At 61.2% G+C, this 183,328-nt stretch carries 180 protein-coding genes, 3 tRNA genes, 5 pseudogenes and 1 riboswitch (1 of these 189 running past the window's edge); of the genes and pseudogenes, 98 read left to right on the top strand and 90 right to left on the bottom strand.

The genetic code is table 11. From position 1 onward, the window contains the following. Positions 1 to 449: 449 nt before the first annotated feature. Together K6N12_RS20710 and K6N12_RS20705 are read right to left on the bottom strand one after the other, a co-directional pair. Positions 450 to 740, bottom strand: a pseudogene (locus tag K6N12_RS20710) (transposase); the annotation flags it as partial. Next, the gene (locus tag K6N12_RS20705) at positions 664 to 891 is read right to left on the bottom strand and encodes a hypothetical protein (protein WP_222148964.1); all 228 of its coding nucleotides are present in this window, start codon (positions 889 to 891) and stop codon (positions 664 to 666) included. The gene K6N12_RS20705 and the pseudogene K6N12_RS20710, both read right to left, overlap by 77 nt. 348 nt (positions 892 to 1,239) lie before the next feature. Here K6N12_RS20705 and K6N12_RS20700 point away from each other — a divergent pair, with 348 nt between their 5' ends. The 6 genes from K6N12_RS20700 to K6N12_RS20675 all read left to right on the top strand — a co-directional run bounded on the left by K6N12_RS20700 (position 1,240) and on the right by K6N12_RS20675 (position 7,493). Next, the gene (locus K6N12_RS20700) at positions 1,240 to 2,166 is read left to right on the top strand and encodes a hypothetical protein (protein WP_222148963.1); all 927 of its coding nucleotides are present in this window, start codon (positions 1,240 to 1,242) and stop codon (positions 2,164 to 2,166) included. Positions 2,167 to 2,906: 740 nt separating this feature from the next. Next, positions 2,907 to 3,089: a hypothetical protein gene (locus tag K6N12_RS20695; protein ID WP_222148962.1), complete on the top strand. Its 183-nt coding sequence runs from the start codon at positions 2,907 to 2,909 to the stop codon at positions 3,087 to 3,089. A 50-nt stretch (positions 3,090 to 3,139) separates the two neighbouring features. After that, a complete protein-coding gene (locus K6N12_RS20690) occupies positions 3,140 to 4,483 on the top strand; it encodes a radical SAM/SPASM domain-containing protein (protein ID WP_222148961.1) in 1,344 nt (447 codons plus the stop codon). Positions 4,484 to 4,494: 11 nt separating this feature from the next. Beyond that, positions 4,495 to 5,751 carry a S8 family peptidase gene (locus K6N12_RS20685; protein ID WP_222148960.1) on the top strand — a complete coding sequence of 419 codons (1,257 nt, stop codon included), beginning with the start codon at positions 4,495 to 4,497 and terminating at the stop codon, positions 5,749 to 5,751. 162 nt (positions 5,752 to 5,913) lie between these two features. Then, the gene (locus tag K6N12_RS20680; protein ID WP_222148959.1) at positions 5,914 to 6,153 is read left to right on the top strand and encodes a hypothetical protein; all 240 of its coding nucleotides are present in this window, start codon (positions 5,914 to 5,916) and stop codon (positions 6,151 to 6,153) included. Further along, entirely contained in the window at positions 6,153 to 7,493 is a 1,341-nt protein-coding gene (locus K6N12_RS20675; RefSeq protein WP_222148958.1) for a hypothetical protein, read from the top strand. The genes K6N12_RS20680 and K6N12_RS20675 overlap by 1 nt, the downstream gene beginning before the upstream one ends. A gap of 291 nt (positions 7,494 to 7,784) precedes the next feature. Here the strand turns inward: K6N12_RS20675 and K6N12_RS20670 are convergent, their stop codons facing one another. The 3 genes from K6N12_RS20670 to K6N12_RS20660 form a co-directional block, all read right to left on the bottom strand. Further along, positions 7,785 to 9,605, bottom strand: a complete 1,821-nt coding sequence (locus K6N12_RS20670; protein WP_222148957.1) for a DUF262 domain-containing protein — start codon at positions 9,603 to 9,605, stop codon at positions 7,785 to 7,787. 129 nt (positions 9,606 to 9,734) lie between these two features. Continuing rightward, entirely contained in the window at positions 9,735 to 10,403 is a 669-nt protein-coding gene (locus K6N12_RS20665) for a hypothetical protein (RefSeq protein WP_222148956.1), read from the bottom strand. A 110-nt stretch (positions 10,404 to 10,513) separates the two neighbouring features. Continuing rightward, positions 10,514 to 11,065, bottom strand: coding sequence for a recombinase family protein (locus K6N12_RS20660; protein ID WP_222148955.1), 552 nt, complete (start codon positions 11,063 to 11,065; stop codon positions 10,514 to 10,516). 231 nt (positions 11,066 to 11,296) lie between these two features. On the opposite strand from K6N12_RS20660, the gene K6N12_RS20655 reads away from it, so the two are divergent. After that, positions 11,297 to 12,532 carry a ComEC/Rec2 family competence protein gene (locus tag K6N12_RS20655; protein ID WP_222148954.1) on the top strand — a complete coding sequence of 412 codons (1,236 nt, stop codon included), beginning with the start codon at positions 11,297 to 11,299 and terminating at the stop codon, positions 12,530 to 12,532. 23 nt (positions 12,533 to 12,555) lie between these two features. Here K6N12_RS20655 and K6N12_RS34165 read toward each other — a convergent pair whose 3' ends face one another. Together K6N12_RS34165 and K6N12_RS20645 are read right to left on the bottom strand one after the other, a co-directional pair. Further along, the gene (locus K6N12_RS34165) at positions 12,556 to 13,050 is read right to left on the bottom strand and encodes a hypothetical protein (protein ID WP_246645575.1); all 495 of its coding nucleotides are present in this window, start codon (positions 13,048 to 13,050) and stop codon (positions 12,556 to 12,558) included. A gap of 33 nt (positions 13,051 to 13,083) precedes the next feature. After that, positions 13,084 to 14,598 (bottom strand): hypothetical protein, encoded by a 1,515-nt coding sequence (locus K6N12_RS20645; RefSeq protein ID WP_222148953.1) that lies wholly within the window; start codon positions 14,596 to 14,598, stop codon positions 13,084 to 13,086. Between the two features lie 65 nt (positions 14,599 to 14,663). Here K6N12_RS20645 and K6N12_RS20640 point away from each other — a divergent pair, with 65 nt between their 5' ends. Further along, entirely contained in the window at positions 14,664 to 15,053 is a 390-nt protein-coding gene (locus tag K6N12_RS20640) for an N-6 DNA methylase (RefSeq protein WP_222148965.1), read from the top strand. A 44-nt stretch (positions 15,054 to 15,097) separates the two neighbouring features. On the opposite strand, the gene K6N12_RS20635 is transcribed toward K6N12_RS20640, so the two are convergent. The 5 genes from K6N12_RS20635 to K6N12_RS20615 form a co-directional block, all read right to left on the bottom strand. Beyond that, a complete protein-coding gene (locus K6N12_RS20635; RefSeq protein WP_222148952.1) occupies positions 15,098 to 15,565 on the bottom strand; it encodes a hypothetical protein in 468 nt (155 codons plus the stop codon). Between the two features lie 879 nt (positions 15,566 to 16,444). Next, entirely contained in the window at positions 16,445 to 17,350 is a 906-nt protein-coding gene (locus K6N12_RS20630; RefSeq protein ID WP_222148951.1) for a DUF5677 domain-containing protein, read from the bottom strand. A 141-nt stretch (positions 17,351 to 17,491) separates the two neighbouring features. After that, a complete protein-coding gene (locus tag K6N12_RS20625) occupies positions 17,492 to 18,712 on the bottom strand; it encodes a tyrosine-type recombinase/integrase (RefSeq protein ID WP_222148950.1) in 1,221 nt (406 codons plus the stop codon). Between the two features lie 187 nt (positions 18,713 to 18,899). Beyond that, a tRNA-Gly gene (locus tag K6N12_RS20620) sits at positions 18,900 to 18,973 on the bottom strand. A gap of 58 nt (positions 18,974 to 19,031) precedes the next feature. Beyond that, on the bottom strand, positions 19,032 to 20,126 hold the full coding sequence (locus K6N12_RS20615) for a 2'-deoxycytidine 5'-triphosphate deaminase (protein ID WP_165503939.1): 1,095 nt from the start codon (positions 20,124 to 20,126) through the stop codon (positions 19,032 to 19,034). 73 nt (positions 20,127 to 20,199) lie between these two features. Next, positions 20,200 to 20,278, top strand: a riboswitch (SAM riboswitch). Between the two features lie 42 nt (positions 20,279 to 20,320). Between K6N12_RS20615 and K6N12_RS20610 the strand changes: the two genes are divergently transcribed. Further along, a complete protein-coding gene (locus tag K6N12_RS20610) occupies positions 20,321 to 21,505 on the top strand; it encodes an O-succinylhomoserine sulfhydrylase (protein WP_097624775.1) in 1,185 nt (394 codons plus the stop codon). Positions 21,506 to 21,757: 252 nt separating this feature from the next. Further along, positions 21,758 to 22,150, top strand: coding sequence for a Co2+/Mg2+ efflux protein ApaG (gene apaG, locus K6N12_RS20605; RefSeq protein WP_003588769.1), 393 nt, complete (start codon positions 21,758 to 21,760; stop codon positions 22,148 to 22,150). Positions 22,151 to 22,333: 183 nt separating this feature from the next. Here apaG and K6N12_RS20600 read toward each other — a convergent pair whose 3' ends face one another. From K6N12_RS20600 to K6N12_RS20585, 4 genes are all read right to left on the bottom strand, one after another. Continuing rightward, positions 22,334 to 22,921, bottom strand: coding sequence for a hypothetical protein (locus tag K6N12_RS20600; RefSeq protein WP_165503938.1), 588 nt, complete (start codon positions 22,919 to 22,921; stop codon positions 22,334 to 22,336). A gap of 117 nt (positions 22,922 to 23,038) precedes the next feature. Further along, positions 23,039 to 24,031: an Hsp33 family molecular chaperone gene (locus K6N12_RS20595; protein WP_097624774.1), complete on the bottom strand. Its 993-nt coding sequence runs from the start codon at positions 24,029 to 24,031 to the stop codon at positions 23,039 to 23,041. 87 nt (positions 24,032 to 24,118) lie between these two features. Continuing rightward, positions 24,119 to 25,033, bottom strand: a complete 915-nt coding sequence (gene argF / locus K6N12_RS20590) for an ornithine carbamoyltransferase (protein ID WP_003588772.1) — start codon at positions 25,031 to 25,033, stop codon at positions 24,119 to 24,121. A gap of 36 nt (positions 25,034 to 25,069) precedes the next feature. Then, positions 25,070 to 26,269 (bottom strand): aspartate aminotransferase family protein, encoded by a 1,200-nt coding sequence (locus K6N12_RS20585; protein ID WP_097624773.1) that lies wholly within the window; start codon positions 26,267 to 26,269, stop codon positions 25,070 to 25,072. Positions 26,270 to 26,694: 425 nt separating this feature from the next. Here K6N12_RS20585 and K6N12_RS20580 point away from each other — a divergent pair, with 425 nt between their 5' ends. Next, complete coding sequence (locus K6N12_RS20580; RefSeq protein ID WP_097624772.1) at positions 26,695 to 27,228, top strand: GcrA family cell cycle regulator; 534 nt, start codon at positions 26,695 to 26,697, stop codon at positions 27,226 to 27,228. A gap of 277 nt (positions 27,229 to 27,505) precedes the next feature. Here K6N12_RS20580 and phoB read toward each other — a convergent pair whose 3' ends face one another. The 7 genes from phoB to phoR form a co-directional block, all read right to left on the bottom strand. Then, complete coding sequence (phoB, locus tag K6N12_RS20575; RefSeq protein ID WP_003570612.1) at positions 27,506 to 28,189, bottom strand: phosphate regulon transcriptional regulator PhoB; 684 nt, start codon at positions 28,187 to 28,189, stop codon at positions 27,506 to 27,508. Between the two features lie 137 nt (positions 28,190 to 28,326). Further along, positions 28,327 to 29,040: a phosphate signaling complex protein PhoU gene (gene phoU / locus K6N12_RS20570; protein ID WP_025415264.1), complete on the bottom strand. Its 714-nt coding sequence runs from the start codon at positions 29,038 to 29,040 to the stop codon at positions 28,327 to 28,329. Positions 29,041 to 29,084: 44 nt separating this feature from the next. Continuing rightward, the gene (gene pstB, locus K6N12_RS20565; RefSeq protein ID WP_049732262.1) at positions 29,085 to 29,900 is read right to left on the bottom strand and encodes a phosphate ABC transporter ATP-binding protein PstB; all 816 of its coding nucleotides are present in this window, start codon (positions 29,898 to 29,900) and stop codon (positions 29,085 to 29,087) included. A gap of 15 nt (positions 29,901 to 29,915) precedes the next feature. Then, positions 29,916 to 31,238 (bottom strand): phosphate ABC transporter permease PstA, encoded by a 1,323-nt coding sequence (gene pstA, locus K6N12_RS20560; RefSeq protein ID WP_097624771.1) that lies wholly within the window; start codon positions 31,236 to 31,238, stop codon positions 29,916 to 29,918. Then, the gene (gene pstC, locus K6N12_RS20555) at positions 31,235 to 32,716 is read right to left on the bottom strand and encodes a phosphate ABC transporter permease subunit PstC (RefSeq protein ID WP_097624770.1); all 1,482 of its coding nucleotides are present in this window, start codon (positions 32,714 to 32,716) and stop codon (positions 31,235 to 31,237) included. The genes pstA and pstC overlap by 4 nt, the downstream gene beginning before the upstream one ends. A 168-nt stretch (positions 32,717 to 32,884) precedes the next feature. After that, positions 32,885 to 33,919 (bottom strand): substrate-binding domain-containing protein, encoded by a 1,035-nt coding sequence (locus K6N12_RS20550; protein WP_097624769.1) that lies wholly within the window; start codon positions 33,917 to 33,919, stop codon positions 32,885 to 32,887. 295 nt (positions 33,920 to 34,214) lie between these two features. Beyond that, on the bottom strand, positions 34,215 to 35,438 hold the full coding sequence (gene phoR, locus K6N12_RS20545) for a phosphate regulon sensor histidine kinase PhoR (protein ID WP_097624768.1): 1,224 nt from the start codon (positions 35,436 to 35,438) through the stop codon (positions 34,215 to 34,217). Between the two features lie 241 nt (positions 35,439 to 35,679). Between phoR and ppk2 the strand changes: the two genes are divergently transcribed. Beyond that, a complete protein-coding gene (gene ppk2 / locus K6N12_RS20540; RefSeq protein WP_097624767.1) occupies positions 35,680 to 36,561 on the top strand; it encodes a polyphosphate kinase 2 in 882 nt (293 codons plus the stop codon). Between the two features lie 62 nt (positions 36,562 to 36,623). On the opposite strand, the gene K6N12_RS20535 is transcribed toward ppk2, so the two are convergent. Continuing rightward, positions 36,624 to 37,823: a regulator gene (locus K6N12_RS20535; RefSeq protein ID WP_097624766.1), complete on the bottom strand. Its 1,200-nt coding sequence runs from the start codon at positions 37,821 to 37,823 to the stop codon at positions 36,624 to 36,626. A 286-nt stretch (positions 37,824 to 38,109) separates the two neighbouring features. Here K6N12_RS20535 and K6N12_RS20530 point away from each other — a divergent pair, with 286 nt between their 5' ends. The 5 genes from K6N12_RS20530 to K6N12_RS20510 all read left to right on the top strand — a co-directional run bounded on the left by K6N12_RS20530 (position 38,110) and on the right by K6N12_RS20510 (position 42,266). After that, positions 38,110 to 39,069, top strand: coding sequence for an NAD(P)H-dependent flavin oxidoreductase (locus tag K6N12_RS20530; protein WP_097624765.1), 960 nt, complete (start codon positions 38,110 to 38,112; stop codon positions 39,067 to 39,069). Between the two features lie 121 nt (positions 39,070 to 39,190). Beyond that, positions 39,191 to 39,266: transfer RNA gene (locus tag K6N12_RS20525), tRNA-Thr, on the top strand. A gap of 204 nt (positions 39,267 to 39,470) precedes the next feature. Continuing rightward, on the top strand, positions 39,471 to 39,944 hold the full coding sequence (locus K6N12_RS20520; protein WP_097624764.1) for a hypothetical protein: 474 nt from the start codon (positions 39,471 to 39,473) through the stop codon (positions 39,942 to 39,944). A gap of 235 nt (positions 39,945 to 40,179) precedes the next feature. Then, on the top strand, positions 40,180 to 40,557 hold the full coding sequence (locus tag K6N12_RS20515; protein ID WP_097624763.1) for a hypothetical protein: 378 nt from the start codon (positions 40,180 to 40,182) through the stop codon (positions 40,555 to 40,557). Positions 40,558 to 40,775: 218 nt separating this feature from the next. Continuing rightward, complete coding sequence (locus K6N12_RS20510; protein ID WP_097624762.1) at positions 40,776 to 42,266, top strand: MDR family MFS transporter; 1,491 nt, start codon at positions 40,776 to 40,778, stop codon at positions 42,264 to 42,266. 19 nt (positions 42,267 to 42,285) lie between these two features. Here the strand turns inward: K6N12_RS20510 and K6N12_RS20505 are convergent, their stop codons facing one another. Beyond that, positions 42,286 to 42,675: a nuclear transport factor 2 family protein gene (locus tag K6N12_RS20505; protein ID WP_097624761.1), complete on the bottom strand. Its 390-nt coding sequence runs from the start codon at positions 42,673 to 42,675 to the stop codon at positions 42,286 to 42,288. A 120-nt stretch (positions 42,676 to 42,795) separates the two neighbouring features. On the opposite strand from K6N12_RS20505, the gene K6N12_RS20500 reads away from it, so the two are divergent. Further along, positions 42,796 to 43,257: a MarR family winged helix-turn-helix transcriptional regulator gene (locus tag K6N12_RS20500; protein ID WP_097624760.1), complete on the top strand. Its 462-nt coding sequence runs from the start codon at positions 42,796 to 42,798 to the stop codon at positions 43,255 to 43,257. A 57-nt stretch (positions 43,258 to 43,314) separates the two neighbouring features. Further along, complete coding sequence (locus tag K6N12_RS20495; RefSeq protein WP_097624759.1) at positions 43,315 to 43,695, top strand: GFA family protein; 381 nt, start codon at positions 43,315 to 43,317, stop codon at positions 43,693 to 43,695. A 49-nt stretch (positions 43,696 to 43,744) separates the two neighbouring features. Here K6N12_RS20495 and K6N12_RS20490 read toward each other — a convergent pair whose 3' ends face one another. Next, a complete protein-coding gene (locus K6N12_RS20490; RefSeq protein ID WP_097624758.1) occupies positions 43,745 to 45,754 on the bottom strand; it encodes an ABC transporter ATP-binding protein/permease in 2,010 nt (669 codons plus the stop codon). A 287-nt stretch (positions 45,755 to 46,041) separates the two neighbouring features. Next, positions 46,042 to 46,941, bottom strand: coding sequence for a GntR family transcriptional regulator (locus K6N12_RS20485; RefSeq protein WP_097624757.1), 900 nt, complete (start codon positions 46,939 to 46,941; stop codon positions 46,042 to 46,044). Positions 46,942 to 47,229: 288 nt separating this feature from the next. Between K6N12_RS20485 and K6N12_RS20480 the strand changes: the two genes are divergently transcribed. The 7 genes from K6N12_RS20480 to K6N12_RS20450 all read left to right on the top strand — a co-directional run bounded on the left by K6N12_RS20480 (position 47,230) and on the right by K6N12_RS20450 (position 55,333). Beyond that, positions 47,230 to 48,732: a UxaA family hydrolase gene (locus K6N12_RS20480; protein WP_097624756.1), complete on the top strand. Its 1,503-nt coding sequence runs from the start codon at positions 47,230 to 47,232 to the stop codon at positions 48,730 to 48,732. Positions 48,733 to 48,819: 87 nt separating this feature from the next. Next, positions 48,820 to 49,839, top strand: coding sequence for an aldo/keto reductase (locus tag K6N12_RS20475; protein ID WP_097624755.1), 1,020 nt, complete (start codon positions 48,820 to 48,822; stop codon positions 49,837 to 49,839). Between the two features lie 9 nt (positions 49,840 to 49,848). Beyond that, positions 49,849 to 50,295 (top strand): RbsD/FucU family protein, encoded by a 447-nt coding sequence (locus K6N12_RS20470; RefSeq protein WP_097624754.1) that lies wholly within the window; start codon positions 49,849 to 49,851, stop codon positions 50,293 to 50,295. A gap of 208 nt (positions 50,296 to 50,503) precedes the next feature. Next, positions 50,504 to 51,493: an ABC transporter substrate-binding protein gene (locus K6N12_RS20465; protein WP_097624753.1), complete on the top strand. Its 990-nt coding sequence runs from the start codon at positions 50,504 to 50,506 to the stop codon at positions 51,491 to 51,493. A 108-nt stretch (positions 51,494 to 51,601) separates the two neighbouring features. Then, positions 51,602 to 53,155 (top strand): sugar ABC transporter ATP-binding protein, encoded by a 1,554-nt coding sequence (locus tag K6N12_RS20460; RefSeq protein WP_097624752.1) that lies wholly within the window; start codon positions 51,602 to 51,604, stop codon positions 53,153 to 53,155. A 120-nt stretch (positions 53,156 to 53,275) separates the two neighbouring features. Continuing rightward, positions 53,276 to 54,250, top strand: a complete 975-nt coding sequence (locus tag K6N12_RS20455; protein ID WP_097624751.1) for an ABC transporter permease — start codon at positions 53,276 to 53,278, stop codon at positions 54,248 to 54,250. 63 nt (positions 54,251 to 54,313) lie between these two features. Beyond that, complete coding sequence (locus K6N12_RS20450; RefSeq protein WP_097624750.1) at positions 54,314 to 55,333, top strand: zinc-binding alcohol dehydrogenase family protein; 1,020 nt, start codon at positions 54,314 to 54,316, stop codon at positions 55,331 to 55,333. A 329-nt stretch (positions 55,334 to 55,662) separates the two neighbouring features. Here the strand turns inward: K6N12_RS20450 and K6N12_RS20445 are convergent, their stop codons facing one another. Next, the gene (locus K6N12_RS20445; protein ID WP_097624749.1) at positions 55,663 to 56,391 is read right to left on the bottom strand and encodes a copper homeostasis protein CutC; all 729 of its coding nucleotides are present in this window, start codon (positions 56,389 to 56,391) and stop codon (positions 55,663 to 55,665) included. Next, entirely contained in the window at positions 56,388 to 57,620 is a 1,233-nt protein-coding gene (locus K6N12_RS20440) for a LysR family transcriptional regulator (protein WP_097624748.1), read from the bottom strand. Before K6N12_RS20440 ends, K6N12_RS20445 begins: the two co-directional genes overlap by 4 nt. Here K6N12_RS20440 and K6N12_RS20435 point away from each other — a divergent pair. The 7 genes from K6N12_RS20435 to K6N12_RS20405 all read left to right on the top strand — a co-directional run bounded on the left by K6N12_RS20435 (position 57,588) and on the right by K6N12_RS20405 (position 64,894). Further along, positions 57,588 to 57,857 carry a hypothetical protein gene (locus K6N12_RS20435; protein WP_179867086.1) on the top strand — a complete coding sequence of 90 codons (270 nt, stop codon included), beginning with the start codon at positions 57,588 to 57,590 and terminating at the stop codon, positions 57,855 to 57,857. The genes K6N12_RS20440 and K6N12_RS20435 overlap by 33 nt on opposite strands. A 207-nt stretch (positions 57,858 to 58,064) precedes the next feature. Continuing rightward, positions 58,065 to 58,973: a glycine betaine ABC transporter substrate-binding protein OsmF gene (gene osmF, locus K6N12_RS20430; RefSeq protein ID WP_097624747.1), complete on the top strand. Its 909-nt coding sequence runs from the start codon at positions 58,065 to 58,067 to the stop codon at positions 58,971 to 58,973. Positions 58,974 to 59,059: 86 nt separating this feature from the next. Further along, complete coding sequence (locus K6N12_RS20425; protein WP_097624746.1) at positions 59,060 to 60,226, top strand: ABC transporter permease; 1,167 nt, start codon at positions 59,060 to 59,062, stop codon at positions 60,224 to 60,226. Then, positions 60,223 to 61,167: an ABC transporter ATP-binding protein gene (locus K6N12_RS20420; protein WP_097624745.1), complete on the top strand. Its 945-nt coding sequence runs from the start codon at positions 60,223 to 60,225 to the stop codon at positions 61,165 to 61,167. The genes K6N12_RS20425 and K6N12_RS20420 overlap by 4 nt, the downstream gene beginning before the upstream one ends. After that, entirely contained in the window at positions 61,164 to 61,913 is a 750-nt protein-coding gene (locus tag K6N12_RS20415; RefSeq protein WP_097624744.1) for an ABC transporter permease, read from the top strand. The genes K6N12_RS20420 and K6N12_RS20415 overlap by 4 nt, the downstream gene beginning before the upstream one ends. Positions 61,914 to 61,960: 47 nt before the next feature. Then, positions 61,961 to 62,356 (top strand): VOC family protein, encoded by a 396-nt coding sequence (locus tag K6N12_RS20410; protein WP_097624743.1) that lies wholly within the window; start codon positions 61,961 to 61,963, stop codon positions 62,354 to 62,356. Between the two features lie 84 nt (positions 62,357 to 62,440). After that, complete coding sequence (locus K6N12_RS20405; RefSeq protein WP_097624742.1) at positions 62,441 to 64,894, top strand: glycoside hydrolase family 2 protein; 2,454 nt, start codon at positions 62,441 to 62,443, stop codon at positions 64,892 to 64,894. Positions 64,895 to 65,243: 349 nt separating this feature from the next. Here K6N12_RS20405 and K6N12_RS20400 read toward each other — a convergent pair whose 3' ends face one another. Beyond that, positions 65,244 to 65,636 carry a PRC-barrel domain-containing protein gene (locus K6N12_RS20400; protein ID WP_003588818.1) on the bottom strand — a complete coding sequence of 131 codons (393 nt, stop codon included), beginning with the start codon at positions 65,634 to 65,636 and terminating at the stop codon, positions 65,244 to 65,246. Positions 65,637 to 65,883: 247 nt separating this feature from the next. Here K6N12_RS20400 and K6N12_RS20395 point away from each other — a divergent pair, with 247 nt between their 5' ends. The 3 genes from K6N12_RS20395 to otsA all read left to right on the top strand — a co-directional run bounded on the left by K6N12_RS20395 (position 65,884) and on the right by otsA (position 71,549). Continuing rightward, complete coding sequence (locus K6N12_RS20395) at positions 65,884 to 67,584, top strand: long-chain fatty acid--CoA ligase (RefSeq protein ID WP_097624741.1); 1,701 nt, start codon at positions 65,884 to 65,886, stop codon at positions 67,582 to 67,584. Between the two features lie 491 nt (positions 67,585 to 68,075). Then, on the top strand, positions 68,076 to 69,701 hold the full coding sequence (pgi, locus tag K6N12_RS20390; protein ID WP_097624740.1) for a glucose-6-phosphate isomerase: 1,626 nt from the start codon (positions 68,076 to 68,078) through the stop codon (positions 69,699 to 69,701). A gap of 438 nt (positions 69,702 to 70,139) precedes the next feature. After that, positions 70,140 to 71,549, top strand: coding sequence for an alpha,alpha-trehalose-phosphate synthase (UDP-forming) (otsA, locus tag K6N12_RS20385; protein WP_097624739.1), 1,410 nt, complete (start codon positions 70,140 to 70,142; stop codon positions 71,547 to 71,549). Positions 71,550 to 71,848: 299 nt separating this feature from the next. Here otsA and K6N12_RS20380 read toward each other — a convergent pair whose 3' ends face one another. The 3 genes from K6N12_RS20380 to K6N12_RS20370 all read right to left on the bottom strand — a co-directional run bounded on the left by K6N12_RS20380 (position 71,849) and on the right by K6N12_RS20370 (position 74,255). Further along, on the bottom strand, positions 71,849 to 72,775 hold the full coding sequence (locus K6N12_RS20380; RefSeq protein WP_097624738.1) for a carbohydrate kinase family protein: 927 nt from the start codon (positions 72,773 to 72,775) through the stop codon (positions 71,849 to 71,851). Between the two features lie 62 nt (positions 72,776 to 72,837). After that, positions 72,838 to 73,527 (bottom strand): orotate phosphoribosyltransferase, encoded by a 690-nt coding sequence (locus K6N12_RS20375; RefSeq protein WP_097624737.1) that lies wholly within the window; start codon positions 73,525 to 73,527, stop codon positions 72,838 to 72,840. Between the two features lie 71 nt (positions 73,528 to 73,598). Next, a complete protein-coding gene (locus tag K6N12_RS20370) occupies positions 73,599 to 74,255 on the bottom strand; it encodes a TetR/AcrR family transcriptional regulator (protein WP_097624736.1) in 657 nt (218 codons plus the stop codon). 100 nt (positions 74,256 to 74,355) lie between these two features. On the opposite strand from K6N12_RS20370, the gene K6N12_RS20365 reads away from it, so the two are divergent. Next, positions 74,356 to 74,838, top strand: coding sequence for an anthrone oxygenase family protein (locus K6N12_RS20365; RefSeq protein ID WP_097624735.1), 483 nt, complete (start codon positions 74,356 to 74,358; stop codon positions 74,836 to 74,838). Between the two features lie 234 nt (positions 74,839 to 75,072). Here K6N12_RS20365 and K6N12_RS20360 read toward each other — a convergent pair whose 3' ends face one another. The 7 genes from K6N12_RS20360 to K6N12_RS20330 all read right to left on the bottom strand — a co-directional run bounded on the left by K6N12_RS20360 (position 75,073) and on the right by K6N12_RS20330 (position 81,938). After that, positions 75,073 to 75,609 (bottom strand): glyoxalase superfamily protein, encoded by a 537-nt coding sequence (locus tag K6N12_RS20360; protein ID WP_097624734.1) that lies wholly within the window; start codon positions 75,607 to 75,609, stop codon positions 75,073 to 75,075. Positions 75,610 to 75,810: 201 nt separating this feature from the next. Then, positions 75,811 to 76,989, bottom strand: a complete 1,179-nt coding sequence (locus K6N12_RS20355) for a GGDEF domain-containing protein (RefSeq protein WP_097624733.1) — start codon at positions 76,987 to 76,989, stop codon at positions 75,811 to 75,813. 180 nt (positions 76,990 to 77,169) lie between these two features. Next, on the bottom strand, positions 77,170 to 78,210 hold the full coding sequence (gene pyrC, locus K6N12_RS20350; protein WP_097624732.1) for a dihydroorotase: 1,041 nt from the start codon (positions 78,208 to 78,210) through the stop codon (positions 77,170 to 77,172). Positions 78,211 to 78,283: 73 nt separating this feature from the next. Then, positions 78,284 to 78,916 (bottom strand): nucleoside triphosphate hydrolase, encoded by a 633-nt coding sequence (locus tag K6N12_RS20345; RefSeq protein ID WP_097624731.1) that lies wholly within the window; start codon positions 78,914 to 78,916, stop codon positions 78,284 to 78,286. After that, positions 78,913 to 79,695, bottom strand: coding sequence for an ATP-binding cassette domain-containing protein (locus K6N12_RS20340; RefSeq protein ID WP_097624730.1), 783 nt, complete (start codon positions 79,693 to 79,695; stop codon positions 78,913 to 78,915). Before K6N12_RS20340 ends, K6N12_RS20345 begins: the two co-directional genes overlap by 4 nt. Before the next feature lie 2 nt (positions 79,696 to 79,697). Next, the gene (locus K6N12_RS20335; protein WP_064836250.1) at positions 79,698 to 80,762 is read right to left on the bottom strand and encodes an ABC transporter permease; all 1,065 of its coding nucleotides are present in this window, start codon (positions 80,760 to 80,762) and stop codon (positions 79,698 to 79,700) included. Between the two features lie 156 nt (positions 80,763 to 80,918). Beyond that, positions 80,919 to 81,938, bottom strand: coding sequence for a sugar ABC transporter substrate-binding protein (locus K6N12_RS20330; RefSeq protein WP_097624729.1), 1,020 nt, complete (start codon positions 81,936 to 81,938; stop codon positions 80,919 to 80,921). 225 nt (positions 81,939 to 82,163) lie between these two features. Here K6N12_RS20330 and K6N12_RS20325 point away from each other — a divergent pair, with 225 nt between their 5' ends. Together K6N12_RS20325 and K6N12_RS20320 are read left to right on the top strand one after the other, a co-directional pair. After that, positions 82,164 to 83,411 (top strand): ROK family transcriptional regulator, encoded by a 1,248-nt coding sequence (locus K6N12_RS20325; RefSeq protein ID WP_097624728.1) that lies wholly within the window; start codon positions 82,164 to 82,166, stop codon positions 83,409 to 83,411. Next, positions 83,395 to 83,871 carry an RbsD/FucU family protein gene (locus tag K6N12_RS20320; protein ID WP_097624727.1) on the top strand — a complete coding sequence of 159 codons (477 nt, stop codon included), beginning with the start codon at positions 83,395 to 83,397 and terminating at the stop codon, positions 83,869 to 83,871. The genes K6N12_RS20325 and K6N12_RS20320 overlap by 17 nt, the downstream gene beginning before the upstream one ends. A gap of 14 nt (positions 83,872 to 83,885) precedes the next feature. On the opposite strand, the gene K6N12_RS20315 is transcribed toward K6N12_RS20320, so the two are convergent. The 6 genes from K6N12_RS20315 to K6N12_RS20290 all read right to left on the bottom strand — a co-directional run bounded on the left by K6N12_RS20315 (position 83,886) and on the right by K6N12_RS20290 (position 89,384). Further along, entirely contained in the window at positions 83,886 to 85,109 is a 1,224-nt protein-coding gene (locus K6N12_RS20315; protein WP_097624726.1) for an FAD-dependent oxidoreductase, read from the bottom strand. Between the two features lies 1 nt (position 85,110). Beyond that, positions 85,111 to 86,334, bottom strand: coding sequence for an Atu1372/SO_1960 family protein (locus K6N12_RS20310; RefSeq protein ID WP_097624725.1), 1,224 nt, complete (start codon positions 86,332 to 86,334; stop codon positions 85,111 to 85,113). Positions 86,335 to 86,351: 17 nt separating this feature from the next. Then, positions 86,352 to 87,011, bottom strand: coding sequence for an amino acid ABC transporter permease (locus K6N12_RS20305; protein ID WP_097624724.1), 660 nt, complete (start codon positions 87,009 to 87,011; stop codon positions 86,352 to 86,354). Continuing rightward, positions 87,008 to 87,667, bottom strand: a complete 660-nt coding sequence (locus K6N12_RS20300) for an amino acid ABC transporter permease (protein WP_097624723.1) — start codon at positions 87,665 to 87,667, stop codon at positions 87,008 to 87,010. The genes K6N12_RS20305 and K6N12_RS20300 overlap by 4 nt, the downstream gene beginning before the upstream one ends. Positions 87,668 to 87,672: 5 nt before the next feature. Further along, a complete protein-coding gene (locus tag K6N12_RS20295) occupies positions 87,673 to 88,425 on the bottom strand; it encodes an amino acid ABC transporter ATP-binding protein (RefSeq protein WP_097624722.1) in 753 nt (250 codons plus the stop codon). An 80-nt stretch (positions 88,426 to 88,505) separates the two neighbouring features. Continuing rightward, complete coding sequence (locus K6N12_RS20290) at positions 88,506 to 89,384, bottom strand: ABC transporter substrate-binding protein (RefSeq protein WP_097624721.1); 879 nt, start codon at positions 89,382 to 89,384, stop codon at positions 88,506 to 88,508. Positions 89,385 to 89,546: 162 nt separating this feature from the next. On the opposite strand from K6N12_RS20290, the gene K6N12_RS20285 reads away from it, so the two are divergent. The 4 genes from K6N12_RS20285 to K6N12_RS20270 all read left to right on the top strand — a co-directional run bounded on the left by K6N12_RS20285 (position 89,547) and on the right by K6N12_RS20270 (position 92,087). Then, complete coding sequence (locus K6N12_RS20285) at positions 89,547 to 90,602, top strand: GlxA family transcriptional regulator (RefSeq protein WP_097624720.1); 1,056 nt, start codon at positions 89,547 to 89,549, stop codon at positions 90,600 to 90,602. A 171-nt stretch (positions 90,603 to 90,773) separates the two neighbouring features. Next, positions 90,774 to 91,355, top strand: a complete 582-nt coding sequence (locus K6N12_RS20280; RefSeq protein WP_097624719.1) for a TetR/AcrR family transcriptional regulator — start codon at positions 90,774 to 90,776, stop codon at positions 91,353 to 91,355. Next, positions 91,352 to 91,714, top strand: coding sequence for a nuclear transport factor 2 family protein (locus tag K6N12_RS20275; protein WP_097624718.1), 363 nt, complete (start codon positions 91,352 to 91,354; stop codon positions 91,712 to 91,714). Before K6N12_RS20280 ends, K6N12_RS20275 begins: the two co-directional genes overlap by 4 nt. After that, on the top strand, positions 91,707 to 92,087 hold the full coding sequence (locus K6N12_RS20270) for a TfoX/Sxy family protein (protein WP_097624717.1): 381 nt from the start codon (positions 91,707 to 91,709) through the stop codon (positions 92,085 to 92,087). Before K6N12_RS20275 ends, K6N12_RS20270 begins: the two co-directional genes overlap by 8 nt. A 38-nt stretch (positions 92,088 to 92,125) precedes the next feature. Here the strand turns inward: K6N12_RS20270 and K6N12_RS20265 are convergent, their stop codons facing one another. The 9 genes from K6N12_RS20265 to K6N12_RS20225 all read right to left on the bottom strand — a co-directional run bounded on the left by K6N12_RS20265 (position 92,126) and on the right by K6N12_RS20225 (position 100,471). Next, a complete protein-coding gene (locus K6N12_RS20265) occupies positions 92,126 to 93,163 on the bottom strand; it encodes a 4-hydroxyproline epimerase (RefSeq protein ID WP_097624716.1) in 1,038 nt (345 codons plus the stop codon). A 53-nt stretch (positions 93,164 to 93,216) separates the two neighbouring features. Further along, positions 93,217 to 94,467 carry an NAD(P)/FAD-dependent oxidoreductase gene (locus K6N12_RS20260; RefSeq protein WP_097624715.1) on the bottom strand — a complete coding sequence of 417 codons (1,251 nt, stop codon included), beginning with the start codon at positions 94,465 to 94,467 and terminating at the stop codon, positions 93,217 to 93,219. 82 nt (positions 94,468 to 94,549) lie between these two features. Next, positions 94,550 to 95,827 carry an alpha/beta hydrolase gene (locus tag K6N12_RS20255; protein WP_222148949.1) on the bottom strand — a complete coding sequence of 426 codons (1,278 nt, stop codon included), beginning with the start codon at positions 95,825 to 95,827 and terminating at the stop codon, positions 94,550 to 94,552. Between the two features lie 593 nt (positions 95,828 to 96,420). Continuing rightward, positions 96,421 to 97,302 (bottom strand): aldo/keto reductase, encoded by an 882-nt coding sequence (locus K6N12_RS20250; protein WP_097624713.1) that lies wholly within the window; start codon positions 97,300 to 97,302, stop codon positions 96,421 to 96,423. 215 nt (positions 97,303 to 97,517) lie between these two features. Then, on the bottom strand, positions 97,518 to 98,153 hold the full coding sequence (locus K6N12_RS20245) for a TetR family transcriptional regulator (RefSeq protein WP_097624712.1): 636 nt from the start codon (positions 98,151 to 98,153) through the stop codon (positions 97,518 to 97,520). Between the two features lie 19 nt (positions 98,154 to 98,172). Further along, the gene (locus tag K6N12_RS20240) at positions 98,173 to 98,844 is read right to left on the bottom strand and encodes a class I SAM-dependent methyltransferase (protein ID WP_097624711.1); all 672 of its coding nucleotides are present in this window, start codon (positions 98,842 to 98,844) and stop codon (positions 98,173 to 98,175) included. A gap of 283 nt (positions 98,845 to 99,127) precedes the next feature. Beyond that, on the bottom strand, positions 99,128 to 99,424 hold the full coding sequence (locus K6N12_RS20235) for a hypothetical protein (protein WP_097624710.1): 297 nt from the start codon (positions 99,422 to 99,424) through the stop codon (positions 99,128 to 99,130). Between the two features lie 154 nt (positions 99,425 to 99,578). After that, a complete protein-coding gene (locus K6N12_RS20230) occupies positions 99,579 to 99,959 on the bottom strand; it encodes a cell surface protein (RefSeq protein ID WP_097624709.1) in 381 nt (126 codons plus the stop codon). A 191-nt stretch (positions 99,960 to 100,150) separates the two neighbouring features. After that, on the bottom strand, positions 100,151 to 100,471 hold the full coding sequence (locus K6N12_RS20225) for a hypothetical protein (RefSeq protein WP_097624708.1): 321 nt from the start codon (positions 100,469 to 100,471) through the stop codon (positions 100,151 to 100,153). 270 nt (positions 100,472 to 100,741) lie between these two features. On the opposite strand from K6N12_RS20225, the gene K6N12_RS20220 reads away from it, so the two are divergent. Continuing rightward, positions 100,742 to 101,491 (top strand): class I SAM-dependent methyltransferase, encoded by a 750-nt coding sequence (locus K6N12_RS20220; RefSeq protein WP_222148948.1) that lies wholly within the window; start codon positions 100,742 to 100,744, stop codon positions 101,489 to 101,491. Between the two features lie 30 nt (positions 101,492 to 101,521). Here the strand turns inward: K6N12_RS20220 and K6N12_RS20215 are convergent. Continuing rightward, a pseudogene (locus K6N12_RS20215) lies at positions 101,522 to 102,108 on the bottom strand (hypothetical protein). Between the two features lie 269 nt (positions 102,109 to 102,377). On the opposite strand from K6N12_RS20215, the gene K6N12_RS20210 reads away from it, so the two are divergent. Continuing rightward, entirely contained in the window at positions 102,378 to 103,847 is a 1,470-nt protein-coding gene (locus K6N12_RS20210) for a hypothetical protein (RefSeq protein ID WP_097624705.1), read from the top strand. A 33-nt stretch (positions 103,848 to 103,880) separates the two neighbouring features. On the opposite strand, the gene K6N12_RS20205 is transcribed toward K6N12_RS20210, so the two are convergent. Both K6N12_RS20205 and K6N12_RS20200 read right to left on the bottom strand, forming a co-directional pair. Beyond that, a complete protein-coding gene (locus tag K6N12_RS20205; protein ID WP_097624704.1) occupies positions 103,881 to 104,489 on the bottom strand; it encodes a pyridoxamine 5'-phosphate oxidase family protein in 609 nt (202 codons plus the stop codon). An 8-nt stretch (positions 104,490 to 104,497) separates the two neighbouring features. Next, the gene (locus tag K6N12_RS20200; RefSeq protein WP_097624703.1) at positions 104,498 to 105,202 is read right to left on the bottom strand and encodes an SDR family oxidoreductase; all 705 of its coding nucleotides are present in this window, start codon (positions 105,200 to 105,202) and stop codon (positions 104,498 to 104,500) included. A 116-nt stretch (positions 105,203 to 105,318) separates the two neighbouring features. Between K6N12_RS20200 and K6N12_RS20195 the strand changes: the two genes are divergently transcribed. Beyond that, the gene (locus K6N12_RS20195; protein WP_097624702.1) at positions 105,319 to 106,194 is read left to right on the top strand and encodes a LysR substrate-binding domain-containing protein; all 876 of its coding nucleotides are present in this window, start codon (positions 105,319 to 105,321) and stop codon (positions 106,192 to 106,194) included. A 27-nt stretch (positions 106,195 to 106,221) separates the two neighbouring features. Here K6N12_RS20195 and K6N12_RS20190 read toward each other — a convergent pair. Continuing rightward, positions 106,222 to 106,517 (bottom strand): annotated as a pseudogene (locus tag K6N12_RS20190) (hypothetical protein). Between the two features lie 15 nt (positions 106,518 to 106,532). After that, a complete protein-coding gene (locus K6N12_RS20185) occupies positions 106,533 to 106,712 on the bottom strand; it encodes a hypothetical protein (RefSeq protein ID WP_097624700.1) in 180 nt (59 codons plus the stop codon). Between the two features lie 212 nt (positions 106,713 to 106,924). On the opposite strand from K6N12_RS20185, the gene K6N12_RS20180 reads away from it, so the two are divergent. The 3 genes from K6N12_RS20180 (at position 106,925) to K6N12_RS20170 (ending at position 108,613) form a co-directional block, all read left to right on the top strand. Continuing rightward, the gene (locus K6N12_RS20180; RefSeq protein ID WP_097624699.1) at positions 106,925 to 107,446 is read left to right on the top strand and encodes a hypothetical protein; all 522 of its coding nucleotides are present in this window, start codon (positions 106,925 to 106,927) and stop codon (positions 107,444 to 107,446) included. A gap of 129 nt (positions 107,447 to 107,575) precedes the next feature. After that, positions 107,576 to 107,821 carry a DUF982 domain-containing protein gene (locus K6N12_RS20175; protein ID WP_025415228.1) on the top strand — a complete coding sequence of 82 codons (246 nt, stop codon included), beginning with the start codon at positions 107,576 to 107,578 and terminating at the stop codon, positions 107,819 to 107,821. A 366-nt stretch (positions 107,822 to 108,187) separates the two neighbouring features. Continuing rightward, on the top strand, positions 108,188 to 108,613 hold the full coding sequence (locus K6N12_RS20170) for a hypothetical protein (protein ID WP_097624698.1): 426 nt from the start codon (positions 108,188 to 108,190) through the stop codon (positions 108,611 to 108,613). A 55-nt stretch (positions 108,614 to 108,668) separates the two neighbouring features. On the opposite strand, the gene K6N12_RS20165 is transcribed toward K6N12_RS20170, so the two are convergent. The 4 genes from K6N12_RS20165 to K6N12_RS20150 form a co-directional block, all read right to left on the bottom strand. After that, the gene (locus K6N12_RS20165) at positions 108,669 to 109,325 is read right to left on the bottom strand and encodes a DNA methyltransferase (RefSeq protein WP_097624697.1); all 657 of its coding nucleotides are present in this window, start codon (positions 109,323 to 109,325) and stop codon (positions 108,669 to 108,671) included. 155 nt (positions 109,326 to 109,480) lie between these two features. Beyond that, positions 109,481 to 109,557 (bottom strand) — tRNA-Arg (locus tag K6N12_RS20160). Between the two features lie 122 nt (positions 109,558 to 109,679). After that, positions 109,680 to 111,200, bottom strand: coding sequence for an ATP-binding protein (locus tag K6N12_RS20155; protein WP_097624696.1), 1,521 nt, complete (start codon positions 111,198 to 111,200; stop codon positions 109,680 to 109,682). A 159-nt stretch (positions 111,201 to 111,359) separates the two neighbouring features. Next, complete coding sequence (locus K6N12_RS20150) at positions 111,360 to 113,357, bottom strand: methyl-accepting chemotaxis protein (protein ID WP_097624695.1); 1,998 nt, start codon at positions 113,355 to 113,357, stop codon at positions 111,360 to 111,362. 414 nt (positions 113,358 to 113,771) lie between these two features. Between K6N12_RS20150 and rpmH the strand changes: the two genes are divergently transcribed. Genes rpmH through yidC form a run of 3 tightly spaced genes read left to right on the top strand, consistent with a single transcriptional unit; the run spans position 113,772 to position 116,122 of the window. Then, the gene (gene rpmH, locus K6N12_RS20145) at positions 113,772 to 113,906 is read left to right on the top strand and encodes a 50S ribosomal protein L34 (protein ID WP_003570740.1); all 135 of its coding nucleotides are present in this window, start codon (positions 113,772 to 113,774) and stop codon (positions 113,904 to 113,906) included. A 21-nt stretch (positions 113,907 to 113,927) separates the two neighbouring features. Continuing rightward, entirely contained in the window at positions 113,928 to 114,329 is a 402-nt protein-coding gene (gene rnpA, locus K6N12_RS20140; protein ID WP_003588909.1) for a ribonuclease P protein component, read from the top strand. Beyond that, positions 114,329 to 116,122, top strand: a complete 1,794-nt coding sequence (gene yidC / locus K6N12_RS20135) for a membrane protein insertase YidC (protein ID WP_097624694.1) — start codon at positions 114,329 to 114,331, stop codon at positions 116,120 to 116,122. Before rnpA ends, yidC begins: the two co-directional genes overlap by 1 nt. A 103-nt stretch (positions 116,123 to 116,225) precedes the next feature. Here the strand turns inward: yidC and K6N12_RS20130 are convergent, their stop codons facing one another. Continuing rightward, the gene (locus tag K6N12_RS20130) at positions 116,226 to 116,882 is read right to left on the bottom strand and encodes an O-methyltransferase (protein ID WP_097624693.1); all 657 of its coding nucleotides are present in this window, start codon (positions 116,880 to 116,882) and stop codon (positions 116,226 to 116,228) included. A gap of 89 nt (positions 116,883 to 116,971) precedes the next feature. Between K6N12_RS20130 and K6N12_RS20125 the strand changes: the two genes are divergently transcribed. The 6 genes from K6N12_RS20125 (at position 116,972) to K6N12_RS20100 (ending at position 120,861) form a co-directional block, all read left to right on the top strand. Next, positions 116,972 to 117,604, top strand: a complete 633-nt coding sequence (locus tag K6N12_RS20125; RefSeq protein WP_097624692.1) for a TetR/AcrR family transcriptional regulator — start codon at positions 116,972 to 116,974, stop codon at positions 117,602 to 117,604. 120 nt (positions 117,605 to 117,724) lie between these two features. Next, positions 117,725 to 118,378: a ribosome biogenesis GTP-binding protein YihA/YsxC gene (yihA, locus tag K6N12_RS20120; RefSeq protein WP_003588913.1), complete on the top strand. Its 654-nt coding sequence runs from the start codon at positions 117,725 to 117,727 to the stop codon at positions 118,376 to 118,378. Between the two features lie 360 nt (positions 118,379 to 118,738). Next, on the top strand, positions 118,739 to 118,948 hold the full coding sequence (locus K6N12_RS20115) for a cold-shock protein (protein ID WP_003588915.1): 210 nt from the start codon (positions 118,739 to 118,741) through the stop codon (positions 118,946 to 118,948). A 131-nt stretch (positions 118,949 to 119,079) separates the two neighbouring features. Next, complete coding sequence (locus K6N12_RS20110; RefSeq protein ID WP_097624853.1) at positions 119,080 to 119,304, top strand: hypothetical protein; 225 nt, start codon at positions 119,080 to 119,082, stop codon at positions 119,302 to 119,304. Positions 119,305 to 119,348: 44 nt separating this feature from the next. Continuing rightward, a complete protein-coding gene (locus tag K6N12_RS20105) occupies positions 119,349 to 119,624 on the top strand; it encodes a hypothetical protein (RefSeq protein ID WP_097624691.1) in 276 nt (91 codons plus the stop codon). 160 nt (positions 119,625 to 119,784) lie between these two features. After that, positions 119,785 to 120,861, top strand: coding sequence for a sensor histidine kinase (locus tag K6N12_RS20100; protein ID WP_097624690.1), 1,077 nt, complete (start codon positions 119,785 to 119,787; stop codon positions 120,859 to 120,861). Positions 120,862 to 120,963: 102 nt separating this feature from the next. On the opposite strand, the gene K6N12_RS20095 is transcribed toward K6N12_RS20100, so the two are convergent. From K6N12_RS20095 to K6N12_RS20085, 3 genes are all read right to left on the bottom strand, one after another. Next, positions 120,964 to 121,518: a fasciclin domain-containing protein gene (locus K6N12_RS20095; protein ID WP_097624689.1), complete on the bottom strand. Its 555-nt coding sequence runs from the start codon at positions 121,516 to 121,518 to the stop codon at positions 120,964 to 120,966. Positions 121,519 to 121,660: 142 nt separating this feature from the next. After that, the gene (locus K6N12_RS20090; RefSeq protein WP_097624688.1) at positions 121,661 to 122,380 is read right to left on the bottom strand and encodes an anti-sigma factor; all 720 of its coding nucleotides are present in this window, start codon (positions 122,378 to 122,380) and stop codon (positions 121,661 to 121,663) included. Then, the gene (locus tag K6N12_RS20085; RefSeq protein ID WP_097624687.1) at positions 122,377 to 122,916 is read right to left on the bottom strand and encodes a sigma-70 family RNA polymerase sigma factor; all 540 of its coding nucleotides are present in this window, start codon (positions 122,914 to 122,916) and stop codon (positions 122,377 to 122,379) included. Before K6N12_RS20085 ends, K6N12_RS20090 begins: the two co-directional genes overlap by 4 nt. Before the next feature lie 143 nt (positions 122,917 to 123,059). On the opposite strand from K6N12_RS20085, the gene argB reads away from it, so the two are divergent. Next, positions 123,060 to 123,947, top strand: a complete 888-nt coding sequence (gene argB / locus K6N12_RS20080) for an acetylglutamate kinase (protein ID WP_003570750.1) — start codon at positions 123,060 to 123,062, stop codon at positions 123,945 to 123,947. A 176-nt stretch (positions 123,948 to 124,123) separates the two neighbouring features. On the opposite strand, the pseudogene K6N12_RS20075 reads toward argB, so the two are convergent. Then, a pseudogene (locus tag K6N12_RS20075) lies at positions 124,124 to 124,385 on the bottom strand (metalloregulator ArsR/SmtB family transcription factor). Here K6N12_RS20075 and K6N12_RS20070 point away from each other — a divergent pair. Then, positions 124,381 to 124,755 (top strand): annotated as a pseudogene (locus K6N12_RS20070) (acyl-CoA desaturase); the annotation flags it as partial. The pseudogenes K6N12_RS20075 and K6N12_RS20070 overlap by 5 nt on opposite strands. Positions 124,756 to 124,861: 106 nt before the next feature. Then, positions 124,862 to 126,010 (top strand): alpha-hydroxy acid oxidase, encoded by a 1,149-nt coding sequence (locus K6N12_RS20065; RefSeq protein WP_222148946.1) that lies wholly within the window; start codon positions 124,862 to 124,864, stop codon positions 126,008 to 126,010. A gap of 69 nt (positions 126,011 to 126,079) precedes the next feature. Here K6N12_RS20065 and K6N12_RS20060 read toward each other — a convergent pair whose 3' ends face one another. Then, entirely contained in the window at positions 126,080 to 126,850 is a 771-nt protein-coding gene (locus tag K6N12_RS20060; protein ID WP_097624685.1) for an isocitrate lyase/PEP mutase family protein, read from the bottom strand. Next, positions 126,847 to 127,920, bottom strand: a complete 1,074-nt coding sequence (locus tag K6N12_RS20055) for a bifunctional transcriptional activator/DNA repair enzyme AdaA (protein ID WP_097624684.1) — start codon at positions 127,918 to 127,920, stop codon at positions 126,847 to 126,849. The genes K6N12_RS20060 and K6N12_RS20055 overlap by 4 nt, the downstream gene beginning before the upstream one ends. Before the next feature lie 103 nt (positions 127,921 to 128,023). On the opposite strand from K6N12_RS20055, the gene K6N12_RS20050 reads away from it, so the two are divergent. After that, positions 128,024 to 128,737: a pyrimidine 5'-nucleotidase gene (locus tag K6N12_RS20050; protein WP_097624683.1), complete on the top strand. Its 714-nt coding sequence runs from the start codon at positions 128,024 to 128,026 to the stop codon at positions 128,735 to 128,737. Positions 128,738 to 128,868: 131 nt separating this feature from the next. Further along, positions 128,869 to 129,504 (top strand): EF-hand domain-containing protein, encoded by a 636-nt coding sequence (locus K6N12_RS20045; protein ID WP_097624682.1) that lies wholly within the window; start codon positions 128,869 to 128,871, stop codon positions 129,502 to 129,504. Between the two features lie 92 nt (positions 129,505 to 129,596). On the opposite strand, the gene K6N12_RS20040 is transcribed toward K6N12_RS20045, so the two are convergent. Continuing rightward, the gene (locus tag K6N12_RS20040) at positions 129,597 to 130,463 is read right to left on the bottom strand and encodes an LOG family protein (RefSeq protein WP_097624852.1); all 867 of its coding nucleotides are present in this window, start codon (positions 130,461 to 130,463) and stop codon (positions 129,597 to 129,599) included. Between the two features lie 193 nt (positions 130,464 to 130,656). Here K6N12_RS20040 and dapD point away from each other — a divergent pair, with 193 nt between their 5' ends. The 3 genes from dapD to K6N12_RS20025 all read left to right on the top strand — a co-directional run bounded on the left by dapD (position 130,657) and on the right by K6N12_RS20025 (position 133,391). Further along, entirely contained in the window at positions 130,657 to 131,517 is an 861-nt protein-coding gene (gene dapD / locus K6N12_RS20035; RefSeq protein ID WP_097624681.1) for a 2,3,4,5-tetrahydropyridine-2,6-dicarboxylate N-succinyltransferase, read from the top strand. 97 nt (positions 131,518 to 131,614) lie between these two features. Beyond that, positions 131,615 to 132,808, top strand: coding sequence for a succinyl-diaminopimelate desuccinylase (dapE, locus tag K6N12_RS20030; RefSeq protein WP_222148945.1), 1,194 nt, complete (start codon positions 131,615 to 131,617; stop codon positions 132,806 to 132,808). Then, a complete protein-coding gene (locus tag K6N12_RS20025) occupies positions 132,795 to 133,391 on the top strand; it encodes a hypothetical protein (RefSeq protein WP_003588938.1) in 597 nt (198 codons plus the stop codon). The genes dapE and K6N12_RS20025 overlap by 14 nt, the downstream gene beginning before the upstream one ends. A gap of 6 nt (positions 133,392 to 133,397) precedes the next feature. Here the strand turns inward: K6N12_RS20025 and truA are convergent, their stop codons facing one another. The 5 genes from truA to def all read right to left on the bottom strand — a co-directional run bounded on the left by truA (position 133,398) and on the right by def (position 136,410). Next, positions 133,398 to 134,198: a tRNA pseudouridine(38-40) synthase TruA gene (gene truA / locus K6N12_RS20020; RefSeq protein ID WP_097624679.1), complete on the bottom strand. Its 801-nt coding sequence runs from the start codon at positions 134,196 to 134,198 to the stop codon at positions 133,398 to 133,400. Then, positions 134,198 to 135,133 (bottom strand): methionyl-tRNA formyltransferase, encoded by a 936-nt coding sequence (gene fmt / locus K6N12_RS20015; protein ID WP_097624678.1) that lies wholly within the window; start codon positions 135,131 to 135,133, stop codon positions 134,198 to 134,200. Before fmt ends, truA begins: the two co-directional genes overlap by 1 nt. A gap of 20 nt (positions 135,134 to 135,153) precedes the next feature. Further along, positions 135,154 to 135,573: a type II toxin-antitoxin system VapC family toxin gene (locus K6N12_RS20010; protein WP_097624677.1), complete on the bottom strand. Its 420-nt coding sequence runs from the start codon at positions 135,571 to 135,573 to the stop codon at positions 135,154 to 135,156. Then, positions 135,570 to 135,830, bottom strand: a complete 261-nt coding sequence (locus K6N12_RS20005; protein WP_097624676.1) for a FitA-like ribbon-helix-helix domain-containing protein — start codon at positions 135,828 to 135,830, stop codon at positions 135,570 to 135,572. Before K6N12_RS20005 ends, K6N12_RS20010 begins: the two co-directional genes overlap by 4 nt. A gap of 64 nt (positions 135,831 to 135,894) precedes the next feature. Beyond that, entirely contained in the window at positions 135,895 to 136,410 is a 516-nt protein-coding gene (gene def, locus K6N12_RS20000; RefSeq protein WP_097624851.1) for a peptide deformylase, read from the bottom strand. Positions 136,411 to 136,643: 233 nt separating this feature from the next. On the opposite strand from def, the gene K6N12_RS19995 reads away from it, so the two are divergent. The 3 genes from K6N12_RS19995 to K6N12_RS19985 all read left to right on the top strand — a co-directional run bounded on the left by K6N12_RS19995 (position 136,644) and on the right by K6N12_RS19985 (position 141,458). After that, complete coding sequence (locus tag K6N12_RS19995; protein WP_097624675.1) at positions 136,644 to 137,867, top strand: DNA recombination protein RmuC; 1,224 nt, start codon at positions 136,644 to 136,646, stop codon at positions 137,865 to 137,867. Positions 137,868 to 137,918: 51 nt separating this feature from the next. Next, a complete protein-coding gene (locus tag K6N12_RS19990) occupies positions 137,919 to 138,818 on the top strand; it encodes a ribokinase (RefSeq protein WP_097624674.1) in 900 nt (299 codons plus the stop codon). A gap of 303 nt (positions 138,819 to 139,121) precedes the next feature. After that, positions 139,122 to 141,458, top strand: coding sequence for a methyl-accepting chemotaxis protein (locus K6N12_RS19985; protein ID WP_097624673.1), 2,337 nt, complete (start codon positions 139,122 to 139,124; stop codon positions 141,456 to 141,458). A 176-nt stretch (positions 141,459 to 141,634) separates the two neighbouring features. On the opposite strand, the gene ptsN is transcribed toward K6N12_RS19985, so the two are convergent. From ptsN to lptC, 7 genes are all read right to left on the bottom strand, one after another. Further along, positions 141,635 to 142,099 carry a PTS IIA-like nitrogen regulatory protein PtsN gene (gene ptsN, locus K6N12_RS19980; protein ID WP_003570770.1) on the bottom strand — a complete coding sequence of 155 codons (465 nt, stop codon included), beginning with the start codon at positions 142,097 to 142,099 and terminating at the stop codon, positions 141,635 to 141,637. Positions 142,100 to 142,168: 69 nt separating this feature from the next. After that, the gene (hpf, locus tag K6N12_RS19975) at positions 142,169 to 142,744 is read right to left on the bottom strand and encodes a ribosome hibernation-promoting factor, HPF/YfiA family (protein WP_003588952.1); all 576 of its coding nucleotides are present in this window, start codon (positions 142,742 to 142,744) and stop codon (positions 142,169 to 142,171) included. 293 nt (positions 142,745 to 143,037) lie between these two features. Beyond that, positions 143,038 to 143,952, bottom strand: coding sequence for a DMT family transporter (locus K6N12_RS19970; RefSeq protein ID WP_097624672.1), 915 nt, complete (start codon positions 143,950 to 143,952; stop codon positions 143,038 to 143,040). Positions 143,953 to 144,040: 88 nt separating this feature from the next. After that, on the bottom strand, positions 144,041 to 145,603 hold the full coding sequence (gene rpoN, locus K6N12_RS19965; protein WP_097624671.1) for an RNA polymerase factor sigma-54: 1,563 nt from the start codon (positions 145,601 to 145,603) through the stop codon (positions 144,041 to 144,043). Positions 145,604 to 145,823: 220 nt separating this feature from the next. After that, positions 145,824 to 146,600 (bottom strand): LPS export ABC transporter ATP-binding protein, encoded by a 777-nt coding sequence (lptB, locus tag K6N12_RS19960; RefSeq protein ID WP_003583867.1) that lies wholly within the window; start codon positions 146,598 to 146,600, stop codon positions 145,824 to 145,826. Positions 146,601 to 146,640: 40 nt separating this feature from the next. Beyond that, complete coding sequence (locus K6N12_RS19955) at positions 146,641 to 147,276, bottom strand: LptA/OstA family protein (protein ID WP_097624670.1); 636 nt, start codon at positions 147,274 to 147,276, stop codon at positions 146,641 to 146,643. A gap of 15 nt (positions 147,277 to 147,291) precedes the next feature. Then, positions 147,292 to 147,957, bottom strand: a complete 666-nt coding sequence (gene lptC, locus K6N12_RS19950) for an LPS export ABC transporter periplasmic protein LptC (protein WP_097624669.1) — start codon at positions 147,955 to 147,957, stop codon at positions 147,292 to 147,294. A gap of 224 nt (positions 147,958 to 148,181) precedes the next feature. Here lptC and sppA point away from each other — a divergent pair, with 224 nt between their 5' ends. The 3 genes from sppA to K6N12_RS19935 all read left to right on the top strand — a co-directional run bounded on the left by sppA (position 148,182) and on the right by K6N12_RS19935 (position 149,958). After that, positions 148,182 to 149,132: a signal peptide peptidase SppA gene (gene sppA / locus K6N12_RS19945; RefSeq protein WP_097624850.1), complete on the top strand. Its 951-nt coding sequence runs from the start codon at positions 148,182 to 148,184 to the stop codon at positions 149,130 to 149,132. 29 nt (positions 149,133 to 149,161) lie between these two features. After that, entirely contained in the window at positions 149,162 to 149,461 is a 300-nt protein-coding gene (locus K6N12_RS19940) for an integration host factor subunit beta (protein WP_003544934.1), read from the top strand. Positions 149,462 to 149,625: 164 nt separating this feature from the next. After that, the gene (locus tag K6N12_RS19935) at positions 149,626 to 149,958 is read left to right on the top strand and encodes a LapA family protein (protein ID WP_097624668.1); all 333 of its coding nucleotides are present in this window, start codon (positions 149,626 to 149,628) and stop codon (positions 149,956 to 149,958) included. A gap of 33 nt (positions 149,959 to 149,991) precedes the next feature. Here K6N12_RS19935 and K6N12_RS19930 read toward each other — a convergent pair whose 3' ends face one another. Together K6N12_RS19930 and K6N12_RS19925 are read right to left on the bottom strand one after the other, a co-directional pair. Beyond that, the gene (locus K6N12_RS19930) at positions 149,992 to 150,426 is read right to left on the bottom strand and encodes a GNAT family N-acetyltransferase (protein ID WP_097624849.1); all 435 of its coding nucleotides are present in this window, start codon (positions 150,424 to 150,426) and stop codon (positions 149,992 to 149,994) included. A 63-nt stretch (positions 150,427 to 150,489) separates the two neighbouring features. Continuing rightward, complete coding sequence (locus tag K6N12_RS19925; protein ID WP_097624667.1) at positions 150,490 to 150,945, bottom strand: SRPBCC family protein; 456 nt, start codon at positions 150,943 to 150,945, stop codon at positions 150,490 to 150,492. 103 nt (positions 150,946 to 151,048) lie between these two features. On the opposite strand from K6N12_RS19925, the gene K6N12_RS19920 reads away from it, so the two are divergent. From K6N12_RS19920 to olsB, 6 genes are all read left to right on the top strand, one after another. Continuing rightward, positions 151,049 to 151,633: an NUDIX hydrolase gene (locus K6N12_RS19920; RefSeq protein WP_097624848.1), complete on the top strand. Its 585-nt coding sequence runs from the start codon at positions 151,049 to 151,051 to the stop codon at positions 151,631 to 151,633. Between the two features lie 124 nt (positions 151,634 to 151,757). After that, positions 151,758 to 152,855, top strand: a complete 1,098-nt coding sequence (locus K6N12_RS19915; RefSeq protein WP_097624666.1) for a class I SAM-dependent methyltransferase — start codon at positions 151,758 to 151,760, stop codon at positions 152,853 to 152,855. Further along, positions 152,852 to 153,712 carry a TrmH family RNA methyltransferase gene (locus tag K6N12_RS19910; RefSeq protein WP_097624665.1) on the top strand — a complete coding sequence of 287 codons (861 nt, stop codon included), beginning with the start codon at positions 152,852 to 152,854 and terminating at the stop codon, positions 153,710 to 153,712. Before K6N12_RS19915 ends, K6N12_RS19910 begins: the two co-directional genes overlap by 4 nt. Continuing rightward, a complete protein-coding gene (lspA, locus tag K6N12_RS19905; RefSeq protein ID WP_097624664.1) occupies positions 153,709 to 154,212 on the top strand; it encodes a signal peptidase II in 504 nt (167 codons plus the stop codon). Before K6N12_RS19910 ends, lspA begins: the two co-directional genes overlap by 4 nt. Positions 154,213 to 154,267: 55 nt before the next feature. After that, on the top strand, positions 154,268 to 156,547 hold the full coding sequence (locus tag K6N12_RS19900; RefSeq protein WP_097624663.1) for a PAS domain-containing hybrid sensor histidine kinase/response regulator: 2,280 nt from the start codon (positions 154,268 to 154,270) through the stop codon (positions 156,545 to 156,547). Between the two features lie 108 nt (positions 156,548 to 156,655). Beyond that, positions 156,656 to 157,531 (top strand): l-ornithine N(alpha)-acyltransferase, encoded by an 876-nt coding sequence (olsB, locus tag K6N12_RS19895; RefSeq protein ID WP_097624662.1) that lies wholly within the window; start codon positions 156,656 to 156,658, stop codon positions 157,529 to 157,531. A gap of 33 nt (positions 157,532 to 157,564) precedes the next feature. Here olsB and K6N12_RS19890 read toward each other — a convergent pair whose 3' ends face one another. Both K6N12_RS19890 and K6N12_RS19885 read right to left on the bottom strand, forming a co-directional pair. Next, positions 157,565 to 158,104 carry a L,D-transpeptidase family protein gene (locus K6N12_RS19890; RefSeq protein WP_097624847.1) on the bottom strand — a complete coding sequence of 180 codons (540 nt, stop codon included), beginning with the start codon at positions 158,102 to 158,104 and terminating at the stop codon, positions 157,565 to 157,567. A 173-nt stretch (positions 158,105 to 158,277) separates the two neighbouring features. Next, positions 158,278 to 160,563, bottom strand: coding sequence for an NADP-dependent malic enzyme (locus K6N12_RS19885; protein ID WP_097624661.1), 2,286 nt, complete (start codon positions 160,561 to 160,563; stop codon positions 158,278 to 158,280). Between the two features lie 113 nt (positions 160,564 to 160,676). On the opposite strand from K6N12_RS19885, the gene mutS reads away from it, so the two are divergent. The 4 genes from mutS to murJ all read left to right on the top strand — a co-directional run bounded on the left by mutS (position 160,677) and on the right by murJ (position 168,298). Then, entirely contained in the window at positions 160,677 to 163,403 is a 2,727-nt protein-coding gene (gene mutS / locus K6N12_RS19880; RefSeq protein WP_097624660.1) for a DNA mismatch repair protein MutS, read from the top strand. A 14-nt stretch (positions 163,404 to 163,417) separates the two neighbouring features. Beyond that, positions 163,418 to 163,693 (top strand): hypothetical protein, encoded by a 276-nt coding sequence (locus K6N12_RS19875; protein WP_012556384.1) that lies wholly within the window; start codon positions 163,418 to 163,420, stop codon positions 163,691 to 163,693. 107 nt (positions 163,694 to 163,800) lie between these two features. Continuing rightward, positions 163,801 to 166,707 carry a [protein-PII] uridylyltransferase gene (locus K6N12_RS19870; protein ID WP_097624659.1) on the top strand — a complete coding sequence of 969 codons (2,907 nt, stop codon included), beginning with the start codon at positions 163,801 to 163,803 and terminating at the stop codon, positions 166,705 to 166,707. 10 nt (positions 166,708 to 166,717) lie between these two features. Further along, the gene (gene murJ, locus K6N12_RS19865; RefSeq protein WP_097624658.1) at positions 166,718 to 168,298 is read left to right on the top strand and encodes a murein biosynthesis integral membrane protein MurJ; all 1,581 of its coding nucleotides are present in this window, start codon (positions 166,718 to 166,720) and stop codon (positions 168,296 to 168,298) included. Between the two features lie 12 nt (positions 168,299 to 168,310). Here murJ and K6N12_RS19860 read toward each other — a convergent pair whose 3' ends face one another. Then, a complete protein-coding gene (locus K6N12_RS19860) occupies positions 168,311 to 168,739 on the bottom strand; it encodes a YcbK family protein (protein ID WP_097624657.1) in 429 nt (142 codons plus the stop codon). 187 nt (positions 168,740 to 168,926) lie between these two features. Between K6N12_RS19860 and K6N12_RS19855 the strand changes: the two genes are divergently transcribed. The 16 genes from K6N12_RS19855 (at position 168,927) to trmB (ending at position 182,927) form a co-directional block, all read left to right on the top strand. Then, positions 168,927 to 169,325: a VOC family protein gene (locus K6N12_RS19855; RefSeq protein ID WP_097624656.1), complete on the top strand. Its 399-nt coding sequence runs from the start codon at positions 168,927 to 168,929 to the stop codon at positions 169,323 to 169,325. 96 nt (positions 169,326 to 169,421) lie between these two features. Next, a complete protein-coding gene (gene trpS / locus K6N12_RS19850) occupies positions 169,422 to 170,486 on the top strand; it encodes a tryptophan--tRNA ligase (RefSeq protein ID WP_097624655.1) in 1,065 nt (354 codons plus the stop codon). Between the two features lie 87 nt (positions 170,487 to 170,573). Continuing rightward, positions 170,574 to 171,065 (top strand): universal stress protein, encoded by a 492-nt coding sequence (locus K6N12_RS19845; RefSeq protein WP_003583845.1) that lies wholly within the window; start codon positions 170,574 to 170,576, stop codon positions 171,063 to 171,065. 105 nt (positions 171,066 to 171,170) lie between these two features. Next, a complete protein-coding gene (locus K6N12_RS19840) occupies positions 171,171 to 171,737 on the top strand; it encodes a NifU family protein (protein ID WP_097624846.1) in 567 nt (188 codons plus the stop codon). A gap of 89 nt (positions 171,738 to 171,826) precedes the next feature. Then, positions 171,827 to 172,489 (top strand): tRNA (adenosine(37)-N6)-threonylcarbamoyltransferase complex dimerization subunit type 1 TsaB, encoded by a 663-nt coding sequence (tsaB, locus tag K6N12_RS19835; protein ID WP_097624654.1) that lies wholly within the window; start codon positions 171,827 to 171,829, stop codon positions 172,487 to 172,489. Continuing rightward, positions 172,486 to 172,986 carry a GNAT family N-acetyltransferase gene (locus K6N12_RS19830; protein ID WP_003570810.1) on the top strand — a complete coding sequence of 167 codons (501 nt, stop codon included), beginning with the start codon at positions 172,486 to 172,488 and terminating at the stop codon, positions 172,984 to 172,986. The genes tsaB and K6N12_RS19830 overlap by 4 nt, the downstream gene beginning before the upstream one ends. An 83-nt stretch (positions 172,987 to 173,069) precedes the next feature. Beyond that, complete coding sequence (locus tag K6N12_RS19825) at positions 173,070 to 173,498, top strand: Fur family transcriptional regulator (protein ID WP_012556376.1); 429 nt, start codon at positions 173,070 to 173,072, stop codon at positions 173,496 to 173,498. Between the two features lie 27 nt (positions 173,499 to 173,525). Continuing rightward, positions 173,526 to 174,323, top strand: coding sequence for a lyso-ornithine lipid O-acyltransferase (olsA, locus tag K6N12_RS19820; RefSeq protein ID WP_097624653.1), 798 nt, complete (start codon positions 173,526 to 173,528; stop codon positions 174,321 to 174,323). A gap of 49 nt (positions 174,324 to 174,372) precedes the next feature. After that, a complete protein-coding gene (gene miaB, locus K6N12_RS19815; protein WP_097624652.1) occupies positions 174,373 to 175,782 on the top strand; it encodes a tRNA (N6-isopentenyl adenosine(37)-C2)-methylthiotransferase MiaB in 1,410 nt (469 codons plus the stop codon). 18 nt (positions 175,783 to 175,800) lie between these two features. Beyond that, the gene (locus K6N12_RS19810; protein ID WP_088940002.1) at positions 175,801 to 176,850 is read left to right on the top strand and encodes a PhoH family protein; all 1,050 of its coding nucleotides are present in this window, start codon (positions 175,801 to 175,803) and stop codon (positions 176,848 to 176,850) included. Further along, complete coding sequence (ybeY, locus tag K6N12_RS19805) at positions 176,850 to 177,365, top strand: rRNA maturation RNase YbeY (protein WP_097624651.1); 516 nt, start codon at positions 176,850 to 176,852, stop codon at positions 177,363 to 177,365. The genes K6N12_RS19810 and ybeY overlap by 1 nt, the downstream gene beginning before the upstream one ends. Beyond that, positions 177,362 to 178,516 carry a hemolysin family protein gene (locus tag K6N12_RS19800; RefSeq protein ID WP_097624650.1) on the top strand — a complete coding sequence of 385 codons (1,155 nt, stop codon included), beginning with the start codon at positions 177,362 to 177,364 and terminating at the stop codon, positions 178,514 to 178,516. The genes ybeY and K6N12_RS19800 overlap by 4 nt, the downstream gene beginning before the upstream one ends. A 111-nt stretch (positions 178,517 to 178,627) precedes the next feature. After that, on the top strand, positions 178,628 to 180,232 hold the full coding sequence (gene lnt / locus K6N12_RS19795; protein ID WP_097624845.1) for an apolipoprotein N-acyltransferase: 1,605 nt from the start codon (positions 178,628 to 178,630) through the stop codon (positions 180,230 to 180,232). Between the two features lie 148 nt (positions 180,233 to 180,380). Continuing rightward, a complete protein-coding gene (locus K6N12_RS19790) occupies positions 180,381 to 180,800 on the top strand; it encodes a helix-turn-helix domain-containing protein (protein WP_003589003.1) in 420 nt (139 codons plus the stop codon). A gap of 178 nt (positions 180,801 to 180,978) precedes the next feature. Continuing rightward, complete coding sequence (metK, locus tag K6N12_RS19785; protein WP_097624649.1) at positions 180,979 to 182,217, top strand: methionine adenosyltransferase; 1,239 nt, start codon at positions 180,979 to 180,981, stop codon at positions 182,215 to 182,217. 8 nt (positions 182,218 to 182,225) lie between these two features. Next, positions 182,226 to 182,927: a tRNA (guanine(46)-N(7))-methyltransferase TrmB gene (gene trmB, locus K6N12_RS19780; protein ID WP_097624648.1), complete on the top strand. Its 702-nt coding sequence runs from the start codon at positions 182,226 to 182,228 to the stop codon at positions 182,925 to 182,927. A gap of 147 nt (positions 182,928 to 183,074) precedes the next feature. Here the strand turns inward: trmB and K6N12_RS19775 are convergent, their stop codons facing one another. Further along, positions 183,075 to 183,328, bottom strand: partial view of a BQ00720 family protein gene (locus K6N12_RS19775; protein WP_003570822.1) — the 3' portion only. Its footprint extends 4 nt past the window's final position; 254 of the gene's 258 nt are visible here — the last part of the coding sequence; its start codon lies beyond the right edge, outside the window — the gene reads right to left on this strand; it ends in the stop codon at positions 183,075 to 183,077.

The following is a 183,328-nucleotide window of genomic DNA, read 5'->3' as shown; positions in this document are numbered from 1 at the left end:
AACCCGCGCCCGCAGGCCCCTGCGCTAAATGAAAAGCTCCGGGCCTACGCGCGCTGACCCTATGCAACCAGAGGCAGGGGTCACTTTTGGGAGCCGATAAGGGGTCCCGTTACCAAGCCGATTGACATCCAAATTGAAGGCATGTTTAAAAAAGTAAGGGGCAGCCTCCGCTGGTTGACTGATTGAGTTGCCTATGATCGCGAGATAATGCCGGCGTCAGCGCCGCCCTTCGACGAGCGAAGGGATTAGGAGCGAGACGGCTTTTGTGCGTCCCCCGCGTGCGGAACATTCACTTTCCCTCCGGTTTCGAGGAATTGCTTTCAAGAGGCGTTCCAGGCGTCGGCGCGCGTAAAAGCCTAAGCGGGAGCGGGCCGCTCAGCGTAACTGAACGACCCGCGGCGCAGGAATTGTATCGAGCGGCCAATCGCTATGACCCAACATCCCCTTGGCTAACTGTACTTCCCCACGAGTTCCGGTGCGCGGTAGCTTTCCCCCTTGGTAAGCAACGCCCATACTACTCTCGCAGTTTTATTGGCGAGCGCGATTGCGACCACTTTGAGTGGGCGCCTGTCCATAAGCCTCCGCAGCCATCCAGAGCGTGTGCCGAACCGGCGAGCCGCGCTAAGCACACTCATAGCGCCAATATAAAGAAGGGAGCGCAGCTCACCGTTTCCCATCCTCGAGATTTTTCCCAATCGCAGCTTTTCGCCGCTCGAATTCTGCTTTGGCGTCAGGCCGAGCCACGATACAAGGGGAAAGTTTCTCGAAGAAGGGGCGAACCTCGCTCCGTCGTAATTTCCGATTGAATAACGTAGCGGCCTGCGCGTCCGTGCCGTGGACCTGAAATACCTGCTTGGCTATGTCCAACCCGATTGTCGCAATCTTATCCATGCTCCGATCCTCTTGTTGAAGTTGCGGGAGCAATCTTTTGCTTGGAGCTGGATGACCGGAGTTAGGTGTATGTCACGAGAATTTCGTCTTCTGCCGCTTCGCTCACGTATGGCGCGTTCGCGCGCTTCTCAAAGATTTGAAAGCCAACATCGTTGCAATATTCCGTTTAAAAGCGACGATTATCAAGGGCGGGCCGCGCTTGCGTCCCCGTTCCCTGAGTAGGAACGGCTCGATTACAAGCCGCGCTTCAGTCGATTTTGGAATCGACTTTGTCAACAGTGCCTATTTCAGCTTGCATTTTCGATTATTTGTTTCTATCCATAAGACTTTACTATAGGGGAAAAATCTATGCCCCATATTACTTTTGTCCATGGGATCGGAAACCAGCCAGAGCAATCTTTTCTACTCTCGGCTTGGAACGCCGCGCTTTTCAATGGGGCTGCCGGGAAGACGTCGAAATGGCACGGCACCACCTCTTCGATGTTCTATTGGGCAGACATCCTCTATTCTTCCCCCGCTCCAAACGTAGCAGATTTCGAGACTAGTCAGTTCAATCTAACTAGTGGTGAACCCATACAAACCTTGAGATCAGGCAACGAAATCGAGTTCATAAGTGGCTTAGCGTTGAAGATCGGAGGAACCCTGGCAGCCGCTGAATTAGTCAGCCAAATTCCGCCGAACAGAGCTAAGGCTGGATTATCAGTCGAGCGTGTGCCTCTTCCACTATGGGGAAAAAAATACTTCCTCAATGTGTTTCTGCGGGACGTACATCATTACTTGTTCAACGAACGTTTTTCGCCCCGGCCAGGTGAAAACTATGCGGTCCGCGATGAAATTAGAAAAAGATTTCGAGCTTCAGTCCAGGGCGTAAGCGACCCCCAGCACATAGTTATTGGCCATAGCCTTGGCTCAGTTATCGCCTACGATTGCCTAAAGTGCCTGCCCGATATGCCAACAATCTCCAATCTAGTGACGATAGGGAGCCCACTAGGGCTCGACGAGATACAGGATGAGCTTCGTCCCTCCTGGAGCCGAGAAGATGGTTATCCCTCAAAAACAGTCCTGAATTCTTGGATTAATGTCTTTGATCGCCTCGATCCCGTGGATGGGTTCGACCCATTTATCTCTGACGATTTTATGCTGGCGGGAAAGCCTGCTGTAAAAGACATAGAGGTCATCAATGAGGGAGCATGGAGGCATTCAATCCTTCGGTACCTCGGCAAAGACGCAGTGCGGAATGCGCTCGTGGGCATGCTCTCGGTAGGAAAAGCTTGAATTAAGCGCCCATAATTCGATCCGTGTGAGTGAAAGCTAAATGTGAACACGGGCAGATCACTGACGACTATTACCGTCAAGGCGCCGAAACGTTCGAACAAGCATCAGCCGTTCCGCAGGTTTTGAGTAAGCGCCCGGTGAGGGCCGTCTTGCGAGGTTGAGACGAACATCGGAAGTCCATTCTGTAATGAGCCTTTGTTCGTCAATCCCTTTCTCTTCGAAAATCTCGCCGCCCGGGTAGCTTCTGTTCGTGGTCCGCATTGTTAGCCGCCACATCCTGCCATCAGATTAAGAACCGGTAGGTCAATCTAGTACGCGTGATTTGCCGAGACATCACAGGACTTCCACGACCTTACGAAGCTCTCGTCCCGGCGACCGAAACCTTGAAGTGGTGAGGATGATGAGGCCTCTCGCTATCTCGATTATGCCGGCGCGGCCGTCTTGCCCCACTGGAATTTCGTGCCGTCTATCCACATTCTGCGCAGGATAATCGCAAGTTTTCGAGCGAGCGCCACCCGACACGCCAACCAGTACGCTGGAGCAATTGCTTCCGTGGAATTGGCAGCCACACGGACTGAACGCTCAAGCAGCCTAACCTGCGGCATTCACCGGATGCTTTTTGAACCCTCTTCCGAAATTTCCAAGGCATACGTGTTTTAGCTCAACCGAAAATAAATGGTTTGACAAAATGCAACACATATATCACTAATTGTAGTTGTTCTGTTGAGGAGGAACATAAAATGGCCAATCAAAAACCGAATGTTGGTGATGCCAAGATAGTAAAGCTTGGAAAAGACACTGTGTTGGTGATTGAAGTGAAGAATGGTGAACAGGTTGCCGAAGGGGCATATACCATTAAAGCTATAAACGTAGCATCTTCTGGGGTCGGTGGCGCAGGGGATTGCGTAGTTCAGTTCAACTAATCTAGGCGCCCTGCAAATTTGCAGGGCGTATCTAGGAGAGGCGGGGGCATATGGCACAATATACTCTGTCAAACTACAATTTTTTCACGCACAGAAGCAACGCATGCGTCGTATACAATGCGCGCACAGGCTCTTTCGTTTCAATAACTAACCAGCTCGCGGCAGCACTTCAACGCGGTGACGATATTGACGACGCTGAACTCCCCCCACTGTATGATGCTGGCGTCTTGACTCGTGGCGATGAATTACAAGAGATCACCGCTCGCTATGTCGGCAACAGGGCGGACAATCGAGTACTGCACGTCACATTGGTTCCAACACTCGGATGCAACCGTGCCTGTAGTTATTGTTATCAGGACGAGTATCGCGTGGACGGCGGGATGTCGGCTGATGTCCAATCGGCTACCGTTGATTTTATAGCCGCTCAGCTTGATCGCGGAAAATTCACGGAGCTGAGTTGCACATGGTATGGCGGCGAGCCACTCCGATGCAAGGAGGCCGTTATCTACCTCGGCGAGCGGCTCAATAGATTGGCTCTAGATAGGGCCATTCACTTGAAGCCCATGCGCATTGTTACCAACGGAGCACTTCTGTCGGAAAACACTGCTAGAAAATTGAGCGAAATCGGCTTCAATCTAGCTCAGATCTCATTCGATGCCTTAATTGATGACGGCTGGTCTAAACGAGGCGTCCTCAAGCCGGATCGAACACCCTCACTTATTCTGAGAAATGTCATAGCAGCCCGAAATTGGTTGGACATTCAAATCCGGATTAATTTAACCAAGGAAAACAAAGGTGATTCCTCCGAAATTCTGGAATGTCTTAAGACTTATGGCCTAGCCGAAATCTCGCATTTTGCTCGCGTTAGCGACTATGAAGGCGAAGCTAAGGTAAAGGTTGATAATCACGGTCATCGCTTTAAGCCCGACGACGGCGGCGTCGTGACCGAAAGCCACAACGTGGTCAGCCGGAAGGATTTTGCGGAGTTCGAATTAAAACACCTACTGCAGGAGCCGGTCGATCTGCGCAAGATCAGCCAACGGCTAACTCCCAAGACACAATTTTGCAGTGCAACAAGCGGCAATATGTATGTAGTTGATCCGGAAGGGTTTGTCAGCAGGTGCTGGCTGAGCGCGGGAGCGAAGTCAGAGGCGCTTGGGAACGTGCTCGAGTGGGTTGAGAGCCGCCTTACTGAAAATAATAGCACTGTCTGGACCAATTTCGCCCCGTTCACCTATAAATCTTGTTCTTCCTGTAAAGTTCTTCCGCTCTGCATGGGAGGCTGTTCTCATCCTCGTATTAACATGAATGCGACGAAGCCGCCTTGCGAGGCCATTAAATTCCAAATTGAATCTTACGTCGAGTACATCGGTCAACGACTTTCTTTTGACTAGGGGGCTAAAGAATGAGTGACACACCGGCGGGCGCTACAGAAAGTGACCACTTCTTAGTCAGGCTTCAGAAAAAAATAATCCCACCACTTGATGGTGGCAGATTAATTGGCCCTGGAACGCTCGTCGTATCCCAGAAATTTGTGATGGACTATATCGACACCGCCGAGGCGGTATTCAACAACAGAACTATAGCCTTCAATTTACGGCGTCCCGGCGGCGCCGGAGGTGATATCGTTTCAAACACCGACAACTGGGGAATTACTAAAACAGCCTTCGACGTTAACAGATTTTGGGATGCTGGCGTCAAAGGCGCAGGAGTGCGTATCGGTGTTGCTGACTCGGGAATGGACGCCTCACTAAAGACATTTCAGAAGCTGGTTCTTGAGGGGCGGCTTAAGTCCTTTGCGTCTTTCAACGCAAACGGATCCAAAGAAATACAGCGTGATGCTTCCGGAGTTTTGATCAGCGATGAGAAAGCAAAACCCACCTTCTCTCATTACCACGGCACTTTTTGCACCAGCATTATCGCAGGTGAAAATGACGGAAAGTTGCGAGGGGTGGCTCCGGGAGTGGATTTGCATATCGCTAGAGTGCTCCAGACGGGTAACGTGGGGACCGTGGCAAGCATCGACGCGGGTCTTAGATGGCTCTGTGACCAGAAGGTGGATTTTGTGAATCTGTCCTTGGGCTGGCCGGGACTTCATGAAGAATGGGCGGAATCGGTCGATGCTCTTTTATCAACCGGTGCGGTGGTAGTTGCTGCTATAGGAAACGAATGGGGCGTGCCAGGCGAGTATCCGTCTCGCTCCCCCGGTAACTATCCGCCTGTTTCGAGCGACCCACGGTTAATCCGCGTGGGAGCCTTTGATAGAAACGGCAACATTTGGGATTATAGCGGCGGTGGCACCGTAGATTGGTCTAACGTCACTATTCCGTCGTTGAAGGGCGCCGAGCAGCCGTCTCGTTTCGCCCAAACTTCCCCCTTTGCAGTGCCAGATTTGATTGCCCCGGGTGCCGAGATAGTTCAACCAATCCCCGGTGGAGACTACCTATCGGACTCTGGGACATCCATGGCGGCTCCCCATATTACCGGCCTGTTAGCCCTAATACTCTCTGCTTTGCGGCGGAAAGACCCGGCGGCCCGGCCTTTAAAGGCGGCTGAAATCCTCTTAAATTGCTTGGCAGTGAATCCAACGCTACCTCTGGACCGTGCAGGCAAAGGTAAACCTGATATCGCGAGGTTGATCACAGCGCTGAATTTAGACTAGTGCGATTTCGCCGCAGGCCAACAATGACCGTTATATCCATAGTTGGTCTTCTAAAACGCCACCCGTTGGCACGGGAAGGCATTGAGATGAGTACCTCCGGCGGAGCGTCCATGGTCCATTGAAAACCACCTCCTACAACACACAAAAGTTAGAGGACGGCATATGGAACTGAGGATCAAGGCATCAGATCAAACCAGCCAGGAACTTGAGCAGCTTTTGGAATCTCAAGGCATTCCCTTTCAACGTATGGAGCACGAGGGGGTAGACGCCGTCCAAGTTATCGAGTTCATCATCAATTGGGCGCCACCAGTCCTTACGCTGGTCGGTGCAATCGTGGACCTCCTGAAGAAGCTCGGAAAGGATAAGCAGGCAATAGTCACAGTAGATCTCGCAGACAAATAATGCCCGACCTCGACGATCTAGATAGCTTGAGAAAGCGGTACATCGGTGCGGAACCGCTTTCAGGAGCAGCAGCCGGGCGATGGAAAAGTCGTTTTGCTGGTCTACATCTTTATGACGCCACGGGTGAGGTATTGTTGCGGGATGCTCTGCCGACTGCCACTTGGACCGAGATAGGCGTCCCTTGGATCGACCGCGCCATCCTTGGGAGCAGCAAGTTTGAGGGCGCTAAGATCTACACTTGGTTCCAATTCACCCGGGAACTCGGGGGCTTTGCTCCCGAGATCGATTTTTTTCTTCGAAGCAGGGACTTAGCGAGCAGGGGCGGGTGGCAGATCATCCTGTTGCGTTCAGGCGCTCTTAAGGCAGTCTGCACAAAATATACCACTACAGAGGAGCTTCTATCCGGTTCGCCCGAGTGGCGGAAATTTGAGGCCTGGATAATCTGTCTAGATCACGATTTCCTATATGACAGCCTCGCACTTTTTGCAGCTTTTCCACTGGGGTTGAGCGACAGACTTGAGGCGGCTCTGGGCCACTTGTTGCGATTAATGGTATATTGGCCCAAAGGCAAATATCCAGAAGTTTCCCTGCATGATGAAGATGTTCCGGGTTACTTGCGCAACTGCCTCGCCAGCAAATCGGAAATTGCGGCATCTCTAGTTGACACCTTTGTAACCTGTACCGATTCCGAGCGCTCTTGCCTCGAAACGTTGCTTAAAATTAGATCGACGAAAGAGTTTCTTGATCTCTACGGCTCGGTTGGCGGAACTGGGCCTGAGTTTGAAAAACGACGCTCCTATCTGCTCCAGGCGAGCAAGTCTATGATGTTTCATTTTCTTGCAGGCCACGAACTCGGGCATTATCTGACCGACAACAGAAAGGAGATCACTAACGCTGCAGCAATGTATAAGTGGGTCGACACCGATGTGTTGAAAGGCAAGGCGCGACCGAGGCGGACCGTTGACGAATGCTGCAGTGATATCTACGGCGTTTTAAATTGTACAACGCAAGCGGCGCGCTTCGAGCTGCCCGTCACGCTGGCGGTGTCTGCTGTTGACTGGATTTGGCTGTTCGCGGCAACGCGTGCTGAGGTGAATACGGATGAAGAAGAAGCGTATTGGCAGATGCTCAAGAACCGCAGATTAAGCGTGTATCGCCAATGGCGAAATTGGGCCAGCGACAGTGAGAATTGCGCAGCGACCAGATCAGAAGATATTTTCCATCTTTTTTATCCGGCGCTTCCGCATATTCGCGCAAAGCTCGATACCATTTATAAGATTAACGCGTCTGTCACAGGTGGCGATGACCCACCACGACGGTTGCTCAGCTGGATTTACTAGGGCGAATCGACATTCATCGAAGCCAGATTATTTGTTCCCCGAATAGGCGGATGGTCATTCCAGCATAGCTGCCCTGGGCAGGGTAAAAAGTGGGTATAGGCTGGTGCGCCGTCACTTCATATCGTTCAAACGGTAACTTTGAGGCGGCAAGCTGCCAGATGTGACGCCGTGGCTAAAAGCTTAAACTTTGCCGTGACACGACCGCTACCAAGCTGGAAACAGACCGACTGGTCCTTGGTCGTGTCACGTAGTCCGCGCACATTCCCGCCGTGGAGGCGCTGGTGCTCCTTGTCAGTTGCTCGATGCTAAAGGCATTGGGATGTCCCATACGACATCCGCCAGGTTACTCAGAAACTCCTGACGCTCCGTGACAGCTATTGCATTCCAACGTTGCCAGCTTTCGAGCTGGCGCACGGTTGCCGTAATCTTGTCGTCTTTGCCCACTTCGTGCGAGGCAGCATCCGCCTGACACTTCGTTAGCAGGAATTTCGACTGCTCATACGCCACGATTTTTCCGGAATACCGGCCGTTCTGGAGCGCCCTGTTGATCGCTTTTTCGATGAGTAACAGGTTGCCGAGACACTGGCGAATATGGATATCGGCGGCACCCTCGCCGAACTCTTCCGCGGCCTCGGCAGAAGCATTCGATGCCAAGATGTGCTCGATGTCGTTTCCGCCGGCCGTGTAGTCGGACAGGCGGTCGCGGGATGCACTCGGGCCGTATGCCTGCAGGTCGATATACTGCGTGAGCTTTGCCAGGAGATAGCGAAGACGGAAGCCGCGGAGCTGCCAGGTCTTCAGACCAAGCAATGTCCTCCGGAATTCTACGGCCAGCGTTTGACGCTCGGCACGCAAGGTTTTCTCCAAAAACAGTTCGAGCTGCGCATCAGCGATTTTGTTGAGCTGATGCGCAGCTTCGATAATACGTCTCTCATACTCTTTACCTGACGTGCCGGTCAGTAGCCAAACGAACATGGTTTTCTCCAGTTCGTCGGCAAGTTTGGTGAAATTCGCAGGGGATAGGGAGCGGCCAGCAAGCAGGAGAATAAAGTGCTGTTTTATGGACTTTCCGCCGAGGAGACGGGTGTTGATGATCCCCGCCTCTTCTTCCCCAGCGACGTTCCGGCCCTTCGCGAAGTGAGCATACGCCTTGGCAGCGTCAAGCAGCTTTCCGGCAAAAATGAGCGGTTTCTTTTCATGATTGGTTTGCTCCGCGTTCTTCCGAAACCAATCGTAGATCGCGTCTTCACGAAGCCTTCCGTCGACATCATGAGCCGCAAGCAGATAGTACCTCAGGAACCGGAGCGGCTTTTCGTTGGCCAGATAGATAGCATCGGTGAGCTGTTTCCACACAGTTTTCAGCTTGCTAAACTCCTCGCCCTTCGCGTTCATGAATAGAAGGTTTTTGAGCAAGTCCATGGCGTCGAGGCCGACGCCGCGATCATTGATCGTTTCGAATATTTTCAACGCCACGGCTACGGTTGGAGTTTCGATCCGGATAATCTTCACCTTGTTGGTGAAGTAGCCGTAGAAGCGGCGCACTTCCGTTGGATCGTTCTTAAGCGTGGTCTCAATGAATTCCTTGATTGTGAGATAGGCGTTGTAGAGATTTCGGATCGACCTCGTCCCATCGCTGGGGGCGTCGGTGCCTGCACCTTCCGCATACCTTCTGAGGACGTCGCCGGCATCTTCGTATTGAAGGTCAAGCCTTAGGCTTTGCGTTGTCTCGCCCTGCCAGTTGGTGGAGCTATAGATTATCTGCCCGGGAAGCTCTTCTGGAACTTCTGCATTCAAAGTGACCAGCATATCGCGGAGCGCGCATAATGTAAGATAGGCGGTTGTGGTTCGCTGCTGACCGTCGATGAGATCGAAAACGTCGCTGTCCTCGCGGCAAACGACGACGGTCCCGATGAAATACTCAGGCGCGTCGTTCTTACTAGCATTCTGGTACTCGCTGTAGATGTCGCTCAAAAATTGCTCGACCTCTTCGCCACCTTCGCCGCGGGGATCCGTCTCTCCCCAAACGTACTCCCGCTGATAATCGGGCACACGATAGAAGTCCTGGAAAAGAGATTTAATGTTCCGGTCCTGCGGATCGATCTGTTTATTCATGAATAAAGCCCCGTGTGAATGATCTGCTTGTCCGCTTTTTGGGACTAGATAAGTCAACTTCCCGAGGAAGTAGTTGAGCTTTTGCCGCAATGTCGAACCTACTTATTGAATGTCCGAGACCGCCTTGCACTACGGGCCACAACCTGAGGCAAGCGCGGTCCGCAACGCGGTGACACCAGGGCTTTGGAGCAAAAACCAAGCAGTCCCGAGAGTTTCCATGAACACCACAGACATACCATCGCCGCGAACCCGCAGTCCGTGCCCAATATCGGTTAGCCTATTGTCGATCGTGTCGAACTTGGTGCGAGAACTATGGTGGTGGGCCCCGCCGCACTTGTTGGCGACATAGCGGATGAGGGTCGCGCGATCGACAATCTCACCGGCAAACCCTAGGCAAGGCGTAGCCAGGAACTTGGTGTACTTAAGCGTTTTCACGGATGGACTTCGGGGCGACGTCTTCAGGTTTTCTTCAAACTGCCGGCGGTGAGGACTCTGGGGCCCGGACGCGCGATAAGCATAATAGGCCTCGGTGACATGATCACCATAAGGATAACCGCCTGCAGCAAACACAATCGCCTGAGTTAGCGGAGTTCCTGTGAAGTCGGGGACATCGATTTCAATGACAATTCCGAACTCATTAGCAACAGCGCCCAGCGCGTTATCGTCCATCAGAAAGCGCAACGCGATGCTGGCATAGATTGCCTCGCCTTCCCGTGGCGCACTGGGTGCGATGGATCGTTCAAGTTGATCGAGATGTATCCGCACAACCTGACGCCTTTCGATCAGAACGTCTTGCAAAAAGAACTCCATAGCAGGGCGAGATTAGCGGACTGCGAATGTCACTAACAGATTCTGCTGTTGGAGTGTAGCGTCGTGAAGAACTCTGGCTGGTTTAACGCGCAAAGTGGTCACGCGCTGGCCGCGCCCAGGACTCGGTAGACCTGCATTCGCGAGCATCCAATCTCTTTTGCAATTGCCGTTGCGCCGACGCCAGCTGCCGCCAACTGTAGAATCTTCTGATAGTCAATTCGAACCTTGCCTCCTTTGTACCGCCCGGCTGATTTGGCCCGCTCTATACCTTCTCGCTGGCGCTCCTTTATGAAGCGCCGCTCCATTTGAGCAACCATGCCCAGAACCGTTAAAATGACAGGCCCCATCTCACCGTGCGTCGAGACATGTGGATCAAGTATCGTTACGAAAGCTCCGCGCTGCTCGCATTCATGGACGATGTTCAGCACATCGCGGGTGTCACGGCCGAGGCGATCAAGCCGAGTCACCATCAACTCATCACCTTCACGGAGGAATTCGATGATGGTTGCCAGTTCAGTTCGGCCATCGCGGCTCGCGCCAGAGACCTTTTCTGCCCGCACGATCACACAGCCTTCGGCTCTCAGGCGTTGTTGCTGAATTTCAAAATCCTGGTCGATCGTACTGACGCGGGCGTACCCTATTTTTGTCATGTGTCACCTCAAGCTTTAGGCTCAAGGCTACCCTGTCACAAATGGTCGACGTCAAGACAAATGTGACGGCCAATGGGGTAACGTCGACCGTGTCACATACAGCTATACCCCAATGATACACGCGATATCGCTTTTCAATTTGACCTCGCGCTAATCGAGGATGAGGTAAAATTGTTAGCACGTTGAAAAGGAGGGTGCCTGAGGCACCCCGGTTTAAGAAGTTTTAGGCGTATGATCAAGAGAAGGAAGTTCGAGTCCAAGCCCAAGCCGCAACGATATTATGCGCTGTTGGAAGATATGGTTGGGTCGATCGAAGGGAACAACTATAGCAGGTCGCACGTGCTGTTGGATGGGGTGGACGCTGCTCGGTTTGATGAAAACCCTTTATCGTTGAATGATCCTTCGGCATTAAGCCTGATTCGAGCTATCTCGACAGAGAGGGTGTGGCGCAATCGGCACGACCTTGGTGAGGTTGCGAAGGGCGATTGGGTAGAGATAAGTCTCCATGATGAAGGGCAAGCGCCGATGGCCTGGGAGATGCGGCCCGACAACGACTACAGACGAGATTCGAAGCGTTCGGTTGAAAAAATTCGGCGTATAGGTCGCATCTTGCCCGCCGGTGGCGCGACTGGTGACAACCCGGAACTTGTGATGAAACTGCAAGCTGGAAGTAACGCGGCCCGCGGTGATCACCAAACCATCGCCTTCCAAAACCTTGCTAGCCGTGTGTTGCCCGCGTCACCGCCGCCAGTAAGCAATCATGATGACAAGCTGGAAATCATCGTCCTCGACGTGGGCCAAGCCAGCGCCGTGCTTATGCGTCGTAATGGGACGGCTATCGGACTTTTTGATGCAGGCCATCCGTTATGGTTCAACAAGAAATCGCTACCTCGGCATTTCGTTGCACCAGATCTAGGAAACGGCTTTATATTTCTGTCCCACTGGGATTTCGATCATTTTGAAATGGGGCGCCTCCAAGTCGCCTGGCATCAGAACGATTGGTTCGCACCAGATCAATTGGTCGGCCCAAATACGGCGCTGTTCCAACGGTTGCTCGGCGCGCGGTTGACGTTCGTGGACGGGCCTCTGATCATTGGCGGTTTGCATTTCGAACGCGGCACATGCCTCGACCCGGTGGATCGTAATAATACCGGATATCAAATGAGATATGAGCGCGATGGGAAGGCAGTTTTGCTGACGGGCGATGCTGACTACGAACACATCGCACCGCACATGAAAGCGGACTTGACCCACTTGTGCATTCCGCATCATGGTGGTCGAGGCACTGCTCCCCCAGGGCCAAACGGCACATCAGGGCGCGCTGTGGTTTCATATGGCTTGCCTAATGGATATCGCCATCCGTACGGGCCTCAGATTCATGCCCATCGAGGTCTGGGGTGGACTGTCGCGCCGACAGCCGACGATCACGCTCCGCGCGGCGATCGTCTCCTCTTTTCTGCTCCTTAGGCTCCAAGCACACCGGATCCATCTCACGGAATACGCAGCGAGGCTTCCCATGCCTCGCGATAAGGCTCAAGCTGCGACTGCCGCATGTCACCTCGGGTGCGGACGATGATGACCAGTCTGGCGCGTATGCGGACTGGGGGCTCCTGGCCGATAAGAGTTACCCTGCGGTCAAGCCCATAACGCATCAGGGAACTGTCCAAGCTGCGGAAGCTCGATCGGCTGTGCGGCGGCGAATACAGCATCGGCCATCCCAAGAGCGGCAAACGTTCCCTCGATCTCCATCCTGCCCAGGCTTCGAGGACGAGGCGGCGCGTGCGATATTCGCCGTACTGGCGGATTTCCTTTTCCTTCAAAACGCGGAAGGCTTCCGAGGGGTAGTCGGGGCCTTTCAAGTCTGCGGGGTCAAGGATGTAGCCCAGCTCGTCGTGCGTCAGGCCATAGGCCCGGGCTGTAGGCGTCGAGCTCGGCGCGGAGGAGCGCGCGGCGATCTTCGTCCCAGGCGAAGGGCGGACCGTCATGGCCCAGATCGCGGGCAAATGAAATGGGTCGGACTAATCCAACGGGTCGAGTTCTGCCGGATGATCATCCCGCCTGTAGAACCGGCCGATTGCTCGGTCCATTGCACGAAGCACGTATGCAGACCCGGAATCTACATCATTGATGTCGAATTTCCTGCCGGCCGCTTCCGCGACGGCGTGTGCCTGCTTGACGAGATAGTCACGGAAGACCTCGACGACCTGCACCTTGGCACGTGCCGTAAGATCGCCAAGCCTGAGTTCGCGCTGCGTCGCTTCGGCAATAATCGCGAGGACCCGGTCATCGGCCACACGCGTTGTTGCGAGTATTCCGTAGAGATATTCAATCCTCTCAACCAAAGTGCGGAGATGAATGTAACCCGAGGCGCTGATTTTGACGCTGTCGGACATCTTGGCGAAAATGTTGCCCATATGATCGGCATCAATCAGATATCTAGTGAGGATCAGATTGACAGCCGCCGCGGTGTCCTCCGGGTCATATCCCAGCTTTTGCATAAGCTCGCATATGTGTTGGACCGTGAAATACCCTTCTATGCCGATCTGACCGGCGCGCTTTCGAGAAGCGGCGAGGAAGAACAATATCTCGATGACAAGAAAGTTGGACGGCCGGTTCCATTCGTTTTCGAAGTTGAAGATGTTTGAAATGAATCCGCTACGATCGCTAAAAAGCCGGTAGTCCGTCCGCATCAGGATTTTCAGGAGATTGTGCTCCGTGATTCTGATCTCTCCCCCACCCCGCACTTGCGAAGTAATCTGATCCTCGCCCAAATGCCCCGAGGTGATGATGCTGACGAACATATCGAGTGCGCGGCGGACATCCTTACCGGCGAGGCTTTCCATTATTCGCGCAATGTTTCGGCGGCGCTCGAAAAGCTCGACGTATAGCTCTTGCAGGAACCGCCCCAGCTCGGTCGTAGGCACCGTGATGCGGAAGCCTGACGGAAGAACGTAGCTCTGGGTATTTTCAGAGCGTTCCGCTAGATACTCCAAACTGAGGTCAAGGCGTTTGCGCACCACATCAATGAATCGGGGCGGCGAAATATGAAAGGCTATGCCTGCCCGAAAGGTATCAAGCGGGGGCCTAGTCTTGAACCGCTCATACGTTTCATCACGCATCTGGAGAATAGTGAAGGCTTTAGTTTGCCCCATAAACCAGAGAGAAAGCTGAAAAATATCGAGTTGCGACCTGAGATCGAGCCGATCGACGTTGTCCATCACCACAAGGAGCAGTTCTTTACGCTGTCCGAGGATGTGGTTTGCCAAACCGATTGCATACTCGATCGGGTCATCCTGCCACTTCTGAAGGTCCTCGTTCCTAAGAATTGCAGCCTTCGTTTGGTCCCACACGGCAACGTCGTCATAGATCGGCTTCCGACGCTGGATTTGCTTAGAAAAAATGCCCCATAATACCTCACGCTTAGTCAAGTCGAGTTCTGGGTTTTCGGCCTGAAAGCTCTCAATAAATTCCCTCGCAAGCCATTCCTGGGCATTCGAAAGATCGAAACTTCCCGAACCAAAATCTATCCACACCCAGCGGCAACGGGATTGCAGCGTCTCGGATTGCAGGACCTCTTTGTAGCGTCTGATGAACAGGGATTTCTCTCATCCCCGTCTGCATCCTCATACTGAAGAAGTGCAAGAAACCGGACGACGTGCTGTTCATAAATGCCGCCGCGCACTTCGTGAAAGTCAAACGTCAGAACCAACTCACAGAGAAACACATTGAAAAAATCATTAACACCTACCAATTCCGCACGGAGGAGGATCGCTACTCCAAACGTATCAGCATGGAGCGAATTGCCGCTGAAGACTACAACCTCAATATCTCCCGGTATATCAGCACAGCCGAACAGGAGATCGCGATCGATCTGAAGGCTACGCACGATGAGTTGATCGAAATTGAGAAGCAGGTTCGCGAGTCGACAGCTAAGCACAACACGTTTCTGAAAGAACTTGGGCTATCCCTTTTGCCGACAGCCGATTAGCGACCCGCCGTCCTTTTCTCCCGAAATAGCTCGCGAAGCTGCTTTCAATCCTGCTTTTCAGCGTCAATAATTTTGTAAGTCGTTTCCCTGACGTGCTCGTGTGAGCTCTTCGTCAGTTCGTCGTACAAAACCTTCAAAAACATGGAGCCTCCGCCGAAAACCGCCCAAAGTGGCACGCCGACAGCACCACCGAGTGCCGCTATGCCTGCGTTCGCTCCAGGAAACAGCGCAAAAGCTCCCGCCGCAGCTGCTATGCCGAAGCGCTGGGTTGATGTTCGGTTGTCCCAACCATGTTTCTTTGCCTGAGCGCTGATGATCTTCATTGCAGGCAGTATGACCCTGCTCGAGGCCGTCAGCGAAATCGCTTTCCGTGCCTTCGCCGTGGCCGACATTTTCTCTTCTTTTAGTTCGATCAGCAGTCGCGCCCAATCGCGGAGGGCGTCAGCTTCGGTTCGAGTAACGGATCCGGCAATTGAAATCGCGAGCTGTTTCTGACTGTCATTGTCGTCCATGATTACCTTACCGATTAAACGATGCGCCGAGGTGCATTCACTCCTATCGATACGTGAAAGTGACCGTTGTCAACGTCGCCCGCCGCCAGAGATTGCTAGAGCAAACCGCCATCCTTAGATTAGCTTGGCCCGCCCGCTTCCATTGTCCCTCGTCCGCTTCTGGCCCAGCATGTCAGCCCACGATTGTATCATCCCCTAGAAGCCACTTCTGATCTAAAGCACTCGTCAGTAGTTTTGGGACGGCATTGGTTGGCGAGGAGTTAATCCATGACAGAGCGCCGGCACCTCTGAAATGTTTGCACCACCTTCGTCAAACAAAGCGAAGCGGCAGAGGCTAGCTAGAACGCCATGGGAGCCCGCGATTCCTTTCGCAAGACAGGCAATCAATAGGCGAATTGAAACTCCCGCGCTAACGGCTTAGAAACGGCTACGGTCGTTGTGCAACAGGGGGTGATTCTATGCTGCCTTTGGGCTTATCCAAGCTACCATATGGTATAAATTTGCTTGAAGACTTCTCTGTAGTAACACAAGACGGTGAGTACTTGGGAACGTGGGAGCTTGATGCCGAGGATCATCCGAGTTTTACGCCGGATGGCCAGTCTGAGGCGCTACTTTGGTCCCCTTGGTTGGGCTTGCTCTGCGAGAAAATTGGGGAGTGGTATCAGAGCAAGCAAGCGAGTTAGCGGTCGGTTCGTCTCGACGAGTAATTTCAGTGCATAATTTTATTCATCGAGGTGATGGACGCGCCCAATGAAATTTGGGTCACGCATTTGAGAGGCGACCTACGTGGCAGTGACCGCGCGGTCTCCCCCAGTGGGGTGGGGTGGCATGGGGCACGTTTCGAAGGCAACGAGACACCTCCAAGCAGCGCTGAAGTGGCTAGATGTTTGGCCAAGATTTGCCCGCCAGATATGCCTCGTGAGCGGCACTCACAGATGCAAAACGGTCAAGTAAATTTTGCAGAGGTTCGGCGAACATATACATATCGTGCGCTAAATCATCGGCGATGAATTCGAAATACATAAAAACAGTTTCGGCTATCACCGGGCATAGAGCTAAAAGCAATTGGGGACGCGGCATGCTCCACTCTATGTTGGGCGTGAAGCGAGACCCGTCCCAGTGCAGGTGATTTCCGTAAATATCCTCCCAAGCACCGTGTATGCCATGAGATGTCCCTCCAAACGCGGACAGATAGAGCGCGTCGAGGCCTACTGCCTGAGCCTTCTCGAAGAGGTTCCGGTTGCCCCACGGCGACTTCCTCTTTGATTCTATCGCCTCGATTGACAAACCAGCGGCAGCAAATGCTCGTTCTATAGACTTCTGCATGCGCTCCTCAATGGGAAGCAGTATGCCGTGCCGCGCCACGATATTTTTGGCGACGTCGTCCCAAAGTTTCTTTTCATGGCGCAGAGAATACTCGACGTAGGAGTCGATGAGCTCGGACGAAAAGTTTGCAATAAGGTATTGCACGTTAACAATAGTTTCAAAAACTAACCGAGCGAGCATAAAGCTCGTTTCTCCGCGCAGCTTACAATGCTGGTCGAGCATTGCGTCAATGAGCTTGTAAATCCTCACCATATTTCCGCCAATCGCGGCTTGGTCCCTGCTCCATGAGTGTTCTTTTCCCGTTGTACAAGCGGCCACACAAACGTATTGACCAGTTTCAATGGCTAGATCGACGGCTAGACTCATGAAATCTTGTTCGCTCGTGAATTCGGCCATCACCGCAGGGTCAACGGCAACCTTCGAAATCTCCGGCATGGTTTCGTTATTGAGCGGCAGCATTGTGTTTCCGGTCGGTTCACTCTGACCCCGGAAGCCTAATGGAGATATCATTGCCCGGATAGCTGCCATGCAAACAGTCCCCAGTCTCAATGGACCAAGCCCTTCTGAGTCTGGATTCGAGCGATTAATCCGTCGCGGCAATTAGGACATCTGGACTGTCTGTGCATTGCTCAGAGGGCTTGTGCGTTCTTCATCGAGCATGTCAGCCCACCATTGCATCATCTGAACACGCTCATTCCAGTATGTCGCACGGTTATAAATTCGCCGCACTTCCCGTGTGTCCAAGTGAGCGAGCTGAGCCTCGATTGCGTCAGGACTAAACTTTCCGGACTCATTTAGAATGCTGCTGGCCGATGAACGAAAGCCATGCGCGGTGTGCTCGCCACCCCCCACTCCCATGCGGCGTAGAGCTGAGTTCATCGAGTTTTCTGAAAGTAGCGTCTTCCCAGACATCATCGATGGAAAAACCTTTGGCTTGTCTCCGAACAGGTCCTTCATATGTTTGATGACCTCGATGGCTTGACGAGAGAGGGGAACATGATGCTCACGCCGCATCTTTGTCTTTGCGGCGGGGATGGTCCAAATGGCGTTTACAAGGTCAAGCTCCGACCATTCCATTGATCTGGTTTCACCCGGCCGAGCGAAGCAGAGAGCCTGAATTTTCAACGCTGCGACAAGCGAAGGCCAGCCATCATAACCGTAGATTGCCCTCATTAAGCCGCCAAGCTCCTCACGAGTTGTGAGCGCTGGGTGGCTCACCGGCACATGCCGCTGAAGAGCGCCCCGCAATGCTGAGGTAGGGTCGTTTTCCGCTCTTGCTGTAGCAATAGCGAACCGGAAGACACGGCCAATTGCTGAACGCGTGGCGAGCGCACTCTCTATGCGCCCACTTCTTTCGATCACGCTGAGGACGTCCAAGACGTCCTTCGCCGAAATCTGGGTTATGGGATAAGGTGAAAGCTTCTTCGCGAGCACCTTTAACATCCACGTGTTCTTTTCGATGGTCGGTTCGGCTCGTTTGTCGCGACGCAGCTTGGCGATGAACTCATCGGCGATCAGTCCGAACGTGTTTCCGGCCGCCGCTTTGGCAGCCAGTTGTTCGCGCTTTTTTACCAGCGACGGATCGAAGCCCTCTGATAGCTTTTTCTTGACTTCATCTCGCCGGGTGCGGGCGTCGGCAAGTCCGAGGGCGGGATAAACGCCTAGCGTCAGCGTCTTCCGCTTACCGAAATAGGCGTAGTCGACCCTCCATGACTTACCACCGGCCGTCGAAACATAAAGATAGAGGCCTTTTCCATCTGGCAGTTTGTAAGGCTTTTCAGATTTTTTGGCATTTCTAATTTGAACATCGGTCAGCGCCATTTACGGTATTGGCCTCTAAGCTAGCAGCCTTGTACCGCTGTTTTGTACCGAAAAAATTGCTGGCTGTCACTGCACCTCGTTGCACTTCGCTACGCGCGCGCGAGGCAAGGAGACTGTTTATGCCAATGATTTACATGGATTTATTGGACGTCTGCGGACGCTGCTAAACAACTGGCCTGAGAGTGAATGGAGCGGGTGAAGGGAATCGAACCCTCGTATTCAGCTTGGGAAGCTGCTGCTCTACCATTGAGCTACACCCGCGATCCGCTGAGATTTCCAACAGATGGGGGCCGCTGTCAAGCCGCGCGGGACCGATCTCTCAGATGCGGAAGTGTTTCGAGAGTTTGAGGCCCTGGGCCTGGTAGTTGGAGCCGAGTCCGGAGCCGTAGAGGCTGGTCGGTTTTTCCTGCATGTGCTCGTAGACCAGGCGGCCGACGATCTGGCCGTCTTCGAGGATGAAGGGCACTTCGTGGCTGCGCACTTCGAGCACGGCGCGGCTGCCGCGACCGCCGGCCGGTGCGTGGCCGAAGCCCGGATCGAAGAAGCCGGCGTAATGGACGCGGAATTCGCCGACCAGCGGATCGAAGGGGGTCATTTCGGCGGCATAATCCGGCGGCACGTGCACGGCCTCCCGCGAGACGAGGATATAGAACTCGTCGGGATCGAGGATCAGTTCGTTGCGGCCGCGGCTATAGAGCGGCTCCCAGAAATCGAAGATGTCGTGCTGATCTTTCTTGTCGACGTCGACAACGGCGGTGTGGTGCTTGCCGCGATAGCCGATCAGGCCGTCTTCATCTCCGGCAAGGTCGATTGACAGCGCGATGCCGCCGCCGGAGACGTTCGGCTGTTTGCTGGCGACCAGCGTTTCGCTTTCATGCAGCTTCAACAGTTCCGGCTCGCCGAGCAGGGCCTGGCCGACGCGGAAGCGGATCTGCGACAAGCGCGAGCCGCGGCGCACGACGATCGGGAAGGTGCGTGGGCTGATTTCGAGATAGAGCGGGCCGGCATAGCCGGATGGGATCTTGTCGAATTCCTGGGCGTAATCGGTGATGACGCGGGTGAAGATATCGAGCCTGCCGGTCGAGCTCTTCGGATTGGCCGAGGCCGACATGTCGGCCGGCAGCGCCAAGCTCTCCATCAGCGGCACGATATAGACGCAGCCGGTTTCGAGCACCGCACCTTCGGAAAGGTCGATGACATGCAGGCTAAGGCGGTCGAGCTTGTCCGAGACCAGGTGCGAGGGGCCGGGCATGAAGCTGGCGCGCACGCGAAAAGCCTTGGCGCCCAAGCGCAGGTCGAGGCTTGCCGGCTGGATCTGGTCACGGTCCAGCTCCCGTTCGGAGATCAGACGCCCCGTTTCGAACAGCGCCGAGATCGCGCGGTCCGCCAGAATTCCCGTTTCACGAGCCATCATGCCTCATCCATCATTTGCCGCCGACAAAACCAAATACGGGGAATTGACGCAAGCAGCTAACAGCAGTATTGCAGAATTATCCCGTGGTGATTTGGCCGGTCGGCTTGCAGCCACGTTAAACAAGTGGCTAAAAAGACCGGGTTGAAACCGGTCTGCTTTTGCGGCCGGTTTTTTTGTTATGTGAAGGTGATGGCATGAGCAAGACCTGGCGCCCGGCAACCCAACTCGTCCACGGCGGAACCTTGCGTTCGCAATATGGCGAAACATCCGAGGCAATCTATCTCACGCAGGGCTTCGTCTATGAGACGTCGGAGGCGGCCGAAGCCCGCTTCAAGGGCGAGACGGACGGCTACATCTACGCCCGCTACGGCAGCCCGACCAACGACATGTTCGAAAAGCGCATGTGCATGCTCGAAGGCGCCGAAGACGCCCGCGCCACCGCTTCCGGCATGGCGGCCGTCAGCGCGGCGATCCTCTGCCAGCTGAAATCAGGCGATCATATCGTCGCTGCGCGTGCCCTGTTCGGCTCCTGCCGCTGGGTCGTCGAGACGCTGGCGCCGAAATACGGCATCGACTGCACGCTGATCGACGGCCGGGATCTGGCGAACTGGGAAAAGGCGATCACGCCGAAGACCAAAGTGTTCTTCCTGGAAAGCCCGACCAACCCGACGCTCGAAGTGATCGATATCGCAGGCGTCGCCAAGCTCGCCAACCAGATCGGCGCCAAGGTCGTTGTCGACAACGTCTTTGCGACACCGCTCTTCCAGAAGCCCCTGGAGCTTGGCGCCCATATCGTCGTTTATTCCGCCACCAAGCATATTGACGGCCAGGGCCGCTGCCTCGGCGGCGTCGTGCTTTCCGACAAGGAATGGATCGACGAGAACCTGCACGACTATTTCCGCCATACCGGCCCGGCCATGTCGCCGTTCAATGCCTGGACGCTGTTGAAGGGCATCGAAACGCTGCCGCTGCGCGTGCGTCAGCAGACCGAGAATGCGGCGAAGATCGCCGATTTCCTGGCCGAGCAAGGCAAGGTCGCTAAGGTGATCTATCCCGGCCGCAAGGACCATCCGCAGGCCGACATCATCGCCAAGCAGATGACCGGCGGCTCGACCCTCGTCGCCTTCGAGTTGAAGGGTGGCAAGGAGGCGGCCTTCGCGCTGCAGAACGCGCTCGAGATCATCAAGATTTCCAACAATCTCGGCGACAGCAAGAGCCTGATCACCCATCCAGCGACGACGACGCACAAGAACCTCACGGAGGAGGCGCGCGCCGAACTCGGCATTTCCCCGGGCACGGTCCGCCTTTCGGCCGGCATCGAGGATACCGACGATCTGATCGAGGATTTCGCCAAGGCGCTTGCCAAGGTCTCGGCCTGATCCCACCCATGGCGGCCGGACCCCTCGGGGGTTCGGCACGCCACGATGTGATAGGCCGGACCTCACTGCGGTCCGGCCGGGGAACAAGTTCGGCGGTGCCGGCGTTCGGAAGTGAAATTAACACTGTCAATTAGGCTTAACAATCGAAACAGCTTGGATCAGGACCGTTTTAGTCACGATCAACGTTCCGTTTCTTGACGGACAGCGCCTCTTATAAGATACGGGTAACATATCTTGACTAAGGTGCAAGGCATGTATCGCGCCCTCACAAAAGATATCGAAGTCGTCGTCGAGCCATTCTATCTGGAGGAGCAATCCGATCCGGAAGACGATCGCTATGTCTGGGGTTACCGGATTGTCATCAGCAACAATTCCGCCATCGCGGTTCGCCTGGTCAACCGCTACTGGAATATCACCGACCAGAACGGACAGGTGGACGAGGTGACCGGCCCCGGCGTCGTCGGCGAACAGCCGCGGCTCAGCCCTGGAGATACCTACGAATATTCCTCCGGCTGCCCGCTCGACACGCCCTCCGGGCTGATGTTCGGCCATTACCAGATGGAAACGGATGAAGGCGAGATGTTCGATGTCGACATCCCCGCTTTCTCGCTGGATTCACCGGGGCTGTTGCGCGTGCTCAACTGACGGGTTGCTTGTCAGTTCGAACGCGAACGCCGTGCTTGCCGCATGGGTCCTCGGGCTTGACCCGAGGACCCATGCGGCAATCACTGCGCTCGGACGCGGCCGGCTGCAGCCTTCCAGTCAGTACCAACATGGGCGCCGTACCCCCCCGCCGTGGATCCTCGGGCTTGCCCAGTCAGCAATCAACTAAAGGTCAAAAAGATCCGAGGCTTGGGTGCCTGGCTTTGCTTCGAACGGATCTTTTGATTGTGGCGGCCCCGGCTGTTTCATGACCGCATCGTTTACCGCCTTTTGGCAGGCGAGCAACTCATCCGCTGCCCTCTCGGAATCTTTCAAACCGAGGGCAACAATCTCTTTTCCGTTAAAGCGGGCGCGGAAACTCAGTTTACCAGCGAACTCCTCAATCAAGTCGGTATCGTCGGTATCGATCCACAATGATTTGAGGCCATCGAGATCAAGACCTCTCGCATCAGCCGTCCATCGAGACTGGTCTAACGAGAGTTCGATGGGATAATGCTTACCTTTCTCCAAGGATTTCCAGTTCGGATTTCCAAGCAGAATGTACAGAGGTTTGTCCTTTTTTCGGAAATTGAAGCCAAGACGAAAAATGGTGTCATCATCAAAGGAAGTCAGAACAAAACAGCCATTGTCTAAAGTCGGGTCGACAGCCACGGTCCAGCCCCCGACCTCTTTCCATTGGATTGCCTTATCATCAGCCAAGCCAATTCGTGGCATCGCAGCCATGAGTGCGACTACGACATAAAAAATACGCATGAAGTCCCCATCCCCGAACCAATTGGGTAATTGGTGCACAGTGACTACCGAAAGTCGAGTCACCGTGCTGCATCATCGCTAATCTTTCGTATTCGTTCTGTGCGTGCTCAACCGAGCCTATTCGGCCGGCTGAAGTTCGGCCGGCTCGAAGCGGTAGGTGGTCGAGCAGAATTCACAGGTGACTGCGATTTCTCCGTCTTCCTGGCTGGCCTCGATCTCCTCGGCGGTAAAGCCTTTCAGCACGCCCTTGATCTTGTCGCGCGAACAGCTGCAGCGGTCGAAGACCGCCCGCGGTTCGTAGACGCGGACGCCGCGTTCGTGGAACAGGCGAAACAGCAGCCGCTCGGTGCCAACCAGCGGGTCGGTCAATTCATCGGCGTCGATGGTCTCGACCAACGATCGGGCTTCGGTCCAGGCGTCGTCCTCACCATGCGGGCGGCCGCCGGTGTCGCCGTCGCCGCCGTGGAGATCCGGCTGGCGCATGCGCTCCGGCGCCTCAGGCAGGAACTGGGCGACAAGGCCGCCTGCCCGCCAGCGATGGCGTGGTTTGCCGGCATCGTCGCGGTCGAAGAGCTCGGCCGCGGCCAGGCGTACGCGCGTCGGGATCTGCTCCGACTGGCGGAAATAGACGCCGGCGATGTCCTCGAGCGAGGTGCCGTCGAGTTCGACGATGCCCTGGTAGGGCTGGCCGAACTTGCCCTGATCGATGGTGAAGGCGAGCACGCCCCGGCCGAGCAGCTGCTCCGGCTCGGTTTCCCCAGCTTCAATGGCCTTGTTGAGCAACGCCTGATCGAAACGGGCATAGGCGCGGACATTTTCCGGCGTCGAGAAATCGGCGACGAGAAGATCGACCGGGCCATCGCCCTTGGTCTGCACGGTGAACTTGCCGTCGAACTTCAGCGAGGTGCCGAGCAGCACCGTCAGCACCACGACTTCGGCAAGCAACCGGGCGACGGGTGCGGGATAATGATGGCGCTCGAGGATCGCGTCGAGCATCGGGCCGAGCTGGACGGCGCGGCCGCGCACATCCAGACCCTCCACCTGGAAGGGGACGACATGGTCATCGCCGGCGAAATCGAACTGGCCGAGGGCGGTTGCAGCTTCTGCCATGGATTCACTCCTAGTTTTCAAGCGAAAGGACAGGGTGCCCTTCGCTCGCGCGGCCGCGCGTTTTCACACGCGGCGTCCGATTGTGGTTCAGATCGCGCCCAGGCACCAAGCAAGAATCGACTTCTGCGCATGAAGACGGTTTTCCGCCTCATCGAAGACCACGGATTGCGGGCCGTCGATCACCTCGTCCGTCACTTCCTCGCCGCGATGCGCGGGCAGGCAATGCATGAACAATGCATCGCTGCCGGCCTTGGCCATCAAGGCCGCGTTGACCTGATAAGGCTGGAAGACGTTGTGACCCCGGGCCCGATGTTCCTGATTCATGGAGACCCAGGTATCGGTCACCACGCAATCGACGCCGTCGACCGCACGGTCGGCATCATGGCAGAGCATGATTTCGGCGCCCTCATTGCGGGCCCAGTTCAGATAGTGATCCTTGGGCTCCGAACCAAGGGGCACGGCCATGTTCATGCGGTAGCCGAAACGCGCCGCCCCTTCGACCAGCGAATGCAGCACATTGTTGCCGTCGCCGGTCCAGGCGATGGTCTTGCCCTTGATCGGGCCGCGGTGCTCTTCGAACGTCATGATATCGGCCATGATCTGGCAGGGATGGGTGTCATCCGTCAGCGCATTGATCACCGGCACGGTCGCATGCTCGGCAAGCTCCTTCAGCCTGGAATGTTCGGTGGTGCGGATCATGATCGCATCGACATAACGCGACAGCACCTTGGCGGTGTCGCCGATCGTCTCGGCGCGGCCGAGCTGCATCTCGGTGCCTGATAGAAACAGCGTTTCACCGCCGAGCTGGCGCATGCCGACATCGAAGGAGACGCGGGTGCGGGTCGACGGCTTTTCGAAAATCATCGCCAGCATCTTGCCGGCGAGCGGCTTGTCGCCCTTGCCGGCCTTGAAGGCCTGCTTGCGGGCGAGCGCATCGTTCATGATGGTTCTGAGGTCGGCTGAGGTGACCGCCGAAAGGTCGAGGAAATGTTTAGGAGCCATGTTCTTACCTGTCGTGCGCCCGCAGGCGCAATCCTTTCAAGCCGTCTTCTTGACCTTGGAGGCGCGGATGCTCTCGGCGGCGCGCTCGATGCGGGCAAGGCCCTCGCGGGCTTCCTCGGCGGTGACGACGAGGGGCGGAAGAAGGCGGATGACGTTGTCGCCGGCGGGCACGCCGAGCAGATGCGCGGCGCGGATCGCCTGCAGCAGTTCGGCTGAAGGAACCGCCGCCTTGACGCCGAGCAGCAGCCCCTCGCCTCTGATATCCTCGATCACATCGGGATAGCGGTCCTTCAGCGAGGCCAGTCCCTGACGGAAGACGAGTGCTACGTCGCGCACCTGCTGGAGGAAGCCATCGGCGAGGATGATGTCGAGCACGGCACCGCCGACGGCCATTGCGAGCGGATTGCCGCCATAGGTCGAGCCGTGCGTGCCGGCCTTCATCCCGGAGGCGGCCTCAGCGGTCGCAAGGCAGGCCCCGAGCGGGAAACCGCCGCCAATGCCCTTGGCGACCGCCATGATATCGGGCGTGATGCCCGACCATTCATGAGCAAAGAGCTTGCCGGTGCGGCCGACGCCGGTCTGGACCTCGTCGAGGATCAGCAGCAGGCCGTTTTCGTCGCAGAGCTGGCGAAGCGCCTTCATGAACTCAGGCGTGGCCGGGCGGACGCCGCCTTCGCCCTGCACGGGCTCGATGAGAATTCCAGCCGTCGCATCGGTGATGGCGGCGCGGACGGCTTCGATGTCGCCGAAGGCCACCTGATCGAAGCCCGGCGCCTTGGGGCCGAAGCCTTCGAGGTATTTCTCCTGGCCGCCGGCAGCGATGGTCGCGAGCGTGCGCCCATGGAAAGCGCCTTCGAAGGTGATGATATGGAAGCGCTCGGGATGGCCCTTGGAAAACTGGTAGCGGCGCGCCGTCTTGATCGCGCATTCCAGCGCCTCGGCGCCTGAATTGGTGAAGAACACCTTGTCGGCGAAGGTGGCGTCCGTCAGCCGCTTCGCGAGGCGCTCCTGGCCGGGGATCTCATAGATGTTGGAGAGGTGCCAGACCTTGTCGGCCTGTTCCTTCAGCGCCCCAACCACATGCGGGTTGCTATGGCCGACCGAGGTGACGGCGACGCCGGCGCCGAAATCGAGATAACGCTCGCCGCCTTCGGTGATCAGCCATACGCCCTCGCCTCGCTCGAACCGCAGTGGGGCACGAGAATAGGTGTCATAAAGCGGCGCGGCTTCAGCCATGGCGCGGGTCTCCCGATCAGCGTTGTCAAACATGGGACTCCGGCTAAGAAAACCAGGCCCGAAAAATCAAAAATGCCGCCTTGCGGCGGCCAGCGGTACTATTTCCTTTTCGCGCTGCAATGTCAACAAAACTGCGCCCTTAGCGCATGCAGCAAGCTTGTACAGCGGTGTTTTCGGCCTTCAACAGGCAATATTGCAGAAATGCCACGCAGCGGAAGCAAGTTGGGGAAAACTCCGAATTCGATTCATCCGGATTCATGCGACTCTTGTCACGGAGTCAGGCTCACACTAGGTTAAAGTTCAATTACTAGACTGCATGCGGCGGAACTAGTCACCAAAATTGATCAAGCGTTTCTTGTTTCGGAGGCTTCCGGGACAACGGTGAGGGATTCTGCCATCACCAACGCAAAAGGTGGAGACAGGGCATGAACTGGACAGACGAGCGGGTCGAGAAACTCAAGAAGCTCTGGGCCGAAGGACTGAGCGCCAGCCAGATCGCGGCGCAACTTGGCGGTGTCAGCAGAAACGCTGTGATCGGCAAGGTTCACCGGCTGAGCCTTCCCGGCCGCGCCAAGGCCGGCGGCACGGCCGCCGCGGCGCGCACGCCGAAACGCAATACATCGGCACCGCGCGCACCGAACTACGCCTCGCGGATCGCTACCCGCACCGTTACCCGCCAGCAGGGCGCGACGATGCTGAAGGAAGAGATCGAGATCGAAACGGTCGAGGAAATGGAATACGTGCCGAAGGGCAACGTGGTCGTGCCGATCTCGCGCCGCCTCGGCCTGACGGAACTGACCGAACGCACCTGCAAATGGCCGGTCGGCGATCCGCTGAAGGACGACTTCCACTTCTGCGGCTGCGAATCCCCCGACAACTCGCCCTATTGCAGCTATCACCAGAAGCTAGCCTACCAGCCGGTGAACGAACGCCGCCGCGCGGCCGCGCGGGCGAGCTGAGCGGGCGACATTGCAGAGAATTCGAAAACGGGCCGAGTGGCCCGTTTTTTTATGCGAGTGGGCTGGGTGTGGCTGCCCCTCATCCGCCTGCCGGCACCTTCTCCCCGCTTGCGCGGCGAAGGGGATATGCCGCGACCTCTCGGTCCCTCTCCAACGTCACGTAGGACACGTCTCCTCGCCCCGTTTAAGGGGGTCCGAAGGACGGGTCGAGACGAGTGGCTCGACCCCGGTCGGGTTAGAGTGAGGGGCCGACACCGGCACAAAAGATGGAAACCCCTCAGGCTTCCATCGAATAGCCGGCGCCGCGGACGGTGCGGATGACGTCTTGCATGTTGGAGAAGTTCAACGCCTTGCGCAGGCGGCCGACATGGACGTCGACGGTGCGTTCGTCGACATAGATGTCGTGGCCCCAGACGCCGTCGAGGAGCTGCGAGCGGGAGAAGACCCGGCCGGGCGACGACATCAGGAATTCCAAGAGGCGGAATTCGGTGGGGCCGAGGCGGACTTCGCGGCTCTTGCGGTGGACGCGGTGGGTTTCGCGGTCGAGTTCGATATCGCCGCATTTCAGCACGGTCGACAACACCTCGGGGCGGGCGCGGCGCAGCATCGCCTTGACGCGGGCGACGAGTTCCGGGGTCGAGAAAGGCTTGACGACATAATCGTCGGCGCCCGTCGACAATCCGCGGACGCGCTCGCTCTCCTCACCGCGCGCCGTCAGCATGATGATCGGCAGGCGCTCGGTTTCCGGTCGCATGCGCAGTCGCCGGCAAAGTTCGATGCCGGAGACGCCGGGCAGCATCCAGTCGAGGATAAGAAGGTCGGGCGTGCGCTCCTGAAGCCTGATTTCGGCCTCGTCGCCACGAAGGATGGTATCGACCTCGAAGCCCTCAGCTTCGAGATTGTAGCGAAGAAGCACGCTCAGGGCTTCCTCGTCTTCAACAACTGCAACTCTCGGGATCATGCGTGTCGGTCTCCTCGCGCATGATCCTTAAACCGGGGGTGATTTAAGCAATGCATCCTGCGCAAATTCATAAAAATTGGCTGCGACCTTTTCGCGCGCCCCACATGGGCGCGCGCGCAATCGTCTGGTTTAGGCGGTTATTCCGTGACCGCGCCGACGGTGTTGGCGCTGTCGTCCTTCGGACGGTCGCCTTCCGGCTGTGCTCCGGTCGCCATGTAATAAATGGTCTCGGCGATGTTGGTGGCGTGATCGCCGATGCGCTCGATGTTCTTGGCGCAGAAGAGAAGATGCGTGCAGCTGGTGATGTTGCGCGGATCTTCCATCATGTAGGTCAACAGCTCGCGGAACAGCGAGGTGTACATCGCGTCGATCTCGTTGTCGCGCTCGCGGATCGCACTCGCCTTGTCGGCGGCGCGTGTCGTGTAGACGTCGAGCACTTCCTTGAGCTGGACGAGCGCCAGCTCGGACAGATGCTCGAGACCGCGGGCGAGCTTGCGCGGGACGCCGGTACTCTGCACGGCGATGACGCGCTTGGCGGTGTTCTTGCCGAGGTCGCCGACGCGTTCGAGATCGGCGGCGATGCGGATCGAACCCATGATTTCGCGCAGGTCCGAAGCCATCGGCTGACGGCGGGCGATGGTGACGATCGCCTTGTCGCCGATTTCGCGCTCGGCGTGATCGAGGATCACGTCGTCGGAAATCACCTTCTGGGCCAGCGCGGTATCGCCGTTGACCAGCGCCCGGACGGATTCGGCGACCATCTGCTCGGCCAGGCCGCCCATTTCGGAAATCCGCCTGGACAGGAACTTCAGATCATCATCATAGGCAGAATAAATATGTGTCGATGCCATGGGGCTTTATCCTCGAATAACGGGAAGGCTTGGTGACGCCAAAATCAGCCGAAGCGACCCATGATGTAGTCCTGGGTGCGCGGATCGTCGGGATTGGTGAACATCTTGTCGGTGTCGTTCTCCTCGACCAGATTGCCGAGGTGGAACATGGCGGTGCGCTGCGAGACGCGCGCGGCCTGCTGCATGGAGTGGGTGACGATGACGATCGTATAATTCTCACGCAGTTCGTGGATCAGCTCCTCTACCTTGGCGGTGGCAATCGGGTCGAGCGCCGAGCAGGGCTCGTCCATCAGGATGACTTCAGGGCTGACGGCGACGGCACGCGCAATGCAGAGACGCTGCTGTTGGCCGCCGGAGAGGCCGGTGCCGGATTCATGCACCCGGTCCTTGACCTCGTTCCAGAGGCCGGCTCGCTGCAGGCTGGTCTCGACAATCTGGTCGAGATCGGCCTTCGACTTGGCCAGGCCATGGATGCGCGGGCCGTAGGAGACGTTTTCGTAAATCGTTTTCGGGAACGGGTTCGGCTTCTGGAAAACCATGCCGACGCGGGCGCGAAGTTCGACGACGTCGATATCGGGATCATAGATATCGTCGCCGTCCAGGGTGATCTTGCCGGCGACGCGGCAGCCGTCAATCGTGTCGTTCATGCGGTTGAGGCTCCGCAGAAAGGTCGACTTGCCGCAGCCGGACGGGCCGATCAGCGCGGTTACGGTGTTTTCGCGGATGTTCAGGTTCACATCGAAAAGCGCGCGCTTCTCGCCGTAGTAAACCGAGACATCCTGACCGATCATCTTATACGGGACGTTGCTCATCTTCTGATCCAGCGCCTTTTCAACTGCAGCTTCCGTCAACATATTCATGATGTTTAACTCCGTTTACCAGCGGCGCTCGAAGCGACGACGCAAGAGGATGGCGCCCATGTTCATGACGATCAGGAACAGGAGCAGGACGATGATGGCACCCGAAGTACGCTCGACGAAGGCACGTTCGGCCTCGTTCGCCCACATATAGACCTGCACCGGCAGAGCCGTCGAGGGATCGAGCGGTGTCGTCGGCGCGTTGGCGACGAAGGCGACCATGCCGATCAAGAGCAGCGGCGCGGTTTCGCCGAGCGCATGCGCCAGGCCGATGATCGTGCCGGTGAGGATGCCGGGCATGGCGAGCGGCAGAACATGGTGGAATACCATCTGCATCTTCGAGGCCCCGAGGCCAAGCGCTGCGGCGCGGATCGACGGCGGCACGGCGCGCAGCGCGGCGCGCGTCGCGATGATGATCGTCGGCAGGGTCATCAGCGTCAGCACCAGGCCGCCGACCAGCGAGGCCGAACGCGGCAGGCCGACGAAGTTGATGAAGACGGAAAGGCCGAGCAGACCATAGACGATCGAAGGGACGGCGGCGAGGTTGTTGATGTTGACCTCGATCAGATCCGTCAGTCGGTTCTTCGGCGCAAACTCCTCGAGATAGATCGAGGCGGCAACGCCGATCGGCAGCGCCAGCACCAGCACGATCAGCATCAGGTAGAGCGAGCCGATGAGGGCGACGCCAAGACCCGCGGCCTCCGGACGGCTGGAATTGCCGTTGACGAAGAGGCCGGTGTTGAACTGCTTGTGCAGAGCGCCGCTCGCCTTCAGCTCGTTCATCCAGCCAACCTGCTTGTCGTTGACCTTGCGGTTCTTTTCATCGACCGAGAGGTCGATCTGGCCCTTGTTGGCGCTGTCGACATTGGCGTCGGCGAGCACGGTGACATTGACGCTCTTGCCGATGATCGACGGGTCGGCGACGACCATGTCGCGCAGCTGGATCGGCGCACTCTTGGAAAGCATGGCGGATGCATCGCGCACGTCAGGCTTGCTCGAGGCGTTGATGTTCAGTTGCTTGACGATCGCATCGCGCAGCAGAACCGGATAATTGGCGGCAACCAGCACCGAAGGGTCGGTCGCACGCTTGTTGCTCGGGTCGATCATCTTCTCGGAGAATTCGATCGGCAGGGTGATCGCCGTCTGCTGGAAGGCGGTGTAGCCTTTGCCGATCACCGTCCACAGGAGGATGAACAGGAAGACGAGACCGAAGCTGATGGCGGCGATGCCATAGGCCTGGAACCGGCGCTCGGCGGCGTAGCGGCGCTTGATGCCGATATCGCGGCGCGCCGGCGCCTTGGAGATGGTGACGCCTGTTGTGGGAGAAACAATATCCGTCATTCGTATTGCTCCCGGTATTTGCGCACGATGTAGAGCGCATAGATGTTGAGGCAAAGTGTGATGCAGAACAGGGTGATGCCGAGGGCAAAGGCAACCAGCGTCTGCGGCGAGGTGAACTCAAGGTCACCCGTCAGCTGGTTGACGATCTTGACGGTCACCGTCGTCATCGGCTCGAAGGGGTTGATCTGGATGCGGGCGGCGACACCGGCGGCCAGCACGACGATCATGGTTTCGCCGATGGCGCGCGAGGCCGTCATCAGCAATGCGCCGACGATGCCTGGCAGAGCGGCCGGCAAGACCACTTTCTTGATGGTTTCGGAGCGTGTGGCGCCGAGACCGAGCGAACCGTCACGCAGCGCCCGCGGCACGGCGGTGATGATGTCGTCCGACAGCGAGGAGACATAGGGGATCAGCATGATGCCCATGACGATGCCGGCGGTCAGGACGCTCTGCGCCTGGATGAAGTTGGTGTAGCTGCCGGAGAGCAGGCCGCTGATCTGAGCGGAGAAATCGCGCAGGAACGGGCCGACGGTGACAAGGGCGAAGAAGCCGTAGACGATCGTCGGAATGCCGGCGAGCACTTCGAGCAGCGGCTTTGCGACCCCGCGCAGCTTCGGCGAGGCGTATTCGGCCATGTAGATGGCGGCGAAGAGGCCAACGGGAACGGCGACCAGCATGGCGACCAGGCCGATATAAAGCGTGCCGAGCAGCAGCGGGATGAGGCCGAACTGGCCGAAGGACGAGCTGCCGGCACCGGCAAAACGCGGATCCCAGACGGTGCCGAAGAAGAAGTCGGCGGCAGGAACGACGGCAAAGAAGCGTGCTGCTTCCGACAGCATGGAAAGCACGATGCCGATCGTCGTCAGGATGGCGATCGAAGAGGCGAGCAGCAGGCCCCAGAGCATGACGCGCTCGACCCGGTTGCGGGCGCGGAAGCGGGGCGCAATCGCGCGCAGCGCATAGAAGGCGCCGGCAACAGCGAGAACAAAGACCACCGCCGTCATGGCGAGGCGGCTCGTCATGCTCATGGTGTTGAGCTTTTTGGCGGCGTCGAGCATGTAAGGCTGCGGCTGGCCGGCAAGCGGCACGCCCTTCTCGCTGAGCTTGGCCTGCAGGGCGGCCGGATCGCCGGCGACCGTTGCGGTTTCATCCGCGCTCAGCATCGTCAGGCCGCGGGCAACGGTTGCCACCATCGAATAGCCGAGATCCTGCTCGACGGCGGCTTGCGCCTTGACGTCGGCAGGGAAGCCACTGCGAACCGAGGTCTGGATGATGCCGGGGCTGACAGAAAGCCAGACGCAAAGCACGATGAGGGCGGGAAGAACCGCCCAGATCGCCGCATAGGCGCCGTAATAGGCCGGCCGTGAATGCAATGCGGAGGATCTGCCTCCGGCAAGTGCTGAGGCCCGGCTGCGCGCGACCAGATAGGCGGCGGCGCCGATCACCACAAGGCACAAAAGTATGATGGATGTGCTCATTCGTTACGTCCCCAGGCCCGTAGCCCCCAAAGCCCGGCAGCCTCATCAGCCTGCCTTCAGCTTCCAATCATGCGGAATGAATTCAACCCTGCAGCACCGGAAACGCCGGCGCGCAAAGGGAAAAGGCAATGCCGGCGCGGGCTTTGCAGCGCCGCGCCGGCAAAGTCATCACATAGATTTGCCGGCTTCGACGTCCTTGCGGATCGCGTCACGCTCGGCATCCGGAGCGGCAACCAGGCCGTATTCGACGAGCGGGCTGTCGGGGCCGATCATCTGGTCGGATACGAAGAAGTTGACGTATTCCTTCAGGCCCGGAACGGCGCCGAGATGTGCCTTCTTGACGTAGAAGAACAGCGGGCGGGAAACCGGGTAGGTGCCGTTGGCGATCGTTTCCGTGGAGGGAACGATACCGCTCATGCTGGCAACCTTGAGCTTGTCAGCATTGTTTTCATAGAAGGAAAGGCCGAATACGCCGACGCCGGTCTTGTTGGCGGCGATGCGGGCGAGCGTTTCCGGATAGTCGCCGTCAATGTCGACAGCAGCGCCGTCCTTGCGGACTGCGACGCAGGCCTTCGTCTGAGCGGCCTTGTCGGCGATTTCCTTGGCGATCACGTCGAGTGCGCCAGAGGCCTTGCAGCCGGCAGCGAGGACGTTCTGTTCGAAGACTTCGCGGGTGCCGTGCTTTTCACCCGGGATATAGGCAGCGATATCAACAGCCGGAAGCTTCGGGTTGACGTCCGACCACTTCTTGTAGGGGTTGGCGACGAGCTTGCCGTCGACGACGACCTGGGCTGCGAGGGCCTTGTAGATGTCTGCGGGAACGTAGGCGACATCCGGGTTGGACGAGTCGGTTGCGAAGACGATGCCGTCATAACCGATCTTGACTTCCTGAATGTCCGTCACGCCGGCAGCCTTGCAGGCTTCGGCTTCGTTCTTGTTGATCGGACGCGAAGCGTTTGCAATGTCGATGGTGTCTTCGCCAACGCCCTTGCAGAATTCCTTCAAACCAGCGCCCGTGCCGCCGGATTCAACGACCGGCGTCTTGAAGTTGGTGAAGGTTTCGCCGAAGGACTCGGCAACGATCTTTGCGTAAGGCAGGACGGTGGACGAACCAGCAACCTGAATCTGGTCGCGGGCGACGGCAGCGCCAGCGAAAGCGGCGGTTGCAGCGAGCGCGGCAACGGTGAGCTTGAAGGTGTTCATTAGAAATCTCCCGGCATTGGGCTTGTGTGAGTGCGGCCTTCAGAGAGGCCCTCGCAGTGCCTTTTTTCATCGGCGAGACTCTCTTAGCGCTGTAAGCACCGTCCTTTTATGTCAAAGGCGTGAAACATTTGTGACAGGTTAAGTATTTGATATAAAATATAAATTTTAAAATGGTCCGAACACATGCGTCAACAACGCCATGAACTTTGAGCGCCACTCCACTTTGTGTTGCAAAATCTACCTCAACATCATTATGGCGAGCCGGGTAGAAGGCACCGCGGACAGGCAATGCGCATTAAAAGCGGACCGTAAAATCGGTGCCCTTGCCGACCTCGGACTTGACGATCAGCCGCGCCCTGTGGCGGGTGAGGATGTGCTTGACGATGGCAAGGCCGAGGCCGGTGCCTTTTTTCGATCGGCTGTCCTCGATGCTGACGCGATAGAAGCGCTCGGTCAGGCGCGGCACATGCTCGGCCGGGATGCCCGGGCCCTGGTCGACGATGCTGACCTCGACCGGCTGGCCGGCGCCGTTCTTCAGCCAGACATCGACGGTCTTGCCCTCCTGGCCGTATTTGCAGGCATTTTCCATCAGGTTCTCGAAGACCTGGACGAGCTCGTCGCGGTCTCCCAGCACCTCGACCTTGCCGTCGGGCAGATGCAGGTTGATGTCGACGCCGACATCGCTTGCCAGCGGCACCAGCGCATCTCTGACATGGCCGAGCAGCGGCACCAGGTCGATCTTTTCATCCGGCGCGATATGCGATTTCAGCTCGAGGCGCGACAGCGACAGCAGGTCGTCGACCAGCCTGCTCATGCGCGTCGTCTGATCGAACATGATGGCGAGAAAACGCGCCTGCGCCTTCAGATCGTTCTTCGCCGGCCCCTGGATGGTCTCGATGAAGCCGCGCAGCGAAGCAAGCGGCGTGCGCAGCTCATGGCTGGCATTGGCGACGAAATCTGACCGCATGCGGTCAATGCGGCGGACCTCCGAAATATCGCGGAAGGAAAGGATGAAATACCGCTCATGCGGCCCGCCGTCGGCCGCGAATTCGACGGGGGCGCTGCGCACGATATAGACTCGCTCGGAGGGCAGCCGCTCGGCATGCTCGATCTGGTTCGGCGCGTTGGTGGCGATGGTTTCGCGCACCATGTCGAGCACGCCGGGCGAACGCATGCGGCCCGATATATGGGCGCCGAGCGCCACCTCGCCGAAGGCCTTTTCGGCAGCGCGATTCTGGAAGAGCACCGAGGCGTCGTCCGACAGCACCATGACCGGGATATCGAGGCCGGAGAGCGTGGCGGAAACCTCAGGCAGGCGGCTCGGCGGCACCTCCGGCTTGATTTCAATGGGCTCGGCGGGTTCGTCCTTGATGACGGGCGCCTCATTGAAAAGCGCGGTGACGATCATGACAAGCAGGAGGCCAAGCACAACCCACTTGTTCATGCCGGCGGCAAGCGCGGCGAGCGCGCTGAGGATCGCCGCCAGCAGCACCGGCCGCTCGCGCCGGATGCGCGCCAACAGGCTCTTTCTCCACGGAGTTTCGTCTTCCAAGTGCCCTCGCGGCGTCGATTCGTTTTTCTTAGTATTGAACTCTGCCTGATAGCGGCAATTCATGACAGAAGTTTTCGGCTGCTGCGTCTCAAGCGAAAGGCCGCAGTCGAAACCCGCGAAAAATTATCGGCCGAATGCGAAAGATTTGATTTCCAACGGTAAATATGTTCGCCTGAGAGAAAGAACCGATCGGGCTTAGGAGGAGCATATGGCCGAGACCGTCGAAAGCAGGGCCGTGGAGCTGGAGATCCGCGGAAAGAAACGCACCTTCGATGTCGACGATCCCGTCCTGCCGGACTGGGTGGATGAACACGCACTAGAATCCGGCGACTTTCCCCACAAGAAGAAGCTGAAGGAAGAGGACTATGTCGAGCAGCTGGAAAAGCTGCAGGTGGAACTCGTCAAGGTACAGTTCTGGTTGCAGGCATCAGGTAAGCGGGTGATGGCGCTGTTCGAGGGGCGGGATGCGGCCGGCAAAGGCGGCGCGATCTCGGCCTCCTCGGAGAATATGAACCCCCGCCTTGCCCGCGTCGTGGCGCTGACCAAGCCGACCGAGCGCGAACAGGGGCAATGGTATTTCCAGCGTTATGTCGCGCAGTTCCCGACCGCAGGCGAATTCGTGCTATTCGACCGCTCCTGGTACAACCGCGCCGGCGTCGAGCCGGTCATGGGCTTCTGCACGCCGCAGCAATACGAGGATTTTCTCAAGCAGGCACCACAGCTCGAAAAGATTATCGCCCATGAGGGCATCTTCTTCTTCAAATTCTATCTCGATATAGGCCGCGAAATGCAGCTGAAGCGCTTCCACGACCGCAGGCACGATCCGCTGAAAGTCTGGAAACTGTCGTCGATGGATATCGCCGCACTGACGAAATGGGACGACTACAGCGAAAAGCGCGACCGGATGCTGAAGGAAACCCATACGGATTTCGCGCCTTGGACTGTGATCCGCGCCAACGACAAGCGGCGGACGCGCCTCGAACTCATCCGCCACATGCTGAACAGAATGGATTATGACGGCAAGGACAGACAGGCGCTCGGCACGGTCGACGAGCAGATCATCGGCTCAGGGCCTGGTTTCCTGAAGTAGGCGACGAGCCGGAGCCACCGGCTTTGCCGGGGCTGGGGCCATCGGCTTTGCCGAGGCTGGGATCATTGCCCCGGCAGGATGCGGATGGCGAAGAGGTTGATGCCGCGCGCCTTGCCGTCGAGATCGCTGTTGATCGTCAGCGTGCCCGGCGCATTCGGCGCCAGCGAACGGTCGAACTTCACCTGCAGCAGCGCATCCGACTTTTCGCGGGTGACGTTGAAGCGATGGCGGGCGCAATTGCCGAGCGACTGGAAATTGCATTCGACGGTGACCTGCGTCGGCTCGTCGGTTGTGGATTGCAGCGTCAGCGCGATGGTCGAGGATTTGCCGGCAAGCTGCTGCAGCACCGAGGCGGGAACGCTGATCGAGATATTACCGTCGGCCGCACCACTTTCTGAAATCAGGCGGACGGCGGGGCCGTCATTCTCGGCGATCTTTTCGGTGCGCGCCCGCGGGCCGCTCTGGACCTTGTCGGCGTCATCGGGCTTGAAGACGGGGATCCAATCGGCCGAAAAGCTGTTCTGCGGATCGATGGTCACCGGCTCGTCGGTATGAGGGGCCGCATTGCCGGCGCTGTCGTCATTGCCGGTGAAATCCTCCGGCTGGGTGCTCGCCGGCGGATTGGCGACGCTGGTGTCGCGCTCGGCGGCCGTCAAAAGCAGGCCCGACGTATGCGCCCACCAGGCGCCAATGCCGATGAAGGCGAGCAGGACGCACCAGACGAGAAGCCTGGAAAAGAACTTGCGCGGCTTGCGGCGGCCTGCCGCCCGCTCCGGGCGGAAATCCATGTCGGTGGCGCGCTGGCCGCGGGCAAGCCGCTCCTCGCCGACGGGAGCGGCGGCGAGATGATCGGCACTGCCGGCACGCACGTTGTCGAGGCTGAAATCGTCGCTGCGGCTGTGGGCCACCTCGGGAGCACGAGTCTCGCCGGTGGCCACGGGGCTGTCGATATGGTTGTCGATATCACCCGCATCAGCTTGATGGACCGGCGGCGCCGGCATTTCGACGACGGGCGGCACCGGCACCTCAGGCGGCCTCTGGCGCGGGTGAAGGCGGTCGCGCTCTTCGCTTTCGATGGCGTGGATGGTGCTTTCCAGGCGATGGCGATGATGGGCGACCACCTCGGTATCGGTAATATCCTGCTTGCGCAGGCCGGCTTCAAGCGCCTGGCGGGCCGACTGATAGATCCTCGCTCGAACCTCCGGATTGTCGCGATCGGAATTATCGAGCGCTGTTCTGATGGCCGTTTCTAATCCGCTCACGTCAAGTCCTTCACCTTGAACCCGGCATCGGACTGCAATCCCCGCCGTTCTCCATCAAAATTCGGTAGCGGCAAGCGCGTCAAACCGCAAGCCTTGCAGGCCCGGCTGCAGCGGATCGGCGGGGATAATCGCGAGGTTTCACCGCTTGCGGACCTTATTCTAATGGCTCTGTCGGCTGCATATATTCCGGCAGAAATCGACGAAGGCGTGGCAGCCGCTCTTTTATCGCCTTTTCTTCTCTGTTAAGAGATTGACGTTTTCGTAAACGTCAATGGATGCATGAACCATGGCCCTGCCCCCGATCCTGAGGGATAAATTGAGACTGCCGGTCATCGGCTCGCCGCTGTTCATCATCTCGCATCCCAAGCTGACGCTGGCGCAATGCAAGGCGGGTGTCATCGGCGCGTTTCCGGCGCTGAACGCCCGGCCGGAGAGCCAGCTCGACGAATGGCTGGCCGAGATCACCGAAGAGCTCGCCCGCCACGACGCCGCCCATCCCGACAGGCCGGCCGCCCCCTTTGCCGTCAATCAGATCGTCCATATGTCGAACAAGCGGCTGGAGCACGATCTGTCGCTCTGCGTCAAATACAAGGTACCAATCGTCATCTCCTCGCTCGGCGCCGTGCCCGAGGTCAACGCCGCCGTGCATTCCTATGGCGGCATCGTGCTGCACGACATTATCAACAACCGCCACGCCCATTCGGCAATCCGCAAGGGCGCCGACGGGCTGATTGCGGTGGCGGCCGGCGCCGGCGGCCATGCCGGCACATTGTCGCCCTTTGCGCTGATCCAGGAAATCCGCGAATGGTTCGACGGGCCGCTGCTGCTTGCCGGCGCGATTTCCACCGGCGGCGCCATCCTCGCCGCAGAGGCGATGGGCGCCGACATGGCCTATATCGGCTCGCCCTTCATCGCCACTGAAGAGGCGCGCGCCACCGAGGCCTACAAGCAGGCGATCGTCGAAGGCGCTGCCGGCGATATCGTCTATTCCAACTATTTCACCGGCGTGCACGGCAACTATCTGAAACCCTCGATCGTGGCTGCCGGCATGGACCCGGACAACCTGCCCGCCGCCGATGTCTCGAAGATGGATTTCGAGCAGGCGGTCGGCGGCGCCAAGGCCTGGAAGGACATCTGGGGCAGCGGCCAGGGCATCAGCGCTGTCAAAGCCGTCGAACCGGTTGCCAAACTCGTCGACCGGCTGGAGGCCGAATATAAGGCCGCCCGCGCCCGGCTGGCACTCTGAGGGCAGTCTTCCACACCCTGCCCTCTTTTTTGCCAAAGCCATGACAGAGCGCTTGAAATCTTCGGACAATGGCTGTATCAGCGCCATGCAAATCGCGGGCCGCATGCTTCGGCCGTGAAATGCCGCTTTAGCTCAGGTGGTAGAGCACATCATTCGTAATGATGGGGTCGCAGGTTCGAGTCCTGCAAGCGGCACCATTTTTTCCTCAATCGCGTGCTAACAACCTCCATTATAAGCCCCTTTTAATATCCTGCGTCCACCTTTAGCTACGTTTGGGCGCTCGGCAGGCAAGCTTCGACAGGTGGTGGGCATCTTCTCTCAACGCGGTCGGGCTGCCCTTCAGTTCGCATGAGCGGCTGGATGTCGATCGAGCGCGTGCAGGCCAGCAATTAGGAGGATTTATGCGGATATCGCTTTTGAGTATGGTAGTTTTCACCTTTGCTATGTCCTCGGCACAGGCCGCGGATTTCCCTCTTGCCTCATGTGCTGGGTGGGACGGAACGCTGGTCAGCAGGACCGGCACCGATTCACGCGCTGCGGTTATGGAAGGGAACGTCAATCAGGCCAACTTTCAGGAATATTGCGAGCGAGATCCGGGATACGAGACGGTCGCACATGGCGGGAAACTGACTGTTGAGCAGTGCGTGGCGATGTATCTGAAGGAAAATGGCAAAGACACTTACCGTTCCACCGCCGATTGCCGCAAGGGCACCCTGTCCTTCGTTCCTCCTGGCGGAGAACCGCTGCGGGCCACTTTCCCATTACCGGAGGATGCAGATGTGTCGTGCTCCTCAGGCATGCCGCCGCTGATCAAGCAGTTCACGATGCTTTGCCCTAAGGCGGCGCGAAAGTTTAAAATGCTGCAGGGCGAATGACTGTCCTGCGTAGGCTATAGATTCATTGAGCTGCCGGGTAGGCATAGACGGTCGGGATGGTCACGATCAGCGCCCCTAGCCGGCGCCTCGGATTGCTGAGGGCGGCATCGTTGATCAACCAGGGATGACGGGCTGCATGATGAGCAGGTGAAGCGGCCGCGCGACCAATTCCGCTCGGAACAATGCCGCCGCCGAGCCGGTTCTCCCCTTGAGACAAACGAGCATGGAGAACATCATGTCCTGCAAACTCATCGCAATATCCCTCCTTTCCATCAGCCTTGCCGGCTCGACCATGGCGCAGACGGCTGGTGGTGCAAATTCCAGCGGGCGGCTTTCGGTGGCGCCTGTTATCGGCGGCTCGGGAAGTTCCGGCTCAGGCTCGGCGGGCACCGGATCCGGCGGCACTGGTTCGGCGGGCAGCGGTTCCGTCGGCACCGATACCGGCACCACCGGCAGCACGAGCGGCAATGCCACGGGCACTGGCGGCGTCGAACTCAACATCGACCGCAGCACGATCAATCCCGGCGGGGTCAATCCTGATCTCAAGCCGACGCCGGGTTGCACCGCCGGCTCCGGGGATACCGGCTCGGGCGGCGAGGCCTGCCCGCAGTGAGGATAGGGCGGATGTCCGCCTGATTGGATAAGGGCCTGGGGCTGGGCGCCGGGCCTTCGTTTCGCTGCCGTCAAACCGCATAAGACAACGGTTGCCGTGAGAACTGCTTTACCGGCCGGTTTCCAGGACGTAATAGTACCACATCCCTCCGCAAGCGGCGATCGCCCTGCCCAGCCTGCCGTTTTCCGGCATCTGCGGAGCACCCGAAGAGGATCGTCATGTCGAATGCAGCGCATCGCTCGAACCGCGTGCTTGTCGTCGCCACCATCATGCTCGCCACTTTCATGGTGGCGATCGAGGCGACGATCGTGGCGACCGCGATGCCGCGCATCGTCGGGGAGCTCGGCGGCTTTTCCTATTACAGCTGGGTGTTTTCAGCCTTCCTGCTGGCACAGTCGACGACGACGGTTATCTACGGCAAGCTTTCCGACATCTTTGGGCGCAAGCCGGTGCTGATCGGCGGCATACTGATCTTCCTGGTCGGCTCTTTGCTCTGCGGGCTTGCCTGGTCGATGATGTCGCTGGTGCTGTTCCGGCTGCTGCAGGGGCTGGGCGCCGGGGCCATCCAGCCGGTGACGACGACGATCATCGGCGATCTCTTCAAGCTCGAGGAGCGCGGCCGCGTCCAGGGCTTCATGGCGACCGTCTGGGCGACCTCGGCTGTCGTCGGGCCGCTGGCCGGCGGCATCATCGTCGACAATATCTCCTGGGCCTGGATCTTCTGGATCAACCTGCCGATCGGCGTCATCTCAATCATCGCCTTCATGCTCTTCCTGAAGGAGGACGTGGCGCACAAGCAGGCAAAGATCGATTACCTCGGCTCGGTGCTGTTTTCGATCTCGATCGTGGCACTTCTCGTCATGCTGACGGAAACCGATGCCAGCGCCTGGATCCTGCTGTCGCTTTTCGCCGTCTTCGTGGTCTCGGGCATCCTTTTCCTGGCCCAGGAGAGGCGGGCGCCGGAGCCGATCATCTCGATCCCGCTGTGGAGCCGAAGGCTGATCGCGACCAGCAATGCGGCGACGCTGCTGGCCGGCATGGCGCTGATCGGGCTTTCGACAATCCTGCCGCTCTATGTGCAAGGCGTGCTCGGCCGCTCGCCTCTTGTCGCCGGCTTCACGCTCACCATGCTCGTCGTCGGCTGGCCTTTGGCGGTGATGCTCTCCGGCCGTTTCTACAGGGCCTTCGGCATCCAGCGCACCTTGCGCGTCGGCAGCCTGATGTTTCCCTTCGGCGCCTGTTTCCTGTTGTTCCTGACCCCCGACAGTTCGCCGATCGTTGCCGGCGCCGGCTCCTTCTTCATGGGCTTCGGCATGGGTCTCATCAGCCTCACCAGCATCGTGCTGGTGCAGGACAGCGTCGAATGGTCGATGCGCGGCAGCGCCACTTCGTCGATCATCTTTTCCCGCAGCCTCGGCAATACGCTCGGCGCCACCGTGCTGGGCGCCATCCTCAATGCCGGCATCAATCATTATGCGGGCGGCGAGGCGGCGGCCGGCCTGCATGCCGCGCTGAACCAGCCGACCGGGCTGTCGGCGCTCGCCGCCGACCCGGCGATCCGCGCCGTCTTCAATGCGGCGCTGCATTGGAGCTTCTGGGGCGTTGTGGTCGTCGCGGTGCTGACCTTCGTCACCACCTGGCTGATCCCGGTCGCGCATGGCCGGAAAAGCGGGGGCGCGGCTGTCGCAAGCGAGGCGACCTCGCATTAAACGATTCGGCTCTCGACGCTCAAGCCGGGCCTGACACGCCATCCCGGATATCGAAGCGAATAATCTTATCTGCTTCGATGCGGAAGACATGCGTGACGATCTTGTCCCGCAGGCCGTGGGTTTGCCCCTGCAGCGGCCGGCTGTCCAAGTCGAAGACCGACTGGATCACCTCGACGGCAAGGGCGCCGTCTTCGGTTTTTTCGAATGCGACCGGCTCGACATGCGGACTGATGACAGCCCACTGACGAGTCCAATAATCGCGCACGGCCTCACGGCCATGGATATGGCCGCCCTCCATGCCGTTGGCCCAGGTGACATCATCAGAAAGGACGGCAAGGACCGCGTCGATGTCTCTCGCATTGAAGCTGGCATAGATGCGCTTGATCATTTCGATGTCATTCTGCGGCATATCGCTTCCCCGATGGTGATTGAAACATTCGGTGTCGAAACGGCATTGTCGAAGACCGCTCATGGAGATATATACGTACATATATATCTTGTGGTCAAGCGCATGAGAACGGGGAAGCAGATGGGCGAAGACGTGCTGTCAACACCGGGGCATCTCATCAGTCTTGCGGCGCGGGGCTTTGCTCGGCTGAGCGAGATGCGCCTCAAACCGCTCGGCTTCGGTGTCGGCCAGTTGCCGGTGCTAGTGGCGCTTGGAGATGGCACGGCAAGCACGCAGCGAGACCTCGCCCGCTTTGCCAGGGTCGAGCAACCGCCGATGGCACAAATGCTCGCCCGCATGGAGCGGGACGGCTTGATCGAACGGACGCGCGACCCGGCTGACGGGCGCAGCAGCCACATCGTGCTGACGAAGGCGGCGCGGGAAGGCATGCCGGAAGCTGTTGCGGCCTTGTTCCAGGGAAACAGCGAGGCATTGGCAGGGTTTACGGAGGCGGAAGCGGCACAGCTCGTCGATCTGCTCAAGCGGCTGATCGACAATCTGGATCGGATTGCCGGCGCGGAGGCTTCGGCGGGCGAGCGGTAACCGCCATATCCTGGGCACAGAATTATAGGCAATATGGGACTTATGAGAGGAACGCTTATGCACAAAGGATCCTGTTTGTGTGGCGCCGTAACTTTTGAGATCGAGGGCGGTTTGCAAGCGCCAGACGCCTGCCACTGCTCCAAATGCCGAAAACAATCCGGGCACTTTTTCGCTTCAACCGACGTACCTCGACGTCAGATCACGATCCAAGGAGACAAACATATCACCTGGTATCAATCCTCGGAAAAGGTGAGGCGTGGATTTTGCACGATATGCGGATCATCTTTGTTTTGGGATCCACCGCATCGAGACTGGATTGCTGTCGCGATGGGTGCATTTGATAGCCCGACCGAAACCAAACTAAAAATGCATATCTTTGTCGCTGATAAGGGCGACTACTACGATATCACCGACAACCTCCCCCAGAATGAGCAATAGAAAACGAAGGCCCACCGGGCACCGCGACCAAGCGAAAGCCAGGTTCTCTTCAGGGGCTGCGCCTCTTGTTCGAGGCCGTGCCGGCCTTTCGCGGGGAGCGACGGTTCTCCAGAACGCGTGACAGCAAGTTCCGTTTTCTCTTGCGCTTGATGAGGTCGATATCGCTGACGAGCTTTGCGCCGCCCTCGCGCCGTTCCAGGGTGATCTTGCGGCTATGGAAGACTTCGAGCTCGGCGCGATGCGCGACGCTGATGATGGTCACCTCCGGCAATTCATGGATCACCATCTGCATCATCTTATCCTGGCTCTTTTCGTCGAGTGCCGAGGTCGCTTCATCGAGCACGATGATATCGGGCGTATGCAGCAGCAGGCGCGCAAAGGCGAGCCGCTGCTTTTCGCCGCCCGACAGGGTCTGGTCCCATGGCGCGTCTTCCTCGATCTTGTCGTTCAGGTAAGCCAGTCCCACCTTGTCGAGGGCCGCCTTGATCTCATCGGACGTCCAGCTATCGGCAGCGCCGGGATAGGCGACTGCGCGGCGCAGCGTCCCGGAAGGAATGTAGGGTCGTTGCGGCAGCATGAACAAGCGGCGGTCGGCGTGGAAATTGACGCTGCCGTCACCCCAGGGCCAAAGACCGGCGATGGCCCGCACCAGTGTGCTCTTGCCAGAACCGGATTCTCCGGAGACGAGCACCCGCTCGCCGGGTTCGATCGCCACCCGGGTTTCCGTGACCACGGCGGTGCCGTCGTCGAGCGAGACGGAGAGATCGTTCAGGCTGAGCATCGCCTCGCCTTCCGTTTCGCCGCGCTTGATGCGGCCGAGCGCGTCGCTCTGTTCGGCCCGCTCCAGCCCGTCGAGCGACATCATCAGCGACGCGATGCGGCGGGCGCAGGCGTTCCAATCGGCAAGGCGGGGATAGTTGTCGACCAGCCATCCGAACGCGCCCTGGACGATGGCGAAGGCTGAGGCTGCCTGCATGACCTGTCCGAGCGTCATGCTGCCTTCGAGAAATTTTGGAGCGCACAGCAACACCGGCACGACCGGGGCAATCAGCATGGATCCATGCGACACCAGCGTCGTGCGCATGTGCTGGCGGGCAAGCAGCGCCCATTGCCCGAGCACATTGGCGAAGGTCTTGTGGAGGTCGTTGCGCTCCTCCTCTTCGCCGCCGAGCAAGGCTATGCTCTCGCCGTTTTCGCGCACATGCGTCAGCGTATATCGAAATTCGGCTTCGGTTTGATTTTTGGCCTCGGAGACCTGGACGAAACGGCGGCCGATGAATGCCATCGAACTGGAGGTGATTGCGGCATAGAGGACTGCGGTGACGACGAGAAAGCCGGGAATGGTGACGGTGAAGCCTGCGATCGGCAGCGTCAACGCCCCGCCGATCGTCCAAAGCACGACAATGAAGGTGGAGGCCGCCAGGAATGCGGAAATGACCCCGGCGATGAAATCGACAGGGGCTTCGGTGGCAATCCGCAAATCCTCCGAAATACGCGCTTCGGGGTTCTTGTGGTCGCCGCCGATCAGGTTCAGCTGATAATAGCGGCCGTTTGCCAGCCAGCGTCCGATGACGGCGGTCGTCAGCCAGGACCGCCAGCGGCGCTGGATCATCATGCGAAGCGCGACCTGGGTGGTGACGACCGCGACGGTGCCGAGCACCAGCGGCACGAAGACGGCGCTCAGAAAATAGACGGTGCCGGCATCATGTCGCTCGATGGCATCGAAAATCCCCCGATTCCACAGATTGATTCCATATTGGAAGCCGACATTGATGCCGATCAGCGCCAGCAGCCCGAGTGTGCACGGCCAGGCGAACTTGTCGCCGCCGCGGCCCCAGTAATGGCGCGCGCTGATCCAGAAACGCTTGAGCAGATACTTCTTGCGCGCCTGCTCCGCCTCCTCGGGCGTGAGTTCCGGACCGGGTTCGACGACATCTGGAGGTGGAAGATCTGGCGGCGGCACGGCCTCGGCAGTCGATGGCTTATCCTCGGCCGTCGTCTCGGAACCCTGCGGTTCGGTGTCGTCGACCGATTTCGGTTTAAGTTTTGCGCCGCTCATAAGCACGATAACGGCTTATGGATCAGAAGGTTTCATCGTGCCGAAGTTTGGCGTTGTGCCGTATGGCCCCTCATCCGCCCCTGCGGGCCACCTTCTCCCCGTTGGGGAGAAGAGGGAGCAAGATGCGCCGACACTGCCCAAACGAACGCGCCTGTCCAAAGACACCCCATTCAATGGAATCGTTGGCGAAGCGGCATTCTCCCCTCTTCTCCCCAGCGGGGAGAAGGTGACCCGAGGGTCGGATGAGGGGGCTGCACGGCACGCCCTTTGTCGATTTTCGCTTACGCTCAGCCACTGTCGGTCGCCATCTGCGGCAGGGATTGCAACAGGGTCTGGCGGGCGGAGCGCAGGTGGATGCGGCAGGCTTTCTCGATTGCGGCCTGGTCGCCGGATTCGAGCGCTGCGATGTAATCCAGATGTTCGTGGATGGCGCGCTCGTTGCGTTCGCGGGCGGCGGTCTTGTTCCACTGGTAGTGATAGTGGAAGACAATGGCGATGGCGTCGTAGAAATCGGCGATGAAGCGGTTCTTCGAGGCGCGGTGGATCAGCAGGTGGAAGCGTTCGTCGAGGACGGAGAAATCCTTGAAGCGCTGGTTGATGTCGGCAAGCATGGCGTGATGTTCGTCACGGATGGCGGCGAGATCGGTCCAGGCCTGGCTGTCCCTGGCAAGCCGGCCGAATTCGGCAGCGGAATGCAGCTCGAACATCTCGCGCACATCGGCCAATTCGAGGGCGAATTCGCGGGTGAAGCCTTTCAGCGTCCAGTGGCTGTTCGGCCGTTTCTCGATGAGGCCGAAGCGGGAAAAGCGGATCAGGAACTCGCGCACGCTTGTCGTGCCGGTGCCGATCTCGCGGGCAAGTTCCAGCTCGTTGATCTGCATGCCGGGGGCGGCATCATCGGCAAGGATGCGCTGCATGAAGCTGCGCTCGATGATGTCATGCAGGGAGTCGGTTTCTTCGGAGGGAAAGAGGTCGCGGTCTGTGGGCTGGCGCAGTACGATCTTCTGGCGCTTGTTCCAGCGGATGATGCCTTCCTCGCTGAGGCGGGTCAGGATGGCGCGCGCGGTGGAGCGGCTGACGCCGAGCTGGGCGGCGATCTCCGGCTCAGAGGGCAGTGCGGTATCCGTGCGCAGAGCCACGGCATACCTGTTGTAGGCTTCCTTGAAGACCGTATTCTGCCTTGCCACCAGACCCCCGCTTTCCGCCCTCGTGCGCAATCGCCTCTGCATAGCAGGGCAAACAGACCGGGGCTTGTTCAAACGACCTTTAGCTTATTTCCAGTCGCCTGCGGCTCATTGCCTCCCTCGTCCACAGGATCAATATTCCCGTTGACTTGAAAATGTTTATTGTAGATAAAAAACAAAATCAATGCGCATTCGCCGGTGCAGCGAGTGTTTCCTGAATTCAAGAGTTGGAGCATGATGTCGTCCGAAACCGCTTAGATTTTTCGGTGTCATGCTCTGGGGAGAAGAGACTTGGACAAACTGCCTTGGATCATCCTGTCGGCCGGTGACAATGTCGCGGTCGCAACGGCGGCCATCGCGCCGGGTTCGACGGTTGCCGGCATTGAAACCCGTGAAAAAATCGACCCCGGCCACAAGGTGGCGATCGCCGATATTCCGCTCGGCACCGCCGTGGTGAAATACGGACAGGCGATCGGCCGCACGACGGCGGAGGTCAAGGCCGGCGACCATGTGCACAGCCACAATCTGCATTTCGAAAACGACCGGCTGGCTGCGACCGCCAATTCGGCGCCGGAGACAGCGTCGAGCGAAGACAAGGCGCGCACCTTCATGGGCTATCGCCGCGCCGACGGGCGGGCTGCAACGCGCAACTATATCGGCATCATCGCCAGCGTGAACTGTTCCACCACGGTCTGCCGGGCGATCGCCGACGAGGCGAACCGGACAATCCTGCCGCATTATGACGGCATCGACGGCTTCGTGCCGATCGTGCATGACCAGGGCTGCGGCATGAGCTCGACCGGCGACGGCATGAACGTGCTGCACCGGACGCTGGCCGGCTATACAAGACATGTGAATTTCGGCGGCGTGCTGATGATCGGCCTCGGTTGCGAGGTCAACCAGTTGACGCTATACGGCCAGAGCGGTGCGGGTGCCTCCAAGCGGCATTTCAACATTCAGGATGCCGGCGGATCGCGCCGCGCGGTCGAGCGGGCCATGGGCATGCTGCGCGAAATTGCGGCCGATGTCGGCAGGGAAAAGCGTGTGCCGATGTCGGTCAGCGAGATCATCATCGGCTTGCAATGCGGCGGCTCGGACGGCTTTTCCGGCATCACCGCCAATCCGGCGCTGGGTGTCGCGGCCGATCTGCTGGCAGCCACCGGCGGCACGGCAATCCTGTCGGAAACCTCGGAAATCTATGGCGCCGAACATCTGCTGCGCAGCCGCGCCGTCAGCGACGAGGTGGCCAAGAAACTCGACGAGAAAATCGCCTGGTGGGAGGATTATGTCGCCCTGCACGGCGCCTCGCTGGACAACAACCCCTCACCCGGCAACAAACGCGGCGGCCTCACCACCATTCTGGAAAAGTCGCTCGGCGCCGTCGCCAAGGGCGGCCGCTCGCCGCTGACGGCGGTCTATGGTTATGCCGAGCGGGTCACCGCCCCCGGCCTCGTCTTCATGGACACTCCAGGCTACGACCCGGTCTCGGCAACCGGCCAGGTGGCCGGCGGGGCGAACATGATCGCCTTTACCACAGGCCGCGGCAGCTGCTTCGGCTGCCGGCCGGCGCCGTCGCTGAAGCTTTCCAGCAATTCGGCCCTCTATGCCTCGATGGAAGAGGATATGGACATCGATTGCGGCACGATCGCCACCGGTGACGCGACGATCAGCGGCAAGGGCCGCGAGATCTTCGAGCTGATCGTCGACACGGCCTCCGGCAAGAAGACCAAGAGCGAACTCTTCGGCTATGGCGACAATGAATTCGTGCCCTGGCATCTGGGGGCTACGCTCTAGTCCTTTGTTTTACGCAATTCCCGGAAAGCCCGCTTCGCGGTTTCCGGGAATGGCCAGAGAATTTCACGTTCTTCGCCAGGAGGCATGATGAAAACGAGACGGATCGGCAAGACCAAGCTTGAGGTGACCGAAATCAGCTTCGGCGCCGCAGCGCTCGGCGGCCTCTACCGCGCCTGCCCGCGCCAGCAGGCGATGGACACGCTGCAGGCGGCCTGGGACAGCGGCATCCGCTATTTCGACGTGGCGCCCTGGTACGGGCTCGGCCTGGCCGAACGCCGCGTCGGCGATTTCCTGCGCGACCAGCCTGATGGCTCATACGTGCTGTCGACCAAGGTCGGCCGGCTGCTCAGGCCGGTGCCGACCGGAACCGTGCCCGATTACAGCTATGTCGATCCGCTGTCCTTCGATGCCGATTACGACTATTCCTATGACGGCATCATGCGCTCGGTCGAGTTCAGCTATGCACGCCTCGGCCTCAACCGCATCGACATTCTCTACGTCCACGATATCGGCGTCTATACGCATGGCGCGGCGAAGAATGCCGTCTACCAGAAGCAGCTGCTCGATTCCGGCATCAAGGCGCTGGAAGAACTGAAATCCTCGGGCGCGATCTCCGCCTTCGGCCTCGGCGTCAACGAAGTGCCCGTCTGCCTCGACGTCATGCGCAACGCCGATCTCGACTGCATTCTGATGGCCGGCCGCTACACCCTGCTCGACCGCTCGGCGGTCGCCGAACTTTTGCCGCTCTGCCGGCAGAAGGGCACGTCGCTGGTCGTCGGCGGCGTCTTCAACTCAGGCATTCTCGCCACCGGCCCGGTGCCCGGTTCACATTTCGACTATATGCCGGCCGATGACGAGGTGCTTGCCAAGGTCGGCGCCATGGAGGCGATCGCCAAGCGCCACGGCGTGCCGCTGGCAGCACCCGCCCTGCAGTTTCCGCTGCTCGAACCGATCGTCGCATCGGTGCTGATCGGCACGGCCAAACCGTCGAGCCTGACGCGCAACATGGAAATCGTCGAACCACGGCTTGCCGACGAGATCTATGCCGAATTCGAACCCTATACGCTGGTCGCGCCGCCGCTCGGCGCCGAAGCGGTCCGAGTCTGAGGAGACATTATGCTGAAGGGTATTCATCCGCTGCTCGGCCCCGACCTGCTCCATGCGCTGAAGACGATGGGGCATGGCGACGATATCGTCATTTCGGACGCTAATTTTCCCTCAGGCTCGATGGGCCCGCCGGTCATCCGCGCCGACGGCGTCAGCGCCACCGCGATGGCTGAAGCGATCCTCGCCCATATGCCGCTCGACACTTTCGTGCCGGAAGCGGCCTGGCGGATGGAGGTGGTCGGCGACCCGCACGCCATGCCGGAGGTGTGCGCCGAGTTCCAACAGATCGTTGCCAGGCGCGCCGGCGATTTTGCGATCGTGCCGGTCGAACGCTTCGCCTTTTACGCGATGGCCCGCAAGGCTGCCTATATCGTCGCGACGACGGAATTCCGGCTCTACGGCAACCTGATTTTGAAAAAGGGCGTCGTGCATCCGCATGAGGTCGATCTCGGCTGATACCTACTTTAGGTTATCGTTGTATTGAAATGAAATCAGTTGCTTGGCAGGAGTTTACCAAAGCAAAAAAGCCGGATCGGCGCTCTTGCAATTTGATTGCGCCTCAGCTAGCTTCTGCCTGCAAATGTTTTTTATCGATAAAAATCGCCCGCCTGCGTTCAGCGGCCGATTTATTCGGAGGAGAACGCATCTTGAGAGGAGAACCCTTATGACCATCATGAAATCCCTTCTGTCGCGCCGCGCCTTTACCGCGCTTGCCGGCGCTGCCGTTATCGCCACGGCGATGCCGGTCACGTCCTTTGCCGCCGATGTGACGATCCCGATCATCGTCAAGGACACGACGTCCTTCTACTGGCAGATCGTTCTGGCCGGCGCCCGCAAGGCCGGCAAGGATCTCGGCGTCAACGTGCCGGAGCTCGGCGCCCAGGCCGAATCCGACATCAACGGCCAGATCAGCATTCTGGAGAACGCCGTTGCCGGCAAGCCGGCCGCCATCGTCATCTCGCCGACCGAATTCAAGGCGCTCGGCAAGCCGATCGATGAAGCCGCCAAGTCGGTACCGATCATCGGCATCGACTCAGGTGCCGATTCCAAGGCATTCAAGTCGTTCCTGACGACGGACAACGTCCAGGGCGGCCGCATCGCAGCCGACGGTCTTGCCGCCGCGATCAAGGAGATGACGGGCAAGGAAGAAGGCGAAATCGTCATCCTCACCAATCTTCCCGGCGTCGGCTCGCTGGAACAGCGCCGCGAAGGCTTCCTGGATCAGATCAAGACCAAGCATCCCGGTCTCAAGGTCATCGCCGACAAATACGGTGACGGCCAGGCAACCACCGGCCTCAACATGATGACCGACCTGATCACGGCCAATCCGAAGCTCGTCGGCGTCTTCGCCTCGAACCTCATACTGGCACAGGGCGTTGGCCAGGCGATCGCCGAAAACAAGCTCGGCGACAAGATCAAGGTCATCGGCTTCGACAGCGACGACAAGACGGTTGGCTTCCTCAAGGACGGCGCCATTGCCGGCCTCGTCGTCCAGGACCCCTATCGCATGGGCTATGACGGCGTGAAGACCGCGCTTGCCGTCTCCAAGGGCGAAAAGGTTCCGGAAAATGTCGATACCGGCGCCAACCTCGTCACCAAGGCGAACATGGCCGATCCGAAGATCGACGCGCTCCTGAACCCGAAGATCAAGTAATCCGACAAGAACGGGCCGCGCCGGCTTTCTAAAAACCGGCGCGGCCTTTTCCATCCATGCTATGGTTTGCCAGGGTGGAAATGAGACGACCAAGAAGAGGAGAGGTCCATGATCGGACTGGAAGAGGTCAGTCATCGCCATGATGACAGCGCCACGCTGAAAGAAGCCAATCGCATCCCGACCGGATCGCCTATCCTCGAACTTAAGGGCCTGCAAAAGAATTACGGTCATGTCCAGGCGCTGAAGCCGGCGACGCTGACCTTTCTGGCCGGAGAGATCCACGCCATCGTCGGCGAAAACGGCGCCGGCAAATCCACCCTGATCAAATTGCTCACCGGCGTCATTACCCGCACGGCCGGCGAGGTCCTGTGGTGCGGCCATCCGGTAGGACTGTCGACCCCGAACGAGGCGATCGCCCGCGGCATCAACGCCGTCCACCAGGAAGTCGTGCTCTGCCGGCACCTGACGGTCGCCGCCAACCTCTTCCTCGGCGACGAGGTCAACCGCTACGGCCTGATGCGCAAGAAGCAGATGGTGAAAATGGCGCAGGCCGTGCTCGACGATCTCGGCTTCGGCCTGCCGGCGGCCGCGCTTCTGAGCTCACTGACCATCGGCCAGCAGCAGTTGGTGGCAACCGCGCGGGCGGCGATGCGCGGCACCCAGTTCCTGATCTTCGACGAACCGACAGCCTATCTGACGCGCCAGGAATCCGCACAGCTGTTCAAGCTGATCCGCCGGCTGCAAGGCGAAGGCGTCACCATCGTCTATATCAGCCACCGCATGGAGGAAGTCTTCGAACTGGCCGACCGTGTCTCGGTGCTGCGCGACGGCACGCATGTCGGCACACGGCTGATCGGCGAGACCAACGATGCTGAGCTGATCGCTTTGATGATCAACCGCTCGATCGAGCAGATCTACCACAAGGAAGAGATTGCGATCGGCGGGACGATCGTCGAGGTCAAGGGGCTTTCGGGTCCGGGCTTCGAGGACGTGTCGCTCAGCGTCAAAGCCGGGCAGATTGTCGGGCTCTACGGGCTGATCGGCGCCGGACGCAGCGAATTCGCGCTCGGCCTCTACGGACGCCAGCCGATCAGCGCCGGTGACATCGAATGGATGGGCAAGCGCGTCGATATCCGAAACGAACGCACGGCGATGGAACTCGGCATTGCGCTGGCGCCGGAAAGCCGGCGCGACCAGGGGCTTTGCCTCAACCTGCCGATCGGCCTCAACATCAACCTGCCGGTCTTCGGGCGCCTTAGCCAAGGACCAGTGATCAGTCATACGCGCGAAGCGGCCAATGCCGACAAGCAGATCCGCGATCTCAGCATCAAGACGCCGAGCCGGCGCGTGCCGGCCTCCAGCATGTCGGGCGGCAACCAGCAGAAGATCGTCATCGGCAAGTGGCTGAGCCACGGCGCAAGACTGTTCATCTTCGACGAGCCGACCGTCGGCGTCGACGTCGGCACCAAGGCGGAAATCTACAGGCTGTTCGCCAAGCTTCTGAAGGAGGGGGCGGGCATCATCCTGATTTCCTCCTACCTGCCTGAAGTCTACGAACTGGCCGACCGGCTGCACGTCTTCCGCGGCGGCAAGCTCGTCGCCAGCCATGATTTCCACGCGGCGACGCATGAACAAGTGCTCAGCGAAGCGATCGGCGTCTGAGCACAAGCAATTCCAGCAAAAGTGCGCTGCGGTTTTGCGTTCGGAAATTGCGTGAGAACAAAGAGATAGAGAATTTCCGTCATTCGGAAAAACGAAAATTCTCTAAGAGGGAGAAAATTCATGACTGCCACCCCCACCGAAATCGTCGCGCCGCCGCCGCGCCGGAAGATGAACATCCTGTTCGGCCTGACCCTGATCGGGTTGCTGATCTTCCTCTGGATCGTACTCGGCTTCGTCACCGCTAGCTTCTGGACGCCGCTCAACATTTCCAACCTGCTGCGCCAAGGCGCGATGACGGCAATCCTCGCACTCGGCCAGACCTTCGTCATCATCACCGCCGGCATTGATCTGTCGGTCGGCGCGATCGTCGGCTTTTGCACCGTCATCATCGCCTGGCTGTTGCAGGCGGGGGTGCCGCTCTGGGGAGCGATCGTGCTGACGCTCGCCATCGGTGTGGCGATCGGCGCCTTCCACGGTTTCGGCATTGTCCATATGGGCCTGCCGCCCTTCATCATCACGCTGGCAACGCTGACATCGCTGCGCGGCATTGGCCTGCTGATCACCAACGGTTCGACGATCAGCATCACCGATGAGGGTTTCAGCAATTTCGCCCGCGCCGATTTCCTCGGCATTCCGAGCCTGTTCTGGATGGTCATCCTGGTGGCGGTGCCATCCTTCGTGTTCCTGCATCTCAGCCGCTGGGGCCGTTATCTCTTCGCCGTCGGTTCGAATGCGGAAGCTGCCCGCCTTTCCGGCGTCAACGTCAAGGGCATGATCTACCTCGCCTATATCCTGTCGGCCGGCTTTGCCGCCTTCGTCGGCGTGCTGCTCGCCTCGCGCATCGCCATCGGCAATGCGACGCAGGCCGACGGCTGGGAATTGCAGGCGATCGCCTCCTCTGTCATCGGCGGCACCAGCCTGTTCGGCGCGGTCGGCTCGGTGCACGGGCCGCTGATCGGCGCCTTCATCCTCGCCACCATCAACAACGGCGCCAACCTTCTGAACGTCAACTCCTTCTGGCAGCGCATCATCACCGGTCTCTTGATCATCGTGATCGTCTTCTTCGACCAGCTGCGCCGCCGCAAGAGCAATTGAGAAACTCAGAGAAGCCGGTCGCACAGGCCGGCTTCTTCAATTTCCAGGAATGCGAGACCTGTCATGAAAGCAGTTGTTTGCCGCGAACCCGGCGTGCTCGAGATCGTCGAGCGGCCATCTCCCGCCGCACCGGCGCCCGGCTGGGTGCGCCTGGCGGTCAGCCATGTCGGCATCTGCGGCACGGATTATCATATCTTCGAGGGCAAACACCCTTTCCTCGAATATCCCCGGGTGATGGGGCACGAGATCTCGGCGACGGTCATCGCAGCCGGCGACGGCGTAACGCTTGCGGCCGGCACACCTGTTATCGTCAACCCCTATCTCTCCTGCGGCCAATGTGTCGCCTGCCGCCAGGGCAAGCCGAATTGCTGCACCAACATCAAGGTGCTCGGCGTCCATACCGACGGTGCCTTCTGCGAGGAGATTTCTGTTCCGGCAGGCAATCTCTATCCCGCCAAGGGCCTCAGCCTGGAGGCGGCGGCGACAACGGAATTTTTGGCGATCGGCGCCCACGCGGTGCGCCGCTCGCTGGCCGGCGCCGGCGCGCGCGCCCTCGTCATCGGCGCCGGCCCGATCGGCCTCGGCGCGGCGATCTTCTCGCGCATCGCCGGTCACGAGGTGACGCTGCTCGATACCAGTGCCGAACGACTGCAGATGGCATCGGAGCGCTTCGGCTTTACCTCCGGCATCGTCGCCGGTGAGAAAACCTTAGAGGCTGTGCGGGAAAAAACCGATGGCGACGGTTTCGACGTCGTCTTCGACGCCACCGGTTACGGCCCGTCGATGGAAAAAGCCTTCTCCTTCGTCGCCCATGGCGGCGCATTGGTGCTGGTCAGCGTCGTCAAGGACGATATCCGCTTCTCCGACCCGGAATTCCACAAACGCGAGATGATGGTCATCGGCAGCCGCAACGCCACCCGCGTCGATTTCGAGCATGTGGTCGATTCGATCGCCAAGGGGCTGGTGCCGGTGGATAAACTGATTACCCACCGGACGGCGCTGGCCGATACGCCGCAAGATCTGGCGCGCTGGGCGCATGAGAAGAGCGGGTTGATCAAGGCGGTGATCAGGGTTGGAGATTAGGGTAAGACGGTAGCATGCACGTGGAGTGCGTCGTGGATACTCGGGTCAAGCCCGAGTATGACGGAGGGTGGGGAAACCACGCGGCAAGGGCCGGGACGCTTGGAGCAATTCCATCAAAGGTGGGCGCCCGTTTTATGTCCGGGATCGCGTAAAAATAGGGAAAACCCGCGGTCCCAATTTGCTTGTCGTTTGGTGTCTACGGCACCTACTTGCCGCAGCGCCCACACCACACTCCGTCGTCCTCGGGCTTGACCCGAGGACCCATGCCGCAAGCACTGCATTCGCGTTTCAAAATCGCAAAACGCTTTCCGTCCGGAATTGCGAGACCGCTAACGCTCCATTGACGCAATCGCCCTGCACATCTCCCTGACCACCGCACTATCCGTCCGGTTCGCGCTTTTCGCCTCGAAACCAAAGGCGACCGCGCAGGGGTCGGCGCTTTCCACAGGTGAGCTGCAGGATCCATGGACCTCGCGGGCGCCGGTTGCCTGCAAGATGGCGGTGACATTGGCGGGGCGGATGCCGCTGCCGGGCATGATGGATATGCGGCCGGCGGCCCTTGCCGAGAGGCGTTTCAGGGTTTCGGTTCCGTCGGCCGCCTTCGGCGCGCAGCCGGATGTCAGGATGCGCTCAACGCCGAGTTCGACCGCCTGTTCCAGCGCCTGATCGGCATCCGGCACCAGATCGAACGCCCGATGCAGCGTCGAGCCGAGGCCTGTCGCATGCGCCTTCAGGCGGTGGATCAGCGGCATGTCGAGCGTACCATCAGGCCGGTTGGCGCCGATGACGACCCCGGCCAGGCCTGCGGCGCGCACGGCGTCGATATCGAGCATCATCGCTTCCTCGTCCGCCCTGTCGAAGATGAAGGGACCGGCATGCGGGCGGATCATTGCGTAGACGCGAATACGCGCCCTGGCGGCGATCCGCATCAAGCTCGGCAGCGGCGTCAGACCGCCGAGCTCCAGCGCCGAACAAAGCTCGATGCGGTCGGCGCCGCCCTCGATGGCGGCGGCGAGGCCATTGGCGCTATCCACGCACACTTCCAGCAGGATCGTCATGCCGCGCTCTCCCTAACTCTTTCGGTCTGCGCGACAGGCTCAGACGTGATTCTCGCCGCCGCCTCGATGATGACGGCGCAGGCATCGGCGGCGGCTTTGCGATGATTGAAGGCGACGTGATAGGACATCGGCAGATGTTCGTCGAGATCGACAATGCGCACCTTATCAGCGATCGGCATGGCGCTGACGCGGCCCAAGAAGGAAACGTAGCCGTGATTGGCGACGAGGTCGACGATCACGGGCAGCGAATCCGCCGCAGTGATATCCTGGCTGCGGAACCGCCGGTTTGGGCCACGCTCATAGCTGAAGGCCATGGCCGCGTGGCCGAGGCCGGTGCGCGGGCTCGGCATGCAGATGGCATGGCCGGCGACGAGATCGGCGACATTCGTTTCGGTGCTATCCGGCGGCGCGATCACCACCATGTCGGTCTGCAGCAGCTCGCGATGGCGGAAGCTTTCCAGCCCGAAGACCGAATCCAGGATGGCGACATCGATGCGGCCACTCTTTAGCGCCTCGCGCAGATCGTCGGCGGTCATCGAGACCAGCGATATCGCATTGTTGCTGCGCCGCGCATTCCATTCCGAAACCAGCGAACCCAGGCAGCGCGCCACCCAGCTTTCCGATCCCGTGGGGATGATCGAGCCGATGCGCAGCGACCGGACGGTGCGCCGATATCGCTCGTCGGCCGAAGACTTCAGATCGTTCCATGCCTGGCTGATCGCCGTGAAGACCTGGTAGGCGCGCCTGCCCTCCTCCGTCAGCACCGAGCCCTGCGCCTGCCGCTCGAACAGGCGGCCACCCAGAAATTTCTCCAGGTTGGCAAGCTGAAGCGAAAGCTGCGGCTGACCCAGGCCAAGACGGCGGGCGGCGCGATTGATGCTGCCCTGATCGGCGACTTCGAGAAAGCGCTCCATCGTGACGATCTTGAGGGGAATGCGCGATGCCCAGGCCGCGTGGGCATCGGCGGCCGCAGCGTCATGACCGGCGAATTGACCGAGTTCGCCGATTGCCGCCGTGATCGGCACCAGTCCCTCCAGCACCCTGCCGCTGGCGAGCAGCGTCACCAGCTCGCCGGAGGCGCGTTCCGTCAGCTTCATCGCCAGCTCTGTTTCGAGATGGCGGATGGCCGTCGAGACAGTGGAGGGCGACAGCTGGAAGCGCCGCGCGGTCTCGCGCACCGAACCGGAGGTCAGCACATGGTGGCTTATGAACAGGGCGCCGAGATGCAAAAGGGCTGGCTCCGGAAAGCGCTGGAAAAACCGGACGATATGATGTGTTCACGAAAAAAGATATCCCTGCATCGTAAGAGGCGGGCTATCGTTTCCGTCATAGAAAAATCCGGGCGGCGGCAATCCGCAACAGAGCACCGGACCACCGCGGAAACACGCAAGGGGACAAAAACAAATCGCGCCGGCCCTGGAAAAGGGAATGCGTTTCCACGCGTGGAGATGCATTCGCCGCCATAATCGTGCCGCGACTGCAAATACTGGAGGGGGCTTGCATCGATTTTTCGGGCGTGCACGCTATTTCCATGACGCACGCAATTCCGGCATGGTGGCGACGTCGTCGCGCTGGCTGGCGAACTTCTGTGCGCAGAGCTCCCGCTCGGAGCTTGCGCACCTGCATAATGCAGCAATTCAAAGTGCTAACAGTGTCAACCAAGGGGATATTCCATGCTGAAGAAACTCGCACTCGCCGTCTCGCTCTCCGCCTTCGCGGCGGGTGCGTCTCACGCCGCGGATGTCGTCGTCTCGTCGAAGATCGACACGGAAGGCACGCTGCTCGGCAATGTCATTGCGCTTGCGCTCGAAGCCAACGGCATCAAGACGCAGGACCGCATCGCGCTCGGCGCCACGCCGGTCGTGCGCAAGGCGATCACCGCAGGCGAAATCGACATCTATCCGGAATATACCGGCAATGCCGGCTTCTTCTTCAACAAGGCCGACGATGCCGCCTGGAAGAATATCGACCAGGGTTACGAGCTGGCGAAGAAGCTCGATTACGACGCCAACAAGATCGTCTGGCTGACGCCGTCGCCTGCCAATAACACCTGGGCGCTCGCCGTGCGCAGCGACGTCGCGGAACCGAACAAGCTGAAGAGCCTCACGGACTTCGGCAAATGGGTCGCCGGCGGCGGTGCCGCCAAGCTGGCGGCGTCTGCCGAATTCGTCAATTCAGCCGGCGCGCTTCCCGCCTTCCAGACGACCTACGGCTTCCAGCTGAAGCCCGACCAGATGGTCGTTCTCTCCGGCGGCGACACGGCGGCGACGATCAAGGCGGCCGCCGACCAAACCAACGGCGTCAACACCGCCATGGTCTATGGCACGGATGGCGCGATCGAAGCGGCCGAGCTCACCGTTCTCGAAGACGACAAGAACGTGCAGCAGGTCTATGCGCCGACGCCGATCATCCGCGAAGAGGTGCTGAAAGCCAATCCGAAGATCGAGGAAGTGCTCTCGCCGATCTTCAAGAGCCTGACCGCCGACGAGTTGCGCAAGCTCAATGCCAAGATCCAGGTCGACGGCGAGCCGGCGAAATCCGTCGCTGAAGCCTATCTCAAGGAAAAAGGCTTCCTGAAATAATCATCACTCGCTCCGCCCGATTGCGGGCGGAGCCCCCTCTGCTGATAGGGTTGGCCGGACGGGATTGCTCAGACAGGGTTGATTTGATGGAAGAAACCTCAGCGGTCCGCAGGCTGGACCGGCTCGGCGTGGTTCTGGTGGCGGGCGGCATTGCGGCGACGGCACTGATGCCGTTCATCTATGTCAAGGCGAACCGCATCGCCGCCGGCAAGCCGATGCTGCTGACGCAGCTTCTTCCCCAGCCTTCCGTCATCTTCCTGACCGTGCTGCTTATTCTCACGGCCTTGGCGACGCTGTTTCTCCGCAATGCTCTCGCCCGGCTCGTGATCGCCACACTCTGCCTTGCGGCGCTGGTCGTTGCGATCGGCCTCGTCTCGACGGCGGCGACACCGCCCGGCAGCACGGTGGCGCGGATGACGCCCGGCGGCGGCTTCTGGGTGCTGTTTGCGGTGATCGGGCTCGTCATCTCGGATGCGCTGGTGAAAATAAGGCTGGCGCCCTGGATGCGGGTCGCGGCCCTTGCGGGCTACACCGCGCTGCTCTTCATCTCGCTCGCCTCCGGCCTGCTCGACAGCCTGTCGATCATGAAGGAGTTCTCGACGCGGGCGCCGCAGTTCGAGACGGAAGCGATCTCGCATCTGCTGCTGGCCTTCGGTTCGCTCGCCATCGCCATCATCCTCGGCCTGCCGCTGGGCATCCTCTGCTTCTGGGTGCCGAAGCTGCGCGCCATCGTGCTGCAGGGCCTCAGCCTCATCCAGACGATCCCCAGTCTTGCGCTCTTCGGCCTGTTGATGCTGCCGCTCGGTTATCTCGCCACCCATGTGGCGCTGGCATCGGCCATCGGCATTCGCGGCATCGGCACGGCGCCCGCCTTGATCGCGTTGGTGCTCTATTCGCTGCTGCCAATCGTTGCCAACACCGTCGTCGGCCTGCAGGGCGTCGACCCCTCGGTGCGCGATGCCGCGGCCGGCATGGGGCTGACGCGCCGGCAGATCCTCACCGGCATCGACATGCCGCTTGCCTTTCCGGTCATCCTCACCGGCATCCGCATCGTGCTGGTGCAGGCGATCGGCATGGTGACGATCGCCGCGCTGATCGGCGGCGGCGGCTTCGGCATCTTCATCTTCCAGGGACTCGGCCAGACGGCCATGGACCTCGTCCTGCTCGGCGCCGTGCCGACCGTCTTCTTCGCCTTCTCATCGGCCGTCATCCTCGATGCGGTCATCGACAGTATCCGGGGATCCGCCGCATGAGCATGATCGAGATCAGGAACGTCACCAAGCGCTATGGCACGGCCACCGTCGTCGACAATGTCTCGATGCAGGTCGAGAAGGGCGAGATTACCGTCATCGTCGGTACCTCCGGCTCCGGCAAATCGACACTGATGCGGATGATCAACCGGCTGGTGCCGATCACCGAGGGCGAGATTTTCGTCGGCGGGCAGAATGTGATCGACGTCGAGGTGACGGAGCTTCGCCGCAAGATCGGCTATGCGATCCAGGGGCACGGGCTCTTCCCGCACCGCACCGTGGCGCAGAATATCGCCACCGTGCCGCAGCTTCTCGACTGGGATTCGGCCCGTATCGCCAGACGGGTCGAGGAACTGCTTGGATTGTTCAACCTCGATCCGGCAACTTTCGCCGACAAATATCCGCACCAGCTTTCCGGCGGCCAGCAGCAGCGCGTCGGGGTCGCCCGGGCACTGGCGGCCGAGCCGGAACTGCTGTTGATGGACGAACCCTTCGGCGCGCTCGACCCGGTCATTCGCGGCAAGGCGCAGGACGATCTCTTGGCGATCCAGAAGCAGTTCGGCACCACCATCATCCTCGTCACCCATGACATGGACGAGGCCTTCCATCTCGGCAACCAGATCGCGGTGATGAGCCAGGGCCGGCTGCTGCAATGCTCGACGCCGGAAAAGATCCTCACCGAACCCGCCGACCCCTTCGTCCAGCAATTGACCGGCACCTCCGACCGGGCGCTGAAGTTGATGTCGCTGCTGCCGCTGAAAGAAAGCATGGAGCCGGCCAAAAGCGGTCTCGCCTATGCCCTGTCGCAATCGCTCAGCCTGCGCGATGCGCTCGCCGAAATGATCTGGCAGGGCGTCGACGAGGCGGCGGTGCAGGATGGCGAGAAGGCGCCGGTGGGATCGATCTCGATGAGTCGGCTGCTCGAACTGGGCCGCAAGGCATGAAACTCGTCGTCGCCAATCTCTTCCGCCTGGCGGCGCTCGCCCTTCTGCTCATCCTGCTGTTCAGGACCGAGTGGCTGTCCTTCCTGCTCGTGCCGCTGACCAGCAACAATGCGCCCGCCGTCTATACGCAGAACAGCCTTGCCTCGCTCGCCGTCGGCCATCTGCAGCTGGTGATCGGATCGATTGTCTGCAGCGCCGTGCTCGCCGTTGCCGGCGGTATCTTCGTCACCCGCGAGAGCGGCGCCGACTTTCTGCCGCTGTCGCGGGCGATCGCCAATGCCGGGCAGACCTTTCCGCCGGTCGCGGTGCTGGCGCTTGCCGTTCCGGCCACCGGCTTCGGCGCCATGCCGACGCTGATCGCGCTGTTTCTCTACGGCCTGCTGCCGATCTTCGAAAACACCGTCGCCGGGCTGAAGCAGGTGTCGCCGCAGGTTCTCGACGCCGCCGACGGCATGGGCATGGGTGCCACGCAGCGGCTGTTGCGGGTCGAGCTACCACTTGCCCTGCCGCTGATCCTCGAAGGGCTGAAGGTTGCCACCGTCATCAATATTGGCACGGCGACGATCGGCTCGACGGTGGCGGCCAAGGGCCTCGGCGAGGTGATCATTGCCGGACTGATTTCCGACAATACCGCCTTCATCCTGCAGGGCGGGCTGATCGTCGGCCTGATGGCGGTGCTGATCTATGACGCCATGGGCCTTGTCGAAGCGGCGATCACCCGAAGAATCGGCTTGCGCCCGGCGTGAAAGGACCGCTACCAAGGCTGCGGTGATCGATTCCACGGGAGGACGCCATGGCGAAGATGATCCACTCGATGATCCGTGTTCTCGACGAGGCGCGCTCGGTCGAATTCTACAGCAAGGCCTTCGGCCTTTCGGTCGCCGACCGCGTCGATTTCGAAACCTTCACGCTGATCTATCTCAGCAATGCCGAGACCGGCTTCGAACTGGAGCTGACCGTCAACAAGGGCCGGACCGAACCCTACGATCTCGGTAACGCCTATGGCCATCTCGCCGTCTCGGTCGAAGAGGTGGCGATCGAGCGCGAGCGGCTGTCAAAGCTGGGGCTGAAACCCGGTCAGCTGGTGGAGCTCAACCGCGACGGCAAGCTCTTCGGCCTGTTCTTCTTCATCAGCGATCCCGACGGCTACAAGATCGAAGTGCTGCAGCGCCACGGCCGGTTTCTCTGACCCACAATGCGCCGTGACCGATTGCGGCGCCCTTCCAACGACACCTCACCCCCCAGTTTCGAGCGGCATAAATCAGGAGCCCGCATGATCGAGAAGACCACGCTGAATTCCGGCTGGACACTCCACTGCAACGATACAGGAAGGCCCGGCCTGCCGGAATCGATCCCTGCAACCGTGCCGGGATGCGTGCATCTCGACCTTCTCGCCAGCCGGCTGATCCCCGACCCCTATATCGACGTCAACGAGATCACAAACGACTGGATCGGCAAAACCGACTGGACCTATCGCTGCACGTTCGAGGCCGCGCCTGAGGACGGCAAGATCCAGGAGCTGATCTTCGACGGGCTCGATACCATCGCTGTGATCGCGCTGAACGGCGAAGAAATCGGCCGCAGCTTCAACATGCACCGCACCAATCGTTTTGATGTTTCCGGGCTGCTGAAAACAGGCGCCAACGAACTCACCGTCACCTTCCGCTCCGCCTATGCCTATGGCGCGGAGATGGAGAACCATTACGGCTACCGGCCCAACAACTATCCGGGACCGGGCAATCTGATGCGCAAGATGGCCTGCAATTTCGGCTGGGACTGGGGCCCGACGCTGGTGACGGCGGGCCTGTGGAAACCGGTCAGGCTGGAAAGCTGGGATCGGGCGCGGCTCGGCGAGATAAGGGTTTCGGCAAGCCTTGCCGGTGGTGACGGGCTGGTGAAGGTCCATGCCCGGCTGGCGCGGCATGGCGAGGGGGCGGCCTGCCGGCTCACCGCTACAATCGGCGACGTGACCAAAACGGTGGCGATCGGCGCCGGCGAAGACGAGGTTTCTTTCGAGCTTACCCTCCCCTCGCCGCAGCTCTGGTGGCCGCACCATCTCGGCGCGCAGCCGCTTTATTCCCTGACGCTTGAGCTCGTCGACGATGCCAGCGGCGATCTGCTCGACGCTGACGAGCGCGAGCTGGGTTTCCGCTCGCTGAGGCTCGACACCTCGGCCGACGCGCACGGCTCGGCCTTCACCTTCGTCATCAACGACGTGCCGCTGTTCATCGCCGGCGCGAACTGGATTCCCGATGATTGTTTCCCCTCGCGGGTGACGGCTGAGCGTTATGGCGCGCGGATCGAGGAGGCCAAGGCCGCCAATATCCATATGCTGCGCGTCTGGGGCGGCGGCATTTTCGAGCGCGACGAATTCTACGAAGCCTGCGACCGCATGGGCATGCTGGTCTGGCAGGATTTCCTGTTTGCCTGCGCGGCCTATCCGGAGGAGGAGCCACTGAGGAGCGAGGTCGAGGCAGAGGTGCGCGACAATGTCGTGCGGCTGATGCCACATGCCTCACTGATCCTCTGGAACGGCAACAATGAGAACATCTGGGGCTTCGACGAATGGGGCTGGCGGCCGATCATCAAGCCGGGTGAAAGCTGGGGGCTCGGCTATTATCTCGACCTGCTGCCAAGACTTTGCGCCGAACTCGATCGCGACCGGCCCTATTATCCCGGCAGCCCCTATTCCGGCTCGATGGAGATCGAACCCAATGCCGACGCACATGGCTGCAAACATATCTGGGACGTGTGGAACGATGTCGGCTACGAGGTCTACCGCAACTATATCCCGCGCTTCTGCTCCGAATTCGGCTGGCAGGCGCCGGCCGCCTGGGCGACGATCGCCGAAAGCGTTCATGACACGCCGCTGACGCCGCAATCGAACGGCGTCTTCCATCACCAGAAGGCGACGCAGGGTAATGACAAGCTGATCCGCGGCCTTGCCGGCCATTTGCCGGAGCCACGGACGATGGACGACTGGCACTTCGCCACCCAGCTCAACCAGGCCCGCGCCATCCGCTTCGGCATCGAGCACATGCGCTCGCATCGGGAGATCTGTAGGGGTGCGGTGGTCTGGCAGTTCAACGATTGCTGGCCGGTGACCTCCTGGGCGGCACTCGATTCTGCCGGTCGCCGCAAGCCGCTCTGGTATGCGCTGAAGGCCGCCTATGATCCGCGTCTCTTGACCATCCAGCCACGCGGCGACGGGCTTTCGGCGGTGGCGGTCAACGAGAGAACGCTGTTCTGGCGGGCAAAGATCAGCGGAAGGCGTTTGACGCTCGACGGCACTGTGTTGGGCGAATTCGAATTCTGGCGTCTGCTCTGCGACCGCTTCGCGGCGAAGGAGTTTCCGCTGCCCGAAGATATCGTCAGGCCCGGCTTACCGAACGAGGAAGTCATCGTCGTCGAGATGCTCGACAGGCGGGCTTTTCACTATTTCGTCGAGGATATCGCGCTTGCCCTGCCGGCGCCGCGGCTGAGCGTCGATGTCGCAGCGATCAATGGCGGGTATGCCGTGAAGGTGAGGGCTGATAATTTCCTCAAGGATCTCTGCCTGATGGCGGATCGGCTGGATCCGGACGCGGTGGTCGACACGATGCTGGTGACGCTGCTGCCGGGCGAGAGCCATGTGTTTTCGGTGACGACGGGGAAGACGATCGTCGCGGAGGACATCACGATCGGCACCGTGTTGCGGTCGGCCAATGATCTTGTGGCGGGGCGCTGAAAAGGGCCGCCACAACATCTCGATTCCCTCTTCTCCCCTTGGGGAGAAGGTACCCGTAGGGCGGATGAGGGGGCCGGAAACGCCGGTCTTTCCTGCAATCCTCGTGCGGATGCGATGCGCTGCAATCGGGTTGATTGGCGCCTTGGGCACGGCGTATGGGCATAGTTTGGGGTGAGGTGTGCCGTGTAGCCCCCTCATCCGCGTGCCGGCACTTCTGCCCGACGGGAGAAGAGGACATGCCGTGATCTCTCCGTTCCTCGCACCCTTTGTAAGGCAGGTCTTCTGCCGCCAAACAGCAAAAAGGCCCCGCATCGCACGGGGCCCTTCCAGCTCAGCCTAGCGGACGACGTTACATCCAGTAGGGCGGCACGCCATAGTAATCGTAAACTCGGCGGCCATTGTCGTTGTACCAGCTGTCGTCATCGTCCGCATAGCTCGGGGCGCCTTCGATCTGTTCCTTGGTCAGGTCGATGCGATAGCCATCCAGCTGCGTGTCGTAGTTCAGCTTTTCCCAGGGCAGCGGATAGTGATCGTGGCCAATGCCGAGGAAGCCGCCAAAGCTCAGCACGGCATAGGCGACGCGGCCGTCAAGCTTGCCGATGATCAGACGTTCGATGGAGCCGATATGCCTGCCATCGGCACCATAGACACGGGTGCCTTCGACGCGGTCGCTGGCGATCAGCGAATGCGTGCTTTTGGCGTCCGGGTCACGGCGGTTGGCGTCAGTTTCCTGATTGAGCATGATGCATCTCCTTTGGGTTTCCTCGGATTGGGTATGCAAGATCAACGTCATCGCGGGTTCAAAGTTCCCCCTCTCCGGCACGATTGCGCAATCGGCGAATGTTGACGTTTACGTCAAGGTTAGTATAGCTTCATTCGGCTTGAACCATTCGAGCAATGGCATAAGCTGCCGGACTGGAAGATGGAGGATCTTTCGGTCAGTCTGCCGACCGATCGTCGGCGCGGCGGCCGCAAGGGAGAGAGACACGATGAACAGCATTTCCGTCCATCCGAACGGAGCCAAGCCTGAAAAACCCTGGCTTGCCGCCTATCCGGATGTGGTTCCGGCCGAGCTTCCGCCGCCGGAACATGCCTCGCTGGCGGAACTGCTCGAAAAATCCTGCGCCCGTTACGCCGACCGCACCGCCTTTGCCAGCATGGGCAAGGCGATGAGCTACCGCGAGCTGGAGAGTCAGACGCGCAAAGTCGCCGCCTGGCTGCAGAGCACGGGCCTTCAAAAGGGCGACCGCGTCGCGGTGATGATGCCGAACGTGTTGCAGAACCCGGTCGCCACCTATGCCATCCTCAGGGCCGGTCTCGTCGTCGTCAACGTCAACCCACTCTATACGCCGCGCGAACTCGAACATCAGCTGCGCGATTCCGGCGCCAAGGCGATCTTCGTGCTGGAGAATTTCGCCCGCACGGTGGAGCAGGTCCTGAACAAGACCGACCTTCGCCATGTCGTCGTCACCTCGCTCGGCGAAATGCTGGGGCTGAAGGGGCTGATCGTCAATTTCGCGGTGCGCAAGGTGAAAAAGCTCGTTCCCTCTTGGTCGATCCCGCAGCACAAGAGCTTCGGCCAAGTGCTGCGCGAAGGGGCGAATAAAACCCTGCAGCCGGTCACGCTTGCCGGCGGTGATATTGCTTTCCTGCAATATACCGGCGGCACGACGGGCGTTGCCAAGGGCGCGGTGCTGACGCATGCCAATCTGCTTGCCAACAAGCTGCAGCTGTCGCTCTGGCTCAGATCGGCCTTCGAGCGCAAGAAACAGCCCGAGGTGCTGAATTTCCTCTGCGCCCTGCCGCTCTACCACATCTTCGCGCTGACGGTGAATTCGCTGATGGGCATGTCTCTCGGCGCCCGCAATATCCTGATCGCCAATCCGCGCGACATTCCCGGTCTGGTCAAGGAATTCGGCAAGTCAGATGTCCATATCTTTCCCGGCCTCAACACGCTGTTCAATGCGCTGATGAACAATGCCGAATTCGCCAAGCTCGATTTCTCCCCGCTGATCATGTCGCTCGGCGGCGGCATGGCCGTGCAGCGTCCGGTCGCCGAACGCTGGCTGAAAATAACGGGCACGGCGGTGACCGAGGGTTACGGCCTTTCCGAGACATCGCCGGTCGCCACCGCCAACCGCTTCGATTCGCCGGAATTCACCGGCTCGATCGGCCTGCCGATGCCCTCAACCGACCTCGATATCCGCGACGAAGACGGAAAATCGCTGCCGCTCGGCGAGGTCGGTGAGATCTGCATTCGCGGGCCGCAGGTGATGGCCGGCTATTGGCAGAAGCCGGAGGAGACGGCGCGGGTGATGACCGAAGACGGTTATTTCCGCTCGGGCGATATGGGTTTCATGGATGCGCGCGGCTATACCAAAATCGTCGACCGCAAGAAGGACATGATCCTGGTTTCGGGTTTCAACGTCTATCCGAACGAGATCGAGGAAGTCGCCGCCATGCATGTAGGCATCCTCGAGGCAGCCGCCATCGGCGTGCCGGACGGGCATTCGGGCGAGGCGGTCAAACTCTTCGTGGTCAGGAAGGATCCGAACCTGACGGAGGCCGAGGTGAAGGCCCATTGCATCGCCAACCTCACCAATTACAAACGCCCGCGCTTCATCGAATTCCGCACCGAGTTGCCGAAGTCGCCGGTCGGTAAGATCCTGCGCAAGGACCTGCGCGGCTGAGTTTGACGATCTGATGAAATTAGAGCCTTTCCTGGTCAGATTGAAGCATTCTGTTGGCTCAAACGGAGTCGGATGGTCGACCGGCCGGCGCGTCGTAGCAAAGCTCCACGGCCAAGCCGGCCGGTCGATCAGCCGGCCCGTTTCAGCCAACCCTCCCGCAGATTTGCCAGGCAAATCTGCAAGACTTGGGAATCGCCGGACGCACTTATCGCTTCGCCACGGCGAATCGGTGCGGCCGGTGGGCCGGGCATCTCTCCGCCAGGATCAGAGGCGATCGGCTTGAGCGTACCAACGGGTATGCCCTTCGCCAATCGCCTCTGCCCTGACGAAAACCTGCTCCGGCAGAATGCTTCAAGCTGACCAGGAAAGGCTCTAAAAGCCAGCCGCTTGCCGCGGGTGGCTTTTTTCATATTGGAGCGGCAGCTGAACTTGATTTAGGCCCGATAAAGCGAATAGTTTCCGCAACCTTTCCGCCTCCAAAGGAGCCTCCCATGAACGCCATCGTCGAACAGCTGAAAAGCACCGCCGCCGCCACCAAGGCGACCGATCTTCGTGCGGCCTTCGCCGCCGATTCCAAGCGTTTTTCGCGCTTCTCCGTCTCGCTTGATGACCTGCTGATGGATTTTTCCAAGACGGCAGTGAACGACGACATCCTCAAGCTGCTGGTGAAACTCGCCGAAGAAGGCGGCGTCGAGAAGAAGCGCGAGGAGATGTTCTCCGGCAAGGCGATCAATTTCACCGAGGACCGCGCCGTTCTGCACACTGCACTGCGCAACCGCTCCAACACGCCGGTTCTGGTCGACGGCAAGGACGTCATGCCGGATGTCAACGCGGTGCTGGCCGCCATGGGCAAGTTCGCCGGCGGCGTCCGCTCCGGTGCGCTGAAGGGCGCAACCGGGAAGGCGATCACCGACGTCGTCAATATCGGCATCGGCGGCTCGGATCTCGGCCCCGTGATGGCGACGCTGGCGCTTTCTCCCTTCCATGACGGCCCGCGCGCCCATTTCGTCTCCAATATCGACGGCGCCCATATCGCCGATATCCTCAAGCTGGTTCAGCCGGAAACGACGCTGTTCATCGTCGCCTCGAAGACCTTCACCACCGTTGAGACAATGACCAATGCGCAGACGGCGCGCAATTTCATCGCCAAGGCGCTCGGCGAAGCGGCCGTGCAGCACCATTTCGCCGCCGTTTCGACGGCGCTCGACAAGGTCGCCGCCTTCGGCATCGACAGCGCCCGCGTCTTCGGCTTCTGGGACTGGGTCGGCGGCCGCTACTCGATCTGGTCGGCGATCGGCCTGCCGCTGATGATCGCCGTCGGCCCGGAGAATTTCGGCAAGTTCCTCGACGGCGCCCATGCCGTCGACAATCATTTCCGTCAGGCGCCGGTTGCCGAAAACCTGCCGATGCTGCTCGGCCTGATCGGCTTCTACCATCGCAATGTGCTCGGTTATCCCACCCGCGCCATCCTGCCCTATGACCAGCGCCTGTCGCGCTTTCCTGCCTATCTGCAGCAGCTCGACATGGAATCGAACGGCAAGGGTGTGACCATCGACGGTACGCCGGTCGAGGGCAATTCCGGGCCGGTCGTCTGGGGCGAGCCCGGCACTAACGGCCAGCACGCCTTCTATCAGCTCATCCATCAGGGCACGAGCATCATCCCCGCCGAATTCATGATCGCCGCCAACGCCTTCGAGCCGGAGCTGCGCCACCAGCACCAGCTGCTGATCTCCAACGTTCTCGCCCAGTCGGAAGCGCTGATGAAGGGCCGCACCTTCGATGAAGCCAAGAAGCAGCTGACCGTCAAAGGAATGGACGACAAGAAGGCCGATTTCATCGCCCCGCACCGCGTCTTCCAGGGCAACCGGCCGTCGATCACCTTCGTCTACGACAAGCTCACCCCTTACGCCCTCGGCCGCCTGATCGCGCTCTACGAACACCGCGTCTTCGTCGAAGGCGTGCTCTTCCGCATCAACTCCTTCGACCAGTGGGGCGTCGAGCTCGGCAAGGAACTGGCGACCGGCCTGCTGCCTGTCGTCGAGGGCAAGGAGAGCGCGGCTGGCCATGATTCCTCGACGCAGGGGCTGGTCGCAGCGCTGTCAAAGCTCGCGAAGTAAGCACTCGAGGCAGCCGCCTCATCTTAACGCAAGAGGCCGGGCAGACGTTTATGCCCGTCCTCCGACGGCCCCATTCCTGGGAGCGGCGTCCCGCGGCGGGCTGTGACCCGCGCAGGCCATCCACGGGCCGACATCGCGACGAGCGCCGACATCATCATCACAGCCGCAAATGTTAAACCGATATCAGTAGGATCTGGTGCGCCGCCGCACAGACGCTCGTCGTGCGGAAGCGGATGAAATGTTCTTCTAATGGAAAATTATAGAAGGAATTCTTTCATTTCTCGGCAATCACCCTAGATTTAAGCAAATTCTGTGCAGGGGCTGCTTCCCAAGACATGGCCTATCAAGCCTGGGACGACGCTCCGTTCCATCAATCCCATCGGCCGATGAGCAGGCGCTTCCATAAAAAGCTGAACCGCTCTCAGGCAAAGGAACTCCATGAGCCGTCTTGTCGTCGTTTCCAATCGTGTTCCCGTGCCGAGCAAAGATGGGGGTGCTGCTGCCGGCGGCCTTGCCGTCGCGCTACAGGCAGCCTTGCAGGAGCGCGGCGGCATCTGGATGGGGTGGTCGGGAGAGTCGAGTGGCGACAGGGAACCGGGCGCGCTGTCACAACTGCAGAAGGGCAACATCACCTATGCCCTGACCGACCTCACCGACACCGACGTCGAAGAATACTATCGCGGCTTTGCAAACCGCGTTCTCTGGCCGATCTGCCACTACCGCCTGGATCTCGCCGAATATGGCCGGAAGGAAATGGCCGGTTATTTCCGCGTCAACCGCTTCTTTGCACACCGGCTGGCGCCGCTGATCGAGCCTGATGATATTATCTGGGTTCACGATTACCACCTCATTCCACTGGCGGCCGAACTCCGCCAGATGGGGCTGAAGAACCGGATCGGCTTCTTTCTGCATATCCCCTGGCCGCCGGCGGACATTCTCGTCACCATGCCGGTCCACGAGGAAATCATGCGCGGGCTCTCGCATTACGATCTCGTCGGCTTCCAGACCGACTACGACCTGCAGAACTTCGCGGGCTATCTCAGAAGGGAGGGCATCGGCGACGACCTCGGCAACGGGTTGTTCGATTCGCACGGGCGGGTCTTCAAGGCCGGCGCCTATCCGATCGGCATCGAAACCGCTGGATTCGCCGAATTCGCCGAAAAAGCCGCAAACAACGTCATGGTTCAGAAGACCCGGCGCAGCATTGAAGGCCGCGACATGATCATCGGCGTCGATCGGCTCGATTATTCGAAGGGCATCATTGAGCGGCTGGAAGCGTTCGAGCGCTTCATCGCCAGCAATCCGGCCTACCAGAACAAGGTGACCTTTCTGCAGGTCACGCCGAAATCGCGATCCGAAGTTCCCGAATACGAGCAGATGCAGAAGATGGTCGCCGAACAGGCCGGCCGCGTCAACGGCGCCATCGGCACGGTCGACTGGGTGCCGATCCGCTATGTCAATCGATCGATCAGCCGCAATGTGCTCGCCGGGCTCTTCCGCTTGGCGACGATCGGGCTGGTCACGCCGCTGCGCGACGGCATGAACCTCGTCGCCAAGGAATATGTCGCCGCCCAAGATCCGGATCGCCCGGGCGTGTTGGTGCTGTCTCGCTTTGCCGGCGCGGCCAGGGAGTTGAAGGGCGCGTTGCTGGTCAATCCCTACGATATCGAAGGCACCGCCAATGCGATTGCGCGAGGGCTCGCCATGTCGCTTGAGGAGCGCCGTGACCGCTGGAGCATGATGATGGAACATCTGCTTTCGCACGACGTCTCGCTCTGGTGCGAAAATTTCCTGCGGGACCTGGTGACCGTTCCGAGTTCCGACCGGAGCGGGGCTGGCGTGCCCTGATCGACCAGCCGGGCGCGCCCCCGCGCTTGGCGCGAGAGACAGGGTGTCGAGACGTTGCGGCATATCCTCTTCCCCCCTCGGGGAAGAAGGAGCCGGCAGGCGGATGAGGGGGCCGCCCGGCACAATATAAAACTTATCGCGAAACGCCGTGCTCTAGGCTTGAACAAGGTCGAAACGATTCCAACGCCGCCGATCCCGCAGCAGCGTTGTGAAGACCGGCTTCGCCGGCCCCTTTCATCCGCCCTACAGGCACCTTCTCCCCGCTGGGGGGAAGAGGGAATCGAGAGGTGGGCCCTGCCTTAAAGCCCGATCTCACGCGCCCAAGGCGGGTTGGCGCCGGCACGCGACACGGTGACGGCCGCCGCCTTCGCACCCAGTGTCAGGGCGTTGCGCACCGCCTGTTCGTCGAGCGAGGCGACCTGCGGCTTGGTCAGCAGGCCGTCCATCTTCAGCGAGGCCAGGACGCCGGCATCAAAGGTGTCGCCGGCGCCGACGGTGTCGACGACCGTGACGCGTTCGCTCGGCACCGTCACCTTGCGATCCCTGGTATAACCGCAGGCGCCTTCGGCGCCCTTGGTGATGACGACGAGCTTGGCGCCGTGGGCGAGCCAGTGGGCGGCGAGCGTGTCGTGGTCGCCCGAAAGACCGAACCAGTCGAGATCCTCATCGGAGAATTTCACGATGTCGGATTTTGCCGCCATGCGCTTGATGCGGGCCATATGCGCCGGCTTGTCCTTGATGAAACCGGGGCGGATGTTCGGGTCGAGCGAAATGACACGTTTGGCTGCCTCGCGGTCGAGCAGCGCTTCGTAGGTTTCGCCGCAGGGGCTCGGGATCAGGCTGATGGCGCCGAAATGCAGCGCTTCGCAATCGTCGCCAAGGGTCGGCAGGTCGGCCGTGGTGATCATGCGGCCGGCCGTGCCTTCGTCGTAGAAGGCATAGGTCGCCTGGCCGTTGACGAGCTTGACGAAGGCGATCGTCGAGGGGCGCTGGGTGATGGCGCAGGGGCTGTAATCGACATTGCTCGCCTTCAGGGTCGCAAGCAGGATTTCGCCCATCATGTCGTCGGCGATGCCGGTGAAGAAGGCAGTGGGAATGCCGAGGCGGCCGAGCGCGATGGCGGTGTTGAAAATCGCGCCGCCGGCATAGGGCGCAAAGCCCTTTTCGCCAAGGGTCGTATCCCTCGGCAGCATGTCGATCAAGGCTTCGCCGCAGCACAAAATCATCGAATTTCTCCCAACAGCACTGATATGTTCATCAACCGATTAAGCGGGCTTTTGTCAACCGCTTAGAGCGAAAGCTCGCTGACGCCACCGTTGCGTCCCGACCAGGCGAGCGGCGCATCGAGGAAAGCCTCGACCTCTTCAAGCGTCTTGTCGTCGAACAGCTGCCGCTCCTTGGCAACAGCCAGAACATTGCGCCAGGTGGCGATATGATGCAGCCGGACCTTGCCGTCGTCAAAGCGCTGTTGGCCGAAGATGCCGTAGAAGAACAGCGCAATGCCGTGATCGACAATGCCGCCCGCGGCCCGCACCGCATCGATGAATTTGAACATGCTGCCGCCGGCCGTCGTCAGATCCTCGATGACCAACACGCGCGACCCTTCCGGCATATTGCCTTCGATCTGGGCATTGCGGCCATGGCCCTTCGGCTGTTTGCGGACATAGATCATCGGCAGGCCGAGGCGGTCGGCAAGCAGGGCGGCGAAGGGAATGCCGGCGGTCTCGCCGCCGGCGATGCAATCGAACTGCTCGAAACCGGCATCGCGCAGCAGGGTGCTGGCGGCGAAATCCATCACCGTCGAGCGGATGCGCGGAAAGGAGAGCAGCTTGCGGCAATCGATATAGACCGGGCTCGCCATACCGGAGGCAAGTTTGTAAGGCTGGGCGGCATTGAAATGCACCGCCTTGATCTCCCAGAGCATCTTGGCCACCAGTTCGGCCATCACGGCACGGTCGGGAAATGTCGTCTGGATCATGCGGGCTCTCCTTCAGCTTTGTGTCACCGGCAATAGCAGCAAGAGCCCATCGTTTCCAGACGCAGGCGCGGCTATTCCAGCAACAGACGGCCGATATCGGGGCCCTGCATCTTCTTGAAGAGGGCAATCGCCGCATCGCCCTCCTCCGGATCCAGCGAAACGGCATAACGCACGGCAGCGGCGATGAGCTGCATGGTCAGCCGGGCGATCGCCAGAAGCTTGCTGCGGTCACGCTCCGGCCACAGGCGGACGAGCACGGCGAGCAATGCCTGGGCATGGAATTCCATGTCCTCGGCATCGATCTGCTGCAGCTGCTTGTCGGTATGGGTCGCATGCCAGATGTCCCGCATCACCGGCTCGCGGCGGAAAAAAGCGTAATATTCGTCGGCGATGTTGGCAAGCGCGCCGGTGAGCGCCGCAGCGTCGGTCACCTCAGCCAGTTCCGCCTCCACGCAGCGCCTGCCCTCCTCGTTGAAGCGCTCGGCCAATGTGCGGATGATCGCGCTCTTGTCGGGAAAATATTGGTAGAGCGCGCCGAAGGAGAGGCCGGCCCTTTCGACGATCTCGCTCATCTTCAAGCCATCGCTGCCATGGCTTTCGATCAGCTCGGAGGCGACGGCGAGGATCTTTTCGAAGCGGTCACGACCGCGCTGCTGGCTCGGGATCCGGCGCGGCTGGCCGGAATGCTGCTGATTGCGCCTGCGCGTTGCGACCGGCTGTTCCGACATCCCCTGCTCCTTCGGCGGTTGACAAATAAAATAAGAGAGTTTATCTCATTTTGCAAATAAGAGAGTTTCTCTTGTTTTGTTCCTTGGAAGGAGCTTCGACATGCAGTTCGTCCTCATCCTCTCGCTCGTCGCCGCAGCCATCGGCAGCGGCCTCGTCGCCGGCATCTTCTTCGCCTTCTCGACCTTCATCATGACCGCCTTCTCGCGCATCCCGGCCGAGCAGGGCATTGCGGCGATGAACTCGATCAACGTGACGATCGTCCGCTCGCCCTTCATGGCGCTGTTCGTGCCGACGGCAATCCTCTGCATCGTCATCGCAGTGCTGGCGCTGATGAACTGGCGCGGCAGCGCATCCGCGCTGATGCTGACAGGCGCCGCCCTCTATGTCTTCGCCTCCTTCCTCTCGACCATCATCTTCAACGTGCCCATGAACGATGCGCTGGAAAAGGTCAGCGGCAGCGGGCCGGAGGCAGTCGGGCTCTGGGCGACCTATCTCAGGGACTGGACGTGGTGGAACCATGTGCGGACCGTGGCCTCGCTGCTGGCTTCGATGGCCTTCGTCAGGGCGTTGATGGTCGTTTGAGAAGGCGGCATTGCGACACGTCTCTTCTCGCCAGCGGGGAGAAGGTGCCGGCAGGCGGTTGAGGGGGTGAGCGGCAAAGCCCCGAATGCACGGAGCGCACGCGAAGGGCAATAAATGCTGTGCCCGTGTAGCCCCCTCATCCGACCCTTCGGGCCACAGACCAGGGTCGAGCCACAGGTCTCGACCCGTCCTTCGGACCCCGGCTGGGGAGAGGAGGGAGTCCAGCGCCCGCGCCTATCTCTGCTCGCAAAAGGCGATGCGGTTGCTGAAGGGGTCGGTGACGGTCATCTCCAGGCCCCAGGGGGCTTCCTCCACGCCGGGCTTCATGTAGCGGTAGTCCTTGCCGGCGAGCTCGGCGTGGTAGGCCCGGACATTGGCGACGCGGACGAATGCTTTGGCGCCGGGGCTGGCGTCGCCGGAATGTTCGCTCAAGTGCAGCGCCATGCCATCGCGGGAGACCTGGCAATAGAGCGGGAAATTCTCGCCGAAGCGATGCTCCCAGTCGAGATGGAAACCGAGAAAGCCGCAGTAGAACTCCATGGCTTTCTCCACCGAGAAGATGCGGAAGATCGGCATCGGCGGCTCGATGCCGATTGCGGAGCGGGACGCACCCGCCGCATCGATCCTTGCCGAGAGGATATTCCATTGCTCGAGCCCGAATTGCCGGGCGACGATTTCGAGCGTCTCGCTGTGGGTGAGGGAAATGTCGCGGTCGGCAAGGGCCTGCCGCAACGTCTTTGCCATGAGTTTGGCATCGCGAAAATCGCGCATATGTCATCCTTCCATCGGCGGCAAACAGGACGATCAGTGCCCGCGTCTGCTGACCCGTTCGCCATCGATCGCCAAACGGCAAGGGATGTGAAGGATGGTTTGGATGCATTCACCATAACGCCAAACTGTCAAACGTCGGGCGTCGCGGGGCGGCTGGCCGCATCCGGCCAGGGGCGATATTATGAGGGGAGAGGTCAGGAATCAAGACGCCGTGCGCGACGCCTCGACCGGAACCGCCTGCAGGTGGCCGGCAAGCTCGACCCGGTTGCGACCGCCCCGCTTGGCGGCGTAGAGCGCCTTGTCGGCGGCACTCAGCATGGCGTCGAAATCCAGGCTCTTGGCGCGCCCGGGCGCAACGCCGACGCTGACGGTGCATTTCAGCACCTCGTCATCGATATCGATCTCGCGCGCCTCGAAAGCCTCGCGGATGCGCTCGGCCGCCAGTTCGGCCCGGCCGGGCATGGTTTCCTTCAGCACCAGCGCGAACTCCTCACCGCCCAGCCGTGCGGCGATGTCACCGGCGCGGCAATGGGTGGCGAGTTCGCCGGCGAAGGCCTTGATCACTCGGTCGCCGCTCGCATGGCCGAAGCGGTCGTTGACCGATTTGAAGTGGTCGATATCGAAGACGATGACGGCGGTGGTCGAGCCCATCGGGCGCGTGCCGTATTGATCGAACAGGGCGCGGCGGTTGAGCAGCCCGGTCAGCGGATCGGTGATCGCCTCGAGACGATGGCGGGCGGCAAGCCGCCACTGATGCAGCGCCAGCGACAGGGCGCCGATCCCGGTCATGCCGGCGATGCAGACGGCAAGGCTCAGATCCTCGGCCCAGTTGCTCGGCGCCTTGCCGAGCACCAGCTTGCCGTCGGAGATCAGCACGGCGGCGCAAAGCACGAAGGAGATCCCCGTCAGCGTATAGAGCGCCGTGATCCCGAGGATCGGCGCCGGCGCCTCGGCGCGGGCGAGCCAGTATTGCCGGGCGGTGGCAAAGAGCAGCAGGGCAATGGCAAGATTGTCAGCGATGAAGGCCAAGCCGTCATAACCCAATATCAGCGGCACGATGGAGAAGGTCATCGCCGCCACGGCGCGGATCGCAATGCCCGGCAAGGGCAGACGGCCGGTGAGAAACTGTCGGCCGGCACCCCAGATGGTGGCGAAACCGGCATGGAACAGTACGAAATTGGCAATGCCAAACCCTATCTCCGGCCTGTCCACGTAGGCGCTGTAGACAAAAATGCCGCTGACGACGAAGACCAGGCCGACGGTGGCGGTGAGCAGCACGGTTTCGGCTCGGCGGACGAGCCAGCCGCCCATCAAGGTCACGGCAAGGCATGCCGTCGAGACGCCGAGCGCCAGCAAGAGGGAGTTATAGTCAAGCATCATGCTTTTCAGGCTCCGCAGGTGTTTTCCCGCCGGATGATCGGCAGCCTATGTCCGCGTGAGAAATGTCTTATGCATCCGTTAACAAATGATGCATTGCACAATGAAAATGTTATGCGCCTAACGTCGGCGCACAACTTTAATGAATATTCTATTTAAAATTGATTACGCGGGCTGCAACACCTACGCCACGACGTGCCAATGCAGCGGATACATCGGATCGAACACCGTCACCGGACCGGCGCCCGTTTCTATCTTGGCGGGAAAAACGACCGGCTCGGCCTGCTTGGACAGGGTGATGCGTTCCTCGTTCGGCTGAAGCCCGTACCAGGCCGGTCCGTTGAGCGAGGTGAAGGCTTCGAGCCTGTCCAGCGCGCCCTCCTCCTCGAAGACATGCGCCAGGCAGCTCATCGTGTTGATCGAGGTGTAGATGCCGGCGCAGCCGCAGGCACATTCCTTCAGCGGATCGACATGCGGGGCGGAATCGGTGCCGAGGAAGAAGCGGGCGTCACCGCTCACGGCGGCGGCACGCAGTGCCAGGCGATGGCTCTCGCGCTTGGCGACCGGCAGGCAATAATAATGCGGGCGGATGCCGCCGACGAGGATGGCGTTGCGGTTGATGATCAGATGATGGGTGGTAAGGGAGCCGGCAAGATTGCCTTTGGCGCCTTTGATGTAATCGATGCCGTCCGATGTCGTCACATGCTCCATCGTCACCTTCAGCTCGGGCAGGCGCCGGCGCAGCGGATCGAGCACGGTGTCGATGAAGACGGCTTCGCGATCGAAGATATCGACCTCAGGCGTCGTCACTTCGCCATGGACGCAGAGGGGCAGGCCAATCGCAGCCATGCGCTCCAGCACCGGCATCGCCTTTTCCATGTCGCGCACGCCGCCATGCGAATTGGTGGTGGCGCCGGCCGGATAAAGCTTGACGGCGGTGATGAGGCCGCTCCTGGCGCCGGCCTCGACATCGTCGGGGCTCGTATGTTCGGTGAGATACAGCGTCATCAGCGGCTGGAAACGATGGCCGGCCGGCAGCGCCTTCAGGATACGCTCGCGATAGGCCGCCGCATCCGCCGTGGTGACGACGGGCGGCACCAGATTGGGCATGATGATGGCGCGAGCGAAGGTGTGGCTCGTATCGGCGATCACGCCCTCCAGCATGGCGCCGTCGCGCAGATGCAGGTGCCAGTCGTCAGGGCGGCGGATGGTGATCGTTTGCATGGCAGGCCTCCGAAGCGATGCGTCTGCGGGCCTCGATAACACTATACCTCAGGTGAAAACAATCGTCGCGGCCTTACGCCAGCGCGATCTCCAGCGTCACATCGGCCGGACGGCGGTTTTCGAGGATCAGCCGGCCGTTCGGCAGGTCGTTGCCGTAGACCTTGGCGCTGGCGGCCTCCTCGCTCAGATTATAACCGCGCCAGCGCGCCCAGAGCCGCTCCTCGAGCACCTCCATCGGCGGCGCCAGCATGATCGTGTAATCGAAGATCCCGTCGAGTTCAGCCCATTTTCCCTCTGTGAAGAGCAGATAGTTGCCCTCGACGATGATGAAACGGTCGTTCGGATCGATCGGCCGGGCCGATGCGATGGCCAGTTCGCGGGAGCGGTCGAAGACCGGCACGAGAACCTCCTGATCCGCCGGCCTGACGGCGCGGACGATATCGAGGAAACCGCGGACATCGAAGGTCTCGGGAATGCCCTTGCGGGCCAAGAGGCCGCGTTCGATCAGGATGGCGTTGTCCATGTGGAAGCCGTCCATCGGCAGGACCGCGGCGCTTTCGCCTCTGGCCTTCAACGCCGCCGCCAGATTGTCGGCCATGGTCGACTTGCCGGAACCCGGCGGGCCGGCAATGCCGATGAGGAAGCGTCTGGCATCACCGGCGCGGTTGATGACCTCGCCGGCGATTTCCTCGGTGCTGACCGTCATGCCGCAACGGGCTCCGTCGGCACTGCCTTGGCGCCGGTCATGAAGGCGACGGCGTCGGACATGGTATATTCCTTCGGATCGATCACTGTCAGGCGGCGGCCGAGGCGGTGGATATGGATCCGGTCGGCAACCTCGAAGACATGCGGCATGTTGTGCGAGATCAGCACGATCGGCAGGCCGCGGGCGCGCACGTCGAGGATCAGCTCCAGCACGCGGCGGCTTTCCTTGACGCCAAGCGCTGCCGTCGGTTCGTCCATGATGATGACCTTGGAGCCGAAGGCGGCGGCACGGGCAACCGCGACACCCTGGCGCTGGCCGCCCGAGAGCGTCTCCACCGCCTGGTTGATGTTCTGGATGGTCATCAGGCCGAGTTCGGAGAGCTTGTTGCGCGCCAGCTTTTCCATGGCCGGCCGGTCGAGCATGCGGAACATCGAGCCGAGCACGCCCGGTTTGCGGATCTCGCGGCCGAGGAACATGTTGTCGGCGATCGACAGCGCCGGCGACAGAGCCAGGTTCTGATAGACGGTTTCGATACCGGCCTCACGGGCTTCCATCGGCGAGCGGAACTGCACCTGCTTGCCTTCGAGGGTGATCACCCCCTCGTCGGGGGTGACGGCGCCTGAAATCGCCTTGATCAGCGAAGACTTGCCGGCGCCGTTATCGCCGATGACGGCGAGGATTTCGCCCGGGTAAAGATCGAAATCGGCATTGTCGAGCGCGGTCACGCGGCCGTAGCGCTTGACGAGACCGCGGGCGGTGAGAAGGGGTTCGCGAGCCATGATTACACCGAAACCTTTCTGATCCACTGGTCGATGGCGACGGCGGCGATGATCAGCACGCCTGTCAAAAGGACTTTCCATTGCGGGTCGGCGCCGAGCATATTGAGGCCCATCGACACGACGCCGACGATCATCGCGCCGAACAGCGTGCCGAGAATGGAGCCGCGGCCGCCGAAGAGCGAGATGCCGCCGATCACCGTCGCGGTGATCGCCTGCAGGTTATAGTCGGTGACCGCCGAGGACGGCGAGATCGAGCCGTTGCGGCCGATCGAAACCCAGGCGGCGAAGGCGGCGATGACACCCGAGATGGTGTAGACGGTGAGCAGCACCTTCTTGGTCTGGATGCCGGAGAGCTTGGCGGCCTCAGGATCGTCGCCGACCGCATAGACGTGCCGGCCCCAGGCGGTGTGATTGAGCACATACCAGAGCAAGAGGACGAGCAGCACCATGGCGATGACGCCGAGGGTGAGCACGGCGCTGCCGAGCCTGAAGCTCGCAGCGAAAAGATGCAGCAGCGGCGCCTGTTCGTCGACATCGGTGTCGCGGATCGTCTCATTGGCGGAATAGATGAAATTCGTCGCCATGACGATATTCCAGGTGCCGAGCGTGACGATGAAGGGCGGCAGTTTCATGAAGGCGACGAGGAAGCCGTTCAGCAAGCCGCAGAGCCCGCCGACAAGGAGACCACCGATAACGGCGATCGGCGTCGGTATGCCGTAGGTGATGGCGACATTGCCCATGATGACAGCCGAGATCACCATGATGACGCCGATCGAAAGATCGATGCCGGCGGTCAGGATGACCAGCGTCTGGGCGGCGCCGAGAATGCCGACGATGGCGATCTGTTGCAGGATCAGCGTCAGCGTATAGGACGAGAAGAACCGTCCGCCGATCGTTGCCCCGAAGATGATGATCGCCAGCACCAGCACGATCAGCGGCACGGCGGCCGGCGTCGAGTGCAGAAAATGCTGGGCGCGCTTGATCAGCGAGACGTCCTGGTGCTCGAAGGAGGCGACGCTCTTGTCGCTGCCGTCGAGGACACGTTCGAATTCCTGAGTTCCGGTCATGGTTCCTCCTCCGCATCCGTGCGCCGAACTCGCACGGGGGCCGTCACCGATATCCTTCCGGTCTATTCTGAGCCGGTTCGTGGGGGCGACGGTACATCGTCCGTCGAAAACGGCCGGGGATCAAGCCCCGGCCGCTCTAGTTTCAAGAGATTGGGCTCAGCCCCAGCACTTGTCCGTGCCTTCCTTGGTGTCGATCGACTTGACGCCGGAAACCGGCTTGTCGGTGACGAGCGAGACGCCGGTGTCGAAGAAGGACTTGCCTTCGGTCGGCTTCGGCTTTTCGCCGCTATCGGCGAACTTCTTGATCGCCTCGATGCCGAGCGACGCCATCAGCAGCGGATACTGCTGCGAGGTGGCGCCGATGACGCCTTCCTTGACCGACTTCACACCCGGGCAACCGCCATCGACCGAGACGATCAGCACGTTCTTTTCCATGCCGACGGCCTTCAGCGCCTGATAGGCGCCGACAGCGGCCGGCTCGTTGATCGTGTGGATGACGTTGATGCCCGGATCCTTCTGCAGAAGGTTTTCCATCGCCTTGCGGCCGCCTTCCTCGTTGCCGTTGGTCACGTCGTGGCCGACGATGCGCTTGTCGTCTTCGTCGCCGATCTTGTCCGGATTCTTCGGGTCGATGCCGAAGCCCATCATGAAGCCCTGGTCACGGAGAACGTCGACCGTCGGCTGCGACGGCGTCAGGTCGAGGAAGCCGACCTTGGCGTCCTTGGCCTTGTCGCCCAGCGTTTCCTTGGCCCACTGGCCGATCAGCTTGCCGGCGAGCAAGTTGTCGGTGGCGAAGGTGGCGTCGGCGGCATCGGCCGGCTCGAGCGGCGTGTCGAGAGCGATGACCAGCAGGCCGGCGTCGCGGGCCTTCTTGACCGCAGGCACGATGCCCTTGGTGTCCGAAGCCGTGAGCAGAATGCCCTTGGCGCCGTCGGCGATGCAGCTTTCGATCGCTGCCACCTGGCTTTCGCTGTCACCGTCGATCTTGCCGGCATAGGACTTCAGCGAAACGCCGAGTTCCTTGGCCTTGGCCGTCGCACCTTCCTTCATCTTGACGAAGAAGGGGTTGGTGTCGGTCTTGGTGATCAGGCAGGCGGCAACGTCCGCCGCCATGACGGGGGCGGAAAAGGTGACACCAAGCGCGAGCGCGCCGAAAGCGAGAACAGATTTCTTCATGGAACTCCTCCCAGAGTTTGCCGGCGCCGCCCGTGCGGGCCGGAATTTTAAGATATGACACTTCGCCGTGGATTGTTAAGCTTCCAAAGCCGTCCCGTGCCCTTGACGAGGGCAATTAAGAGCGAAAGAAATCGGCTTGTCAATAAATAAATCCAATTGAATTATTAATTCGATGTGGCATGCTCGATCGAATTGGGCATAGGCCAACAATCGGGAGGAGCGGCCATGTCGTCTTTGGATGGACCGGAACACACGCCGGTCCCGCCGCCAATTCTAAATCCGGCCGGAGGTGCGAACCAGGTCAGGGTCCGGGCCTATAACGAACGGCTCGTGCTGTCGCTGGTGCGTCTCTACGGTGCGCTGTCGAAGGCCGATATCGCGCGCCGCAGCGGACTGTCGGCCCAGACCGTCTCGGTGATCATGCGGGTGCTTGAGAAGGAAGGTCTGCTGTCGCGCGGGGCGCCGGTGCGCGGCCGTGTGGGACAGCCGTCGATCCCTATGCATCTCAATGCCGACGCCGTCTATTCCTTCGGCCTGAAGATGGGCCGGCGCAGCGCCGATCTTGTGCTGATGGATTTCGTCGGTCGTATCCGCATGCAGCTGCACCGCACCTATGCCTATCCGCTGCCGGAAGAAATCCTCGCCTTCGTCACCTCGGGCATCCAGGAACTCGAAGACCGGCTCGACGACAAGCAGCGCGGCCGCATTGCCGGCCTCGGCATCGCCGCCCCCTTCGAACTCTGGAACTGGGCCGAAGAGGTGGGCGCGCCGCCTGGAGCCATGGAGGTCTGGCGCGATGTCGACCTGCAGGCCGACATCGCCGCGCGCGTCTCCCATCCGGTCTTCATGCAGAACGATGCGACCAGCGCCTGCGGGGCCGAACTGGTCTTCGGTGTCGGGCCGTCCTACCCGGATTTCGTCTATTTCTTCATCGGCTCCTTCATCGGCGGCGGCATCGTGCTCAACTCGGCGATCTTTTCCGGCCGCACCGGCACGGCCGGCGCAATCGGCCCCCTGCCGGTGCGGGGAAAGAACGGCGAGACGATGCAGTTGCTCGAAATCGCCTCGATCTTCGTGCTCGAAAACATGCTGCGCGAGCGCGGCATCGATCCCGAGCCGCTGTGGTATTCGGCCGACGACTGGGTGGATTTCGGCGAGCCGATGGAGACCTGGATCCAGGATAGCGCCAAGGCGCTGGCGCAGGCGATCGTCGCGGCCGCCTCGATCGTCGATTTCAGCGCCGCCGTGATCGACGGCGGTTTTCCCCATTGGGTGCGCAGCCGCGTTGTGCAGGCCACCATCGACGAAGCCGCCAAGCTCGACCTGCAGGGCGTCGTCATGCCCGAAATCATCGAGGGCGCGGTCGGCGCCCAGGCGCGCGCCATCGGCGGCGCCAGCCTGCCGATCTTTGCGCGTTACCTCACCGACCAGAACGTACTCTTCAAGGAGGTAGACAATGCTGAAAGGACTTGATCCGCTGTTGAGCCCGGAGCTGCTTTTTACGCTTCGGGCCATGGGCCACGGCGACGAGATCGCCATCGTCGACGGCAATTATCCGGGCGTCGAACATGCGCGCCGGCTGATCCGGCTCGACGGCCACCACCTGATCCCGGTCCTCAATGCCGTGCTCAGCGTGCTGCCGATCGACGATTTCGTGCCGGAAGCGATCTTCCGCTCGACCGTCAAGGCTGAGCGCGACAAGCTCGACCCGGTGCATGAGGAGATGATCGACTGCTGCGCCCGTCACGAGCCGCACCGGCCGGTGGTGCCGCTCGTCGGCCCGGATTTCTACGGCCGGGTGAAGGCCGCCCATGCGGTGATCCAGACCAGCGAACCCAGGCTCTATGCCAACATCATCCTGCGCAAGGGCGTGATCTATCCGAAAGAACCGGGCACACCGTCGGCGGCCGGGGTGGATCCGTTCGTTTACTAGCTATCGTCTAGTCATCATCTCGTCTGTGTGGCGATCAGGTCCACCATTTTTCGGGCCGAGCCCAATGCCAAGGTCCAGCCGAGCATTCCGTGGCCGGTGTTGATGTAAACACCTTTCAGATGCTCGCAGGGCCTGATGATCGGGCGGGATGACGGGGTCATCGGCCGCTCGCCTGACCATCGCATCAGAACGACGCTGTTCTTGAAGAGGGCCGGCAGGACGCCGACGGCTGCGCCGCGCAGCGCTTCGAAACGCGCCGGGTCGAAGCCCGCGCCCGGGCGGTCGATATCGGCAAGACCGGCGACGCGGAAACGATCCCCGATCGATGCGAAAGCCAGCTTGCGTTTTACGTCGGTGAGGCTGATGGCGGGTGCGGCAGCGGTCCGCGGCACGGTCAGCGAATAGCCTCTCACCGGACGCACCGGGCGGACCTCCGGCAGCTCCGCGGCAAGCAGACGGACCTGAGCGCCCGCAGCGACGACGGCGGTATCGACCGCGAGTTCCTCCCGGTCGTCGAACCTCACGGCCGCAAGCCTGTCCGCCTGTCGTGAGAAGCCCGCCACTTTCCGGCCGAAGAGCAGCGACACCCGGTGGTGCTGAGCAATATGGTGTGTCAGCTGACGGCAAAAGCCGGCTGCATCGCCGAGCGCATCACCCGGCGTGTAGACCGCACCGGCGATTTCGCCTTGGTAGCCGGCAAGGGCAGGCTCGATCTCCTGGGCTTCCGCGTTCGAGAGCATCTGCTGCTCGAATCCGAGTGCATTTTTCCGTGAGACGGCTGATTGGGCCGCGGCAAAGCTACGCTGATCCGGATAGAGATGCAGCTTTCCCGCAAGCCGGTAGTCGAAGGACAGACCGGTTTCCGCCACCAGCAATGCGAGTTCGCGGCGGGACTCTCCGGCGAGTTCCAGAATGGCCCGGGTATTGCTCCACCATCGCGAAAATGACGCGTTGGCGAGGAAGCGCAGCCCCCAGAGAAAAAAATCCGGGTCGAGCTGCCAGCGAATCCGGAAGGCGGGGTCGCGGCCGAGAGCGATGGCCGGCAGATGCCTGAGCAGCCCGGGAGATGCCATCGCATCGCCATAGGCCCAGGAGAGCTGCGCGGCATTGCCGGCGCTGGCGCCGCTGCCGGGTTCGGCTGCTGCATCGATAAGCGTCACATCGTGCCCTGCCTTGGCCAAAAGATAGGCCGAGGAAACGCCGATCACGCCTGCGCCGATGACTGCGATGCGCGCCATGTCAGACCTCGCTTCCCACAAGCGCGGTCAGCTCGATTTCGACCGGAACGCCCCGCGGAAGAGATGACACGCCGATCGCAATGCGGGCGTGCTCCCACCGATCCGGAAACAGATCGCGCAGCAGCTCGGACGCGCCGTCGACGACCGCCCCATGGCGGGTAAAATCATCCGTTGCGGCAACATAGCCCGCAAGCCGCACGAAGCCGCGCACCTTGTCGAACCCACCACCGGCGCGCTCAAGCTGAGCAAGCAGGTTGAGAAGGCAGATCCGCGCGCATTCGCGGCCCTCCTCGATCGAGACATCCGCCCCGAGCCGACCGGTTCGCCGAACAGCTCCACCGGTCACCGGCACCTGACCGGACATGGTGACGATATTGCCGGTTCGCACAGCGCCGGCGAAAGCCCCGGGCGGCATTGCGGCTTCCGGTAAACTGAGGCCGAGGACGGCAAGACGCCTGTGCACGGCATCGCTTGCGCTCATGCCGGGATCAGCCCTTCTGCTTTTGCCGGCTTCGGCGCTGCGCGCGACGAAAGCCTTGAGAATTTCCAGATCGAGGGCCGTCAGACGGTATTCCGGATGCCACTGGATCCCCAGGCAAAATGCCTCGGTCTCGCCCTCGAATGCCTCGATGATCCCATCGGGTGCCCGCGCGATGATGCGAAAGCGCCCGTGACCGGACAGCGCATGGCGATGCAGGCTGTTGACCCGGGTCGGCCCCGTCCCGACCCAGCCGGCAAGCAGGCTGCCGGGCTCGACGATGATCTCGTGCGCCAGTTCATCGGGCAGGTCCTGCGGGATGTGCGAAATGCCGGCGGCCGGAAGCTCGCTGAGGAACTCGCCGCCGAGGCACTCGCCGATCAGCTGCATGCCATGGCAGATACCGAGCAGCGGTTTGCCTGCCGTCAGCGCCTTGGCCACCAGCTGACGCTCGAAGTCGCGGCGCCGATCGGCCACTTCGGCCCCCGGCCGGGAGCCGGTCAGGACGATCCCATCGGCAAGCGCCAGCGCCGCCTCGATGTTTTCGGCGTCATAGGGCAGGATCAGCGGCACCCCGCCGGCGCTGGTGATGGCCTCGGCATAGTTCGAGCGCACCACATATTCGCATTCCGTCGGCTGTTGCGGCGTCTCGTCGAGATCGGGCGTTATGAGAATGAGGGGGCGGGCCTTACGTGCCGGCGCGGCGGGAAACGCGGTGACCGCGGCAACGGTCATATCGGTGGTCATGGTCTGAACCTTATGATTTAGCGGGCGGGCACGGCAAGCCGGCGGGAGAAGACAGAAAACGGCCAGGCGATCGCGAAGTAGCAGAGGCCGACCGCCACATAGATCTGCAGCGGCAGGAAATACTCGGTCGCCATCGCCCGGCCGGTCAGAACCAGTTCGTTGACGGTGATCAGCGATGCGAGCGAGGAATCCTTGAGAAGCGCGACGAAGGTGACGATCATCGGCGCCAGGATGACGCGGACGACCTGCGGGAAGATGATCAGCCGGAAGCTCTGGACCGGCGTGAGACCGACAGCCAGGGCCGCCTCGCGCTGCCCCGCCGGGATCGCCTTCAGCCCGGCCCGGAAGAGTTCGGCGATCTGAGCCGCAAAACACAGCGCCAAACCTGCGATCGCCGCGCCGAAAGCATCGAAGACGATCCCAATGCCGGGCAGGCCGAAGTAAAGCAGAAACAGCACCGCGAGCAGCGGCACGCCGCGCACGACCGTCACATAAAGGGCCGCGAAATGCCGTAACGCCTGGAAATCTGATCTCTGGCACAGCGAAAGCAGCAAACCGAGCACGAGCGCCAGAGCAAAGGCACATACGGAAAGCACTGCCGTATTCACCATTGCCCGCAACAACAAGGGCAGCCATTCGCCACCATAGTCGCGGTAGGGTGCGAAAAACCCGATCATCCTTTCAGCCTCCCGTAACGTCTTTCGAGGAATCGCGTCACCTGCATCAATGGCAGGCTCAGCAGCAGATAGAGTGCCGCCGCCGTCGCGTAGATCATCGTTGTCTGGAAGGACGAGGTGACCATGGAGCGGGCGAAGAACATGATTTCAGGCGCCGCGATGGCCGAGACGACTGAGGTGTCCTTGAGGAGCTGCACCGCGTAATTCCCGAGCGCCGGCAGCGCGATCCGCATGGCCTGCGGCGTCAAAATTTCGAAAATCGTCTGGAGCGGCGTCAGACCTGCAGCAAGCGACGCCTCCGCCTGGCCTTTTGGTAAAGAGGCGAAACCAGCACGGAAGATCGATGAGGTAATGGCTGCGCCGATCAGTCCGAGACCCAGAATGGCGGCAGCAATCGAGGTCAGCCTCACGCCGATGCTGGCAAGCCCGAAATAGAGGATGAACAGATGCGTCAGGGCCGGCACGTTGCAGAGGATTTCGCAATAGGCGTCGATCGCCAGATTGACGACCCTGATGGCGGTGAATTGCCTGACGAGGGCGAGGAGGAAGCCGACGCCGGTTGCAAAAGCCAGCGAGGCCAGCGTCACCAGGACGGTTACCTCAAGCCCGGCGGCGAGCCCATTAACGACGGAGAGGAATAGCGAGAATCCGCTCATGGCGCCTAGTGCCGGATCTTGTTGAGAAAGGCTTGCGTGCGTGCCTCGCGCGGCGCGGTAATGACCTGGCGCGCCGGCCCGGCCTCGACGATCTTTCCGCCGTCGAGGAACAGCACCCGGTCAGCGATGTCGCGGGCAAAGGCAATCTCGTGCGTAACGATCAGCATCGTGCGTCCTTCGGCGGCGAGCTCTTCCATCACTTTCAGAACTTCATGGACCAGTTCGGGATCCAGAGCTGAAGTCGGTTCGTCGAAAAGCATGAGTTTCGGCTTCTGGGCGAGCGCCCGCGCGATGGCCACACGTTGCTGCTGGCCGCCGGACAGCTCCAGCGGCGAGGCATCGGCGCGGTGCGTCATGTGCACTTTCGCCAACATCTCCAGGGCCAATTCGCGCGCCTCGCCGGCAGACAGGCCGCGGACCTTGCGTGCCGCGATCGCAACGTTTTCCGTCACAGAGAGATGCGGCCAGAGATTGAAGAGCTGGAAGACCATGCCCATCTCGGCGCGCTGTGGCGCAAGCTGCCGATCTCTCATCACCTGGCCGTTGCGAACGCCGATCCGCTCGCCATCGAGGCAGATCTCACCGGCACTCGGTTTCTCCAAAAAATTCATGCAGCGCAGACAGGTCGATTTCCCGGAGCCCGAGGGGCCGATCAGGGCAATCTTCTCACCGGGCGCGACGGTAAAATCGATCCCCTTCAGGACTTCGACAGGGCCATAACTCTTGCGCAGGCCCGCCACGCTCAAAAGCGCATTCATCGCAGTTTCCTTATGCTGTTGTGTCGTGGCGAAGAGGTCGGATGAAGGCCGCTTGCCGCAGCCTTCATCCGTCAGCCCGGTCAGCCGCCGGCTGCGCAGGAGGGAAGCTTGTAATCGCCGGGGCGGTCGACGCCGGCACGGAAGTTTGCACCCACCGGCTTGAACCAGACATCGGCGGACAATCCGTAGCGTGCGCCGATCTCTTTCATCTCACAGCTCTTCCACATATCGGCGATGATCGCGTCCATCTTCTGACGCAAATCGTCGTTCTTCTGGTTGAGACCATAGACGACCTGACCGAGCCCGGTGAGCAGCGGGAAATCCGCGCTGTTATCCGTGAAGGCAAGGAAGTGCATGTTCCAATCCGGGTTCTGCTTGATGGCGTAGGAAACCACCGGGGGGTCGCCGATGACGGCATCGATACGCCCGGCAATGAGATCGCGCACGGCAGCGTCGGATGTGTCGTAGAGCGAGAGCTCAATGCCCTTGATCATCTTCAGTTCCGGGACAAAGGAGAAGCCGGTGATCGTGCCGACCTTCTTGCCTTCCAGGTCGGAAAGCTTATCCCAGTTGGTCTTGTTCGACTGCATGATGCCGTTCTTGAAATAATGGATCGGCTCGGACAACGTCATGATCTTCGTACGTTTCTCAGTCCAGCCCATCGTGCCGAGCATCACGTCGACGCGACCGGATTGCACGGAGGCGATCGTACCCGACCATTCCATCAGCGCCGGCTGTATCTTGAGGCCGAGCTTGTCGGCGATGCGCTGCATGATCTCGCCATCGTAGCCGATCAGCTTGCCGTCCTGCCAGCCGGAGCCCGGCATGTCTCCCGTAAAGGCGACCGTCAGCTTGCCCTGCTCGGCAAGTTCGAATGCGTTTGCGAGCGGTGCCGATGCCATGAAGCTGCCTGCCAGCAGCGCGCACATCACCACCCTTCTCGAAAGAGAAAGTGCCATTGTTCTGATCCTTGATTTGTTTTTGGTTCCCCGGTCCGGTGGGTCTTGTCGCCGGATGTCGAGTTCGACGAGAGAGAGCTTGCCACCGAAAGGCGGCGTTGAATTTTAGAAATCGGACATTTTCTTTGAAATAGCGACATGGCTGACTTAAGGTCGGCCGCCATGAACACAGACGCCACCCCTTCAGATGCACCGGCCATCGAGCCGGACTATGTCCGCTGGCTCGATGGATTGTGGGCCGAACGGCTTTTGGCGGCCCGAGACCGCAAGGCCGATCTCTCCATTGGCATTCTGCTCTGGCCGAGCTTCCCGATGATGTCGCTGACCGGGATCGTCGAGCCCTTGCGGCATGCGGCCGATTTTGCCGACAACTCCCGACCCCTGCATTGCCGCTGGTCGATCATGGGAGCGCCGGGCCACGCCGCGGTGGCGAGCTGCGGCATCCGCGTGCAGGCCGATGCGCCCTATATCAACCCGACGGACTTCGACTATATCGCCGTCATCGGCGGTCTCCTGCCGCATCTACGCGCAGCACCCAGCAAGCATCGCGACTACCTTCGGGTCGCCGCATCCGCCGGAGTCCCGGTGATCGGCGTCTGCACCGGCGTCTTCGTACTCGCCCAAGAGGGCCTGCTGACCGGGCGCAAAGCCTCCGTTCATCCCTTCCATGCCGAGGATTTCAAGATCGCCTTTCCGCGCCAGGCATTCTCGACGCGCGACGACTTCCTGATCGAGAACGGCCGCATCACCGTTCCCGGCGGCGTCTCGATCCTGTCGTTGATGACGGAACTCATTGGCACCCATTGCGGTCCCGACCGGGCGGCCAAGGCAGTTCACCAGCTGTCTTTGACCGAGCACAAGGGCTTGAGCGCTTTCGACCAAGGCCGGGTTTCCAGCTTTCGACATGTCGAGGATTCCCGCATTCAGCGCGCGGTCGTTTTGATCGAGAGCCGCAAGGGCCGCGACGTATCACCCGAGCAGGCAGCCAGCATGATCGGGCTGTCGCCGCGTCAGTTCGGGCGCCTGTTCCAGCAAGGCATCGGCATGACCCCGAAGCGGTTCATCATCGAGACCCGCCTGCGTTATGCCCGCTTTCTGGTGGAGAACAGCACGCTCTCGATGACGCAGATCGCCTTCGAGACCGGCTTTTCGGATGCCGCACATTTCGCAACGGCTTTCCGCCAGAAATTCAACCAGTCGCCGCGGCAATTGAGATAAGGGATCTCGATTTCGGCTACGCGGCCTATCCGCGACGGAATCCTTAATCTCGTCACGTTGCCCATCTCGCCAGCGACATCGGAGGCATGATTGGTGAAAGTTTACGAAAGGCCTTGCACTCGCATTCTTGATCGGTCATTCTAGAACGATCAATAAAGAATCGAGGCGAGTGTGGGCAGAACGCGGGAATTCGATGAGGAGGCGGTGTTGAAGGGCGCGATGCAGGTCTTTCGCAAGCACGGCTATCAAGGTGCGTCGATCCGAGACCTGGAAGAGGCGACGGGCCTCAAAGGCGGGAGCATCTATCACGCCTTCGGCGACAAGGCCGGCCTCTTCGACGCGGCGTTCAGACATTATAACCGGACGGTCCTGGAGGGGCGGATCGAGCGATTTGCGCCGCCGGGGAGCGGCCTTAAAGGCTTGCGCGAACTGTTCCTTTCACTGCTGCATGAGCCCGACAACGGTTCCCTGGGCTGCCTGATCACCAACATGGCTGTGGAATTTGGAGGTGAGGTCAAAACGCATCCCCGTGTCGAAGCAGCGCTTGGTCTTCTTCGCAGCACGTTCCGCTCGAGGCTCGGCGAGTCGTCGATTGTGGCTCGAGACGCGGACGAAGCCAAGGCGGACCGGACAGCCGTCCGTCTTCTTGCCCTCTATCAAGGCCTCCTCGTGCTCATTCGCGGCGGCGAAGACAAAGCCCGCCTGCGGCAGGCGATCGAAGACGAATTCAATCAACTGGAGATACTGTTATGACGCCTGAGGCGCTATGGGATCGATATGCGGCCATCTGGTCGTTGGACGCTGACGCGCGCGAGTCGGAAATGTCGGCTTGCCTCGCCGACGATGTGACCTATTGCGATCCGAATGGAGCGATCGCCGGGCGAGCCGGTCTCTCGACTTACATGGCCGGCTTCAAGGAGAGTATGCCGGCAGGCCGGTTCATAATATTGAGCGTCCTCCATCACAATGAACGTTCGCTGGCACGCTGGGAACTGCGCCACGACGACGAGACCGTCCTGCAGACGGGGACAAGCTTCGCGGCGATGTCCGATGGCCGGCTCAGCGCGATCACCGGCTTCTTTGATCCTTCGGCGGGGCAGCCCCATGACTAGCGAGGCGACACGCCAGTTGGCGCTCGAATTTGCGAGCCAGATCGCCCCACCGGGCGCCATCGATGTAAGGCGGTTCTTCGGCGGATCCGCCCTCGTCCGAAACGGCGCGCAGTTCGGATTCGTCATGAAGGGCACGTTGTATCTGCGCGTCGACGCCGCGATGCGCGCGGAGTTCGAGGCAGATGGCTCGGAACCGTTCAGCTACCGCGCTGCCGGCAGGGATGTGACGGTTCGCCGCTACTACGCGGTGCCGGCGCATGTGATCGACGATCCCTCGCTGCTGCGCAGGTGCTCGGAGCGGGCAATTGACGCGACCCCGCTGCCCGGCCGCAAACGCTCAAACGCCAACCTCGCCGGCAGCATATCTGGTTGATGCCCATATCCACCCCGGCCCATCGTGGCCTTGGGCGTTCAGATCTCTCCCGCCGACGGCCCCCAGACATCCGTCAGCGCGAAGCCTGCGGGATGCGGGTCGAAGGGGTCGAGGGCCACCTGGGTGAGGCCGAAGGTGAAGCCGCGGCCGGTGATTGTTGGGATGACGGCCGGGCGGCCGGCCACCTCGGTCACCGCCTGCAGCCCGACCTCGAACTCGGAGCCGATGATCGATTTCGAGGTGAAGACATCGCCGACTTTCGCCTTGCCGCGGGCATGGAGCGCGGCAAGATTGGCGGAATTGCCGGTGCCACAGGGCGAGCGGTCGGCCCGGCCCGGCCACATGGTGGTGCAGGTGCGCACCGTGCCGTCGGCCTCGCTATCGCGGAACATCACATAGGCGACGCCTGATATCGCCGGAATCTCGGGATGGACGACTGTGATGTCGCGGTTGATCAGCTCTTTCAGGATCATGCCGGCCTGGACGAGGCCGGCGGCATTGGCCTCCTCGATCGTCAAACCGATCTGGCCGACATCGACCAGGGCGTAAAAGATGCCGCCATAGCAGAGATCGGCCTTGATCCGTCCCCAATGCGGCGTGTCGATCTCGACGTCGAGTTCGTGCACGAAGGAAGGCACCATGGTGAGCTTGACCTTCTCGCAGCGCCCGTCGCGGCAGGTTGCTACCGCCTTGACGAGGCCGGCCGCGGTTTCGAGCGTCACGATCGTCTCCGGCTCCTGCATCTCGACGATGCCGGATTCGAGCAAAGCCGTCGTGACGCAGATCGAGTTCGAGCCGGAGCTCGCATGCGCCTGATCCGGTTGCAGGATGATGAAGGCGGCATCCGCCTGCGGATGCCTTGCCGGCAGCAGCAGGTTGACCGAGCCAATCGGGGCGCCGCGCGGCTCCAGGCAGAGGAAGCGGCGCAGCTCGTCACCCTTCGGATCGGTGTTCAGCCAATGCAGTTGAGCGGCGATGGTCTCGCCGGGGATCTTCGGCACGCCGCCGATCGCGACGCGGCCGATCTCGCCTTCGGCATGAACGTCCAGCAGCTGGATCGTGCGCTTCCATCTCATGTCGTAAACTCCAGTTCGGATGTGACGGCCGAGGCCGCCATCGACAGTAAATCCTAATATCGGTCCATGCGGAACGGGGTGATGTCGAGAGGTGGCTTGAGCCCGGTCACCATATCGCCGATCAGCCGCGCTGTCGTTGCCGCATAGGTCAGGCCGAGATGGCCGTGGCCTGTCGCATAGAAAACCCCCGGCATTTTCGAGGACGGCGAAATGATCGGGATCGTATCGGGCAGCGCCGGGCGATGGCCCATCCAGTCCGTCGCCTCCTCGAGTTTGAGACCCGGCAGCGCGCGCTGGGCATGGCGCACCAGCACCCGCGGTCGGCGGAAATCCGGAGCCGCATCGAGGCCGGCAAGTTCGACATTGCCGCCGACGCGGATGCCGCCCGCCGTCGGCGTCACCATGAAGGCGCGCGCCGGCCAGATCATCGAATAGCGCATGGAGATGCCGGGTTTCATGATCTGCGTGTGATAACCGCGCTCGGTTTCAAGCGGGATCGGCTCGCCGAGCTTTTCGGCGAGGAAGCGGGTGTGGACGCCGGCGGCCAGCACGACGGAATCCGCCTCGATGCGGCTGCTGTCTTCAAGCAGCACGACGGCGGTGCCATCGCCCTTGCGCTCGATATTCCGGACCATACCGGAGACGAAGGCCGCGCCCGCGGCCTTGGCCGCCTCGGCAAGTTTGACCACCAGCTGATAGGGATCGCGGATCGACTTGTTGTCGGGCAGCAGCACGGCCTTGGCGATCGATGGGGAAAGAGCCGGCTCATAAGATTGAATGGCGCCGTTGCTCAACACTTCGAATTCGAGGCCGTAGCGCTGCATCATGGCGAGATGGCCGCGGTCGGCGGCAAATTCCGCCTCGGTCTCGTAGATCGCCAGACACCCCTCCTCGGTCATCAGCTCGGGCGCGCCGATCGCCTCGAGCATCTGCCTGAAATCGCCGAGGGCGCGCTGTGAGAGGCTCATGCCGGCATCCTCGATCGCGCGGAGGCGCGACGGGCGGCCGGCCGCGAGGAAACGCAGGAACCAGGGCAGCATCTTTGCCGCATATGAGGGCCGCAGCCAGACCGGGCCTTCGGGATCGAGCAGCCAGCCAGGCATTTTCTTCCAGGTCGAGGGGCAGGAACCGGCGACGAAATCGAGCGCGATGCTCGCCATATTGCCAAAGGAGGTGCCGCGGCCCGGCTCGCCCTTGTCGACCAAGGTCACCGCAAGGCCGCGCCGCTGCAGCTCGAAGGCGATCGAGGCGCCGATCACGCCTGCGCCGACGACAACAACCCTCTTCTTCGTCTCTTCAGCCATGCCATCAACCCACCCATACTGCAGACAGAATTGCCCTTCGCCACTCTGATATATCAGATCGGTAGTGATGCCTATGGATTTTTTACTGGCTTTCCGGCAGGCCGGCGCCGACGCTGTCGCCGACTGAGCCGACGGTATTGTCGACCGACCGGCCGAGGCGCTTCAACTGGGCGTCGTAGTTGCGGCGGGTGCGCGGATCGAAGATGGCGATCGGCGTGCTGACGGCGACGCTGACGGCACTTCCGGCCGTCTGGGCAGCGCCCATCGCCACTGCGCCGACGGCTTCGCCGAGGCCGACATTGGAATCGGTGATCGTCTGGCCGGCAATCAGCCGGTCGCCAATCAGCTTCACCACTTCGGGGCTCTCAGCGAATTTGCCGTGGTTCAGCCGGTCGCCGCCCTTGAGCTTGGTGAGATCGAGCACGGTGATGCCGGCCGCCTCCAGCTTGCTGCGGTAGGGCTCGACCGAAGGATCGATCTGGCCGAGGCGATCGACATTGCCGGAAATGCGCCGCGACAACGCCAGAGCCCGGTCATCCCTGGAGACGAAGATGGTGAAATGCGGCCGGTCCTTGCCGAGGCTTGCGAACTGGCGGCCGAAGACGTCGACATCGAGATCCGGCGAGGCGAGGATGACGTTGTTGATCTTGGACGCGACATGACCATTGCGGATCGCCATCTGCCTGAGCGCTTCGACGGTCAGCCACGTGCCCATGGAATGGGCCATGATGGTGACGTCGCTGACGGCGGGATTGGCGGCAGTGCGGGTCAGCAATTCCTCCAGCGCGTCGCGGGAATAGTTGGTGCTTTCCTTGTCGTAATTGTAATCGAAGATGCTTGCGCGTGAGGGCCAGGTGAAGACGACGGGAGCGACGTCGGCATGCGAATCATGGACGATCTGGGCGAAGCGGTAGACGGCATCCTCATACCGATTGTTGAAGCCGTGCACGAAGACCAGCACCCGGCGGCTCTTAGGCATATGGCCCTTCAGCCAGGTCTCGCCCGCCCGCTCGCCTTCGAGCGGATCGACCGACACGGTGACGAAATCGCGTAAGGGATCGGCCGGCAGCCGCGTTGGCCATTGCACCTGGCCGACCTTGCGATTGGCCTCCGGCGGGATCGAAACATCGACGGCATTGACGGTAAGTCCGGTGCCGCGTTCGCCTGAGAAAAGCACGGCCGGATTGTCGTCGGCAGCGCGCGTTGTCGCGACGAGAAGGTCCACCTTCGACGTGCCCGAGGGAACGCTGCCCGCCGCCTGCATGACGCCGACCGGCCTGCCGCCGCAGCCGGCGAGCGCGAACGCCGCCAGCAGAAGACCTGTCAGAGCCGCCCGCGGGCCGCGCCATCTGCCGATCATGACCAAACTCCAACCGGTTCGCGCACCGACAGGCGGCGCCCGTTCAAATAGGCCGACGACAGCCGCAGAGTCAAATTGCCTAGAAGGAAGAGCTTGATTGGGAAAACGAAAAGAGCCTGGCGCGGGAGGAGGTGTGCCAGGCTCTTGATCCTGACTGACAACTGGGAGGAGGAGTGTTGTCAGTCCGATGTAAGAGCGCTGGGAGGAGGAGTGCGCTGCTTACGAAGATAGTGATACCCCATTCACTTGATCGGGAATAGCGAAAATACCGCAATGCAGCATTGCACTCAGTGCAAGGCTTGCCTAGGAAACAGCAGGGAGGCGCCTCATTTTGCGGCATGTTTGACCAGGTGGTCAAAATTGTGCCGAAAAATCTTGCTGCAACTCAGAGGTCGCCGCCTGCCGCTCATCCTCCCGCCCTTTCCCCTCCCCAACCCCTCCCACAAGGGGGAGGGGCTAAAGACGGTGAAGGTCTTTGTCTGTTGTTACCGTTCGACGGATTGGTGCGATCGACGGTTACTTGAAGCGGTGCAGCAAGTTGGCCCCTTCCCCTTGTGGGGAGGGGTTTTGGATTGGCTCCGCCGGTCAGCTCCTCAAGCCGCCTTAAAGACCTTCCGGCCCTCGGCATCGAGTGCGGAGAATTCCTCGTCCGACAGCGTGATATCCACAGCCGCGACGTTTTCTTCTAGATGCTTGACCTTGGAGGTGCCGGGGATCGGCAGCATCACCGGGCTGCGCTTCAGAACCCAGGCGAGCGCAATTTGGCTTGGCGCGGCATTGTGTTTCTTGGCGATCGTGTCGAGCAGCGAGCCGGGCTTGGCGAGATCGCCGGCGGCCAACGGGAACCAGGGGATGAAGCCGATATTGTGCTTGGCGCAGTAATCGAGCACGTCTTCGCTGGTGCGGTCGACGAGATTGTAGCGGTTCTGGACGGTGGCGACCTTGAAGTGCTTCGAGGCCGCCTCGATGTCGGCGACGGAGACTTCGCTCAAGCCGGCATGGCGGATAAGACCGGCATCGAGCAGCGATTTGATCGCATCGAATTGCTCCTTGGCCGGCACCTTCGGATCGATGCGGTGCAGCTGCCAGAGGTCGATCTGCTCGAGCCCCAGATTGCGCAGGCTCTTATGCGCCTGCTGGATCAGATATTCCGGGCGACCGACCGGCAGCCAGATGTCGGGGCCATGACGGGTGAGGCCGCCCTTGGTGGCGACGATGGATTTGCCGCCATAGGGATGCAGCGCCTCCTTGATCAGCCATTCGGAAATATCGGGACCGTAGGAATCGGCGGTATCGATGAAGTTGACGCCGAGTTCCGGCAGGCGCCTCAGCGTGCGGATGGATTCGGCATGATCGTCGGGCTCGCCCCAGATGCCCTTGCCGGTGACCCGCATGGCGCCGAAACCGAGACGGTTGACGGCGATCTCGCCGCCGATCTTGAAGGTGCCTGACTTGGCTGCATTATGACTGGACATGATCTTTCCTCTCCTGGTCAATGAAATCGTTAAAGTGGGTGGCGCAGCGCGGTGCCGCCGGGTTCACCGGTCATCGGCGCGCGGTGATGATCCGCCGATCACGGTGATATCGAGACTATGGCCTTTATGACGCTTGCACATATAGGAGGGAGCCGCGGGCACGGACAGGGACGGAACCGAAAATGCCGCAGGGTGCGCGGATTGAGCGACCGACATCAAAGCCTGGTCTTCGCCTCGTCGCCGAATTCAGCCAGGATCCTCCAGAGCTCGGCGAAGATTTCCTCGGCAAAATCCTGCGGCGCGGCACCCGGCGGGCGCTGCTGCCAAAGTTCGGCCCCGACGCGCAGCGCGCCGATGACGACCGCCGCGAGAATGCGCATGCGCGACCGCTCTTGCGGATCATTTCCCTTGCGCAGAAGCAGCGCCTCGGCGAGCTTCTGCTCCAGCCTGGCATATTTCAGCTGGTCGCGGGCGTTCAGCGCCGGCGTGCGATGAATGAGTTCAGCGAGCGCCAGGCCGCGCTCGTCGACAGCGGCGATGACGGTGGCGATGATCGCCGCCTCGACCACGGCCACCAAGGGCTCTTCTGCCGGCCTTGCGGCGATCGCAGCCATCAGCCGATCGGCGAAACTGTCCTGCCAGGCAAACACCACCTCTTCCTTGGAGGGGAAATAGTCGAAGAAGCTGCGCTTGGAGACGTCGGCCGCTTCGGTGATGTCCTCGACGGTCGTGGCCTCGAAGCCGCGCTGGAGAAAGAGTGTCATCGCCGCCTGCTCGATGCGCTCGCGCGTCTGCCGCCGCTTGCGTTCCCGCCTGCCTTCCCCGGTCGCCGTCCGTTTGCTGTCAGCCATGTCAGCCCGGCATCATCACTCAGCCGCCGGTTTCGTTGGAAAAAGCGGCAATATCGTCGAGTTCGGCTTCGCTCTCACGATAGCTGAAGCGCTCGCGCGACAGCTCAAGCGGTTTGCGGCGGGAAATCCTGTAGACGGAGGCCGGCGGCAGGTTGCGCACCGTGCCGCCGATGCGCACCGCCTTCAGGCCGAGACGGTCGAGGATCGGCCGCGGCACCGGGCAGCGCGGCCCATAGGTAAATTGATAGACGGCCCCGCCCGGCCGCATATAGGCGAAGGCTCCGGCCAGGATCGAGGCGATCTTGCGCGGCGACATCGATAAGAGCGGCAGGCCGCTGACAACGGCGCCGACCGGTTCGCCCTCGAAAATATCGGCATGGGCGAGCTGGGCCGCATCCATCTGCAACACACGCGCCATAGGGAAACGCGCCTGCAGCGCGGCGATGAATTCCGGGCCGTACTCGATCAGGGTCAGATCCGCCTCGCTGACGCCGCGCGTCAACAGCGCCCGGGTGAAGACGCCGGTTCCGGGGCCAAGCTCGATGATCGGCCCGTCGAGCGCGGCAATTTCACTGGTCATGATCCTGGCAAGCGAATCGCCCGACGGCGCGATGGCGGCGACACGAAGCGGGTTGCTGATCCAGGAGCGAAAAAAATGCAGGAAATCGGAGCATGCAGCCTTTGCGGTCATGACTATCCCACCTGTCTGAAATTCGATTGATTATGAAATGCGACCATCGCGGCGAGCATGGCAATTCCAAGGCAGACGCATCAAACACCTGTGCGAACAGGCGATTTGCGCGGTTTTTTCTGTCGAAATCTCTGTTGATTTTTCACTTATTGCATTTTTGCAGTTGATGCAAGATTTGTGGAAGACGGTTGTACCGGTCCCTACAGCAAAAGGCGGCCCAAAAAGGCCGCCTCCATATTGCCGACAAAGTCTGCCAACTTGGCCGCGAACGGCGGGGCGCTCGTCAATAGTTGCAGCTGGAGCTGCTCGTGGGGTTGAAGCCGAGTTTGCAATCCATGTTGAGGGGCTTCTTCGGGTTCATCATATAGTGTGTCGAACCCATGCTTTCCGCGCGCTCGCCGATCGAACCGGTCGTGCGCCTGTCATGTTCAACCTTGGTTTCCTGAGCAACCGGGCGCGCTGTCGCACCTTGCTCCGTCGCGCTCGACTGGAGGGGAGCTGCCGTGGCCGAAAAGGCAGAGAGGCCGAGGATTGCACTGAAAGCGGCGGCGGTCAGGCCGCTCTTGAAGGTCGTGGTCATAATCGTCTCCTTGGGAGGATTCAGGGAATTTGCGCCCCGGAGTTAGGAAGGCGATCTGTCACATACTACGGCGCCAAAATGGAGGTCACGGATATGTGAGCGGCCCCATGATCGAGAAAGAGGCGGCTCAGGGCCGCCTCTTTCATTTGCCGGCTCAATAGCCGTTATCACAAGGCATGCTGCCGGGACCGATCGATCCGGAAAACGTAGGGTTGCACATTTCCGGGGCTGCCGGTCTGTTCACCGGCTGGCGAACGATGGAGCCCGTGGTGCCGGCTTCGACGCCGAAGGCGGCAAGCGGATACCAGTAACCGTCGGAATGGCGGCGGGTGCCGGCGCGCTCGGTGTGAAAGCCCTGATATCCATGCCAGGACCCGGCATGTGGTTTATATTGCACCATTTTTTCGGCTTGGAGATCGGGCGGCCGAACTGCCTGGACAGGTGCCGCCTGCGCCGGCGCGATCGACGCGATCGACGCGAGGGCGAGAAAGGCACTGAGCACCGTGGTGAAAGGGGTCAGTCTGAGCGTCTTCATGATAAACCCTCCTTCGTGGATTTACCTGATGAAAATGCCTTTTCCAGCTGCCTGGTTCCTCGCTCACATGCAGCTTCCAAAACTCGTGATTGCAGGCGATCCGGCGTGACCAAAGCGCCGAAAAACGTGAAAAGTCGCGATCGGCAGACGGGCTCAAACGGCGCCAGGGTGGAAATCTGAATTCTCTGTTCTCAATTCGCGTATAATGTCCGGTAGCCCTGGCCGGAGAGGCAGGCGACATATTGCCGGTGGGCCGCAGCGCGCGCTATCGTTTCCGCCTCCAGCTCGTCGGCCTGAGCGTAGCCGGTCAGCTGGGCCCGCAGCTGATACTGCTTCCTCGCCTCGTCATACATGGCGTTGCCATCGGTCATGCAGATGCCGTGCGCAACAGCAGGCGGATTGACCGGCACGCCCACCGCCAGGAGCACCGGATCATTGGCATGGTCGATGCAGCCGGCAAGCGCCGTCATCATCGCAAGGACCGCCAGAGCCCGAAAAATACCCACCATCATGCAATCCTCCGGCCGAAGCGCCTCTGAGACTCATCAGACCTGCGGGTACATCAGCAAGGTTGCGCGAAACTAAAGCATGTCGCGCAAAAGTGTGCCGCGGTTTTGCGGCAGCGACATGCGTGAAAACAAAGAGCTAAAGCGCGTCGCATGAATCAAGTTTGACGCGACGCGCTTTAGGCACACCGGCATCGAAAGTTTAAATATTGCTTAAACGTTATATTAATGCTTACTTATAGTCGCAGACGCTAATCTCTCCTGGGGAGGAAGATTATGGCTTCGCCGTGGGTAAACGATGCGCTGTCACACGCGCGGTCAGCCTTTTCAAGCAAGATCCACACGGATATTCTCGAGGTTGGCGGCGGCTCCCGCACCCATATTCCCTTGGAGGGCGCCAGATATACGGTGCTGGATATCTCGAAGGAGCAGCTCGAGAGGAACCGGGATGCTTGCGAGCGGATCCTCGGCGATGCGCAGACTATCGACTACGGAGACCGCCGCTTCGACGCGTGTGTCTTTTGGGACGTACTCGAGCATCTGGAAAGCCCGCGCGCCGCCTTGCTCAGAGCCCACGACACCCTGTCCCCCGGTGGCCTGGTCTTCGTCAAGGGTCCGATCCTGAATTCGACCAAAGGGATCTTCACCGACCTCACGCCCTGGTGGACCCACGTCCTGTTCTACCGCTACGTGCTGCGGCAGAAAAACGCGGGAAAACCGGGTTATGCCCCGTTTCGCGTCGAGCACGCCGCAGAGGCATCGCATTCGGAGATCGCCGGGACACTGAAGGAACTCGGCATGGATATCGTCTTCGTCGGAGAATATGTGTCGACCCAGGTGCATGCGCTCAAGGACCGAATTCCTCCGCTTTATTGGCTCTATGAAGCCTTCGGCCTTCTGCTGCGCACGGTTTCGGCCGGAAGGATCGGCGGGCGGGAGACGGAGTTCCTGATCGTGGCAAAGTGCCTTCGTCCCCACCAAACTCTATATAGCACTTCGGAATCCCGAAATTGGCTGCGGCATTGAAATCCCTCAATATTTTCCGAGGGTCATAGCTCACGAAGCGCGGCGAATTTCGGGATCCCGAAGCGGTGGGATTCGGGATTCCGAAGTGGCGTTTTTTTCTTCCGGCCGACGCGCCCGCGTTTGTCGGCGGCAAGTTTGCGGTCGGTCTCGGACCATTTCCGGCATCTATCGGCCGTGCATTGTTTCCACTCGTCGGTGGCCGGCGCGCCTTCATGGTCGCCGACAAATGTCAGGGTGAAGCGGTTGGGATGCGCGACCCCGCTGCCTGCGCGGCCGCGGCGAACTTTGACCAGCCCCTTATATGCCAATTCATCAAGCGCATCGGCGACATATTCGCCGGTGACGCCGTAGGACACGAACTGGGGATGGGTCACGACAAGCTTGCCGTTTTCCAAGGCGGCATGGGCGGTGTGTTCGATGATGATGCGGAAGAAGGCGCGGCAGGCATTGGCGCTCAATGTCGTGAATGCCGGCGATTCCAGCAACTGGATCGTCAGCCATTGCCAGCGAAGGCTGCCGTCATCGCTCCTGCCGGGCGGAGCGGTATGTTTTCGCACCATCGCCCGCGTCTTTCCGGCACTGGTTCGGCTCTTGTCGCGCGGGTTGAATTCCACCATCAGCCCCTAACCCTCGTTGCCAGCCGATCCTTCGGCAAGACTCCCACCTTGCGAGGCCGGGAATTCTGCGGGCGACAGCGGAAGTTCGTCCGGACGATCATTTCGCCAACGGGAAAAAATTTGCTCGACATTCAGCATTCCATGGTTGCAATTGCGTGCAACATATCGCAAGCACGATCCACAGGATAGGAAAATATTCTTAGTTTTGATCTTATATCACCGAGGCCTTCCTGCTAGGATCTCGGCAGGAATGTCAGAGGCCAGCCAGCATGAAATCACCGCACTGGAGAAGACTTGTCTGGTTTTGCGTCTGTGTCACGCTCTCCGGTCCGGCGTGGTCCGATGACGGCGTCACAATCCCCAGCTATGCGCCGGCGACCGGCGCCGAGCGCGGCTACAGCGTTCAGAAAGCCACCGAAAGCGATATGTCGTTCTGGTTCGACAAGCCAGGTGCCGCGGTGACGGCGCGCGGCGTATTTCGCCAGCGCATGACGGTTCTGTCGCGGGATGAAAGCGGCATGCGGGCCCGCTGGTCCCTCAATGCCGAATTGCCGGAAGGCACTGCTGGCCCTACCGACAGCTATCAGATGAACTTGCTCTATCGGAACTCCCTTGCAGTCTATGGCACCAGCACGCTCGAGCTGGAAACGGACCTGAACGGCTTTCCCACCAACCTCTTCGGCGTCGATGGGATCCTGGCGCATATGCGGGAAATGGCCGCCAATGGACCAGGTGGGACCGCGCCCGCGGAAAATGGGGTCAATGGTATCATCGGCAAGATAGAGCAAAACCCGCTGCTGATCGTCACCGCCTTGGTGCCGGAGGCGCAGCTGCTTGCGACCGGACAATTCTATCAGGATCAGGTCATGCAGATCGGGCAGCCCGCGGCGGCGTCGCGGATCGAGGATTATAGCGGCGTCAATGTCCCCGTGGTGTCGACCTGGACCCTTGAGTCCACCGACGCTGCCTCCCACACGGCAACTCTTTCCCTCTCGGAAGAATTCGATCCCGCAGCGTTGAGTCAGTCGCAGCAGCCGGCGACGGCAAAGATGATGGCGGCCTTTCCCGAGCGGGTAAAGAACCTTACCGCCGATCAGCTGGCTTCCATCAAACGCGCCGGCAAGACCCGAAGCGCCAAATTCGTCGTCTCGCTGGACGATGGTTCGGCGGTCGAAGCCACCGAGATCGTCAGCGTGACCACAGGCGGATTTACGCTGCGCACCTACACCCACATATTGCGGGACGACATGCCGGCGCGCTTGCCGCTCCCCGCCGTGGTGACGGCCAAGGTATTGCAGACGCCCGATCTGCATGTCGAGCCGCTGCCATCTGCCAAGGCCGGGCCGGGCATCCTGGACGAGCTTTCCACGCCGCCTTCGCCGCCGGAATCGCAGGAGACGGCGGTGGTGACGGAAAAAGACGGGGCTGAAGCGATCGCGCCCGTCTCGCTCGAGGTGAAGAGCGCCGAGGTCGCCCGGTCTCCCATCTCTTATGATCGGGGGCTGACTATCGTACTCACGCCGGAAAGCACCGCCAAATTCCGCGATTTCACGCAAGCCGCATTGGGACGGCAAACGCAGTTGCTGATCAACGACAAGGTCGTCATGGAACCTTGGATGAGGGAGCCGATCATGGATGGCCACATTGTTCTGGCGGGCACCGATGGAAAAGATCTGGAAGCGATGGCGGAACAGTTGAGGGTTCCGGGAGCTTCGATCGTCGTCCGGCTGCGCCCATGAGGGTGCGCCCATTCCATATCATGGCCTCCCAGATTATGGATTGACCCATCGACAGGCGGCAAGAGCGCCCGTCTCGTCATAGGTCGACAGCGCCCTTCGATTGCCCTGCCGGCGCAACTGGAACCAGTCCAGCATGCGGGCGCGAAAGATCAGCAGGCCGAAGTGCGGCTTTCCCTCCGCCTCATCCGCAGGCTTTGGTAGAACCGCCTCATCGATCATGTCAAAACCACACTCGTCGCCGGGCGGACCGCCGGTGTAGGTCGTCCGCGTCCAGGGGGAGAGCGTGTCCCAGGCGGCGTTCGCCTGATCGCTGCCGGAGGCATGCAGTTCGACCGTTCCCTGAAGGCGAAACTGCAGCCGCGTCTGCGGGCAGAAGCCGAGGACTACGACATGGGGATTTGCCGAAAGCTCCCGCCATTTCGGGCTGCGGCTATCGGTGTGAAATTCCAGAACCCGCAATGACCCGTCGGCGCGCCGCAAGACCACCATGCGCGCCTGCGGCCTCGCCTCTGAATCCACCGAGCAGAGGTTCACGAACCGGAAACCCGACTGCGGATTTGACGCAGCCGTTTCAAGCTCCCGCCATGCGGAAGCGTCTATATCCGCGAGGTTCGGCGGCACGGCCTCATGATCTGTTTCCATGGCCTGACTCAGACGGAACGGGTAATGCCGCCGTCGACGCGGATGTTCTGGCCAGTGATGTAGCCGGCGCCCTCGGAGAGCAGGAAGGCGACGGTCGCGGCGATTTCCTCGGCTGTGCCATAGCGGCCCATCGGCACGCTGTCGCGCCGCGCGTCGGTGGCCGGCAGGCTGTCGATCCAGCCGGGCAGGACATTGTTCATGCGGATGTTCTTCGCCGCATAGGTGTCGGCAAAAATCTTGGTGAAGCTTGCCAGCCCCGCCCGGGCGAAGGCCGAAGTGGGAAACATCGCCGATGGCTCGAAGGCCCATGCCGTCGAGATGTTGACGATGCCGCCGCCGCCCTGGGCCTCCATGATCGGCGCGACCAGCCGGATCGGCCGCACGGCGCTGAGGAAATAGACCTCCATGCCCTTGTGCCAATCCTCGTCGGTAATTTCGAGGATCGGCGCACGCGGCCCATGGCCGGCGGAATTGACCAGCGCATCGATCCGCCCCCATCTCTCCATCGCCAGATCGACGAGCCGCTTCACATCGTCATTGACCAGGTTCGAGCCGGTGACGCCGACACCGCCCAATTCCTTGGCGAGCGCCTCGCCCTTGCCCGACGAAGAGAGCACCGCAATGCGATAGCCGTCCGCAGCCAGCTTCCGTGCGGCGACAGCACCCATGCCGGAACCGCCTGCGGTGATGAGAGCGACTTTTTCTTTAGACATCGAAGCCTCCAATCGTTGAATTGCGAAGCAGTATGCCAGAGACAGCGCCGACTTTCGCCTCAGAAAGAAACGTGTCAGACTGTAGAAAATCTACTGGAGAGCCTCCGGAAATCTCAATGGCCCAACCCCGCCGCAAGCTGCCGCCGCTGAATGCGCTCCGCGCCTTCGAGGTCTCGGGCCGCAGGTTGAATTTCCGCACCGCCGCCGAGGAGCTGGGAGTGTCTCAGGGTGCGGTGGCGCAGCAGGTCCGCGCGCTGGAGGATCAACTCGGCCTGATGCTGTTTCAACGTCTGCCGCGCGGTCTGGCTCTGACCCCGCAAGGCGCAGCCTATCTGGCGGATGTGACCCGCGCCTTCGACACGCTCGGCGAGGCGACCGGACGGCTTCTCGCCCGGCCGGACGCCGTGACGATCAGCGTCACCCCGACGGTCGCCGCCAAGCTGCTGATCCCGCGTCTCGCCGAGTTCAAAGCCGCCCTCCCCGACGTGGAACTGCGAACGGTCGCCACCGAGGCGCTGTCGGACTTCGACCGCGATCAGGTGGACATTGCGGTGCGGCTGACCCGCGGGCCCTTCCCAGCCTCGCTGGAAACAAGGCTGCTGTTCCGCCAGGAACTGGTCGCCGTCGCCAGCCCATACCTCGTCAAGGGCCTACCCCTTCCGCTGACGGCCGATGCGCTTCGCAAGCTGCCGCTTCTGCATGACGCGGTCAGCCCCTGGCCGCTCATCCTGCGATCGCGCGAGAAGCTGCCGGGCGCGGTGTTCAACCACACCACGCTGGCCCTCGATGCCGCGCTCGCCGGCCAGGGCGTCGCTTTGGCCTGCCGGGCGTTCGTGGCGGCGGATCTCGAGGCCGGGCGGCTGGTGCAGGTGACGGATGCGACGACGCTGATCGAACCGGACTATTTCCTTATCCGCAAACGCGCGTCATCGCCGCGAAAGGCGGTCGATGCGGTATGGCACTGGTGCGCGGCGCGGCTGTCGCTGGGCTAAACCCATAAACCGACGCGAAGTCGGATTTCAATCCTTGGGTTCAGGGATCAGGCGTATCAGCGTTCCGTTAGACGCCGCGCCGCTGATTTCGTTGAGATCTGCCGAAGCGGTCCGCGAGCGATGAGCATCTCTGGCGCAAGGTGTTTTCCAGGCCCCGGATCGGCAAAGGCTGAAAACGCGTGATCCGACTCGAGCATCGCCATGAATGATGTCGCGACGATTGCTTCGCCGCAGGCGGCGCATCGAAGAATGTACGAATCGAAGTGCACAATCGATTCTGTTTCGTCCAATCCGCACGATGGGCAAGCCAACATATTGTTCATTTGTTCACTCCAGCCCTATGAGGCGGCGGCCAGGACGATGGCGATGACGAGCAGTATGGGCCCCATCCACTTGAAGTGACGAACCAAAGGCGGATTGGCGGAGTAGCCGGGCAGCGGCAGATAACCAAAGCCGACCGAGGTCATCCACAGGCCTGCGCAAAACATGATGATTTCGTCGATATAGGCTGCGATCATGGCTCTCCCGCCGTCGTAGGGACTGTGATGCTCTGTCTCGACAAGCGGAGCCGCTCTATCCGAGCCGGACAGCGATCTCCAATTAAACATCTGGCGGCACTTTCGAAAAGACCGAAAGCTAAACCTAAGGTGGCAATGCCGTTCCGAATCCCCTAAGCATCCGGACTTATCATCGAACGCGGCCCGCTACTGCCAACTCGTGGAAATATCACATGCATAACGCCAAATTCATGCGCACCGCTGCCATCTCGCTATTCGTTGCTTTTCAGACATTTCAGGCCGAACACGCCCTGGCCGCTTCGGCCAATGAAAAGTTCTTCGATGCCGCCCTTTGCAAGCCGCCCTATTCGATAACATCGGCAACCGAAATCTATGATGCCGCGGAAGCTCTGGCCAAGCCGGACACGTCGTCGCTGGGTGCAGCGATCTACAAGATCCCGAGCCAGATCGGCCACGACGGCTTCAAGTCGACGGAGGTTTTCTTTGCCAGCAATGCGGTCGGAATTCTGGTCGAGGGCCAACGCGCTGACGATCTGGCGAAAAAATACGGGTTGAAGCCGGAGACCTCGGACCTGCTTGGAACCTCCACCAAGGGCTATGCGCGCGAGCTTCCAGCCGATCAGCAGCCTGAGCCCGGACTTGCCGGGCCTGGAAAAGTTTCCATCGCCGCCCGCCAGGGGGATGCCTTCAAAGGCAAGACATTGCTGGCGTGCGAATTCGCCCAGGATTTCTAAGAGGCGCCGCATAAGCCTGCAGTCGGCTTTGCTGAAAAAAACATCTCGCTCTAGCCGTCGCCTCGCCACGCGGGATAAACCGCCTTATGTGAGGAGACGGCAGAGAGCACGCAGCGGAGGTCCTGAGACATGCAAACCATTTGGAAGAAGCCGGTGACGTTAGCCCTTGAAGGCCCGGATCAGTGGGTGGTCATCCAGACGACCCAGGCGGCAACATGGGCGTTGATCGAAGACTGGCCGACCGAAGAGGGGCCGGCCCTGGATCGGGCCTGCGCGGTTTGCGCGGATGTCATGTCGGGCAAACGAAACCGGGAAGAGGCGCGGCAGGCCTTCATCGAGGCTGCGATCGAAGCCGGAATCCCGATCAAGGAGTAGGGCCAGGCATTTTGGACGCTGTTGGGCTTGATGCTTCCACCGAGAGGCGCGAGCCGGCGGCTTCCGGCACTGGGGCGGCTTTTGTCCTGCGGGTTGAACTCCCCTATCAGCCCCTCAGCTTGGCCGCCAGCGCCTCCTTCCGAGAAACGACAGAAGAACTCGTTTTTCACAGATGCGGAGGGAAAGACCAGGCGCCGACATTGCCAATCGCCACAATATTCTCCGGAATTCAACATTCCATGGTTGCAACGGCAAGCAATCTAGCGTAAGAACATTCCATGAACTAGGAAAAAAATCTTAGGGCATTTTTGAGGTCACCTGATCCCGTCAGACGGTGGCAGGTAATTGAACGTGGTGGAGGCCAGGATGCGAAAGGTCGGCATGAGGAAGAAGGGCGCGATGGTCTATGGCCAGCGGCTACTGGCTTTGGTTTCGATCCTGCTGGGAAGCGCCGTCCAGGCCTTTCCCTGCGATCAGCCGGTCGTGATTTCCAACTGGTCGCTCTGTGCGACCGGCAATGTGAGCGCTGAGGGTGGCGCCGCGGATTGGAAAGTCGTTCCGGCATGGACACGCCAGAAAGCCATAAGCGCGTATTTCGGAAATGAGCCGCGGCTCTTGGCAAACCACGGCCTTTGCAACGAAAAATTCCAGCGCGTGGTTACCTGCCTGCCGGGATGGGAAATGGGCGATCCGGATGAGTGCTCATATCTGATTTGCAGTGGCTATTACTCATCCGCGTACGGCAAGAAAGAAAAGGAAGACTTTGAAAGAGATTTCCCGGCCGAGCAATAGTTTTTCGCTTGGCTGCCTTGGGGCACAGACTGTAACGGCTATCGCGGCGAACTTTTCATCCGCCTGTATTCTTGAACACGAGGCATTGGGTGAAGCGGTTGCCGCTTTCCACCGCTTCAGACCAATTCACCACAATTTCCCCTTCAAGCATCATGACCTTTGACAAAGCTCTTCCCAGATCCCAGGCAAGGGGGGAGAATTTTTCGTTGGTCAGATTATCGGCCTGAACGACAAGATAGGCATTCGTCTTCATGCGTTGGCAGATCTGGCCGTATATTTCCTGCATGCGTTTCAGATAAACGTCATAGCCGTCATAATCGGGATCGCCGTTGTAAAGCGGGTTCCATTTATGCCAATGGGGCATGTATGGTGGCGATGTGATGCAGAAATCCATCTCGGGAAGGCCGAAGGCTGCCAGCCCCGCGCTATCACCGCAGAAGAGATGATCCTTTGTCGTGATGCGTTCCCTGACCCATTCATATCTCTGCCGGTCGGCTTCTATCCCATAAGGGATTCTGCCATTCTGCTCGCAGACAAAGAAGGTCGTCCCTAGGCCGACAAAGGGATCGAAGACGGCGTCTCCTGATTTTGTGAACCGATCAAGCAATGCCGACACCAAAGCGCCGGGAAACCTTATTTCATCGCCGTTCTGAAAATCCGGCAAGGGAAACTGATGTCGGTTGGAGACGGTCAATAATTCTGAAATTGTCACGGCAAATTTCCTCCGCAGGCAACTGCCACCGGACACAGTTCCTCCGATGGGACCATAGGAAAAGATGCTGGTCAGTTACGCACAATATCAGAGAGCCACGTCAGATGACGTTGCCCATCCGGCACTGAGTGCAATTAAAGCTGCTAAAAAGGAAGTGGCGCACCCGAAGAGATTCGAACTCCTGACCCCCAGATTCGTAGTCTGGTGCTCTATCCAGCTGAGCTACGGGTGCGTGCAATTGCGGCGGTGCCGCTTGCGTGGGCGATCCTCTAAAGCGTCCTTCGGGACAATGCAAGAGCATTTCGGAAAAAATCGCGCGTTTCATAATTTGCGGCCGCGGCTTTCGAAATCCGGTCACTTCTCAAGGTGCGTCCGGCTGCGGTAATCCTCCAGCGAAACCGGGCGATCGGGAATCTCGATGCGGAACTGGGTTCCCACCGTCGGTTTTTCCACCAGCGCGATCGTGCCGCCATGGGCGAGCACCAGCTCGCGGGCGATCGTCAGGCCGAGGCCGGTGCCGCCGGAGCGGGCGGAGCCGCGGAAGGCGGCAAACAGGTTCTGGCGCGCCTTCAGCGGCATGCCGGGGCCGGTATCATCCACAGTGATGCTGACGACGCTGCCGACGCGCTGGGCGGCGACGGTGATGCGCCTGACGGCGCCAGGGGCAGCCTCGCCCGGCGCCGTCAGCGCCTGCAGCGCGTTGCGGCAGAGATTGTGGATGACCCGGAACAGCTGCTCGCCATCGGCATCGACCTTGAGATCGGCGCCGATCTGCTCGGTGAATTCGATGCCGCTTTGCGGATCGATCGCCAGCATGTCCTTGACGTCCTGGGTGAGTTCCAAAAGCGGGATATGGCGGCGGCGCGGGGCGGATTCGCTCGCCTTGCCGTAGGACAGCACCTCGGTGGTATAGCCGACGGCGCGGTCGATGGTGCGCAGGAGCTTCGGGGCGAAGCTCTTGACCATCGGATCGTCGACATCGACCAGCCGGTCCGACATCAGCTGCGCCGAGGCCAGGATATTGCGCATGTCGTGATTGATCTTGGAAACGGCGAGGCCGAGAGCGGCGAGGTTCTTCTGCTGCTTCAGCGTCTTCTGCAGCTCCATCTGCATCGAGGTGAGGTTGCGGCCGGCAACCGCCAGTTCGTCGCGGCCGCCCTCGCCGATATAAATATGCGCGGGGTTTTCCGGATCGGAGGAGAATTGCTGCATGCTGCCGGTCAGCCGGCGGATCGGGCCGATCAGGATGCGGTTGATCGCAAAGAAGATCAGCGTCGCGGTGAAGAGCGAAATCAGCACCGATAGCAGGAGAACGTTGCGGGAATAGGCAAACATCGCGGTGCGCAGCTGCCTGTCCTTCATCACCACCTCGACGCCGGTATTGGTGTCGCCGACCGGGCCGTAGACGCGGATCATCCGGCTGCCGCCGAAGATCAAGGTGTCAAGCGCATCGCGCATCGCCGTTGCCGGCGGCACGTCGGTGAGATCATAGGCTTCATCGACGGAGGTCGGCATATCGGTCGTCGCCAAGAGCCGCGAGGTGCCATCCTTGCGCAGCACGATTGCCTTGGTGCCGGTGGCCTCGAGCGTCTCCTTCTGCAGCGCGCGCGGCAGCTCGACCGGCTGCAGCCCATCGATGACGATGGCGGCGGCAGCGGCCGTGTTCAGCCTGTCCTCCAGCCAGCGTATGCGCATGCTGGCGACCGAGGGGAAGAAGATCAGGATTTCAGCGAGCATGATAAAGAAGACAGTCAGCCAGAGCAGCTTGCCCGACAGTCCGCCGAACATACCGGCAGACGGGCACGGCGCCCTTGCGGTCTCGCCGGTCGCGGGGGTTTCGGCCGAAGGATTGTCGCCCTGATCTTGTACCGGCATTTTTGTCTCGCCCGATCGGCAACCTTCCAGCCGCCTTCACCGTTGGAGCTTTATATTAGACCAAAAGGCTCCGCTTTCAAATCTTTGCGAGCAGCGTCATGTCGTCACAAAGAAACGCCGCCCGGAGGCGGCGTTTCAAAGCGCATGATCGATAACAGATCAGAACTCTTCCCAGCTCTGTTCGGCGGCGGCCGTATTGCCGCCGAAGGCGCGGGCGACCTTGGCGATCGCCCGGCGGGCGGGCGAGGCGACCGGCCTTTGCGGCTCGTTGCGGACAAGCGCCACCGGTGCCGGCGCGTCATCCGACAGCCTGAAGCGGGAGATGAGGCGGACCAGTCCGCCGGCCTCGGCCGAAAGCCTGTGCGTGGCGGCGGAGGTCTCTTCGACCATCGCGGCATTCTGCTGGGTCACCTGGTCCATCTGGTTGACGGCGGTATTGACTTCCTTGAGGCCGGTCGACTGTTCGGTGGCAGCCGTGGCGATCGAATGGATATGATCGTTGATGGCGATGACGCGGGTGCCGATTTCCGCGAGCGCCTCGCCGGTCGCCTGGACGAGTTTGACGCCGACCTGGACCTCGTCGCCCGACTTGGTGATCAGCGCCTTGATGTCCTTGGCGGCCGTTGCCGAACGCTGGGCGAGTTCGCGCACTTCCTGGGCGACGACTGCGAAGCCCTTTCCGGCCTCGCCGGCGCGTGCCGCCTCGACGCCGGCGTTCAGCGCCAGCAGGTTGGTCTGGAAGGCGATCTCGTCGATGACATTGATGATTTGGCTGATTTCGCGCGAGGCCTGCTCGATGCGGCCCATGGCTTCGACGGCGTTGCGCACGACGACCCCGGAAGCGCCAGACTTGTCCTTGGCTTCGGAGACCATGACGGTTGCTTCATGCGCCCGCTCGGTGGAGTTCTGGACGACGGCAGTAATCTGGTCGAGCGCTGCCGATGTCTGTTCGAGGGCGGCCGCCTGCTGCTCGGTGCGTTTCGACAGGTCGTCGCTGGCATTGCGCAGCTCGGCGGTGTTGCCGTTCATGGCCTCCGTCGTCTCGCGCACTTCGCGCATGGTCGCCTGCAGGGTGACGAAGGTATTGTTGACGTTCTGCTGCAACTCGGCGAAGGCGCCCTGGAAGCTGCCGCGCATCGTCTGGGTCAGATCGCCTTCGGCAAGGCTTGCGATGACGCGGCGGGTTTCGCCGATGCCGGCATCGACGCTCGACAGCAGCGTGTTGATGTTGCCAGCGAACTGGTTGAGGTTCTCGTCCTCATAGTCCTTGTCGATGCGGTGGCCGAAGTCGCCGGCCGCAGCCGCGGCGACGACGACGGACATGCTCGACTGCAGGTCGTCGCTCTTGGCGCGCATCGCCGCCTCCTGAGCGTTCAGGCGCTTGACGGCTAGGCCGTTCGCCTTGAAGACCGCAACGGCGGCGGCCATCTCGCCGATTTCGTCCTGGCGTCCGGCAAAGGGAACCTCGGCTTCGAAATTGCCGCTGGCGACCTCATTGATCGCCCGGGTGACGCGCTTGATCGGGCGGCTCAGATGGCTGGTGCCGATATAGAAGCCCATGCCGATGCCGACCGCGATGCCGATGCCGGTGATGCTGAGGACGAGCATCAGTACCCAGGTGCGGAAGCTTTCGATCTCGGTATTGACGGTTTCGAGCGCTGCCTTGTCGGTGGCGACGACCGCGTCGATTTCGGCTTGGAACGCCTTGCGGTTGGCGCGGTTGGCGTCATTGTTGCCCTGGGCGCTGGCGGCCTCGGGGCCGACTTCGGTGCCGAGACGGGCAGTCTCCATACGGAAGGTGCGGAATTCCGCAGCGCGGGCGACGAGCTTGGCGAAATCGCCCTTCTCGTCTTCCGGAACCAGCGGCGCCCAGCCCGCGATAACCTTGTCGATCTCGTCGAGGCCGGCCAGCAGGCCCTTGGCGAAGTTCGGCGTGTCCTTGATCGACTTGGCCGCATAGATGCCGCGCGCTTCCATGACCACGGCCGTGACGAAGCGGTTGAGGCGTTCGCCGGCATAGGCGCGGGCGGCAGCCTGCTCGTAAGCCGTCAGGTTGCGATTATATTCGTGCATGGCCGAGAGCGCCGTTGCGCCGATCAGAAGCGCCACCGCGCCCATCACGCATACCAACAGATTAATTTTGCCGCGGATCTTCAATGCTGTCTCCTGAGGTACGCCACTGCCTGGAAAGCAAATTCCAGCCGATGACCTGAATATCGGCGAAATTTATTAAAGTTAGATTTCCATTATTTACGATTATGGCTGGGGAAATTATCCATGTGGACCCTGGCCGGGACGCACAAAGCCCTGAAAACCGGGCGATCGGTCTGCCGCGCCGACAAATCACAACCAGTCGGCGCAGATCGAATTTATTAATACCGGAGTGCGAAAATACTTGCCGAGTTGGTGCTTGCAGCGAAATTATCCGGTATAATTGACTTTCACCGGCTTCATCCCTATAAGCCGCCGCACGTCCGGTCACTCAGCCTTTTATGGCCCGCCCGTTCGAAAAATAACGCTCCTTGCATTATGCAAATTCAAGAAGGGCCGCACTCCGCGGTGTTTAAATAAATGAAGCGTACCTACCAACCATCCAAGCTTGTTCGCAAGCGTCGCCACGGCTTCCGTGCGCGCATGTCTACCAAGGGTGGCCGCAAGGTCATCGCCGGCCGCCGCGCGCAGGGCCGCAAGCGTCTTTCGGCTTAAGGCCGGGTTGCCCGAAAAGAGATGGCGGGCGAATTGACGACCAAAAAAGAAAAACACGCTGTCGGGCGGCTGAAAAGCCGCCCGCAGTTTCTTGCCGTGCGCGAGGGCGAAAAACGCCGCGGCGGCCTCTTTCTTCTCGAAGTCCTCGACCGGAAGGAACCCGACAGCCAAGCCCGCGTCGGATTTACAGTCACCAAAAAACATGGCAACGCGGTTGAACGCAACCGCATGCGCCGCCGCCTGAAAGAGGCGGTGCGGCTTCATGCGGGGTTTGCAATGCAGCCCGGACACGACTATGTGGTTGTCGCGCGCAGGGACGTGCTTGAGGCGTCCTTCAAAGAATTGGCCGCGGAACTGAAATTTCGCGTGGAAACCAGGCCGAAACCCCGGCGCTCCGGAGACGGACGCCCCAGGAACGTATGATGGAAAAAAACCGCAATTACTTCATTGCGATCGCTCTCTCGGTGCTGATCGTCCTCGGCTGGCAGTTTCTCTATATGAATCCGCGCATCGAGGCCCAGCGCAAGGCGCAGGAAGCCCAGAAGGCGCAGCAGAAGACCGAACAGGTGCAGCAGCCCGCAGCCAACGGCGCGGCGCCGGCCCCGACGAGTGGGACCGCCCCTTCCGGTCAGGCCGTCGCCACGGCAACGCTGGAACAGGCGCTGGCAAAGAACCCGCGCGTCGTCATCGATACGCCTGCGCTTTCCGGCTCGATCAACCTCGCCGGCGCCCGGCTCGACGACCTGAAGCTCAAGGGCTATCACGAGACCGTCGACGACTCGAGCCCGACCATCACCCTGTTCAGCCCGGCGGAAACCAAGGATGGTTACTTCACCGAGCTCGGCTATATCGGCAGCGACGCCACGGGCAACGTTCCCGGCGCCTCGACGCTCTGGACGGCGCCCGAGGGCGCCAAGCTCACCGACAAGACGCCGGTGACGCTTTCCTACACCAACGACAAGGGCCTGACCTTTACCCGGACGATTTCCGTCGACGAACGCTACATGTTCACCGTCGCCGACAAGGTCGAAAATACCGGCCAGGCTCCCGTATCACTGTCTTCCTACGGCCGTGTGACGCGTTACAACAAGCCGACGACGCCCTCCGTCTACGTGCTGCATGAAGGATTCATCGGCGTCATCGGCGATGACGGGCTCGTCGAAACCAAATATACCGCCGCCGAGAAGGAAGCCGTCATGCCGCCGAAATCCACCGGCGGATGGCTCGGCATTACCGACAAATACTGGGCCGCGACGATCATTCCGCCGCAGACCTCGGCCTATGAAGCACGCTTCTCGCATTTTGCCGATGGCCAGCCGCGCTATCAGGCCGACTACAAGGACGATGCCTTCACCGTTGCGCCCGGCCAGTCGATCGAGCTCAAGAACCTCGTCTTCGCCGGCGCCAAGGAAGTGCCCGTCATCGACGGCTACGAGACCAGCTATTCGATCCCGAAGTTCGACCGGCTGATCGACTGGGGTTGGTTCTATTTCATCACCAAGCCGATGTTCAAGCTGATGGACTTTTTCTATCGCTTCTTCGGCAATTTCGGCGTGGCGATCCTGTGCACCACCATCGTCGTCAAGGCGCTGTTTTTCCCGCTCGCCAGCAAGCAATATGCTTCGATGGCGAACATGAAGCGCATGCAGCCGAAGATGGAGGAGCTGAAGGCGAAATTCGCCGATGACCGCATGGGGCTGCAGCAGGCGACCATGCAGCTCTACAAGGAAGAGAAGATCAACCCGATCGCCGGCTGCTGGCCGGTGGCGCTGCAGATCCCGATCTTCTTCTCGCTCTACAAGGTGATCTACATCACCATCGAGATGCGGCACGCGCCGTTCTTCGGCTGGATCAAGGACCTTTCGGCCCCCGATCCGACGACGATCGTCAATCTGTTCGGCCTGTTGCCCTTCGAAGCGCCGACCATTCTGCATCTCGGCGTCTGGCCGCTGATCATGGGTGTCACCATGTTCCTGCAGATGCGCATGAACCCGACCCCGCCCGATCCGACGCAGGCGATGATCTTCAACTGGATGCCGCTGGTGTTCATGTTCATGCTGGCAAGTTTCCCGGCCGGCCTGGTCATCTACTGGGCCTGGAACAACACGCTCTCGGTGATCCAGCAGTCGGTGATCATGAAGCGCCAGGGCGTCAAGGTCGAGCTGTTCGACAATCTGAAGGGCCTGTTCCGACGAAAAACGGCGCCGTCGAAATGACGCAGCTGCCTATTGCAGCAGGTTAATGTGCTACAGAGAAGCCCCGCTCCGACGGGGCTTTTCTGTTCGTATCGGTGAGCAATCACCCTGCGCCGACGCGGCTTCAACAAGCGCGCATGGAAAGCTCGATATCTTCGGAAAACGGCGTCGACATGTAACCGCGGCCAGGCGCGCGCACGTGGCCGAGGTATTCCGGGCAGGCGTCGGCATCGTCGGCGATGACAATCGCTCCCTGCCGGAGGCGGCCTTCCAAGATGTACAAAATCTCCAGATAGAGCGACTTTGCGCCGTCCATCAGGACCAGATCTATGCTGCCGGGAAGATCGGCGACGAGGGTTTCAAGCGCATCGCCCTGCCGAAACTCGACGAGATCGGCAAGCCCGGCCGCCGCAAGGTTCTGCCGTGCTCTGGAGATCTTGTCGGGCTCGAACTCGGTGGTGATCAGCCGGCCGCCGCCGTTATCGCGCAATGCGGCGGCGAGATAGAGCGTGGAAATACCGAACGACGTGCCGAACTCGACGATCTCACGTGCTCCACTGGCGCGTGCCAGCATATAGAGCAACTCGCCGGTCCTGCGCGACACGGGCAGCCACAGGTCCTTTATCAGGCCGTAGAAATTGCGGTATTCCGTCTTGCTGTGGAAGAGGCGATCCCGCTCCTCCCGCGACAGTGCCGCCAGGCCGGGGCTCGTCGCCTTGTCGGCCTGTTCGAACAAATGCTCGAGCAGCGGCGCGAGCGGTGAGGTCGTTAACGTGGTCATGGCAAATCCTTTGTCGAGAGCGTTGTTGTGCCGATCGAAAAAATACGATTAATTCGTCGCATTCGCTAATCGCATCCGGGAGCCTGGAAATGGCCGATCGCCCAAGCTCTGAAATTTCCTCACGAAAACAGCCCAAACAGGCGCGGTCGAACGAGCTCGTTTCGGCCATTCTGCAGGCTGCTGTTCAGGTTTTGGCGCAGCAAGGCGCGCACCGCTTCACCACCGCGCGCGTGGCTGAGAAAGCAGGCGTCAGCATTGGGTCGCTCTACCAATATTTTCCGAACAAGGCGGCGATCCTGTTTCGGCTGCAGAGCGACGAGTGGCGCGAGACCACCGGTCTTCTGAGTGAGATCCTCAACGACCGATCGGAGCCGCCGCTTCGCCGGGTGCGCAGATTGGTTCAGGCTTTTATTCGCTCGGAGTGCGAAGAGGCCGCCGTCCGTGTGGCGCTCGGCGACGCCGCTCCGCTCTACAGGGATGCGCCGGAGGCCCGGGAGGCGCGACAGGCTGGCGATCCGGTGATCGAGGCGTTCCTGAGGGAGGTGCTTCCCGCCCTCCCTGAGGCAGCCCGAGTGCTCGCCGGCGACGTTATGATGACAACCCTGACGACCGTCGGAAAGGATTTCTCCGAAAGACCGCGGAAGAGCGAAGACATGGAAGCCTATTCGGAGGCAATGGCCGATATGCTGTGCGCCTACCTTGTCAGCCTGGGCGCGCGATGAGACGCAGAGCCGTCGGCCGTGGGGACCGCAATGGGCTGTTAACCGCCTCAAAGCTTGACATCTCCCCTCAAAACCACGAAGCCCGGTGAAGAGACAGAACCCGGAGATTGCAGAGCCCGCATGCCCGAAACCGAAAAGCCGCTCTTCGGCCACCCATGGATCTTCATCCGCGGCGTACCCTCGCTCAATTTCCTGCCGCCGGAAGGGCCCCTGGAAGTGGCCTTTGCCGGCCGTTCCAATGTCGGCAAGTCGTCGCTTATCAATGCGCTGGTCGGCCAGAAGGGGCTGGCGCGCACGTCGAACACGCCGGGGCGAACCCAGGAGCTCAATTATTTCGTTCCGGATGGCTATTCCGGCGAAAGCGGCGACATGCCGCCGATGGCGATCGTCGACATGCCCGGCTACGGTTATGCGCAGGCGCCGAAGGAGCAGGTCGACAAGTGGACCAAGCTGGTTTTCGACTATCTGCGGGGCCGCGCGACGCTGAAGCGCGTCTATGTGCTGATCGACAGCCGCCACGGCATCAAGAAGAACGACGACGACGTGCTCGATCTGCTCGACAAGGCGGCCGTCTCCTATCAGATCGTGCTGACCAAGACCGACAAGATCAAGGCGCCGGCCGTGCCGAAGCTGCTTGCCGAGACCGCGGAAAAGATCCGCAAGCGCCCGGCCGCTTATCCCGGCGTGCTGTCCACCTCGTCGGAAAAGGGCGACGGGCTGGACGATCTGCGCCAGGCGATCGGCGAAACCGTCGGCGTCGCCCGCTGGAAATAGAGCGGCGCTAGATGGTTCAGCGCTCGCCGATAGCTGCGGCAATGTTCGGCGACGCGCGAATCCGGCCAGTTCCGAAGCTCCTTCCCACATTTTCGGATCCGCGGCTTTTCAGTCGGCCGAGTCCCCATTTGGTGCAAAGGCCACCGACGCATCCAAAGATTGAATCGACCGGCGATGAAAAACTAACGGTTGACGGCGCGCGTCCTTTGCGCTACATGACAACTATCGAATTTTGCTTGCTGGCTTGGTTATCGCGCGATTAGCACCGCGGCCTGAACGAACTTCCTTTCAAAAATCGCTATCACCATCCGTATCGCCCTGGCGCTGCGGTTCTTCAATATTGCTATGAAAGGGTTCATCATGACCACTGGCACCGTTAAATGGTTCAATTCCACCAAGGGCTTCGGCTTCATTCAGCCTGACAATGGCGGCGCTGACGCCTTCGTTCACATCTCCGCCGTCGAGCGCGCCGGAATGCGCGAACTCGTCGAAGGCCAGAAGATCGGCTTCGATCTCGAGCGTGACAACAAGTCGGGCAAGATGTCCGCTTGCAATCTCCAGAACGCTTAACTCGATATCTGCTTTCCTTTGACCACGGATGTACTGGCACTGCCGGAAGCACGTTATCCATGCAAGGCCAGGCGAACTGCCTGGCCTTTTTGTTTTCGCTCGCCCATCGAACTCTCAGTATCGGACCCGACATGACAGAGACATACAGCAAATCCCGCCAGCGGGCGGAGATTGCCTTCGGCAACGTCCAGAGCCAGTTCTTTGCAAAGAACAAGGCGGCCGAGGAACTCGAATCCGACGTCCAATCGCAACAGGCAAAGACCTTGCGGCTTCGCGAGGCGCGGCTTTCCAGGGAACGCAACGACCGGGCAACAACAACGGCCGCGCTCGTTGCAAAACGCACCCGGGCCGGCTGACCTCACACTGCGCTCACCGTGAACTCATCCTGAAGGAAGCTTGAATGGCGGACGATATCAAGGAACTCCAGTCGATCAATACGGCTTGGCAGATCGCCATTCAGGAGATTCTCCGAATGGTTATCAGGGACATGTATCATGGTGGCGGCGAGGCTTCGTTCAGGACGCACATCAAGCGTATCGAAGAGGCAGCGGTGGACAGCATCTACACGGACTTGCGGCTGCGCGGCACGGATGAATGGACGGAGGTCCTGGTCAAGGAACGGGCGAGCAATTTCGTGACGACGCTGCTGACCTCGTTTACCTATGACCGGGCATAGCCTTGCCGGGTTTGGCCCCACGGGTTCGGATCCTTATCATCGCATCATGAAACTGCTTGCGTAAGCGGATCAGCGGCGATTGCACTTGCGTCCCCGCAGTATTTGAAGCAACCCTCCATCCCAGGCGGTGCAAGAGCAGTCCGCGTGCGCGAGTAATGAGATGACCGATAGCAAAGACCAGCCGCTGTCGCCGGAAGGCGTCGGCAACCTGCCCCATCTGGCCGAAGCCCTTGATGACGATCGGTTTCGACACTTTCTCGATCACGTCCCTTTTGCCGTGGCCGTCTCCGAACTCGGCGACCGCGAGGCGCTGATCTATGTCAATCTCGAATTCGAACGGCTGACGGCGCTGAGCGCAAAGCAGGTCGAGGGAAAGACCTGGTCCGAGATCGAATTGAATTCCACCGCCATTTCGGGAGGAGCGACGCTCACGGCCGCCGTGACCTCTGCCGAGGAGTATATTGGCGCGTTCTCGCTGGTGGCCGAACCCGAGAGCACTGCCATTATCGATGTCTGGTCGAATACCATCGTCAACGATGATGATACCCCGCTGTTCCGATTGGTGGCCTTTGCGGCGCGCAATGAGGCGGCGGCCGATCAAAGCTTCGGTGAACTGCTGACGGAGAAGGATGTCCTTCTGCGCGAACTTCAGCATCGCGTGAAGAACAACCTTCAGATGATCACAGCGCTGATCCGGATGGAGGCACGCAATGCGCAACAGAGCGAGGAAAGCGAAAGGTTTGCACGGCTTGCCGGGCGAATTGAGGCCCTGGCGCTGCTGTATCGCTCGCTGTCGGACGAAGAGAAAGGTGCCACAGTCGATCTTGGAACCTATGTGAGCCAGATTGCCGCCTCGGTGATGGCGGCTCACGCCGTGGAAGGGATCCGGCTGGACATGAAGGTCGACACCTGGCCGGTTTCGGTCGATGTGGCCATGCCCGCCGGCTTGGTCATCAACGAACTGCTCACCAATACGCTCAAACATGCCTTCGTGGGGCGTGATGGCGGAGAAATCACGCTCCGTTGTGTCGTCAGCGATACAGGGTGCAGGATCACCGTCGCCGATAACGGGGTCGGGCTTCCTCAAGATGTGACTTGGCCGCACCCGGGTAAACTAAGCGCAATGATCGTACAGTCGCTGAAACAGAACGCCCGCGCCAAGGTCGAAGTCACCTCGTCCCCCGACGCCGGCGTGAGTGTCTCGCTCGTTTTCCCAATAGCCGAAGCGACCCGATAGCCTCATCGCTAGAAAACTGGTCGGAAATCACAAGGCAAGTCATTCTCGGCTACTTTCGGGGCGCCCCGAAGAGCGCCCCGGGCCCTGCCAAGATGGGCGGGCTTACATCTTCGGCAGCAGCACCTTGTCGACGACGTGAATGACGCCGTTCGACTGTTTGACGTCGGCGATCGTCACATGCGAGACGCCGCCGTTTTCGTCGGTCAGGGTGATCTTGCCCATGCTTTCCTTGGCTTTCAGCACGCAGCCGCCGACGGTCTTGATGTCGTGCTCACCGCCGTCATCCTTGATCATCTTGGCAACCGTCTTGGCCATCGCGTCGGCAGCAACGACATGGCAGGTCAGAACCTTGGTGAGCGTCGCCTTGTTTTCCGGCTTCAGCAGCGTGTCGACGGTGCCCTTCGGCAGGGCGGCGAAGGCTTCGTTGGTCGGCGCAAAGACGGTGAAGGGACCCTTGCCCTCCAGCGTGCCGACCAGGCCGGCTGCCTTGACGGCGGCGACCAGCGTCGTGTGATCCTTGGAATTCACGGCGTTTTCGATGATGTTCTTGGTGGCGAACATCGGCGCACCGCCGACTTCAGGGTTCTTGGCGGCGGCAAAGGCGACGGCGGACAGGGCGGTGGCGAGCGCAAAACCGCGCAATACGGACTTGATCATGATTTTCTCCTCACCGGACACGATCCGCGGGCTTAATGCCTGAGCGTCGTCCGGACATTTCGAACTACGGCGGCTTGCGCCAAAGAGTTTCAGACAGGAGAAAATGATTTCATGGCCGACGCGATTTACGGCCGGCGCCCGATCATGGCCGGCGCAATGCGCCGCTTGCGATCACCGGACCGGTCGCCTGGCCGGTCGGCGAGCCGCCGAAGGGTTCGAGGCTGACGGCAAGCGTCGCGCCATCGGCGAGATTGCTGCGCAGATCGGCGGGAATGACGAGTTCGCCGCTCTCGCCCGGCTGGAAGACGCCGAGCGATTTCGGCAGGCCGCTGCCCGGCACCAGCCAGAGTTCCAGCGACTTCTCCTCCGGCTTGCCGGCGGCGACCGGCACGATCTTCAGCCGTCCACTCTGCAGCTCGTAGGAGGCAAGAAGATTGATGGCGCTGTTCTGGCCGGAAAGCGAGGCGACCAGCGGTGTCGGTCCCTGCGGCTCAGGCACGACGCCCGAGGCGAAGATGACGGCGCTGACGGCGACGACGACGCAGGCAAAGCTCAGCGAGCGCCAGAAGACTGCCGAATTCCAGAGGCCTTGCGAAAAGGATGCGGGTTTTTGAGCATCGCCGAATAGCCGCGCCTCGATCTGCTTGAAGGTTTCCCGGTTCGGCGAGGCGGTTTCATATTCGTCATTGAAGGCAGAAAGGTTGGTTTCCCAGCGGCTGACGATCGCGGCAAAGGGCCGATCGTGGCGCATGCGCTCTTCCACCACCCGCCGATCCTGCAGCGACAGGACGCCAAGCACATATTCGCCGGCGAGAACCTCGTCGCGGGAGCGGTCTCCCTTGCTTTTGTCGGGCGATGTCATCGTTCCATGCACTCTCTCAGTTTCAACAGGCTGCGCCTGAGCCAGGTCCGCATCGTGTTCAGCGGGACACCAAACTGATCGGCCAGTTCCTGATAGCTCAGCCCTTCGACATAAGCCCGTTTCACCGCGACCGCACGATCAGCTTCCAACTCTTCCATGCAGGTGTCAATCCGCCTTCCTTCATCCTTCGTCACCGTCTGCATTTCCGGGTCGGGTGCGGCGTCGGCAAGATCATAGGCACTGTCGATTTCGTCGGCGACGGGCTTGCGCGACCGCAACGCGTCGATCGACCGGTTGCGGGCAATCGCCGAAAGCCACGCTGCCGACGATCCTGTCGCTGCCTGGTAGCTTCCGGCCCTTTGCCAGATGCTGATATAAACTTCCTGCAGGGCTTCTTCGGCTTCCGTGCGATCCTTCAAGATACGCAGGCAGATGGCAAAAAGTTTCGGCCCGGTCTGATTGTAAAGGGCAACAAAGGCCCGGCGGTCGCCGAGCGCGACGCGGCCGATCAGGTCTGCAATCTCATCGCCTTGCATGCCGTTCCTCATCTCATGCTTGGGTGCGCCGGACGCTAAAGGCCACCGGCTCCGCGCCAGATACGAAAAACTATTGCCCTCTGGATTATTCCCTCTGTCGGAAACTTGCGATAAAAGGCCGCGAACAATTCCGCGGGGTCCCCATGAACGAGTCCGAAAGCGAACTGCAGGCACGGCTTCTGGCCAAGGCGCTGCCCTTCATGCAGCGTTATGAAAACAAGACGATCGTCGTGAAATATGGCGGCCACGCCATGGGCAATCCCGAACTCGGCAAGGCCTTTGCCAGCGACATCGCCCTTTTGAAGCAATCCGGCGTCAACCCGATCGTCGTTCACGGCGGCGGCCCGCAGATCGGCGCCATGCTGAACAAGATGGGCATCGAATCGAAATTCGAGGGCGGGCTGCGCGTCACCGACCAGAAGACGGTCGAGATCGTGGAGATGGTGCTCGCCGGCTCGATCAACAAGGAAATCGTCGCGCTGATCAACCAGACCGGCGAATGGGCGATCGGCCTTTGCGGCAAGGACGGCAACATGGTCTTCGCCGAAAAGGCGCGCAAGACCGTCAAGGATCCGGATTCGAACATCGAGCGCGTGCTCGATCTCGGCTTCGTCGGCGAAGTGGTCGAGGTCGACCGCACGCTGCTCGATCTGCTCGCCCGCTCGGAGATGATCCCGGTGATCGCGCCCGTCGCACCCGGCCGCGACGGCGCCACCTACAATATCAACGCCGATACCTTCGCCGGCGCCATTGCCGGCGCGCTCAACGCCACCCGGCTGCTGTTCCTGACCGATGTGGCCGGCGTGCTCGACAAGAATGGTCAACTGATCAAGGAGCTTTCCGTCGCCGAGGCGCATGCGCTGATCGCCGACGGCACGATCTCGGGCGGCATGATCCCGAAGGTCGAGACCTGCATCGATGCGATCAAGGCCGGCGTCCAGGGCGTCGTCATCCTGAACGGCAAGACCGCCCATTCCGTCCTGCTGGAAATCTTCACCGAGCACGGCATTGGGACGCTGATCGTTCCCTGATCGAGGGTGCGCCTTTCATCGGAACGAAGGGCGCGTCTCCCCTCCTCCTGCTCGTGAGTCCTGTTTCAGCTTTTCCATCGGGAAGAGCAGTCAGTAGCGCCCATGCGTCAGAGGCGCCTGCCCGACCTCTTCCATCCTTTCTCGCGATCACGCCGGCACAGGATCGGCCCCGATGCTCAAGGCAATTCTTTGGCGCGGACGCGCGCCTGGCTTTCCTTCTTGATCGGCCGGCTGACCGGGCAGACCTCCTGCACGAAGCCATTGAGCGTATTGACCAAACAGGGAATAGTGGACGAACTGGCCCTGCTTCTCCCGTCTGATCAGCCCCGCCGTTTCAAGAATGGAAAGATGCTGCGAAACGGCCGGCTTGGACATGCTGAAGCGGTCTGCGATCTCGCCGGCGGTCAAGCCGGATGCCGAGAGATAGGCACGGGGCATTGCCGTGCGGGTATCGGTGTCGCTGACCGGACACTGGCTGGTCGGTCATTTCGCCCACCGGGCCGGTCATCAGGGATGGCGTGTCGATGACGTCGCGGTGCAGGGTTACAACCTGCCGCATTTCGGGCTGGTGACCTTTGGCGAGAGCTTCCACGGCAACCATCACGCCTTTCCGGAATCGGCGCGGCTCGGCATCGAGCCGGGGCAGTTGGACCTCGGTTGGTATTTCATCCGGCTGCTGGCGGGGATCGGCCTGGCTTCGGCGATCAAGCTCCCGCACATGATCGTGCCACGGCGAGGGTTGAAGCGCGTCGACACATCCGCTTCCGGTGGCAATCAGCCGCAACATCAGGCGGAATCGCGCCCCTGACTGCGATATCCGCTCGAAGAAGCCGCAAATCGCCCGATCTAGCCTTGGCAAGATTTCGAATCGTGCTTTAGGTTGCGCCCCGAAACTTAACGGGTCGAGCAAACAGATGCGCCTTACAGACTGCTATAATTTTCACGATTTCCGGCGCATGGCCAAACGGCGGCTTCCCGGGCCGATCTTCGATTATATCGACGGCGCTGCAGATGACGAGGTGACCTATCGGCGCAATAGCGCGGCGTTCGAAGCTTGCGATCTGGTGCCCGACGTCTTGCGCGGGGTGGCCGAGGTCGACATGTCGGTAACCGTCATGGGGCAGAAGCTGGCGATGCCGGTCTATTGCTCGCCGACGGCGCTACAGCGGCTTTTCCACCACCAGGGCGAGCGGGCGGTCGCGGCGGCGGCGGGAAAATACGGCACGATGTTCGGCGTCTCCTCGCTCGGCACGATCAGCCTGGAGGAAGCGCGGCAGATCAGCGCCGGGCCGCAGGTCTATCAGTTCTATTTCCACAAGGACCGCGGCCTCAACCACGAGATGATGGCGCGGGCGAAGAATGCCGGCGTGCAGGCGATGATGCTGACGGTCGACAGCATTACCGGCGGCAACCGCGAGCGCGACAAGCGCACCGGCTTTGCCATTCCCTTCAAGCTCAATCTCGCCGGCATGATGCAGTTTGCGATCAAGCCGTCCTGGGCGATCGACTGGATGACGCATGAGGCGTTCCGGCTGCCGCAGCTCGAAAACCACGTGAAGATGGACGGCGGCGCCCTGTCGATCAGCCGATATTTCACCGAAATGCTCGACCCCTCCATGTCGTGGAACGACGTGGCTGACATGGTGCAGGCCTGGGGCGGGCAATTCTGCCTGAAGGGCATCATGTCGGTCGAAGACGCCAAGCGCGCGGTCGAGATCGGCTGCACCAGCATCGTGCTTTCCAACCATGGCGGCCGCCAGCTCGACGGTTCGCGCAGCGCCTTCGACCAGCTGGCTGAAATCGTCGACGCGGTGGGCGACCGGATCGACGTGATGATGGATGGCGGCGTGCAGCGGGGCACGCATGTTCTTAAAGCGCTGTCGCTGGGGGCGAAGGCGGTCGGGCTCGGCCGCTATTATCTCTTCCCGCTTGCCGCCGCCGGGCGGCCCGGCGTCGAACGGGCGCTGGAGACGATGCGCACCGAGATCGAACGGGACATGAAGCTGATGGGTTGCACCTCGGTCGACCAGCTGACACGGCGCAATCTGCGCTTCCGTTCCTGAGCGGAGTGGGATGTCATTTTCGGGCCGCAGTCTTTCATCTGAGAGCTGCGGCCCGCGCACATCTCGGCCTCAGAGCGTGCTGTAAATCGCCGCCGCCTCCTGTTTCAGCTTTTCCATCATCGACCGGTAAGGCCCCGGTCCATAGCTGATGCGGCCGACACCGAGCTTTGCCAGGGTTTTCACATCGGGAGCGCCCGCCCGCATCATGATATTGACCGGCAGCGACGATGCAGCGCAGATCTTTTCGATCAAGGCGGGATCGATCAGGCCGGGAACGAAGAAACCGTTGCCGCCGGCCGCCGCATAGGCCCTGCCGCGCTCGATCGCCTCGTCCACCAGACCGGCATGTTTGGCAAGATCGCCTTCGGCGAGGAAGAGATCGGTGCGGGCGTTGATGAAGAAGGGGATGTCTCTGCCGTCGGCCATGGCGCGAATGGCGCGGATGCGGGCCGCCTGGCTCTCGGCGGGGTAGAGCCCCTCGCCGGCAACCACCCGATCTTCGAAATTGATGCCGATGGCGCCGACATCCACCAGCCTGGCGGCATTGGCCGCCGCCCCCTCGGGCTCCGCCGAATAGGCGCCTTCGAAATCGACCGACAGCGGCAGGTCGATGACGGCGGTGATGGATTTCGCCGTCTCCACAAGTACCTGCATCGGGAGTTTCTCGCCATCGGCAAACCCGTGGGCTGCGGCGACCGACCAGCTTCCGGTCGCGAGCGCCTTGGCGCCGGCTTCCGTCACCGCCTTCGCCGTGCCGGCATCCCAGATATTGTAGAGGACGATCGGATCGCCCTTCTTATGCAGCGCGGCGAATGCCTTGGCCTTCTCAATCTGGTTCATGCTGTCTCCTCCATCTTCGCCTGTGTACTGATTTTCTCTTCATGGCGCAGCAGCCACTGTTTGCGCCAGAGCCCGCCGCCGTAGCCGGTCAGCGAACCATCCGCGCCGAGGATACGATGGCAGGGCACGATGATGGCAAGCTGGTTGGCGCCATTGGCGCGGCCGACGGCCCGCACCACCTCCGGCCTTTCCATCTCCCTGGCAAGATCGCCATAGGCGCGCGTCTCACCGACAGGGATTTCCATCAGCTTTGCCCAGACATGTTTTTCGAAGGGCGTACCGCCAAGCGCCAGCGGCGTCGTGAAAACGGTGGGCCGGCCCTCGAAATAATCCCGGATCTCCGCCTCGATCTGGTCGATGACAGGGGTGCGGCCGATTGCGACCGAGGATCGGACGCGCTTCTGCAGCGCTTCGAGCTCAGTCGGCAGCGCCTTACGATCATGAAATTCGAGAAGGTGCAGATGCGTCTTGTCGGCAACCGCGATCATCGGCCCGAGCGGGGTGGCGAACCAATCGGCAACGAGCAATTCGCGGTTTTGCGAGAGCGCCGGCGCTTTACCGACGAGCCGCTGGAATGCCGTGCGAAAGCCGCTCGGAGACTCGTATCCGGCGTCGATCTGCGCATCGATGACGCGCGCGCCGTCGGCCAGCTGCCGGGCCGCTTCGCCGAGCCGGCGATAGCGGACGATGTCATGGAAGGTCATGCCGAGCGCCCGCTTGAAGGCGCGGCGCACCGTCGAGGGATCATGGCCACGGCGGACAATCTCCTCCTCGGTCCAGCGAACCTCCGGCTGAGCGTCGAGTGCCGCAAGCAGTTCGTCGACGATCGGCTCCCTGCCCGGCTGTTCCAGCGGCCTGCAGCGCCGGCAGGGACGAAAGCCGGAATGCATGCAAGCGGCGATCGTCTCGAAGAACAGGGTATTTTCCCGCTTCGGCTTGCGCGCCGGGCAGGTCAGCCGGCAGAAGATGCCCGTCGTCTTGACGCAGACATAGGCCTGCCCCTCATAATCAGCGCTGCGCGCGATCAAGGCGTCATAGAGCGTATCGTCGTCGGGGCGTTCGAAAAGCATATCCGCTTTCTAGCATCCCGCGCATGCGCCGTCCGCCGAAAATCGGGCGTCTATTTTATTCTTGTCGATTTCCTTGCGGCCGCGCCCATGCCATAAGACCGCCATGACAAAGATCGACCGCACGCCTGATAAAGCCGATTTCGCGCACGTCACAGACTGGGTCTTCGACCTCGACAACACGCTCTATCCGCATCATGTCAATCTCTTCGCGCAGATCGACAAGAACATGACCGCCTATGTCGCGGCCTTGTTGCAGATGGAGCGGGAAGAGGCGCGCAAGCTGCAGAAGCAATATTACCTCGAGCACGGCACGACGCTGCAGGGCCTGATGATTCATCACGGCATCGACCCGAACGACTTCCTCGAAAAGGCGCATGCGATCGACTACACGGCGCTGACGCCGCAGCCGGAACTCGCCGCGGCGATCAAGGCGCTGCCCGGGCGTAAGTTCATCTTTACCAATGGCAGCGTCAAACATGCGGAAATGACGGCCGGTGCGCTCGGCATTCTCGAGCATTTCGACGACATCTTCGATATCGTCGCCGCCGACTATGTGCCGAAGCCGGCGCAGGCGACCTACGACAAGTTCACGGCGTTAAAATGCGTCGAAACGAGCAAGGCGGCGATGTTCGAGGATCTGCCGCGCAATCTGACGGTGCCGAAGGCGCTCGGCATGCAGACAGTGCTGTTGGTGCCGCGCAATCTGGAAGACACGCTCGTCGAATGGTGGGAAAAGACCAGCGGCGAAGAGGATCACATCGATTTCGTCACCGACGACCTCGCCGCCTTTCTCGGCAAGATTACCGCTCGGAGCTGATCTGGCCCCTGGGTTGGCGGCGACTGACGGATTACCAAAGTTTCATTCAGCTTACCGATGTTTAACTGGGGCTTTCCGCCCTGCTGCCGTAGCTTTCTTCGTGAGGGGACACCTCACGAAAGGCAAATACGATGTACCGCAACAAGCTGATACTGGCAGCGCTTTCCTCCACCCTCATCTTCGGCGCAGCCGCCGGGGCAGGCCATGCCGCACCCGGTGACGCGCCGCGCCAGCACCCCGGCATGCACGGTCCGGGGCCTGCCGCCTTCCGCGAAATCACCTATGTCAGGATGCTCAAGCAGTTCGACGCCAACAAGGACGGCAAGGTCTCCAAAGAAGAAGCGACCGCCGGCCTCGACAAGGTTTTCGCTGCGATCGACACCAATAATGACGGCTCGCTGACGCCCGGTGAAATCAGCGCATACCAGAAGACGCAGATGCAGGCGATGAGAGATCAGCGCAAGCAGGAGGCCAGCGAAAACAAGGATACCGATACCGCAGCCGCGACGCCAGGCAATGACGACCAGGGCCGGCCGCCACGCGACGGTCACGGCGGGCATGATGGTCATGACGGGCACCGTTGGATGCGCCATGGCGGCAACTTCATGCGCGCCTCGATGATGATGCACCGGGTTGATACCGACCAGAACGGCCAGATTTCCAAACAGGAAGCCGTTGCCGCCTTCGACAAGCTGTTTGCGCGGATGGACCGCAACAAGGACGGCGTCATCTCGATCGACGACATGCCGGACCGGCCGCTGCTGTAGGCCGCGGCTGCAAGGTTGGGCGAACCATCGCCTCCGCTCTTTCCCCGCCCGGCGGGGAAAGAGCCACGTCTTACGAACGGGATGCCGAGCCGCTATTCGCGATGCTCATAGAAATCCTGGATGATCTTCCACGCGGCTTCGGCCGTGTCGACGAAGCTGATCAGCTTGACGTCGTCGGGCGCGATCGTGCCGAATTCGGCCAGGGCATCGAAATTGACGATGCGGCGCCAGAAGGCTTCGCCGAAGAGGATCAGCGGCAGCCGCTCCATGCGGCCGGTCTGGATCAGCGTCAGGCATTCGAAGAATTCGTCGAGCGTTCCGAAGCCGCCGGGAAAGACGGCGATTGCCTTGGCGCGCACCATGAAATGCATCTTGCGAATGGCGAAATAGTGGAAGTTGAAGCTGAGTTCCGGCGTCACATAGGCGTTCGGCGCCTGTTCGTGCGGCAGCACGATGTTGAGGCCGATCGAGGGTGCGCCCTCGTCGGCCGCGCCGCGATTGCCGGCCTCCATGACGCCGGGACCGCCGCCGGTGACGATGACATATTCCTGGAACCCGAGGGTCGCCGAATATTTCGAGCAGAGCCGGGCGAATTTTCGCGCCTCGTCATAATAGACGGAGGCCGCCTCCAGATTGGCGCGCTGGATGTCGTTGCGTGCCGCCCAAGCGCTCTGGCCGGGGGCGGGAATACGGGCGCCGCCGAACATGACGACGGTCGAGCGGATGCCGCGCTCCGTCAGCATCATCTCCGTCTTCAGCAGCTCCAGCTGCAGGCGGATCGGCCGCAGCTCCTCACGGCAGAGGAAATCTTCGTCGACATAGGCAAGGCGGTAGGCGGGCGACATCGTCTGCGGCGTCTTCGGCACAGCCTCGGCGCGCTGCCTGTCGGTCGAGCTGCTCTTCAGCGGGTCCCATACGCCATCCTTGCGCCGCGACCCGCCGTTTCGTCCCTTCGCCATGTCGAAATGCCTTTCAGTCTTGCCGGCTTCAAAGCCGGATATGTCGCTATAACGCCTTGAATCCAAGTATGATCTTGTTGGAAAAATCATTCCGTTCTACGGCTGCATGCTGTAGAGCAGGTTAAATCCCTGCCAACCGCATTCCGGAGACTCCGCCGTCTCCACGATAAAGATCGAAGTTTAAGGAATTCTCATGAGCGCCACCGACCTCGCATCCCTCGAAAAGACCATCGAAGCCGCCTTCGACAATCGCGACAATGTGAACACGTCGACCAAGGGCGAGGTTCGCGATGCGGTCGAAGCAGCGCTCGACCTGCTCGATGCCGGCAAGGTTCGTGTCGCAACGCGCGGCGCCGACGGCGCCTGGACGGTCAATCAGTGGCTGAAGAAGGCCGTGCTCCTGTCCTTCCGCCTCAACGACATGGACGTGGTCAAGGGCGGCTCGGGCAATTCCACCTGGTGGGACAAGGTGCCCTCGAAATTCGAGAACTGGGGCGAGAACCAGTTCCGCGCCGCCGGCTTCCGCGCCGTGCCGAACTGCGTCGTGCGCCGCTCGGCCTATATCGCCCCGAACGCCATCCTGATGCCCTCCTTCGTCAATCTCGGCGCCTATGTCGGCGAAGGCACGATGGTCGATACCTGGGCGACGGTCGGCTCCTGCGCGCAGATCGGCAAACATGTGCATCTCTCCGGCGGCGTCGGCATCGGCGGCGTGCTGGAGCCGATGCAGGCCGGCCCGACGATCATCGAAGACAATTGCTTCATCGGCGCCCGTTCGGAAGTGGTCGAAGGCTGTATCGTCCGCGAAGGCTCGGTGCTCGGCATGGGCGTCTTTATCGGCAAGTCGACCAAGATCGTCGACCGCGCCACCGGCGAAGTGAGCTACGGCGAAGTGCCGCCCTATTCCGTCGTCGTCGCCGGCTCGATGCCGTCGGGCAGTGCGACCATGGGCAACGGCAAGCCAGCGCCGCATCTCTACTGCGCCGTCATCGTCAAGCGCGTCGATGAACAGACCCGATCCAAGACCGGCATCAACGAGCTGCTCAGAGATTGATGACACCAGGACTTTGATCCGGTAAACAGGCGGCGTCTTTTGCGCGAGGCCGCCGCCTTGCCATGTCTTTGCCATTCCCGCCGGATAGTTCGACGCCATGACCGCTACCGATCCCGTCGCCAATCTTCAGACGCTGATTCGCTGCCCCTCGGTGACACCGGCCGAAGGCGGCGCGCTGTCGGCGCTCGACGCCATGCTTGCGCCGCGCGGCTTCACTGTCGACAAGGTGAAAGCGAGCGAAGCGGGAACCGCCGATATTGAAAACCTCTATGCCCGGCTTGGCAAGGACGGCCCGCATCTGATGTTTGCCGGCCATACCGATGTCGTGCCGGTCGGCGACGAGGCCGCCTGGACGCATCCGCCCTTCGCCGCCGAGATATCGAAGGGCGAACTCTTCGGTCGCGGCGCCGTCGACATGAAGGGCGGCATTGCCTGCTTCGTCGCCGCCGTCGCCCGCCATATCGAAAAGAGCGGGCCGCCCAAGGGCTCGATTTCCTTGCTGATCACCGGCGACGAAGAAGGCCCGGCGATCAACGGCACAACCAAGCTCCTGCAGTGGGCGGCCGAACGCGGCGAACGCTGGGATGCCTGCCTGGTCGGCGAGCCCACCAATCCGGACAGGCTCGGCGACATGATCAAGATCGGCCGGCGCGGCTCGCTGTCGGGCAAGATCACCGTGCATGGCGTCCAGGGCCACGCCGCCTATCCGCATCTTGCCGACAATCCGGTGCGCGGCATGCTGCAGCTGACGGAGGCGCTGATGGATCCGCCCTTCGACGGCGGCACCGACGATTTTCAGCCCTCAAACCTTGAGGTGACCACGGTCGATGTCGGCAATCCGGCGACCAACGTCATTCCGGCCAAGGCCTCGGCCAGCTTCAACATCCGCTTCAACGACAGCTGGACGGCCGAGACGCTGCGCGCCGAAATCCTGCGGCGCCTCGACGCCGCCGCCGGGGATGGTCGGCTGCGGCCGGGCCGCGAACCGGTGAAATACGATATCGTCTGGGCCGACCGGCCGAGCCATGTCTTCCTCACCCGCAACAATGCCCTGATCGCCTCGCTCTCTTCAGCCGTCGAAAGTGTCACCGGCCGCTCGCCGGCGCTTTCGACCACCGGCGGCACCTCGGATGCGCGTTTCATCAAGGATTATTGCCCGGTCGTCGAGTTCGGCCTCGTCGGCCAGACGATGCACATGGTCGACGAGCGCGTCGCCGTTTCCGATCTGGAGATGCTGACGGCGATCTACGAGACCTTCATTGCCCACTGGTTCGCCAATGCCGGGGCTTAGGGAAGTCCAATACTATTTGGCCGGCCTCTGGCTGCTGATCCGGCTGGATCCGCGCGGCTTCCGCTACCTCGATTTGTCCGAGCGCGGCGTGAACCGCTCGTTCTGGGCGATCGCCTGGTGCCTGCCGCCGATGGGCATTTCCTGGCTCTGGTGGCGGCAGGTCTTTCTGCGGTCGATGCCGCCGGAAGCCGATGTCGGCTTTGCCTTCTATCTCAGGCTCGGCTTCGTCGAGCTCGCCAACTGGTTCGTGCCGCTGGTTTTTGCCGGGCTGCTGCTGCTTGCCTTCCGCATGGGCGAGCGTTTCGCCCCTGTCGTCGTCAGCGTCAACTGGCTCGGCGTGCCGCTCTCCTATATCAACGGGCTGCTGCTGGCGATGGTTGTCTTCCTTCCCGGCTCCGTCGGCCTTGTCTCGCTGCTGCTGCTTGCCTTCATGCTGGCTCAGGTCTTCGTGCTGGCGCGCATTCTGCGGATGATCTGCCACGGTCATCCGCTGATGGTCGGGGCAATGACGCTGGTGCTGCTGGTGCCGTCGATGATCCTTTCGGAATATCTGCAGCACTTCCTCGGCATCTATCCGGTCTGACCAAGCTTACGATGGATCGTCATCGGTCTCGCTGACCGGCCTGCGCCGGTCGACGATCACCTCCGGATAATCCACCTGCAGGAAATAGAGCCCGTCGGGCGGCGCCACCGGGCCGCAGGCCTTGCGGTCGCGCGCCGCAAGGGCGGCCTCGACATCGTCAGGCGTCCATTTGCCTTCGCCGGCGAGCTTCAGCGTGCCGGCGAAGGAGCGGATCTGGTTGTGGAGAAAACTCTGCGCCGTGGCGCGGATCTCGATCAGCTCGCCGCTGCGCGTCACATCCAGCCGATCGAGCGTGCGCACCGGGCTGTTTGCCTGGCAATGAGCGGCGCGGAAGGTGGAGAAATCGTGGCGGCCGACCAGCCTCTGGGCGGCGGCGTGCATGACCTCGTGGTCGAGCGCCTTCGGTACCCACCAGGCCTTGCCGGCTTCCAGCGCCAGCGGCGCCCGTCGGCTGACGATCCGGTAGAGATAATGGCGGCGCAACGCCGAGAAACGGGCATCGAAGAATTCCGCAACCGCCTCGACATCGAGAATGGAAACACGCTCGCCGGCAAGCCTCAGATGCGCGTTCAAGGCATTCTGCAGCTGGTACGGCGACCATGCCTTCGACAGATCGACATGGATCACCTGGCCCATGGCGTGGACGCCCGAATCGGTGCGGCCGGCGCCGCGGATCGAGACGGTCTCGCCGGTCAGCGACAGCACTGCGGCTTCGATCGCGCCCTGCACCGAGGGGCCGTTCTCCTGCCGCTGCCAGCCGACATAGGGGCCGCCGTCATATTCGACGGTCATGCGGAAGCGCGGCATCAGGAAAGCCTCGTGCCGACGGCAAGCGGCGTACCCCTGAGGAAATCGGCCGCGGCCAGCGGCTTGCCGCCTGCCTTCTGCAGCCTGGTCAGCCGCACAGCACCCGAGGCGCAGGCGACCGCGAGGTCGTCGCTCAGCAATTGCCCGGCAGGCCCCTCGCCTTCAGCCAGCTCCGAGCCGAGCACCTTCACGCGCTCAGGCTTGCCACCGATCTCGAGCTCGAACCAGGCGCCGGGAAATGGCGCCAGACCGCGGATATGATTGTGCACATCTAGGGCATCCCTGGCAAAATCGATGCGGGTTTCGGCCTTGTCGATCTTGGCGGCATAGAGCACACCATCTTCCGGCTGCGGCGTCAGCGGCAGGTCGTTCATCTCCAGCTTCACCATGGCTTCCGCCATCGCCTTGGCGCCGACCTGCATCAACCGGTCGTGCAGTTCGCCTGCCGTCATGTTCGGGCCGATCTCGACTGTGCGGGTGAGCGCCACGGCGCCGGTATCGAGCCCCTTGTCCATCTTCATCACCATCATGCCGGTTTCTGCGTCACCCGCCATGATCGCCCGCTGGATGGGCGCCGCACCCCGCCAGCGCGGCAGCAGCGAGGCGTGGCCGTTGTAGCAGCCGTCGCGGGTGCCGTTCAAAACCGCCTCCGGCAGCAGCAATCCATAGGCGACGACGACGGCGACATCGGCCTTGAGAGCGGCGAACCTCTCGCGCTCCTCGGGATCTTTGAAATTGACCGGCGTGAAAACCGGCAGGCCGAGCAGTTCGGCCGCCTGATGCACCGGCGATTTCTGCAGATCGAGCCCGCGTCGCCCGCCCGGCCGGGGCGGCTGCGTATAGACGGCGATGATCCTGTGTCCGGCATCGACCAGCAGGCGCAGGGTCGGAACGGAGAACTCCGGTGTTCCCATGAAAATGATGCTAAGAGACATTCTATCTCGCCAATTGAGGATCAGCCGTCTTCAAACGGGTTTACGAGCTTGAGATCAAGCCCCTCGAAATCTCTGGTGTTGCGGGTGGCGAGCGTGGCGCCGTTTGCAAGGCAGATGGCGGCGATCATCGCATCCTTGGTCTCCATCGGCCGCCCCGCCCTCTTGCGCTGTGCCGCCAAGAGGCCGTAGCGATTGGCCGCGCTCAGGGAAAAACCGAGGATACGGCCTGAAAATTCCGACTCGATCTTATTAAAGTCGGATATCAACGTTGCCTTCCGCCTGCCGTCATCAAGAAGTTCAAGACCATAGCGCATTTCGGCGACGGCAATCGTCGTCAGGAAAAGCGTCTCGACGTCATAGCCATCAAGCCAGTTCAATATCCGCTCGCTGTGGGTTCTCCCCTGCATTTCGGAAATCACATTCGTATCGAGGACGATCATGTGTCGAAGCGCGGCGGTTCGCGGTCGGGTTCGTGGCGCGATGCGGCGATGGTTTCCACCTCCTCATCGCTCAATCTTTCATCGCTCATCAGCGAGCGAAAGCGCTGTCCGGCGGAAGCCCCCGAACGCCCGACAGCAATCTGCCGGCGGATGATTTCGATCGCCTCTTCCGAAAGGCTGCGGCCATTGCGCTGCGCGCTTTCCTGAAGCTGCCGCTTCATTGCATCCGGAACATCGCGAATAAGCAGGTCACCCATCGGCACCTCCATTATGATATCAGTGATATCATAGCGCCTCGCCGGCGAAATTTCAACGCGACGCTCAGAGCGCCTTCGACTTCGCCGCCTTGGTGAATTTCTTGATCACCATCTCCCGCTTCAGCCGCGAGATATAATCGATGAACAGCACGCCGTTCAGATGGTCGATCTCGTGCTGCAGGCAGGTGGCGAGCAGGCCATCGGCTTCCACCGTCTGTTCCTTGCCGTTCCGGTCGAGATATTTGACCGAGACGACGGCGGGGCGTTCGACCTCGGCATAATAATCCGGGATAGACAGGCAGCCTTCTTCATAGACCGAGCGTTCGTCGGAAGATTTGACGATCTCCGGGTTGATGAAGACCTGCGGCTGCTTTTCCTCGCCTTCGCGCGACACGTCGATGACGAGCACGCGGCGCGGCACGCCGATCTGGATCGCCGCAAGGCCGATGCCCGGCGCGTCGTACATGGTTTCCAGCATATCGTCAGCAAGACGCTGCAGGTCGGCATCGACCCGCTCGATCGGCTTCGAGGCCTGGCGGAGAATAGGATCGGGAAGAATGATGAGTGGCTTGATGGTCATGGCGTTCCCATAACCCATCTTTTCCGACTATGGAATTATCCGGCAGGCAGGGAAGACGCTTTTTTGCATCCCCGCCCGGAATTTCGCCATATTCGCCGCGGGCCGCTGGCCGGCAGCGGTACCGGAACGACCCTTTTGGCCAGCAAGCGCCTCGGCCTGCGAGGACATTGGGGGCGCTATGTCCGTTCACGTTTTGATCTATATATTGCCACCTCTTCTGTTATGGTTACGGCATGACCGCTAGTTCCGATTCGTTCAGTTTGTCGCTTGCCTCGATCAGCCCGGCCATGCTGGCGCTTGCCGGCGGGGTTCTGCTGGCTCTTATCCTGCTGGTGATCGTGCTGCTGCTGCGCGGCGCAAGCCTTCGCCGCGAGCAGGCGGAGGAGGCAAGCTTTCGTGCCGCTGAAAGCGAGGCGCGCATGGCCGAGCTTTTGAAGATCCAGGCGGAGATGCAGGGCCGGATCGCTGTGATGACCGAGGTGTTCGGCGCGCGGCAGAGCGAGCTGAACCAGGCGATCAGCCAACGCCTCGACGGCATGTCGCAGCGCGTCAACTCGACGATCACCGAGCAGACCAAATCGACGCATGAGAATTTGCAGCGGCTGCAGGAGCGGCTGGCGGTGATCGATGCGGCGCAGAACAATATTCAGACGCTCGCCAAGGATGTCGTCGGGCTGCAGGCCATTCTTTCCAACAAGCAGACGCGCGGCGCCTTCGGCCAGTCGCGAATGGAAACCATTGTCGCCGACGGCCTGCCGATGGGCGCCTATGCCTTCCAGCAAACGCTCTCCAACGGCTCGCGGCCCGACTGCACGATCCGCATGCCGAACGGTGCGCCGCCGCTGGTGATCGATGCGAAATTTCCGCTCGAGGCCTGGAACGCGATCCGCGACGCCGGCAGCCCGGAGGCGGGCAAGATCGCCGGCCAGCAGTTCCGCCGCGACATGGAGATCCATATCAGGGACATTTCCGAGAAATATCTGATCCAGGGGGAAACCCAGGATACGGCCTTTCTCTTCGTGCCGTCGGAATCGATCTTCGCCGAGATCCACGAAAACTTCGAGCCGGTGGTGCAGAAAGCGCACCGCGCGCGCATCGTCATCGTCTCGCCATCGCTGCTGATGCTGTCGATCCAGGTCATCCAGGCCGTGCTCAAGGATCAGCGCATGCGGGCGCAGGCACATCTGATCCAAGGCGAAGTGGCGATCCTAATGGACGACCTCGGCCGCCTCGACGAGCGGGTGCGCAAGCTGCAGGGCCATTTCGCCATGGCGCAGAAGGATATCGACATGGTCGTCACCTCGGCCGACAAACTGACCAAGCGAGGCGCCAAGATCGAAGCGCTGGAATTCGAGGCCGGCGGCGACAGCAAACCGGGCCGCGACACCGAACCCGCAGCCAAATCGGTGGAAAGCCGCACCGGGCTTCTCAAGCTCAGGGTGGTTGACGAGGAGTGACCGCTTCGGGCAGTGTCTCGCCCGCATGCGCCAAAGGACGGGACACCCCTGATGATTACAGTTTTCGGGTCCATCAACATGGATCTCATCGCCACCACCGAGCGTCTGCCGAAGCCCGGCGAGACGGTGGCCGGCAACGGTTTTGCCACCGCCGCCGGCGGCAAGGGCGCCAACCAGGCACTGGCTGCGCGGCGCTCCGGCCGCTACGTGCATATGGCAGGCGCTGTCGGCAAGGATAGCTTCGCCGCCGATGCCCTTGCCCTGCTCGATGATGCGGGAACCGATCTTTCTCTGGTCAAGCATGTCGACGGTCCCACCGGCACGGCGCTGATCCTTGTCGGCGGCGACGGTGAAAACATGATTGCCGTCGTTCCCGGTGCCAACGGCGTGGTCACCGCTGACGATGCCGAGACGGCGATCGGCGGCATGAAGGAAGGCGATATCTTGATGCTGCAGTTCGAAGTGCCGGCTGATGCCGTCGAACGCGCCCTGTCGGCCGCCCGCGCCAAGGGCGTCACCAGTATCCTCAACCTTGCGCCCTTGATTTCCGATGCGCCGCGCCTCGGCCGGCTTGCCGATATCGTCATTGCCAATGAGACCGAGTTCGAGCGGCTAGCCGGACAGGACGGCATGGACGCACCGGCGCGCGAGGCAGCCCTGATGCGCCTGCACGCCGAAACCGGCCAGACGCTGATCGTGACGCTTGGCGGCGACGGTGTCATCGCCATTCGCGACGGAGCGATCTTAAGGGCGCAGGGTCTGAAGATCGAACCCGTCGATACGGTCGGCGCCGGCGACACTTTCTGCGGTTATTTCGCGGCGAGCCTCGACGAGGGCCTGGATTTTGCCTCGGCGCTGCGCCGTGCGGCCGTTGCCGGTTCACTCGCCTGCCTCAAATCCGGGGCGCAGCCTTCGATCCCTTGGGGTGAGGACGTCGCAGCCAGGATATAAGCTGCGTCTCTTTGCGAAGCCGCCGGCAGGGCCCTTAATTTTAAGGGGAATTCCTGCCTTTTTACCGCGGCGCACGGCCCAAATTTCATTCAAATTTAACAGATCCCCAGCGATGTTGCTCCTGGTCGCCGGTGACGCATGCCTTTGATCCGGCCGTCCATTGCATAATTCAAAATGCTGCGGCGTCCTTTGCGCGTCTTTAACAGATGCACGGCGCTGCAGGCGGCGGCTCCATGACGGGGCGATGCCTTTGCTCCTGCGCCGGAAAATGCCCGTTCGGCGCATCCTTGCCCGAGGATTCCCATGTCCATATTCCGCATGAAATCGCTTGCCGCGAAGCTCATCGTCATCACCGGCATCGCCATCGCGCTTGTCCTTGTCGTTTCGAACTTTTTCCTCATCGGCCAGACCCGGGACCGCGTCCAGACGCTGACGATGGATCAGGCGAACCTCGAGGCGAAATCGATCGCAAATGAAATCGCCGCCAATGTCGGCGAACTCGCCAGCGCCGCGCGCACCATGTCCGGCGTCATCGGCCGCGGCCATGAAGGCAAGGCGCTCGATCGCAAGGGCATGATCAACGTGCTGAAGGCCAATCTCGAGCAGAACGCCTTCGCCTTCGGCAGCTGGTTTTGCGAGCAGCTCGGCGCGCTCGACGGCAAGACCACCGAGATCGCCAACGACAAAGACGAAGGCACGAACAAGAACGGCGCCTTCACGCCTTACTGGTCGAAAACCAAGGATGGCGGCATCCAATATTCGACTTTCGATAATGATTATACCGCCGAATGGTGGAAGCTCGCCGCCGACAGCGGCAAGGGCGCGATCACCACGCCCTATATGGCCGAAGGTACCGACGTTCCGACGCTGTTGACCTCGATCGCCTATCCCGTGATGTCGGGTGGCAAGATGATCGGCGTCGGCGGCGTCGACATCTCGCTGAAATCGCTGACCGATAAGCTGCAGGCGCTGCATCCGTTCGGCTCCGGCCGCGTCACGCTGCTGTCGCAGACCGGCAACTGGATCGTCGCGCCGATCCCCGACCTGATGACCAAGCAGTATGACGGCGAAGGCGCCGACACCGTCAAATCGGCGCTGTCAAGCAAACAGCCGGGCCTCGTCAGAAACCTCGCCTATGACGGCCTCGATCCTTTCGACCGCGTCGTCTATCCGTTCGCGGTTCCCGGCGTCAACGCCACCTGGGTCGTGCTCGTCGATGTCCCGCATACGGCGATCAACGCACCGGTGCAGGATCAGACCACCATGATGATCGTGAACGGCCTGATCGTGCTCGGCGCAGTGATGCTGGCGCTCTATTTCGCCGTTCGCTCGCTGGTGCAGCGACCGCTCGGCGGGCTGGTTGCCAGCGTCGGAGCGCTGGGCGACGGCAAGTATGACGAACCGGTCGCCGCCCAGGACCGTACCGACGAAATCGGTTCGGTCGCCAAGGCGCTCGAAGGCTTCCGCTTCACGCTCGCCGACAGCCGTCGCCTCGAAGACGAGGCCGCCAGAGAGCGGCAGGCGGCGGAGACCGAGCGCGGCCGTTCGGAATCGGAACGCCAGCAATCGGTATCGCTTCAGCGCCATATCGTCTCGATCGTCGGCGATGGCCTTTCGGCGCTGTCGCAGGGCAATCTCAGTCACCGCATTATCGACGATTTCCCCGGCGAATATGGCAAGCTGAAACAGGACTTCAACGCCGCCCTTGCGAGCCTCGAAGAGACCATCAACACGATGAACCTCAGCGTCGCCAATATCGGCTTGGGCACCGGCGAAATCAGCAACAGCGCTTCCGACCTCGCCAAGCGCACCGAACAGCAGGCGGCAAGCCTTGAGGAGACGGCGGCCGCACTCAACGAACTCACCGCACAGGTCGATTCCAGCGCCGACAACGCCCGCACGGCCGCAGACAACGTCAACCTCGCCTGCCAGGACGCCGAAAAGTCCGGCGAAGTGGTGCAGAAGGCGATCGCCTCGATGCAAGGGATCGAGCAGTCATCGACGGAAGTTTCGAGGATCATCGGCGTCATCGACGAGATCGCCTTCCAGACCAACCTGCTGGCGCTGAACGCCGGTGTCGAGGCGGCGCGTGCCGGGGAAGCCGGCAAGGGCTTTGCCGTCGTCGCCCAGGAGGTGCGCGAACTTGCGCAGCGTTCGGCCAATGCCGCCAAGGAAATCAAGACGCTGATCAACACCTCGGCCGTCCAGGTCAAGGAAGGTGTCGATCTGGTCGGGCGGGCCGGCGGCACGCTGCACAAGATCGCCGAACAGGTGATGAGCATCAATGATCTCATCCGCCAGATCTCGGCATCGGCCAGCGAACAGGCCGTCGGCCTGAAGGAAATCAACCAGGCCATGAACCAGATGGACCAGGTGACGCAGCAGAACGCGGCGATGGTGGAGGAAGCCACCGCCGCCAGCGTCGCCCTCAACGACGAGGCACAGACGCTGAAGGCGCTTGCTACCCGTTTCAGCGTCGCAGGCTCAGGCAATGCCGCAGCACTGACCTCGGTTGCCCAGCAGATGCGGGCGCCGGCTGCCCCGGCCGCTTCGCCTCGTGCCACCCCCGCGGTCCGCCGCGTGGCAGCTCCATCGCGAGGCTCGGCTGCCGTGGCGCAGGATAGCTGGGAAGAGTTCTGAGCATCAGTTCCCTAAAGCGCGTCACGGCTAACTTGATTCATGCGACGCGCTTTGGCTCTTTGTTTTTATGCATGTCGTTATCCGGGAACCGCTGCACACTTCCCGGCGCCATGCATTATCATGCAAAAGGCGCCGGGATGAGCCGGCGCCTTTCGCATTTCAGACATAAATGACGCTCAGGCAGCGTTCGACGTCTGTTCCTCATTGAGGAAAGCGTAGATTGCCGAAGCGGAATCCGTGGCGCGCAGCTTGGCGACCAGATCGTGATCGCGCAGCACGCGGGCGATCCGCGACAGGGCCTTCAGATGATCGGCACCGGCACCTTCCGGCGCCAGCAGCAGGAAGACGAGGTCGACAGGCTGGTCGTCCAGGGCTTCGAAATCGACCGGCTGCTCCAGCCGGGCGAAGATGCCGACGATCGAATGGATGTTGACCAGCTTGCCGTGGGGAATGGCGATGCCGTTGCCGACGCCGGTCGAGCCAAGGCGTTCGCGCTGCAGGATGACGTCGAAGATCTCCCGTTCGGAGAGCCCGGTGATCCTGGCGGCTCTTGCGGCCAATTCCTGAAGCAACTGTTTCTTGGAATTTACTCTGAGGGCGGGAATGATCGCATCCTGATGGAGCAAATCTGCCAATGCCATTTCTTTTTCCTTCTGTCGCCGGGATCAAATGCAACGAGCGGCGGCGATACCGCCGCTCACCGCCTGATCTCAGCCTTTGATATTGGCGGAATCGATCCAGCCAATATTTCCGTCGTGCCGACGGTAAACGATGTTCAAGTGTTCCTTGCCGGGGCTGCGGAACAGGAGAAGCGGCTCGTCGGTCATGTCGAGCGCCATCACGGCGGTGGCGACCGACATGGTCTTCAGCTGCTTCGTGCTTTCGGCGACGATGGCCGGCGCGAAATCGTCGGGGATCTCATCTTCGTGGTCAGGAACGGAATCCATGACCGTGTAGGAGACTTCTGCAAAACCGTTCAGATGGTTTCCGGCATGATGGTCCTTCAGCTTGCGCTTGTAGCGGCGCAGGCGCTTTTCGATGCGCTCCGAAGCGGCGTCGAAAGCCAGCAGCGGGTCCGTCGCCTCGCCGGCCGCATGCAGCACCACCCCACTGTCGAGATGAAGCTTGCAGTCTGCCGAGTAACGAGAACTCGCCTTTTCCACGGTCACCTGACCCGAATATCCCCCGTCGAAGTATTTCGTGATGGCCATACCAATTTGGTCCTCGATCTTTTGACGGAACGAGTCACCAATTTCCATATGTTTACCGGACACACGCACACTCATGGAGTTTCCCTTCTTATCGTCGTTTGCGGGTATCAGTTTACGCCAAGCCTCAGGTTCATCCAAGCACTTCGCGCAATCTCAAGCAAGATCGGCGTCAGCCTGCTGGTCCTTGGTGCCCTTCTGATGCTGGGGATAACTCCAGACGCCGTTTGCGGCATCGATTGCGGCGGGCTTCTAGCCAGCCGCTGTTGAAAAGTCAATAGGGCGAAAAATCGGCATCACTAATACACGCGACGCACGCATCGAAAACACGGTAATTACAGCATATTTCACCGGCCACTTACCAATGACCTTTAGTGGATTCTCGCTGTGGTTGCCATAACCCGCGCCGGGATCGTCATGGCTGCGACACCGAAGATGACGCAAACGAGTCCAATCCAGGCCGTCGGACTCAGCCTTTCACCGAGGAAAAGGATGCCGATCGCAACACCGATCGGCACTCTGAGATAGGCTTGCGACGTCGTGCCGACCGAGCCCAACGTTTGGACGAGACGGAAATAGATCGCAAAGGCAAGCGCCGTCGAAAAGGCGGACAGAGCCAGCAGCGCCAGAATCGATGCGGCCGAGGGATCGAGCGTCCACGGCCGGTCGACGACGAGGCTGACCGGCAGGAGAATGACCGCGCCCGAGATCAACGAGCCGGCCGCCGGCACGGCGGGATCGAGCCCCTTGAAGTTCTTGCTGAAAATCGCCGCACCGGCATAGCAGGCTGTCGCCAGGATGATGGCGAGCTGCGCCATCAGGCTTTCGCCGAGACCGCCGAGCACCTCTACGCCGATGACCAGGCAGATGCCGGCAACTCCTGATATGACGCCGAAAAGCTTTCGCGCCGTCACCTGCTCGTGGCGGACTATCAGCACGGTCAGCAGGAAGGTGAAGATCGGCGTTGCCGAATTGAGGATCACCGCCAGCCCGGCATCGACGGATTGTTCCGCCCAGGCAATCAGCGTGAAGGGAATGACGCTGTTCAGACAGGCCTGGACAAAAAACCGCCGCCACGTCCCACCGTCAGTGGGCAGACGGATTCGCCGGTAGCGGAGGACGGCGAGCAGAATGCCGCCGGCAATCAGCGTGCGGACGGCGATCAAAGTCACCGGGGGGATCGTCTCGACGCCGATCTTGATGAAAGTGTAGGACGACCCCCAGAGGGCTGCCAGCGCCAGCAGCAGGAGAAGCTCCCTGGCAAGCTTCGGATTTTGCGGCGTCATGGTCGGCTTTCCCAATTCGTTCAAGACGTCAGAGAAATAACGGGGATTTGGAGCTGGATGCTTCGATCAAGACCGAAGCATTGCGGCGTCAGAAGCCGGCGACCTTGGCGAGCGCCCGTTTTTCGCGCCGGCGCTGGACCGAGGAGGCAATGTTCATAGCCTCGCGGTACTTGGCAACCGTGCGGCGGGCGAGATCGACACCGCCTTTCTTCAGCATGTCGACGATATCGTCGTCGGAGAGCACCGCGTCGGGGCTCTCCTGCATGATCAGCGCGCGGATCTTGTGACGCACCGCCTCGGCCGAATGGCTGTCGCCGCCGGCAACGGCGCTGATCGAGACGGTGAAGAAATATTTGAGCTCGAAGAGGCCGCGCGGCGTCAGCATGTATTTGTTCGAGGTGACGCGGCTGACGGTGGATTCGTGCATCTTGATCGCCTCGGCGACCGTCTTCAGGTTCAGCGGGCGCAGGTGGTCGACACCGTTCAGCAGGAAGGCATCCTGCTGGCGGACGATCTCGCTTGCCACTTTCATGATGGTTTTTGCCCGCTGGTCAAGGCTGCGCGTCAGCCAGTTGGCGCTTTGCAGGCATTCGGACAGGAAGGCGTGATCATCGCCATTCCTGGTCACACGGGAAAAATAGGACTGGTTGACGAGCACGCGCGGCAGCGTATCCGGATTGAGCTCGACCAGCCAACCGCCCTCCAGGGAGGGCCTGACGACCACATCGGGCATGATCGCTTCGGAAACGCCGGTCTCGAAACCGCTGCCAGGCTTGGGATTAAGCTGCCGGATTTCGCCGAGCATATCGAGAAGGTCTTCCTCGTCGACGCCGCAGAGCCGCTTCAGCGTGGCAAAATCGCGCCGTGCCAGCAGTTCGAGGTTTTCGACAAGCGCCTGCATGGCGGGGTCATACCGGTCCTTCTGCCTGAGCTGGATCGCCAGGCATTCGGAGAGGCTGCGGGCGAAAACCCCCGGCGGATCGAGCGTCTGAAGTGCGGCAAGCACACGCTCGGCCGCAGTCAGGCTCGTGCCCAGCCGCTCGCCGGTCTCGACGAGATCGACTTGCAGATAACCGGCATCGTCGAGCTGATCGACGAAGTTCTGCGCGATCAGCCGATCGGCCATGTCGGGCAGGACGAAGGGGATCTGCTGGGCGAGATGATCACGCAGCGACACCTGGCCGGCGACGAAATCGTCGAGATCGTAATCGGTGCCCTCGCCGCCGCTGCCCGGCATCGATTTCCACTGGCCGACGAGTTCCGGCGCATCGAGGCGCTGCGGCGCGCTGTCATCGGGATAGACATTGGTGTAGTTGGCGTCGAGCTCGTCGTTCAGCCGGCTGGTGCTGGCGCTGCCGCCATTGTCGTACCAGTCGCTGGAAAGCGCGTCGGTGCGGTTGTCGTAACCATCGTCCGAGCCCGCATCCTCCGGCGAATGACCATAAGGCTCGTCCTCGGATTCGCCGCGTTCTGCGCCCGCCTCGCCGTCATTCGACGGAAATTCGAGCAGCGGGTTCTTCTCCACTTCCTGGGCGATGAACTGGGTGAGCTCGACATGCGTCATCTGCAGCAGCTGGATGGATTGCATCAGCTGCGGTGTCATCACCAGCGATTGGTTCTGGCGCAGGAAAAGACTGGCGGACAGTGCCATGACGGACGCGAAACTCCCTCGATTCCTCCGGGAAACCGCGTCCGATCACACTTCAGGCGACGGAAATCCAACTGGCCCAAAAATTGCTTTTTTATCTCATTTGGTCAAGCGGAACTATGTCGGCGCGGTTAATTTCTGCGGTGGGACAGGTGCCGGCGAAAGGTTTGCGCCGTTTCAGGATGACTGAGGCAGCGTCCCCGTCTTTAGCATCATCGACCGTTCAGAGGCTGAAATTGTCGCCGAGATAAAGCCGGCGCACTTCCGGATTGTTGACGATGTCGTTCGCCCGGCCATGGGTCAGCACTTCGCCGGCATGGATGATGTAGGCCCGGTCGATCAGACCCAGCGTCTCGCGCACATTGTGGTCGGTGATGAGAACGCCGATGCCGCGCGCCGTCAGGTGGTGGACGAGATTCTGGATGTCGGCGACCGAGATCGGGTCAACGCCGGCGAAGGGTTCGTCGAGCAGCATGAAGGTCGGGTCGGTCGCCAGCGCACGGGCGATTTCGAGACGGCGGCGCTCACCGCCCGAGAGGGCAACTGCAGCACTCTTGCGCAGCTTCTGGATATGGAATTCTTCCAGCAACTCGTTCAGCTTCTGCTCGCGCTCGGCCTTGTCCTTGACGTGCACTTCAAGCACGGCGCGGATATTTTCTTCCACCGTCAGGCCGCGAAAGATCGAGGCTTCCTGCGGCAGGTAACCGACGCCGAGACGGGAGCGGCGGTACATCGGCATGGTCGTGACGTCGTTGCCGTCGATCTCGATCGTGCCTTCATCCACCGGCACGAGGCCGGTGATCATGTAAAAACAGGTGGTCTTGCCGGCGCCGTTCGGGCCGAGCAGGCCGACGGCCTCGCCACGGCGCACCACCAGCGAGACGCCATTGACGACGCGCCGCGTCGCATAGGTCTTCGTCAGACCGCGTGCGATCAGCGTTCCCTGATAACGGCTTTTGTCGGCGGCGCCCGCAGCTTGTGGCCCGGGCTGGCCGAACATGGTGGATAGCGATGATAATTTCACGTGGGAGGCCGGCTTCTCAGTTCTGCTTCTGCTGCGCATTCGGCTGCGATTTTGGATCGAGCTGAATTTGGACACGCCCGCCGCAGCTTTCAAGCTCCGCCTGACCGGTTTGCATGTGAACGGTCAGTTTGCAGCCGGTGAAGACGTTCGGTCCATCCGACAGAATAACCTTGTTGCCCTGATCCGCCGTGAGGATGAATGTCTGCGAGGCCATATCGAACTTGCCGTCATCGGCGGTCGCCGTCTGCGTGCCCGATGTCAGCAGGACCTTGTCGGTCACCAGGATCTTGTCGATATCGGCACTGCCCGATGCCAGCGAGGCCGACTGCTGCGGCTGGGCGGCGGGTTGCGTCCCGTCGGCGGCCGGCTTTGCCGCCTTGTCCTTGTAATAGACGGTCATCTTGCCGGACTGCATCGTCGTCGTCCCCTGGACGACCTTGACCTTGCCGGTGAACAAAGCCGTGTGTTCCTGATCGTGGATTTCCAGCTTGTCGCTTTCGATCTGGATCGGCTGGTCGTTGGAAAGCTTCATGCCCGACATCGTGGCCGCCTGCTGCGCTCCCGCGCCCGCGGCCGTCAGAACAAGGGCAAATGCGCCGGCAATGAACGCCAAGCCAGTCTTGCAAGTGGAAATGCGACAATCTTTTGTCATGGATGACCCGGCTGGTTAAGTGCCCTGTTTATGGATGGTGGATGGATCGACATTCATGCGAACATTCCCCTCGAATGTGATCACCCGCCCCTTATCGGTTATCTGGAGCGTCTTCGCAACAATGGAGGCATTGTCCTTGGTGATGGTGACGGGGTCGTCGCTGCGCATGTTCCCGCCCTTGATATCGAGGCGGGCGGACTGGAAATTCGCGTTGAGGCCGCTGCTCAGCACCAGGGTGAACGGAGCGGTCATATGCAGGTTGTCGGTGGCGCGGTTGTAGTCGGCGGTCGAGGCGACGACGCGGGCGATCAGGCCGTCATTCATCGGCACGGCGGCCTTGATGGTCTCCAGCGTGATGAGATCGGGATTGCGGATATCCTGCAACGCCCGTTCGGCGAGCATCGAATAATTGATGCCGTCGGAATTGCGGCCCGCGATCGCCGGCTTTTCCATCACGACCTTGCCGTTTTCGATCTTGGCGCCTTCGAACTTGACGTTCTCAGGCAGATAGATGCTGACCAACGCCACCGCCAGGAGGGCAGCCGCGACGATGAGGGCTGCCACCGGCAGCAAAATCTTCAGCCGCCGCACGCGGGCGGAATGGAACAACGCATCGCCATAGGCGCTACGGCCGGAGCCCGCATAGGCGGCATTTCCGTTGTTCTTCAGGGTATCGAGCATAGGTCTCGTTCCATGTGCGGTGATTGCCGCGCCTCGTAACAAAGCCGGCCGCCAATCACAGTTCGTTTCGCATTATTACATTGGCTTGCCAATATGGAATTTTTTCTGCAACAAGCAACAAAACGGAAAAACATCAAAAAGTGGCATTCGTACGCGCCGCTGCCACCTATTTCACCGGATCGATCGGCGGCATGCCGAAGCCGGGCCAGCGCTGGAGGTTTCTCATGGACAGTTCGATCATCGCCGATCGCCGGCGGCTGCGCCGCAAGCTCGGCTTCTGGCGTATCGTCGCGGTCGCCCTCATCGTGGCACTTGGTCTGGCCTTCTACAGCTTCGCCTTCGGCAATGGCGGGACGGAGCGCCCGCATATCGCCCACGTGACGATCTCGGGACTGATCGTCGACGACGACGAGCTTCTGGAGCGGCTGAAGAAAGTCGAGACCAGCGATCAGGTGAAGGCCGCAGTGATTTCGATCTCCTCGCCCGGCGGCACGACCTATGGCGGCGAAAAGATCTTCAAGGCGATCCGTGCGATCGCAGCCAAGAAACCCGTCGTCTCCGATGTGCGCACGCTTGCCGCCTCCGCCGGCTATATGATCGCCACCGCCGGCGACACGATCATTGCCGGCGACAGCTCGATCACCGGCTCGATCGGCGTCATCTTCCAGTATCCGCAGATCCAGCCGCTGCTCGATAAGATCGGCGTCTCGCTGCAGGAGATCAAATCTTCGCCGCTGAAGGCCGAACCCTCGCCGTTCCACGAAGCGAGCGAGGAGGCCAAGGCAATGATCCGCAACATGGTGGTCGACAGCTATAACTGGTTCGTCGATCTGGTCGCCGACCGGCGCAAGCTGCCGCGCGACGAGGTGCTGAAGCTCGCCGACGGCACGATCTATACCGGCCGCCAGGCGCTCAAGGTGAAACTCGTCGATACGATCGGCGGCGAGCCGGAAATCCGGGCCTATCTCAAATCGCGCGGCGTCGACGCCGACCTGCCGATGGTCGACTGGGACAAGAAGAGCAACACGCCCTTTCTGCTCGCTGGGGCTGTTTCGCGGTTGATTACGATCTTCGGTTATGATGATCTCTTGAAAGGCCAGGATATCAATGGAATCCTGCCCCCAAAGTTGCTTCTTGACGGGCTGCTTTCAGTTTGGCAGGTTGGCCGCGATTGATAAGAAATCAATAATTTAAGGGGGCGAACGTGATCAAGTCCGAATTGGTGCAGATTGTTGCAGCACGCAACCCGCATCTCTATCATCGCGACGTCGAGAATATCGTCAACGCGGTTCTCGACGAGATCACGGATGCACTGGCTGCGGGCAACCGAGTCGAATTGCGCGGCTTTGGCGCGTTTTCGGTCAAGAACCGCCCGTCCCGCTCCGGCCGCAACCCGCGCACCGGCGATACCGTCTTCGTCGAGGAGAAGTGGGTTCCCTTCTTCAAGACCGGCAAGGAGCTGCGCGAGCGGCTCAATCCCGGCCAGGCCGACGAAGAGGATTGAGCGCCGCACGCCGCCTGCGGCGAATCCGCACTTGATCTCGAAGACCGTTTTCCTATTCTGCTAACGCATCGGCCCCGAAAATCGGAATCGATTTTCGGGGCCGATGCGTAGTTATAACGCGCCGCTCAGAAAGGGCGGCGCCATCCGACGCATGGAGAACTCCAATGGCCAAGAAGATCGTCAACCTGTTGATTCTGCTGCCGCTCGGCGTCATCCTCATCGTCTTCTGCGTCGCCAACCGGCAAAGCGTCACGCTCGCCTTCAATCCGTTCCGGCCGGAAGATCAGGTGCTTGCGGTTTCTGCGCCCTTCTTCGTCTTCCTGGTCGTTGCCTTGATCGCAGGCATGCTGATCGGCTCGGCCGCCACCTGGTTCAGCCAAGGTAAACACCGCAAGCGCGCCCGCATCGAGGCCAAGGAAGCCATCCGCTGGCAGGGCGAGGCCGACCGCCACAAGAGCCGCGCCGAGGAAATCGCCGGGCAGCTTCCGGCACGATAAACCGGCTCGGTTTCGGCGATGCTTCGGCAGCGGTCAAACCGGAAAAAAGCTCAGTTCCTGATAGTCGCCCTCCGGCGACGTGCCGTTGCCGGTCACACGGAAACCGTGGGCGAGGTAGAAAGCCTTCGCCCGCCGGTTCTTCACCAGGCACTTCAGCCGGTAGCGGTGGCCTGGCCATTCCGGCAGCGCCTGCAGCAGCGCCGTACCGGCGCCAAAGCCCTGGAAGTCCGGGCTGATATAGAGCATGTGGATGAAATCATCGGCCGGCCAGAGCGACAGGAAGCCGGCTACTCCGCCGTTTTCATGCTCACAGACGAAGACCGTCTCGCCATTCGTATGGGCGGCGAAGTCTTCGCGGTGGAATTTGCCGGGATCGACCCAGACGAATGTTTCGCGGCGCACGGAAAGATAAATCTCCGCGAGCATTTCCTGGTCTTCCGCCCGCGGCGGCCTGATTGTCCACGTCATGACGTGGATGTAGCCCATGGCCCAACCCACGCCAAGCCCAAAGCGCGTGGCGTCGGGCCCGGATCAGCCAGCCGCCATCTTCGCGACGACGGCGGCATTGAAATCCGAAAAGAACCCTTCGGCGAGCCTCTGTGAGGTCGCATCGAGCAGACGTGCGCCGAACTGGGCAAGCCTGCCGCCGAGCTCGGCTTTTGCCCGAAAATGCAGGATGGTCTCGGCACCGCTTTCTTCGAGCACGATATCGGCGGCTCCTTTGGCAAAGCCGGCAAGACCACCCTTGCCTTCGGCCGACAGCGTGTAGCTGTTCGGCGCATCGACATTGGACAGTGTCAGCAGCCCATGAAAGGTAGCCGACAGCAGGCTGAACTTGACCTTGATCGTCGCCTCAAAGGTATCCGGCGACAGCCGCTCGATGGCCTGGCAGCCTGGAATGCAGCCGCGCATGATCTCGGGATCGTTGAGCGCTGCCCAGACGACATCCCGCGGCGCGGCGATGCGTTCTTCGCCGGTGAAATCCATTCGATAACCCCATCTCCGATTCGCTCACTTTATCCCAGCGGGAAAGGCTTTTGCCAGGCGGAGAGGAATGTTATCCCGCTCGTTCCGGGGCAAGGAATTGGCGATGAGTGACGAATTGAGGCCGTGGAGCGTGGCGGCAAGCCGCATCACCTATGAGGATCGCTGGATCCGGCTGCGAAGCGACGACTGCGTCACCGCCGATGGGACCGTCGTCGCGCCCTTCCATGTGCTCGACTATCCCGACTGGATCAACGTCGTGCCTGTCATGCCCGACGGCCGCGTGCTGCTGACGCGGGAATACCGGCATGGACGCGGCGAGATCATCCACGGGCTCGTCGCCGGCGGTGTCGAGCGCGGCGACAGCGAGACCGGCGATGCGGCGATGGCGGCAGCCCGGCGCGAACTACGGGAGGAGACCGGCTATGAAGCCTCGACCTTCGTCAAGCTGCTCACCTCCTACCCGAATGCAGCAAGCCACAGCAACGCGGTGACGAGCTGGCTGGCACTCGACCTCAGCCGAGCCGGTGAACCGCGTTTCGACCCGGGCGAGAAGGTCGAGCTGTTGTTTGAGGATCTTGCCGCCCTCCTCGGCGACCTGCAGTCCGGCGCGGTCATCATGCAGTCGATGCATGTCGCAGCCCTTTATGCGGCGGAAAGCTGGCTTCGCCGGCGGTCATCGGAGGCTTGAAATAAATGCCGCGCCGGCGCGCAGTTGATCCGGCACGCTTTTCTGGGCTACTGCATAATTCAAAGGGCGCTGCAGAAGATGCAGACGCTCTCACCATATCCCGACAGACACGCGGAAGAGCACGTTGAAACAAAGAGAACGCCGGCCGGGCCAGAAGAAGACATCAGGTCCTTCCGGGGAAAGCCGCAGGGACGACCGGGTCGGCCGGCCGCCGAAGCCGGTCGCGCGGCCTGCGGCTGCCCGCGAGACGGTGCGCGAGGCTGCCGTGCCTGCCGCGCCCGAACGGCCGCTGATGACGCGCAGCGGCGAGCGCCCGGCTGAGCGCGTGCCCGTGATCCTCGAATCGCTCGGGGCCGGCGACTTCCACCTGATCGACAGCGGCAACGGCGAAAAGCTTGAGCAATACGGCCCCTACCGTATCATCCGTCCCGAGGCGCAAGCGCTGTGGCGGCCGTCGCTGCCCTCGCATGTCTGGGAAAAGGTCGATGCCGTCTTCACCGGCGATACCGACGAGGAAGGCAGCGGCCGCTGGCGCTTCCCGAAGGAGGCGCTGGGAGAGACCTGGCCGCTCAACCTGCTCGGCGTCGATTTCCTCGGCCGTTTCACCTCTTTCCGTCATGTCGGCGTCTTCCCCGAGCAGATCGTGCACTGGAGCTGGATGAAGGAGCAGGTCGAAAAGGCCGGCCGGCCGCTGAAAGTGCTGAACCTTTTCGGCTATACCGGCGTCGCCTCGCTGGTTGCCGCCGCAGCCGGCGCCGAAGTCACCCATGTCGACGCCTCGAAGAAGGCGATCGGCTGGGCGCGGGAAAACCAGGCGCTCGGGCGCATGGAGAAGCTGCCGATCCGCTGGATCTGCGAAGACGCGATGAAATTCATCCTGCGCGAGGAACGCCGCGGCAGCCAGTACGACATCATCCTCACCGATCCGCCGAAATTCGGCCGCGGCCCGAACGGCGAAGTCTGGCATCTTTTCGAGCATCTGCCGTTGATGCTCGATGTCTGCCGCGAGATCCTGTCGCCGAAGGCCGTCGGCCTGGTGCTGACCGCCTATTCGATCCGCGCCAGCTTCTATTCGATCCACGAGCTGATGCGCGAGACGATGCGGGGCGCCGGCGGCGTGGTCGAATCCGGCGAGTTGGTCATCCGCGAAGCCGGCCTCGACGGCAAGACGCCGGGCCGCGCGCTTTCCACCTCCCTCTTTTCCCGCTGGGTGCCGAAATGAGCAAGGACTTCCACGATCAGGGACCGCGCAGGGTCGGACAGGTGAAGGAAGTCACCTCGCTTGCCAATCCGATCATCAAGGACATCAAGGCGCTGACGAACAAGAAGTCGCGGGAGGAAAGCGGGACTTTCCTGGCCGAAGGACTGAAGCTCGTCATCGATGCGATCGAACTCGGCTGGACAATCCGGACGCTGGTCTATGCCAAGGCCGCCAAGGGCAAGCCGCTGGTCGAGCAGATGGCGGCAAAGACCGTCGCCTCGGGTGGGCTGGTGCTCGAAGTCAGCGAAAAGGTGATCGCCTCGATCACCCGGCGCGACAATCCGCAGATGGTCGTCGGCATCTTCGAGCAGCGCTGGATGCCGCTTCGGGACATTCGGCCGAGGGATGGCGAGACCTGGGTGGCGCTCGACCGGGTGCGCGACCCCGGCAATCTCGGCACCATTATCCGCACAGCCGATGCGGCCGGCGCTTCCGGCATCATTCTGATCGGAGAGACGACCGATCCCTTTTCGCTCGAAACGGTGCGGGCCACCATGGGCTCGGTCTTTGCCGTTCCGGTGGCGCGGGCAACACTGGAAGAGTTCATCGCCTGGCGGAAATCGGGCGGCGTTTCCGTGGTCGCGACGCATCTTGCCGGCGCGGTCGACTACCGCACCATCGACTACCGGAAAAAGCCCGTCGTGCTGCTGATGGGCAACGAGCAATCCGGCCTGCCGGACCAACTGGCCGGGCAAGCCGACGCGCTTGCCCGCATTCCGCAGCAGGGCCGCGCCGATTCCCTGAATCTCGCCGTCGCCACCGCTGTCATGCTTTTCGAGGCGCGCCGCCATCTCCTCTCACTTGCCGAGGGCAAATGACCGAACAGACGCCTGCCCGCCCCGCGCTGTTTTCGCGCCCGGCGCCGATCCTCTTCTTCATCATCGTCGCCGTTCTCCTCGACCAGATCGTCAAGATCGCTGTCGATCATTACCTGCCGCTGCAGGAGGCCGTGCCGGTTATTCCGATGCTGGCGCTCTACCGCACCTACAATCTCGGCGTTGCCTTTTCGATGCTGGAGGGCATGGATGGCTGGTTCATCGTCGGCATGCGCCTCGTCATCGTCGCCTTCGTCATCTGGCTGTGGTACCGCACGGCGAAGGACCGCTGGCTTGCCCATCTCGGTTACGCGCTGATCATCGCCGGCGCGATCGGCAATCTCGTCGACCGCTTCGCCTATGGCCACGTGATCGATTACATCCTGTTTTACACCGACAGCTGGTCTTTCGCGGTGTTCAATCTCGCCGACAGTTTCATCACCATCGGGGCTGGCTGCGTCATTCTCGACGAGCTGCTGCTGCCGAAAAAGGCCGGCCGCTAAAATCTTATCGAATTCCTGAAGGCATTCGGAAGAGGCCTCATGTTAGCCAGATTGCATGCAGAATCTGGGACAGTTGCAGGAAAGATTGTCCGCCGCCTTCGGCGGACCCGCCGCCAAGCCGCGTGAAGAGCGGATGGCGGAGTTCTTCTCGCGACCCGGCACATCGGCGCCTCAGGCGGCCGATGACGGCAAGATGGGGCCTGCAGCGACACGGCGCCTGCTGGTCTACTGGCTTGGCGGCGCTGGCCTGCTTGCCGCGATGATCCTGACTCTGCTTGCCCATGCCGGCGATCCTCTGCTGCTTTCGGGCGGTCTTGTGGTCCTCGGCCTTGCCGTCATCGCCAGCTATGCCGTCCTGATGTTTCGCCGGCGCAGGCCCCCCAGCGGCGGCAAGTCGCTGCCGGATTGGAACGACGGCGCCAAGCTGTTTGCAGACGTCCACGACGTGCTCGGCGATATCACCGTCAGCCGCAGCATGGACCGGCGCATCATTTCCGCCAACGATACGTTTCGCCGGCTGACCGGGCGCCTGCGTCCCGAAGGGCACAGTTGCGAGGAGATCGGGCTTGCCTTTCGGCCCGGCCCGATACCCCACTGCTTCGATGTCGAGATCTCGACGCCGGACGGCCAGCGCATCTTTCTCTGGCGCGACGTCGTCACCCGCGACCCGGCAAACGGCCGGCTGCTGCTGCAGAGCGTGGCGCGCGATGTGACCGACGAGCGGCTGATCGCGCAGGGCCGCGAGGAGGCCCGCCAGAAGGCCGAATATAACAGCGCCGCCAAGTCGAGGCTGCTTGCCACCGTCAGCCACGAGGTGCGCACGCCGCTTTCCGGCCTGCTCGGCATGACGCATCTCCTCGCCGAGACGCGGCTGACGCAGGAGCAGCAGGATTATCTCGCCAATATCCGCCAGTCCGGCCACGCGCTGACGCAGCTCGTCGAGGATCTGCTCGATTTCTCCACCATCGAGGTCGGCCGCTTCGCGCTGCACCCGCGCTCGGAATCGCTGCGCAAGCTTCTGGAAAGCGTCGTCGAGATGCTCGCCCATCGGGCGCATGAAAAAGGCATCGAGATCGGCGCCACGGTGTCATCAGACGTTCCGGAGAATATGAGTTTCGACCCGGCGCGGCTGCGCCAGGTTCTGTTCAACGTCATCGGCAATGCGGTGAAGTTCACCCAGGTCGGCGGCGTCTTCATTCGCGTCTCGCTCGATGCGGACGACCTGTCGATCACGGTTACGGATAGCGGTCCCGGCATGACGGCGGAGGAGCAGGCGCGAGTCTTCGGCGAATTCGAACAGGGCGGGACCGTTGCCGACAGGAGCAGCGGCACCGGGCTCGGCCTTGCCATCTCCGCCCGCATCATGCGCGAATTCAACGGCACGCTGACGGTTGCCAGCGAAAAGGGCAGAGGCAGCGAATTCACCATCCGCTTCCCTGTCGATATCGGCAGCGAGCGCCCTGACCGGCGCAATACGCTGCTTGCCGGCAACAGCGTCGTGCTCCTGGCGCCGACGGGTGCTGCACGCACCGCCATCGCCGAGACGATCACCGCGCTCGGCGGCCTCTGCCATCTGGTCAGCGACGGCGAGAGCGCGCGGACGACGCTGCTCGGCTTGGCCAATAGCGGAAAGCGGCCGACCGATATCATCATCGACCATCGCATGTCGGCGGAATTTGCCGCCCATCTTGCCGATCGCGCCGAAATCGCCGCCCTTGGCCTGCGCAAGGTGCTGCTCGTCAATCCGGAAGAGCGCAGCGCCCATCCGCTCGACCTCTTCGATGCCTGGCTCATCCGGCCGCTGCGCGAACAGTCGCTGATCGACGTGCTGCGCGGGCGCATGCGCGGCATGGAGAAGCGCGACGCGCTGAACGACAACCAGCCGGGCTTTGGCCTTTCGGCGGCGGAGCCGATGGTTGCCGCCAGCGGGCTCAACATCCTGCTTGGCGAGGACGATCCGATCAACGCCATGCTGGTGCGCGTCGTGTTGGAGAAGGGCGGGCATAAGGTGCGCCATGTCGAGGATTTCGAGGCGCTGCTCGATTGCGCCCTTTGCGAGGCGAATGCCCGGCCCGATATCATCATCAGCGACCTGTCGATGCCCGGCGGCAACGGCATCGACATGCTCGGACGCCTGCGCGGCCACGAAAGACGGCTCGATCTGGCCTCGGTGCCGGTGATTGTGCTGACCGCCGACAAGAGCGACGAATCGCGCCGCCAGGTGTTGCTGAACGGCGCCAACCGGGTGATGGTAAAGCCGGTCGACCCGGTGCGGCTGCTGACCGAAGTGCAGGCGGTGGCCGCACTTTCCGCCCGCCGGGCAGAGGCGCGATAACGTGCCGCGGGGCCGGCATGCTTCTTGCGTTCACAAATTCAATATGTCACTTTCCTGTCGCAGAGAAGTGTTTTATGGCGTCGATAAGCCGGCAACGGGAGAATCGCCATGTCCGCCATCGACATCCTGAATCGTGACACCACCGAGGTTGCACCGCCCTTGACGGCGGCTGCGCAGACGGACGGCGACATCCTCGGCCGCATCGGCAATCTGGAAACCCGGCTTGCCCGCACGGCGCGCGAGATCGATGCCGCCCAAGCCGTGCGTTACCGCGTTTTCGTCGACGAAATGAAGGCGCAACTGCCGCTGGACGCCATGCGCCGCCAGCGCGATGTCGATGCCTATGACGCCTTTTGCGACCATCTTCTCGTTCTCGACCGCACGATCGAGGGCGACCCGGAAGACCAGATCGTCGGCACCTACCGCCTGCTGCGCCAGGATGTCGCCATGGCCAATGGCGGTTTTTACTCGGCTTCCGAATTCGAGATCGAGGGCCTCCTCGCCAAACATCCGGATAAGCGCTTCATGGAGCTCGGCCGCTCCTGCGTACTGCCGGAATACCGCACCAAACGCACCGTCGAGCTTCTGTGGCAGGGCAACTGGGCCTATGCGCTGAAGCACGGCGTCAGCGCCATGTTCGGCTGCGCCTCTTTCCCCGGCGTCTATCTGGAAAGCCATGCGCTGGCGCTGTCCTTCCTCTACCACAATGTGCTGGCGAAGAACGAATGGGCCGTCAGCGCATTGCCGCATCTCGCCCGCAACATGGATCTGATGCCGATCGAGGCCGTCAACCCGAAGCGCGCGCTGATGGCGCTGCCGCCGCTGATCAAGGGTTACATGCGCTTGGGCGCGATGGTCGGCTCCAGCGCCGTCGTCGACCACGCCTTCAACACGACCGACGTGCTGATCGTGCTGCCGATCTCCAGCATTTCCGACCGCTACCTGAATTATTACGGCGCCGACGCCGGCCGCTTCGCGAGCTAGAGCCTTTCCTAGTCGCCAGGCCCCGGCAATGTTTCAGGGCATGATCTCTATCGGTGTATGGTTGGGGACGCGAGCCCAGATATCGCGCATCTCCGAGTTGGTTACTGCAACACAGCCATCCGTCCAATCCCACAGGTGATGGACGTTTCCGAAGAGGCCCCAGCCATTGGGAAGCCCGTGGATCATGATATCGCCCCCGGCAGGAAAACCTCCTGCTTCAGCGTTGCGCCGATCATCCGGGTTTGGATAGGAAATGTGCAGGCTCAGATAGGCCATGGACTTTGGATTTCGCCAGTCTATTTCATAACGCCCTTCAGGTGTTCTCTCGTCACCTTCTCGCTGCTTGGGCCCGGCATCGGCAGCCGTGCCTAAAGAAATCCGGTATGTAGAGATGGGAACATCGCCTCTCAAAAGGACCATGCGGCGTTCGGATTTATAAACGCGAATGAGGTCAGCCTGTTGTTCCAATGGCGCATCCGGAGGCGGCGAGCCTGAGCCGACCCTGGCCATCAATTTCGTATAAGCGAAACAGCTGGCGACCACGATGGCTAAAACGACAAGTTTGTTTCTCAACTTGATCTCATCTTCAGGAGGCGCGCTCGAGGCCAGGCACGATCGGCCGGCAATGGCTGGCAGGCTTTGGCGCACATGATGCTTCACCCCTTGGCGCCAGTCTAAAGCCGGATAAATGCCCGGCCGACGCACAGTCGGCCGGGCCAAAAGGCGTCTCAGAAACGCAGGACAGGTTACGAACCCGCCCCATAGGCGGCGATCGCCGCCATGTTGACGATGTCGCTGTCCTTGGCGCCCATCGAGGTGATCTGCACCGGCTTGTCGAGACCGACGAGGATCGGGCCGATTACCGTCGAGCCGCCAAGCTCCTGCAGCATCTTGGTCGAGATCGAGGCCGAGTGGAAGGCCGGCATGACAAGCACGTTGGCGGGGCCGGAAAGGCGGCAGAAGGGATATTGCTCCATCACCTTGCGGTTCAATGCGACATCGGCCGCCATCTCGCCGTCATATTCGAAATCGACGCGACGCTTGTCGAGGATCTTCACCGCCTCGCGCACCCGCTCCGAACGTTCGCCCGAGGGATGGCCGAAGGTGGAATAAGCGAGCATGGCGACGCGCGGCTGATAGCCCATGCGCCGCGCCAGACCGGCGGCCTCTTCGGCAATATCGGCAAGCTGCTCGGCCGTCGGCATGTCGTGGACGGCGGTATCGGCCACGAAGACCGTGCGGCCGCGGCAGAGCGCCAGCGACACGCCGATGACGCGGTGGCCAGGCTTTTCATCGATGCAGCGGCGCACATCGTCCAGCGCGGTGGAATAGTTGCGGGTGATACCCGTCACCATGCCGTCGGCGTCGCCCAACGCCACCATAGTGGCGGCGAAGTGGTTGCGGTCGTTATGGATTAGCCGCTGAACGTCGCGGTGGAGATAACCGTGCCGCTGCAGCCTGGCATAGAGATAGTCAATATAGGCTTCGACCCGGGTGGAAATACGGGCATTGACGATTTCAAGCCCCGGCCGGTTGAGATCGATGCCGGCGCGTTCGGCCGTCGACCGGATTAGGTCCTCGCGGCCGAGCAGGATGGCGGTGCCGAGCTGCTGGTTGGCGTAGGAGAGTGCTGCGCGCAGGACCTGTTCTTCCTCGGCCTCGGCAAAGACGATCCGCTTCGGGCGGCGGCGCACCCGCTCATAGAGGCTGGCGAGCGTCGAGGCGATCGGATCGCGGCGCGCCGAAAGCTCGCGGGCATAACCGGCCATATCAGTGATGACCTTGCGGGCGACGCCGGTTTCGATCGCCGCTTCCGCCACCGCGACCGGGATCGCGGAGATCAGCCGCGGGTCGAAAGGAACCGGGATAATGTATTGCGAGCCGAAGCGCGGCCGGTTGCCTTGATAGGCGGCAACCACGTCATCCGGCACATCCTCGCGGGCAAGGTTTGCCAGCGCCTTGACGGCGGCGATCTTCATCGCGTCGTTGATTGTGGAGGCGCGGACGTCGAGAGCGCCGCGGAAGATATAGGGAAAGCCGAGAACGTTGTTGACCTGGTTCGGGTAGTCTGAGCGGCCGGTCGCCATGATGGCGTCGTCGCGGATGCGGGCCACCTCTTCCGGGGTGATTTCGGGATCGGGATTGGCCATGGCGAAGATGATCGGCCGATCCGCCATCGAGCGGATCATCTCTGCCGAGAAGGCGCCCTTCTGCGACAGGCCGAAAACGACATCAGCGCCGTCCATCGCCTCCTCAAGCGTGCGTGTATCGGTCTTTGCCGCATGCGCCGATTTCCATTGGTTCATGCCCTCGGTGCGGCCCTGGTAGATGACGCCCTTGGTGTCGCAGAGAATGATATTCTCCGGCGCAAAGCCCATCGCCTTGATGAGTTCGATGCAGGCGATCGCCGCAGCACCGGCGCCGTTGCAGACGAGCTTGGTCGTCTTCAGGTCGCGGCCGGTCAGTTCGAGCGCGTTGATCAGGCCGGCGGCGGCGATGATCGCCGTCCCGTGCTGGTCGTCGTGGAAGACGGGAATATCCATCAGCTCGCGTAGCCGGCTTTCGATGACGAAACAATCCGGCGCCTTGATATCCTCGAGATTGATGCCGCCGAAGGAGGGACCGAGGAAGCGCACGCAGTTGATGAACTCGTCGACATTTTCCGTATCGATTTCGAGGTCGATGGAATCGACGTCGGCAAAGCGCTTGAACAGCACCGCCTTGCCTTCCATGACGGGCTTGGAGGCCAGCGCGCCGAGATTGCCGAGACCGAGAATGGCCGTGCCGTTGGAAATGACGGCGACCATGTTGCCGCGGGCGGTATAATCGTAGGCCGTCTGCGGATCGGCGGCGATCGCCTTCACCGGTACGGCGACACCCGGCGAATAGGCGAGCGACAGGTCGCGCTGCGTCGCCATCGGCTTGGTCGGGACGACTTCCAGTTTGCCGGGCCGGCCCGTGGCGTGAAAATCGAGCGCCTCCTGGTCGGTAACTGATGTCGCCGGCCGGTCCTTCTTATCGATATCGGGCATAAATCCTCCAACGTCCTGTGGGCGACGCTTCGCTCTTCCTCAAATGCTGTTGTCATCTATAGCGGCGCGCGGATAGGGTTGGCACCTGTTTTTTTGGGAAAAACTGCACCTCCGTGAACGCACGAATAGACACAGAGAATGAAGCCTTTTCGGCTGCCGAGCTTGCCACGGCGGAAAGTCGTGCCTCGGCGACGCCGATGATGGAGCAATATATAGAGATCAAGGCGAACAATCCGGGTTCGCTGCTCTTCTATCGCATGGGCGACTTCTACGAGCTGTTCTTCGAGGATGCGCTGGAAGCCTCCCGCGCGCTCGGCATCACGCTGACGAAGCGTGGCCAGCACATGGGCCAGGATATCCCGATGTGCGGCGTTCCGGTGCATGCGGCCGACGATTACCTGCAGAAACTGATCTCGCTCGGTTTCCGCGTCGCCGTCTGCGAGCAGGTCGAAGATCCGGCCGAAGCGAAAAAGCGTGGCGGCAAATCCGTCGTCAAGCGCGATGTCGTCCGCCTGGTCACGCCGGGCACGATCACCGAAGAAAAGCTGCTTTCGCCCTCGGAATCCAACTATCTGATGGCGCTGACCCGCATTCGCGGCGGGGCCGAACCTTTGCTGGCGCTTGCCTGGATCGACATTTCCACCGGCGTCTTCCGGCTGGCCGAAACCGAAGCCTCGCGACTGCTTGCCGATATCCTGCGCATCGATCCGCGCGAACTGATCCTGCCCGAGACGATCTTCCACGATCCGGAACTCAAGCCGGTGTTCGACGTGCTCGGTCGCACCGCCGTGCCGCAGCCTGCCGTGCTCTTCGACAGCGCCAGCGCCGAAGGTCGGATCGCGCGGTATTTCGGCGTTGCGACGCTCGACGGCTTCGGCACCTTCTCGCGCGCCGAGCTGGCGGCGGCTGCCGCCGCCGTCGCCTATGTCGAGAAGACTCAGATCGCCGAGCGGCCAGCGCTCGGCAAGCCGGAGCGGGAAAGTGCGGCGTCAACGCTGTTCATCGATCCCGCCACCCGCGCCAATCTGGAACTGGCCCGCACGCTGTCGGGCGACCGCAACGGCTCATTGCTGAAAGCGATCGACCGCACCGTCACCGGCGGCGGCGCGCGGCTTCTGGCCGAGCGGCTGTTGTCGCCGCTGACCGACCCCGCCCGCATCAATGCGCGGCTCGATTCGATCGGCTTCCTGATCGACGAACCCTCGCTCTGCGGCAATCTGCGCGACACGCTGAAACATGTGCCGGACATGCCGCGGGCGCTGTCGCGCCTGGCGCTCGACCGCGGCGGCCCGCGCGATTTGTCAGCCATTCGCCAGGGCCTTCAAGCGGCAAACGACGTGGCAGCCATGCTTGCCAATGCGATGCTGCCGGAAGAGCTTGGCCAGGCGCTGTCCGGGCTGCAGGCCCTTCCCGCAGCGCTCGAAACCCTGCTGGCCGAAACGCTTGCCGACGAATTGCCGCTGCTGAAGCGCGACGGCGGCTTCCTGCGCGACGGCGCCAGCCCCGAACTCGATGAGGTCCGGGCGTTGCGCGACCAGTCGCGCCGGGTGATCGCCGGGCTGCAACTGCAATATGCCGAAGAGACCGGCATCCGGTCGCTGAAGATCAAGCACAACAACATCCTCGGCTATTTCATCGAGGTGACCGCCGGCAATGCCTCGCCGATGACGGACACGGCCGAAGCCAAGGCCCGCTTCATCCACCGCCAGACGATGGCGAGCGCGATGCGCTTCACCACCACCGAACTTGCCGATCTCGAAAGCCGCATCGCCAATGCCGCCGATCGGGCGCTGACGATCGAGCTTGCCGCCTTCGAGAAGATGACGGCGGCCGTGGTTGCGGAAGCCGAGGCGATCAAATCCGGCGCCCGGGCGCTTGCCGTCATCGACGTTGCAGCCAGCCTGGCGCTGCTCGCCGAAGAGCAGGCCTATTGCCGTCCGCAGGTCGACAGCTCGAAGATGTTTGCCATCGAGGGCGGCCGCCATCCGGTCGTCGAGCAGGCGCTGCGGCGGCAGGCGGGCGGTCCCTTCGTCGCCAATAATTGCGATCTCTCGCCGAAGGCAGGCGACAAGGACGGCGCGATCTGGCTGTTGACCGGCCCGAACATGGGCGGCAAATCGACCTTCCTGCGGCAGAACGCGCTGATAGCGATCCTGGCGCAGATGGGCTCCTTCGTGCCGGCGACCTCAGCCAATATCGGCATCGTCGACCGGCTTTTCTCGCGCGTCGGCGCGTCCGACGACCTGGCGCGCGGGCGCTCCACCTTCATGGTCGAGATGGTCGAGACCGCTGCGATCCTCAACCAGGCGAGCGACCGTTCGCTCGTCATCCTCGACGAGATCGGCCGCGGCACCGCCACCTTCGACGGCCTGTCGATCGCCTGGGCCTCCGTCGAGCATCTGCACGAGGCCAACCGCTGCCGCGGCCTCTTCGCCACGCATTTCCATGAGCTGACCGTGCTTTCGGAAAAGCTGGGCCGGCTATCGAACGCGACGATGCGCGTCAAGGAATGGGACGGCGACGTCATCTTCCTGCATGAGGTCGGCCCGGGCGCGGCCGACCGCTCTTACGGCATCCAGGTCGCCCGCCTTGCCGGGCTTCCGGCCTCGGTGGTGACGCGGGCCCGCGATGTGCTCACTCGCCTCGAAGATGCCGACCGCAAGAACCCGGCGAGCCAACTGATCGACGACCTGCCGCTCTTCCAGGTGGCGGTGCGCCGCGAGGACACGGCCCGCGGACCGTCCAAGGTCGAGGAGACGCTGAAGGCGATGAGCCTTGACGATATGACGCCGCGCGAGGCAATGGACGCGCTTTACGACCTCAAGAAAAAATTGAAATAGGGCAGCGGCACGCGATGTTCATGGAAAAGCTGATACGCGAAACGGAGCGCCTCTCGCTCATCTGCTCCATGCTCGACACGATGCGGCGCGCCGACGCCGATCGCAATGCGCGCGGCTGGACGTCGCCGATCGGCATGCTGAAAATTACCCGCTGCTGCGCTATGATCTCGGAACTCGGAACTTCGATCGCCAAGGCCGGCTATCGCGAGTGCGACAGACAGTCGCTTGAGGAGATCATGAGAGAGACGCGGCAGGTGCTGCATTTGCTGAATGCGCGGGCCACCGCCTGAGTTTTCAGGAAAGCCGTCGCGCGGCTTACCAACACCATTTCGCCAAATTTAAAGGTTCTTGCAGTATGAGGGCCCGTGTCAATCGCCTGATAAAGGGGTTATAGCGCATGCGGACGAAACACGAGGCGAGCCCGGATGCGGCCGCCCGGCATGAACAGGAAACCGCCCCGGCGACAGCGATGCGCGAGCTTGATTTTTCCCATATTCTCGACGTCGAGTTGTTGCAGAAGCAGTGCGACGCCGTTGCCGAGGCCAACCGCAACCGGCCCGACGTGCTGCGCGCCGACCTGCTTGCGGTGCTCAAGAAGGCGAGCACGGAAGGCCGGCAGAAGGCGCGGGCCGCACTTATGGCCGACGGCGGCGGGCTGAATTGCGCCTACCGGATTTCCTGGCTGCAGGACCAGATCATCACCGTCCTCTACAATTTCGCCACCGCCCATATCTTTCCGCAGCAGAAGGACAAGTTTGCGGTCACCGCCGTCGGCGGCTACGGCCGCGACACGCTGGCGCCGGGCTCCGATATAGACCTGCTCTTCCTCTTCCCGCCGCGCCCGACCGAGGAGACGCACAAGGCCGTCGAGTTCATGCTCTACGTGCTCTGGGACATGGGCTTCAAGGTCGGCCACGCCACCCGTACGGTGGAAGAATGCATCGCGCTTTCCAAGTCCGACATGACGATCCGCACCGCCATCCTGGAAATGCGCTACATCTGCGGCCTGCAGCGGCTGGAAACCGAACTCGAGACCCGCTTCGACAAGGAAATCGTCACCGGTACCGGCCCTGAGTTCATCGCCGCCAAGCTTGCCGAGCGCGACGAGCGCCACCGCAAGGCAGGCGATACACGCTATCTCGTCGAGCCGAACGTCAAGGAAGGCAAGGGCGGGCTTCGCGACCTGCACACGCTGTTCTGGATCTCGAAATATTATTATCACGTGCGCGACCAGGCCGAGCTGGTCAAGCTCGGCGTCTTGTCGAAGCACGAATACCGCCTGCTCGAGAAAGCCGACGATTTTCTCTGGGCGGTACGCTGCCATATGCACTTCCTGACAGGCAAGGCCGAGGAGCGCCTGTCCTTCGACATCCAGCGCGAAATCGCCGAAGCATTCGGCTATCACACCCGCCCCGGCCTTTCGGCCGTCGAGCGCTTCATGAAGCACTATTTCCTCGTCGCCAAGGATGTCGGCGATCTCACGCGCATCCTCTGCGCTGCGCTTGAAGACCAGCAGGCGAAGTCGATCCCGGGCCTGACCGGCGTCATCAGCCGCTTCACCCATCGCAACCGCAAGATCGCCGGCAGCGTCGAATTCGTCGAGGACCGCGGCCGCATCGCGCTTGCCGACGCCGAGGTGTTCAAGCGCGATCCCGTCAGCATCCTCCGGCTCTTCCACGTCGCCGACATCAACGGGCTGGAATTCCATCCGGACGCGCTGAAACGCGTCACTCGCTCGCTTGCCCTGATCGACAACCGGCTCAGGGAAAACGACGAGGCGAACCGGCTGTTCATGTCGATCCTGACTTCGAAGCGCGATCCGGCGCTGATCCTGCGGCGGATGAACGAGGCCGGCGTGCTTGGCCGCTTCATCCCCGAATTCGGCAAGATCGTCGCGATGATGCAGTTTAACATGTATCACCACTATACGGTCGACGAACATCTGATCCGCACCGTCGACGTTCTCTCCGAGATCGATCAGGCACGCGCCGAAGATCTGCATCCGCTCGCCAACAAGCTGTTCTCAGGCATCGAAGACCGCGAGGCGCTCTATGTCGCGGTTCTCCTGCATGATATCGCCAAGGGCCGCCTGGAGGATCATTCGATTGCCGGCGCCCGCGTCGCCCGCAAGCTCTGCGGCCGCTTCGGCCTGTCGCAGAAGCAGACGGAAATCGTCGTTTGGCTGATCGAGGAACATCTGACGATGTCGATGGTGGCGCAGACCCGCGACCTCACCGACCGCAAGACGATCACCGATTTTGCCGACCGGGTGCAGTCGCTCGACCGGCTGAAGATGCTGCTGATCCTGACGATCTGCGATATCCGCGCCGTCGGCCCCGGCGTCTGGAACGGCTGGAAAGGCCAGCTTCTGCGCACGCTCTATTATGAAACCGAGCTGCTGCTGGCCGGCGGTTTTTCGGAAGTCTCCCGCAAAGAGCGCGCCAATGCCGCCGCCGAGGCGCTGCATGCGGCCCTTGCCGACTGGAGCCAGAAGGACCGCAATACCTATACCAAGCTGCACTACCAGCCCTATCTGCTCTCGGTGCCGCTGGAAGACCAGATCCGTCACGCCCATTTCATCCGCCAGGCCGACAAAGCCGGCCAGGCGCTCGCCACCACGGTGCGCACCGACAGTTTCCACGCGATCACCGAAATCACCGTGCTGTCGCCCGACCATCCGCGGCTGCTCGCCGTTATCGCCGGCGCCTGTGCTGCGGCCGGCGCCAACATCGTCGACGCGCAGATCTTCACGACGTCGGACGGTCGGGCGCTCGACACCATCCATGTCAGCCGCGAATTTACCGACGATGCCGACGAGCTGCGCCGGGCCGCGACGATCGGACGGATGATCGAGGACGTGCTGTCCGGCCGCAAGCGGCTGCCCGAGGTCATCGCCACGCGGGCGCGCAACCGCAAGAAGAGCAAGGCCTTCGTCATTCCGCCGTCGGTTAACATCACCAACAGCCTGTCGAACAAGTTCACGGTCATCGAGGTCGAATGCCTCGACCGGCCGGGTCTCTTGTCTGAGATCACCGCCGTGCTCTCCGATCTGTCGCTCGACATCCAGTCGGCCCGCATCACCACCTTCGGCGAGAAGGTGATCGACACCTTCTACGTCACCGACCTGGTCGGCCAGAAAATCTCCGGCGACAGCAAGCGCGCCAACATCACCGCCCGGCTGAAGGCAGTCATGGCCGAGGAGGAAGACGAACTGCGCGAGCGCATGCCCTCCGGCATCATCGCGCCGGCCGCCACCGCCCGGACATCGCCGTCAGCCGAAAAGAAAGCCGATTCGCCCGCATGAGCCCGCAAGCATGAGCCTCGTCAAGAAATTCGCAACCGTCGGCGGCGCCACCCTCGGCAGCCGCATCTTCGGTTTCGCCCGCGAAACGCTGATGGCAGCCGCACTCGGCACCGGACCGATGGCCGACGTCTTCTACGCCGCCTTCCGCTTCCCGAACCTGTTTCGCCGGCTGTTTGCCGAGGGCGCCTTCAACGCCGCCTTCGTACCGCTTTTTGCCAAGGAGATCGAAGCGAACGGCACGGAAGGGGCCAAGCGCTTTTCCGAGGAAGTCTTCGGCGTGCTGTTTTCAGTGCTGCTCCTCATCACCATCGTGATGGAGCTTGCCATGCCGCTTTTGGTGCGCTTCGTCATCGCGCCGGGTTTTGCCGACGATCCCGACAAGTTCTCGATCACCATCCGCATGGCGGCGGTGATGTTTCCCTATCTGATGTGCATGTCGCTGACGGCGATGATGAGCGGCATGCTGAATTCGCTGCATCATTTCTTCGCCGCCGCTATCGCGCCGGTTTTCCTCAACGTGGTGATGATCGGGGCGCTGTTTTATGCACTCTATACCGGCGCCGATCCGCTGGCGACGGCCTGGTATCTCTCCTGGGGTGTTCTTGCCGCCGGCGTGCTGCAGCTCGCCGTCGTCTATATCGGCGTGCTTGCGGCCGGCATGAGCATCGGCTTCCGCTTCCCGAAGATGACGCCGAACGTCAAGCGGCTGCTGATCCTTGCGGTGCCGGCCGCCGTGACCGGCGGCATCACCCAGATCAACCAGTTGATCGGCCAGGCAATCGCCTCCTCCCGCGACGGCGCGATCGCAGCCCTGCAATATGCCGACCGGATCTATCAGCTGCCGCTCGGCGTCGTCGGCGTCGCCGTCGGCGTGGTGCTGCTGCCGGAACTTGCCCGGGCGCTGAAGGGCGGCAATCTGCGCGAAGCCGGAAACCTGCAGAACCGCTCGATCGAATTCGTGCTGTTCCTGACGATCCCTGCCGCATTCGCGCTGTGGATCCTCTCCGACGAGATCATCCGCGTGCTTTACGAGCGCGGCGCCTTCCATCAGGAAAACACCGCCGTCGTCGGCGCGATCCTGGCGATCTACGGCATCGGCCTGCCGGCCTTCGTGCTGATCAAGGCGCTGCAGCCGGGCTTCTACGCGCGCGAGGACACCAAGACGCCGATGCGCTTTTCGGCGATCGCCGTTGCCACCAACTGCGCCACGGCGCTCACCCTCTTTCCCTTTATGGGCGCGCCCGGCATCGCCGTGGCCGAAGCCACTGCCGGCTGGATCAGCACCGTGTTGCTGTTCACCACGCTGTTGCGCCGCGGCCATCTGACATGGGAATGGGCGCTGGCAAAACGCACCGCCCTGCTGATCGTCGCGGCGGCGGTCATGGGGGCGGCCATCGTCTTTCTCAAGCAGTATTTCGCACCCTGGCTCGCCTCCGGCTCGCCGCTTCTAACCAAGATCGGCACGCTGGGGCTGCTGATCGCGATTTCCATGCTGGTCTATTTCGCCGCCGCCTTCCTGATCGGCGGCGCCGATCTCGGCATGATCCGCCGCAATCTGAACCGCAAGCCGGCGGCGGCGGAGGATGCGTAGCGCCGTCAAGGTCTAGCAATCCACCCATCGCCGCTGCGGTCCGACATCGACATGAACGATGCCGTTGCAATAGGTGCCGATGCCGCCGATGCCGGGCGCGCTCCTGGCGGCTGCGATGATGGTGCGTTCCGACAGGCCCGGCATCCTGATATCGGCCGCCAGGCATTTTCCATGCAGGGAGCCATGGCGGCGGGGATGCGCCCGGAGGCCGGAGGTGATCATCGGCCGGCGTCCGGTTTTTGCGGCGATATGCGACAGCACCGCCTGAAGACGCGCGGGAAAACAGCCGGTGCGGACACTGACGGTCTGGACGGTGTAGGCTGGGCGTGCCTCCTGCTTGGGAAGATGAATGACCGGCCGTTTGCTGTCTTGACCGACGGCGCTGGTTGCGGATTGTAGGGCGAAAAGGCCTGCCATGGCGAGCAAACTGGCGGTCTGCATGGTTCCTCCTGGCGGTTGACAGGGCGGCCATCGCACGCCCCTGCGCGGTCGAGGATTTTCAGTTCAATAAAAGCTTTTCTGTGAAATTTTATACTCAATTGTGAGTAACGGACTTGATCACTTCGGCTTAAAATAACGGACATTGCCGATCCAGCCTGGAATAAACATCTCAATCGGGAGATATGACATGACGACCCAGTCGCTTTTCCTCGTCACCCTCGTCGTCGACGACTACGACCGCGCCAAGGCATTCTACTGCGGCGCCCTTGGTTTCGATTGCCTTCAGGACGAGCCGCAGCCGGAGGGCAAGCGCTGGGTGGTGGTGAAGCCCAGAGGAGGAGATGGCGGAGCCTTTCTGCTGGCGCAGGCCGCAAACGACACGCAACGGGCGGCGATCGGTAACCAGACAGGCGGCCGGGTCAGCTTCTTCCTGAAGACCGACGATTTCGCCCGCGACCATGCCGCAATGCGCGCCGCCGGCGTGCGCTTTCTGGAGGAGCCGCGGCATGAGGTTTACGGCACGGTCGCGGTGTTTGCCGATCCCTACGGCAACAGCTTCGATCTGATACAGCATCACGCTGCCTGAACCTCTTGATTGCGATCGGCTGCCCGTGCATAAGCCGCGGCGTTAGCAACATGGGCGAACAGCCCTGGGGCCCTCCACCAGCCTATTGAGGACGACATGAGCGAATTCAAGAAACTCGTATTCTCCGGCGTGCAGCCGACCGGCAATCTGCATCTCGGCAATTATCTCGGCGCGATCCGCCGCTTCGTGGCGCTGCAGGAAGGCAATGACTGCATCTACTGCGTCGTTGACATGCATGCGCTCACTGCCCAGTTGGTGCACGAGGACATGCAGAGCCAGACGCGTTCGATCGCCGCCGCCTTCATCGCCGCCGGCATCGATCCGGAAAAACATATCGTCTTCAACCAGTCGGCCGTGCCGCAGCATGCCGAACTTGCCTGGATCTTCAATTGCGTCGCCCGCATCGGCTGGATGAATCGCATGACGCAGTTCAAGGACAAGGCCGGCAAGGACCGCGAGCAGGCCTCGCTCGGCCTATACGCCTATCCGAGCCTGATGGCCGCCGATATTCTCGTCTACCGCGCCACCCATGTGCCGGTCGGTGAGGATCAGAAGCAGCATCTGGAACTTGCCCGCGATATAGCGATGAAGTTCAACCTCGATTATGCCGAGCATATTCGCAAGACCGGTTACGGTGTCGACATCACCGTCGGCAACGAGCCGGTGCATGCCTATTTCCCGATGGTCGAGCCGCTGATCGGCGGACCGGCGCCGCGGGTCATGTCGCTGCGCGACGGCACCAAGAAAATGTCGAAATCCGACCCTTCCGACCTCTCGCGCATTAACCTGATGGATGACGAGGAGGCGATCTCGAAGAAGATCCGCAAGGCAAAGACCGATCCGGACGGCTTGCCGAGCGAGGTGGAAGGTCTGCAGGGCCGGCCGGAAGCCGACAATCTGGTGGCGATCTATGCGGCGCTTGCCGATAAATCGAAGGCGGACGTGCTGGCCGAATTCGGCGGCCAGCAGTTCTCCGTCTTCAAGCCGGCGCTGGTCGATTTGGCGATCCACGTGCTGGCGCCGATCACCGGCGAAATGCGCCGGCTGATGGACGACACCAGCCATATCGACGCTATCCTGCGCAGGGGCGGCGAACGGGCCAGGGCCCGCGCAGAGGTGACGATGCGCCAAGTCCGCGATGTGATCGGCTTCCTTTACTGAGAGTGATCTCTTCTTCTCCCACGTGGAGGAGAAGAGGAAAAAAACTGGGCTTGCAAATTTTCCGCTTCGGGTGTCAGAGTCCGCGCCATGGTATCGAAGCGACTCTCACGGCTCGAAGGTCATCGCCGCAAATTCATGGCGGTGATCGACGGTACACCCGAATGCCAGCGCGCCGTTCATTATGCCGGCCGGCGCGCGAAGAATTCCAATGGCGGGCTGGTGCTGCTCTACGTCATTCCCGACGGGGATTTCCAGCAATGGCTCGGCGTCGAGGCGATCATGCGGGCCGAGGCGCGCGAGGAGGCCGAGGCGGTCGTTGCCAAGATCGCCCAGATCGTGCGCGAGACGATCGGCATCGAGCCGGAGATCGTCATCCGCGAAGGTGGTGCGGCCGAACAAATCAACGCCGTGATCGAGGACGACCGCGATGTGGCGATCCTCGTTCTGGCCGCCGGTTCGGCGAAGGAAGGCCCGGGACCGCTGGTTTCGTCGATCGCCGGCCGCGCGGCGGCGTTTCCGATCCCGGTCACCGTGCTGCCAGATACGCTGACCAATGAGGAAATCGACGCCCTCTGCTGACAATTTCTTGAGTAAAAATCTCTTGAATGGCACCGGCAATCGGCTTATCTTCTTTTGAAGAATTCTAAAGACGGCGAGGCATGGGCCGGCCGCATGGAGACCCAGATGTTCATTCAGACCGAAGCCACGCCAAACCCCGCCACGCAGAAGTTCCTGCCGGGCAAGGTGGTGATGGAAAGCGGCACGGCCGAGTTCCGCAGTGCCGAGGAGGCCGAAGCTTCGCCGCTCGCTGCCCGCCTGTTCGAAATACCGGGTGTGACCGGTGTCTATTTCGGCTATGATTTCATTTCCGTCTCCAAGGACGATGCCGAATGGCAGCATCTTAAGCCGGCTATTTTGGGCTCGATCATGGAGCATTTCATGTCGGGCAAGCCTGTCATGGGCGATGCTTCCATCCTCTCCGAAGACGTTGACGCCAGCGACGAGTTTTTTGACGAAGGCGACGAGTCGATCGTGCTGACCATCAAGGAGCTTCTGGAGACCCGCGTGCGCCCCGCCGTTGCCCAGGACGGCGGCGACATCACCTTCCGCGGCTTCAAGGACGGCAAGGTCTATCTGAACATGAAGGGTTCCTGCGCCGGCTGCCCCTCTTCGACGGCGACGTTGAAGCATGGCGTCCAGAACCTGCTGCGCCATTTCGTTCCGGAAGTGCAGGAAGTGATTGCCGCTTAAAAATTCTGGCGTTCGTCCGGCCGTTCATCTGTGGTTCGGCCAGACGAATTTATGATCAGGCGACAATAGATTTTTCGGAAATTGATGGCATGATTGTTCTGGCGCTCGACACGGCAGGTGTAGACTGCGCTGCCGCCGTTTACGACAGCGGCAGGAATACGATGCTGGGGGAGGCATCGGACATGATCGGCAAGGGGCATGCTGAACATCTGATCGGTATCGTCGATCGCGCGCTCGATCAGGCTCATATGGCGCTTTCCGATATCGACCGCATTGCCGTCGCCATCGGCCCCGGCTCGTTTACCGGTATCCGGGTCGGCGTTGCCGCAGCCCGCGGTTTTGCGCTTTCCCTCAATGTGCCCGCCGTCGGCGTCACCACGCTCGAGGTCATGGCATCAGCCCAGCGCGAAAAAACGCCCGGCCGCGCCGTGCTGGCAGCGATGGATGCCAAGCGGGACGAAATCTACCTCCAGTCCTTTTCATCGGATGGTTCGCCCCTCGACGCGCCACGGGCGTTAAGCGTGGCGCAAGCGCAGGCTTTTGCCGCAGGCTTCGACGGCGAGATCACCGGATCGGCAACGCCGCTGCTGAAGGCGGACGCCCATGGCGATCACAGCAACAATTTCCCGATCTCCGTCGTGGCGCGCCTCGGTGCTGCCGCCTCCCCCGATGCCGGAAAGCCGAAGCCCCTTTATCTGCGCGGACCCGATGCCAAGCCGCAGGCCGGGTATGCGATTGCCCGACGAGTATGACGATGCTGGAAGCCTATCTGACGCTGAAGCCGGAATTCGAGATCATCGCCATGGAGCGCGAGGATTGCCGCGATGTCGCCGTCCTGCACGGCGAACGTTTTGCCCGGCCCTGGGGCGATGGTGAATTTCACGGGTTGCTGATGCAGGACACCGTGTTCGGCTTCGTCGCCCGCCAGACCAATGCCATCCTGAAAAAGCCGCTTCCCGGCTTCATTCTCGCCCGCCATGTCGCCGGCGAGGCGGAGATCCTGACGATCGCCGTGCAGGCGAAGGTCGCTCGCGCCGGGCTCGGCTGGCGACTGATGCAGGCAGCGATGCGGGAAGCACGCGCACGCGGCGGCGAGAGCATGTTTCTCGAAGTCGACGACGGCAATACGGCAGCGCTTGGCCTCTATCGCAAGCTCGGCTTCGAAAAGGTCGGGGAACGCAAGGGTTATTACAAGCAGGAAAACGGCGCTCTCTCCACGGCGCTTGTCATGAAGCGCGTTCTTCGCTAGTTCCCTGACAGAGAGATGACTTGCTGATCGGCGCCAAAGCCCTTCGGCATTGTCGCAAGACGAATATCTTTTGAAGGCGGGCCATGCCTGATGTAGCCAAGACCCTTGAGGAGCTTTGCACCGAACGCGGCATGCGCATGACCGAGCAGCGCCGCGTCATCGCGCGCATCCTCGAAGATTCGGAAGACCATCCCGATGTCGAAGAGCTTTACCGCCGCTCGGTGAAGGTCGATGCGAAGATCTCGATCTCGACCGTCTACCGCACGGTGAAACTGTTCGAGGATGCCGGCATCATCGCCCGCCACGACTTCCGCGACGGGCGCTCGCGCTACGAAACGGTGCCGGAAGAGCATCACGACCACCTGATCGACCTGAAAACCGGCACGGTGATCGAATTCCGCTCGCCGGAGATCGAGGCGCTGCAGGAGCGCATCGCTCGCGAGCACGGCTTCAAGCTGGTCGACCACCGGCTGGAACTCTACGGCGTTCCGCTGAAGAAGGAAGACCTCTGAAGCAATGGCCGCCGGGGAGACCAGCATTTGATCGCCTGGCTGCGCATTGCCTGTGCTGCGGTCGTCATCCTGACCGTCAGCATCGTGCTCGTGCCGCTGCAACTGCTCGCCCTCCGTTTCGACTGGCGGCTGCGGCGCCGGCTGCCGCGCGTCTGGCACCGTATCATCTGCTATTGCCTCGGCATCCGCGTCCGCGTCACCGGCCAGCTGGAAGAGCGCCGGCCGCTGATGCTCTGCTCCAATCATTCCTCCTGGATGGATATCATGGTGCTGTCGGCGGTTGCCGACGTCGCCTTCATCGCCAAGATCGAGGTGGCCGAATGGCCGATCTTCGGCACGCTCGCCAAGCTGCAGAAGAGCGTCTTCGTCGTACGCGAGGAGAGGCGCAAGACCGGCCATCAGGCAAACGAGATCGCCGGGCGGATGGCCGATGGCGAAATCGTCGTGCTCTTCCCAGAGGGCACGACCTCGGACGGCAACCGGCTGCTGGAGGTCAAGTCCTCGCTGTTCGGCGCTGCCGCCATGGCCGTGCCCGCTTCGCCCACAGGAACCGTGGTGGTGCAGCCGGTGGCGGTTGCCTATACCAGGGTGCACGGCATCGCCATGGGCCGCTATCACCGGCCGCTCGCCGCCTGGCCGGGGGATATCGAGCTCTTGCCGCACCTGATCGATATCGTGCGATGCGGCGCCATCGACGCAGAGGTTTCCTTCGGCGAGGCGGTGGAATACCGCGCCGACACCAATCGCAAGGAAGTGAGCGCGACTATCGCCTCACGCATCCGCAACCTGTTGAACAGCCGCCTGCGCGGGCGCGAAATCTCCTAAAAGAAGATTTCGATTTTCTCAGGCGGCAAAAACCACTAAATAGCGCGCCATGACACAGGACAGCGCCCTTCTCCAGGCTCCGGAGCCGACACGCCGCGACGGTTCCAACAGCCGCAAGGTCTTCATCAAGACCTATGGCTGCCAGATGAACGTCTATGATTCCACGCGCATGAGCGATGCGCTCGCCCGCGACGGTTACGAACCGACTGAGGATATGGAAGAGGCGGACCTCGTTCTGCTCAACACCTGCCATATCAGAGAGAAGGCGGCCGAGAAGGTCTATTCGGCGCTCGGGCGGCTGCGCGACATGAAAAAGAAGAAGGCGGCGGACGGACGGGAGATGATGATCGGCGTTGCCGGCTGCGTCGCCCAGGCCGAAGGCGAGGAGATCCTGCGCCGGGCGCCCGCCGTCGACGTCGTCATCGGCCCGCAGACCTATCACCGCCTGCCGGAGGCGCTGCGCCGGGCCAAGCAGGGCCAGCGCGTCGTCGATACGGAATATGCGGTCGAGGACAAGTTCGAGCATCTGCCGATCGCCGAGAGCCGGAAGATCCGAGCCCGCGGCGTCACCGCCTTCCTGACGGTGCAGGAGGGCTGCGACAAATTCTGCACCTTCTGCGTCGTGCCCTATACCCGCGGCTCGGAAGTGTCGCGGCCGGTTGCCCAGATCGTCGAGGAAGCCGAAAAGCTGGTCGAAGGCGGCGTGCGCGAGATCACCCTGCTCGGGCAGAACGTCAATGCCTGGCACGGCGCCGGGCCGAGGGGCGAGGCGTGGAGCCTCGGCGACCTGCTCTACCGGCTTGCCGAGATCCCCGGCCTTGCGCGGCTGCGCTACACCACCAGCCATCCCCGCGACATGGACGACCGGCTGATCGACGCCCATCGCGATCTTCGGGCGCTGATGCCCTATCTGCACCTGCCGGTGCAATCGGGCTCCGACCGTATCCTGAAGGCGATGAACCGGCGCCATACAGCGGCCGAATATCTCTCGCTGATCGAACGCATTCGCACGGTGCGGCCCGACATCGCCCTGTCCGGCGATTTCATTACCGGCTTTCCGGGGGAGACAGACGAAGATTTTGAGGATACATTAGAACTTGTGAAGAAGGTGCGCTATGCGCAGGCCTTCTCGTTCAAATACTCGACACGGCCGGGCACCCCCGGCGCGGAACTGAAGGACCAGGTGCCGGAAGAGATCAAGGCAGAACGGCTGGAACGCCTGCAAGCGCTTCTCGTGAAGCAGCAGCAGGAATTTGCCGAATCCTGCGTCGGCAAAGAGATCGACCTGTTGCTGGAAAAGCCCGGTCGCATGCCGGAACAGCTGATCGGACGTTCTCCCTGGCTTCAATCCGTGAATGTTGATGCAAAAGCATCGCAAATCGGTGACATTATTAAAGTGCGAATCACAGGAACCGGAAACAACAGCCTGTTTGCCGAACGCGCAGAGGCTGCGGTTTAACTCAAGGAGCCCGACCGCTTGAACGGACAAGAATTGGTTTCTTCTTCACCGCGCCACCCCCGCACGCCGAGCGATACCAATCACTTCGTCCTGACGTTCGAGAACAACCGCTTCGCCAGCGAGCTCTTCGGTCAATTCGATCAGAACCTCAAGCTGCTCGAGGAACGGCTCAACATCGATGCGCGGGCCCGCGGCAATTCGGTCGTCATCACAGGCGATGTCGTGACCACCAACCAGGCGCGGCGCACGCTCGACTATCTCTATGAAAAACTTCAGAAAGGCGGCAGCGTGGAACGATCCGACGTCGAGGGCGCAATCCGCATGGCGGTCGCCGCCGACGATCAGCTCAGCCTTCCCACCATGGAGCGCAAGGCCAAGCTGACGATGGCGCAGGTTTCCACCCGCAAGAAGACGATCATTGCTCGCACGCCGACACAGGACGCCTATATCCGGGCGCTGGAGCGGGCCGAGCTGGTCTTCGGCGTCGGCCCGGCCGGCACCGGCAAGACCTATCTCGCCGTCGCCCACGCTGCCCAACTGCTGGAGCGCGGCGCGGTCGAAAAGATCATCCTGTCGCGCCCGGCCGTCGAAGCGGGCGAGCGCCTCGGATTCTTGCCCGGCGACATGAAGGAAAAGGTCGATCCCTATCTTCGCCCGCTCTATGACGCGCTCTATGACATGATTCCCGCCGACAAGGTCGACCGGGCGATCACCGCCGGCGTCATCGAAATCGCGCCGCTCGCCTTCATGCGCGGCCGCACGCTCGCCAACGCCGCCATCATCCTCGACGAAGCACAGAACACGACATCGATGCAGATGAAGATGTTCCTGACGCGTCTCGGCGAGAATGCGCGGATGATCGTCACCGGCGACCCGAGCCAGATCGACCTGCCGCGCGGCGTCAAATCCGGCCTCGTCGAGGCGCTGCAGCTTCTCAACGGTGTCGAGGGCATCTCGATCGTGCGCTTCAAGGATACCGACGTCGTCCGCCATCCGCTGGTCGGGCGCATCGTCAGGGCCTATGATTCCACCTATGCCGAAGCCGAAGCGGTCAGCCGGCAGGACTGATGGCAGAACTCGACATCCAGATCAGCGTCGACGACATCGGCTGGCCGGGCGAGGAGACGCTGCTGTCCTTTTGCGAGCGCGTGCTCGGCGCTGCCCTGGTCTATCTCCGCGACAGCGAGAAGCAGCCCTTCCCGACGATGCCGCCCGAGGTCTCGCTTGTCTTCACCGACGACGCCTCGATCCAGGACATCAACGCCGAATGGCGGGGGAAGGACAAGGCGACCAACGTGCTCTCCTTTCCAGCCTTTCCGGTTCGGCCCGGTAAAATGCCCGGTCCGATGCTCGGCGACATCATCATCGCCCGGGAGACGGTGGAGCGGGAAACCATCGAGCTCGAAAAGAGTTTCGATGACCACCTGACCCATCTTCTGGTGCACGGTTTCTTGCATCTTCTCGGCTACGACCATATGAATAGTGATGAAGCCGAAATTATGGAGGGGCTGGAGACTCGCATTTTGGCGCAGCTCGGCCTATCTGATCCTTACGAGGGTCAAGACCTTAAAATGGAACCATGAGCGACTTTACGACGAAGCCGGCGGCAGACGCCAAGGACTCCGAGCCATCCTCCTCTTCCGACGAGGCGGGCAGTAGTAGTCGGCCATCCGGCCGATCCCAATCCTTCTGGTCGCGCGCCGCGCGCATCCTTCGCCCGCAGCAGGGCTCGCGGCTGCGCGAGGATCTTGCCGACGCGCTGATGACCGATGCGGCCGGCGATGACGCATTTTCACCCGACGAACGGGCAATGCTGCATAACATTCTGCGCTTTCGCGAGGTGCGCGTCGCCGACGTGATGGTGCCGCGCGCCGATATCGAGGCGGTCGACCAGAACATCACCATCGGCGAGCTGATGATCCTGTTCGAGGAATCCGGCCGCTCGCGCATGCCCGTCTATGCCGACACGCTCGACGATCCGCGCGGCATGGTGCATATCCGCGATCTGCTCTCCTATGTCGCCAAGCAGGCGCGCAACAAGCGCCGCGGCCCGGCGAAACCGGCCGCAGCCCTGCCGGCGCTGCCGGCGATCGAGGTTGCGCCCGAGAATATCCAGAAGACCACGCGGCCGGCCAAGCCGAATTTGGATCTCGCCCGCGTCGACTTGCAGAAGACGCTGACGGAAGCCGGCATCATCCGCAAGATCCTGTTCGTGCCGCCGTCGATGCTGGCCTCGGACCTGTTGCGCCGCATGCAGGTGAACCGCACGCAGATGGCGCTGGTCATCGACGAATATGGCGGCACCGACGGGCTCGCCTCGCATGAGGACATCGTCGAAATGGTGGTCGGCGACATCGACGACGAACACGACGACGAAGAGGTGATGTTCAAGCGGGTTGCCGAAGACGTCTTCATTGCCGACGCCCGCGTCGAACTGGAAGAGATCGCCGCGGCGATCGGGCCGGATTTCGACATCAGCGAGCAGGTCGACGAGGTCGATACGCTGGGCGGTCTGATCTTCTCCGCACTCGGCCGCATCCCGGTGCGCGGCGAGGTCGTGCAGGCGCTGCCGGGCTTCGAATTCCACATCCTCGACGCCGATCCGCGCCGCATCAAGCGGCTGCGCATCACCCGCAAGCGCCATGCGATCCGCCGCCGCGCCAAGGTGGATGGCGACATTCCCCCCGGCTCCGACGCCGGCGACGACCGGCCAGCGGAATCAACCGCCAATTAATGCTGTCCCGGAACCCGCTGCGCGGTTCCGGGCGATCTTCATTAACAGGACAAAGAGCCGCTTTTTTGAAAGACTGCGCATGGGTTGATTCGCGGTTTGATGGGAGTGCGCATGGAGCGGCTTGCGGACAGGGTTATCCTCGTCTGGGGTTTCAAACGGTCGCTGCTGGCCATTGCCGCCGGAGCATTCGCCGTGCTGGCGCTGCCACCCTTCGGCTTCTTCGCGGCAATGTTCGTCTCCTTCACGCTGCTCGTCTGGCTGATCGACGGGGCCGCGGCTTCGCCTGACAGCGGCCTCATCGGCAGGCTGTGGCCGGCATTTGCCACCGGCTGGCTGTTCGGCTTCGGCTATTTCGTCGCCGGCCTGTGGTGGCTCGGCCATGCGCTGCTGGTCGATCAGGAGGAATTCGCCTGGGCGCTGCCACTCGCCATTCTCGGGCTGCCGGCCTGTCTGGCGATTTTCTACGGGCTGGCGGTGGCCCTTGCCCGCATCTTCTGGTCCGACGGCATGGGACGGATCGCCGCACTGGCGGCCGGCTTCGGGCTGATGGAATGGCTGCGAAGCGTTGTCCTGACTGGCTTTCCCTGGAACGCCATCGGCTATGGCATGATGCCGGTTCCACTGATGATGCAGTCGGCGCATGTGATCGGGGCGATGGGGGTGACTACCCTTGCCGTATTCGTCTTTTCCGCGCCGGCCCTTGTCGGCACCCGGCAAGGCGCACGCACCGGCATCGCGCTCGCCGTCCTGCTATTTGCCGCCCATCTCGGTTATGGCGCTTATGCCCTCTATGTCGCGCCGCGGGCCGAAGCCTTGCCTGAAGATAAGCGGCCGGTGGTGCGGTTGGTGCAGCCTGATATCGACCAGGCGGCAAAGATGGACAACGACGCCGATCGCAATGCGATCTTCGAGACGCATCTGAAGCTGTCGGCCGAAGCACCGAGAAATGGCGGGCGCAAGCCCGACATTATCGTCTGGCCGGAAACCTCCATCCCCTTCATACTGACCGACAATCAGGATGCGCTGACGCGGATCGCCGATACGCTCGACGACAACCAGATCCTGATTGCCGGAGCCGTGCGCGCCGAGGAGATGGGGCCCGGCACGCCGACGCGCTACTATAATTCCATCTATGTGATCGACGGCCGCGGCCAGATCATCGCCGCCTCCGACAAGGTGCATCTGGTGCCGTTCGGCGAATACCTGCCCTTCGAGGACCTGCTCACCGAATTCGGCATCCAGAACGTCGTCGAAATACCAGGAGGGTTTTCGGCAGCAGTGAGCCGGCACCTGCTGGCGCTGCCCGGCGGGCTCAATCTTTATCCGCTGATTTGCTACGAGATCATTTTCCCCGATGAAATGACCGGCGACATCGAAGACGCCAATGCGATCCTCAATATCACCAATGATGCCTGGTTCGGTGCGACGCCAGGCCCCTATCAGCACTTCCAGCAGGCGCGGGTGCGAGCTGTTGAAACCGGACTGCCGCTGATTCGCGACGCCAACAGCGGTATTTCAGCAATTGTGAATGCACAGGGGGAAATTATTGCCGGCCTCGATCTCGAACAAACCGGCTTTATTGATGCAACTCTTGATAGGTTAGGCGTAGAAGCGGGGACGGCATTCCCCCGGCAAACATACTTCTGGTTGACCGAGGCGCTGCTCATTTTGATTGCGCTGGTTTCTCGTAGAGGTTTTATTTCCGGGTTGAATTGACCAAAAACCCCTAAAATTGCATAGTGATGACAATCGGCGTTCCGGACGTATGTTCAAAGGTGGGTTCTCACCGCTTGCAACGTGGCGTTTGGGATGGATCAGGGGCATGCCGGTTAAACAGGTTGAAATTCTTAGCTAGGGCACGACCATGATTGAAAACAAAAAGAAGCCGAATCCGATCGACATCCACGTTGGCAGCCGTATTCGTCTTCGCCGAACAATGCTGGGCATGAGCCAGGAAAAACTTGGCGAAAGCCTCGGCATCACATTCCAGCAGATCCAGAAGTACGAAAAGGGCACCAACCGCGTCGGCGCAAGCCGTCTGCAGAACATCTCGAACATCCTCAATGTTCCGGTTTCCTTTTTCTTCGAGGACGCACCCGGCGAACATGCAGGCGCCGGCGGCGGCATGGCCGAAGCCTCCAGCTCGAATTACGTCGTCGATTTCCTCTCCTCTTCCGAAGGCCTGCAGCTCAACCGCGCCTTCGTCAAGATTTCCGATCCGAAGGTTCGCCGCAAGGTCGTGGAGCTGGTGAAGGCTCTGGCAGCCGAGGCCGACTCCGACTGAGCCACACCAATCGCTGAATCCCAAAGGCGGTCGAAAGGCCGCCTTTTTTGCGTTTTTGGGGCAAAATTTGTCACTTTGCCGCAGATATAAAGATATATTTATGTCCTTCTGCGCTTGTCATCGGGCCTCGAACTGAGTACCTACTAGCTAGCTTTTATTCTTTGAGGGGAATCCCGGAATGCGCGCGAATTATCTCTTTACCAGCGAATCTGTTGCCGAAGGTCATCCTGACAAGGTTTGCGACCGCATCTCCGACGAGATCGTCGATCTGGTCTACCGCGAAGCGGCCAAAACAGGCGTCAATCCGTGGGGCGTGCGCATTGCCTGCGAAACGCTGGCGACCACCAACCGTGTCGTCATCGCCGGCGAAGTCCGCCTGCCGCCGAGCCTGATGAAGAAGGACAAGGAGGGCAAGGACGTCATCAATCCTTCTAAGTTCAAGGCCGCTGCCCGCCGCGCCATAAAGGATATCGGTTACGAGCAAGACGGCTTCCACTGGAAGAAGGCCAAGATCGATGTGCTGTTGCACTCGCAGTCGGCCGACATCGCGCAGGGCGTTGACAGCGCCGCCGACCAGCAGGGCGACGAGGGCGCCGGCGACCAGGGCATCATGTTTGGTTACGCCTGCAAGGAAACGCCGGATTTGATGCCGGCGCCGATCTATTATTCCCACAAGATCCTGCAGCTGCTCGCGGTTGCCCGCAAGAAGGGTGACGGCGAAGTCGCCAAGCTCGGCCCCGACGCCAAGAGCCAGGTGACCGTGCGCTACGTCGACGGCAAGCCGTCCGAAGCAACGTCGATCGTGCTTTCGACCCAGCATCTCGACGAAAGCTGGGATTCGAAGAAGGTCCGCGCCGTCGTCGAGCCTTATATCCGCGAGGCGCTCGGCGAACTGAAGATCGCTGACGACTGCAAGTGGTACATCAACCCGACCGGCAAGTTCGTCATCGGCGGACCGGACGGCGATGCGGGCCTCACCGGCCGCAAGATCATCGTCGACACCTACGGCGGTGCCGCACCGCATGGCGGCGGCGCATTCTCCGGCAAGGACACGACCAAGGTCGACCGTTCGGCTGCCTATGCCGCCCGCTATCTGGCGAAAAACGTCGTTGCCGCCGGCCTAGCCGACCGTTGCACGATCCAGATTTCCTACGCGATTGGCGTCGCCCAGCCGCTGTCGATCTATGTCGACCTGCACGGCACCGGCAAGGTCAGCGAAGATCAGGTCGAAGCAGCGATCCGCAAGAATATGGACCTGTCTCCGTCGGGCATTCGCCGCCATCTCGACCTCAACAAGCCGATCTATGCGAAGACCTCCGCTTATGGCCATTTCGGCCGCAAGGCCGGCCGCGATGGCTCGTTCTCCTGGGAGCGCACCGACCTCGTCAAGGCCCTCAAGGAAAGCGTAAAGGCCTGAGATAAAGCATGACGGATATGGAACGCCGCGGCCGGGCGACTGAAGCCTTCTTCGGTCGCCGCAAAGGCAAGGCCCTGCGCGAACACCAGGCCGAGACGCTGAACAGCCTGCTGCCGGCATTCCTTATCGATCTTTCGGCGGCTCCGCTGGAGCCGCTGACGTCCCTCTTTACGGTTCCGGTCGACAGATTGCGGCTGGAAATCGGTTTCGGCGGCGGCGAGCACCTGATCCACCGCGCACTCGAGAGGCCTTCGACCGGCTTCATCGGCGTCGAGCCCTTCGTCAATTCCATGCAGAAGCTGCTGTCGCGTATCGGCGAGACCGGGGCGCGCAATATCCGCGTCTATAATGACGACGCGACGCAACTGCTCGACTGGCTGCCGGACGCTTCGCTCGATCAGATCGACCTGCTCTATCCCGATCCCTGGCCGAAGCGGAAGCACTGGAAGCGCCGCTTCGTCTCGAAGACCAATCTCGACCGCTTTCACCGCGTGCTGAAACCGGGCGGCCTGTTCTGCTTCGCCTCCGACATCGACACCTATGTGAACTGGACGCTGCTCAAATGCCGCGACCATGGCGGCTTCAACTGGCTGGCCGACAATGCGGCGGACTGGCTGACGCCCTATGAGGGCTGGCCGAGCACACGCTACGAGGCCAAGGCGCGACGCGAGGGCCGGTCTTCGGCCTATTTGACGTTCAGGAAGATCTGAGTTTCAACGGCGGCTAACGGGCAATAGTGACGGGCGTGCCGTGTGGCACGAACGATGAGCCTATCCTGACGCAGCCTCCGCAGCGAAATCGAATAAGCGATAGTGCACCGCAAAAGCAGCACAACGCGCCAGGCATTATCTTGACGGTCAGTGGAGGCTGACCGTCTTCAGTTCATCCTCGGCAGCCTTGAAGAAGGTGCTGGAGCGGTTGTCCGTCAAGAGGATCGGCGTGCCGTCGGCGCCGAAAAGTGCCCAGAGATCGACGTTCGGATCGATATCCGGCGCCTCGGGAAAACACTTGGCGACCTCTTCGGTGCGCATCTTTCTGATATAGGCGACCTCGCCGCTGCCGATGTGGGCAAGCTCGGATTTGGTCAAGTGAGACGTGGCTTCTTTCATCA

Origin of the sequence: Rhizobium redzepovicii (assembly GCF_019793435.1) — a bacterium.
Classification (GTDB): Bacteria; Pseudomonadota; Alphaproteobacteria; order Rhizobiales; family Rhizobiaceae; genus Rhizobium; species Rhizobium redzepovicii.
This window is presented reverse-complemented; position numbering and strand designations above follow the sequence as displayed.

Coding starts and splice junctions, on each gene's coding strand:
- K6N12_RS20705 (WP_222148964.1), bottom strand. CDS start 891: ATGGATAAGATTGCGACAATCGGGTTGGACATAGCCAAGCAGGTATTT.
- K6N12_RS20700 (WP_222148963.1), top strand. CDS start 1,240: ATGCCCCATATTACTTTTGTCCATGGGATCGGAAACCAGCCAGAGCAA.
- K6N12_RS20695 (WP_222148962.1), top strand. CDS start 2,907: ATGGCCAATCAAAAACCGAATGTTGGTGATGCCAAGATAGTAAAGCTT.
- K6N12_RS20690 (WP_222148961.1), top strand. CDS start 3,140: ATGGCACAATATACTCTGTCAAACTACAATTTTTTCACGCACAGAAGC.
- K6N12_RS20685 (WP_222148960.1), top strand. CDS start 4,495: ATGAGTGACACACCGGCGGGCGCTACAGAAAGTGACCACTTCTTAGTC.
- K6N12_RS20680 (WP_222148959.1), top strand. CDS start 5,914: ATGGAACTGAGGATCAAGGCATCAGATCAAACCAGCCAGGAACTTGAG.
- K6N12_RS20675 (WP_222148958.1), top strand. CDS start 6,153: ATGCCCGACCTCGACGATCTAGATAGCTTGAGAAAGCGGTACATCGGT.
- K6N12_RS20670 (WP_222148957.1), bottom strand. CDS start 9,605: ATGAATAAACAGATCGATCCGCAGGACCGGAACATTAAATCTCTTTTC.
- K6N12_RS20660 (WP_222148955.1), bottom strand. CDS start 11,065: ATGACAAAAATAGGGTACGCCCGCGTCAGTACGATCGACCAGGATTTT.
- K6N12_RS20655 (WP_222148954.1), top strand. CDS start 11,297: ATGATCAAGAGAAGGAAGTTCGAGTCCAAGCCCAAGCCGCAACGATAT.
- K6N12_RS34165 (WP_246645575.1), bottom strand. CDS start 13,050: ATGACGGTCCGCCCTTCGCCTGGGACGAAGATCGCCGCGCGCTCCTCC.
- K6N12_RS20635 (WP_222148952.1), bottom strand. CDS start 15,565: ATGGACGACAATGACAGTCAGAAACAGCTCGCGATTTCAATTGCCGGA.
- K6N12_RS20630 (WP_222148951.1), bottom strand. CDS start 17,350: ATGCTGCCGCTCAATAACGAAACCATGCCGGAGATTTCGAAGGTTGCC.
- K6N12_RS20625 (WP_222148950.1), bottom strand. CDS start 18,712: ATGGCGCTGACCGATGTTCAAATTAGAAATGCCAAAAAATCTGAAAAG.
- K6N12_RS20615 (WP_165503939.1), bottom strand. CDS start 20,126: ATGATGGCTCGTGAAACGGGAATTCTGGCGGACCGCGCGATCTCGGCG.
- K6N12_RS20610 (WP_097624775.1), top strand. CDS start 20,321: ATGAGCAAGACCTGGCGCCCGGCAACCCAACTCGTCCACGGCGGAACC.
- apaG (WP_003588769.1), top strand. CDS start 21,758: ATGTATCGCGCCCTCACAAAAGATATCGAAGTCGTCGTCGAGCCATTC.
- K6N12_RS20600 (WP_165503938.1), bottom strand. CDS start 22,921: ATGCGTATTTTTTATGTCGTAGTCGCACTCATGGCTGCGATGCCACGA.
- K6N12_RS20595 (WP_097624774.1), bottom strand. CDS start 24,031: ATGGCAGAAGCTGCAACCGCCCTCGGCCAGTTCGATTTCGCCGGCGAT.
- argF (WP_003588772.1), bottom strand. CDS start 25,033: ATGGCTCCTAAACATTTCCTCGACCTTTCGGCGGTCACCTCAGCCGAC.
- K6N12_RS20585 (WP_097624773.1), bottom strand. CDS start 26,269: ATGGCTGAAGCCGCGCCGCTTTATGACACCTATTCTCGTGCCCCACTG.
- K6N12_RS20580 (WP_097624772.1), top strand. CDS start 26,695: ATGAACTGGACAGACGAGCGGGTCGAGAAACTCAAGAAGCTCTGGGCC.
- phoB (WP_003570612.1), bottom strand. CDS start 28,189: ATGATCCCGAGAGTTGCAGTTGTTGAAGACGAGGAAGCCCTGAGCGTG.
- phoU (WP_025415264.1), bottom strand. CDS start 29,040: ATGGCATCGACACATATTTATTCTGCCTATGATGATGATCTGAAGTTC.
- pstB (WP_049732262.1), bottom strand. CDS start 29,900: ATGAATATGTTGACGGAAGCTGCAGTTGAAAAGGCGCTGGATCAGAAG.
- pstA (WP_097624771.1), bottom strand. CDS start 31,238: ATGACGGATATTGTTTCTCCCACAACAGGCGTCACCATCTCCAAGGCG.
- pstC (WP_097624770.1), bottom strand. CDS start 32,716: ATGAGCACATCCATCATACTTTTGTGCCTTGTGGTGATCGGCGCCGCC.
- K6N12_RS20550 (WP_097624769.1), bottom strand. CDS start 33,919: ATGAACACCTTCAAGCTCACCGTTGCCGCGCTCGCTGCAACCGCCGCT.
- ppk2 (WP_097624767.1), top strand. CDS start 35,680: ATGGCCGAGACCGTCGAAAGCAGGGCCGTGGAGCTGGAGATCCGCGGA.
- K6N12_RS20530 (WP_097624765.1), top strand. CDS start 38,110: ATGGCCCTGCCCCCGATCCTGAGGGATAAATTGAGACTGCCGGTCATC.
- K6N12_RS20520 (WP_097624764.1), top strand. CDS start 39,471: ATGCGGATATCGCTTTTGAGTATGGTAGTTTTCACCTTTGCTATGTCC.
- K6N12_RS20515 (WP_097624763.1), top strand. CDS start 40,180: ATGTCCTGCAAACTCATCGCAATATCCCTCCTTTCCATCAGCCTTGCC.
- K6N12_RS20510 (WP_097624762.1), top strand. CDS start 40,776: ATGTCGAATGCAGCGCATCGCTCGAACCGCGTGCTTGTCGTCGCCACC.
- K6N12_RS20505 (WP_097624761.1), bottom strand. CDS start 42,675: ATGCCGCAGAATGACATCGAAATGATCAAGCGCATCTATGCCAGCTTC.
- K6N12_RS20500 (WP_097624760.1), top strand. CDS start 42,796: ATGGGCGAAGACGTGCTGTCAACACCGGGGCATCTCATCAGTCTTGCG.
- K6N12_RS20495 (WP_097624759.1), top strand. CDS start 43,315: ATGCACAAAGGATCCTGTTTGTGTGGCGCCGTAACTTTTGAGATCGAG.
- K6N12_RS20490 (WP_097624758.1), bottom strand. CDS start 45,754: ATGAGCGGCGCAAAACTTAAACCGAAATCGGTCGACGACACCGAACCG.
- K6N12_RS20475 (WP_097624755.1), top strand. CDS start 48,820: ATGAAAACGAGACGGATCGGCAAGACCAAGCTTGAGGTGACCGAAATC.
- K6N12_RS20470 (WP_097624754.1), top strand. CDS start 49,849: ATGCTGAAGGGTATTCATCCGCTGCTCGGCCCCGACCTGCTCCATGCG.
- K6N12_RS20465 (WP_097624753.1), top strand. CDS start 50,504: ATGACCATCATGAAATCCCTTCTGTCGCGCCGCGCCTTTACCGCGCTT.
- K6N12_RS20460 (WP_097624752.1), top strand. CDS start 51,602: ATGATCGGACTGGAAGAGGTCAGTCATCGCCATGATGACAGCGCCACG.
- K6N12_RS20455 (WP_097624751.1), top strand. CDS start 53,276: ATGACTGCCACCCCCACCGAAATCGTCGCGCCGCCGCCGCGCCGGAAG.
- K6N12_RS20450 (WP_097624750.1), top strand. CDS start 54,314: ATGAAAGCAGTTGTTTGCCGCGAACCCGGCGTGCTCGAGATCGTCGAG.
- K6N12_RS20445 (WP_097624749.1), bottom strand. CDS start 56,391: ATGACGATCCTGCTGGAAGTGTGCGTGGATAGCGCCAATGGCCTCGCC.
- K6N12_RS20435 (WP_179867086.1), top strand. CDS start 57,588: ATGGTGGCTTATGAACAGGGCGCCGAGATGCAAAAGGGCTGGCTCCGG.
- osmF (WP_097624747.1), top strand. CDS start 58,065: ATGCTGAAGAAACTCGCACTCGCCGTCTCGCTCTCCGCCTTCGCGGCG.
- K6N12_RS20425 (WP_097624746.1), top strand. CDS start 59,060: ATGGAAGAAACCTCAGCGGTCCGCAGGCTGGACCGGCTCGGCGTGGTT.
- K6N12_RS20420 (WP_097624745.1), top strand. CDS start 60,223: ATGAGCATGATCGAGATCAGGAACGTCACCAAGCGCTATGGCACGGCC.
- K6N12_RS20415 (WP_097624744.1), top strand. CDS start 61,164: ATGAAACTCGTCGTCGCCAATCTCTTCCGCCTGGCGGCGCTCGCCCTT.
- K6N12_RS20410 (WP_097624743.1), top strand. CDS start 61,961: ATGGCGAAGATGATCCACTCGATGATCCGTGTTCTCGACGAGGCGCGC.
- K6N12_RS20405 (WP_097624742.1), top strand. CDS start 62,441: ATGATCGAGAAGACCACGCTGAATTCCGGCTGGACACTCCACTGCAAC.
- K6N12_RS20400 (WP_003588818.1), bottom strand. CDS start 65,636: ATGCTCAATCAGGAAACTGACGCCAACCGCCGTGACCCGGACGCCAAA.
- K6N12_RS20395 (WP_097624741.1), top strand. CDS start 65,884: ATGAACAGCATTTCCGTCCATCCGAACGGAGCCAAGCCTGAAAAACCC.
- pgi (WP_097624740.1), top strand. CDS start 68,076: ATGAACGCCATCGTCGAACAGCTGAAAAGCACCGCCGCCGCCACCAAG.
- otsA (WP_097624739.1), top strand. CDS start 70,140: ATGAGCCGTCTTGTCGTCGTTTCCAATCGTGTTCCCGTGCCGAGCAAA.
- K6N12_RS20380 (WP_097624738.1), bottom strand. CDS start 72,775: ATGATTTTGTGCTGCGGCGAAGCCTTGATCGACATGCTGCCGAGGGAT.
- K6N12_RS20375 (WP_097624737.1), bottom strand. CDS start 73,527: ATGATCCAGACGACATTTCCCGACCGTGCCGTGATGGCCGAACTGGTG.
- K6N12_RS20370 (WP_097624736.1), bottom strand. CDS start 74,255: ATGTCGGAACAGCCGGTCGCAACGCGCAGGCGCAATCAGCAGCATTCC.
- K6N12_RS20365 (WP_097624735.1), top strand. CDS start 74,356: ATGCAGTTCGTCCTCATCCTCTCGCTCGTCGCCGCAGCCATCGGCAGC.
- K6N12_RS20360 (WP_097624734.1), bottom strand. CDS start 75,609: ATGCGCGATTTTCGCGATGCCAAACTCATGGCAAAGACGTTGCGGCAG.
- K6N12_RS20355 (WP_097624733.1), bottom strand. CDS start 76,989: ATGATGCTTGACTATAACTCCCTCTTGCTGGCGCTCGGCGTCTCGACG.
- pyrC (WP_097624732.1), bottom strand. CDS start 78,210: ATGCAAACGATCACCATCCGCCGCCCTGACGACTGGCACCTGCATCTG.
- K6N12_RS20345 (WP_097624731.1), bottom strand. CDS start 78,916: ATGACGGTCAGCACCGAGGAAATCGCCGGCGAGGTCATCAACCGCGCC.
- K6N12_RS20340 (WP_097624730.1), bottom strand. CDS start 79,695: ATGGCTCGCGAACCCCTTCTCACCGCCCGCGGTCTCGTCAAGCGCTAC.
- K6N12_RS20335 (WP_064836250.1), bottom strand. CDS start 80,762: ATGACCGGAACTCAGGAATTCGAACGTGTCCTCGACGGCAGCGACAAG.
- K6N12_RS20330 (WP_097624729.1), bottom strand. CDS start 81,938: ATGAAGAAATCTGTTCTCGCTTTCGGCGCGCTCGCGCTTGGTGTCACC.
- K6N12_RS20325 (WP_097624728.1), top strand. CDS start 82,164: ATGTCGTCTTTGGATGGACCGGAACACACGCCGGTCCCGCCGCCAATT.
- K6N12_RS20320 (WP_097624727.1), top strand. CDS start 83,395: ATGCTGAAAGGACTTGATCCGCTGTTGAGCCCGGAGCTGCTTTTTACG.
- K6N12_RS20315 (WP_097624726.1), bottom strand. CDS start 85,109: ATGGCGCGCATCGCAGTCATCGGCGCAGGCGTGATCGGCGTTTCCTCG.
- K6N12_RS20310 (WP_097624725.1), bottom strand. CDS start 86,334: ATGACCACCGATATGACCGTTGCCGCGGTCACCGCGTTTCCCGCCGCG.
- K6N12_RS20305 (WP_097624724.1), bottom strand. CDS start 87,011: ATGATCGGGTTTTTCGCACCCTACCGCGACTATGGTGGCGAATGGCTG.
- K6N12_RS20300 (WP_097624723.1), bottom strand. CDS start 87,667: ATGAGCGGATTCTCGCTATTCCTCTCCGTCGTTAATGGGCTCGCCGCC.
- K6N12_RS20295 (WP_097624722.1), bottom strand. CDS start 88,425: ATGAATGCGCTTTTGAGCGTGGCGGGCCTGCGCAAGAGTTATGGCCCT.
- K6N12_RS20290 (WP_097624721.1), bottom strand. CDS start 89,384: ATGGCACTTTCTCTTTCGAGAAGGGTGGTGATGTGCGCGCTGCTGGCA.
- K6N12_RS20285 (WP_097624720.1), top strand. CDS start 89,547: ATGAACACAGACGCCACCCCTTCAGATGCACCGGCCATCGAGCCGGAC.
- K6N12_RS20275 (WP_097624718.1), top strand. CDS start 91,352: ATGACGCCTGAGGCGCTATGGGATCGATATGCGGCCATCTGGTCGTTG.
- K6N12_RS20270 (WP_097624717.1), top strand. CDS start 91,707: ATGACTAGCGAGGCGACACGCCAGTTGGCGCTCGAATTTGCGAGCCAG.
- K6N12_RS20265 (WP_097624716.1), bottom strand. CDS start 93,163: ATGAGATGGAAGCGCACGATCCAGCTGCTGGACGTTCATGCCGAAGGC.
- K6N12_RS20260 (WP_097624715.1), bottom strand. CDS start 94,467: ATGGCTGAAGAGACGAAGAAGAGGGTTGTTGTCGTCGGCGCAGGCGTG.
- K6N12_RS20255 (WP_222148949.1), bottom strand. CDS start 95,827: ATGATCGGCAGATGGCGCGGCCCGCGGGCGGCTCTGACAGGTCTTCTG.
- K6N12_RS20250 (WP_097624713.1), bottom strand. CDS start 97,302: ATGTCCAGTCATAATGCAGCCAAGTCAGGCACCTTCAAGATCGGCGGC.
- K6N12_RS20245 (WP_097624712.1), bottom strand. CDS start 98,153: ATGGCTGACAGCAAACGGACGGCGACCGGGGAAGGCAGGCGGGAACGC.
- K6N12_RS20240 (WP_097624711.1), bottom strand. CDS start 98,844: ATGACCGCAAAGGCTGCATGCTCCGATTTCCTGCATTTTTTTCGCTCC.
- K6N12_RS20235 (WP_097624710.1), bottom strand. CDS start 99,424: ATGACCACGACCTTCAAGAGCGGCCTGACCGCCGCCGCTTTCAGTGCA.
- K6N12_RS20230 (WP_097624709.1), bottom strand. CDS start 99,959: ATGAAGACGCTCAGACTGACCCCTTTCACCACGGTGCTCAGTGCCTTT.
- K6N12_RS20225 (WP_097624708.1), bottom strand. CDS start 100,471: ATGATGGTGGGTATTTTTCGGGCTCTGGCGGTCCTTGCGATGATGACG.
- K6N12_RS20220 (WP_222148948.1), top strand. CDS start 100,742: ATGGCTTCGCCGTGGGTAAACGATGCGCTGTCACACGCGCGGTCAGCC.
- K6N12_RS20210 (WP_097624705.1), top strand. CDS start 102,378: ATGAAATCACCGCACTGGAGAAGACTTGTCTGGTTTTGCGTCTGTGTC.
- K6N12_RS20205 (WP_097624704.1), bottom strand. CDS start 104,489: ATGGAAACAGATCATGAGGCCGTGCCGCCGAACCTCGCGGATATAGAC.
- K6N12_RS20200 (WP_097624703.1), bottom strand. CDS start 105,202: ATGTCTAAAGAAAAAGTCGCTCTCATCACCGCAGGCGGTTCCGGCATG.
- K6N12_RS20195 (WP_097624702.1), top strand. CDS start 105,319: ATGGCCCAACCCCGCCGCAAGCTGCCGCCGCTGAATGCGCTCCGCGCC.
- K6N12_RS20185 (WP_097624700.1), bottom strand. CDS start 106,712: ATGATCGCAGCCTATATCGACGAAATCATCATGTTTTGCGCAGGCCTG.
- K6N12_RS20180 (WP_097624699.1), top strand. CDS start 106,925: ATGCATAACGCCAAATTCATGCGCACCGCTGCCATCTCGCTATTCGTT.
- K6N12_RS20175 (WP_025415228.1), top strand. CDS start 107,576: ATGCAAACCATTTGGAAGAAGCCGGTGACGTTAGCCCTTGAAGGCCCG.
- K6N12_RS20170 (WP_097624698.1), top strand. CDS start 108,188: ATGCGAAAGGTCGGCATGAGGAAGAAGGGCGCGATGGTCTATGGCCAG.
- K6N12_RS20155 (WP_097624696.1), bottom strand. CDS start 111,200: ATGCCGGTACAAGATCAGGGCGACAATCCTTCGGCCGAAACCCCCGCG.
- rpmH (WP_003570740.1), top strand. CDS start 113,772: ATGAAGCGTACCTACCAACCATCCAAGCTTGTTCGCAAGCGTCGCCAC.
- rnpA (WP_003588909.1), top strand. CDS start 113,928: ATGGCGGGCGAATTGACGACCAAAAAAGAAAAACACGCTGTCGGGCGG.
- yidC (WP_097624694.1), top strand. CDS start 114,329: ATGGAAAAAAACCGCAATTACTTCATTGCGATCGCTCTCTCGGTGCTG.
- K6N12_RS20130 (WP_097624693.1), bottom strand. CDS start 116,882: ATGACCACGTTAACGACCTCACCGCTCGCGCCGCTGCTCGAGCATTTG.
- K6N12_RS20125 (WP_097624692.1), top strand. CDS start 116,972: ATGGCCGATCGCCCAAGCTCTGAAATTTCCTCACGAAAACAGCCCAAA.
- yihA (WP_003588913.1), top strand. CDS start 117,725: ATGCCCGAAACCGAAAAGCCGCTCTTCGGCCACCCATGGATCTTCATC.
- K6N12_RS20115 (WP_003588915.1), top strand. CDS start 118,739: ATGACCACTGGCACCGTTAAATGGTTCAATTCCACCAAGGGCTTCGGC.
- K6N12_RS20110 (WP_097624853.1), top strand. CDS start 119,080: ATGACAGAGACATACAGCAAATCCCGCCAGCGGGCGGAGATTGCCTTC.
- K6N12_RS20105 (WP_097624691.1), top strand. CDS start 119,349: ATGGCGGACGATATCAAGGAACTCCAGTCGATCAATACGGCTTGGCAG.
- K6N12_RS20100 (WP_097624690.1), top strand. CDS start 119,785: ATGACCGATAGCAAAGACCAGCCGCTGTCGCCGGAAGGCGTCGGCAAC.
- K6N12_RS20095 (WP_097624689.1), bottom strand. CDS start 121,518: ATGATCAAGTCCGTATTGCGCGGTTTTGCGCTCGCCACCGCCCTGTCC.
- K6N12_RS20090 (WP_097624688.1), bottom strand. CDS start 122,380: ATGACATCGCCCGACAAAAGCAAGGGAGACCGCTCCCGCGACGAGGTT.
- K6N12_RS20085 (WP_097624687.1), bottom strand. CDS start 122,916: ATGCAAGGCGATGAGATTGCAGACCTGATCGGCCGCGTCGCGCTCGGC.
- argB (WP_003570750.1), top strand. CDS start 123,060: ATGAACGAGTCCGAAAGCGAACTGCAGGCACGGCTTCTGGCCAAGGCG.
- K6N12_RS20065 (WP_222148946.1), top strand. CDS start 124,862: ATGCGCCTTACAGACTGCTATAATTTTCACGATTTCCGGCGCATGGCC.
- K6N12_RS20060 (WP_097624685.1), bottom strand. CDS start 126,850: ATGAACCAGATTGAGAAGGCCAAGGCATTCGCCGCGCTGCATAAGAAG.
- K6N12_RS20055 (WP_097624684.1), bottom strand. CDS start 127,920: ATGCTTTTCGAACGCCCCGACGACGATACGCTCTATGACGCCTTGATC.
- K6N12_RS20050 (WP_097624683.1), top strand. CDS start 128,024: ATGACAAAGATCGACCGCACGCCTGATAAAGCCGATTTCGCGCACGTC.
- K6N12_RS20045 (WP_097624682.1), top strand. CDS start 128,869: ATGTACCGCAACAAGCTGATACTGGCAGCGCTTTCCTCCACCCTCATC.
- K6N12_RS20040 (WP_097624852.1), bottom strand. CDS start 130,463: ATGGCGAAGGGACGAAACGGCGGGTCGCGGCGCAAGGATGGCGTATGG.
- dapD (WP_097624681.1), top strand. CDS start 130,657: ATGAGCGCCACCGACCTCGCATCCCTCGAAAAGACCATCGAAGCCGCC.
- dapE (WP_222148945.1), top strand. CDS start 131,615: ATGACCGCTACCGATCCCGTCGCCAATCTTCAGACGCTGATTCGCTGC.
- K6N12_RS20025 (WP_003588938.1), top strand. CDS start 132,795: ATGCCGGGGCTTAGGGAAGTCCAATACTATTTGGCCGGCCTCTGGCTG.
- truA (WP_097624679.1), bottom strand. CDS start 134,198: ATGCCGCGCTTCCGCATGACCGTCGAATATGACGGCGGCCCCTATGTC.
- fmt (WP_097624678.1), bottom strand. CDS start 135,133: ATGTCTCTTAGCATCATTTTCATGGGAACACCGGAGTTCTCCGTTCCG.
- K6N12_RS20010 (WP_097624677.1), bottom strand. CDS start 135,573: ATGATCGTCCTCGATACGAATGTGATTTCCGAAATGCAGGGGAGAACC.
- K6N12_RS20005 (WP_097624676.1), bottom strand. CDS start 135,830: ATGGGTGACCTGCTTATTCGCGATGTTCCGGATGCAATGAAGCGGCAG.
- def (WP_097624851.1), bottom strand. CDS start 136,410: ATGACCATCAAGCCACTCATCATTCTTCCCGATCCTATTCTCCGCCAG.
- K6N12_RS19995 (WP_097624675.1), top strand. CDS start 136,644: ATGACCGCTAGTTCCGATTCGTTCAGTTTGTCGCTTGCCTCGATCAGC.
- K6N12_RS19990 (WP_097624674.1), top strand. CDS start 137,919: ATGATTACAGTTTTCGGGTCCATCAACATGGATCTCATCGCCACCACC.
- K6N12_RS19985 (WP_097624673.1), top strand. CDS start 139,122: ATGTCCATATTCCGCATGAAATCGCTTGCCGCGAAGCTCATCGTCATC.
- ptsN (WP_003570770.1), bottom strand. CDS start 142,099: ATGGCATTGGCAGATTTGCTCCATCAGGATGCGATCATTCCCGCCCTC.
- hpf (WP_003588952.1), bottom strand. CDS start 142,744: ATGAGTGTGCGTGTGTCCGGTAAACATATGGAAATTGGTGACTCGTTC.
- K6N12_RS19970 (WP_097624672.1), bottom strand. CDS start 143,952: ATGACGCCGCAAAATCCGAAGCTTGCCAGGGAGCTTCTCCTGCTGCTG.
- rpoN (WP_097624671.1), bottom strand. CDS start 145,603: ATGGCACTGTCCGCCAGTCTTTTCCTGCGCCAGAACCAATCGCTGGTG.
- lptB (WP_003583867.1), bottom strand. CDS start 146,600: ATGTTCGGCCAGCCCGGGCCACAAGCTGCGGGCGCCGCCGACAAAAGC.
- K6N12_RS19955 (WP_097624670.1), bottom strand. CDS start 147,276: ATGACAAAAGATTGTCGCATTTCCACTTGCAAGACTGGCTTGGCGTTC.
- lptC (WP_097624669.1), bottom strand. CDS start 147,957: ATGCTCGATACCCTGAAGAACAACGGAAATGCCGCCTATGCGGGCTCC.
- sppA (WP_097624850.1), top strand. CDS start 148,182: ATGGACAGTTCGATCATCGCCGATCGCCGGCGGCTGCGCCGCAAGCTC.
- K6N12_RS19935 (WP_097624668.1), top strand. CDS start 149,626: ATGGCCAAGAAGATCGTCAACCTGTTGATTCTGCTGCCGCTCGGCGTC.
- K6N12_RS19930 (WP_097624849.1), bottom strand. CDS start 150,426: ATGACGTGGACAATCAGGCCGCCGCGGGCGGAAGACCAGGAAATGCTC.
- K6N12_RS19925 (WP_097624667.1), bottom strand. CDS start 150,945: ATGGATTTCACCGGCGAAGAACGCATCGCCGCGCCGCGGGATGTCGTC.
- K6N12_RS19920 (WP_097624848.1), top strand. CDS start 151,049: ATGAGTGACGAATTGAGGCCGTGGAGCGTGGCGGCAAGCCGCATCACC.
- K6N12_RS19910 (WP_097624665.1), top strand. CDS start 152,852: ATGAGCAAGGACTTCCACGATCAGGGACCGCGCAGGGTCGGACAGGTG.
- lspA (WP_097624664.1), top strand. CDS start 153,709: ATGACCGAACAGACGCCTGCCCGCCCCGCGCTGTTTTCGCGCCCGGCG.
- K6N12_RS19900 (WP_097624663.1), top strand. CDS start 154,268: ATGCAGAATCTGGGACAGTTGCAGGAAAGATTGTCCGCCGCCTTCGGC.
- olsB (WP_097624662.1), top strand. CDS start 156,656: ATGTCCGCCATCGACATCCTGAATCGTGACACCACCGAGGTTGCACCG.
- K6N12_RS19885 (WP_097624661.1), bottom strand. CDS start 160,563: ATGCCCGATATCGATAAGAAGGACCGGCCGGCGACATCAGTTACCGAC.
- K6N12_RS19875 (WP_012556384.1), top strand. CDS start 163,418: ATGTTCATGGAAAAGCTGATACGCGAAACGGAGCGCCTCTCGCTCATC.
- K6N12_RS19870 (WP_097624659.1), top strand. CDS start 163,801: ATGCGGACGAAACACGAGGCGAGCCCGGATGCGGCCGCCCGGCATGAA.
- murJ (WP_097624658.1), top strand. CDS start 166,718: ATGAGCCTCGTCAAGAAATTCGCAACCGTCGGCGGCGCCACCCTCGGC.
- K6N12_RS19860 (WP_097624657.1), bottom strand. CDS start 168,739: ATGCAGACCGCCAGTTTGCTCGCCATGGCAGGCCTTTTCGCCCTACAA.
- K6N12_RS19855 (WP_097624656.1), top strand. CDS start 168,927: ATGACGACCCAGTCGCTTTTCCTCGTCACCCTCGTCGTCGACGACTAC.
- trpS (WP_097624655.1), top strand. CDS start 169,422: ATGAGCGAATTCAAGAAACTCGTATTCTCCGGCGTGCAGCCGACCGGC.
- K6N12_RS19845 (WP_003583845.1), top strand. CDS start 170,574: ATGGTATCGAAGCGACTCTCACGGCTCGAAGGTCATCGCCGCAAATTC.
- K6N12_RS19840 (WP_097624846.1), top strand. CDS start 171,171: ATGTTCATTCAGACCGAAGCCACGCCAAACCCCGCCACGCAGAAGTTC.
- tsaB (WP_097624654.1), top strand. CDS start 171,827: ATGATTGTTCTGGCGCTCGACACGGCAGGTGTAGACTGCGCTGCCGCC.
- K6N12_RS19830 (WP_003570810.1), top strand. CDS start 172,486: ATGACGATGCTGGAAGCCTATCTGACGCTGAAGCCGGAATTCGAGATC.
- K6N12_RS19825 (WP_012556376.1), top strand. CDS start 173,070: ATGCCTGATGTAGCCAAGACCCTTGAGGAGCTTTGCACCGAACGCGGC.
- miaB (WP_097624652.1), top strand. CDS start 174,373: ATGACACAGGACAGCGCCCTTCTCCAGGCTCCGGAGCCGACACGCCGC.
- ybeY (WP_097624651.1), top strand. CDS start 176,850: ATGGCAGAACTCGACATCCAGATCAGCGTCGACGACATCGGCTGGCCG.
- K6N12_RS19800 (WP_097624650.1), top strand. CDS start 177,362: ATGAGCGACTTTACGACGAAGCCGGCGGCAGACGCCAAGGACTCCGAG.
- lnt (WP_097624845.1), top strand. CDS start 178,628: ATGGAGCGGCTTGCGGACAGGGTTATCCTCGTCTGGGGTTTCAAACGG.
- K6N12_RS19790 (WP_003589003.1), top strand. CDS start 180,381: ATGATTGAAAACAAAAAGAAGCCGAATCCGATCGACATCCACGTTGGC.
- metK (WP_097624649.1), top strand. CDS start 180,979: ATGCGCGCGAATTATCTCTTTACCAGCGAATCTGTTGCCGAAGGTCAT.
- trmB (WP_097624648.1), top strand. CDS start 182,226: ATGACGGATATGGAACGCCGCGGCCGGGCGACTGAAGCCTTCTTCGGT.